The sequence below is a fragment of the Flavobacterium sp. Flavsp81 genome (assembly GCF_059491325.1).
In genome coordinates, this window is record NZ_CP168505.1 from 4,383,029 (window position 1) to 4,613,714 (window position 230,686).

Sequence of the window (230,686 nt, forward strand, 5' to 3'; positions counted from 1 at the left end):
TGTCTTTTTTTCAATCAAAGAAATCAGTTTTTCAATTTCATTATCGGTATAAACATTATTTAAAATTGTAAAACCTTCAGAAGTAATTTCGTGTTTCATTATTTAATATTTTGAATTGCCTCCTGCTTTAGCTGGAGGTAATCAGAAGTTGAAAAGCAAAGGCTTTAGCCAAAAAAAGCGCAATGGAATTAATTTGGCTAAAGCCTTTGCTGTGATTAAATTATACTCCTACAGCTAAAGCAGGAGGCTATAATTTTTTTAAAGTACCCGACTAACAGTCAATCCATCACGAATAGGTAATAAAACAGTTTCAACCCTTGGATCATTTTTCAAAAGTATATTGTATTCCAGAAGTACTTTTGTACTAATATCATTTGGGTGAACAGGCTCCAGAATTTTTCCGCTCCACAAAACATTATCAGACAAAATAATTCCGCCTTTATTCATCTTTGGAACAATCATTTCCCAATAATTCAGGTAGTTTTCTTTATCAGCATCAATAAAAACCAAATCAAATTTGATGTCCAGATCGGGGATAATCTTTACAGCTTCACCTAAATGCTGAAAAATTTGATTTCCCCAAGGTGATGCATCAAAATATTTCCGCTGAAAATCTATCAATTCTTCCTTAATATCAATGGTATGAAGCTGCCCGTTTTCTCGCATCCCTTCACAAAGACACAAAGCGGCATAACCCGTATAAGTTCCGATTTCAAGAATGTTTAGCGGGCGGATCAGTTTTGATAACATACTTAAAACCCGGCCCTGAAAATGCCCGCTTAACATTCTGGGTAAAAGTATTTTTTGATAAGTTTCCTTATTTAATTTCGCTAATAATTCCGGTTCATTTTCAGAATGTTGTTCGATGTAATCTTCCAGTTCCTGTGATATAAAATGCATGTGATGATCTTCTAAATTTGAAGGACAAAAATACAAAAAATATCGGGTTACTTTTTCGCATAAAAAAAACCATTCGTTGTAGCGAATGGTTTCAATTTTGAATTCTGAGAAATTATTTTTTCAAAGCCTCATTAACATCTTTAGCTGTTTGCACAGTTCCGTCTTTGGCTGCTTTTGCAGCTGCTTCAGCTTTATCAGCTGCTTTTTTAGTAGCTTCTTTTACATCTTCTACCGTTTCTTTTGTTTTTTCTTTTGCTTCCTCGGTAGCTGCTTTTGCTTTTTCAGCTGCATTTTCAGCTTTAACAACAGCGCTGTCCCTTACTTCTTCAATATCTGTTGTCAGAGAATCTACCTTGTTTCCAAGAGTTAATTCATCTTCAGCTTTCGTTTCTTTTTTGTCTCCACAAGATTGTACGGCGAATGCTAATAAAGCAATAACTGCAAAACTTAAAATTTGTTTTTTCATGATAATTTAATTGTTTAAAATTGATAATATATAAAGGTTATAAAGCTGAAAAAATAAAAATACAAATTTTAAAATTAAGCGCTTCTTGTAAGATTATTTTTCTGTTGAGAGCAAGACAATACTCGTGCCAACTTTTATGATATTTAAAGATAAACATAAACTTTTTTCAGAATGAAAAGGTTTCCATAAATACTTAGTAACTTTGCAGCATGCAAATCGAGAAAAAAGACATACGAGCCTTATCAAAAGATCAGTTGCGGGATTTTTTTGTCGCAAATAATGACAAAGCTTTTCGTGGAAATCAGGTCTATGAATGGTTATGGAGCAAAGGAGCACACAGTTTTGATGATATGACCAATGTAGCGAAACCTACAAGGGTGATGCTGGAGAATAATTTTGTAATCAATCACATTAAAGTTGATACTATGCAGCGAAGCAGTGACGGAACCGTGAAAAATGCTGTTCGGTTACATGATGGTTTGGTTGTCGAATCTGTTTTGATTCCAACTGAAACCCGAACAACAGCTTGTGTTTCGAGTCAGGTGGGATGTAGTTTAGATTGTAATTTTTGTGCAACAGCACGATTAAAAAGAATGCGAAACCTGGAACCGGGCGAAATCTACGATCAGGTTCTTGCAATAGACAAAGAAAGTCGTTTATATCACAATCATCCACTTTCTAATATTGTTTTTATGGGAATGGGAGAGCCTTTAATGAATTATAACAATGTCATTAAAGCAATCGATATGATTACATCTCCTGAAGGTTTAGGAATGTCTCCAAAACGTATTATCGTATCGACTTCGGGAATTCCGAAAATGATAAAAAAAATGGCAGATGATGAAGTGAAATTCAAACTGGCCGTTTCTTTGCACTCTGCAATTGATGAAATTCGTGCCCGAATCATGCCTTTCAGCAAAAACTTTCCATTAGCAGATTTGCGTGAAGCTTTAGAATACTGGTACAGAAAAACCAAAAACAAAATTTCCTACGAATATGTAGTCTGGAAAGGTATTAACGATGATAAAGCTTCGATTGATGCCTTGGTTAAATTCTGTAAATATGTGCCGTGTAAGGTTAATTTAATTGAATATAACCCAATTGATGATGGAGAGTTTCAGCAGGCTTCAGAAGAATCTATTCTGGCTTATATAAAAGCATTGGAAAACATTGGAGTAGTGGTAAAAGTTCGCCGCAGCCGCGGAAAAGATATTGATGCTGCTTGCGGGCAATTAGCCAACAAGGAAGGATAGTTTTTATATTTAAAAAGAATAAAAAAAAGCATTAAAAGCAAGAATTGAACTTGTTTTTAATGCTTTTTTTTGGGCAAAAAAGGTTCTATTTTTTTAAGTCAATTTCTTCTGTAACGCCATTTTTAGTAACAGTTACAAGTGTGTTGCAATCGCCATTTCCGTAGTCGATAATAGCGGTAGCCCCATTTTTGGTAATAGATAGAACTCCTTTTACAGCAAATGATGTTTTGCATGAAGCCTTAAATTCAAGTGGAGTAGTGATTTCTGCTGAAAAAGTATCGCCATTCGGGAAAGTTGTTGATCCGCTTCCGGTTACAACAAAAACATTGTCTTCCCAATTAAACCAGGTATCGTAACCTGCAATCATTTCTTTGGTCAGTGAACCTTTTCTGGTATAAACATTTCCGTCATCAAAAGTAATTGTCATATCAATTGCCGCTGTTGTAACAGGGTGTTGTGCTAAAAGTAAAGCTGTTGATTTTCTAGTTCTGACGATACTTTTACTGCCCTGAAGTTTTTTCCCATTGTGATAAAATCCTTCAAAAGTATAACTGATTGTTTGTGTAGGTGCTGTAAAATCATTAGAGAATGTAATAATCATTTTTCCTTTTACTGAATTACCATTTTCAAGCGTACAGCCTTCAACACCAAAATCAACTGTTGTTGTCCAGGTGTTATTCGTCAGTACGGTTGTAATAACTGCACAGCTTGGCAAAAAGTTTTTGATGGTTCCACCAGGTTTATTAGTACTGTTTTGTTGAGCGGTAAATTGATCTTCAGCGATATTAGTTACATCTTCTATTGAGGCATCGATTTTAGAATTGGTGATAATTTCATCATTAGAGATTGTTTTGGCTGTCTCGTTATTTGTTTTATCATCAGAATTACAGCTGATAAAAAATGATAAAGTGATGCATGTTGCAATTAATAAAAATTTTGTTTTCATAATAAATAATTTTAGGGTTTTACTTTAGAATTCAAATTAGATATTCAATAGAAGTGTTTTTGGTGTGTTTTTTAGATTGGTGTATAAAATGTTCATATACTAACCATAAATAAACAACGTTTTTTTATTTAAAATAGTATATTTGAAAGCGAAATGAATATTACTTCTCAAATAAAACAGCCCATTTTTAACGAGATGGAACTTTTCGAAAAAAAGTTCCATGAATCAATGACCTCAAAGGTTGCGTTACTAAATCGTATTACGTATTATATTGTAAATCGTAAAGGAAAACAAATGCGTCCGATGTTTGTTTTTCTGACAGCAAAAATGGTTTCCGAAGGAATTGTAAACGAACGAACTTACCGTGGAGCATCGGTAATTGAGTTGATTCATACCGCAACTTTGGTACACGATGATGTGGTTGATGATAGCAATCGCCGTCGTGGATTTTTTTCCATCAATGCACTTTGGAAAAATAAAATTGCCGTTTTGGTTGGGGATTATTTACTTTCAAAAGGATTGTTGCTTTCTATAGATAATGGTGATTTTGATTTACTTCGAATTATTTCTGTTGCCGTTCGTGAAATGAGTGAAGGAGAATTGCTTCAGATAGAAAAAGCCCGAAGACTCGATATTACAGAAGATATTTATTATGAGATCATCCGAAAAAAAACAGCTACACTTATTGCAGCTTGTTGTGCCCTCGGCGCAAAATCGGTAATTGAAGACGATATTCAGGTAGAGACAATGCGTAAATTTGGCGAGTTAATTGGAATGGCTTTTCAAATCAAAGATGATTTATTTGATTATAGTGAAGAGGCTATTGGAAAACCAACCGGAATCGATATCAAAGAACAAAAAATGACTTTGCCTTTAATTCATGTTCTGAATATTTGTACATCACAGGAAAAGAAATGGCTGATAAATTCCATCAAAAATCATAATAAAGACAAAAAACGTGTTAAAGAAGTTATTGCTTTTGTAAAAGATAATAATGGTTTGGCTTACGCCGAAAACAAAATGGTCGAATTCCAGCAGGAAGCGCTTTCATTACTTCAAAACTTCCAAGATTCTGAATATAAAGATGCTTTGACCTTGATGGTGAATTATGTTATTGAAAGGAAAAAGTAAGTTTTTTTAGACTCATTCATTAACCATTTAGTTTAATCAAAAGAGATTCGTCATTAAATTCAGCCGTTATTACTTTTTCATTCTTTTTGCCTGTCAATTTATTTAATTCATTATTTATTTCATATTCTTTTGAAATTAAATAATTAGCCAGCGCTGTTTTATGATTCATTTCAAAGGATGAAATTAATTCTGGGAATACGGTTAGAATCCTAAGATGTTCATCACTCTTAACTTGATCAATTAGATTGGATTTAATGGTAACAACCATTATTCCCTGCCCATAATCTGCGAGATAATAGCCGCTTGCGCCAAACATTTCAGATGCTATCATTCCAATTAAATGCAAGTCGTTATTTGTTGCATCAAATTTGTCAATTTTTAATAAATTAATTTCATTTGCTTCTCCATACTTTTTTAATAAAAGTGCCTGCTTCATTATACTTTTATTATACCCTCCGGCTTTATTGGCCCAAATCCACAACCACGTTTCTGAAGAATTCGAAAATGAACCTAAAACCTGGATTGGGAAAGTGATATCTTCTCCAAAGATAATTTCTTCTTTCTCCATATCAACATTCCAGGACCTTTCTCCAATTATTTCAAATAAATTTCTTTGCTTGTCAAGCGCATTTGCGCCAAATTTTTCAAAAAAATCAGTTTCAGATTTAAAATTTTTGTTTGAGATATCTGCCTTAGTTTCGGTTTGAACTTCTTTCTTTTTAAATAAATTATCAAATAATCCCATACTATTTTGGTTCTTTAAATTACACTGTATGTTATCTCAATTGAAGTTTCATCATTATATCCGTCTGCTCATCATTTCCTAATTTAAAAATGTGTTTGTCAAATTCAACAAAACCATTTTTCTTGTAGAAACTAAGTGCCCTCAAATTTTCTTCCCAAACACCTAACCAAACATAGTCGACATTTTTTTGTTTGGCAACCTGAATTGCTTTTTCGTAAAGTATTTGTCCTACACTTTGTCCGTGATATTCTTTTGGGACATAAATCCTTTCGATTTCCAGTGCTTTATTATCTTTTAATTCTGTTTGCGATTCTCCAAAGTTTAGTTTTAAATATCCAATTACCGTATCTCCAAGTTTGGCGAAATAAAATTCGGAGTTTTTGTTGTTAAGTTCATCCGTTAATTTCTCTGTGGAAAAATTCTCATCTAAATATTTTTTCATGTCTTCCTCAGAATTGTCTCCTGAAAAAGTTTCAGAAAAAGTTTGTCTGCCAATTTTCTGCAGTTGATCAATATCATTTAAAGTTACTTTTTGGATTGTAATATTTTCCATGGGATTTTTTTGAAGTGTTTCTTTTGGGATTATTGCTTAGCGTCCTTGTTCTTTGCAAAAGCAGGACGAGCATTTTATTCAAAAATACCAAATTATGAAAGAGTTTGCAATTCCGGGATTGACTTTAGATTAACTTTGGGATGAGTATGTTATTAAAAGAAAAATAATTTGATTTTTTTTCAATCTGTAAAACGCACTTATTCTTTTGTAAATAAAGATGCTATGGTTGGAATTTGGAATTTAAATAACTTATTTTTTAAATATTTTTATCGGCAATGCAACCATTTTACAACTTCACTCGTCTATGCTAATAGAAGTCTGTTTTAAAAACAAAAATCTGAACGTTTATTAATGAAAATTATTCAGTTACATCAGGAAGAAAACAAAATTATAAAGTTGGCTGTCGAAAATAATCGACAAGCACAACAGCAGATTTATAGTTGGTTTTCTTCAAAAATGCTGAGTGTCTGCAGACAATATATAAAAGATATTCAGTTAGCAGAAGATGTAATGATTACGGCTTTTATGAAAGTGTTTACGAACTTAAATAAATTCGAACATAAAGGAAGTTTTGAAGGGTGGATCCGCCGAATTATGGTCAACGAATGTATTTCGTATTTAAGAGTTCAGAAAAAAGTAAAATTTGTTGAAGATGAAATTTATGTCGAAGAGAGTTTTAATGCAATTGACAGTCAGTTTTCAACAGATCAGATTCAGTTTTTAATAGATGCTTTGCCCGATGGTTATAAAATGGTTTTTAATTTATATGCTATCGAAGGTTACAAACACAATGAAATTGCAAAGATGTTAGGAATTAATGAAGGAACATCGAAATCGCAATTATCGCACGCCAGAAAAATGCTGCAAACACAAATTACTATTTTAAAAAAACAAGATAATGGAACCGAATAACTTTGAAAAGGATTTCCGTGAAAAACTAAATCAACGCAAAATTGAACCAAGCGACAAAGCCTGGGACCGATTGGATGTCATGTTGAGTATTGCAGAGGAAAAGAAACCAAAAAAGAAAAACAAATGGTTGTATATCGCAGCCAGTATTGCTGCATTTTTATTGGTTGGAACCTTCTTTTTCAATCAAAAGAAAAATGTGGCTGAAATTCCTGAAAATAATGTTGTTATTAAAGAAAATATTCAAAAAAAATCAATTGTAAAACCAAGTTTGAATGCTTCAGATTCAGTTGAAAAACAAATCGTGACTTCAGAAAAAGAGTCAATTCAAAACATCGGAAATTCGATTAAGGAAGAAAAAAATTCAAATCAAAATTCAAATCAAAATTCAAATAAAATTATTAAAAATGAAAGCAATCAAATAGCGGAGTCTTCAGTCATCATCAAAAAAAATCAAGAAACACAATCAATCAATAATCAAATTTCTGTTCCTGAAACACCTAAAAACGAAACGACAGATCAGTTGCTAAAAACGGCAGAAAAAACAGTTGTTGCAGAGAATTCGGCCAAGCCAAAATCGAAAATAAAAATCAATGCCAACGATTTACTGAATCAGGTCGATGGCGAATTAGAACTTTCATTCAGGGAAAAAGTAATTGCAAAAGTCAATAAAAATTACCAAACCGTAAAAGTGGCAGTAGCTAACCGAAATCAACAGGAATAATTTTAAAATCAATGTCAATTACAATATCAATGTTAGGAATGATATAATAAACAATAGCAATAATTAATAGTAACAATCATCAATCAATCAATCAATCAATTTTAAAAAATCAATCATGAAAAATTTTACCATTTATCTCGTTATTCTGATCTTCTTATTTGTAAGCAAAGTGCTGGGACAGGAAACTTTTGAATCAAGAGCGAAACAGATCGCCAACAAAATTGAAAAAATAACAAAAGAAGAAAAAGAAGCTTTGAAAGAAGAAGTCGAAGCAGTTAACATTCAATTATCGGAAGGAAAAATTACCAAAGAGCAGGCTGATAAACGAAAAAAAGAATTGGCAGAAGCAAGAGCAGTAATTATCGAAGAAAAAGTGACCCTGGTACAAAATGAACTCCATGATCTGGTGCAGCAAAAAGTTGACGGAAAAATTAAAGAACAGGATTCTATACGTAAATTTACTTTTCACTGGAACCCGGGAAAGAGGGATAAAGATTCTATTCATGGCGAAAAAAGAACCACTTCGCAATTTGTATTTGCTTTGGGTTTGAACAATACAATGATAGACGGAGAACTTCAGGATTCGAATTACAAGTTTACAGGCTCTCATTTTTATGAGTGGGGTTTCACGTATAATTCCAGACTGTTGAAAAACAATAATTTATTGCATGCAAAATACGGACTTTCGTTAATGTACAATAACTTACGACCAACAGATAACCGTAGTTTTGTCGTAAATGGCAATCAGACGGATTTAGCTACAAATCCTATTAATTTAAAAGAATCCCGCTTTAGAAACGTTTATTTGGTTCTTCCTGTACATTTGGAATTTGATTTTTCGGGAAGTAAAAATTATAATGGAAATCCGGTTTTCAAGACCCATAAAAGTTTCCGTTTTGGAGTAGGAGGATATGCCGGAATAAATGTAAAATCGAAACAAATTTTAAAATTTGAAGAAGATGATTTAAAATATAAAACCACTATAAAAGGCGATTACAATGTGAATAATTTTATTTATGGATTAAGCTCTTATATAGGTTATAAAGAAATGAGTTTGTATTTAAAATATGATTTGAATCCGTTATTTCAGGATAATCTAATTAAAGAAAATAATATTTCATTGGGATTACGCTTTGATTTAAATTAAGAATATAATGGAGTTAATTAGTAAAAAAAGTGCTTTGAAAGAAGCGCTTTTTTTATGCAAAACCATAAAATTTCAAGAAGGATTTGTGTACTTTTACAGGCTTTCAATTTTAAAAATAATTTACGTTTTGATTTCACAAAATACAATTGATACTGTTTTTGAAACTGCTCGTGTTGAGGAGGTTATTGGTGATTTTGTCAATTTAAAACGTGCGGGAAGTAACTTCAAAGGATTGAGTCCGTTCTCAGATGAACGCTCACCGTCGTTTATGGTTTCGCCTGTAAAACAGATTTGGAAAGATTTTAGTACTGGAAAAGGAGGGAACTCTGTTAAATTCCTGATGGAGCACTCGCAATTTACCTATCCGGAAGCCATTCGGTATTTAGCCAGAAAATATAATATTGAAATTGAAGAAACCGAACAAACAGATGCTGAAAAAGCAATAACAGATGTTCGCGAAAGTATGTATTTAGTTTCGGAATTTGCTAAGGATTATTTTCATAAAACACTTTTAAATTCAGAGGAAGGAAAAGCAATTGGACTTTCCTATTTTAAAGAAAGAGGCTTTACTAATGAAACAATCAAAAAGTTTAGTTTGGGATATTCTCCCGAAACCTGGGATGCCTTAACCAAAGAGGCTTTAGGTAAAGGATATAAACTGGAATTTCTGGAAAGTACAGGTTTGACAATTCCCAGGGAAGACCGTCCTTTTGATCGTTTTAAAGGGCGTGTAATGTTTCCGATTGAAAGTATGTCGGGGCGTGTTTTGGGATTTGGAGGACGTATTTTAACGAATGATAAAAAAGCGGCAAAGTACTTAAACTCTCCAGAAAGTGATATTTACCATAAAAGTAAAGTGCTTTACGGTATTTTTCAGGCCAAACAGTCAATCGCTAAACAAAATAATTGTTATTTGGTTGAAGGATATACCGATGTAATTCAGTTTCATCAGGCCGGAATTGAAAATGTTGTGGCTTCATCCGGAACGGCTTTAACACCTGATCAGATTCGGTTAGTTAACCGTCTAACAAGAAATATTACCGTACTTTTTGATGGTGACGCTGCGGGATTGCGTGCCTCTATCCGGGGAATCGATTTAATTCTGGAAGAAGGGATGAACGTAAGAGTTTGTGCTTTTCCTGACGGAGAAGATCCTGATAGTTTTGCCAGAAAAAATTCTCATGATGATTTAGTTGCTTATTTAGAAGAAAACAGTAAAGATTTTATACAGTTTAAAGCTTCGATCTTAATGAAAGATGCTAAAAACGACCCTATAAAAAAAGCTGATTTGATTCGCGATATGGTAACGAGTATTTCTAAAATACCAGATCGTATTCAGCGTGAAGTTTATACGCAGGAATGTGCCCGAATAATGGATATCTCGGAGCAGGTTCTGTTAAGTACGTTGGCACAGTTGATTCAAAAAGATATTGCAGAAGTCAATAAAAAGCAAAAGCAGGAACAAAAACCTTTTGAAGTCCATAGAAACCAAAAAAAATATTCAGGAGGAGATCCGGAAGATCCAAGAAATGGGCCGCCAGAGGATTATTATCCAGGAGAGTCAGGATATCCAGCACAGCAACAAGCTGAAAAAGTTGACATTTTATATCGTCTGGAACGTAAAGTAATTGAGATTTTATTGCTTTATGGAGATAAAACAGAAGAGTTTGAAGATGTGCTCTTAAAAAGTAATGAAGAAGGCGAAATCGAAACGGTTACAGAAAAGAAAGAATACAAAGTTTTTCAGCGAATTTATTTGAGTTTGCAGGAAGACGAAGTAGAACTTTCGAATGAATTGTTCCGAAATGTTTTTACAGATTTAATTGCGTTTTATAATCAAAATGAAAGCTTTAGCCTGGAGCAGTATTTAATGCGTCTGCAGCCTGAATTTGCTCAGGAAGTAACAGATATTCTGATGGAAGATGAAAAGGTAAGCCTTCATAACTGGGAAGGACAGAATATTTTTGCAAAAGATAAAAATGCGAGTATTGCGCAATATGTTTCAGAAACTATTTTGTCTATCCGATGGTTTTTGGTTGACCGGATTATTGAAGAATTAAAAAGCTCTATACAACCTGATAATTCAGATAATACAGAGCTTTTGTCTATGGTGGTTGATTACTCAAAACTGGTTAATTCCTTTTCGAAAAAACTGGGAAGAGTAATGTCTCGATACCATTAAATAATTTCTAAAGTCTTAGCTTTATTTACTAAGTCAACTAAATTAGTAACATTCAATTTAGTTAATAGCCTTAATTTGTAAGTACTGATCGTTTTTTCGTTCAGGTTTAAAATTTTAGAGATCTCATTATTCTTCTTACCGTCACTTAAGTAACGCAAAACTTCAATTTCACGATTAGAAAGTTTTCTGTATAAACGTTCGCTTTTGCTTTGTTTAGCAATAAGTGCCATGTTCTTACGTACTGTTTCGTTGATGATAACTTTTCCTTCGTGTACCTTAATAATCGAAACACCTAAAGTTTCAAGTTTTTCAGTTTTGTGTACATAACCTGATACTCCTGCTTTAATTGCATTTGGAGCATACATTTGTTCAGCTAGATCACTAAAGATCACAATTTTTGTTTTTGGAAAATTTTTCAGAATGGATTTTACTTCAAAAATACTTGAGAGACCTTCTAATTCTAAATCTAATATTAGAATATCGATCTCCTTCGTTTGAAGAATATCTCTAACCATTGAAAAATTTCCTACGTTGGCGACAATTGAAATTTGATCGTGGTCTTTAAAATACGACTTAACGCCAAAGTGAGTCACAGGGTGGTTGTCTGCTAGACATACTTTAATCATAATTTTACCTTTTTAGAATTGTTCATTGTTTTTGGAACTGTAAAATTAATAAATAAATTCTGTAATTAATGGCACATAAATGTTAAAAAGTTTTATTTTAACGTTTTTGGTATCAAACAAACAGGTATAGCTTCCATTTTATGCTTATTATTAGTATTTAAACGTTTATAGATTTCAAAGACAGTTTTCTCTCTTCCGCTATAGTCAGACGCTGTATTTCCTGATTCTTCCGCTAACATTGCCCATTCAAGTTCGTCATAACTTGCCCCTAACTGATCTTCATCGGTTCTGTTATCGCCAAATAATCCATCTGTTGGTGCAGCACTCAAAATTGATTCAGGGATTGCTAAAAATTCTCCAAGTGCATAAACATCAGACTTCATTAAATCGGCAATCGGACTCAAATCGACTCCGCCATCTCCATATTTGGTATAAAAACCTACGCCAAAATCTTCAACCTTGTTTCCTGTTCCCGCAACTAATAATCCATGGATTCCTGCTAAATAATATAAAGAGGTCATTCGTAAACGCGCTCTGGTATTTGCTAATGATAAATTTATTTTAGCCTCATCATCAGATTTTGGTACCGAAGATTTAAACGCTTCAAAAACAGCAGTTAAATCTGTCTGGGTATTGGAAACATTCGGGAAACGTTTTTTTAATTGTTCAATATGTTCTCTTCCTCTCGAAACCTGGCTTTCGGCCTGATGAATTGGCATTTCAACACATAAAACCTTTAACCCTGTCTGAGCACATAAAGTAGAGGTTACAGCAGAGTCAACTCCTCCGGAAATTCCGATTACGAATCCATTTACTTTTGCATTGTTAGCATATTTTTTTAACCACTCTACAATGTAGGTATTTACTTTTTCTGTCTGAATAGTGCTTTTTTTAGCCATAATAGTTCAAGTTTTAAGATACAGGGATGTATATTTGCACAAATATTTTTAAGTATACATTTACTTAAAGTTAAGTAACACAAATCTAATTAAAATAAAATGAAAATATATTGCTTTGTAGTGGTTCTATGCTTGTTTTTTTTATCATGTGATCAAAAAAGTAAAGTAGAAAAAGCTGTTGAAGAAATTCCGGTTGATATTAAAGTAGAACGTTTTGATAAGGTGTTTTTCGAAACCAAACCTGAAGATTTAGCTAAAGTTAAAAAGCAATACCCATTCTTTTTTCCTCCCGGGAATGACGATAATGTTTGGTTAAGTAAAATGCAGGATCCTATTTGGAGAGAGGTTTATACCGAAGTTCAAAAAAAATACTCAAATTTTGAACCTGTCCGTCAGGAATTTAATACTTTATTTCAGCACGTAGAATATTATTTTCCAAAAACGAAATTGCCAAAGGTAATCACTGTGATTTCCGAAATGGACTACACCAATAAAGCAATCTATGCAGACAGTCTTGTAATTGTTTCCCTGGAATTGTATCTGGGTAAAGGCCATAAGTTCTATCAGTTTCCGGATTATCTGAAACAAAATTTTGAAGAAAGACAAATTATGCCGGACGTGGTTTCCAGTTTTGCTTTCAGAAAAATTCCGTCATCTCCTGACAGGACTTTGATTTCTCAAATGATTTTTGAAGGAAAACAATTGTATGCAAAAGATTTGCTTTTACCTGAATTTTCAGATGCTGAAAAAATAGGTTACACCCCCGAACAAATAAAATGGTGTGAAGAAAATGAAGCCTATATGTGGCGTAATTTTATTGAAAACGAAATATTGTACAGTGTTGATCCTAAATTAACAACCCGTTTTATTGCGCCGGCTCCGTTTTCTAAATTTTATTTAGAAATAGATAATGATTCACCGGGAAGAGTCGGGGCTTGGCTTGGCTGGCAAATAGTCCGTTCTTATATGAAGAATAATAATGTGACTTTGCCGGAATTATTAAAAACAGATGCAAAAGAAATCTTCGAAAAATCAAAATATAAACCTAAGAAATAATGTCAGATATAATAAACTCAGAAATTAAATTCAATATAGAATTAGATGAAAACCGCGTTCCCGAAAAATTAACATGGAGTGCTCAGGACGGCGGCGTGCAAGCTGAAGAAGCAAAAGCAATCATGTTGTCTATTTGGGACAGCAAAGCCAAAGAAACAATGCGAATTGATTTATGGACAAAAGACATGCCTGTTGACGAAATGAAAATTTTCTTTCACCAGACTTTAGTAGCGATGTCGGATACTTTTAAACGTGCTACCGATGACGAAAAAATGTCTGATACAATGAAAGATTTCTGTGATTATTTTGCAGAAAAATTAGAGTTGGCAAAGTAGAAGAAGTTCTAATAAAAAAATCCCAAATTCCAATTTTTACGATTAGAATTTGGGATTTTTTTATTGAGGTATTGTTTGGTCTGAGTTATAACTTTGTGTCACATTCTGGCGAAGTCGAAAGATTGGAATTTGAAATTTTTTATATTGTAAATTTAGGATTCTCTGTATGCAAGAGTTTTATAATACCGATATAAGTGGTCATAAATAATAAGCTCGTACATTCTTTGTTTAGAGGTATATTGTCTATTGACCATCATATGAATATGACTTGAAATAAAATCATTAATTGGAATTTCAATTTTATTTTTAATTTCTAAAGCCTTTTCTGTAATTTGATTTTGTTTTTTTTCAATGATTTCGAAAAAATCAGGAAAGTCATTTTTAGCATCTCCTGCTACAAAATATTCTAATTCTTTGGATAGTTCTCTATACTTTTTATCAAGTTCTTTTTTTAATATTTTATCTGCATTAAATTCTTCCTTAAATGAATGTTGCAAACTGTTCATTAAGTTGTATTTGTCTACATTAGAGAAGGAAAAAGAGTTTAAAAAAGAATCGATTGAGACAAAACTAAATAAAAGTGCCATTTCTTGTTTAAGGAATGTTTTTTTTACAGAAAGATATTCAAGCATCATTTCACTATCCTGCCAAAACAAAAATTCCGAATCCTCTATCGTGATTTCTCCGTATCTTTCCAATTCCCTTTTATAAGTATCCGTCTGTATTTTCCATACCAAATTATCCTGAAGTAATTCATTCATAACGGGATATAGTTCGTTAATCACTTTCGATAAATGCTTTTTATTTTCTACTAAAAATCTAATTCTAAAATGCTCATCGGTGTCTTTGTATCGAATGAAAAACCATTGCTGAATGATGTTTCTTTTTTTTAATTGTAAAATAACAGGCTGTAGTTTTTCAAGTAAAATAAGGTCCGTTGTTTTAACGCCTGTATAAATTTTATAATACAGCCATTCACTTCCTAAACAAAAATCTTTCTGCATTTTATGATCTTTCTTTATAATATGATAGTATTATCTGATTGCAAAAAACAGCACCTTCAATATTTTGAACCACTGATTTTTCTGTAAATAAGAATTCCTCCAAAATAGATTTTTCCTGATTTTTTCCTGATTTTAAAAACAATTCAATAGAAATTTTACTTTCAAAATCATACAAAAGCGTATTGTTTGAATTACTTAAAGTGACATAGCGTGGAATATTCCGCTTTCTTCGCCATTCTGAAAATAATAGCATTAAATTCTCTTTATCTATTTTACAGAAATCAATGATTTCGTCTTTTTTAATTATCCATTTTGCTTTTGAAAGTATGACTTCATTATAAATTACCCTTGGAAAAAAATCATATTGAGATGCTAAAATGCCCCAGTTAAAAGTAGAAATTGGTTTTATATTTTGTCGTTCCAGATCGCATAAAAAATGATAAATGGGTAAAGAATTACTTAAAAAATTATGCGCATTTGATAAACAGGGAAGGATTTCTTTATTCTGTTTTTTTGAGCGCAGAACGACTCTACCAGACTTAATAGAAATCCATAAATCGTTTAAATCGAGATTGTTTTCTCTTGAAACACCGGGAGCACATAAATAACTAATTTCGTGCTTTCGTAAAACTGGTCTTCTAATAATATTTCCTATTCTTGATTCTGGAACATGTACAATTTCGGCTAAAATTTTATCACCGTGATATTCATTTTCTTTTTGAATAATTTCCTTTGTAAACTTGTGAATTTGTTTGTTTCCATTGCAAAATCTGCTCAATAATTTTGAAGCGCTTGTATTGCCTGTTGATGTCAGAGCAATATTATTTTCATCAAAAAGCTCTACAATTACTGAAAAAGTTACCGGAGTATTTTTAAAATTGGCATCAAAATCCGGAAAATCATTTTCTGATAATACAATAATTCCGTTGTTATTCAGAATACTATTTTGAAGTTTCTCCTGCAGAATAAAATCAGTATTTGTCCATACCTGATTTTTTTCAGATGTGTTTTTGGCTTTAAAAGAATAATTTTCGAGAATTTCATGGATATCATTCATTTCATGATTTTCATGATAACCAATGCCAATTTCTGTATCTAATACAAAGCTTAAAGGCTTTTCTGCAGATTCATATCTTTCAATAAAAGACTTTTTAAAATTTTCGAGATTTACTAATTCCTTAGAGGTCTGAATACCGTTTAAAAACCGAATTGCTTTCAGTACTTTTTGAGAAACAGCCGCGTTTAATTTATTATTGAGAGCTGAAACATTTAAATCGGTCTGAAAAAGATATTTTTCTTCATACGGAGTTCCGATTTTATTGATCGTTTTGCTGATTTTCGCATAAGTTTCCTGACCCGGAACCAGACATTTATCCAGATGGGAAAGGTTTTCTTGCAGGTCTTTAAAAAAGCCGATTTCATTATTTAAGTGTGGAATTTTGTCCAGAATGGGCAAAGTTCTTTTCCATTCATTGTCTCCGGTTATCACGGCATCCAGTTCGCTGACTAAAAATTGAAAAACTATTAATTGAGAAATAAACTCAAATGCTTCTTCCTTTTCAGATTCATCAGCTGCTAAAAATGCTGTCATTTCGTCGATAGTAATCCCAGATTTTGCTTTAGACAGAATTTCCTTTAGTAAATCAGATTTGCGTATTGCTGAAATAATGTGTTCCCTTTTCGTTTCGGAATATTTATATTCAACAAAACGATAAAATTCACCAACTTCATAAACAGAAGAGTTTGGAAAAAATTTAAGATAAACGGCAATATCTTTTCTTTTTGCAGTATCCTGCAGCAGAGATACCCAATAGTGCATATCAAATTGCGTAAAACGGCTGTGATTATTTTCAGCATCTAAAATGATATTCGTTTTGGTATCTAAATTTCCAACAGAACATCCTGCAAATAAACCAAATGGCGTACATCGTGACGAAATTCTCGCTATGTACTTTAGAAAAGTAAGTTCGAATGCCTTTTTTTTATCATTAGATAGCGTAGAAGTTCCTGATACCCATTTATCTAATCCGCTTACTAATTCTGGTGAAGCTAAATTTATTGCTTCTTTAATTATTGGTGTATTGTATAAGCTGAGTGCTTTCTCTAATGAATAATTTTCTAATAATTCAAGGTAATTTGATAGAGGAAACAAAGGCGTTCGAAGTACAAATTCCGAAAAGCATCTGATTTCAAAATGAGGTTTCATCTTTTCTGCCTGCTTACTTTCTCTGCAAGTTTCATCGCATTATATGCATTTAAAACTTTACCGGATTTAGATAATTCTGTAAATAAAGTTTGCTTGTCTTTTGTCCCCGGAACAATAACTTCGAGGTTATATGTTGTTCCTGAATCTATTATAATTTGTTTTACCTGCTGTGCTGTAAGTTTAGGGTAATAAGACCATATAAGAGCAGCTACCCCTGAAACTACCGGAGCAGACAATGAAGTTCCAGAATCTGATTTATATTCATTACCCATCACTGTTGTATAAATTTGTTCACCGGGAGCAAATAAATCTACATTTTGCTTTCCGTAGTTTGAAAAATTCGATGCAAATGTTTTGTCTAATCGTGCCGAGACTGACCCAACATTAATGAAATTACTGCTCACTTCAGGTTGACCATCAAAAGTATTATCACTTGGATAATAAGGATTTTCGTCAACATTAAAATGTTCGTTTCCGGATCCGTGTACTAATAAAACATTATGTTTTTCAGCATATTCAAAGGCATCTGAAACCCATTGCTGATGTACTGAAAATTCTTTTCCAAAAGACATGTTAATGACTTTAGCACCATTGTCTACAGCATAATAAATTGCCATTGCAATATCTTTGTCATTTTCATCTCCGGAATAAGAGATATTAAGAGACATAATTTTTACATTTTCTGCTACACCGTTTATTCCTATAGTATTCTGGCGATTTGCCGCTATTATTCCGGCAACTTTTGTAGCATGTCCCTGAAGATTTTTAATTCCTTTTTTAGAGATGCTTACATTTCCGGATCCGTATCCTTTTTCTAAAACATCCGGATTGTCACCAATTACAAGTCTGTCGTTAAAGTCTTTATTGAGATTTTTATTTACTATCGAATCTAACTCAGCCTCACTTTTTTTAAGAGCTTCGAGAGTGCTTTCGTTATCTTCCATATTAATCATCATATAAAATATTAAAGCTCCCAGATCACGATCATCGCTTTCTCGCCTTTGTCTGTATGTTTTATCATTTATTTTATGCTTTTTATAAAGACTGTCTAATTGCTTATAAGTATAGTCTTCTTTTGGAAAAAAATGTTTTAAGGTATCTTTTACCAATGGAAAAATTCTAACACTATGATTTAAACCCTTAAACCATCTATTGTAGTAAATGTTTTCCTTTTCATTCACCTTTATGGCTCTTTGGTATTCTTTGTAATTAGCTAAATTTTCAGGTTTTATCTGGTCTTCTGTCTTTCCTTTAAATTCCGGATTCCAGTGTCTTATAAATCTAACAGATTCAAAGTTCCCCCATGTAATATAATCTCCTTTTTTGTTTGATGTGAAATTCCAGCCATTTATATCATCTATATAACCATTATGGTCATCGTCAATATTATTATTGGCGATTTCTTTTTGGTTTGTCCAAAATTGACCTTTTAAATCTTCATGATTAATGTCTAATTGTGTGTCTATAACAGCAACTATAACCTCCTGTTTTGCCTTCTTTTTGTTTTCGCTATACCATTTGTCTAACGAAATTCCCGGTATACTGTCTGTTAGGTAATCTTTTTGATACCAGGTTTGCAATTGCTGAGGCGTTAGTTCCTTTTTAATAATAAATGGTATAGAAGATGTGACAGGATCTTTTGCAGACTTACAACCTGATAATAGTACTATAATAATGAAAATAAATGGATGAAATTTCATAAAGCAAAATTTAAAGTAGATAGCCATTTTTATTGTTCCCTCCGGTTACCAGGTCTGTGATAGTTTTATCATCTCCGGGTGCATATCCGCCAACAATAGCTCTTAGGTTTTTTAATTTTGCAACTTCTAATTTTTCTAAATCAAATTTTTTGATTTCTTTTTTGTTTGTTTTCATGATTTGTTGATTAGGTTTATGTTTTGCAAATGTATAAGTGTAATCGTAAAATGGGTGTTTATTATTGCTTTTGTTTGTCGGAATTCAGGAATTTCGATGTGCTATATTTTTTAATATATTGATTGTTAATATTTTGTATTTAGTAGATCTTCCAGTTGCTTTAAAAAATAGGTTGGTTTTATACCTGTTTTTTTATGAAAAGCAGCCGAAAATGACTCCGAATTATTAAATCCAAATTCAATTGCCAGTGCCTGAATGGTATATTTTCGAAGTTTATGATCTTCTTTTAAAGATGTTAAAGCATACTCAATTCTTAAATCATTAATGTACTGTATAAATGTTTTTTCTTTATAGATATTTACAATTTTAGATACATATTTGTTGTTGGTTTCAAATGACTCAGATATGGTCTGAATGGTTATATTCGATTCTAAAAAACCTTTCGAGCTTTCAAAATCGGTCAGTTTTTTTAATATTTGATTTACAATCTCTTCATTTATTCCAATAGTTTCTGTTTTCGGTTTATTTTCATCAACAACATTAAGATTTTCGGGGGTATTATTTATTTTAATTTTTTCGTGAGAATGCTCCATTATTTTTTCAAAACGGGCACGATAACTTTTTTTAAGTTTATATTGATAGATACTAAAACTAGACATTAATAATACAATAAAAATCAGAAATCCGATGCTCCAGTATGATTTTGTATTGTCGTTTTTAAGTGATTTAATCAAGCTTTCTTTTTCCTGCATTAAATTAGGCGTATCATATTCGCTATATAATTTTTTTGTCAGTTCCTTATAATTATTTTGTAGCGTACTGTCGATATACATATACTTTGTTAAGTATTTTAGCTGATTTACTTTATCATTATTATTTTTAAAATAAGAAACTAGATAAGGATAACCACTCATGAATTCAGGAGTAATTCTTTTTGTAACATTATAAACCGAATCTACTTTGATAAAATTTTTAACGGCTTCTTTTTTGTTATTCAAGCCATCATACGCTTTAGCAGTATAATAATAAGCGGCCAGTGTATTTCCTTTATCTTTATAAGATATAACCTTGGGAAGCGCAGTATTAATGCTGTCTAAAGCTTCTCTAAATTTTCTTTTAAAGATTAAATTGGCACCTTCGTTTAAAGTAAAAAGGGCAGTCGTTAACTGATTATTTGTTGCTTTTGACTCTATATATCCTTTTTTATTATAATAAGTTGCTGAATCAGAAATGCGTAAAGACTTGTATGCATCTGCGAGGCCAAAAAGAACCAATTGGTACGGATAAGAATAAATCGCTGATCTGACTTTTTTATTATTATAATATTTGTAACATTCTTTGTACATCACGAGTGCTTCTTCAACTTCACCTAATTCTTCTGATTTTAAGGTTGCTATGGTAAACTTGGTTTCAAAATATAAATCGGGATTGTTTTTTTTAGCGATATTTTCTGCTATCAAAAAATTATCTATGGCTTCTTTGTACCTAAATTGCTTTTTATAAATATGTCCTTTCCCTGAATAGGCATAAGCTGGAAATTTTGGGTCTGATAAATCTTTTGTATAAAAAACAGCACTATCTAAGTAAACCATAGCTTTAGCATTTTCAGATAATAACGAAAGCAAAAAATATCCTCTTGCTCTTTCAACAGGCTTGTTCTCGTTTTTGGCTTTAATTAAATAAGCATTAGCGTATTCTAATTGCCTTTTTGTATTTCCTTCGTTATCCCAAAATGTTTTTTTAAGATCCTCATAAGACAATTTAGTAAAGTCTTTTTGTGGGCTCTGTGCTGATAGGATGACAGTAAATAGTAATAAAAAAAGGATTTTACAATATTTGCAATAAATCATAACTACTGGTTTCTTACAAAAATATAGTACTTCAAAGAATTTTACTTATAAATCCTGTGTTTTTTAATAATATGTAATTATTTGATTTAAAACGTTTTATTGTTTTATTTTTAAGAAATTCCCGAATTACGTGCCGAGATTCCTGAATTTCGATAGGCAACATTTGCGAGGAGTATGATGTTTGTCTAGTTTTGACATCAGGAAAGTAAGACATTTTTTAAAGTAAGACGTTATTGCAAGAAATGGTTTGTTTTCTTAAACGTAATTGGCCAATTACAAGGAATCGATTCAGCTTTTAAGAATCTGCGTAAAACCTATTAGTCATGTGGTAAAAAATTGCCACAAAATGTTTAACTATTAAAATATATATCATGAACTTAGAAAGTTTAAATTTAGTAGAGCTTAATGCTCAGGAAGTACAAGAAGTAGAGGGTGGTATTTTACCCCTAATTTTAGCTGCTATTGAAATTGGAGGTGCTTTTTATGCCGCTGGTTATGCAGTAGGTTATTTTATGAACCATTAATAAAAAAAAATCATGGAAAATCTTTTAGAACAAAAGGAAACTGAACTTATTGAATTAACATTTAATGAAATAGTTTCAATTGATGGTGGCATAGAAAAATGGATGGTTGTTGGTGCTTTTATGGCTGGATTTGGTCCTGGCTTATTCGCTCTTGGTTACTATAATGCTACTCATTAATATTTAATACCTTTATAAACTTGTATAATTAATAAAAATTACTTTATGGAATCAACAAAATTATTGAAAACAGTAAGAATTATAATATTAGTTTCCGTACTTATCTATTCTTTAGGATACCTTATTGGTTCTATTTGGAAAAAATAATTTTTATCTATTAAAACACTTTCTCCTTCATTTGAAGGAGAATAGTGTTTTAAAATCTTAGTTAAAATGAAATGAAATAAATTTAATTATATGTGATAGTCCTGTATAATTAAATCAGTTATTAATATCTCGTAATCGTATGTTAACAATCACTAACAAATTACTTCAAGCTCATTTCTTTTTAATTAAATTAGATAAATGGAAGCTTATATTATTAGCTGTGCTAATAAATTTTTTAAATACTTTTTTTTGTTCGTTTATATCTAATGTTATTTTTGAGACAAAATTATCTAAGGGATTTAAACCCTTTGGATCATTAACTGAAGAAATAATAATTGCAATTTTGGTAGCTCCATTGTTTGAAACTTTTATTTTCCAATATGGAGTTTTTGAAACATTTAAAAAGAAATATAATTCGTTTACTTGTTGTCTTATTTCGGCTTTTTTGTTTGCTTTATTCCATCTGTATAACGGATTTTATTTTCTTTTTGCTCTTTTTGCAGGACTTTTGTTTGGTTACGTCTATTATATTGGAAGTTTAACCAAAAAAGGAATTCTTATTACTTTTTTGGTACATTTTATATACAATGCTCTCGCCGTAATTTCAAAGCACATTTGATTTATATTGTGTTAGACTTTTCTATTTTATATCTAAAATTTATATAGTATTATCCTTTTTATATAATTTAAAATCAAACGATTTTTAAAAATTTATGAAACAAATGAACTTCAGTTCAGATCCCATCAACACACTCGAAAATCTAACTTCAAAAAACAAAACAAAGAGTTTTTCTATCTATTTGGTTATTGTTTTGGCAGTTATTATTTTCCTGATTTTATTGCCAATTATAAAAGTAGATATAAGCAGCCAAAGCCGTGGAATTGTTCGAAGCACTACTGACAACGTTCCTGTTACTGCTATTGTAAGCGGGCGCATTGTTTGGCTAAATCTAAAAAATAATGGTGTGGTAAAAAAAGGAGACACACTTATAAAAATTGCAAAGCAAAATCTGGAAACCGAAAAAAGTACCCAGAATATAGTATCTAATTCGGTTACAGAACTTTTACAGGATGTGAATTCCATCTTATTCGGTAAAACCACTTATTTAAAAACTTCAACTGCAAGGGAAGATTTCTTAAAATTTCAATCCCGTAAAAACGAATTACAAAGTAAAGTTTCACAGGCGCAAATTAACTACAATCGAAATAAAGGCTTATACGATAAGAGTATTATAGCAAAAGTAGAATATGAAAAATACGAATATGAATTACGTTCGGCTAGTGAAGCCCTGAAAAGCTATGTAAGCGAACAAAAATCGACTTGGGAAAATCAAAAGAGAGACCTTGAAGAACGCATCAAAAACCTAAGCGGCAGCATAGAAAAAATTAAAGTTGAAGAAAATAACTATGTTATTATAGCTCCCATTTCGGGAACAATCGAAAATTTTTCAGGTCTGCAAGTAGGTTCATTTTTAAATGCAGCACAATCTATAGCCACTATTTCAGCAGCAGATCATTTAATTGTAGAAAGTATGGTTTCTCCCAATGATATTGGACTTATTTGTAATAACCAAAAAGTCAAATTTCAGTTTGATGCATTCAACTACAATCAATGGGGATTGCTTGAAGGAAAAGTGATCGATATAGACCGTAACATTTCTGTTCAGGAAAATCAAACCTTTTTTAAAGTGCGCAGTGAATTAAACTCAACCGAAATGAAACTGGAATCAGGATATAAAACGAATGTTTCAAAAGGAATGACACTCACTACACGCTATAGTATAACCAGAAGAAGTCTGTTTGATTTATTATTCGACAAAGTAGACGACTGGCTGAATCCTAAACAATTATCAATCGATAATTAACACTTAAAAATGGCATCAATAAAAATTAAACAACATGATATTAAAGATTGTGGTGCTGCTTGTCTGGCATCTATTGGAAATCATTACCAGGTTAATCTCCCCATAGCAAGAATCCGCCAGTATGCCCATACAGATAAACGCGGGACTAATGTACTTGGCATTGTTGAAGCTGCAGAAAAAATGGGTTTTACCGCAAAAGGGGTAAAGGGTGGGATGGATTCCTTAGATAAAATCCCTTTACCGGCGATTGCACATGTGGTGATAAAACAGCAATTGCATCATTATGTAGTCATCTATAAAGTTGAAAAATCGAAAACGGAAAGTCAGTCTAAAATTACCGTAATGGATCCTGCTTTTGGTAAAATGGAAACCTATACTTTTGAGGAATTTCAGAAAATCTGGTCAGGGGTTTTGATTCTTTTTGCCCCAAATGATGATTTTAGAACATACAATGAGAAAGTTTCCCCAATTACACGTTTCTGGCATTTGATTCAGCCTCATAAAAGTATTTTAATTCAGGCATTGCTGGGAGCGATTGTTTTTACGGTCTTGGGACTGGCAATGTCTATTTATATCCAGAAAATTACGGATTATGTTTTGGTTGAAGGCAATCGAAAACTACTTAATCTATTGAGTATTTCAATGATTGGTGTAATTCTATTGCAAGGATTCATTGGCTCTCAAAAAAGTATTTTTGTAATGAAAACGGGACAATTAATTGATGCAAAATTAATTCTTGGGTACTATAAACATTTGCTGCATCTGCCACAACGCTTTTTTGACACTATGCAGATAGGCGAAATCACATCACGAATAAATGACGCTGTAAAAATCAGATCCTTTATAAATGAAGTTGCAATTGATATGATTGTAAACGTCTTTATTGTAATTTTTTCATTCACCTTAATGTTTACCTATTACTGGAAATTAGCTTTGGTAATTTTGGTTGTAATACCTTTTTATGGTTTGATTTATTTTATTCTGAATAAATTCAATAAAAAAGTAGAACGAAACATCATGGAAAATGCTGCAGAACTTCAAACACAGTTGGTCGAAAGTGTTACCCATGTTCGTACTGTTAAAGAATTTGGCATAGAAGATTTTTCAAACTTAAAAACAGAAAACAAATTTGTAAAACTATTATTCAGTACTTACAAATCAGGTTTAAATGGTATTTTTGCCGGAAGTTCTACACAATTTCTGGCTTCTTTATTTACTGTTATTCTAATGTGGATTGGATCAGGTTATGTAATTGATCGTGCTATTACCCCCGGAGAATTATTTTCGTTTTATGCATTAATTAGTTACTTTACGTCGCCAGTTGCCTCTTTAATAGGCATGAATAAAACTGCTCAAAATGCCCTGATTGCTGCCGACAGGCTTTTCGAAATCATGGATCTGGAGCGTGAAAAAACAGAGAATAAAATTGAAATGCAAAGGGAACATATCGGAGACATTAAATTTGAAAACGTAAGTTTTAGGTATGGCTCGCGAATGGATGTTTTTAAAGACTTTAATGCAACATTTAAAAAAAATGAGACTACTGCCATTGTCGGGGAAAGTGGTAGCGGAAAAACTACGCTGATTTCACTTCTGCAAAATTTATACCCAATAAAAGAAGGAAAAATATATATTGGAAATTATGATACTCAATTTATACATTACAAAAGTCTAAGACAGTTAATTGGTGTTATTCCGCAACAGCTTAATTTGTTTTCCGGAAACATTATCGAAAACATTGCTTTAGGTGATTCTTTTCCAAACATCCAAAGGATATTAGATTTGTCTAAACAATTAGGAATTACTGAATTTGTAGAAAAACTGCCAAATGGTTTCGAAACACAAATTGGTGAAAATGGAACTATGTTATCGGGAGGACAAAAACAAAGAATTGCGATTGCACGTGCTCTATACAAAGATCCTGAAATTTTGTTAATGGATGAAGCAACATCATCATTAGATACGAATTCTGAAAGAATTGTCAAAGAAGTAATTGATGATTTTAAAAAACAAGGAAAGACTATTGTAATAATTGCACATAGATTAAGTACCATTGCAAACGCAGATCAAATCCTGGTTATGGAAAACGGAAAAATTGTAGAATCAGGTAATCATCATGTTTTATTAGAAAGGAAAGAAAAATATTTTGATTTATGGAAGAAGCAAAGTTTAGTTTAAATAAAAATCCCAAATTCCAATTCGTAAAAATTGGAATTTGGGATTTTTTTTATGAGGTATTGTTTGATCAGAATTTAAAACTGATTGTTATTCTTAAAAACTTCCTGATTCACTTCATCAATATAAGATAAAAGCTCTTCTTTTCCGGTTGATTCAGTAGCAGAAGTTACAAAATAATGTGGCATTTCTTCCCAGTTATTGACAAACATCTGTTTTTTGTAAGCTGCAATATGCGAGTCAATTTTGGTCTTGCTGATTTTGTCGGCTTTAGTAAAAATGATACAAAACGGAATCTCGCTTTCGCCCATGTACGACATAAATTCAATATCTATGTTCTGTGCCTCGTGACGAATATCAATCAAAACAAAGGCACAAACCAATTGCTCTCTCGTTTCAAAATAATCAGTAATAAATTGCTGAAAAACCGATTTTGTCTTTTTAGATACCTTAGCATAACCATACCCCGGTAAATCGACTAAAAACCAATTATTGTTAATCTTAAAATGATTAATTAATTGTGTTTTTCCAGGTCTTCCTGAAGTTTTGGCTAAATTTTTATGATTGGTAATCATGTTAATCAAAGATGACTTACCTACGTTTGATCTTCCTATAAAAGCATATTCCGGCAAAAAATCCTGCGGGCATTTTGAAACTTCAGAATTGCTTATTATGAATTCGGCGGTATTAATTTTCATGTTTTTGGTTTTAAAACCTCCTTAAAGTCGAAAGTTGGATGCTAAAAATTCTTTTTAACGAGCCATTCTTCAAGAATTTCATTAAATTCCTGAGGATGTTCCATCATAGCAGCATGTCCGCATTTGTCTATCCAATACAAAGTTGAATTAGGCAATAGTTTATCAAATTCTTCTGCCACGTTTGGTGGTGTTACGGCATCATTTTTACCCCAGATGATACAGGTTTCAACTGTCATTTTTGGTAAATCTTTTGCCATATTATGGCGAATAGCACTTTTGGCAATTGTTAAGGTTTTGATTAGTTTGATACGGTCATTAACCGTAGCATAAACTTCATCAATAAGCTCAGGAGTAGCAATTGCAGGATCATAAAATACAGCTTCAGCTTTCTTTCTGATGTATTCATAATCACCTCTTTTTGGATAACTGTCTCCCATTGCGCTTTCGTAAAGTCCTGAACTTCCGGTTATTACTAGTCCTGCTACTTTTTCGGGATATAATTTGGTATGGTAAAGGGCAATGTGTCCTCCCAGTGAATTTCCTAATAGAATAACTTTATCAAAGCCTTTAAAATTGATGAAATCTTTTACGTATTTAGCAAAACTTTTTACGTTCGTTTTTAAGATACTCTGAGTGTATATTGGCAAATCAGGAATAACAACTTTGAATCCTTTCGTTGGAAAATATTCCGCTACAGCATCAAAGTTACTAAGGCCTCCCATTAAGCCATGTAAGATAACGATAGGAGTTCCTTCACCAGCTTCAAAATAGCTGTATTTACCTTCTTTTTTGTAGTTTTTGTCCATTTAATCTAATGCCAATTTCAATTTGGACAAATATAGGGTTTAATAAATAAAAATAAATTTTTGGTGCCGTTTTTTAACTACATAATTTTTGCATTAATGCTAACTGTTTAAAAATCAGCTTTAAGGATTGATTTTGTAGTAATGTTCAAGTGTTAAAAAATTTGCATTATAATTACTTTTTTAAGAAAAACGGTATGTAATTTTTTCGATTGATTGCAATAATAGTTATTAAGCTAATTAATAGTTAAAATATTGATTGATTATAAATTAGGTATTGTGGTATGAAAGTGGTTAAACTTATTAACAAAGTGGTATATAGTGGTAAAATGTGGTAATATTTTTTATATTTTTGCTGTATAACTATATAATGCTTTTTCTTGAACACAATTGTAGGAACATATGAGTGTAAAGTTGATGCTAAAGGAAGGCTTATGATGCCTGCTCCCTTAAAAAAGCAATTGGCTTCTTCTCTTCAAAACGGATTTGTTTTGAAGCGCTCTGTATTTCAACCGTGTTTAGAGTTATATCCGATGGAAGAATGGGATTTGATGATGCAAAAAATCAACAAATTAAATCGCTTTGTAAAAAAGAACAATGATTTCATCCGAAGGTTTACTGCCGGAGTTAAAGTAGTAGAAATTGATGCATTGGGAAGATTACTGGTTCCGAAGGATTTGGTAGCTTTTTCAAGTATTTCGAAAGACGTAGTTTTTTCATCTGCGGTTAATATTGTAGAGATTTGGGATAAGGATTTGTATGAAAAATCAATAAGCGGCGAAGATATGGATTTTGCAGATCTGGCTGAAGAAGTAATGGGAAATATTAATGACGACGACAATGGAATATCATAATCCGGTTTTGCTTCATCCTACAGTTGATGGTTTAAATATTAAGCCTGATGGTGTATATGTTGATGTTACGTTTGGCGGCGGCGGCCATTCAAAAGAAATTTTGAGACGATTGGGGCCAAACGGAAAATTATTTGCTTTTGATCAGGATGAAGATGCGCTTGCAAATGCGTTGCCGGACGAACGCTTTACCTTAATTAATGAAAACTTCAGATTCATAAAAAGATTTTTGCGTTTTCACGGAGTAAAAAGTGTTGATGGTATTTTGGCTGATTTAGGAGTTTCATCACACCAGTTTGATGTTCCGGAAAGAGGTTTCTCGACACGTTTTGATGCCGAGCTGGATATGAGAATGAGTCAGAAAAATGATTTGAATGCGTATCGGGTAGTTAATGAATATGATGATGCTGATTTGAGAAGAGTATTCTCGGATTATGGAGAATTGAAAAATGCTCCGGTTTTGTCAAGAACAATTATTGAAGCCAGAGAGCTTCAGCCGATAAAAACTACAGATGAGTTAAAAGAAGTTTTGGCGAAACATCTGCCTGAAAGAGTTCGAAATAAAATATTGGCTCAGATTTATCAGGCGATTCGTATTGAGGTAAATCAGGAGATGGATGTTTTAAAAGAGTTTATCGAGCAATCATTGGAAATTTTAAATCCAGGCGGAAGATTTTCAGTGATTTCATATCATTCTTTAGAAGACAGACTGGTAAAAAGGTTTATTAAAAACGGAATGTTTGAAGGGGAGCCTGAACGAGATTTTTTCGGAAATTTTTCGGTTCCGTTTAAGACTATCGGAAAATTGATTGTTCCTGACGATGCCGAAATAAAAATCAACAACAGGGCAAGAAGTGCAAAATTAAGAATTGCTGAAAAGATATAATATATAGGTATAAAATGAAAAATGGTGTATTCGACATATTAAAAGCAAGATTTCTGATTAATGATGACGCGGTGAAAAACTGGCGGTTCATTGTTTTTATCATTCTGCTTGCTATTTTAATGATTGCCAATACACAGCGATACGAACAAAAGGTTTTTGAAATTGCAAAACTGAATAATGAAGTAAAGGAATTGCGTTCAGAATTTGTAGACCGACGTTCAGAATTGATGAAATTGAAAATGGAATCGACAGTTTCGGATAAGATGTTTGAAAAACAAATTTATCCTTCAACGGTGCCTCCAACAAAAATAGAAGTTAAAAAAGAAGAAGAAAAAAGTTTCTTTAAAAGAATATGGCAGTAGACGATAAGCATATATCCTACAGAATTTACCTGGTAGCAGTTTTCATCTTTGTGATGGCAATTGCTATTGTTGTTAAATTAACTAATATTCAATGGGTAGAAGGAGATTATTACAGAAAACTGGCTAAACAGCGTACAGTCAGGAATTTCGTGATTCCTGCCAATAAAGGAAATATATATTCGGCTGACGGAAGTTTGCTGGCAACATCGATTCCTAATTATGAAATAAGATTTGACTCAAAAGCACCAAAAGAAGAGAATTTTGAAAAATATGTAAAACTTCTCTCAGATTCATTATCGGTTGTTTTAGGGAGACCTAGTGGTTATTATCAAAATGAATTAAGAAAAGCGAGGTCTAATAAAAATCGTTATTATCTGATTGCGCGCAATTTAAGTTATACGGAATATGTTAGAATTAAAGGCTTTCCTCTTTTTAATTTAGGAGCTTTCAAAGGGGGAATTATAATTGAACAGGAAACAGTTAGAAAACATCCGATTGGGAAAATTGCAGAACGAACAATCGGCTACGACCGAATTGATCCTGCAACAGGAGTGGAAGTTGGGAAAGGAATCGAATGGGCTTTTAAGAGTTACCTAAACGGAAAAGATGGTAAAATTTTAAAACAAAAAATTGCCAAAGGACAATGGAAACCTATTCGTGATGTAAATGAAGTAGATCCAATTGATGGTTATGATGTTATTTCAACAATAGATGTTTTTATTCAGGATATTGCACATCATGCTTTATTGAAGCAATTAGAAGATTATCAGGCAGATCACGGCTGTGTTGTAGTTATGGAAACGCAAACGGGACATGTAAAAGCGATTTCTAATTTAGGAAGGGCAGAAGATGGATCGTACTATGAAACAACAAATTATGCGATAGCGGAATCTCAGGAGCCGGGATCGACTTTTAAACTAGTTGATTTAATGGCGATTTTAGAAGATAAAGTAGCTGATACAAGTACGGTTTATGACAGCCACGGAGGTCAAATAAGATACTATGGTCGTCCAGTTAATGATTCGCACATAGGTGGTTACGGAAAGGTTTCGTTAGCCCGCGGATTCGAACTTTCGTCAAATACCGTAATGGTTCAGGCGGTTTATGAAAATTACAAAAATAACCCATCTAAGTTTGTAAATCATATTAATGGATACGGATTAAATAAGACATTAGGATTGCATTTTAAAGGAGAGGGAAGGCCATATATTCCACAACCTGGAGACAAACATTGGTCAGGAATTTCACTTCCGTGGATGGCTTTTGGTTACGGAGTTTCGGTAACGCCAATGCAGACGCTGGCATTCTATAATTCGGTTGCAAATAATGGAGTAATGGTAAAACCGCAATTTGTTTCTGAAATTAAAGAATGGAATAAAACGATTAAAAAGTTTGATGTAGAAGTTATAAATCCAAAAGTATGTTCGGAAGAAACCATCAAAAAATTAAAAGCAGTAATGCTGAATGTGGTTAAAAAAGGAACAGGCTCTAAGTTATATTCGAAAGATTTTTCGATGGCGGGTAAAACGGGAACAGCTCAGGTAAATTACGGAGGAAAAGAAGGAAAATCGGCATTGTATTATGCATCTTCTTTTGTGGGATATTTTCCGGCTGATAACCCTAAATATTCTTGTATTGTGGTAGTTCATAAACCGAATACATCCAAGAATAATTATTACGGAGCAGATGTTGCCGGGCCGGTTTTTAAAAGAATCGCCCAAAAAATATTTACAGATGCACCTTCAACCAACAAAATAAAAAAACTGGACTCCAAAATTCCAAAACAGGAATATAGTTATGATAAGTATGATTTAGAAGTAAATAAGAAATCAAAACTGGTTCCAAACTTAAAAGGAATGCCGGGAATGGATGCCATTGCTTTACTAGAAAACTTAGGTTTAAAAGTAAAAGTAAACGGAGTAGGGAAAGTAAAAAAACAGTCATTACAGGCTGGTCAGAATATTAGTAAAAACACAACAATAGTATTAGAGTTATCGTGAAAATACTTAAAGACATATTATATAAAGTAAGTATCGAATCCGTAACGGGTTCGACAGAAATTGCTATCCATAAAATTGATTTTGATTCAAGAAAAATTGAAGAAAATGATGTTTTCGTGGCTATTCGCGGAACACTTTCTGATGGTCATGATTATATCGAAAAAGCAATTCAATTAGGAGCTGTTGCGATTATATGTGATGCTTTGCCGGAGAATATTGAAAAAGGAATTACCTATATAAAGGTAAAGGATACTAATTCAGCATTGGCTTTTATGGCAGCTAATTATTTTGGGAATCCTTCTGAGAAATTAAAATTGGTTGGGGTTACCGGTACAAACGGAAAAACAACCATTGCCTCTTTATTGTTTCAATTGTTTCAAAAAGCAGGTTTTAAAGTTGGTTTATTATCAACAGTAAAAATCATGGTTGTGGAAACAGAATATAAAGCAACACATACAACTCCGGATTCTCTTACGATCAATCATTATTTGAGTGAAATGGTGGAAGCCGGTGTAACACATTGTTTTATGGAAGTGAGTTCACACGGGATTCATCAAAAACGTACGAAAGCTTTGCATTTTGCTGGCGGAGTTTTTACGAACCTGTCCCATGATCATTTAGATTACCATCCAACTTTTGCAGAATACAGAGATGTGAAAAAAGCATTTTTTGATTCGTTGCCAAAAACGGCTTTTGCCTTGTCAAACATTGATGATAAAAACGGACCGGTGATGCTGCAGAATACGATTGCCAGAAAACGTACTTATGCTCTAAAAACATATGCTGATTTTAAAGCTCAGATATTAGAAAGCCAATTATCAGGATTATTATTAAAAGTTAATGATAATGAAGTTTGGGTAAAATTAATAGGAACGTTTAATGCTTATAACGTATTGGCAATCTACGGTACAGCTGTTGAATTAGGAATAGACAGTCTTGAGGCATTGCGTTTACTGTCTGATTTAGAAAGTGTTTCAGGACGTTTTCAATATATTGTTTCGGAAGGAAATATTACTGCGATTGTAGATTATGCCCATACACCGGACGCTTTGGAAAATGTATTAAAAACGATTGATGATATTCGTACAAAAAATGAACAATTGCTTACCGTTGTAGGCTGCGGAGGAAACAGAGATAAAACGAAACGGCCAATTATGGCTAAAATCGCTGCAGATTTTAGTGATAAAGCCATACTGACATCGGATAATCCAAGAAATGAAGATCCGGAAACGATTCTTAATGAGATGGAGAAGGGAGTTGAAGCACATAATTATAAAAAAATGCTAAGAATTACAGATAGAAAACAAGCCATAAAAACAGCTTGTCAATTAGCTCAGGCCAACGATATTATTTTGATTGCGGGCAAAGGTCATGAGACCTATCAGGAAATAAACGGTGTTCGTCATCATTTTGATGACATGGAAACCGTGAAAGAAATTTTAGAACAACTAGGGAAATAACAAAAGATAAAATTCAATTCTAAAAATCCAATTAAAATGTTGGAGTTTGGAATTTATAAAATTGGAATTTAAAATAAAAGATATATGCTATACTATTTATTTGAATATTTAAACAAAACACTGGATGTTCCCGGAACAGGGGTTTTCCAATACATTACTTTCAGATCGGCTTTGGCATTTATGCTTTCATTGCTCTTGTCAACGATTTACGGAAAAAGAGTTATCAATTTTTTACGTAATCAACAAGTAGGTGAAACCGTTCGTGAGTTAGGTCTTGCAGGTCAGAATGAAAAAGCGGGAACACCTACAATGGGTGGACTGATTATCATTTTTGCAACGCTTGTACCAGTTTTGTTATTTGCCCGTCTGCATAATATTTACATAGTATTGCTTATTGTTACTACACTTTGGATGGGGACAATTGGTTTTGTTGACGATTATATTAAAATATTCAAAAAAGATAAACAAGGACTTAAAGGGATTTTTAAAGTTATCGGTCAGGTTGGTTTAGGGATTATTGTTGGTGCGGTTTTATATTTCAATCCGGCTGTAACTGTGAGAACCGATACAGGAAGAACCGATATTTATAAAGGTGTAAGCACAACTGTGGTTTTACCGGTTCCGGTTGAAGAAAAATCAACAGCTACAACAATCCCTTTCGTTAAAAATAATGAATTTGATTATGCTGAAGTTTTATCTTTTATGGGAGAAGGATATGAAAAATGGGCATGGTTGATTTTTATCCCGGTTGTTATTTTTATTATTACAGCAGTTTCAAACGGAGCTAATCTAACTGATGGAATTGATGGCCTTGCGGCCGGAACTTCGGCAATATCTGTCCTCGCACTCGGAATATTTACGTTTGTTTCGGGGAATATTATTTTCTCGAATTATCTCAACATTATGTACATCCCAAATTCGGGAGAAATGACGGTTTTTATATCTGCTTTTGTGGGAGCCTTAATTGGATTTCTTTGGTATAATTCGTATCCCGCATCTGTTTTTATGGGAGATACAGGAAGTTTGACTATTGGAGGAATCATTGCAGTTTTAGCAATTGCAGTCCGTAAAGAAATATTGATTGTTTTATTCTGTGGAATTTTCTTAGCAGAGAGTGCTTCAGTAATTATTCAGGTAGCTTATTTTAAATATACAAAAAGGCGTTTCGGCGAAGGTCGTAGAATTTTCCTGATGTCTCCTTTACATCATCATTATCAGAAAAAAGGATATCATGAGAGCAAAATTGTAACCCGATTTTGGATTGTTGCCATCATGTTAGCCATATTATCAATTGTTACTTTAAAATTAAGATAAGTTCAATTAAAAATTTAGAATTTAAAAATTAAAAAATTACAAGTTCTTATAAATGAAAGAAAATATTATTCAGGATAAATCATTTCTTTTTGCGGTTAGAATTATCAATTTGTACAAATATCTAACTACTACAAAAAAGGAATTTGTTTTGAGTAAACAAATTTTAAGATGTGGAACTTCAATTGGGCAAATATTGAAGAGTCAATTGGAGGTCGTTCTGATAAAGAGTTTTTATTTAAGCTTGAGATTTCATATAAAGAAGCGAGAGAAACTATTTATTGGTTAAAATTATTAAAAGCAACAGATTATATCTCTGTAAGTGAATTCGACAGCATCTATGGTGAGGCTGATGAACTTTGCAGAATATTAGCAAAAATTATAATAACCCTAAAAGGAAAATAGGAATTCGATTAAAAGTCTAAAGTGATTTTTAATTTTTAATTCTCAATTTTTAATTAAACAGAGTATGAGACTAGTTGTTTTAGGAGCAGGAGAAAGTGGTGTAGGTACCGCTATTCTGGGTAAGAAAAAAGGATATGATGTTTTTGTATCTGATTTTGGAAAAATAAAAGAAAGCTATAAAGAAGTTCTTATCATTAATGGAATTGCCTGGGAAGAAGAACAGCATACAGAAAACCTGATTTTAAATGCCGATGTGGTCATGAAAAGCCCGGGGATTCCGGATAAATCTCCCATCGTAAAAAAGCTTATTGAAGCCGGGGTTAAGGTGATTTCGGAAATAGAGTTTGCAAAACCATTTACCGAGGCTTTAACTATTGGAATTACTGGAAGCAATGGTAAAACAACGACAACAATGTTAACCTATCATTTGCTAAAATCAGCAGGTTTGAATGTTGGAATGGGCGGTAATATCGGAAAAAGTTTTGCATGGCAGGTAGCCGAAAATAAATACGATGCCTATGTGCTGGAATTAAGCAGTTTTCAGCTTGACGGAATTATAGATTACAGGCCTGATATTGCCATTATAACGAACATTAGTCCGGATCATTTAGACCGGTACGAATATAAATATCAAAAATACATTGATTCTAAGTTCAGAATAACGATGAATCAGACCGAAAGCGATTATCTTATTTATGATGCAGATGATCAGGCAATTACAGAGTGGTTACAGCATAACACAACAAAAGCAAAATTAATCCCTTTCTCATTGACTAAAGTATTCAATGAAGGGGCTTCTATAAATAACAACAAAATGGAAATACAGATCAACCAGGAAGAGTTTACAATGGAAACAGAATACATTGCATTAGAAGGAAAACATAATATGAAAAACGCAATGGCAGCAAGCTCTGTAGCAAAATTGATGCAAATTAGAAATGCAACAATTCGCGAAAGTTTATCTAATTTTCAAGGTGTTGAACACCGTTTGGAGAAAGTTTTAAAAATTCAAAACGTGCAATACATTAACGATTCGAAAGCAACAAATGTAAATGCTACTTTTTTCGCTTTAGACAGTATGAATGTCCCAACCGTTTGGATCGTTGGTGGTGTTGATAAAGGAAACGATTACAACGAATTAATGTCATTGGTTCGTGAAAAAGTAAAAGCAATTATCTGTTTAGGAATCGATAATCGTAAAATTATCGAAGCTTTTGGGAACGTAGTTGATATCATGGTTGAAGTAAATAATATGAGCGACGCCGTAAAAACAGCACAGCGTTTAACCGAAAAAGGCGATGCTGTTTTGTTGTCTCCGGCTTGTGCTAGTTTTGATTTATTTGAAAGTTACGAAGATCGTGGAAAACAATTTAAGCAAGCAGTCCATAACCTGTAAAGAAAAATAGTTTCATGTTTCAAGTTTCACGCTAGGAGGAACTTGAAACATGAAACAAGAAAAACTTTAAACTAAGCATTATGAAGCAACTGGTAAACAAATTAAAAGGAGATAGGGTAATATGGTCATTTGTGGCTTTATTAGCGCTGTTTTCGTTTATGCCTGTTTTTAGTGCAAGTAGTAATTTGGCTTACATAGGTCACGGAACCGGAAACACTTTGGGTTATTTGGTAAAGCATCTGGCACACATTTGTATTGGATTCCTGATTATTTATTGGGTACATAAAGTGCCATACCATTATTTCAGGGCCATTTCTAAAATTGCGTTACCTGTAGTTTGGCTCTTATTGCTTTATACATTGCTGAAAGGGACAGTGATTGCAGGAGCGAATGCAAGTCGTTGGATTCAGGTTCCTTTTATCGGAATTACATTTCAGACTTCCACTTTGGCTTCAATCGTATTGTTTATATATGTAGCTCGTTATTTGTCAAAAACGAAAGAAGAAAACGAACCTTTTCAAACATCATTTGTGCAGCTTTGGATACCGGTTTTTATAACATTAGCGCTTATTTTACCAGCCAATTTTTCGACGACAGCGTTGATTTTCTGCATGGTTATGATGCTGACATTCATCGGTAAATATCCATTAAAGTATATCGGTATTATTATAGGTTCAGGAATTGCAATGTTAGTGTTTTTCCTTTTGGTGGCGAAAGCTTTTCCGGATTCAAGATTCTTTAGCAGGGTATCAACCTGGGAAAGTCGTATTATGAATTTTACCACAGACAAACCTGACGAAGACGATTATCAGATTGAAAAAGCGAAAATTGCAATTGCATCGGGAAGATTAGGAGGTTTAGGTCCGGGGAAAAGTGTTCAGAAAAACTTTTTACCGCAATCGTCATCTGATTTTATTTATGCTATAGTTGTTGAAGAATATGGACTTGTTGGTGGAGTTTCGATTTTGCTTTTATACCTGTTGTTATTGTTCAGATTTGTTATAGCATCGCACAAGGCAAATACATTATTTGGAAAATTAGTCGTCGTCGGGCTCGGTTTTCCAATGATATTTCAGGCGATGATAAATATGGCAGTAGCAGTTGAATTATTGCCGGTTACAGGACAAACACTTCCGTTAATCAGTAGTGGAGGAAGTTCAATTTGGATGACGTGTTTCGCTCTCGGGATTATCATTAGTGTAACTAAAAAAGAAGAAGAAATAGTTGAAGAGCAGCAAGAAAAAGAAAGAAGAAAAGAAGCACTTCAAAGATTAATAGATAAAGAATTAGCAGAAGAAGATTTGCCGGCTGACGAAATTTATGAAGAAGAAGGAATGAGGTATTCTATTGAAGATAATTCTAAAAATCCGATGAATGCAGTTTTAAATAAATAATGCAGTTAAAAATAGAATAGTTTTAAGACGTTTTAACTTTTAAAGAATATGACACAATATAAATTCATACTAAGCGGTGGCGGGACAGGAGGACATATTTATCCTGCGATTGCGATTGCAAATGAATTAAAATTACAATTTCCTGATGCAGAATTTCTTTTTGTGGGTGCCCGGGATAAAATGGAAATGCAAAAAGTACCTCAGGCAGGTTATGAAATAAAAGGACTTTGGATTGCCGGTTTACAAAGGAAATTGACCTTGCAAAACATCATGTTTCCTTTAAAATTGGCAACAAGTTTACTGGAATCAAGAAGAATTATTAAAAAGTTCAAACCGAATGTGGTTATAGGTACCGGTGGTTTTGCAAGCGGCCCTTTACTGCAGGCGGCAGGTTCAGCAAGAATTCCGACAGTAATTCAGGAACAAAATTCGTTTCCCGGAATTACTAATAAATTACTGAGTAAAAAAGCCAATGCAATTTGTGTTGCCTATGAAAATTTAGAGCGTTTTTTTCCAAAAGAAAAAATTGTCTTTACGGGAAATCCGGTTCGTCAGGATTTAATTGATATTGATAGTAAAAGAGAAGAAGCAGTTTCTTTTTATGGTTTAGATCCGAATAAAAAAACACTATTGGTTTTGGGAGGAAGTTTAGGAGCCAGAAGAATCAATCAATTAATCGAAAAAGAGCTGCAAAACTTTCTCTCACATGATGTTCAGATTATCTGGCAATGCGGAAAATTATATTTTGAGGATTATAAAAAATACAATCAGCAAAACGTAAGAGTGGTTGATTTTATTGAAAGAATGGATTTTGTTTACGCTGCTGCCGACGTGATTATTTCACGTGCAGGAGCTTCATCAGTTTCGGAATTATGTATTGTTGGAAAACCGGTAATTTTTATTCCGTCACCTAATGTAGCCGAAGATCACCAAACAAAAAATGCGCAGGCAATTGTTGATGCAAAAGGAGCTGTTTTATTAAAAGAATCAGAATTAGAAAGTCAGTTTAGTATTGTTTTTGAAGCTCTGTTGAAAGATCAGGGGAAACAAAATCAATTAAGCGAGAATATTAAAAAATTGGCCAAACCAAATGCTGTAAAAGTTATTGTAGAGGAAATTAAAAAGTTGTTATAATATAACTTTTTAAGATAATTATAGAACTAAATAAAAAAATTAGAACGCTATTTTAGGCGTTTTGAGTTATTAAAGTAAGAAAAATACAAAGGCTTAATTACTAGTTTTATACAAATAAAATTGACATGTAAATAGCTCAAAATTAAAATTGAAATGAATTTAAATCAAATACAAAACGTTTATTTTATTGGCATCGGAGGTATCGGAATGAGTGCTCTTGCCCGTTATTTTAAAAATATCGGAAAACAGGTTTCAGGTTACGATAAAACACCATCAATGCTAACAAATGAGTTGATTGAAAGCGGTATTGATATTCATTTTGAAGATAATATTAATTTGATTCCTGAAGGGTATTTTGTAGAAAATACATTAGTCGTTATTACACCTGCTGTTCCAAGAACACATTCAGAATGGAATTATTTTTTAGAAAGAGAATATCAGGTTAAAAAGCGTGCAGAAGTTTTGGGAATTATTACTAAAGATACTTTTTGTTTTGCCGTAGCGGGTACGCACGGAAAAACTACAACCTCAAGTATTTTGGGCCATGTTTTATATGAAAGCGGTGCTGATGTTACAGCTTTTGTTGGTGGAATTGTTGAGAATTATAATTCGAATTTAATCGGAAGCGGAAAAAGCGTAACAGTTGTAGAAGCAGATGAATTCGACAGATCATTTTTGCATTTACACCCGGATATAGCCTGCATTACATCAATGGATGCTGATCATTTGGATATTTATGGAACCAGTGATGCCATTGAAGCCTCATTTCTTGAATTTGCTTCAAAAGTAGAAGATAAGAATAATTTATTTATTACTAAAGAATTATGGATAGAAGGGATTCAATGTGCTATTAATGAGGATGCTGCATATAAGGCAGTGAATGTTCGTATTGAAGATGGAAGTTATGTTTTTGATGTACAGACGCCATCAGAAATTATGAAAGATCTGCATTTTGGATTACCTGGAAAACATAATTTAATGAATGCGTTGATGGCTATTGCAATGGCAAAAACTTTTGGTACGCCAACAGATAAAATTGCAAAAGCGATTGCATCATTTAATGGAATAAGAAGACGTTTTTCTTATCAGATAAAATCTGAAAAATTGGTCTATATCGATGATTATGCACATCATCCAACAGAAATAAATGCAGTGCATCAGGCGGTTAGAGAGTTATATCCGAATCGTAAAGTACTGGCAATTTTCCAGCCGCATTTATTCAGCAGAACAAGAGATTTTGCTGATGGATTTGCAGAGAGTCTATCTGCTTTTGACGAAGTGTTTTTAATGGATATTTATCCGGCTCGTGAATTACCAATGGAAGGGATTACCTCTGAATGGTTAATGGATAAAATGACAAATTCGAACAAAAAAATTGTTGCAAAAAATGATTTATTAGCGCAGATTAAAGCCAGTGATGCGCCAATAATTGTAACAATAGGAGCTGGTGATATTGGTGAAATGGTTCCATCAATCAAAAAAATGCTAAATGAAACTATTTAATTGGACAAATATTCGATTAATTCTAATTTTTGGGCTTGTACTTTTTTTGTATTCGTTTGCCCAACATAGAAACGGGGATAGAAAATTGAAAAAATCTATGGTCATTTTTGTAGGAGAAAATGCGATTTTCGTGAAGCCGGAAACGGTTAATAAATTGTTGATAGAAAATAAAAAAGAGGCTTCCAGTATCCGAAAAGATGAGTTAGATTTGAATAAAATAGAAAAAAACCTGGATACACAAGAGATGATTGAAAAGTCAGATGTATTTGTAAGTATCGATGGTGTTCTAAAAGCGGTAGTAAAACAGAAGACCCCGATTGCCCGTATTTACGATGGCGATAGGTCTTTTTATATTGATTATGAGGGTAATGAAATGCCTTTGTCAGACAATTTTACAGCGCGGGTTCCACTTGTTTCCGGGACAATAAATAAAAAAAATAACGAAGATTTAGCTGCACTATTTCGCACAATTTATGACGATGCGTTTTTGAAAAAAAACATCATTGCAATTGAAATTATGCCTAATGGCAGCTTAAAAATGTTTAACAGAAATTATAATTACTTCATTGATTTTGGAAGAACGATGAATGTAGATGAAAAATTCAGGAATTATAAAGCCTTTTTTCAAAAAGCAGTTTTAGATAGTTCGTTATATAAATACAATAAAATTGATCTCAGGTTTACGGAACAAGTAGTTTGCACAAAATAATAGAAAATGGAAAAAGATAACATTGCAGTAGGTCTAGATATTGGAACAACCAAAATAGTTGCCATGATAGGCAAAAAAAATGAGTATGGTAAGCTGGAAATTTTAGGAATAGGCAAATCCAAAAGTTTGGGTGTTGCGAGAGGTGTTGTAAATAACATTACGCAAACTATTCAATCCATTCAGCAAGCTATTCTTGAGGCCGAAAATAATTCAGGTTATAAAATTAAGGATGTTGTCGTTGGTATTGCCGGACAGCACATTAGAAGTATTCAGCATACAGATTATATCAGCCGCAGTAATCCGGAAGAAGTAATTGGCGAAAAAGATATTCAGCTTCTGATTGACCAGGTAAATAAACTGGCCATGTTACCGGGAGAAGAAATTATTCATGTTTTACCACAGGAATTTAAAATTGACGGACAGTCTGAAATAAAAGAGCCTATCGGAATGTACGGTGGAAGATTAGAATCCAGTTTTCACGTTGTAGTTGGCCAGGCATCATCAATTAGAAATGTTGGAAGATGTATTCAGAGTTCAGGAATCGAATTGTCAGGATTGACATTAGAGCCGTTAGCTTCTGCTGATGCAGTTTTAAGTCAGGAAGAAAAAGAGGCTGGTGTTGCACTTATTGATATTGGTGGCGGAACAACAGATTTAGCCATTTTTAAAGATGGGATTATTCGTCATACTGCTGTAATTCCGTTTGGAGGAAATGTGATTACAGAAGATATTAAAGAAGGATGTTCAATTATCGAAAAACAAGCAGAACTTTTAAAAATAAAATTCGGATCAGCCTGGCCGGGAGAAAATAAAGACAACGAAATTGTTTCTATTCCGGGATTAAGAGGCAGAGAACCAAAAGAAATTTCGCTTAAGAATTTATCTAAAATTATTCACGCACGTGTGGTGGAAATTGTAGAACAGGTTTTTGCTGAAATTAAAGCTTATGGACATGAAGATCCCCGTAAAAAACTGATTGCGGGAATTGTTCTTACGGGTGGTGGAGCACAACTAAAACATATCAAACAATTAGTTGAGTATATCACAGGTATGGATACCAGAATTGGATATCCAAACGAGCATTTAGCAGGAAATTCAAGCGAAGAAATTTCAAGTCCGTTATTTGCTACGGCTGTGGGATTAGTAATGAATAGTATTGAGAATAGTACACAAAGTGCTGTTAGGCTGGAAGTTGTAAATGAGCAGCCAAGAGTAGTGTACAGAAATACTCCTCCTCCGGTTCAACAGAGATACGAAGTTGAAGAAAACTACGTTGAAAGATTGGAAACTGTTGAACAATCCCGAGACATTAAAAATAATGTTGCTGTTGAGGAATCTACAGAAACTAAAATCAGAAGGTCATTTTTTGACAGATATGTCGACAAAATCAAAGATTTTTTAGACAACGCAGAATAAGTTAAGAAAAGGAATTACTTGTTGCCCCAAGTCAAGAAGTAAAAAATGTATTAAATAAGAATTTCAAAAACCAAAAAGAGATGAGCAACTCAGAATTTGGAAGTATTTCATTTGATTTACCAAAAAACCAATCAAATGTAATCAAAGTAATAGGTGTAGGCGGAGGCGGAAGTAACGCTATTAACCACATGTTTCAGCAAGGTATAAAGGGTGTAGATTTTATCGTTTGTAATACAGATTCACAAGCATTACAAAACAGTTCTGTACCAAATAAAATTCAATTAGGGGTAAATTTAACTGAAGGACTTGGAGCAGGAGCAAACCCTGATGTAGGACAGCAATCTGCCATTGAGAGCATTGCTGATATTGAAAAAATGTTGGACCGCAACACTAAAATGGTATTTATTACTGCTGGTATGGGAGGTGGAACCGGTACTGGTGCAGCTCCGGTAATTGCACAGCTGGCAAAAGAAAGAGAGATTTTGACAGTTGGTATTGTAACAATTCCTTTTCAATTTGAAGGAAAAGTACGTCAGGAACAAGCGCTTTTAGGAATCGAAAAATTGCGGAAGCAGGTTGATTCATTAATTGTGATCAATAATAATAAGTTAAGAGAAGTATACGGGAATCTTGGTTTTAAAGCAGGATTTTCAAAAGCGGATGAAGTTTTGGCAACTGCCTCAAGAGGTATTGCCGAAGTTATCACGCATCACTATACTCAAAATATCGATTTACGTGATGCAAAAACTGTTTTGTCGAACAGTGGAACAGCTATCATGGGATCTTCTGTTGCTGCGGGTGAAAACAGAGCTAAGGAAGCTATTATTTCGGCATTGGATTCTCCGTTATTAAATGATAACAAAATTACAGGGGCCAAAAACGTATTGTTGCTTATCGTTTCCGGATCACACGAAATTACGCTTGATGAAATTGGAGAAATCAACGATCACATTCAGGCAGAAGCAGGCTACAATGCTAATATTATCATGGGAGTTGGTGAAGACGAAACTCTTGGAGAAGCTATTGCAGTAACAATTATTGCTACCGGTTTTGATGTAGAACAACAAAATGAAATCGTAAATACTGAACCTAAGAAAATCATTCATACGTTGGAAGATGAGCAAAGAAGTGTTCATAATCTAACGAATAAAACACTTACTTCTTTCGATTTAAATGCAGAAACAACTACATCTACTGCTAAATCAGAAGAAAAAATTGTTTTTGAACTGATGGAAGACACCGCTGCTCCCGTAGTATCTCCTCCGGTTGCTATTGCTCCTGTTATGGCCTCTCCATCAATGAATCAGGAAGAGTTAGTAGTAATGTCTGAATTTATTAAAAACCTGGATGTAACTTTTGAAATTGTTTCACCAATTACCGATATTGATTTTAATATTTCATCACCTGTGGAAACTTTCCAGGAATTTAAACCAGTTCAGCAAAAAGTATTTGAAAGAGAAGAACAAACTACTTTTTCATTTGATTTACCTCTTTTCAGAGCGGAACCGGAAGTAAAAAAAGAACCAGTTGTTGAGCAGGAAAGTAAAATTTTATTTGAACTGACAAATGAAACCCGTAATATAAAAGTAAATGATCCTGTGCAATTCGTGCCGGTAACAGAGCTTTCTGATAATGGAATCATTAAGTATTCGTTGGAAGAGTATATGGAGGTTGAGAATGATTTAGTGACATCAAAGCCAATTGAAAAAGTTGTAGAAGATATAATTCCTGAGGAGTTAAATATCACTTTGAAACCAAAAGTGGAATTTGCTCAGGAAACCAGTTTACCGGCTGCTGAAAATATTTCTCCGATGGAATTAACAATCGAAGAGACTTTGAGGTTAAGAGCTGAAGAAAGAAGAAAGAAACTAAAGGAGTTTAATTATAAATTCCATAATAATGTTTCGAGAATTGATGAACTTGAAAAAGAGCCTGCTTATAAGAGATTAGGGATCGATCTTTCAAATACACAATCAAATACAGCCAATTCAAGAATTTCTGTTGGTACTGACAGTAATAATGATTTGCAATTGCGCTCTAATAATTCATTTTTGCACGATAACGTAGATTAATATTACATTCATAATAAAGGATAACCCGAAAATTGGATTTAATTTTCGGGTTATTTTTTTTATCTTCGCACAGAATTTAGAAATTTGACTTTAAAAGTATTTAAAAAATATTGTCATCCTGAGCGGAGTCGAAGGCTTATTTTGTAAAAAGACATCAATTGAGTTTTTCCTGAGCAAAGTAGAATGGACTCAATCGGACAAAAAAATATTTAAAATTTAGTCAAAAGTAATTTTAATAATATCAATTTATAAGCATTGCTTATTCAAAATAAAAAAATAAAATGAGTTTACAAACACAGATCATGGAAGAGATTAAGACTGCCATGAGAGCAAAAGATACAGTAGCATTAGAAGCATTAAGAGCAATTAAATCTGAAATGTTATTGGCAGCAACTGCATCAGGATCTAAAGAAGAATTAACAGAAGATGATGAAATAAAATTACTTCAGAGATTAGTTAAAACACGTAAAGAAAGTGCAAGGATTTTTACAGAACAAAATCGTCCTGATTTAGCTGAACCTGAATTAGCTCAGATTGCTGTAATTGAGAAGTTTTTACCGGCACAATTAAGCGAAGCTGAAGTAGAAGCTGTAATTGCTAAAATTATTGCTGAAACAGGTGCATCAGGAATTGCTTCAATGGGTAAAGTAATGGGATTGGCATCTGCACAATTAGGCGGAACTGCTGAAGGAAAAACAATTTCTACAATTGTTAAGAAATTATTAGTTTAAAATTTTAGGTTTTAGAATTCAGACTGTAGATTCAATCTGAATTCTAAAATCATCAATATAATAAAAAAAGACTGCGTAGTTCAACTGGATAGAATATCAGATTTCGACTCTGAGGGTTGCAGGTTCGAACCCTGTCGCGGTCACAAATTAATTATTGCTTCATCCAAAAACACCTGTATTTACAGGTGTTTTTCTTTTATACACTAACTAAATATCCCCACCATATCCCCACATTTGCACGAAAATATGTTAGCATATTCAGCCTGATTAATAGATTGACTGGCATTTAGGAATTTGATGCCAACAGATCATCTTAAGGAAGTTTTGACAACAATAGCCTGATATTACCTAAAACAAGTTTAGGCTCTTCAAGTTGGATAAAATGTCCTGATTTTATTGTTGTTATATGGGTAAAATCTTTTACTCCAGTCTTAAGTGATTCCTTAGAGTCGTACCATAGTTGCCTATCGGCTGAATCATGTTCAGCATCAATTTTCATACTCGTTATCGCGATAACCGGAACGTCAGGCAAATTAGGCAATCCTTCCATGTATTTAAAATCCTCAATTAATTGCAGGGTTTCTAATGCTATTCCCGAATTTGCCCCATAATCAGCTTTAAAAGCATTATAAAACGAATCTATCTGACTCTGAGTAAAATGGTTGTACTTTTCATGAGAAGCATCAACAAATACTAAGCCGGCAACTTTGTCAGGATTTTTTACAGCAAAATCCCTAATAATCAATCCTCCTAAGGAATGCCCTACAAGCAGTATTTTTCTGCCGTTTGCAAATTTATCTATAACTGTTTCAAGCTCACTTCTTAATTTATTGATATTTCTAGGTTCATTGCCAGATTCTGATTTTCCATAACCAGCTCTATCATATAATAAAACGTCAGAATTTAAAAAATTAGATATGGATAAGATCTCTGAGGATTTTCCGGTACTATACCAGGACGTATGATCATTCCCATGGCCAGATTCAAAAACAACCAAATATTTTGAATTTTTAGATACTGTGTATGCCATCAGTTTATGCGTTCCTAAGTCTACTTCAGTTCCAGGATATCCCGAAGTACGATTTTTATCATCATCTGAACAGGAGGTAAAGCAGAGAGCAGAAATAACGACCATAAAAAGACATAATAGTCTAATCATACTGGCTTTGTTTCGATTTAATTTTTTGGGTGTTTTTTTTAAGATCATTGGAATATGGTTTAAAATAAGATTCGATACAAATATTAGCATTATTTAACATCATAAAGTTCTGACTTATGAATCCGAACCTATTTAAAATGAACATTAAACTGCAAATTATTATTTGTAAAAAATCAAAATATTATAAAGCAATTTGTGCCAAAGTGAGATTTGCTTTTTTAAATTCAGATGGAGTTTGATTGGTCATTTTCTTAAAAGTAGTATTAAAGACTGTTTTAGAATTGAAGCCAACTTCGAAAGCAATCCCTATTAAACTTAAATGTTTCATGTTAGGATCCTGAATCATTTTTTTTGCTTCTTCGATGCGATATCTATTGATAAATTGATAAAAATTTTCATTACAACCTTTATTAATGATATAAGAAAGTGTATGAGATGAAATGCCTATTTGAGAAGCTAGCTTGAATAAGCTTAATTCAGGATCCAAAAAAGGCTTTTTATTTTCCATTATTTGAATTAAACTGGATTTTATTTCTTGTAAATATGCTTCAGAAATTAGTTTTTTCTGGTTTACTTCTAAATTTGAAGTTTCAATCATGATGACGTCAATTTCTTCCTTTTCTTGTTTATTAAGCTGAAAACATTCTTTTTGTTTTAAAGAAAAGTAAGCAATAAAAAAAATCCCGCCAAGATAAATCAGACTGGCAAAATGGTCAAAAAAAGCATTGGTTTTTGCTAATTTAAAGACATTATCAATTAACCAAAGGGCAGTTATGATCAAAACACAAACGACTACTTTCTGTAACCATTTTAAGTTGATTGCATCTGTATTGGAAGTATATATAAACAAATGCTTTTGGTGTGCAATAATTTTTCTATAAGCCGCAATGCAATATAAAATAACCTGAAGGCAAAAAATTAAGTTAAAAACAGTAATAATTATAGCGGCATTTTTTTTATCAGCAGTCGTAGGGGGTGGTACCTCAATCAGGAGTGAAAGCAAAAGTAAAAGCAACATTATAAAGACAAATGCAAAATGAAAATTATCTCTTACTCTCCATTTTCTATTTGGCTGAATAAAATAAATTACACTAAAATAAAAAACCGGAGCAACTATAAAATCCGTTATTCCCAGAAAATCATTTATGAGCATTCTCGTTTTCAAAAACTCAGTTTTTTCTAATAGATCATTAAACTGAATAATGAAAATGCATAAAATAAAAGAACCAAACCATCGATTAACTTTATTATTTACTTGATTAATATTAGCAAAGATTAAAAAAGCCAGTAATAAAGTTGTTCCCGCAACAAAGAAGCTGATTAGTTGATCCATTAAAAAAAAATAAGATATATCTTTCCAATAAGGCTCAAATTTTGTACCAAGGTGTTTCAACAAATGTTAAAGCCTGAAATTATTGATTTTTCAGGTTTTTTTGTGCTTAGTCTCGTTCTGAAAAAGTTAGCCCTACCTTAATTCTCTAATTCCCAAAAACTATCCGTCTTGGCATAGATTTTCCAAAATTATTATTCCGTTCATCTTATTTACCTCATTAATTCCCAGTAAACAGAACTTTGGTTTTTCTTTCATAGCAATTATTATTAACTTGTATCGTTCTGTTTTTAACTTCTATTCTACTGGATTTATTAGTATAAATTGGAATTTCATACCCAACTAATTTCAAGTTTGAAGGCACAGAAATTTCAATCATAAGAGATGACAAATAACTGATTCACATTGAATCAATCATTTGCCAGACACTTATGAGAAACTAACTAATCAAACAAATAAAACCACTTACCAAGGTGCGTTTTGAGTCATATTCGGGTTATTATTCAATTCACTTTGCGGAATTGGATAATACGAGAATTTAGGGATAAAAAGTTGGTAACCGCCTACCTGACTCGCTTTGATTACTGCTTCCAGGGTTCCCCATCTTCTTAAATCGAAGAAATGCAGTCCTTCACGGGCAAACTCAACATTTCTTTGATGCATAATCTCAGTCATCATTTGAGTTTCAGACCATCCCGCCATTGAAATATCTGCCAGCTTCGCTCTATCCCTAATTCTTTTAACCAATGGTATTGCCTCGTTTACTTTTCCTTGCCTCGTTTTTGCTTCGGCAAGCATTAAAAGAACATCTGCATAACGCATTGCGTATTCATTCAATTCAGATTTCCAATCTCCTTCATCATTATTCCACCAATTTTGATTTTTCCTGATCCATATTGCATTTGCTCCGAACTTTGATACAAAATCTGAATTATAAAAAATACAGCCAGGGTAATTCCATGCCAAAGTAGCAAGGGCTCTTGGGTCAAATTCACCACCAACGGTTTTCTCTTTTGTCATTGCATTTAGTAATACTGTTGTAGGCAATAATTCATTCCATCCGCCTACTTCTCCAGGTGCACATTCCTGAGCCATAGTTGTTGCTCTGGTTCTTTCAGCCGGTGTTCCTCCCCAAATAGTCGAACCTCCTACTTTGCTAAACTGAATTTCAAAAACCGATTCCTTACTATTTTCATGTTTACCATCAAATAATTCAGCGTAATTATCCAGAAGACCGTATCCATTTGAAGCTTCGTTATTTACTAACTTATTAAATTGCTCTTCGGCTTTTGCCCAATCTTTCATGTACAAATAGGTTTTGCCTAAAAAGGCGATTGCGGCATTTTTTGTCACTCTGCCTTTAAGAGCAGCGGGATAGTTTTCCGGCAAAGCACTATTGGCTGCAAATTGAAAGTCAGCTATAACTTGATTCCAAACTTCAGCTTCAGTAGATTTTGACTTAAAATAATCAGCTTGAGTTTCTACTAAATCTGTAACAATAGGCACACTTCCAAACTCATTTACCAAATTAAAATAATTCAGACCTCTTAAAAAGGTAGCCTCTGCTACTAATTGCTCTTTTTTGGTTTGATCAATATTTGTAATTTGTGGTGCATAGTTTATTACCTGATTGGCACGGAAAATCCCAATGTAGAGCGCTTTGAATATCTCTCCTGTGAGTTTTGTACCGGCATCATTTTTATAAAAGGAGACTGCATAACGATCCTGCACATCATTTCTTGCCACAAAATTTTCTGTTCTGTTCTCTTTAAGCTGCATGGCTTGTATTTCCCAATAACCTGCATTATTATTGTCTACAAGAGTATTGTAAACCGTTGCCAGTCCGGATTCAAGATCTTCGGGTGTTTTCCAAAAAGATGTTGTTGTCTGTTCGCTTGGGTTTTCTAATTCAAGGTTAGTATCACATGAACTTAATAATACAAGTCCTGACATTAGATAAAATATAATTGATTTCTTTTTCATTTTTTGTCTGTTTAAAAGTTAATTTGCATGCCAAAAAGTATAGTCTTGCTTAATGGATATGATTTATAATCAATCCCTCTTCCTCCCAATGCATCTGCAGACACATCGGGATTGTAACCTTTATATTTAGTAAAAGTGTAAAGGTTGTCTCCGGCAAAATAAATTCTGCATTTATCGACAGCTACTTGTTTTGTTATACTGTTTGGTATTGTATATCCAACCTGAATAGTTTTGATTCTGAGATAAGAACCATCTTCAAGAAAACGGTCAGAATAATCTGCGCTGTTATTATTTTTGTCATCAATATCTAATCTCGGGAAATTTGAATTAGGATTAAAAGTAAATGAATCTAATGTTGAACTGGCATAGTTAATATTCGCTCTTACGGTTTCAAGATCTGTATTATTTCCATTATAAATCTTGTTTCCCTGAGTACCCTGTAAAGCTACAGTACAATCAATCCCTCTCCAATCACCTTGAAACCTCAATCCATATTCAAACTTAGGGAAAGCACTTCCTTTGTATTGTCTGTCTTCTCCATTAATTTCTCCGTCGCCATTATAATCTATATATCTAATATCTCCAACTTGTGCGTTTGGCTGAATAAGCGTTCCGTTTTTGCTGTGTGCATCAATTTCAGCCTGAGATCTGAATAATCCATCTGTATCCACTAGAAAAAAGGAATAAATAGGATACCCAACTTTACTATATGTTACCGGCGCACCATGAAATGAACCACTGGATCCTTCTACTATTTGACTTCCTGTACTAAGTTCGTCAACGTTGTTTTTGATACTTGAAATATTTGCCGTTATGCTGAAATTAAAATCTTTTATTTTTTCATTGTATGTCAGACTCATTTCATATCCTTTATTTGTTACATTTCCAGCATTTGTATAAGGATTATTATTTGATCCTACAGACAATGGAATTGGAACTCTTAAAAGCAAATCTGAGGTTTGTTTTTTGAAATAGTCAAAAGTATATTCCAGTTTTCCATCCCATAAATCAAGATCTAAACCAACATCTGAAGTTGCAGTTGACTCCCATTTTAAACCAACTGCAGGAGAATTTGTTTGGATATTACCATTCCACAACGTGTTTGGTTCTCCAACTCCATAACTGATTCCTGAAGTAATCAATCCTAGATATTGATAATCTCCAATTTCCTGATTTCCTAATACACCATAACTGGCACGCAATTTCAAATCTGTTATCGGGGTCTTTAGATTCGTGAAAAATCTTTCTTTTCCTATGCCCCATGCTGCAGAAACAGAAGGAAAATTTCCCCATTTGTTTTTTGGGCTAAATCGAGATGAACCATCACGCCTAATAGTCGCTGACAAAGTATATTTGTTATCATAAGAGTATATTACACGCCCTAAATAGGAAACCAAATTATTTTCCCGATTAAATCCGCTTGTGGCTGGTTGTATTGCTCCGGAAAGCGTATGTATATTATCAGGTATTCCGCTTACGGAACTTGTCACAGATTTGAAGGTGTTATTATATATAGTGTATCCGGCCAAAGCATTCACATAGTTTTTACCAAAAGATTTTGTATAATTCAAGGTGTTTTCTACCTGAGTATAAAGATTAAACTCGTCTAAGTGAGACAAATCGTTGTCCAGATTTTTAAAAAATCCCCCTACCTCATATCGTGGTGTATAATTATCTCTTTTTAATTGTGATACAGTTGCCCCAAAATTTAATTTATATTTGAAACCGTCAAAAAAACCAGCTTCAACATACGTATTTAATAAGGCTTGATAAGTATCGCTTGTTACATCAAAAAGATTTAATGCAGCTATTGGATTAAAGATATCTGTTACAGGACCGGAAGCTCCGCCATATCCTCCTATAGCATTTTCATCATAAATAGCAAAACCGGGAATCATTGTGATGGCACTTCCCAAAACATTTCTTCCTTGTCCCGGAACACCTGGTAATTCTTTTCTTTTTTCTTTGGTTAATAAAATTGTTTCACCTATTTTAAATATCCCCTTTTTATAATCTGATTTCACTCTTATGTTGAAACGTTCGTAATTTGTTTCTTTGATTATTCCCTCCTGATTAAAGTAGTTCAGAGACATACTGTATTTTAAATTATCAGATCCTCCTAAAAATCCTAAAGAGTAATTTTGAGTGGGTGCTGTTGTAAAAATTTCATCTTGATAATTAACTCCGGCTCCGCCTACTTCAGGATTAAGGGCAATATACAATGGTGCTTTTCCAGCCGCAGTATATGCCGCATTACTTACTTTTGCCCATTCTTCCTGATTCAATAAACTTAATTTTTTGCTTACACCGGCAAACCCGCCAAATACATCCAAAGTAACCTTGATGTCTCCCTTTTTTCCATTCTTGGTTGTAATAATAATAACGCCATTTGCAGCTCTGGAGCCATAAATTGCAGCAGCAGCGGCATCTTTTAAAACTTCTATTGATTCAATATCACTTGGACTCAGGCTATTCATAGATGTAACCTGAATATCATCTACCAAAATCAAAGGAGTGTTATTGTTTAATGAACCCGCTCCTCTTATCTGAATTCTGGTCCCGGAACCTGGGCTGCCTCCTGCCGATTCTACAGAAACTCCTGCAACCTTACCCTGAATAGCACTCCCTAAGTTGGTATTGCTCTGAGCATCAAGCTGCTTTGCTTTTAAGCTGCTTATAGCACCGGTGGCACCGCTTTTTTTTACGCTGCCATATCCAATTATAACCACTTCATTTAATGCATTACTTTCTTCATTTAGTGATACATCAATAACATCTCTGCCATTTATTGCTTCCTCAATGATAGCATAACCAATGTATGTGAAAACTAATATTTCTTTTGAATTTGCTACATTTATTTTATAGCTTCCATCAAAATCTGTTATGGTTGTATTCGTACTTCCTTTGACAGTCACAGTAACGCCTGGAATCTTTTGATTGGTTTTACTGTCCCGAAGCGTTCCTGTAATAGTGATTTGAGCTTGCATACTAATGCATGAGATTAAAATAAAAATCGACAGTGCGAGTTTGGATTTAATGAAAAATTCTAAATTTTTCATTCGATTGACATTCTTTTTTTTCATAAATTCAGGGTTTTAAAAATTCGTTGTTTAATACTTTTTTATTATCAATTCTCCTTTTTAGGAAAGACAAAAGATTAGCAATCCTGTTTATAAAAGGAAGAGATTGATGGAGATCTAATCAATTCATTCGGAATTTTTATTGTTTTGCTTAAGGAAATTTATAATGGAATTCTGGAGCTTTTTTTAAATTTAGGACCTTATTAATGTTCACTATATTTTACTTTCTTTATGAAAAACTAATAAATTCAATATGTTACAAAACAAAATATCTGTTTTAGTGCACTTAATTAAATAGGATATATATTATTTTGCTGATTTTTTTATTAAATCTGTATAATTAAAAGTAAAACAATTATTCTTACAAAATCTACCAGTACCTACCAGTTTTTACTGATTTTGTTTAAAAAAAGATATTGTTTTTATGAAAATTGTAAATGATTCAAATAAATAAGGGTAAATCAAATGCAAAAAAAATTATCTCTTCCATTGAAAATTTTATAGGGTAGGACTATCAAAAAAGGATTAGAAATTATCCCTCTATTAACAAAAATATGGCTAAAGTTTTCATTATTCAACGGCACTGTTTTGTAAGCCATCAATTAATAGAAAAAATAGGAATAATCTACACTATTCGTGGAAAAGGAAAACTATGTAAAAAGTGTAGTTTTAAAATAAACAGTAAATATTTTTACTTTTTAAAGAACTAAATATTTTCAAGAAAAGCTCGGAAATTTCTTTTTAGAAAACATTGAGAAAGACGTTCAGGAAAATTTTCGTTTATTATTTTAACATTAAAGTTTATCTAAAACTAATAAAGGGTAGTAATGGCAACCATCGAAAAGAAATTATAATGTCTGCCAATTTAATTTAAGCTGTTTTAGTTATAAAAACCCTACCAGTAAATAAGTAATCATATTATACGAAACCAATTCCCTGTTAATATGTTATCCAACTATTAATCAAAGGTCTGCCGTATCTAAAAGATAAGTTTTGCTTTTAAGTTTTCTAAAATTTACCTAGTTGTTCCCTGATTGAATGCTTGCATATTTATGCTTTTTCAAATATTTAATAAAGATAAAATAGAAATTTCAGTCATGTCTCATTTTAGAGAACTATCTTTGAGCAATTAAATACATTAAAAATGCAAGAAGGTACAGTAAAATTTTTCAATGAAGAAAAAGGATTCGGATTCATAACTCCTAATGATGGAGGAAACGAAGTTTTTGTTCATGTTTCAGGTCTATCAGAAAACATTCGTGAAAACGATGAAGTACGTTATGACGTGGAAGAAGGCCGAAGAGGTCCAAATGCAGTAAACGTAGTCATAGCATAATCATACTATAACAGTTTCATAAAGGCACCTGCATTGCGCAGGTGCTTTTTTTATTTTATGATAAATGTTACAATAAAACAGTTCTTCTTTATTTTTTACTTTCTGAGAATTTGCTCAATAGTTTGAATTCAGGAAAAACCTCTGATTAATCAGCTGTTTTTTAACTCAAACGATCGTCTGCTTTGAATCTACTGAATTGTGCTATTCTGTAAATTAATTTTAAGTTACCAAGAAAATTCCATGAGTTAAAAACTCACCCTAAAACTCATATTAGGTGTCATACCAAGGGACTTATTGTTTACCTGAATAGTGTTGTTTGAATTATTAGGATCCACTTTGTAATAACGGTTGATGATATTATCTTTATTGGTTAGATTGATCACGCCCGCACGAAGGATTCCTTTTACTGCAGTTGAAAAATGAAACTGATAACTGAATGAAGTATCCAGACGTATAAAATCGTTGAGATTCTTACTGTTTGGAGAATCGTAATTTACCATAGTTCTATTACCATTTTTAACTGTTTCGTTTCCTTCAACAGGAGTAGTGTAAGGTTGTCCATTTCTCCACATTCCTCCAACTGAAAACTTGAAATTTTTAATAATATCATAATTAAACCCCAAAGAAGCGGAATGCCTTATATCTGCATTGTTAGGAAAAACAGAAGGGACGAAACTCTCAAACTCATAATTGTTAATACTGAATGTATAACTTAACCAGGTGCTGTATTTGCCTGCAGATTTATTGATCATAAATTCAACTCCTTTTGCAGTATAACTTCCATGTGCTTCCTTGTATTGAAAATTATTATAAAAGCCTTGATTTGAAGCCGTAATTCCATCTACTATTTTATAAAAACCCGTGAGCTCAATATTCAGTTTGTCTGTATTGAATTCAGCACCAAAAGAAGCCTGCTTGCTGGTCGCGATTGGGATGTTTTTATTATTTACCAGTACCCAGCGTCTTTTTTCCACTCCAAGGAAATCATCTTCAAAATCAATAATTTGAGTTGTGGTTTGGTTTTTAAATTCCCCTTCTATTTTTAGGGCAAGCTGATTGGTTAATTGCTGTCTGATGTTTATGCGGGGTTCTGCCAGTAATTTTTCAAACTTCTGGAAATAATTCAACCGCACACCAATTCTTAGATAGGTATTGTTTTTATGATATTCTGCTTCTGTAAACAGTCCATGATTGCGCAGTACATCTTTTTTAATGCTTGTGTAGAAAGGAGCGCTGACGGTAGTCTGATTGAGCATTCCTGTTTCGTTGAACTGATATCCTGCGAGAAGGTTTAAATATGGTGTGGCTTTGTAATTAGCATTTAATTTTGTCCCCGTTTCTATAACTTCATTTGCTTCTGTCTGCCGTTGGTCTGTTTCTACCCGGTAATCGACAGCATCGATATTGTATTTAGAAAAATAGGTAATAAAGTACGTGCTGAATTTAGAATTCCATTGTGCTTTCCAATTGCCGCCATACCCGATATTTTTTTGGGAAAGCATACTCGATTTAGTTTCAGCAGTATTGGAACCTGAATTGTACTCCGTATAATCCAAGGCATTATTTATACCTATGATGTTTGCCCTGAATTGGTGTTTCTCGTTGAGATCAAAAAGAATTTTAGCAGTATAATCATAAAAGTAAAAGTCAGAATTGATATTGTTTTGATGGCTGTCTGCGTTAATTTCGCTATCCTGAAAACTTCTTTTATAGTAGTTGGTAAATGTAGGTGTATTGAAAAGATCGGTTATGGAACGTCTTCCTGAAATATCAATTTGTATATTTTTAGCTATTGGAACAGACAAAAAAGCATCTGAATTAATTAAGTTTATACCTGCGCCACCCGAAAAAGTATTATTTATTTTATCATTAGTAAACATATTAATAGTGCTGGAAACGCCTTCGCTATACTCTGCACTCGTTCCATTTTTGGTAACGATTACCTTGTTGGTTATATTGGGATTATAAGCGGATATCAGTCCGAAGAAATGACCCGAATGATACATTTTTATGTTGTCCCAGATCATCAGGTTTTGGTCATTTGTACCGCCGCGGACATTGATGTTGGCGATGCTTTCATTTGTACTCTCCACTCCGGGTAAGGTTTGGACAGATTGCAGAACATCAGGCTCGATTAATCCGGGTAAGATTCCGAATTTCTTGGTGTTTAAAACAGTACTTCCGTCCAGGTATTTTTGCAAACCGGGAGTTAAGTATACCTTGATTAATATCTGATTAAGCTCTTCGTTGCTTGTTTTTAGCAGTATCTCTTTGCAGTTGTTTTGTGCAGCAAATAACTCATTAGCGATAAATTGTTTTGGTTCATAGCCCAAATAAGAAATATAAATTATGCTATTGACGGGTACATCAGCGATACTGAAAATTCCTTTTTTATTGGTAACCACTTTACGCTGATCAACAGTTACATTAGCTCCGTCTAAAGGGATTTTGCTATCATCAGAACACACAAAACCACAAACAGGAATAGTTTTATCAAGAACAGAAACGGTTACATAGCGGTCATTTAAAGCTTTAAAGTTTAAAAGAACTTTGGAGTTCAGGTAATCAATAGTTTCTTTTAATGTAAATGTTGTTGCCGGTTTTTCGATTTCAATAGTAGAAACATCTTCGACTGCATACGAGAACTTTACATCAAACTGTTGCTCGATTGCGGTTATAATTTGGGTTAGAGGAATTTTATTATTTGCTTTTTGGCCATAACTTAGACTTCCTATTCCTAACAGTAAATAAAGGATCCATTTATTGTACCCCATAGTTGTAAAATATAACCGTTTTACCTTCTATTCTGTAACTAAGTTTAAGAGGAATAGTAATTGCTTCCAATGCTATATTTTTATTGGTATGGGTGAAACTTCCCGTAAATAATTTGGAAGTGTCAATACCTTCGGTTTTAATTTTCAGGTCATACTGGCGTTCAAATTCTGCTATAACCTGATCTAGAGGAATGCGGTCAAAACTTGATTCCTGCTGCAGCCAGGAAGGGTTTGGAACATTAGAATCAGGAACAGCTTCAATTTGATTATTGATAAGCCTAAATGTTTTTCCCGGCGGTAATTTTATTGTTTTCTGATTATGTGTTACGCTTACCAAACCTTCAAAACAACTTACTTCAAAATAGTTTTTGCGTTGTTTTACATTAAAATGAGTTCCTAATACCTTAACTACGCCGTCGGTTGTTTTTACACTAAAAATTTTTCCTTTCTTTACCTGAAAATAAGCTTCTCCTTCTAATGTCAAATCTCTTTGGTCTGCCCATTTCCTTTCATTAAAAGTTATTTTTGAAGAGGCATTCAACAAAACCTCTGATTCATCAGGAAGGTGAAATGTTTTGGTTTGGGCAATCTGAGTTTCAAAAGTGGTTGCTGTGTTATAAAATAAGAAGTAGGCGCTGGTTAATAACACGATTAATATTGCTGCAACCTTATAAAAACTTTTAAAGTTTAAGGTTCTCACCTTTGGTTCTTTTTTAGATTTATTTCTGGCTTTAAATTGGGCTAATGCAGCTTGCGCATCTACTTTTGGAGTTTCCAAATGTGAAGCGTAATGAGCGATTTTCTCGAATGTATCTATCCCTTCGGATTTTTTTAAATCCTCAATTTCCTGACCTGTGAGCTCGCCATTTAACCATTTTAATATTTCTTTTTCGTTTTTCATTGTGAACTTCTATAGTAGTAAGACAACTCAGTTTTAAATTTCCCTACTAGGAATCAATTATTTATATATTTTCAATCTGTGCTTTTAAAATTTTTAAAGCACCGGACATTCTTTTTTCTACCGCTTTTTGGGAAATAGCAAGTAAATCGGCAATTTCCCTGTATTTTTTTCCCTCAATTCGATTCATCAAAAATACTTCACGCTGTGCATCGGTTAAAGAAGCAATGGCATTTTGAAGTTTTTCTTTGAACTCTTCTTCTTCTAATAAATATTCAGGATTTTGATTGGTAATGTCAAGGTTAGGTGTTTCTTTGGCGTAAGACAGCACAACTTTATGGTGCTTTATCGTATTCAGAAATAAATTATTTACTGTTGTAAGTAAATAGGTTTTGACTTTACTGAAATCAATTTTAGAACAATTCTCCCATATTTTTGTAAAAGCATCCTGAACCAGATCTAAAGCAGCATCACTATCGCCACATTTATAATACGCAAAGTTTGTAGCCGATTGCACATTCTTGAGATAGAATTGATTAAAGTGACTTTCTTCACAAAGTTTATTTTTATCGTCGTCCATTAGGATTCATTCATTTTTAGTAGATTGTAAATGTAAAATATTTTTTAATAAGGGTGTTGGCTTTAGATTTAAAAAAATAGTATTTGTACTTTGGAATGGAAAAGATAAATTTGAGGATGATTATTTGAAATAAAACAAATAGATAAAAGTATAAATTTGAGTAAAACGTCTTTGTACTATTGTCATCCTGAGCGGAGTCGAAGGCTTTTTTACTTCGAAAGGGCTTCGACTAAGTTTATCCTGAGCGAAGCCGAATGGACTCAGCCTGACAACTATTAAGGGTAAATAAATATTTTTTTTATATCAAGGGTGGGGTAAAAATAATGTTGGTTGTCTTACTGATAGAAAGGCGCACAAAAGTCGTCTGGAGAGATAATTAAAAAACATTAAAATTAAAATTATGAAAAAGTTAAGAACTATAACAGGAATCGTATTGATGTCAATAATTGGATTTACATCATGCCAAAGTGAAGTTGATAATGTAGAAGGTCAAAACCCGAATACAAATAATGCTAATTCAACTACAGCAAATAATCTTAAGCGTACCTCTATGTACGACGGTTCATTTGATGATTTTTTAGATGGGAATTCTTGTTCTTCTGTTTTGTTTCCTGCTGCTGCTACTGTAAATGGTACTCAGGTTTCTCTTTTAAGCCAATTAGATTACCAACAGGTTATTTCTATCCTTGCGCAATTTAATGACGATCAGGACACTGTTGTTTTTCAATTTCCTTTAAAAGTTAAATTAAGCAATTATACTGAAGTAACAGTTGCCAATCAAACAGAATATAATGCCATCATTAACGCATGTGGTACAGCTCAATCTTCCGGACAAAATGCAATTTCATCTTTGAATATAACCTTCCCGATTACTATTTTAACTTATGACGTAAGTTTACAACAAACAGGAAGTGTTGTCATAACATCTGAACAACAATTATATACGTATATTTCTAATTTAAGCAGTACAGAATTGTTTTCAGTAAAATACCCAATATCTGTAACACTTATTGATGAATCAAAAATAACTGTTTCAAGTGATACTGAACTGCAGGCAGCGATTACCGCATCTCTTAAAACAAAAGCAACAATGGAAGCAGCAGCTGAAAATGTAAATAAATTAAATACTATATTGGTTAATGGTATGTTTAAAATAAATTCCTTGGTAAATGCGGGAGTTGAGACAGCCAGTAATTATAAGGATTACACAATAGATTTTGCTAACAATCTAAGTGTTAAAGCAGTGAGCGCCTTAAATACAACTGTAAACGGAACATATGATGTAAGTTCACAGCTGGATGTAATTGTAGAATTAAAATTTACAGGCAGTACAACATTTAACTTGCTAAACAATAATTGGAAAGTAACAAGTTTTACCGCAAGCACAATTACATTGCAAAGCACAACAAATGCAGCGTTGACTTTAGTATTAAAACAAATATAAAATTGTTGAGTGTTCAGTAAGTTTTAAGCAAAAGTTATCCCTTTTAGGTGCTTTTGCTTAAAATTTAGGCGAAGAATTAAAAAGAAAAAAAATGAAAAAAATAATTCCGGCTTTGGGTTTGATCCTTGTCTTAATTTTATCATGTTCCAGGCAGGATGATGATATTGTTGTAAATGGGAATTTAGTTTCTAATAATCGAAAGGCAACAGGAAGCTCTTCTTATGATTTATTGTCAGATGATACATTTAAAAGCATGGTTGTTGAGGTGGTTTATGTAGACGGATATGAACCCTCGACAGCTGCGATAAATAATTTTGTCTCCTTTGTTAACGAGAGAGTTAATAAGTCAAAAGGAATTACTGTAGTTAAAAGAGCTATTGCCTCACCGGGGAAAGCAACTTTTACCAATCAGGAAATTATAGCTATTGAGGATGCCGACAGGACAAAATACAACACCTCAGACCAAATAGCTGTTTGGGCCTTTTTTGTGGATGGGGAATCTGCCGAAAATACCAGTTCTGCTAAAGTTTTGGGTACCGCTTACAGAAATACTTCTTTTGTAATTTATGAAAAAACTATTCAGGGATTGAGCAGCAGTCCATTGCAGCCTGGCAGAAGCTTATTGGAGACTACAGTTATAACACATGAGTTCGGACATATTCTTGGCCTGACTAATCTCGGAACTAAATTACAAAGTGATCACGAAGATTCGGAACATTCAAAACATTGCAATGTAGAAAACTGCCTGATGTATTGGTCAGCAGAATCAGGAAGCGGAATAGCCAATATGGTTTCAGGAGGAACAGCACCAAAGCTGGACGCACAATGTATGGCTGATCTTAAAGCAAATGGAGGAAAATAAAAAGTATAATTAAGATATTAAATAAATAACAGTAATGAAAAAAGAAATCTATACCGCAATAATTTTATTTTTTGGTGCCTTGTCGGTGATGAAAGCCCAGGACAGTGTAGTACATAAATCTAACGCAGGGATAAAAGGAGGTTATAGTTTGGCTGCGGTTAATTATGACGGAAGCGGGGAAACAGGACAGCGACATGGCTTTCATGTTGGCGTTTATGGAGAGTCTTTTGTCAGTGAAGGCTTCTCTATCCAACCGGAATTAATGTATTCACAACAAGGATATGAGATTAAAAACAGTAGCGGAACCTTCACCCAAAAATTAGATTATATCATTTTACCAATAATGTTAAAAGCATATCCTGCTAAAAATTTCTTTTTAGAAGCGGGACCGCAAATAGGATTGGCGATTTCCCATAAAGAAGAATATGAGGGAGGACTGGTTAGCAGTACACAAGAATACGATCCAAACAATTTTGATTGGGGAATGAACTTTGGAGGAGGTTTTAAAACTAATTCAGGAATTAGTTTTGGTGTTCGCTATCATTTAGGTTTAGGCGATTTGTATGATGATAATAATAAGGCTCAAAACAGAGTTTGGCAATTTTCACTAGGAATTGATCTCTAGTTATTATGAATCCATTTCGATTGTATTTCTTATAAATATCACAACTAAATTGAGACAAAGATATTTTTTGTCTCAATTTTTTTAGGAGCTAATTCCAGCCATCCACTTTATCTTTTGTAGCGAACGCCTCCACAAAAGGATGCCGCTCCTGTCTGGGCTAGGCTTCGGTATTCAAAAGAAAAATAATTTAAAGATTGGTTTATTCCTCAAAAACTTTTTCAGTATCAACAGGATTATTTTCCTGATACAGTTTCTGACCAATTACGCCTTTGTCTCCTAAGGCACGTCCTTTAATTAACCAGGCGGTTCCGAAAGCAAAAAGCGAAAGTGCTTCAAAAACCAAAGTCGAATAAGGAAACAGTTTTAATTGTCCGGCAACAGGTACCATAATGACAAACACGATTATTGCATAACCACAGAATCTGTAAATATTATTTTCGTTCAGTATGCTTTTTGGGGCTCTGGTTTCGTTTTCCTGACTAATCGTAAAAACATTGATTGCCAATAAAGCAAGTATTAAAAATAAAGAAGCAGCCGATCCATAATGAAGCCAGCCCAGCCACTTTTCGGTATACGGAATCAGTGTATAAATTTTGTCCGAAGCTTTATCAGGGTTCGTAGGAATCAGCGCGACTCCTAATGCCATGATTCCGGCAATATTGGTCAGCAGATTATCGTTTTTCCAGAAAGAAGCATTTCCATGACCCTTATATCGGATTAAAAATAAACCCACGGCACATATCGTTCCAGTAAAGACTTCCCTCAGATTGGTATAATAATAATGACTTATAGAAGGCTGAATCGGTGTCCGAAAAAAGGTAATCAAAGACAAGCCTACCAGAAATATAGGTAAACTTATACCCAAATATCCAATAGCCCGCCGAATCCTTCTATAGGTGTAAATATCATAGCTTTCAATTTTAACCTCCAGGTCATTTATTTTCATAGGTATTTCAAGGATGTAATAATAAATGAATTGTTTGTATTGAAGCCGGAATTATTTTCTTGAAAATAAATTTTCTACAACCCAGGCCGGACCAATCATTAAAAACTGAAGATCTTTTAAAAACGAAGGTTTTTTGCCTTCAATATTATGTCCGTAGAACTGCCCGATCCATGCGATAACAAAAACACCAATGGAGAAAATCCATAACGGAAAAACCTGTCCGATATAATAATTAATGACTAAACAAATCGCAGAAAAAATCGCTATTTTAAACGCCATGGAAACTGATAACCGAATGTAAAAAACAAGTACAAACAGCAATACAACAACAGCCCAGTTTTCGATTATGGGAAAATTCAATTTTAAGGTATCGGAGATAATACCACTCGGAATACTCATCAGCAAACCGACAATAGAAAAATAAATAGCCGGAACACAGACATAATGTATAGCTTTATTTTTTGGGTTCTGATGGCTTACTGCATATTCTTCAAACCATTGTTCTAATGTTCTCATTTTTTACGATTTAGGTGTCTAACAAAGCTATTAAATATTTTGGATTTTTTTGCAATTGTCAACAGCGATTCTAAATTTTGAAATTGTGAATATCTATTTTCCCGGATTGCCCATTTTATTTTCTTTAAAATCTATCTTTGGCATCCTTAAAAAAATATAGAAATGAGCGCAATTTGGTACGAATGCAAAGTAAAATATAGAAAAACAGATGATATTGGGTCACAAAAAGTTACAACAGAACCTTATTTGGTAGATGCTATATCGTATACAGAAGCAGAAAGCAGGATTAATGAAGAAATGGCTGCTTATGTAAGTGAAGAATTTAAAATTACAAATATCAAAGTGGCAAATTATGCCGAAATACATCCTTTTGAAAATGCTGATCGCTGGTTCAAATCAAAAGTCTCTTTAATAGCTTTTGACGAAGAAAGCGGTAAAGAGCGTAAAACAAATATGTACCTGTTAGTGCAGGCCAATGATGTAAAAGAGGCGTATGACAACACAATTACAGTAATGAAAAACACTATGGGAGACTATACAATCCCTGCTATTTCAGAATCTCCAATAATGGATGTTTTTCCTTATTTCAGTGGAGAAGAAGGAGATTTGGAACAATTGGAAAGATTCAATGTACTTAAAGCTTCAAAACCGGAAGTAGTGGCAGCAGGAGAAACCGTAGAAGATTTTATAGAAGTTGAAAACGAATAGTCTGCTGACGATTTAATATAATTTTAGGAAGAGAGCTTTAGTGGCTCTCTTTTTTTTACCTGAATTCATTCAGTAAAAAGAAAACAAGAATAACACTAAACAGTATTAAAATCCACACGTAAAGAAGTGTTTTTTTTGTCATGATCTGAATAATTTTAATAGGCAAAAATAAATTATAAATGTAATCGGATTATAAAAAACACTATGGTTTTATCAGATCAATATTACGAATTAAATCGACAAACGGCACGTAAATCGGTCAAAATACCTATTTTTTCTATTATGGCAGGATTTTACTGTAAAAATTAAATAAACTCAATATTTTGAATATTTTTATGTGAAATCTATAATTTTCCAGTAAATAAAACATAATGGATTTTTTGACAAGGAATTTTTAAATGGAAAAATTCTTACGTAAATAATGAATTTGTTTAGAAATGAGTAATTTTTTTGCTAAAAATCCTCTCTTTATTATAATTTTAAAATTAGATGGAATAAAAAAACTGCACAAATTTTTATGATTTTGGGCAGTTTTAAAAAAAATATTTGAAGGAATAAAGTAGTTTTATAAAATTTGAGAAAAGAGTTATTTCTGATTATACTTAAAAGCATTATCCCATAATTCATCAATTTTAATTATGGCTTTTTCCAAAGGGACAACTTCCCATTTTCCATTGGTTTCGATGCCAAGACCGATGCTTTTTAATTTCAGTAAAGCATCTTTTACATCAAAATCAAGTTCTGTGGTTAATTTCGTCTTAAACCAGGATTCAATTTGTGAATCAAGTTCTGAAGCCGTTAAAGAAGTTTCGCTTCTATGTAAAAATGTATATGCCAGAATGGTTTCTTTCAGCACTTCTTCCTCAGAAGAATTTAGCAGCGAATAAAAGGCACCACTATTGTTTCCGAGATTTTTAAAGTAAAGACTGTCGGAAAGCATTTTGCCATATTTTATTTTTTTATTGACAAAGTTGCTGTACTGGCGAAATAGGTAAGCACATAATATTCCAAGTGCAATTAATCCCTGATTCAGGGAAGCTTTACTGTTTAACAAATCAATTGCTTCACCCGTTTGATACGCACCATACATGCCAATCAAAGCCGGAATTACCTTAGTACTTAATAAAGAAATTCCACCGCCTATTCCTGGCACCCAAAACAATAATTTGTCTGTAGTGGACATTCTCGGAACTGCATTTGGAAATATCGTTTCAAGATCTTTTTTTGGAACGCGCTTAAAGATTTTTAAGCCGATAGATCCCGGATCAATGGGTAATTTTCCTAATTTGACTTTTTTCTCCTTAAGATAATCAGCTTCGTTATAATTGAGATAAATCATAACGCGGTCATAGTATTCTACGTCTATTTCTTTCTTCCAGAAAATAAATTTAGTTACCGTTTCTTTCGCTTTATGATGCCCGCGAACATACAATTCGTAGTCTTTAAAAGCATTAAAATCTATCGAAAGCTTTAAACCGATTAAATCTGATTCCTTAAACGCTTTATCCAACGTTTCCTGATCAATACGGGTATAATTCCCATGTTTTAAAACAGTAAGAAGTGTTTCCTTAAAAACCGAAAATTCGCTTTTGCCTATAAAACTCTCACGTTCTTTAGGACTTAAATCAGGATCGAATAAAGCATAGTTTTTTTTCAGGCTACGGTTGAGGTTAAAAGCTTCATAATGAAAATAATGTTCGACAATATCGAATAGCTTTTTAAAATCATCAACCTTTTTTTGATCCTCAGAAAAAGCGGCTATTTGTTGTTCGAGTAAGAATTCCTTGTGAAAGGGAATATAATGTTCTCGTGTCATATGGGGACTTTATTTGGTAGCGTTTAAATTTTTAGACGCAGAGCTGCAAAGGTACAAAATGTAATTTCTTCTTCGCAGGTAATGACAGTATTACGCAAAAAAGCGCAAAGTCAGAAGACATTTGCGCTGTGTTTTCAAAATAAAAATCCGCAATTACAAATCTGCATTATCTGTACTGTCTGTGTCTGGTTTTTCTACGATTTTCGGCAGCAGTTCTCTGTTAATTATTCTGAAACGCCCCGGATACTTCCCCCATATGTTTTTTTTGTTGCCGTAATAATCCATATATTCTTCACTAACAAAAACGGCATGTGCAGATGACCATGCAACAACACCACAATTTTCACTTCCGGACAGTCGCTTTAACGGTTCTATTTGTTTGCCTTTTTCGAAACCTAAATATTTGTAAATTGTTGGCGTATATACTTCCCCATCTTCCAAATCTTCTAATGCTTTTTCAAAAGTAGCTTCCTTATCAATAATTTGTTTGTATTTTGCCATCACAGCGTATGTCAGAATTGCGTAGTCTTTTATTTTTTTGCTTTCATCATTAGTTTTGATATATACAAAACCGGCAGAAAATTTAGCTTTATCCAGTTCCTCATTTTTAAGTTTAAATGATGCATGGTTTTTTAATGTTATGATATATAAACTGTCGGCTGTTTTTTCTGCTGTAAAAAGATTGTCTAATCCGTAAATATTTAAAGCAGCCTTAATAAAAGCAATCGATGAGCAGTTAGTACGTTCTCCTTGTTTAAAGCTTTCGAATATTTGATCTGAACTCAATTGTGCATAAGAAGTTGAACAAACAAACATTAAAAATAAAAATATTGAAGCAATAGATTTCATTGTCTTTAGATTTTATAATTGTTTCCCAAGTGATTTTGGTAGATAGATTTTACAAATCTATAAAAATCAACCAATATTTGGTGTTTTTACACCTTAACTTTTTTTAAAAATTGTAAATGCTACTCAATTAAAGCCTTTTAAGGCGTAACTATTTATAAGAATATAAAAAAGCGCAAAGTGAAGGACTTTACGCAGTTATTAAGACAGACTTTTATAAGTATTATTTTTTATTCAGCTTTTACAAATTTACTTTCAATTCCGTCATGGTTGTTGTCTGAAATACTCATGTGGTTCGTTTCATAAACTTTAATTATCCCAGTGGTTACAACGTTTTGGGAGGATTCGCCTTCAGTTTTAGTGCATTGTATGAATTTTTCCATTTCTCCGGAATAAATAGATTTTTTCAGCATTAAGTCATATTTGCCGTTTTCAACTGTATTTCCGTTTTGAGTTATGGAGTAGGTATAGTTTTTCATTAAATTTAATTGCAAAGTATTTCCGGTCGAAGCAGGCGTTTTGTGAATATTGGCTGCAATTCCGCCATCAGTGCTTATCCAGTTCCATTTTCCGGTTAAATCAGAATTCGTGATTTCGTTTTGGCCATCAGCAGTACAGGAAATAAAGCCAATTGCCAGAATGAAGAGTATAACTATTTTTTTCATGACTATGTTTTTCTTTAATAGATGATGGAATGTGGAATTGGTTGCGTTATGTTTAGGTTATGGGTTGATTTTTTGATGTACCCTCTAAATTTTCTGGTGGGCTACATTAATTTTAATGTTTGATTCAGTCATAAACTAATTATTTTTTTAGAACAAATTGTCATAAAAAAAGCATACAGTCAGAGATGTTTATGCAACGGTTTACTAAATACTTCGTAGAGAAATCTTTATTTAATATATGCCTCTAATTTTAAAGTTTCATTGAAAACGGTTTTTAAGATTATATCTCTTTTTGCTTCATAATCGACAGAATCTTTGAAAGTTCTTCTTATGTAAATCCGAACCATGATAACATTCATATTCATTATTGAAAATTCTTTGTTTACATTTTCCCATTTTTCTTCAAATTCATATTTTTTATTCTTTTTTATGGCAATTATAACGCTTTTTTTATCAGATTCCTTGAATGTATTGTTTTGATATAAGTCGGAAGCTGCATATATTGAATTAGTAGCAATTAGTGTATTTAACTTTGCATCAATTTCATTTTTTAGTTGTTTTATTTCTTCAATATTACTTTCAGTAAGATACTCATCTGAAAGCACTATTTTTACCTGATAAACACGTTTGAAAAGTTTTCTATTTAATAATTCATCTAATACTTCTTTCTCTATATCATTTTTTATAACATCCTTTCTTATACTATAATTTAAAAAAACTTCATCACTATTTTTAATATAAAAATCTTTCAAAGTTTCTAAATCTTTGCTTTTATCTAAAAGTTTAAAGTTATTTTGTTTACTAGATCTACTTGAATAGGCTAACATTGTATTCGCAGCTCTATTTGTCTTATGAAAATAAACTTGATTATATAAATGTGATCTAGATTGAATAAATCGTAACATAGAATCTAATCCACTTTCTTTATATGTTAAATATACATTCTTACCATCAGCGGTTGCCATAAATGATGAAAAAATCCGATTGATATCATAAATTCCATAAGTAACACCTGAAAAATAACTATCTCTCAGAAGATAATCCATTCTGTCAGCATCGATAGGAAATGCTGAAATAATACGAGAAAAGAATAGTGTATAATTATTATTATTAGAATCTTTAAAATCTTGTAATTGAATAAAATTAGGTTCAATTAACTTTACGATTCTTTCAGCAGAAATATTAGAAATTATATATTGTACTGTTTGTGAAAATTTATTTGGATTGAAAATGTTCTCTTTCTTTAATTCATCAATCAAAAGGAAAATAAAAGCGCAAGATATGACTTCATGTTCGACTTTATCCTTATTACTTTTTATTAGTTCGTCAAAACCATCATAATATTTTTTCAATACTGATGAATCTTTTACAATTAGTAAAAATAAATCCTTGCTTATTGCGAATTCATCAAAAAGATGGGATAATGGACCATGACCAATATCATGTAAAAGTGCAGCTAGTCTTAATTCTTGATAATAGATAGATTCTAGGTGATCAAGTAAATTAAGATTAAAAAAACTTGATTCTCCTTTGATAAAATATTTTTCTTTTTTCTTTTGCCCCGTTGCATAATTTTCTTTGCAGGAGTCAAAAATTTTCCCTGCTAAATGCATGACACCAATTGAATGCTCAAAACGAGTATGATTAGCTGATGGAAATACGTAATACAGAAATGTATTTTGTTTTACTTTTCTTAATCTAGTAAAAATGGGTTGAGAAATAATCCATTTTTCAATTTCAGATAATTTAATGTCTCCATGTAATGGATCAAGGAGACTTCCATAATAATTATCTCTGTAGTTGTTTTTCATAAAATTTTATTTTAAATATTGTAATTTGTTAAAAAACAAATTCAGGTATGAGACAGTCAAATAGTTATCATTGTTTATTATAATTCTTTTTTAATTTCATCTAGAGTTTTATCAATTAAAAAAGGCATGTCACCTTTTAAAAGATCGGTATAACTTACTTTTTGAGCATTATAAGTGTCAATCGCTATACAATAATCTTCAGAAATTTGATAAGTGTTAGAATAGTTTTTAATTAGAAATCTATATAACATTTCACAAAACATACCTAGTTCAGATTTTTTAAATCCATTAAGTTGTGGAATTAACCATAATGCTCCTAATTTATTTTTACCATTCATATCATAAGAAAATAATAAACTTGGATTAACAAATAATGGAAAATTATCTATAGTTAATATTTTATAATTTTTGGGTACTTTTTGGTATTTTAAATCATCAGAAGGTTTTAAATCATTGAATCCAAAATCTTTAAAACTAGTCAATATGTCTATGTTTCTTTGGTACATTGATTGTATTCGTTTGTCTTCTGTATTATCAAATCTTGATCGAAGTTCATCTATTTTTGAATCATAAAGATCATCATTTCCATTTTTGAAAACATTATAAATGCAACTTGTACTTGTAATCCAATAATCACCTCCACCAGCTTCATCTTTTACATCAGTCTCTATTTTATTTTTTTCTTCTCTATTTTTTAGTTTATAGGCGAAGCTTTTTTTAGTTCGATCAGACCTTCTTCTGAAATTAACTAATTCCTTAATCGTTATTTTTTTCATTTGGTAAGTTATTTCGATGAAGCCTATTATAGATTGTTGATTATTTGATAGAAATATGTTTGAATTTTAATGAAAATAAATATCAGCCTTTAATAATCAATACTTTACGGAAAGTCATAATTCGGTGAAATTTATTTTCAACAAGTGTAGCAATAAATAAAAACGAAACAATGCGTATTTATACGTGTTTTTATTAAATCAACAAATAAAACCATCATGAGTTAAGTATTAGTATTTTCCCAGTAATTCCTATTGTTTAGTTAAGAGTAATAAAAACATTCGCAAAAAAAGCGCAAAAGTCAGAGACTTTTTGGAACTTTTATGAGAACTCTTTGCGGAACGCAGGAGAACTAAATTTCTGATTACGGATAGTGTTGAATATTTAGTTTTTAATGATAAAATATAATCCCGATAGTTTCTATGTAAATTTAGAAGTTATCGGGACTGGTTTATTTTAGGAAAATTGTATAAAGGTTAAATGGGATTTGTTCAATCTGTTAATATCCCCTTTTGCTAACCACCATTAGAAAATTAACTAAACGAGTGTACTGAAAAGAAAATAGACTAATGCTGTTGCAATTAGTATTTCAAGGATTTTGAATAGTTGCATTTAAATAAATAGACTAAACTACTTGGAGACCCAAACTTCAATTGGTACTTTGGGTTCAATTTTTTGATATCTCAATTATTATTTGCAACTAAAATAATCGCCTTTGTTTATCTTGCTTTTACAGAATTTTCCTGAGCTTGTAATATATGCATCACCTCTGACTTTGCTTCTGAATGCATCAAGCATTGAAGAAGCTTCGCCTTTTGAAATATAATCTTTTGAAATATTAAAGAAAAGCTTCCCTACATTAACGATAATTGCATCAGTTATTCCTGCTTTTTTGAGTTTATTATTCTCAAATTGAGCTTGTGACAGGTTGGCGTCAGCAGTAAAGACAATAACATAATTTTCTGTAGTAGAAGAACTGCTGCTGATTAAACTCACATTAAGTGCATTTTTCTTTTCCTGTATCATTAGAAGTTCTGTCTTTAATGCAGGGGTTAGGGTTTTTGCAGAGGCCAATATTTCACTTTGTCGTTTTTTAAGGGCTAGCAAGGTATCATACTCTGGCTTTATGATTGCTTTATAGGCTTCCCATCGCTCCCTTAGCTTTTCGGATGGAGTAACAGCCGCAAAGTATTCAGTAAGTTTCCACCTTTTTTCGATACTATCTGCTTCCATAATATTAGTGGCATATTTTTCATAAATAGCAATTTCCTTTATACTTGTTTCCCTATCGGTAAAGCTCGAATCTAATAATTTTCCAAAAAATACTATGGCAACGGCTACCATATACCATTTACCGAATTCCAATAACTTATCTATAGATTCTTTAGAAATGGCTTTTCCTAAAAGATAAAGTATCATTATGGTTATTGTAACTACTATTGGTAAAGCAACATATATTGAAGCCAAAATATTTACCCATTCTACTGTTGTTTTCATGATTTTTTTTAAATATTAAATAATTTTAGTGGCTTAATTTATTGTAATGTCACTTGTCTTTGTTTGAATAATCCCCATTTTAATCCAAATAAAGTTATCAGGTTTCCAGTTGCAGGATTATCAAAGTTTTTACCATAGCCTCCTGATAAAAATAGGGAATCATTTACTTTATATTCAATTATCCCAACTAATTTGTGGTCTTTTATATCTCCACTTCTGTTTAAATATTCTCCAGATATTGCCAAAGTCTTGAATTGAAATTCCAATTTTGATCCAACATCATAATAATTACTTTCCTTATATGTATTTGTTGTAATGTCAAAGAGGGTTTTATCATTAAGTACTCTGCCCAATCCATTAATATTTAAAAAATTATCGCTCGAATTATCCAATGGAAGAGCTAGTTGGCAGCTTATCCAAACACCGGATCTACCTAATCTGCCTGAACTACTTTCATTATCTTTGAAGGATGTACTTACAGCTGCAGCTGCATCCAGACTAAAAATAGGGTTGTTGTAATTATTTTGAATTTTATCTAATATTTTTGCTTTATCATCCTTATTAGTAACACCGTTAGTATTAATTACATTATCAAATTCATCGTAAAGCTTTGTTTTTGCTTCAGAGGGAGCAATACCGGTACTTATTTCTTTTGCGAACCTTGTCATTTTATCTCCAGAAGCAATTTCATTAATGTATTTTTCTCTTGCATCAACATAATTTTTGTAGGCAAGATTGTTATCTTTTATCCTTTTTAAATTCTTTAAATTTATAATGTTACTTCTTATTCCAAGCGATAAAGTTGTCAAAGTATCGGTTGGTGCATAAGCGGCAGAAATAGCTATACGTTTTAAATTTGAAAAACAATTTTTAGTGAGATTATTAGCAGCGTCATAATAGACTCCGTAATATTCTTTCATATTAAAAGTCTTTTTTTCTTTATTAAGCCAATATGGAGTAATTTCAACCGTATTGTCTTTAATATTAACTAAATTGGCATTTATTTCATTATTGGACGATGTGGTTTCAGTTGAAGAAAATGATTTGTCCAATAAAACCAAAGCTGGAGATCCAGGTATTCTTAAACTCTTTAGGTTAAATTTTTCTTTTTCTATCTGTGAATAACTCACACAAGTACATAGTAATATTACCATTATGGAGTAAATATTTTTCATAGTTTTTATTTTTTTAGTTCAATTTGTTTAAACATAAAAAGCTGTAATTTATCTCCTGAAATTGAAACACTATCATAGAGACTGTATCTTTTAGTGCCATCCTGACCTCCTGAAATGGTATAAGTCGTTACGCATTCTTTCAGTATTTTTTCCAATTCTTCTCGATCCCCCGCTGTGTTATTAATCGCAAAATCTGTTTGAAAAAAAAGATGAAAAAGTTTTTCTCCATTTTTATTTACATTTAAATTATTTACAGATATATCTACTTTGCCAGGATTAATAAATTCTAAACTGGTATACGAACTATCATATAAATTGACAGTTGTTAAAAGTGGAGTGAGACTATTTGGTAAATTAGCCGGAAATCTAAATTCAAATTCGATTTGGATTACATTATTATTTCCAATATTGTACTCAGCATAATTTAAATACTGATTTCTTGAAGTTTTGACGTAAATCATAATTCTTAAAATTTTAAATTTTGCCTACTCTATATTTCTCTTTTCGGCTTCCGAGGTTTTTATTCGCTTTAAATAGACTTAAATTATTTGCCCGTGGCATTAACTTTATTTTAACATATTTAACAAGATTACCACTATTTTAAAAAAAAACAATGCGTATTTATACGGGTTTTTATTACAAAAAGTCCTAACTAATTAAAGTTAGGATTTTTGTATGTTTTTAGACTAAGAAATTCTACTTAAAAACTATCCAATAAAAATCTCGTATTTCTTGCACAGTAACAATTTTTGATAGATTAGAATTACGCTACATATTATCTAATTCTCAAATTATCTCATTTTCTAATCACCAAATTCCCTAAATTTGCCCTCTTATGAAAAAAGCTTTCCAACTCTTCGACTTTTCGCAAAAAGTAAATTATAAAAACGAAATTTTAGCCGGTTTAACTGTTGCCATGACGATGATTCCTGAATCTTTGTCTTTTGCAATTCTGGCTGGATTTCCTCCTTTGGTTGGTTTATATGCCGCTTTTATTGCAGGTTTGGTTACAGCAATATTTGGCGGCAGACCGGGAATGATTTCCGGTGGAGCAGGAGCTACCGTGATTGTTTTGATTGCTTTGATGAAATCACACGGAATAGAATATGTGTTTGCAGCCGTAGCGCTTGGCGGAATTGTGCAAATCTGTATCGGTCTTTTTAAACTCGGAAAATTTATCAGACTCGTGCCACAGCCTGTAATGTTTGGTTTTGTAAATGGTCTTGCGGTTGTTATTTTTATGTCGCAATTAGAACAATTTAAAACGGTTGTCAATGGTCAGGTTTCGTGGCTGCAAGGAACACCTTTGTATATTATGCTGGGTTTGGTTGCATTGACGATTAGTATTGTTTTGCTTTTCCCTAAAATCACAAAAGCAGTTCCGGCGTCTTTGGTTGCGATAATGGTGGTTTTTGTAATCGTGCTTTTGTTTAATATCGAAACCAAAACAGTTCAGGATATTGCTTCTGTACAAGGCGGTTTTCCTCCGTTTCATATTCCGAATATTCGTTTTTCTTTTGAAACTTTCAAAGTAATATTTCCATATTCAGTAATTGTTGCAGCGGTTGGTTTAACCGAAGGCTTGCTGACATTAAATCTGGTGGACGAAATTACCGGAACACGCGGAAACAGCAATCGTGAATGTATCGCGCAGGGAAGTTCGAATATCTTAAACGGTTTCTTCTTCGGAATGGGAGGCTGCCCGATGATTGCCCAGACACTGGTAAATCTCGGCGCTGGTTCAAGAGCCAGACTTTCGGGAATCATTGCTGCCCTGACTATTTTAGTAATCATACTTTTTGGAGCTCCTGTAATCGGAAAATTACCAATGGCAGCACTAGTCGGAGTTATGATGATGGTCGCGATTACTACATTTGAGTGGGCGAGTTTCAAAGTCATAAACAAAATGCCAAAACATGATATTTTTGTTGGAATTTTGGTCGCCGTAATTACTATTTTATTGCATAATCTGGCCTTGGCGGTTTTGATTGGAGTAATTATTTCGGCATTGGTTTTTGCATGGGAGAGTGCCAAAAGAATCCGCGCCAGACATTTTATTGATGAAGAAGGAGTAAAGCATTATCAAATTTACGGCCCTTTATTTTTTGGTTCTGTGGCCATTTTTATGGAAAAGTTTGATATACAGAATGATCCCGATCATGTGATAATCGATTTTAAGGAAAGCCGTGTAGCCGATATGTCGGCCATTGAAGCCCTTAATAATTTGACGAAAAAGTACAGTCAGTTAAACAAAACAATCGAACTGAAACATCTGAGTCCCGATTGCAGAATATTGCTCAAAAATGCTGATGCCGTAATTAATGTAAATGTGATTGAAGATCCTAAATATAAAGTGGTTTCGGAGTAACTGCTAAACGAATTTATACAGGAATCATTGTCAGGCTGAGTGGAGTCGAAGCCCTTTCCATGTAAAAAGCCTTCGACTCCACTCAGGATGACACCTATTTTGAATTACATCCAATAATGGGTTAATCTAAGGAATAAATTGAGGACTAAAGAACAGGGATTTTCCTAACTTCTGAAATTAATTGCCCTTCTTCCGAAAATCCTTCTATTAGTACCTGAATTTCTTTTTGATTGTTTTTAGGGAATTTTACCTGAAAGTCTGAATGGTCTTTTAAATCTATGTCTGGTGACCAGTTCAGCGTACCGAAATAATTAAACTCCTCCTGGTTTTCTAATACAGGGGTTGTATACTTTATGTTTTGTGCAAAACCTTTGGTTACGATTAATGAAGTAAATTTTACTTTGAAATAATCATTTTTTACTCCTTTTTTCATGAAGATTTTAATAGTACCGCTTCCCATGGCCGTAACATCTGAGTTGCCGGTCTGATCGATATAAATTTCATCTATCTGATCTAAAGTAAGATTGAATAACTGATTAAAATCGAACAGTAAAAAATTATCTATATATATTGATGGTGAACCTGCAGAGTCACCCAGGTAAGAACTTCTGCCGTTTCGTACATACACGCTATTGTCACTTGGGTTGATGCCTGTTTTATATCCGTTCGACGTTAAGAAATTTAAAACAGTTCCGTAGTCACCATCTTTGATTTTATAAGCCCTCGCACTGGAACTCATATCGTTCTTATGAGTAAAAATTTCTTTTTTGAAATTGTTTGTTATGGCTACCCCCTTCAATTCAACAGCTTTCTCTTCCGGTTTTAGTGTATTAAAAGTGAAAACATTGTCAGGGTTTTTCAATGTGGGGCAAATCGTTTTTTCAAACGCAGGACCAAGAATAAACCGGGGTTCGGTTCTGGAAACCCGGGCTTCTATTTTAGTGAATATGGTGACATTTTTTTCATTTACCATTTGTATCGCCAGAACAGTAGAATCCTGGGCAAAAAGATGTTCGAATTTAAAATCATTATTCCGGTCTATAGTTGTTTCTTCAAATAAATTACCTTTTAATGAAATAAGGGAAATTTTATTTTTCGAATTCGGTTTCAGTTCTTTTTCTATTTTACCGCTTACCGTAACTCCTTTTTCAAATTGATAATTAATTTTTGGCGGATCAGATTTAATGTTTTCCCACAGAAACTTGCCTTTGTTCTGGTTGAGCATTAAAAGTTCTATATCCTGTTTTCGGGTTTTGTTGTCAGGATTAAAATAAGCATAAGTATCAGTTTCGGGTTTGTCTAAATAGGCATTCAGATAAAAAGTGCCCAAAATTGATTTTTTTTGATTTACACAAGCATTCTTTTCAGGAAGTATACTGATGCTTAAATTGGCTTTGCTGATTTCCGTCTTCCCTGATAATACAATGCTGTCGTTAGGCATTGCCTTTGCTTCTAATGTTGTCAAAGGAATATTACTGTCAATATATACTAATCTTTCGGTAACTTCATTTAGGTTTTCATCAATTACCCGAATAACATTAACTCCATTTGATAAATATTTTTTATCAAAAAAGAAGGGTTGTTCCGTTTTCTTATTGTCGAAAGTGATTTCCTGCTGCATAGAGTTTCCATCTTGCTGAATAAGCAGGGTAAACTTTTTGTTTTGGTATAATTCAAGCCCTTTTTCATTCGTTTTAAGGACAACGAGCAAATTGTTTTTGGCTAAATTATTATTATAACTCAAAATAATTCCTGTTTCCTGAACTTTGCCAAGCGGCTGGGAAATTTTTAATTTGTCAGAGTTTATTTTTAGGGTATATTTTTCGTTTAAATCTGCCTTTAAATAAAAAACACCATTTCCCATTTTGTTAGTGTGAAAGTTTGCGACTTCATTTGATTTGGAGTCCAGTATAACACCATCTGTTATTTCTATTCCTTTTCCGTTGCAATCTTTAATTTTAATTCCAACAGTATTAATGATATCATTTAATATGGCGCCACTTTCCGGAAATAAACTTATTTCTGCTGTTTTCCAGTCAGGCTCATTAGTTTCAAAATGATAAGGTTCATTTTTATTAATGATTTCAATTGTTTGATTAAAAGAATCATCTTCCTTAAAGTTATTCATCCAATTGGTATAAAAATGAAAATAATATTTGCCGGGCTTAAATTTTTCATTCAGATGAATTCCGCCTGCAAAAGTGCCGTGCTCTGCAAAAAGTAATTGTTTTTGAATGATTTGCTGTTGTTGATCATAAACTACTAATTCAACATTTGTAGTGTTTATGTTTGGTGCATTATTGTTTTTGCTGAAGAGATATCCCTTGAAAAAGACATTTTCATTGTTTACATAAATATTTTTGTTGAATTGTACATGGATATTTTCTCTGTCATAATGAAAATAAGTATTGATGTAATTCTTTATTTGATCCTGATTGCTAACGGCTTGAGAAAAAGATTGTAAACAAAAGAGTAAACTGAAAAATCTGATGATTAGTTTCATACAAAAGAAATGTTTAAGCCAGTAATGATGTTAAGTAAATCAGCCTATAAATTTAAATGCAATAACAATTTGCCACAGTTAAAGCATTCATAATTCTTTTGTTTAAAAACAATCAAAATCCAAAGTAATTTGTTAAAAATGATTATAATGATAAATAATTATTTCTGTTTCAAATTTTGAAAGCTAATATTAAGAACACAAAAAAATCCGTTTACTTTTTGGTAAACGGATTTTAATATATTGGTTTTAAACGGGAATATTACATCATTCCCGGCATACCGCCGCCCATTGGCATTCCTCCGGCACTTTCTTCTTTGATATCAATTAAGGCACACTCTGTAGTTAAGATCATTCCGGCAACAGAAGCTGCATTTTCTAATGCTACACGAGTTACTTTTTTAGGATCGATAATTCCTGCTTTTAGCATATCTACATACTCATCAGTTTTGGCATTATATCCATAATCACCAGAACCTTCAGCAACTTTAGCTACCACTACAGAACCTTCAAGACCTGCATTTTCAACGATAGTTCTCAATGGAGATTCAATCGCACGGGAAACAATCTGAATTCCGGTAGCTTCGTCAGCGTTGTCTGCTTTAATGCCTGTTAAAGCAGCTTTTGCTCTTAATAAAGCAACACCACCACCAGCAACGATTCCTTCCTCAACAGCTGCACGGGTTGCGTGTAATGCATCGTCTACTCTGTCTTTTTTCTCTTTCATTTCAACTTCAGAAGCTGCACCAACATAAAGAACAGCAACACCTCCGGCTAATTTAGCCAAGCGCTCCTGTAGTTTTTCTTTATCATAATCAGAAGTCGTAGTTTCCATCTGACCTTTAATTTGGTTTACTCTGTTTTTGATAATATCAGCTTCACCGGCACCGCTAACAATTGTAGTGTTGTCTTTATCGATAGAAACTCTTTTTGCAGTTCCTAACATTTCGATGGTAGTGTTTTCTAAAGTATATCCTCTTTCTTCAGAAATTACAGTTCCACCGGTTAGGATTGCGATATCTTCTAACATTGCTTTTCTTCTGTCTCCAAAACCAGGAGCTTTTACAGCAGCAATTTTAAGAGCACCTCTTAATTTGTTTACTACTAATGTAGATAAAGCTTCTCCGTCAACATCTTCAGCGATAATCAATAATGGTTTTCCTGATTGTGCAACTGGCTCTAATACCGGTAATAATTCTTTTAAAGAAGAAACTTTTTTGTCGTATAATAAGATGTAAGGAGAGTCTAATTCAACTTCCATTTTCTCCGGGTTTGTTACGAAGTAAGGAGAAAGATATCCTCTGTCAAACTGCATACCTTCAACAACATCAACGAAAGTGTCAGTTCCTTTGGCTTCTTCAACAGTAATTACACCTTCTTTACCTACTTTGGCGAAAGCAGTAGCGATTAATTCACCAATCACTTCGTCATTATTTGCAGAGATAGAAGCAATTTGTTTGATTTTATCAGAATCACTTCCAACTACTTTAGCTTGTTTTGCCAAGTCAGCAACGATAGCTTCAACAGCTTTATCGATACCACGTTTCAAATCCATTGGATTTGCTCCTGCAGCAACGTTTTTTAAACCTTCTTTTACGATGGCTTGAGCCAAAACAGTAGCAGTTGTAGTTCCGTCACCGGCCAAATCATTGGTTTTAGAAGCTACTTCTTTAACCATTTGCGCTCCCATATTTTCTAATGGATCTTTTAATTCGATTTCTTTTGCAACCGAAACTCCATCTTTAGTAACTGTTGGTCCACCAAAAGATTTTCCGATAATTACGTTACGACCTTTAGGTCCAAGAGTTACTTTTACAGCATTTGCTAATGCATCAACACCACGTTTTAATCCGTCACGTGCTTCAATATCAAATTTTATATCTTTTGCCATTTCTTTAAATTTTGTTTAATGTTTTATTTGTTTCAAGTTACTGTGTACTTAATTCTAATACTCAGAGCTTAATACTTATTTTTTTTTAGATTATTGCTAAGATATCATCCTCACGCATAATCAAATAATCAGTTCCTTCAAGTTTTAATTCTGTTCCTGCATATTTACCATAAAGAACAGTATCGCCAACTTTTACGGTCATAGTGTGATCTTTAGATCCGTTTCCTACTGCAACAACAGTTCCTTTTTGTGGTTTCTCTTTGGCAGTATCCGGAATAAAAATCCCTGACGCAGTTTTAGTCTCAGCAGCAACAGGCTCAATAAGTACGCGGTCTGAAAGCGGTTTAATGTTTAAAGTCATGATTTTATATTATTATTAGTTATACTTTTTTTAATGTTCAATGAACTTTCAGAAATTATGCCATGCTTATAAAACTGACATTATTTCCTAAAAAAAATGCCAGCTTTGACAGGCTGGCATTTCAATTTTATATCAAAATTATTATTTTGCTGCAGGGGTTGCCGGAGCAGGTGCTTGTTGTACCGGAGCAACTGGTGTGTTAGCAGGAGCTTCAGTTTTTTCAATAATTTTAGAGTCGGTATCACTTAATGATCCTGTGAAGCTTAAGCTTGAAAGCAAAATTAAAGCAATCAGAATAGTAGCTAATGTCCAGGTACTTTTGTCTAAAAAGTCAGTTGTTTTTTGTACTCCGCCTAACATTTGAGTTCCGCTGATAGTAGAAGACAATCCTCCTCCTTTAGGGTTTTGAACCATAATTACTACGATCAATAGAAAACAAACTATTGTGATTAAAACTAAAAAAATTGAAAATGTGCTCATTGCTTAATTATTATTGTTATTTTGTTGTAAAATCTTTATATCCGAAATACGGTCTGCAAAGAAACTAATTTTTTCTGGATATTTCAAAATTAATATTTCATATGCTTGTATTGCTTTTGTATATTTTTTTTGTTCTAAATATACTTTGGCCAATGTCTCTGTCATTAAATAAGAATTATCACCTTTATTAATGTCTAATTGAATGGAAGCAACAGGTGAACCGGATTTAACAGGTGAAATTTTAGGATTGTTTTCTATAAACTTATCAATTATCTCTGCTTTTTTCTTTTTTTCTTCTTCTATTATTTCTACAACAGGGTCAGGAATACTTTTAATTTGTTTTGTTTCTTCTGCAGGGATTTCGTTCGTTCTGTCAATAGGTTGTGTTCTGGATAATTGGAGCCATTCCTGAAAAGAATGTTTTTCATTGATTAAAAAATCTGAAGGTTTGTTGATTTCGAGGTCTTCTTCAACTTTCTTAACTTCTTCAACTTTAGCAATTTTTACCGGTTCTTCAATTATTTCCGGCTCTTCTATGACTTTTTCAGGTTGTTCAAAAACAACTGCTGTAGCTTCTTTTATGGAGGTTAAAATCGACTGTTCGATTGGATCAATCCGTACATCGGGTGTTTCTTTAATTTCTTCGCATGAAATAATTTCACTGTCAAAAACGGTAATATTAAGGAGTTCACGAAGTTTTTTATCGTAATATTCTTTTTGAATGGGAGTAAAAGTGTCAGAAGTTATAAAGTCAAACAAAACTGCACGATCAGTAGTATGGGCCGCTGTAACTTTTAATGCATAATTATACTTAAAACTTTTTTGATTGTAAAGTCCTTTTAATCGCAATGCTCTCGCACTTTGAAAATACGGAAATTCATTCAAAACAGTACCTAAGGCATCTGCATGCTTTTCCTTAATAGCATCAGGTTTATTAATTAGGTAAATATAATCATCTACATTCATTATATTATTTTCTTTAATCGATGGTTTTTGCTAGTTAATCATTTTGTGCAACTATTTAATAGTAAAATGAAAAACTACCATTTTGCCAATGACTCGTTAAAAATGTCCTGGGTTATTCTTTCGAATATAACTTTAATTGCTTCGTTTAAAACAGTTCCTACAAGTTGTGATTGTGCAGGGTAATCATAATAAAATTCGAATGGTTTTTCAAAGTCATCCGTTTCTTTATTTTTATTTGCAAAACGAACATTTACACGAATTGTTAAACGGTTCTGCGAAGCTTGCTGATCTGCTGTAGCCGTCATAGGCGTAATTCGGTATTCTGTAATTTCACCTTCATAAACTAAGTCGCCTCCAGTACTTACTAAATTTAAGTTAGTTTGATTTTGAATTAAATCCTGCAAAGCTAATGTGAAATCTCTATCGATACCCGGCTCAATTAAATCGGCATTATTCTGAAAAAAGTTCACCTGGAATGTTTTTCCATCAATTGGTGCCGCACCTGTAAAGTTATAAACAGAACAACTGTTGAAAGTTGCAGCTATTAGGAGAATAAATATATATTTTAAGTTTTTCATTTTTTATTTTAAGAATTGCTTCATCAGTTGGCTAACGCTCGGTCAAAGATATTCATTTTGGATTAATTCATTTTACTTCACAATATCTTTGTGGAAAACTACAAATCAAATTGTTTGATTTTTCGATATAAAGTTCTTTCAGAAATTCCTAATTCATCAGCGGCAGCTTTCCTTTTTCCTTTATTTTTTTCTAGTGATTTTTTAATCATTTCGATTTCTTTTTGTTCCAGGCGCAAAATTTCTTCCTCCTCAATCGTTTCGGCGTCCAGATAATTATTGTCATCTTGTATATGATAATTATCTTCACGCGTTGCCGGCGTCATGACTGCTGTTCTTGGCTGTTCTTCAAAATCTATTTCGCTGTCATTTTCCTGAGAGCCATATATTTTCTGAATTAAATTCGGATTAATATCCTGCACTTTTGATGAACCGTTTTTCATTAATTCTAAAGTGAGTTTTTTCAAATCATTCAAATCACTTTTCATGTCAAAAAGCACTTTATAAAGAATGTCTCTTTCGGTACTGAAATCACTGTCTTTTTTCTTGTCGTTAATTACAGAAGGCAAATTGGTTCCTTCCATAGGTAAATACGATTTTAAAGTTGCTAGTGTAATATCACGATTGGTTTCTAAAACCGAAATCTGCTCAGCCACATTTCGCAGCTGACGAATATTTCCGTTCCATCTGAATTTTTGCAAAAGCTGTACTGCGTCATCGTCTAGTCTTAATGGAGGCATTTTATATTTATGCGCAAAATCGGCAACAAATTTTCTGAACAACAAATGAATATCTTCATTTCTTTCGCGCAATGGCGGTAAAGTAATTTCGACAGTAGTCAGACGATAGTACAAATCCTCACGGAATTTTCCTTTTTCGATCGCATTGAATAAATTCACGTTGGTCGCAGCAACGATTCTCACATTTGTTTTCTGAACCTGAGACGAACCTACTTTTATAAATTCTCCATTTTCAAGCACACGAAGTAGTCTTACCTGAGTTGTTAGAGGTAATTCACCAACTTCATCCAGAAAGATTGTTCCGCCGTCAGCCACTTCAAAATACCCTTCACGCGTGCTTGTTGCCCCCGTAAAGGCTCCTTTTTCGTGACCAAAAAGTTCGCTGTCAATTGTTCCCTCCGGAATAGCTCCGCAGTTTACGGCAATATATTTACCATGTTTTCTGTGTGAAAGCGAATGTATAATTCTCGGAATATTTTCTTTACCAACACCACTTTCCCCGGTTACCATTACTGAAATATCAGTAGGAGCAACCTGAATGGCTTTTTCAATGGCGCGATTTAATTTTTGGTCATTCCCTATGATTTCAAATCGTTGTTTTATTGCTTGAACTGTTTCCATGTATTTATTTTATCTGTTGCCACGAATTCACGAATTATCTCTAATTTTTTTGAAATTGGGTTAATGAACAACTCTTTTATGTTGCAGAGATTTATTGTTAAAATTGACTATAATCCCTAAACCACTATCTGCTAGTTTTAAATAATTTATTGTTTGAGCGGTGTGTTGATCAATGATATCTTTTGATGCTTTTATTTCTAAAATGATTTCATCATAAACTACAAAATCAGCATAGAACTTATGTGCCAAAACAATATCTTTGTATTGAATATTGTATTCTTTTTCTCGTTCAAATGGAATATTATGTTTATTAAATTCATATTCTAAAGCATCTTTATAAACAATTTCAAGAAGTCCTCCTCCAAGTATTCTATGAACTTCCATACAAATACCTATAATTTTGAAATATTCTTCTCTCCTGTATAATTCCATATTTTGCTTTTAAATCCCCTGAATTATAAAATTAGTTTAATTCTTACAATAATAAAGAAAAAAAATTAGAGATAATTCGTGAAATTCGTGGCAAAAACTTTAATTCATATCTGAATATCCAACCGCTTTTCCTTTTAATGTTCCCGAAGTACAGCTTTCGATTTTTACGTTAACAAAATCACCAATTTTATAATTTTCTTTTGGGAAAACTACCGTAATACTTTGAGAGTTTCTTCCCGAGAATTCTTCTTTAGATTTTTTAGAAACTTTTTCAACCAAAACTTCTACAATTTGTCCCACGAATTCTTCAGAACGGAACCAGGCGTGTTTTTGTTGTAAATCAACAATTTCCTGTAATCTTCTGGCTTTGGTTTCTTCCGGAACATCATCTTTCATTTTTCTTCCGGCCAAAGTTCCGGGACGCTCAGAGTATGAATACATATAGCCGAAATTATACTTTACATATTCCATTAAACTCATTGTATCCTGGTGATCTTGCTCAGTTTCTGTTGGAAAACCGGCGATCATATCCTGAGAAATCGAAGCATTCGGAATAATTTTTCTGATTTTATCAATCAAGGTCATGTATTCTTCACGTGTGTGCAGACGATTCATTTCTTTTAAAATTCTGTTACTTCCTGATTGTACCGGTAAGTGAATGTGCTTACAGATATTAGGATGTTTTGCGATAACATGCAAAACACTTTCGTGCATATCCTGCGGATTAGAAGTCGAAAATCTGATTCGCATTTTTGGGAAACCAACTGCAACCATTTCAAGCAATTGATCAAAATCTACCGCAGTTGCTTTTTGCATTTCAGAAGCGCTTACAAAATCTTTTTTCAAACCACCTCCGTACCAAAGGTAGCTGTCAACGTTCTGACCCAAAAGTGTAATTTCCTTAAAACCTTTGTCCCACAAGTCCTGAATTTCCTTCATGATACTTTGAGGTTCACGGCTGCGCTCACGTCCGCGTGTAAAAGGCACAACGCAAAATGTACACATATTATCGCAGCCACGCGTGATCGAAACCAAAGCAGTAATTCCGTTGCTCATTAAGCGAACCGGCGAAATATCTCCGTAGGTTTCCTCTTTCGATAAAATTACATTAATTGCGTCGCGGCCTTCTTCAACTTCAGCCAATAGATTAGGTAAGTCTTTATAAGCATCAGGTCCAACAACAAGATCGACTATTTTTTCTTCCTCCAAAAACTGACTTTTCAAACGCTCGGCCATACAGCCCAAAACGCCTACTTTCATTTTTGGATTAATACGTTTTACGGCATTATATTTTTCCAGACGTTTACGGATAGTTTGTTCGGCCTTGTCCCGAATAGAGCAGGTATTAACCAAGACCAAATCAGCCTCTTCTAAAACCGAAGTAGTGTTGTATCCGCCTTTGGACAAAATCGAAGCTACAATTTCACTGTCCGAAAAATTCATTGCACAACCGTAACTTTCTATAAAAAGTTTTTTACTATTCTCAGGTTTATTTTCTAAAACAAGACTCTCGCCCTGTTTGCTTTCTTCAATAATCTTTTCCATTGCGTAATTTCAAAGTGCAAAGATAACGCAAAAGGTATAAATGTGACAAGATGTCAGATAAAGAATTAACAATGTTTTCAGAATTGTGGATAGAATAGTAATTCTGGATTTTAGTATTCAAATAGTATAATATTATTCGAAAAACTTCTTTTTAGAAGCATCATTCCAACCTGTCTGATTTGAATATTCAACATAAAATATTTTAACATCAGCCTGATTTGCATATTGTGTAAAGAATATTTTTTTGTCAGCCTGATTTCCGTATTCAGTAAAAAACCATTTTCCGTCATTATTTCCTGCCTGATTACTATATTCGACCTTGTACACTTTTAAGTCCGCATTGTTGGCGTACTCTACTACAAAAGCTTTTACATCTGCTTGATTTTCATATTCAACAACGTATACTTTTTGAGCTTTAACAGAAATATTAAAAAGAAGAATAATGATAAAAGAAAGCTTGTTGATGTGAATCTTTAAAATTGGGAATATATTATTGCTCATAGATATTTTTTAAATTTCTGTAAAAACAAAGCAGATTGTTTATAAATCAAATATAGAGATTTTCCCGTAAATTGATGAATTACTCTTAAATGTGCTTAAATTTTTTCTTGATTAAAATATTTAGGATAAAGTGGAAGTGTAGTTTTATAGTATTATATATTCTATTGAGGGCTTAAATATTATACCTATATATATAATAGATATGATTACCGATAAATGTGCAATTTTTGGAAACATAATATCAAAATACCTTAAAAATAAATTATCAGGGTTGATATTTAAAAAAAACTTCTACTTTTGTTGCAGAAAAATAGAGCAATGGTAAAGAATTTAGTAATAGTGGAATCACCTGCAAAGGCGAAAACGATAGAGAAATTTCTAGGAAGCGATTTTCAGGTAGAGTCAAGTTATGGTCACATAGCCGACTTGCCATCAAAGGAAATAGGAGTAGATGTAGAAAATGGATTCAAACCTAAATACGAAGTTTCTTCAGACAAAAAAGCCTTAGTAAGTAAATTGAAAACACTGGCTAAAAATGCCGAAATGGTTTGGTTAGCGAGTGATGAGGACCGCGAAGGGGAAGCTATTTCATGGCATCTTGCGGAAGAATTAAAATTAGATACTAAAAAAACCAAACGAATTGTTTTTCACGAAATTACCAAGTCAGCGATTCTTAAGGCAATCGATAATCCAAGGGAGATTGATTATAATTTAGTAAATGCCCAACAAGCGCGTCGTGTTTTAGACCGTTTGGTAGGTTATGAATTATCTCCGGTTTTATGGAGAAAAATTAAAGGCGGACTATCTGCAGGACGTGTACAATCGGTTTCTGTTCGTCTGATTGTAGAAAGAGAACGCGAAATTCAGAATTTTAATGCAGTTGCAAGTTATTCAGTTGTAGCAGAATTTGTGAATGAAGCCGGAAAAGCTTTTAAAGCTAAATTGCCAAAAAATTTCAATACAAAAAAAGAAGCCGAAGATTTTCTAAAACAAAATATCGGTTCTGTATATAAGGTAGCAGATTTAGAAACCAAACCTACCAAAAAATCTCCAACAGCACCTTTTACAACTTCTACGCTTCAACAGGAAGCAGCCAGAAAATTGTATTTGCCGGTTGGAATTACAATGCAGTTAGCTCAGCGTTTATACGAAGCGGGACTTATTACTTATATGAGAACCGATAGTGTAAATCTTTCCAAAGAAGCTAGGGATGCTGCTGAGGCTGAAATTATAAAATCATACGGGAAAGAATTTTCTAAACCCCGAACGTTTGCCACAAAAAGTAAAGGAGCACAGGAAGCGCACGAAGCAATTCGTCCGACAGATATGTCACGCCATACTGTAAACATTGATCGTGATCAGGCGCGTTTGTATGATTTAATTTGGAAAAGAACTTTGGCATCTCAAATGAGTGATGCACAGTTAGAGAGAACAAACGTAAAAATTGAAGCTAATAATCATAGTGAAATCTTTACTGCTTCTGGAGAAGTTTTACTTTTTGAAGGTTTTCTGAAAGTATATCTAGAAGGTCACGATGATGACGAAGAGGAGCAGGAAGGAATGCTTCCGGCATTAAAAGTAAATGAAAAATTAGCCAATAATTATATCACGGCAACAGAAAGATACTCAAGACCGCCTGCACGCTATACAGAAGCTTCTTTGGTGAAAAAACTGGAAGAATTAGGAATTGGCCGTCCGTCTACGTATGCACCAACTATTTCGACTATCATCAACAGAAATTATGTTGAGAAAGGAACTCTTGAAGGTCAGGAACGTAATTATACACAACTTACTTTGCAAAATAGTAAAGTTGGAGAAAAGCTGTTAAAAGAAAATACAGGTTCAGATAAAGGAAAATTAGTTCCAACAGATATCGGAACTATTGTCACTGATTTCCTTGTTAAGAATTTCGGAAATATCCTGGATTATAATTTTACTGCAAAAGTAGAGCAGGATTTTGATGAAATTGCTGAAGGAAATATTGATTGGGCAACCATGATGCAGGAATTCTACGATAAGTTCCATCCAAATGTTAAAGAGGTTGAAGCTAATGCTGAACGCGAAAGCGGAGAAAGAATTTTAGGAAAAGATGCTGATGGAAGGCAGGTTTCTGTTCGTTTAGGGAAATTTGGCCCAATGGCTCAAATTGGAGAAGCAGATGATGAAGATAAAAAATTCGCCAGTTTAATGGCTGATCAGAATATCGGAAACATTACATTAGAAGATGCACTGAACTTGTTTTTACTGCCTAAAAGTTTAGGCGATTATAAGGGAGAAGAAGTGGAAGTAAGTAATGGTCGTTATGGTCCTTATGTACGTCACGGAAGTGTTTTTATTTCTTTACCAAGAGGAGAAGATCCATTGGGTGTTTCTAAAGAAAGAGCTCAGGAGTTAATTGACGAAAAAGCGCTGGCAGATGCGCCGATTGCAGTTTACAAAGGGGAATCAGTTCAGAAAGGTACAGGGCGTTTTGGTCCTTTCATTAAATGGAATGGTCTTTTTGTGAATGTGAGTAAAAAATACGATTTTGATAATTTATCACAAGCTGATGTTGAAGAGCTGATTGAAGATAAATTACAGAAAAATATAGATAAAGTTCTCCATAATTGGGAGGATGAAGGGATTTTGGTTGAAAAAGCACGTTGGGGACGCTCAGTGATTACAAAAGGTAAAATCAAAATTGAATTAAGTAAAGATGTTGATGCTGCAAAGTTAACATTAGCTGAGGTTCAGGAGATGATTGCCAAAAAAACACCGACGAAAAAGACACCGGCAAAGAAAGCAACAACCGCTAAGAAAGCTCCGGCTAAAAAAACAGCTGCTAAAAAGAAATAAAAAATGGAATTTGATTTTCTGGAACCGGTTAACGATGGGATTTTAAAATTCATTAGTTCGTTGTCTTCACAAGAATTGGGTAGTAAAATTGCTTTTCATACCCAGGATCAATTCCCTGATATCAGTAAAATAAATATTGCTGTTGTTGGTGTTTTAGAAGATCGTAGAAATATTGATATTGTTAATGAGGTAAACCTGACGGCTGTTCGTAAAAAGCTTTACGGTATGTTTCCCGGAAATTGGGATGCCTCTATTGCTGATTTGGGTGATATTCTGGCTGGGGAATCAGTAGAGGACACCTATTTTGCCCTCAAAAAAGTAACAGCTGCTTTAATTAAGAATAAAGTTATTCCTATAGTTCTGGGAGGTTCCCAGGATTTGACCTATGCTTTGTATCGTGCTTATGACGATTTGGAGCAAATGGTAAATATGGTTTCTGTTGATAATAAATTTGATTTTGGTAAAGAAAACGAATTGGTTTCGGCTAATTCTTATCTGACAAAAATCATAATTGACGAGCCTAATAATCTTTTTAACTATTGTAATATTGGTTATCAGACATATTACAATTCTCAGGAAGAAATCGATTTAATTGAAAAGTTGTTCTTTGATGCCTATCGTTTAGGTGAAATTTCGAATAAGATTACTTTGGCAGAACCGGTTTTCAGAGATGCCGATTTAGTCAGTATTGATTTAAATTCAGTAAAGTCATCTGATTCGGGGAATACTATTTCTTTTGAACCGAATGGTTTTAATGGAAAAGAGATTTGTTCTTTGGCGAGATATGCCGGAATTAGTGATAAAGTTTCCACATTTGGAATTTTTAATCACAATAGTACGATGCCGGAATCTGTTATAATTGCACAAATAGTTTGGTATTTTATTGAAGGATATCATTATCGTTCTAAAGAATATCCATTTGGAAGCAGAGCCACTTATTTAAAATATATTGTTCCGCTTGAAAATGAAGAACTCATTTTTTATAAAAGTGATAAAACAGATCGTTGGTGGATTGAGATTCCCTTTTTGTCAAATGGAAACAATAAATTGAAAAGGAATACGTTGTTACCATGTTCTTATGATGAATATTTATGCGCATGTAATCAGGAATTACCGGAAAGATGGTGGAAAGCGCAAAGAAAAAATGCTTTGTAATTATATTTGTAAGTAAAACTCTTAATTTTTTGATTTAATAAGATTTTGCTTTGTTGCTTTTATTGAAAATAAATCTATAAATCGCAAAATTTAACGTTTTATGAAGGTTATTTTTCACAGTTTATTAAGAAAATATTTTTTTTTTATTTTTTTTAACATTAATTTTGAGCCCTGAAATAAATATAGATATAGTATTGTTTTTTTAAAAAATAATAAATACGTTTACGACTTATAATAATGAATAGAAATCCCAAATTTATATGAAGAAGTTTATTGCATTTGCGACAATGTTAACACTAGTAATTGGCTGTGGTAAATCCGGTGATAAAGGCGAATTAGTAGGTGTGCAAGGAGGAAAATGGCATCCTGAAAAGCCTTATGGAATGACATTGGTTCCTGGTGGATCTTTTATCATGGGTAAAGCAGATGATGATTTGGCTGCTGTAGAAGATGCTCCTACAAAAACTGTAACAGTTCGTTCTTTTTATATGGATGAAACTGAAATCACAAATTCTGAATATCGTCAGTTTGTAGAATGGGTAAGAGATTCTACAATGAGAGTTCGTTTAGCTATTCTTGCTGACGAAACTGGACAAAAATCTGCTGCAGGTACTACAGGTAAAGGTAAAAATGCTGGTAGTATTGCTGATTATGCATTTAATGATTCTGAACCGGATAAAATGACGGCTTACGATAAGTATATGTATGATAATTACTATAGTGTTGGAACAAAAGATGATCCTTATGCCGGAAGAAAACTAAATAAAAAAGTTAAATTAATAAAAGATACTAAAGCTTATCCGGATGAATATTACACTGAAGTAATGGATTCTATGTATTTGCCAATAGAAGAATCATATAATGGTTTGAGAACTGTTGATGTGAATAAATTGAAATTCCGTTATTCCTGGATGGATATTCAGGCTGCTGCAAAAGCTAAAGTTGGTAAAAGAAAAGACTTCGTGAAAACTGAAGAAATAAAGGTTTACCCTGATACAACAGTTTGGATTAAAGATTTTGCTTACTCTTATAATGAACCAATGCACAATGACTACTTCTGGCATAAGGCTTATGGGGATTATCCTGTAGTTGGAGTGACATGGAAACAAGCAAAAGCATTTTGTGCTTGGAGAACATTAAATAAAAACAGTTATATAAAATCTAAGAAAAAAGGACGTGACTTAGTAAATGCTTTCAGATTGCCAACAGAGGCAGAATGGGAGTATGCTGCAAGAGGAGGTCTGGAATCTGCTACTTATCCTTGGGGAGGTCCTTATACTAAAAGTGACAGAGGTTGTTTCTTAGCTAACTTCAAACCAAGCAGAGGAGATTATGCTGCTGATGAAGCTTTGTATACAGTTGAAGCTAAGTCATATGAAGTAAATGGTTATGGCTTATATAACATGGCTGGTAACGTTTCAGAGTGGACAGATTCAGCTTACAATTCAAATGCTTATGAATATGTTTCTACAATGAATCCAAACGTTATTGATGGAAATAATCAAAGAAAAGTTGTTCGTGGCGGTTCTTGGAAAGACGTTGCTTATTTTTTACAAGTAGGTACTCGTGATCATGAATATGCTGATTCTGCAAGAAGTTATATTGGTTTCAGAACCGTACAGGATTATATGGGAACTCAGGTAACTGGAAGCAAAAAATAATAAATAAATTAATTTAATTCAATATCCAAATCTATTTAAAACCTAAAAAAAAGTATTATTATGGCATTATTAAGTAAAAAAGCAATGAATTTCGCTTATGGTATGGGAGCGGCAGTAGTAATTATTGGAGCATTATTCAAAATTACTCACTTTGAGATTGGACCTTTGACAGGTACTCTAATGCTTTCAGTAGGATTAGTTACAGAGGCGTTAATTTTTGCACTATCGGCTTTCGAACCAGTAGAAGATGAATTAGATTGGACTCTGGTTTACCCTGAATTGGCTAATGGTCAGGCAAAAAAGAAAGTTGATAAAGTTGAAACTCCATCTGATGCGCAAGGATTGTTGTCTCAGAAATTAGACGCAATGCTTAAAGAAGCTAAAATTGACGGAGAATTAATGTCAAGCTTAGGAAACAGTATTAAAAATTTCGAAGGAGCTGCAAAAGCAATTTCACCAACAGTAGATTCTATTGCAGGACAAAAGAAATATGCTGAAGAAATGTCTATGGCTGCTGCTCAAATGGAATCATTAAACAGTTTATATAAAGTACAATTAGAAAGTGCTTCAAGAAACGCACAAGCAAACAATGAAATTGCTGATAATGCATCTAAATTAAAAGAGCAAATGCAATCTATGACTGCAAATATCGCTTCTTTAAACAATGTTTATGGTGGTATGCTTTCTGCAATGAGTAACAAAGGATAATTAGTTTTTAACTATATATTAAAATTATTAATAAAAACTAATTAAAAAAAAATGGCAGGAGGAAAATTAACCCCTAGACAGAAGATGATTAACCTGATGTATCTGGTTTTCATCGCAATGTTAGCAATGAATATGTCAAAAGAAGTTTTATCTGCTTTTGGCTTGATGAATGAAAAATTTGAAAGTGCTAATACTTCTTCAGAACAGTCAAACGCTGGTTTGTTATCATCTTTAGATCAAAAAGCGGCTGAAGCAAAAGGAGAATTTATAATTGCTGCACAAACAGCTCATAAAGTTGAAACAACTTCAAAAGAATTTTATGCATACATCGGTAGTTTAAAAGGTGATGTTTTAAAAGGTTTTGAAACTGACAAAGAAACTGGGAAATTACCTTACGAATCTATGGACAAAGGTGATAATATCGACAACTGGTTCACAGGTGAAGGATATACAGCTAAAGGTAAGGATATCATTTCTAAAATTGAAAAGTATAAAGCAGATATGAAAGCTGCTTTAGCAGATAAGAAATATGCTGCTATTTTAGCTGAGATTGAGAAGAAATTTGATGTTTCTGATGTTGCAAATAAAGAAGGTCTGAAAGATAAATATCTGGCTTACCATTTTAAAGGTTTTCCTGCTGTAGCCTCATTAGCTAAACTTTCAGCTTGGCAAAATGACGTTCAAAAAGCAGAATCTGATGTTTATAGTGCTGCTTTAGGAAAAGCTGCGGTTGCTGCTGCTTCTTATAGCAATTACCAAGCGATAGTTGTTTTAGATAAAAATGCTTATTTCCAAGGAGAAAAAGTAACTGGTAAAGTAGTTTTAGGTCGTTACGATGAAAACACAAAACCAACTTCATTCCAGGGTCCTGGGCAAATCGTTAATGGACAAGCTGTGATTTCATTAACTGCAGGGGGTGTTGGAGAGCAAGATATTAATGGACAATTTACATTCCTGGAAGATGGGAAAAACATTCCTCTTAAATTCGCTGGAAAATATGTAGTTGTACCAAGACCAAATTCTGCTACAATCTCTGCTGATAAAATGAATGTTGTTTATAGAGGTGTTGTTAACCCAATTTCAGTATCTTTTGCTGGTGTTGATGCTAACAAAATTGTTGCAAGCGCACCTGGATTAAATTCTGCTGGTAAACCTGGAAAATATAACATGAGTCCTGGTTCAGGTACAGAAACTACAATTTCTGTTACAGGAACTTTACCAAACGGAGATAAAGTTACAGATAAGAAAACATTCAGAATTAAAGGTATTCCTGGTCCAACAGGTACAATTAGAGGTGAGATGGGAGTTGTTAAAGGGCCTAAATCTAACTTGGAAATTGCTACTATTGGGGCTAAATTACTTGATTTTGATTTTGAAGTTGGTTTGGATGTTGTTGGATTTAATTTAAAAATTACCGGACAACCTACAGTTGTAGTTAATGGTAACAGATTAAATGCACAATGTAAATCAGTTCTTTTAAAAGCAGGTAAAGGAGATCAGGTTACTATTTCTGAAATTAAAACAAAACTTGTTGGAGCTGGTAGTTATTTATTACCAAGAACTGCTCCGGTAATTTACGAAATACAATAATAAAGTAGGTAAAACTACGTTCAATATCTTATAATGATATCATGATGAAAGTAAGAAATTTTTTAATAGCTGTTGTTTCTATCGCGGGAGGATTTGCTTCTAATGCGCAATCTAATTTGCTTAACGCAAAAACACCTGATCAGATAGGACTTAAGACTCCTGCACAGCTTATCTCTGATAATGACAAGCCTTTGGCTTATGGTTATGTAGATGATAGAGATGTGTTGATGGGAAAAACTACTTGGGAGATTATTGATTTGAATGAAAAAATTAATTTTCCGTTATATTTTCCTGTAGATACTGCCAATATTGGTCCAGATAGACGTTCTCTTTATGATGTTTTGACGAAAGCTATGAAAAAAGGCAAAATAACGGAAGTGTATTCTGATAGTTATTTCAACACTAAAAAATCTTTGAAAGACATCGAAGGATCATTGTCTCGTATTGATACAACAGATGCTGGTAGAGAATTAATCAACCAATATCCGGATGATTATAAAACGCATGTTGTTAAGAAAAAAGTAGTTACTGGTACAGGTAAAAAGAAAGTTGTTACTTATGTTGATGAAACAGTTGGAGCAACAAGAACAGTTCCTGCAGAATATATTTTAAAACAAGATCTTACTGCAGCAGATGTTACACAGTATAAAATAAAAGGATACTGGTATTTTGACAAACGTCAAAGCGAATTGAAATATCGTTTATTAGGTATTTGCCCAGTAACTCCCGACGTTTATACAATGAACAGTGATGAAAAAGATTATATTGAGTTGTTTTGGATTTTCTATCCAAATGCAAGAGAAGCCTTGCATGAAGCTAAAGCTTTTAATGATAATAACTCAGCACTTCCAATTTCATTCGATCAAATCTTGAATTCCAGACGTTTTAATGCTGTTGTATATAAAGAAGAAAACTTGTATGGAGATCGTGAGATCAAAGAATACATGAAAGACAATGCACAAGATCAGTTATTAGAATCGGAAAGAGTTAAAGAAAAAATTCGTAATTTCGAACAAGACATGTGGAACTACTAAGTTTCTAGAATTACATTATATAAAAAACTCTTACTACATTTGTAGTAAGAGTTTTTTTATTTTATCTATTTAATATATGATTGATTACCTTATTATCGGTTCCGGATTGGCCGGAGTCTCGTTTGCCGAATTAGCACTAAAGAATAATAAAACTATTTTAGTTGTTGATGATAAATCTCAAACTTCTTCCATAATAGCAGGAGGTTTGTATAATCCTGTTATTTTAAAGCGGTTTAGTGAAGTTTGGAATGCACAGGAACAATTAATTTTGATGAATGAATTTTATGATCAGGTTGAATTAAAACTTAAAAAAAAGTTCAATTTTAAAAAGCCAATCTTAAGAAAGTTTTTTTCTATTGAAGAACAGAATAATTGGTTTGCAGCGTCAGACAAAAAGAATCTTGCTCCTTTTTTATCTACTAAACTAATTTCTAAAAAGTACAACAGTATTGAGTCGCCTTATGATTATGGAGAAGTTTTGCATACCGGGTATGTTGATACGGCTCTATTATTGAATACTTATAGAGAATATCTCCTGAAGAATAATTTACTCTTACAAGAGACTTTTGATAGCTGTAATATTGAATTTTTTGATTTTGGAATCCAATATAAAAATATCCAGGCTCGTCATATTATTTTTGCAGAAGGCTTTGGGTTGCATAAAAATCCTTTTTTTAATTATTTGCCTTTAGACGGCACAAAGGGTGAATTATTCATAATTAAAGCTCCGGACTTAAACTTAGATGTGATTGTAAATACAAGTGTTTTTATATTGCCAATGGGTAATGATCTGTTTAAAGTTGGTGCGACATACAATTGGCAGGACAAAACTGATTTGCCTACTGAAGAAGGAAAACAGGAATTGACAGATCGTATCAGGGAAATTATAACCTGCGATTTTGTGATTGTAAAACATTTTGGCGGAGTTCGCCCTACAGTTAAAGACAGACGCCCTTTAATTGGCACACATTATAATCATAAATCACTTCATATTCTTAACGGACTTGGAACTCGGGGAGTAATGCTTGGACCTGCTATGGCAAAAGCTTTATATGAAAATATTGAAAAAAATATTCCTTTGGATAGTGAAATTGATATTCAGCGATTTCATAAAAAATATCTAAAGACTCTTACTTTTGACCGGCCTTAGGATCGTAAGATACAAACATATTAATGTAAATGTTTCTGGATAATCTCAAAACGAATGGAAATAAAACAATTAGAGTAATAATAATCGCTAAAAACGATTCTTCAATTGTAGTTTTTAAAAATACAAATGAAACAATAAATGCTGCTATTCCTACCGCAACATTCAATCCATAACTTACATACATTGCACCATAAAAAAATGAAGGTTCTATTTGATATTTTAATCTACAATGGCTGCAATTTTCGTTCATTTTGAGAACTTTAGTCAAGTGAAGTGGATTTTTGTCGGAATACATGCTTTCATTTTGACATTTTGGACAACTTCCTGTTAAAATACTATTTAGTTTGGATCCTTTTTTTAACATTTGCAAAAAATTAAATTACCCATTGATTTGGAGGTGTAAAATTACACAATCAATTAGTTATAAAATAACAATACATGCTTAATATACATAATTTATCGGTTTCTTTTGGAGGTTCTTATTTGTTCGAAGAAGTTACTTTTCGTTTAGGTGCTGGAGACCGCGTAGGACTTGTTGGAAAAAATGGTGCTGGAAAATCAACTATGCTAAAAATTCTTGCGGGAGATTTTAAACCGGATTCCGGACAAATTGCCACAGAAAAAGAGGTCCGAATGGGGTTCTTACGTCAGGATATTGATTTTGAACAAGGAAGAACCGTTCTTGAAGAAGCTTATGAAGCTTTTACTGATATTAAAATTGTAGAGAAAAAATTAGAGCAAATTAATCATCAATTGGTTACCAGAACCGATTATGAAAGTGAAGAATACAGTCAGATTATCGAAGATTTATCTGATTACACACATCGTTTTGAGCTTTTAGGCGGTTATAATTATGTAGGTGATACTGAGAAAATCCTTTTAGGATTAGGTTTCAAAAGAGAAGTTTTTAATAATCAGACCGAAACATTTTCAGGTGGCTGGAGAATGCGTATCGAATTAGCTAAATTATTATTGCAGTCGAATGACGTATTGCTTCTGGATGAGCCTACTAATCACTTAGACATTGAAAGTATTATTTGGCTGGAGAGTTTCCTTCGCAATTATCCCGGTGTTGTGGTTATCGTTTCGCACGATAAAATGTTTTTGGATAATGTTACCAATCGTACAATCGAAATTTCATTGGGTAAAGCATACGATTTCAATAAACCATATTCGCAATATTTAGAATTGCGACATGAAATTCGTGAGAAACAATTAGCTACTCAAAAGAATCAGGCAAAAAAAATTGAAGAAACTGAAAAATTAATCGAGAAATTCCGCGCGAAAGCTTCCAAAGCTTCGATGGCGCAATCGTTGATTAAAAAGTTAGATAAAGTTGAACGAATTGAAGTTGATGAAGATGACAATTCTGTAATGAATATTTCTTTTCCTGTTTCAAAAGAGCCGGGGAGAGTAGTGGTAGAGGCTGAAAATGTTACAAAAGCCTATGATGACAAAGTAATTCTGAAAGATATTAATTTATTGGTTGAACGTGGAAGTAAAATTGCTTTTGTTGGACAGAATGGTCAGGGAAAATCAACTTTTATCAAAGCGATTGTAAACGAATTCAAATATGAAGGAAGTATTAAATTAGGACATAATGTTCAGTTGGGTTATTTTGCGCAAAATCAGGCCGAATATCTTGATGGTGAAATAACTTTGCTTCAAACGATGGAAGATGCCGCAATGGACACAAATCGTTCTAAGGTTCGGGATATGTTAGGGTCATTTTTATTCCGTGGTGACGATGTTGAGAAAAAGGTAAAAGTACTTTCCGGGGGCGAGCGTAACCGCTTGGCACTTTGTAAATTATTGTTGCAGCCAATCAACGTTTTGCTGATGGATGAGCCTACAAATCACTTGGATATTAAATCTAAAAACGTTTTAAAAGCTGCTCTTCAAAAATTTGGTGGTACCCTATTACTAGTTTCGCATGACAGGGATTTTCTTCAGGGAATGTCTAATATTGTTTACGAATTTAAAGATCAAAAGATAAAAGAATATTTAGGAGACATTAATTATTTCTTAGAACAGCGCAATCTTGAAAACATGCGTGAAGTCGAGAAAAAAGATGTTGCCAAAGCAGCTGCTCCAAAAGAAACCAATAAGGCTTCATATGAGGATCAGAAAAAAGGCAAAGCATTGCAAAATAAACTGAGTAAGGTCGAAAGTCAAATTAAACAATTAGAAAAAGATATTCAGCATGATGATAAAATGCTGGCTTCTAATTATGACAAACACATCGAAGATGCTTCATTTTTTACTGCATATAATAAAAAGAAGGCCGATCTCGATCAATTGCTTTTAGACTGGGAGATTGTTCAGGAAGAAATAGATAATTTCAAGGGTTAAGATAATTTTTCGGGAGCTAATCCAGCTTTCCGTTACAAGTCCTCACTAAAAAAACTATTTTTCTATACCATAAAACGAGCTTCCGCTGGTCGCTGTTTTCCGGCAGGAAAAATTAGTTTTTTTAGCTTCGGGCTTTTCTCTGTAATCTGGGCTAGGGCCAATCGTTTTCAATTGATTTCAAATTTTCAGTAAACAGTGACAGTCTTAGTTTTAGTCCCATTTTACAATCTGCAATTTTAAAAATAAATCATTTTATAATTCCAATAGATTTCGAGTGCAAAATAGCTTCGCTGCTGTCTTTAAAATAACAAACAGAAACTTCTAAATTTTCTAAATTTTTCAAAATAGTTTTTGTTGTTTCTTTTTTGTACTTGCCGGTTTGTCTGATATAAACTGCTTTTACTGTTACCGGAAAAATTTTGCAGATTTGTTCATACAAAAATGGATCATGTTGTGAATCATCTCCCAACAAAACATATTTAAGGTTAGGGTAAAACTCTAAAACGTGTTTTATTTTATCAAATTTATGATTGTGATTGCCTCTCCCGCTAAAGAAAAAATCACTGACACCTCTTTTTATGTCTTTCAATAAAATTACGGCTCTGGGCAGTTCATGGATTTTGGTAAATTTTACAATAAAGCTATACAGATTCCATTCACTGCTTGAAATATAAAAAAAAGCATTTTGCTCGTCTTTATTATTTCTTCCGGCCGAACTTAATGCCTGATAATGCGGAACAACATCTTTAAAAACTTTACGGTCATTAACGTTTTTAAATAGTAGTATGTATATTTTTTTGAATATATTTCGCGTGTGTGATATCAGGAAAGTATCATCAATATCTGATATAATTCCCAGATTTCCCTTATGAGGCCTGATAAAGCTGCCTTTTACAGTAATAATTTCTGTTTTATATTTTATACTCACTTCGTATTCAATCCATCCAAAATGAGATTCCTTTTCAAGAGGAATGCAAAATTTAAAATAACCGTCATCTAAAGTTTTAGTATGGATTTCCTGATCTTCATATTTAAGATAAACATCAAAATTCTTAATGGTTTTTATCCTGAATAAGTTAACTATCGAAGTGGCATTTTTAAAGTTTTTCTTTTGAAAGTCATAATCATATAACGTTTTAAAAACGTGTCCCATTACAATTAATTCCTGTTCATTGGCATAACCGCGATATAATTGTAAAATTGGTTTCATTAATGTACTTTTATAGAGACTGTAAATTAATTATTTTTAATCAGTTTTAAAAATTAAATTTTGAAAAAGAATATAATCTTTGTAGTAAACCCTATTTCGGGGGATTTGGATAAATCAGATTTAATAACGGCTGTGAACGAGTTTTCGCATACACACCATTTTCATCTGGAGGTGTATGAAACTAAGGGTAAAGATGATATAAAGGAAATTCAAAAGCTTTATCATCAATATCAGCCTGTACGAATTATTGTGGCTGGCGGTGATGGAACCATAAAAATGGTAGCCGAAGCCATGGAAACTCATGACGTTATCATCGGAATTATGCCCGCAGGTTCAGCTAACGGCTTGTCAGTCGATTTGAATTTGCCCAATACAATCGAGGAAAATTTAAAAATCGCTTTTTTTAATGATTATATCGAAATGGATATGATTTGTATCAACGGCAAAAAAAGCATTCACTTAAGCGATATCGGTATAAATGCAGATTTAATTAAAAATTACGAACAAAGTGATTTAAGGGGATTTTGGGGCTATGCTTTACAGGCATATACGACTCTCGCAGATTCTAATGAACCTTTTGTAGCTACAATTACAGCAAATAAGGAAACAATAGTGCACCCGGCAAGAATGATAGTAATTGCTAATTCTCAAAAATATGGAACTGGTGTAACGATAAATCCGTATGGTGTAATGAACGACGGAAAATTTGAACTGATAATTTTAAAAAGCCTGGATTTATTATTAATTGGAAAAATCATTACAGGTAACATGCCTATCGATTCGGATGATATTGTCATAATTTCGACAGACAAAGCAACCATAAAAACAGATTATCCTGTTAATTTTCAAATTGATGGAGAATACTGCGGCGCACAGACTTCATTAGAAATCCACATTCTGCACAAACAAATGAAAGTAGCAATTCCTTAACCTTGTTTATTTGAATGGATTTCGTTCCTGCCAATCCGTTTTTGGCTCCAGATAATTAAAGAACCTGCCAATGTTATGGTTGATTAAGGCATTACTGTGTGTAATTAATCCATACATTTTTACAGGTTTTGCGCCAACAGAACTTTTAATTTCCAGCGCAGTTCTTGCAAAAACAATTTTTTTAAAACCTTTTTTAACAGAATAAGCAATCATGTCGTATAACATGTTTAAATAAAGCATTTTTTCGCGTTGAACACTTTCATCATATCCTAAAAAATAGGTATCCATAGCATCTCCATTTTTTATTAATGTATTGAAACCGATTAATTTTTCATTTAAAAAATAACCATACAGTAAAAAGTCATCCTTCATGATTTCTTTAAAAAAGCTAAAGTGATTTCTGGCCAGGAAAAAAGTATTGAAAGGTGCATTTTTTGCCACATGAAAATATAAATCATAAATTACATCTTCATATTTTTTAATGTCTGATAAAGTCATTTTTTGTTTTACGATTCCTTCGGATTTTTTTCGGGCGCGTTTATACTGGTCACGGTACTTTTTTGATAGTGCATCAATATAATCCTGCTCGGTTTTCCAATTTTCATTGATTTTAAAAATCATATTGGGTTGCGTCGAAAACGTATAATTGTTTTTAAATTCAGCTTGAAATGGCTCAATTTCTGTCGCTGTAAAGTCTTTTATACTGGTTATATGAACTTTTTTTCCTGTCGCTTTCAAATCTTTCTTAAGCAGGGTAATTGCTTTATGAAATGTTTTAATTGCTTTCGGCAGTTTTATGTTTTTACTAAAAGCAAAGGCATTTTGTCCGGTGAGCATATTGTTGCCAACGAATAATACATGCGAAGCAAAATTTTTAAAGGCAAAATTGCGAACAGAAGTTTTTAAACATTTATCACGCTCTCCAAACGAATCCAGCTTTTCAGCAAATAGAAATTGGGTTAAAGCAATTCCAATAAGTTTTTTGTCTTCAAAAATCCCAATAAAATGACAAATCATATTTACCGGAGAAGAGTTTTCAAGAACTTCAAGGTATTCTCTGGTCAAAAAAATATTATCTGTAGTGAGCGAATTCCATTCTGAAGGCAATAAAGAAACGCTATTGTATATTTCGAAAGAATAAGTTGTATTCAAAAGTGTGTGCTAATTTTTCCAAAATTAAGTAATATTTACATTAACTCGTTTGGTTTTAGGTATTATTAAAAAAATCCGTTTGATTTTTCAATTTCAAACGGATTTGATTTATATGATTTAGGCGAATGCACATACTATGCCGCCCATGAGCGTTAAGCATACTGCCCAAAAGCCTGCATGAATTAAGATATATTTCCATGACTTTCTTTCAAACAGACCATTAATTCCGATTAATGGAAAAGCAAAAAATAAACCGGCCATGAAACCATGAAGGGCTCCATGTTTAAAAGTTCGGTAAGCCGTTCCATAATCAGCCATAAAAGCAGTAAAAGATGGTTTTGCATGGTCTAGCATAGGAGGTCCCCCAACCATTCCGAATGCTCCGGACTGATGAATTGTTAATGCCATCAAAATCATTGTAATCATTAATGAAAAAAGATAGGTTAACCCAAAGATTTTGAGCATATTTCCTTTTTTAAGCTCTTCTGCTGTAAAGTTATTTTCTCGCATCCAGATTGTTCCAAAAACTTTTGGATGATACCAGATGAAACCTACTACAAGAGTTACAATAGCAGCTACAAGTAATGCAATAAAGTTAATTTCCATAAAAATGAGGTTTTTATAATTAGTTATTCAAATTTAATTAAAATTTTTATAGTCATTGCATTTTTTAAAGGATTAAAGCGTCTGATTATTTTAAATACATTCAATTAATTGCGAAATCCACAATATGACGTCCTTTTTTTACTAAAAGAGGAAAAAAAATATGATAAAAAAATTATAATTTAATAACGCCAATTATATCCTTTTGCTTTTTTTTCATAACTTTAATTATTGAAATTAATTTTAACCCTTAATAATAAAATTATGCTAGTACAATACCAAGGTAAACAGCATGGAAAGCACACTAAATTTACAATTAGAATAATTGGTAATAATCTTTCGAAAAGCAGTTCAAATTATCAAATAAATTTATTGGCAGGAGATAATCAATTGCCTCTGTTTACATCCGAAATTCATCAGAGTTTATCTAATTGTCTGAAAGAGATTTATTTGTTCAGCAAACATAACGGAATCAGGTTTGATGCTTCATCAGAAAAAATTGCCTCTTTAGTTGTACCGTACGATAAGGTTTTATTTGATTATAATAAATATGCTTTGTTCAGAGCATAGAGCTTAATAAAAAAAACAAAAAGACTGCTAAATTTTAGCAGTCTTTTTGTTTTTTTTATGATGTAAATAAAAAAGTTGGTAAATTTTTCAATTTAAAATCAATTCTATCTTTTCCGATGATCCTGATAATTTCAGTTTGTTAAAGTTATCTAAACTATAGGAAACCAGTTCAGCATTTTTAATAATTTTTTCTTTCGAATAAACCAAGTCAAAATAAGTTATTAAATCACCAAAATCTGTTGGTACAGCTGTATTTTTTTGTCTTTCCGGAATATCTTCATAGTAATATCGCGACTTTTTTAAATCCGGATATTTGCTTGTTAAATAATTATTAATAGTGTAATTTTCGCCGCCTGCTTTGTATAAATCTTCTGCAAGTATTCCAGTAATTGTAAGGTTTTGAATGTTTTCTTTTAAATTTCTATAGGCCCCTTTTGTCGTTGAAAAATTAGATTCCAAAAGATTATTTTTATCTGATAATTGTCTAACAACCGAAAGCCTCACAAAATCGCCATTTATTTCAATTACTTTAAAAATAAAATAATAGTTCTGGTAGCTTTGACTTCCGTTTATACCGCTATTTTTGCTAAAAATAAAACTACCCAATTGTAATTTTTGCTCAGGACTATTAATGGCTTTTTTCCACATATAAGGCTTATAAACGAATTGTTTAAGAATATAGAAAACAGCAAAAGAAAGTATACTTACTAAAATTATTTTTTTCATTTATTGAATTTATATCGAAACGTTTTTTTTATCTCTAAATTTTTTACCGCAAAGTACGCAAAGGTTTTTGTTTGGTATAAAAGACTGTGCATGAAGTTTCAAAGCTTGCTTATGAAAAGAGAAAGCATGAAAAGAATTTGGAACAAAGGAATTTAAATACAAAATGACAAACAGGACAGTTGTTTTTCTACTGAATGACTGTGCGTTATTTGTTTTTGGTTGGCAGTATATTTATGATCGCAATGTTTTTCGGTTATTTGCTTATAAATATACTCGTAAGAATGTATCGTCTGAAACAGCATTGCGAACAATACGGTAAAAGACATTAAAAAGATTAATTATTAAAATTTTCTTTTTCATTCCTGATTTAGAAGATGTTGTGCGATAAATATTGATTGAAGTTTTGAGTATTTTTGATAGTCATGACTTCCCATTTATTAGAGATTAATGAGCCTCTTTTGTTAATCCTTTGATATCTTTTATGAATATTTGTTTTCCCTTTAATTCAATTAGGCCTGACTTTTTAAAATCAGACAAGAGACGAATACAGCTTTCGGTAGCGGTTCCAATCATTCCTGCCAATTCTTCTCTTGACAGCAGGGCTTTTAACGATTGATCGTCATTTACTCCAAAAGTGTCTTTGAGATACAATAAGGTTTCGGCCAATCTTTCTTTTACAGTTTTTTGAGCCATATCGACCGTATGATCGTCAGATTTTTTCAGATCATCACAAACAGACTTCATCAGATTCATCGAAAATTGATTGTTGTTATTAAAGAAATGAATGATTTCAGATTTCGGAATAAAACAAACTTCCATATCGGCTACAGCTTTGGCAGATAAATTCGCCGGTTCATTACTGATCATTGAGCGTTGTCCTAAAAGCTCTCCTGATTTTACCAGTTTGACTATCTGGTCTTTTCCGTTGGCACTTAATTTAGAAAGTTTGCCAATGCCATCTTTTACACAAAAAACGCCATTGGTTACTTCACCTTCTTCAAAAATAGCTTCGCCTTTCTTTATGGTATGGGTCGTTTTACTATTCGCCAATTGTATAACTTCTTCTTTATTAAGCGCTTTTAGGGAACTAAGCTGTCTTACGATACATTGGTCACATTTGTTCATAGTAAAATTATTTGGTACAAAATTAAGTATAATTCGAATCGATGTATCTAATAATTACTGAAAAAATCATAGAAAATAATCTTTCTATATAGTTAACCTGCTTTATTTTAAATAATTATGATATATACCGATATGATAAATGTCATATTTATAACCCATTGCTATTATAACCTTTGCAGTATAAAAAAGCAAAGTTATGAGCGGGCAAAGTTGTTTTCATTGTGGATTGACCATTTCTGAAAATGAAGTAATTTATTTTGATCAAAAAGAGTTTTGTTGTAACGGCTGTAAAACGGTTTATGAAATTTTTAGCCTTCACAATCTAACTTCTTACTATGATTTTGAAAAATCTCCCGGAGCCACTCCACAGGATATTAAGGGGAAATATGATTTTTTAGATAATGAATCCATCATCTCAAAATTATTGGAGTTTCAGGAAACAAATACAACAATAGTTTCCTTAAGTATTCCCTATATTCATTGCAGTTCCTGTATTTGGATTTTAGAAAATCTGAATAAAATTCAAACCGGAATCAGTACATCACAAGTTAATTTTCCTGAAAAAAAAGTCCGAATCACATTCGATTCTGATGCCATTTCACTCAAGGACATTGTTTATTTATTGAGTTCTATTGGTTACGAGCCTTACATCAGTTTAGAAAATTACGAAACCGGCAAAACCAATGTTGACAGAAGCCTGACGTATAAATTAGGTGTTGCTTTTTTCTGTTTTGGAAATATTATGCTCTTGTCTTTCCCGGAATATTTCGAAATCAAGGAATTCTGGCTGGACAATTACAAACCGTTTTTCAGGTTTTTGATTTTTGTTCTGGCATTACCCAGTTTTCTTTATTCGGCAAGTGGTTATTACATTTCTGCTTATCATAGCATTAAAACCAGAATGTTAAACATTGATATTCCGATTGCATTGGGAATTATCGTAATGTTTATCCGAAGCACTTACGATATGTTGATGGATCACGGACCTGGCTTTTTTGATAGTTTGGCGAGTCTGGTTTTCTTTATGCTTTTGGGAAAAATGTTCCAGACTAAAACGTATAGTTTTTTAAGTTTTGAACGCGATTTCAAATCTTATTTTCCTATTGCCGTTACCCGAATCAATACCAATTCATCTGAAGAAAGCGTTCCAGTTTACGACATTGAAAAAGGAGACCGATTGTTGATTAGAAATCAGGAGCTGATTCCGGTTGATGGAATCCTGATAAGTGAAAAAGTCGAAATCGATTATAGTTTCGTAACCGGAGAAGCGGTTCCGATTACCAAAAAATCGGGCGATAAAGTTTTTGCCGGAGGAAAACAAATTGGAAAAGTCATTGAAATGGAAGTTTTGCATTCCGTTTCACAAAGCTATCTGACACAATTGTGGAGCAATGAGATTTTTCAGAAAAAAGTTGATCAAAAACACAAAACCATAACAGATGCAATAAGTCGATATTTCACTCCGATGTTACTGCTCATTGCATTTGCCGGTTTTGGATATTGGATTTTTATAGATGCCAATACCGCTTTTAATGTTTTTACTGCGGTATTGATTGTGGCCTGTCCTTGCGCATTGGCACTTACAGCTCCGTTTACTTTCGGAAATATTTTAAGAATTCTCGGCAAGCAGAAATTATATCTTAAAAATGCGTTAGTCATTGAACAATTGGCAAGAGTGGACACCATCGTTTTTGATAAAACAGGAACTATTACCACTAATAGAAAGTCAAATATTATTTATGAAGGAAGTGCTATTTCTGAAGAAAATAATGTATTTATAAAAAATGTGCTTCGGGCTTCCAATCATCCGTTAAGCCGAATGTTATATGATTTTTTGCCTGAAACCAAAAAGATTAAAATTGATGATTTTCAGGAAATAACAGGCAAGGGAATTCAGGGTAGCATTGACAATAAGCTGGTTCAAATGGGCTCGGCAATATTTGTTGACGCTCCTGTTTTGGAAATTGCAGAAGCTGAAAAAACAGCCCTTCATATTAAAATTGATGGCGTTTACTATGGCAAATTCATTTTTGAAAATCAATATAGAAAAGGATTGGAAAAACTGTTTGTTGATTTAAGCAAAAACTATCAGATAAAAGTATTGTCAGGAGATAATGATGGTGAAAAAGCAAATCTTGAAACCATTTTACCTAAAAACACCGAACTGATTTTCAATCAGAAACCGGAACAAAAACTTGATTATATAAAACAATTACAGCGAAAAGGATTGAATGTAATGATGGTGGGTGATGGACTGAATGATGCAGGAGCTTTGGCGCAAAGCAATGTAGGGATTTCAATTTCAGAAAATGTGAATGTATTTTCCCCAGCCTGTGATGCTATTCTGGATGCCGGCGAATTCTCCCGTTTGGATTATTTTCTGAAATTATCTCAAAAATCCATTCTTGTAATCAAGATGAGTTTTGTGCTTTCACTGCTGTATAATGTTGTCGGTTTGGGTTTTGCTGTTACAGGGAATTTACTACCGCTGGTTGCAGCTATCATTATGCCTTTGAGCACTATTACCATTGTAAGCTTTGTGACGCTGATGAGTAATTTTTATGCGAATCAAAAATAAATCAGGATGTCCTCGGAGTATGATAAATATCATATTTTAAGAATACACAACGGACTAATTTTGCTTATATAAATTAAGAACATGAGTGTCATTTACCTGTTGATTTCAGTTAGTATCTGCGTAGCAATCGGATTTTTTATTGCTTTTATAATCGCAGTAAAATCCGGGCAGTATGATGATGATTACACACCATCCGTCAGAATGCTTTTTGATGACGAAACCAAAATAACTACCAAAAATAACCAATCAAAAACCGAAGAAAAACAAGAATAATTATGGAAATGGAACAGTTTTATTACGACAACAAAATTGTAAAGAAATTCATTTACGCTACCATTCTTTTTGGGGTAGTCGGAATGTTAGTCGGACTAACCTTAGCGGTTATGTACCTTTTTCCCAACATCACTGACGGGATATCGTGGTTAAGCTACGGAAGATTAAGACCATTGCATACCAATGCGGTAATTTTTGCCTTTGTGGGAAATGCCTTTTTTGCAGGAATGTATTACTCTTTACAGCGATTACTCAAAGCCAGAATGTTCAGTGATTTTTTAAGCAATGTCCACTTTTGGGGCTGGCAGCTTATTATCGTTGCAGCAGCGATTACGCTTCCTTTGGGATATACTTCTTCAAAAGAATATGCCGAACTGGAATGGCCAATTGATATTGCCATTGCATTGATTTGGGTTGTAATGGGAATCAATATGATTGGTACAATGCTGCGCAGAAGAGAGCGTCATTTGTATGTTGCCATCTGGTTTTACCTTGCTACGTTTGTTACGGTTGCCGTTCTGCATATTTTCAACAATATCGAAATTCCGGTTTCATTTTTTAAAAGTTACTCCGTTTACGCTGGTGTTCAGGATGCTTTGGTGCAATGGTGGTACGGACATAACGCGGTGGCATTTTTCCTGACCACTCCGTTTTTAGGACTGATGTATTATTTTGTTCCTAAAGTAGCCAATCGTCCGGTGTATTCTTATCGTTTGTCTATCATCCACTTTTGGTCTTTGATTTTTATTTATATCTGGGCGGGACCTCACCATTTATTGTATTCGGCTTTGCCAAATTGGGCTCAGAATTTAGGAGTTGCTTTTTCGGTTATGTTGCTTGCGCCATCCTGGGGTGGAATGATCAACGGACTTTTAACCTTAAGAGGAGCCTGGGATAAGGTACGTGAAGAACCGGTTTTGAAGTTTTTCGTAGTAGCGATTACAGGTTACGGAATGGCAACTTTTGAAGGGCCGATGCTTTCGTTAAAAAACGTAAACGCCATAGCACATTACACCGATTGGATTGTTGCCCACGTACACGTAGGTGCTTTGGCCTGGAACGGATTTATGTCTTTCGGGATCATTTACTGGTTGATTCCGCGAATGACAAAAAGCAAATTATTCTCAAATAAATTAGCCAATTTCCATTTCTGGATCGGGACTTTAGGAATTATTTTATATACCGTTCCAATGTATGTAGCAGGTTTTCTGCAAGCATCAATGTGGAAACAATTCAATCCGGATGGGACTTTAACCTACGGAAATTTCCTTGAAACGGTTACGCAAATTATGCCAATGTACTGGATGAGAGCGATTGGCGGCACAATGTATCTGATCGGGATGTTAGTGTTGGTTTACAATATTATTATGACCGTTCGATTAGGGAATAAAATCGAAGATGAACTGGCTCAGGCTCCTGCTTTGCAAACCATTAAAAGCAGTAGAATCAACGGAGAAAAATTCCATAGCTGGTTAGAAAGAAAACCTATTCAGTTAACGATTTTAGCTACAGTAGCAATTTTGATTGGCGGAATCATACAGATTGTACCTACGATTATGGTCAAATCCAATATTCCAACCATTTCCAGCGTAAAACCTTACACACCTTTAGAACTGGAAGGACGTGATTTATACATCCGTGAAGGCTGTGTGGGTTGTCATTCGCAATCTGTACGTCCGTTTAGAAGCGAAGTCGAACGTTACGGACCACAGGCAAAAGCGGGAGAATTTGTGTACGATCATCCATTCTTATGGGGATCAAAACGTACGGGTCCCGATTTGCAAAGAGTTGGTGGAAAATACAACGACAACTGGCATTTCAATCATATGTGGAATCCACAAAGTATTTCTGCAGGTTCGATTATGCCGGGTTATAAATGGTTGTTTGACAACGAAGCAATGGACATTTCATTAACCCAAAAGAAAATGCAGGCTATGGTTTCATTAGGCGTTCCGTATTCGGATGCTGAAGTTGCCAATGGATTAAAGGACTTAAGAAAACAAGCTGTTTCGATAGAAAACAGTCTTAAAAATGATCCTGATTTTGTAAAAAGTTATGAAGAAAGCAAAAAAAGAGCGTTGGCCAAAGGAGAAAAATTTGTTCCAATGAACGAAAGGGAGATTGTAGCCCTTATTGCTTACATCCAAAGGCTTGGAACGGATATTAAAGTAAAAGAAACTTCTAAATAACAACATTATGTTCGAACAAATAAAACACAATATGGAAACGATTGCGGGTATAGAAATTTACCCGATTCTTTCACTCTTGATTTTCTTTTTCTTTTTTGTTGGATTAGGGTTTTGGGTTTTCTCCTATAAGAAAGATAAAATTCAGGAAATGAGTGAGATTCCATTAAATGATAATTCAATTTTATAATTTCAAAAGATAAATAGAATGAAAAAATTACTTCCAGTATTTGTATATCTAAGAGTACCACTGGTTTTCCTGACCGTTTTTGGTTTGGTGGAATATTGTATCGATTCAGGCGATCGTCCTGCGTTTATCAAGTTTCCGATGGTATTTTTGTTTTTAGTTGTATTTCTGTTTATTTTGATTGCAATCGAAATTACACTGAAAGCCGTAAATCGGGTGATGTATCAGTTAATGACTCCTGAAGAGAAGGCTCAAAAAGAATATGAAAGCAGTCTGGCTTTAAAAGAAACGGATTGGTACAAAAACCTGATGCATAAGCTGACCAAAACAGAGCCAATAGAAAGAGAAGGCGATTTGCTGATGGACCACGATTATGACGGAATCAAGGAATTAGATAACAATTTACCACCCTGGTGGCTGTATTTATTCTATATCGGAATTATTTTCGGGGTGGTTTACTTTGCTTATTATGAGGTTTTCGGCGGTGAAAATCAGGAAACGGAACTCAAAATAGAAATGGCTCAGGCAAAAGTTGATGTCGAAGAATACCTGAAAACTGCTCCCGACCTGATGGATGAAAAAACGGTGGTATTGCTTACCGATGAACCAAGTTTAGCCGCCGGAAAAGAAATTTTCACTACGAATTGTGCAGCTTGTCACAGAGCAGATGCAGGTGGGCAAATTGGTCCTAACTTAACTGATAAACATTGGATTTTAGGTGGCGGAATTAAGAATTTATTCCATACCATAACCAATGGCGGCCGGGATGGAAAGGGAATGATATCCTGGAAAGGAACTTTAAAACCTAAGGAAATTCAAAAAGTAGCCAGTTATATTTTGTCATTGCAGGGCAGTAATCCTAAAGATCCAAAAGCACCGGATGGTGAAATTTGGATCGATGAAGCCACAGCTGTAAAAGATGATACAACGAATAAATAAACAGGCAGTACAGCAGTTAAAAAATAGCAATTATGTCAAATTTACCGGACGAAGCTTTTAGAGATACCATTGGAACCGTTGACGAAAGTGGTAAACGAAAATTTATTTTCCCCAAAAAACCGTCAGGTAAGTTTTATGACTACCGAAAATGGGTGAGTTATTTTTTGCTGGCCGTTTTAATTGCCAATCCATTCATAAAAGTAAACGGGAATCAGTTTATGATGTTCAATATTTTAGAACGTCGATTCAATATTTTTGGTTTTCCGTTCTGGCCTCAGGATTTGTACCTTTTTGTAATTTCAATGTTGGTTGGAGTTGTATTTATTATTCTGTTCACCGTGGTTTTTGGCAGAATTTTTTGTGGATGGATTTGTCCGCAGACCATTTTTCTGGAAATGGTTTTCCGCCGAATTGAATATTGGATTGATGGTGATCGTGGCGCACAAACCCGTTTAGCAAAACAGGAATGGAATGCGGATAAAATCAAAAAAAGAGTTTTTAAATGGTTTATCTTTTTTCTTATTTCTTTTGGAATTGCGAATGTTTTCCTGGCATATTTGGTAGGAAGCAATACACTTTTTTTAATGGTCGAACAAGGACCGATAGATCAGGCGAGTAATTTTATTGCACTCCTGATTTTTACAGCTGTTTTTTATTTTGTTTTTGTGTCTTTTCGCGAACAGGTTTGTATTATCGCCTGTCCGTATGGAAGATTGCAAGGGGTACTTTTAGATAACAAATCGATCAATGTAGCCTATGATTTTGTCCGGGGCGAAAAAGAAATAGGCCGTGCCAAATTCAACAAAAAAGAAGACAGAGCCATTACCGGAAAAGGAGATTGTATCGATTGCCATCAATGTGTACACGTTTGCCCGATGGGAATTGACATCAGAAACGGAACGCAACTCGAATGTACCAATTGCACTGCCTGTATCGATGAATGCGATACGATTATGGAAAGTGTTGGTTTACCCAAAGGACTGATCCGATATGCATCTGAAGATGAAATCGAGAAAAAAGCGCCTTTTAAATTCACGGCCAGAATGAAAGGATACACCACAGTCTTATTGATTTTAATGAGCATTTTAATCGGAATGCTGTTTTTAAGAACGGATGTTGAAGCCATTATTTTACGCTTGCCAGGACAGCTTTTTCAGCACAAAGGTGATAAAATCAGCAATGTGTACACCTACAAAATCGTTAATAAAACAATGAAAGATTACAACGATATTCATTTTGAACTGATGGATCAAAAAGGTCAGATTAGGAATGTTGGCAACACTCATTTCAAAATAATAAAAGAAGGCATTTCGCAGGGGACTTTATTTATAGAAATTAATGAAGTGCTGCTAGAAAGTGATAAGACGAAAGTGAAAATTGGTGTTTACAACGGCAATAAATTGCTGGAAACCACAGCAACCAACTTTTTAGGACCAAGAAGTTTTAATTAAAATTCACAAATATGAAAATCAACTGGGGAACAGGAATAGTCATTGCTTTTGGGTTGTTTATGACCTTCATTTTATATTTTGTTTTTGAAGTACAATCCAACAGCAAGTATGATAACGATTTGGTTGTAGAAGAATATTATAAACACGATCTGCATTTTCAGGAGGAAATGAAACGCATTCAGGATGCCCACGATTTACAGCAAAAACCTATTGTCGAATATATTTCGGAAGGGGTGAAAGTTGTTTTTCCTGCTGTTTTCGATGCTGATAAAGTAAAAGGAAATGTATTGTTGTACCGTGCATCCAATAAAAAGTTTGATTTCAACACGCCAATTGCTTTGATTAATTCTGCTTTGTTAATTCCAAAAAGCAAATTAATCAAAGGACAATGGAAAGTCAATATCGAATGGCAATACGAAGGAAAAAAATATCTTTCGAAAGAAGTGATTTACGTTAATTAAAAATGTACACAGTTAAAAACTGATTTTTCAGTTCTAAATCTGCCTAATCTGCCTAATCTGCGTGAAAATTTTTAGCTCGCAGATTTAGCAAATTCAGCAGATTTTAAAAATTAGTTTAATCTATTTAATTTGTAGCTAAAAAATAAAAAAATGTTGTACACGGCTTTTATATTTGGTTTAATCAGTAGTTTTCACTGCATCGGAATGTGCGGGCCAATCGCTATGATGTTGCCGGTAGACAGGCAGAATGAAACCAAAAAAGCAACTCAGATCATAACATATCATTTAGGCCGATTGACTGCTTATGCTTCAATCGGCTTGCTTTTTGGCTTGCTGGGAAGAGGATTTTTTTTGGCAGGAATGCAACAGAAAATGTCCATTTTTATTGGAATACTGATGATTGTAATGGTGTTGATTCCTGAAAAAATAGTCGTGAAATATAATTTCTCCAAACCAGTTTACAAAATCATTTCAAACATCAAATCCAATTTAGGAAAACAGTTCAGAGACAGAAGTTATAAATCGCTTTTCACCATTGGTTTACTCAATGGATTCTTGCCTTGCGGAATGGTGTATGTAGCTTTATTTGGCGCTGTCGCGATGCAAAGTGCAGGTTTTGGAGTTTTATATATGATTTTATTCGGATTGGGAACGGTGCCTTTAATGACTGTAGTTGTTTATGTTAATTCAATGCTACAATTGCCTTTTCGAAATAAAATTCAAAAGGCAATTCCGTATGTTGCGGTGATTATTGGAATTCTGTTTATTCTGAGAGGTTTAGGATTGGGAATTCCCTACATTTCTCCATCGAATATGAGTTTGTTTGTACAGAATAGCCCTAATTGTCATTAACAGTCAGTTTGTGGTCTTACGCTTCCTGCAAGGTCTTTTTCTGACCTTGTAGGTATTTTAAAGGAAGCATGATACCTGTAAGGTTTTGTAAAACCTTGCAGGAATTAAAAAACTATAGTAAGCAATTATGTTAAACCGTCATCGAAAACAGATTAGTTTCCGGAGATTTTCTTTTTAAATGCAGATCAAAAGCCATACAAATATTACGGACGAATGGTCTTCCGGCTTCTGTAATTGTGATTTTATTTGCTTCGATTACGATCAGGTTATCGTTTTCCATTTCTTTTAATTCGGATAAAACACTTGGTATTTCATCAAAATATAAAGCTTTGTCATTCCAGGAAGTTTCAAATTGACAGGTCAAATTCAGAATGTGTTTTCGAATGATCAAATCCTCCTCATCCAAAATATGCCCTTTTACAACAGGCAGTTTATCCCATTCCAATATTTGATAATAATCTTCCAGATTCTTTGTGTTTTGGGCAAAACTATACCAGCTGTCGCTAATAGACGAAACGCCTAAACCAATCATTAATTGTGTTTTAGAAGCACTGTAACCCATAAAATTTCGGTGCAATTCCTGATTCCGGCTGGCTTTATACAAACTGTCAGAAGCTAAAGCAAAATGATCCATTCCAATTTCGTGGTAGCCATTTTTAGAAAGCAATTGTTTTCCAGTTTCATATAATTGTCGCTTTTCGGCATCTTTTGGAATATCTTCGTCATGAAATCCACGTTGTCCGTTTCCTTTGATCCAGGGTACATGGGCATAGCTGTAAAATGCCAAACGATCAGGTTTTAACGAATTTGTTTTTTCAACAGTATCGATTATATTGTCTATTGTCTGAAAAGGTAATCCAAATATGATATCATGTCCAATTGAGGTGTAGCCAATTTCTTTTGCCCAAAAAGTGACTTTTGCCACATTATGAAAAGGCTGAATCCGGTGAATAGCTTTCTGCACTTTTTCGGCATAATCCTGAACACCAAAACTCACGCGGCGAAAACCTAAATCATATAATTTTTGAAGCTGCTCATAAGTGGTATTATTAGGATGTCCTTCAAAACTAAATTCGTAGTTTTCGGCTTTATTGGCATAAGAAAAAATACCGTTGATAAGCTGCTCCAGATTGCTTTTAGAAAAAAATGTTGGGGTGCCTCCGCCTAAATGAATTTCCTTGATATTCGGTCTTTCAGAAAATAAATTACAATACAGGCTCCATTCTTTCAGCAATGCTTTGATGTACGTTTCTTCAACCGAATGATTTTTGGTAATCCGTTTGTTGCATCCGCAAAAAGTGCACAAGCTTTCACAAAAAGGCAGATGAATATATAAACTTATTCCGTTTTGTGAATTGCTTTCTTCGAATGATTTCTGAAAAGTGGCTATCCATTTTTCTGTTGTAAAATTACTTTCATTCCAATAAGGCACCGTTGGATAACTGGTGTATCTTGGTCCCGGAACATTATATTTTTGAATTAAAGAAGTTGACATAATCGTAATTTTAGGAATTAGAAATGATAATGAAATGACTAATTTGATTCATTCGGAATTTCAATACTGGTAATCTGTTGTTCATAATAATACAGTTCATCCTGCAGCACACTTTTATCCGATTCAAAAAAATTGGTTTCCTCAAAAGTGGAGTTGTAATAGGTAATTCCTTCTAGTAAATTGGCTTTAAAAGTCTCCCACTTTTTGATGTTCTTTTTGGTGACTTCGATCGTTTTTTCGATTTCCTCCTTCAGATAATCTACATAAAGCTGTAATTCTTTGATAAACATATTAGGCCGGTAACCTTCAGCCAGAACCGATTCGTAGCCGTTGATGTGTCTTACCATTTCGGATAAAGAAACTTCTTTGTCAAAATAGGCCAAATTAGGGCCCGGGCAAACGACAACTCCTTGTTTTTCGCCTTTTATCTCAATATCATTTTCCAGATAAGCGGTGTTGGCAAGTCCAACACACAAACAGGATTTTACGGTGATTTCAGCTTCTTTTTCTTTTCTTTTGACTAAAGAAAGGTTTTTAATTTCATCTAACTCTTTCAATTTTAATTGTTGGTATTTTCTGGAAGCCGTGCAGATTCCTTCTTTGGCATAATTAGTATTCAATGCCAAAAGTTTTTTGGGACAAGAACTTCCGGCTTTGTTTTTCGCAATGCGCTGGTTTCTTATAAACTCATTGGTTGTCCCTTTTATAGCATTGAATGGCACTCCCAAAGGCGAAATGTTACTGCGGTAAAAATCTTTTTCTGAGGCATTCATAAGGAGTTTACGAGTCGCTTCATCTGTAGAAGTCGCTTCGGGAACCAATAAAAAAGGGGAGCCCCAACCCACGGCATCGACATTGTAATTTTTCAATAGAAACTGATGCTCTTCAGCAGTTCCCACACCGCCCTGAACCGTAATTTTCAAATCCAAAGGCTGATTAGGAACCGGAATTCCTTTTTGAGAAAAAGCGGTACACATCAATTGATGGGCAGAAGCAATAAGCTCTTTTTTTCGTTGTTTAAATTCTTCCATAATTGGACCTAATAAAAGTCCGTCGGTTGCAAAAGCGTGACCTCCGCAATTCAATCCGGATTCTATTCGGTATTCGGAAACCCAGATTCCTTTTTTTGCCAAATAATTCCCCTGAATAAGTGCCGAACGGAAATCGCTTACCTTGAGGATTATTTTCTTTTTTAAAATACCATTTTCATCAGGAAAAAAATCTTTGAATTCCGAAATGTAATTATAAAGTGAAGGATTCATTCCGGCAGAAAGTACCAATGAAGAATTCAGTTCGCTTTCTGCAAAACCGCGTAAAGCAGCGTGCGCATCATTAAAAATTGGCGCTAATGCTTCTCCTTTTTTATAATTGGTCTTGTCAATTTTGGTCATGATATTTACATCAATCGCACCGGGACTCCAATGTTGGCTAATATAATTTTTTATGGTTTCAAACGAATCTGCATTTTTAGCTATTATCGCCGCAAGCTCTTTTTTTATAGCTGATTTCTGGGGTAAAGTTTCCAGAAATTTCAAAAGAGATTGTTTGTTTTCGGCAATTTCCGTACAGAAATTTTGGTACTTTTCCTGTACTATTTTACCAACCAGATTGAGATAGGATTTGGTACGTTCTGCACGATAATCGTGTATTTTAGTGGTGATTTCATTGTATGTAAAATGAAATTTTTTGCTGTAAAAAGCATTCATTTTTTCCATCAACTCATCATCTATAATAGAAATTACGGAGTTTATTCCCAAATGTGCTACCCGAATAGGGCTGTCTATGGTGTACGCCAATCCCATAACCGGGATGTAAAAGTCCTGAAGCTGTTCTGTTTTCATTGTAATAAAATTTCAGCTACAAATATTCAAAACATTGGTCTTTAATAATATGACAAATATCATACTGGGCGGAATTAAAATATGCAGGAATGTATTAGATGGAAATTTACTTGGTTTGAATTCCACCGTGGTCACAAAACAAAAAACCTATTTCGAACGAAATAGGTTTTTTTATGTATTTTTTAAACTGTTTTGTATAATTTCTTCAATAAGTTTATTTAATTCAATTTTATATTCTTAGAATGAGTAGTAGCAGATTTCAACCACTACACTGTCGGATAGTACCAACCTTTGATTAAAATTTCACCTTCAATTTATTACTTGATCCACTATTTCTTATATGCAATGTTGGGTTTTGATTTCTTCTATTTTTTTTCAGCGAAATAGGCAAATAGGTGGATTATAGTTGTTATTTTTTTATTCATCTCATAATTGTCCACCAACTCCTTTAAATTTGTCGACAAAGAAACTAATTTTCTGAAATACATTTTGTTTTTTAGTCAAATACTGAGGATTTAATGGACTCATTTTAGGTAAAATGGCATTTAGTTCCGTTCCATTTTCATTAGCAAACTCACGCTTTAAGGAAGTCGCTATATATCGCTTTGCTTCTTCCTCATTTAAGTTCTCATCTGTTATTAATTCTGAAGCCTCTTTTTTCTGTTTTTCCTGCGCATATTTGAAGAAAGAATCTATAACATTCGCTTTATCTTGAATGGTTTCAAGATCTGTTTCATTTATAAAATCTACAACTAAACTTTCTTTTGCTCTGTTGCCTATACTTGCACGAATCACCCTGCGGATTTCTTCTATCAAGGTGGCTTTGTCCTTATTCTTTTTATTATGCTCAAAAATCAATTCAAGAATATAATCAAGGTTAATTTCCTGTGACTTTAGTAGGTCTATTTCAAAGACTACATCGTCCCAGTCGATTGTTGATTCTTCGGATTCTTTGCCATTTTTCTCACGTCTTAACCAATCACGTATATCATTATAAGTAGAGCGATAATCTTGAATCATTCGTTCTGGTAACAAGTTTATCTCTTGCATTGTAGCTATTTCCTCTTCAGTTACATAATAAACTTCTTTAAATGTTTCAATGGCTTCAGTGTCGTTTATATCTATTGTTTGAAGTGCTTTGAGAGTCGTGAATTCATCGTAATTCTGTAGTATGTTTTCTACTCGCAAGTACTCTCCAAATAGTTTTGAAAACTCTTTTTTGTCTTTTTCTTTTAAAATTTCATCTGGGTTCGGGAACTTTTCATTTAAGTCTTTTACAACATCTATGAAACCTCTACGTGCTTCCCCTGTGGCAATGTCCGTAAAGCCTTCTAGAAATTCTTTGTAACTCTTTTCAAGGACTACATTTTTAGTATTTTTATCTCCAAATAGCGTAATGGCATCAACAGTAGCTGTTTCTAAATCTCTAAAAGTAATAATATTCCCAAAGGTTTTTGTAGCATCATATATACGATTGGTACGAGAAAAAGCTTGCATTAGACCATGATATCGCAGGTTCTTATCTACAAATAAAGTATTAAGGGTTGGGGCATCAAAACCAGTAAGAAACATGCCAACTACTATGATTAAGTCAACTTCTTTATTCTTTACACGTTTTGCAAGATCACGATAGTAGTTTTGAAATTCTTTGCTTTCCACTCCAAAACTGGTTTTAAACATTGCATTATAGTCGTTTATTCCTGCAGTTAAAAATTCTTTGGCACTGCTATCCATTGCAGATGGTTCAAAGTTTTCATCTACTATTTCACCAATGGCACTCTGCTCTTCGTTGGCTGCATATGAAAATATTGTTGTAATTTTTAAAGGCTTTTCATTGTCTTTTTGAAGACGATTTAATTCCTCATAATAACATTTAGCTGCCTCAATACTACTCACGGCAAACATGGCATTAAAACCTTTATTTCCTCCTTGATTCCTATGTGTTTTTATTCTAAAATTATTTAGAATGTATTGAGAAATCTCTTTGATACGAGCAGGATGCAAAAATGCTTTTTTGTTTTCTGCTGCACTTAATTTTTTCTCATCTTGTTCTGTTTCGATACCCTTAAACTTAGGACGAACATCATTGTAATCTACTTTGAATTTCAATACTTTTTCATCCCTAATGGCATCAGTAATTACATATGAGTGCAATTCTCGACCAAATACACTTGCTGTTGTTTCTGCACCTAAAGCATTCTCGGGAAATATTGGTGTTCCGGTAAAACCGAACTGATAAAATCTTTTAAACTTTTTCTTTAGGTTCTTTTGTGCTTCACCAAATTGGGAGCGATGCGCCTCATCAAAAATGAAAACCACTTGTTTTTGATAAATGGATATATCACTCTCCGTTTTCATTAGGTTGTTCAGCTTCTGAATAGTGGTGACGATAATTTTATTATCCTCTTTTTCAATATTCCTTTTTAAACCTGCCGTGCTATCTGAACCGTTGACACTATCTGGAGAAAAGCGTTGGTATTCTTTCATTGTTTGAAAGTCTAAATCTTTACGATCTACCACAAAGAAAACTTTATCAATGAAATCTAACTGTGTAGTTAAGCGAGCTGCTTTAAAACTTGTAAGTGTTTTACCCGAACCAGTGGTGTGCCAAATATAACCACCACTTTCGGCTTTAGACCAATTTTTAGCTTCAAAAGAACTCTTTATTTTCCATAATATTCTTTCTGTTGCTGCAATTTGATAAGGTCTCATGATGAGCAACGTATCACTCGTATCAAAAACCGAATACGTGAGCAATACATTTAATAAAGTATGCTTTTGAAAAAAGGTCGTCGTAAAATCTTTAAGGTCTTTAATTAATGTATTATCGGCTTTTGCCCAGTTCATGGTAAAGTCAAAGCTGTTTTTGTTTCGCTCAACGGTGTTTGCAAAATAGCGGCTGTCAGTTCCGTTGGAGATCACAAAAATCTGCAAGTATTTGAAAAGAGAATTATTACTGTTAAGACTCTCCTTGGTATAGCGATGCACTTGGTTAAATGCCTCACGAATAGCAACTCCACGTTTTTTTAGTTCTACTTGTACCAAAGGCAAGCCGTTGATTAAAATAGTAACATCATAACGATTGGCATGCGTTCCCTTTTGTTCAAATTGTGCAATTACTTGCACTTTATTACGAGCAATAGTCTTTTTATCTACTAAATAAATGTTTTGAATATGTCCATCGTCAAAAACAAAATCGTAAATATAATTATCATGAATTTTTCTTGTTTTTTCAACAAGGTTATCACTCGGTTTATCCAAATATTCCTCTACAAAACGAGCCCATTCGCTGTCTGAAAATTCCATGTTATTAAGAACTTGTAATTGTAATCTCGCATTAGCTAACATGGCTTCAATAGTAGTCAATTTAGGATTCTCATATCCTTGATTCATTAAGTCTTGGATAAATTCTTTCTCAAGAGCCGCCTCCGTTTGATAAACCGCAGGTGCCTCATTCACCTCTAAATACTTGGTATAGTTATCTAAAACAATAAAATTGTTTGATTCTGCTATGGTTTTATACTGTGTCATTTGCCTCAATTACATTTGCGGTAATAGTTGATTTAAAGCTATACATTCTTTTTAATTCTCCTACCAAGAATGCCAATACTCTCTTATCATTTTCGTCTAGAATTGATATTTCTTCTCCATGGTGCTTTGAATGGCTAGAAAGATTAATGATACGGTTATAATATGCCTCTTGTGCATCTTGAGGCAAAAGATCTCTCCAATTTTCATAGCCTAGAAAGGTAGAGGTTTTTTCGAAAATATTTCGAAGAAAGTTATAGTGATACTTTTGAATATCACCTGATTGAATTACAATTTCAAGTTCAGATAAAAGAAATAAATGATATGAAAAAGGGGAGTCTTTTTGTTGTCCCTTTAATTCAAAAGTTCCATCCTCTAATTTTCCTAAAAGCCATTTCCTTGATTTCTCTGGTTTATAGCCATGCCTATTATCTCTGCGCTCAAATTCATTAAAAAGTACATTGTAAAAGAGTGGATTGTGAGTCGTAATGATATATTTTAATTGAGAAGGGCTTGATTTAATCAATGTTGCAATATTTACACCCAATTCAATCAAATGTGAATCATCCAAAGAACTTACTGGATCGTCAATAAAAACATATTCTAAATTGTCAAACTGATTAGTTTCACGTTCATTTGGTTCTGGAATATTTAAAACTTCAACGACTTGTTCGAGTAAACAATAAAAGACACTCCAAATAAAGCAACTTTCTTCACCTTTTGAAATCTTAATGTTTTCAATGTTTTCGGCATTACCACCTTCAATAGAGAAGGTTACTTCTGTGTAAGGGTTGACAGTAATATCTATATTTTCTTCATTTTTAAAAGTATACGTCTCGTTAAAACGTGGTGTTAATTTATCACTAGCATAATGCTGAAAATTAGTTATAATGTTTGGACCCTGTCCCTGATCCCGAAGTACCCAGTTTGTAAAACCGTTGGGTTGTATTTTTAGTTTTCTATCTGAGTCAGTATCCAAATCATTATCCCAAAAGAATAAGTCTTCAGTAAATGCATTGTAGTAAAGTATTTTTAAATTTGATTCTTCTTGGTCTTCGGCTTCAGTATTTTTTGGGGCTATTAACTCCTTAAATTCCCTTGATAGTCGTGTTTTTCCAGTACCATTAAAAGCGTAGATTAACTGCACTTTTTTATTTGTATCCTTAAGAGATTGCGCTATTTCTATTAATGACTGACTCATATTATGCTTTTAAATTGTCTTTTGGAAATGTTAGTAGCCTATCACGGTAATATGCATACTGCTTTTTACGTAGCAAAATTTCCTTTGACAAACCTTCGCTTATTGATTTAGTAAGTGTGTCAAATTTATCTAAAATTGCAACTATATTCTCTTGTTCTGCTAGTGAAGGGACAGGTATTGTTACATTACTTAACCCTTTGGAATGAATAGCAGAAATTTTACCCGAAGAAATATTTTTTTTTATTTGATCATGGTATTGCTTAGTACGTGTAAAATATGCAAAATATTTAGGATTTAATGAGCTCCTGTAGGAAAAACAAGCATCATGAATAACAACACCTTCATCACCTAACCAAGCTGTTCCCTTTCCTAAATCTTCAATTGTTTCTCCTGCAGCAACAATAACTACATCGCCTTTTTCAGCAACTCTTAGCTTTTTATTTTCAACTAACTCAGCGCTAAGAAATGACTTACTTTCATTTGCCCAAGTGCCATAATGAGTGTACATTTCTCCATAATGAAGGCAAGGAACGCCATCTGCAACCATATCGGTTTTTACAAATCTTTTACCTCTTTGAAATTCCCCAATTTTATTTAAGGGTTTTATCATAACTTCGCCGTTATCAAAGGTAAATAATTCGTTAAGATAGTAGTTATACTGTTGTTTTCGAGCTGTAAGCTCTGCTGTAAGTTCTGCTGTAAGCTCTGCTGTAAGCTCTGTAAAAGAATCGAGAATATGGACAATTTCTTTTTGGACTTCACGAGGTGGTATGGGGATTTGGAAAGTATTCATTACAGATGAACTTAAATTATTAATAGTAGAACTATTAAGCATTTCATCGAGATATTTCTGGAAAATCTCACTGGTCAAAACATGAAACAAAAAACGTGGCTCTATTTTTTCTGAGCACCTGATAACACCCATAAAACCACCAAAGTAATAATCTAAATTTGAAAAAATATAAGCAACTTTACCTACATGTTCACGGCTACCACTTGCAGCACTAATTAAAATATCATTTTTAAAGAGTTTTTGACTTTCTTTAACTTTAGTGTCTGATTTTATGCGTTTAATATTATCAAAATTTATAGTATGTCTTGAAAGAGTGATATTATTTGCTCTAATTACTTTGTAACCAGTATTATTTCCGCTTTCGTTACTTTTATTGTAGGTTAATCCACGAACATATTTGGCCACTTCCCCCAAAGGTTCCCATTCCACAGCAACGCCGTCCAATAATTTTTCTAAATAATTCATGCTTCAATCTCTTTTATAATTGCATCAATATCTGCACGAAGTTTATCTATTTTTTTTACTGTTTTGGTAACTTCTTTATTCAATTCAACTATGTTAATTTTCTCTCGATTGTCTTTCGTTTCCACATAGGAACTTACAGATAAATTATAATCGTTTTCAGCAATAAGTTTATTATCGATAGATTTTGCAACATATTCTACATCTTCTTTGCTATCAAACATTCTCATAACTTTCTCAATATGTGCATCTGTCATCATATTGTTATTCGTTACCTTCTTGAAGAAATTTTCACCACTAACATCAATAAACTGTGTTTTTGCATCTGTTTTATGTTTTGAAAGCACTAGAATAGTGACTGAGATAGAGGTGCCGTAAAACAAGTTTGGTGCTAAAGCGATAACGGTTTCTACAAAATTACAATCAACTAGGTATTTTCTAATTTTCTTTTCGGCACCACCACGATAAAAAATACCAGGAAAACAAACTATGGCTGCCCTTCCTTTACTGGAAAGATAGCTAAGTGCATGCAGAACAAATGCAAAATCTGCTTTTGATTTAGGAGCTAGTACACCAGCAGGAGCAAAACGATCATCGTTTATAAGTGTTGGGTCATCATCTCCAACCCATTTTACCGAATACGGAGGATTTGATACAATGGCGTCAAAAGGTTTATCATCAATAAAGTGAGGATTATGAAGCGTATCACCTAAAGCTATATTAAACTTGTCGTAATTGATGTTGTGTAAAAACATGTTCATGCGAGCCAAGTTATAAGTTGTGTGGTTTATTTCCTGACCAAAAAAGCCTTCTTCAATTATATGATTGTCAAAGTGTTTTTTTGCTTGTAGCAATAAAGATCCAGACCCTGCCGCCGGGTCATAAATTTTATTTACTTTTTCTTGTTTATGCATTGCCAATTGCGCAATAAGCTTAGAAACGTGTTGAGGTGTGAAAAACTCACCACCTGACTTTCCTGCATTAGCAGCGTAATTGGAAATTAGAAATTCGTAGGCATCACCAAAAAGGTCGATTTGATTGTCCTCAAAGTTTCCGAAATTTAATTCCTCAACACCTTTTAAAACAGAAGCTAGACGGCTGTTTTTGCTTTCAACGGTGTTGCCAAGTCGAGTACTGGTTGTGTCAAAATCAGCAAACAATCCTTTTATATCTTCTTCCGATGGATACCCATTTGCGGAACTTTCGATTGATGCAAAAATGGCTTTTAAATCTGTATTAAGGTTTGGATTGGTATTGGCAGTTTTCGCAATATTTACAAAAAGTTGACCTGGATAAATAAAATACCCTTTTGTTTTAACAGCATCATTTTTTATTTCTGGTGTTACTACATCATCAGATAAGCTAGCGTAATCAATGCTATCATCACCACCTTCTATATATTTTGTGAAATTTTCACTAATAAATCGATAGAAAAGTGCTCCCAAGACAAAGTGTTTGAAATCCCATCCATCCACAGAGCCTCTTACTTCATTAGCAATTTTCCAAATTTTAGCTTGTAATTCAGCTCTTTGTATTATACTTGTCATTATGTTTTTATATCGTTATTTCTTAAGCTTTTATTCATTTTTTTCTAGTAATATTATTCTAACCATTGGCAGAAATTTGAAAACAACTCATTTGTATAGCCAACTATTATTCGCAAATCTACCCAAATAATACTTTATATGCGTAATTATATATTTAAAAGTAGCATTTTCTTTGTTGGAAAATATAGAGAAATTTTGGAACCAACCTAGGGTAGTTGCCTGAAATTTGAACGGATTAGCGTTCGTTATTCACTTTAGGGGAAGCAATCAAAAAATGGTCAATGTAAATCCAAAATTGGGGATTAATACTCAACCAGTTCTTAACTATATTTGAATAAAGAATTCAACTTTAAGTTAAAAGTTAACCCTGTTATTTTTAACTTACACACTTTATAGGATAGTATCTTTTAAATAAACATCTTCATTTCTTTTATGTTATTCCTGTTATACGAAGTGTTCCTTTATGAAAAGCTGCGTAAATATCTCTGACTTCGCACCCCCAATCTAATCAATCTAATAACGCTTTTGCAAAAATAAGTATAAAACAAAAAAGCTCCAGATTTCTCTGAAGCTTTGTTTTAGTAGCGGGAACAGGACTCGAACCTGTGACCTTCGGGTTATGAGCCCGACGAGCTGCCTACTGCTCTATCCCGCGATGTTTCGGGTGCAAAGATACGCAGTAAATACAGTTTCGCAAAGAAATTGCCGGTTTTTTTTAAGGAAAAGAGATTTAAGCCTGTAATCCTTTGTAATGGAGATGCTTCTGTCTTATGTTTTGTTAGTGATAATTTTTTTCTTCTTTAATTTCCTGCTCTATTCTTTTATTGATGCTGACCTTGGCTCCGGTAAAAAGAAAAATAGTGGTTTTGTATTCCCGGGCATATTTATTTGTTACTTCACCTGCAATAGAAGAAGACTCAAAATACGGACTGGTTTCTTTAAACTCATTGCTGTCTTCCTCATATTCTTTTACCCTGATCAGATTTTTATAGGGCACATCAAGAGTAAACCAATTTACATAATCGGCATTAAAAGAAACTGCTCTGATTCCTTTTTTTGTATAATAATTGATAGCTCCGGCTTGTCCGTAATTGTCGCAAAGCACAAGTGTCTCTTTTTGATTTGATAAGGCAGCGTAAGCAGAATCGGTTTTGCGGGCGAGTTCTTTCCATCCCAGCATATCGGCAAAATCTTGTGGCAGCACATGGTCTTTTCCGTCTTCCCAACGAAGCATGCCCAGTTTTTTATATTTTTCTGAGTGGTTGACCATATATTCAGGACTTTTGTTGGGAAAAGCCAAATCGTACATCGGGATAAAAAACAATAATGGAATGATGATAAATACAGGTTGTAAATAACGTTTCCAACCCACGTTCAGCACATTGGAAAGAAAAACAGCCCCAAAAGCAATATAAATCGGGTACAGGCCAATGGCATAATACGCTTTGGCTTTGAAATATAAAAAAACAATAAGGGTAAAAATCATTGTCGCAAAGAAGAATTTATATTTCGAAAAAGGCTTGTAAAATAACAAGGCATATAAAGCCGAAAGAATAACCGGAAATGCCCCGATAAAAAACAAGATCTGCTCTTTCAAAAATCCTATGCGGTCAACATTGACCAATTGGGTTTCGGCCAGTTCTTTCATATGATGAACAATCGGAAATTGATTGTTGTATTGCCATAAAAGATTCGGCAGAATTAATATCAATCCGGGAATCAGAGCGAAATACAGATTTTTCTCTGCTAAAATTCGCCTTTGGCCGGAAAGCAAAAGAGCAGGTAAGAGGCCAATAAGCAGGAAAAGAATGTTGTATTTATTCAGAAAGCTAAAAGCGAAAACCACTGCAGCGACATAAAGCCATTTTGTTTTTTCAGTAGTAATGTATAAAATGACAACATAATAAAATGTCGTCCAGCACAATATATCCAATGAGTTAGGCTGATACAGCATATTGATTCGCAGCAGCGACGAAAACACAATACAGGTTGCCCCTAAAATTAAGGCATATAAATTTCCTTTCAGGGTTTCAATAGTTTTCCATACCACAATAAGTGTTAGAACTCCAAAAAGGGCAGGGAAGAACTTAACCCAGAAAACAGAATTTCCGAGTAAAAATATGATATAAGAAATCCAGGAAGTGACCGGCGGAACTGATAAATATCCCCAGGCTAAATGATGTGCCTGATCGAGATGCAGGTATTCATCACGCTGCAAATCATATTGGGGACTCAGCAAAACGTATTGTAAAACAAATTTTAAAATAATAAACCCAATTAAAATTATTGTTTTTTTGGTCATGGAAATTTGGTTTTCTTATGGACAATTTTTGTTTTTTTAAGCTAAATAAATTTATAAGGACTTAAAATGTTTAGCTAATATATCATTTAATTGAATAATTCACTAATTCGGTTTTTAGACTTTTTATAAACCCATCCATAAGCTTATAGTAACATAACAATAGATCCTAACTCCTTCAGTTTATTGATTCCATATTCTTATTTAAAGTTATAAATCATTGTAATCAGCCGGATACTGCGGAAAATTTCAGGATAAAAGATGGGTAATATGTCTATAGTTTTGAATGATGTGTCCATCTCTTAGATATTCATTATTCATAATTTTATCTTAATTAAAGTATCTAATTATTTACGGATGACAGAAGTGAAAAGTAAAGTGTACGATGTAAATATTTGATACAAATGTTTAATTGATTTTTGATTTTGTTTTAGTTTGAGTTAGTGTAAAAAGGGAGATTAATTAAATAATCTCCCTATTTTTTGCTGCTGTTTTTTAAACAAATGTCTGGTGTTAATTTAATGAATGTATAATAATGAAAAGAGAGAATTTAGAAATTAGAAACTATAAATCCTTAAGGCGTGCTGTTGCTTTTTTTGCAATGCTGTTTTTTGTAGTATCTGGTGCGTATTCCAAAAATGAAGAAAGCACAAAAAGTTCAACAGCTGTATTGGAGAAGCTTATTGGGAATCGTGCACAGGAGTTTGATTTGCATATTATTGAAAATAAAGACCAAACCAATTCAGATTGGTTTGAAGTAGAAACAATTGGAAACCGTGTAAAAATTCAGGCCACATCGAATACCGCAATTTGTTATGCCGCCTATACTTTTCTTAGAGATATTGGAGCCGTTTTGGTTAGTTGGGAAGGAAACAGAATTGACTTGCCAAAGTTCTGGCCAAAATATTCAAAAAAGCAGTCTACACCCTTTAAATACAGGGAATATTTAAACGCTTGTACTTTCGGTTATACTACGCCATGGTGGGATTGGGAACGCTGGGAACAGGAAATAGACTGGATGGCACTTCACGGAATTAACCTGCCAACAGCAATGGAAGGTCAGGAAGCAGTCTGGCAGCAATTATGGAAAGAATATGGATTAACAGACAGTCAGTTGCAGGCACATTTTACAGGACCTGCATTTTTGCCATGGCAGAGAATGGGGAATATAAACAGTCTGGAAGGACCATTACCACAAGAATGGATAAATAAAAAAGAAAACATTCAGAAGAAGATATTGCAAAAGATGAGAGCTTTAGGAATGCATCCTGTCGTACCTGCTTTTAGTGGTTATGTGCCAAAAGCATTTGCAGAGAAACATCCGGGCTCAAAAATCAGCGAATTAAAATCCTGGTCAGGAGGAGGTTTTGAAAGTACTTATTTGCTGGATGCTAATGATCCTTTGTTTAAGGAAATAGGAAAACGTTTTATAGAAATTTACACAAAACTATACGGTTCATCTGATTTTTATTTGGCCGATGCTTTTAATGAAATAACACCACCTGTTTCTGAAGAACATAAATATGAGGAACTGTCGGATTATGGAAAAACTATTTTTGAAACCATTAATGAAGCTTCCCCCGGCGCTACCTGGGTTATGCAGGGTTGGCTTTTTGGAGATAATAAAGAGTTTTGGACTAAAGAAGCTACCAAAGCTTTCCTTAGTAAAGTGCCTAATGACAGGATGATGATACAGGATTATGCAAACGACAGGCATAAAGTATGGGAAAAACAAGAAGCGTTTTACGGGAAGCAATGGACCTATGGTTACGTACATAACTATGGAGGATCGAATCCTGTTTATGGAGATTTAAATTTCTACAAAAATGAACTCACACACTTATTAGGAAATCCTGATAAAGGGAATATTGTTGGTTATGGAGTGATGCCTGAGGGCTTAAATAACAATTCTATAGTTTACGAATATATTTATGATCTTCCATGGACTCAGGGAAAGGAACCGGTAAATGACTGGCTAAATAAATATTTAAAAGCCAGATACGGAAAAAACATTTCTGCCCCAGTTTTTCAAGCCTGGCAATTGTTAATCGAATCAGTTTACAGCACGAAATATTGGGAAACACGCTGGTGGGAAGGCAAAGCGGGAGCTTATTTCTTTTTTAAGGGACCTACTCTAAAAATAACAGAATTTAAAGGAAATCCAGGGGATAAGGAAAAGCTAAAACAAGCTTTGGATATTCTGAAAAAAGAAAGTAAAAACTTCAATAAAAACAGTCTTTATTTTTATGATTTGCTGGACATGTCAAGGCACTATTATTCACTTTGTATTGATGATTTATTGATAGAATGTGTTGCCGCTTATAAGTTGAAAGACATAAAGAAAGGAGATGGATTATTTAAAAAAATAGAGAAACAGGCCTTGGATATAGATAACATGCTTTCCGGACAGCCTTTGAACAGCCTGAATAATTGGTTAAAATCTGCTTCAGATTACGGAAGTTCTCCTGAGGAATCCAAACTGTACGTAAAAAATGCAAAAACAGTAATAACACTTTGGGGAGGTGAAGGTAATCTGAATGATTATGCTTCCAGATCATGGCGCGGTATGTATAAAGGATTTTACTGGCCAAGGTGGAAAATGTTTTTGCACGCGCAAAGAGAAGCAGCAATTAAAAACACACCATTTGATGAAGCCAGAGAAAGAGAATTAATAAAGCAATGGGAAATTAAATGGTGTGAGAGCAAAGAAATGTATTAAACTGAGTTCGATACAAGATTTATTTACTTCAAAATTTAAACTATTCATAGATGAATCGTTCCTACGGAACTCCTTAAAATTGATCATAGAATATTTTCAACGGATTAAAACCGTTGCTGCAAAGCGAATCGTTTCTCAGGAGCTTTAGCGTAAAAGAGCCGTAGGCTCACTACATATTATAGCAACGGATTTTAATCCGTTGATAACCAGGAATGATGAAAGCAGTTCCGTAGGAACGATCCATATAAAATTGATTTTTGCAACAATAGATTTTATATCGAACTCAGGTTATTAGGAATTTACAAAATATTTAATCAATAAATAAAATAAAAGCGATGTTAAAAAGCGACATAGACAAAGCAACAAGTTTTGAAAAGAGATTTGAGAATATAGGAACTGTAGTTTATGAAAATTCAGTAATAGCTTCCAAATCAGTAGCCAATGAAATAGCAGGTTTAATAAGAGAAAAGCAGGCACAAAAACAATTATGCATCTTAGGCCTGGCTACGGGATCGAGCCCCAAAAGTTTATATGCGGAACTCGTTCGCCTTCATAAAGAAGAAGGACTGAGTTTTAAGAATGTAGTATCATTCAATTTAGATGAATATTACCCAATGGAACCGGATTCTATAAACAGTTACGTTCGGTTTATGAAGGAACTGTTGTTTAATCACATCGATATTTTGCCGGAAAATGTTCATATTCCTGATGGTACCTTATCTAAAGAGGCGATAGGAGATTATTGCAATGATTATGAAACTAAGATTGAAGCGTTGGGAGGTCTTGACCTGCAAATTCTGGGAATCGGAGGTAATGGCCATATCGGATTTAATGAATCCGGGTCACTGCAAAACTCAAAAACCCGTTTAGTAGCTCTCGATCATATTACGCGTGTAGCTGCAAGCAAGGATTTTTCGGGTCTGAATAATACGCCAAGAACAGCGATTACCTTAGGAGTAAAAAAGATTATGGAAGCCAAACGGGTTATATTGCTGGCTTGGGGCGAAGGAAAATCGAATATAATTAAATCTTCTGTCGAAGGTCCTGTGACCAATTTGGTTCCGGCCTCTTTTTTACAGGAACATAATAATACCACTTTTGTTCTGGATAAAGCAGCGTCTTCAAAATTGACCCGTATCAATACACCGTGGCTGGTTGAAAATGTAAATTGGACAGATACCCTTATACGAAAAGCTGTTTTAGGCCTGGCTTTGCATTTGAAAAAACCAATACTAATGTTGACGGATGCCGATTATATTGAGAACGGTATGAGTGATTTGCTTGCAGACTTAGGTCCGGCTTATGATATTAATATTAAGATTTTCAATAAACTGCAAAATACCATCACCGGATGGCCGGGAGGGAAACCCAATGCCGATGATAGCAAAAGACCTGAGAGAGCAGAACCTGCCAAAAAACGGGTTCTTATTTTTAGTCCACATCCTGATGATGACATTATAAGTATGGGTGGAACCTTTAAACGCCTGCATGAACAGGGTCATGAAGTACATGTAGGATATCAAACCTCCGGAAATATTGCTGTAGCAGATGATGAAGCATTACGATTCGCCAGTTTTGTATGTGATTACAATGATAAATTTGGAATTGCCAGTATGGAGGCTAATGATATCTACAATAAATCTGTTGAATTTCTTAAGAATAAAAAAAACAGCGAAACTGATATTCCTGAAGTAAGAAATATTAAAGGACTGATACGAAAAGGAGAAGCCCAGGCTACATGTCATTTCGTAGGATTACCGGATAGCAGGATTCATTTTATGGAACTTCCGTTTTATGAAACAGGTACGATTGAGAAAAAACCATTAGGAGAAGAGGACATCCGCAGAACTATGGATTTGATTGAGAAGATAAAACCTCATCAAATATATGCAGCAGGAGATTTGGCAGATCCGCATGGTACCCATAAAGTATGTTTAGATGCCATTTTTGAAGCTGTAAAACGATTGAAAACAAAAGATTTCATGAAAGATTGCTGGGTTTGGCTTTACAGAGGCGCATGGCAGGAGTGGGGAATTGATGAAATTGAGATGGCCGTACCAATGGGACCGGATCAGGTACTGGAAAAAAGAAAAGGTATTTTTAAACATCAATCACAAAAAGACGGAGTGGTTTTTCAGGGTTCTGACAGCAGGGAATTTTGGCAGCGCGCCGAAGATCGAAACAGAGAAACAGCAGATTTATACCATCAGCTTGGATTATCACATTATGCAGCAATGGAAGCTTTTGTGAGATGGATATATTAGTAAAACTTTGACTACATAATGGTAAAAAAATAAGTCTCAAACCCCTTATTCTCATTGACTTTACTAAAAATATCCATGTTTCTGAATAACCTGTCCATTTGTTAACATTTCTTTAATACTAATTTCGTCTTGACTATATAACCAATTAACTTAATAAACATGGAAAAACTTAAACTTTTATTATTGGCCTTTTTTCTTGGCTTCTCCATTAATACATGGGCACAAAAAACAGATGTGACCGGTATAGTTCTAGATGAGAAGGGTATACCATTACCCGCTGCCAATATACTCGAAAAGGGTACGAACAAAAGTGTCGTAACAGATTTTGACGGAAAATTTAAAATGAGTGTTTCAAATAGAAATGCCGTATTGGTAATTTCCTATATTGGATTTCAGGACCTGACTCTCAAATTAGATGAATCAAAAACCAATTATTCAATTAAATTATCTCCTACTACTACTACTTTAGAACAAGTTGTTGTGGTTGGTTATGGAAAAGGAACCCGTAAAAACTTAACTACTGCTGTAACTTCAATTAAATCTGAAGAATTAAATAAAGGAGCAATCAGTGATGTAGGGCAGTTACTGCAAGGTAAGGTTTCGGGTCTGAACATTTCATCAAGTGGAGATCCTACAAGACCAGCTTCAGTAGTTTTGCGTGGAGTTTCTACATTAAACAGTTCTCAGGGTCCATTTTATGTAGTAGATGGAATTCCCGGGGTTGACATTTCGGTTATTTCACCGGATGATATCGCAACTATTGATGTATTAAAAGATGCTGCTGCAACTGCAATTTATGGTAACCGTGCTGCCAATGGAGTTATTATGGTTACTACAAAAAAAGGCAGTAAAGACAGAACTCAAATCTCTTATAATGGTTATTTTGGTTATGAGCATGTTACCAATCAGCTTGATATGATGAGTGCAGATCAACTGAGAGCATTTACTGCCAAGAACAATTTGAATTTTACTCCTGAAAATGATAAAGGTGCAAATACAAATTGGCAGAAAGAAATTTTAAGATCCGGAGGGGCAGCTTCAAGCAGTCATAACATATCAATGAGCGGAGGTGGTGAACATGGTAATTATACAGCAAGTTTAACTTCTCTTAATAAAGAAGGAGTTCTTATGAAAAGTGATTTTTCGCGTGTGATTGCCCGTTTATCTGTTGAGCAATATGCCTTTGATGATAAAGTTAAATTTGGTTTGAATGTTACCAACTCAAGTAGCAAATATACCAATGTGCCTCAGCGTAATGCAGTGCTTTTGCAATCTGTAAGTTATCTTCCGGTTTCTCCGGTAAAAAATCCTGATGGAACTTTTTTCGAAAATTTTGTTAGTCCAGGATATTTTAATCCGGTGGCTATGATTGAGCACGGAACTGATGAGACAAAAGCAAATAATCTTGTCGGCAGCTTTACTACTGAAGTAAAACTTCCTTTTGGATTTACATATAACTTAAACATTTCACATCAAAAATTAACTGCAACCCATGGAGAATTTTATGATAGCTATTATTCAAAATATAATAGTGCAAATTTCTACAATAACCCAGATCCGCCTCAAACAAGAGGACTTGTGAATTTTGGAGTAAATGGTTCAGCATTAAGAAATTCTTATGAGAATACTAATAATATTATTGAGAGCTTTTTAACCTGGGACAAGACTTTAGGAAGTCATAAAATAAAAGCTGTTGTAGGATATTCATGGCAGGAAAATATTTTGGGAGACGGATTTCAGGCCACTGCAACTAATTTCCCTGTAGATAATGTAGGATATAATAACCTTGCTTTAAGCAATTATACTTCAGTTAATGGTTATGTAGTGAATTTTGGAGATAGCAGAGCCTATCAAAAAACACGTTTGATCTCAGAGTTTGGACGTTTAAACTACAATTATAAAGATAAATATCTTTTGCAGGGAACGATTAGAAGAGACGGAGGTTCTGTATTTGGATCAAATAATCGTTGGGGATATTTTCCTTCTGTAGGGGCTGCATGGAGAGTTGACAAAGAGGGCTTTATGCAGGATCAAAAACTTTTTAGTGACTTAAAATTCCGTGCGAGTTATGGAGTAACAGGAAATTCATCAGGATTTAATGCTTACACAGCTCAGTTTATTTCGGGAAGTTTAGGAACTTTTTATTATAACGGACAGCAAATAGGAGCTTATGGTCCTAATCAGGCAGCAAACCCGGATTTGAAATGGGAAAAAACAGCTACCACAAATATAGGTGTTGATTTTGCCATATTGAGCGGAAAAGTAACGGCTTCTGTTGATCTATATGACAAGAAAACGACTGACATGATTTTTAATTATGCTGTAAACCCTGTACTTGTGCCAGTAGGAACTATTGTAGCGAATGGTGGAACTATGTCTAATAAAGGTATTGAGATTAGTTTGGGTGCCACACCTGTTAAAACTGCGAATTTTACCTGGTCAACCAATTTGAACTTTGCAAGCAACAAGAATGAGATTGTTAAATTGACGAACCCTTTCTTTATTGGTGGAGATTCTATCCGTAGAGTACAACCTGATGGAGGAGGACAAACAGGCAGTACTTTGCAAATTTTTAAAGAAGGAAAACCTCTTGGACAATTCTTTACACTTAAATATGCAGGAAAAAATGCCAGCGGTGTTTCTCAATATTATGATAAAAATGGCAACCTGACAACTACACCTCTTATAGGAGTTGATTATCATTATGCAGGAAGTGCACAGCCAAAAGTATTATTAGGCTGGGGAAATAATTTTCAATACAAGAAATTTGATTTGAGTATTTTCTTCAGAGGAGTATTTGGTAATAAAATTTTCAATGCTACCCGTGCCGATTTATTCAGGCCCAGCACCGCAATGACCAATAATATTTTAGTTGATGCAGAAAATGAATCACCAGCTGATTTGAACTCTTATAAATATTCATCGCGTTTTATAGAAGACGGCAGTTATATCCGATTAGATAATATGACATTGGGTTATGATTTTGGCAGAGTGGGCAAATACATCCAAAAAATACGTATTTATGAAACGATAAATAATGTGTTTGTTATTACCAAGTATTCAGGAATTGATCCGGAAGTAGAGCAAGGAGGTACTGCTCCAGGCGTAGACTCTAATAATTTCTATCCAAAAACCAGAACTTTTATGTTTGGTTTAAATGTGATATTCTAAAAATTAAATTGTAAAAATTATGAAAAAGATATTAAAATATTTAGGGCTTCCAATACTTTTGGTTGGTTTGTTTTGGTCTTGTGAAGATCTTGATGTGCCAATTACAACACAACTGACACCAGACGTATTCCCTCAGAACACAACACAGTATATTCAGACTACAGGGCCTGTTTATTCAGCTTTTCGCGGTGATTTTTCATTTTCATGGTGGTGGTCACAATCATTATCTACAGATGAAGCCATTATGCCTGCAAGAGGAGGTAACTGGTTTGATAACAGAAACTATATTGCCATGCATTATCATGACTGGACGCCGGATAATGGTATCATCAGCAGTCTTTGGGACTGGTCGTCTAAAGTGGTAGGAATCAGCAATCAGACGATTTCAATTTTGAATCAGGCAATGCCTGAAGGTGCAGAAAAAGCAACTTTAATTTCTGAAGTAAAAACCATGCGTGCTATATCGTATTATATGCTGATGGACAGTTATGGAGATGTACCATTAGATACGGTATATGGAGATTTTAGTTCTCACGCTAAATCCAGCAGAACAGAAGTTTTCAATTTCATTGAGAAAGAATTAAAAAAAGCAATTCCTAATTTAAATCCGGCATCGGGAATTACAACTTACGGCAGACCAAACAAGCAAACGGCAAATGCCCTGCTTGCTAAATTGTATCTGAATGCGGAAGTTTATACCGGAACACAGCGTTACAACGATGCTATTGCAGCTTGTGACCAGGTAATTAATTCAGGATTATATAACATTGAACCAAGAGCGACTTATCTTCAAATGTTTTATCCAACCAATGGCCCTGCAATGAAAGAGTTTATTTTTGCAGTTCCTTATGATCCTTCAGCTGTTACTGTTGGTTTTAATGGACAGATGTATCATTCACGTTATGATGTGCCGCGTTCTGAAAGAGCAAAGTTTGGTCTTGCTTTTACACCTAGCGCACCAAGAAGTACGCTGCCTGAATTTTATGCCAATTTTAATGACGCCAATGATATTCGTAATAATCAATGGTTAACCGGTCTGCAATATATGAATGACGGAGTTACCCCTGTAAAGGTTACTACAACAAAGAAAGGATACGATCAGTTTTATACTGGTGCAGATGGTAGTGCCGCTTATACCTATCAGGTAAATTTAACACCGGATATTGTTCTTCGTCAAAGTCAGGCCTTATTTGATTGTGGAAATGATGAGATTGCCTGGAATATGGGATACAGAAATATTAAATTTTATCCTGATAAGAGTTCAACAAGCCGTAATCAAAATAATGATGTGCCATTTTTACGTTATTCAGATGTAATTTTGATGAAAGCTGAAGCGATTCTTCGTGGAGGTAATGCAACTTTAGGACATACAGCTGTTTCATTGGTAAATATGGTTCGTTCTAACCGTACTACTTCTGCTGCCTGGACAAGTGTAACTTTAGAAGAGCTTTACAAAGAAAGAGCTCGTGAATTTGCACAGGAAGCCTGGCATAGAAATGATATGATCCGTTTTGGAAAATATGAAGGCCAATGGGGATTCAAAACTAATGCGGATACTTATCGTCGTGTTTTCCCAATTCCAACCAATGCAAGAGTTTTAAATCCTGCTTTAACCCAGAATGATGGATATAATTAGGATCAATTAATTAAAAATACATTACACATTACACATTGATTTTTATTTTAAAAGGGAGAAGAAGATTAAGTTTCTTCTCCCTTTTTATTAAAAAGTATTAAGACCGATTTTGAAAATTTTACATTTTCACATTTGAATATAAGCCTTTTTTGCCCCCGGACTAATTATAAAAAATGGCAGAATATAACGCAGAAACACGATGAAGTACATCGTCTTCTGTAATATTCATGCCGGTTGAATTTCCTGAGAGATGAAAAAGAATATTTCTCAGGTAATTTTTCTGTAACTATTTTTTTGAAATTAATAGATTAGCATAAATCAATTCAGCATACACAATTGTCAGCCCCTTGTCAATATAAACAGAATAAATGAAACCAGATAAAATTTATAAATCAGGACGTATTGGAATAAGTTTAGTTCTTATTTTCCTAGTGTCATGTAAAACCGAAAAAAATGTCTCTTTTAAAAAAAAGGAGCCAGCAGATATGGTATATCCTTTGCTTGATACCGAAAATTCAAGATGGTTTTTCTTTTCATCGGCAAGCCGTCCGTTTGGTATGGTGAATTTAAATCCGGATACTGAAATTAAAGGTGATTGGGGAGGCGGATACAAATATACCACGGATACAATAAAAGGTTTTAGTCATATTCATGAATGGCAGTTGTCCGGGGTTTCTGTAATGCCGGTAACGATTTCAAAAGAAAATGAAGCAACTGTTTTTACAGATTTTTATTCTAAATTCAGTCATGAAGCAGAAAAAATAACTCCCGGATACCATTTACTAAAATTAGACAGGTACCAAATAACTGCTGAATTAACTGGTACAAAAAGAGTAGGTTTTCATAGATATACTTTTCCGGTTACCGGACAAAAAGGGATTCTTTTTAATCTGAACACAATTCTGGGACCTTGCGAAAATACAAATGGAATATTAGAAAGAAACAATGATTATGAACTTTCGGGATCATTAATATTAAGTACTAATTTCAGACGTCCGAAACCGGTAACCGTATTTTTTAAAATTAAACTTAATGAGCCTGTTGCCTCGATAAAGCGAAATACCACTACAGGCAATTATTTAATTAATTTTGGTAAAACGGATAAAAAAATATTGATGAAAGTGGGTATTTCCTATACTTCAATTGAAAATGCAGCTATTAATATTGAAAAAGAACTACCACACTGGAATTTTGATAAAGTAGTTACCGAATCAAAAAACGAATGGAATAATTTGTTGGGAAGGATTAAAATAGAAGGCGGAACAGAAACAGATCAAAGACGATTTTACACAGATCTTTGGCATGCTTTGCAGGGAAGGAAAATGATTAGTGATGCAAATGGTGCCTATCCTGATAACACAGGAGAAAAATTCAGAATAGGCCAATTGCCCCTGAATGCAGACGGAAAACCGAAATTTAATCATTATAACTCTGATGCTTTTTGGGGAGCTCAATGGACGATAAATACCCTTTGGGGACTTGTTTATCCCGAAATAATGGATGAGTTTGTACATTCTTTAATGCAATATTATAAAGATGGCGGAATGATTCCACGTGGTCCTTCCGGAGGGAATGATACTTATGTTATGACAGGAGCTTCGACCACACCTTTTATTGTTAGTGCGATTCAGAAAGGAATTATTAATGAAGATCTGGAAGCTATTTATATCGCACTCAAGAAAAACCATATGCTAAACGGTATTATGGGAAAGGCCGGATATGAACACAAGACTAATAGCGGTGGGGGATTAAAATATTATTTAGAAAACGGCTTTGTTCCTTATCCGCTTCCCGATGGTGAATTTGGAAGTCATCAGGATGGTGCCAGCCAAACCTTGGAGTATGCCTATCAGGATTGGACTTTGGCACAATTGGCTAAAAAATTAAATCATAAAGAAGATTATAATTATTTTATGACCAGATCTAAAAACTATCAAAATGTATTTGATAAAACTATCGGATGGGTGCGCCCGAAAGATGCTGAAGGGAAATGGCGTGAAAATTTTGATCCGTATCAATATGAAAATGGTTTTATAGAGTCGAATGCAGCACAATCAACCTGGTTTGTACCACATGATATTAATGGTTTGGCTGAGTTAATGGGAGGAAAAGAAAAAGCCGCTCAAAAATTAAACGCTCAGTTTGAAACGGCTCAAAAATTAAAATTCACTTCAGGAACCTCTCATGATGCCGAATTGCATCCGGAGTTTAGCCGTATTCCGATAAATTTTGGAAACCAGCCTTCTATGCAAGCATCCAATATTTTTAATTTATTAGGAAGACCGGATTTGACACAGTATTGGACAAGAAATGTCGTAAAAGAAACTTTTAGCGGATTATCCCCTGCAACTGGCTATAATGGAGATGAAGATCAGGGATTAATGGGAAGCCTTAATGTATTGCTTAAAATTGGTTTGTTTCAAATGAACGGTGGAACCGATGAAAATCCGGTGTATCAGATAGGAAGCCCAATATTTAATAAAGTTTCCATTCAATTAAATCCAAAATATTATTCGGGTAAAAATTTTGTTATTAGCACCACCAATAACAGTCCTGAAAATATTTATATCAATGAAATAAAATATAATAATGCTCCTGTAGAAAAGTTCAGTATCTCTCACAATGAGATTACAAAGGGAGGAGAATTAATTTTAGAAATGTCAGATAAAGCAAAACAGTAATATTTTAGATTTATCCATTAGCTATAACTGTCACCTTGATAGAAATTTAAAGGTAAACGTTTTTACTTGTAAATATAATTGTCATCCTGAGCGAAGTCGAAGACTTTTTACTTCAAAGGAGCTTGGGATCTGTTCAGCCTGACAAATTTAATTAAACCAATTGGTTAATTTTAGAAATATAAAGTAGCCTGGAATATTAAAAAAAAAAAGACTAAAGAAATAAAATAAGCAATGAAAGTATATACTAAGATTATAATTTTTTTAGGAATATTGTTATGCTGTACTATTAAGATCAGTGCCCAAAACCAACTTCATAATTATGTAGATCCCATGATTGGATCTGAAGGTGATGGCCGGGTTTTTATAGGTCCTTCTTTCCCTTACGGAATGGTTAAACCAAGTCCGGATTGTACGGTAAGTCCAAATAGCGGCTGGCTGCCATTGCCAAAAGAAGTAACAGGGTTCAGTCAGGTTCATGTGAGTGGAACCGGTGGCGGACCTAAATATGGTAATATTCAGATTATACCTTTTTCGGGAACATTGGATAAATTAGACCAAACTTCGCACAGAGCAGAAGAAAACGTAAAGTTGGGTTATTATGAAACTGTTTTCAAAGAAAATCAGATAAAAACGGAAATAACTACAGCCGAAAAAGTATCTTTTTATCGCGTTACATATCCTAAAAATGTATCTAAAGATTTAAAGATTGATCCGGGATTTTTTCTGGGTGAAAATCCTGAACCAAACGCTAGGGAATCACAGCAATTTGTAGGCTCTCAAATAGAAATTGTTTCAGATACGGAAGTTCGTGGTTATAGCAGAATCAGAGGCGGATGGAATAACGGCCGCGCTTATACCGTTTACTTTTGGGCCATTTTTGATCAGCCAATTGCGAAATATGTTACATGGAAAGATGGAAAGTTTTACAGCAACCAAGCGGCTCAGTTTGATTCAGGAAAAAAAACAGCAGCTCTGCTTTCTTTTGGCAAAGAAGGAAAACAGGAATTAAATGTTAAAATTGGAATCTCTTTTTTAAGTGAATTAAAAGCAAAAAATAATATTGAGGCAGAAATTCCACATTGGAATTTTAATGCCGTTTTAGCTGACTTAGAAAATAAATGGGAGCAGTTATTAAGCCGTATTAAACTTTCGCCAGACACTTCAGACGAATATAAAAAAATGTTTTACACCGGTTTGTATCATACCATGATAATGCCGGTAAACAGAACAGGAGAAAATCCATTATGGACAAATGACGAACCTTATTACGATGATTTTTATTGTATTTGGGATACTTTTAGAAGTTCGAGTCCTTTAATTACACTAATTGATCCTAAGCGCCAGGTTGAAATTGTCAATGCTTTATTGAATATTTACAAACGAGAAGGCTATTTACCGGAAGGCAGAAGCGGAAATGATAACGGCCGTACCCAAGGCGGTTCTAACGCTGAGGTTGTCCTTGCTGATGCATTTGTAAAAAACTTAAAAGGAATAGATTATGAATTGGCATTAAAAGCTATGCTAAAAGATGCTGAAGTACCGCCGGGAGGAAATGAAGAAAAAGAAGGCAGAGGCGGATTATTGGATTATTTACGTTTGGGCTATGTACCGTTTGGCACAGACCGCGCAGGAAACCGTACCATGGATTATGCGTACAACGATTATAATATTGCTACCGTTGCCAAGGGACTGAATCATACGGCTATTTATGACAGATACATAAAACAATCTGAATATTGGAAAAATTTATGGCGAAACGATTATGAAAACAATGGTGCAAAAGGGTTTATTATGCCTAAAGATGCATCCGGTAATTGGCTCGATGATGTTGTTTTCGGGGAATCAAAAATTCAAAAGCCAACCTATAAATATACGCCAACAATAACGGAATCTCCTTGGTATGTGTGCCATTGGTGCGTATTTTTTTATGAAGGAACTTCCTGGGAATATTCATTAAGTGTTCCTCACAATATTCCGGCAATTGTTGAAAAATCCGGTGGTGATCTGGCTTTTAAAAACAGACTGGATACTTTTTTTGATACTAAATTATATGACGTTTCAAACGAACCTTCTTTTCTGGCACCTACAATGTATCACTGGATCGGGAAACCGTACTTGAGCAGTGACAGAATCAGATCGATTATTAAAGAAAATTTCAATACTTCACGAGAAGGTTTGCCGGGCAATGACGATTCGGGTGCTATGTCTTCCTGGCTGGCTTTTCATATGATGGGATTGTATCCAAATGCCGGCCAGCCCTATTATTTATTGAATACGCCATTAATTAAGGAAATTACTTTACAGTTAGAAGAAGGTAAAAGTTTTAAAATTACCGCTAAAAAAATGAGTGATAAAAACAAATATATCAAATCAGCTTTATTAAACGGAAAACCATACAATAAAGCCTGGATTTTACACGAAGATATTGTTAAAGGAGGCGAATTGATTTTCGAAATGGATTCAAAACCTTCGGTTTGGGGAACGACCATTTTACCACCAACAAAATAAGCAACCGATGAAAAATACAATTTTAGCCATTCTTTTTTGTGGAATATTCCAAGTGGTAACTGCACAAAACTATATTCCCACGATTAAAAACAATACTGAATTACATTATATCTGCAAGCTGCATGGCCAGACAAGAACTTTAACGCTGACTGCCAAAATAGCGAATGATAAGCTTGTGCTGGATCTCAATACAAGAGGGGTAAAAAGCAGTATTGTAATCTTGCCGGAAGCATTGAAAAACGGTACCGAATTAAGTTATAATCAGGGCGAATATGCGCCGGTTTTGAACTTAAAACCTACTGAGACTTTTTTTATGATTTCGCAATCGGCGTATCAGGACTTACTAAAAAACGATAAGTTTATTTATAACAATACGACTTATGTTTTAGATAAAAATCCAGATAAAAACAGTGTTGTAATTGAAGGGAAATCAATTGAAACCTTTCATGTAATCGCACAAATTGATGAAACCGAAATGTGGATCGTAAAAAATCCGGAGTATCCTCTTATTTGTAAAGTAACTAAAAATCCATTAGGGATAAATTGGACATTAGTGAAAATAGTTGATAAGTAATTAAAACCATTGGTAACCTCTTTCACCCAAGTGTCACCCTGAGCGGAGTCGAAGCCCTTCCAATTGACAAGCCTTCGACTCCTCTCAGCCGGACAAAGTTTCGATAGGATTTAGGATCTTAATTTGGCAACGTCATTTAATATTGTTTTTTTAAAAAAAATCAGCCTCGAACTGACGAAAAATTATCATCAAAAACTAATTGTATGCATAACTTTTACAAGCAAAGCACTTTATTAAGTTGAATCAGCAAAAAATATCCATATGAAAAACCAAATCAGCCGTGGAGAATTTATTAAACTATCAGGCCTGACATTAGCAGGAGCTTTAGTTAGTAATGTTGTTTTTGCAAATGATTTGCTATCAATTAACAGCACTGCTAAAGAAGATATTGAATTAATGAAAAAGCTCATTTTGAATAATGATGCCAAAGTTAAAAGCATATTAAACAGAGCACCGCTTGATCCGGCTATCAAACTAAGCAGTTTTCGGGGTGTCGCAAGTTCGATAACAATCATGACTGCTTCAATATCCAATTCGGGATCAGAATATTATAAGTCAAAAGTTTTGGCTGAAAAAATGAATGAAGCCATAGATGTTTTACTAAAAGAACAATATAGTGACGGAACACTTGATGCCGGAGGTAACAGGCAATCGCCACCGGACACCGCTTTTATTTTAGAATATATTTGTCCGGCAGCCGCTATATTAAAGAGTAATAAACAAAGCGATTTAGTACTGTTGAAAGATAAATTGAAAAAATTTATTCTGAATGCAGGTGAAGCTATGATAACCGGAGGTGTTCATACTCCAAATCACAGATGGGTTATTTGTGCAGCTTTGGCAAATATTAATTCCCTGTATCCGGATGCCAGATATGTTCGAAGAATTGATGAATGGCTGGCAGAAGGAATTTATATGAATGATGATGGACATTATTCAGAACGAAGCGGAATCTACTCTGCGGTTATTGATAAAGCGTTAATTACGATGGCCAGATTATTAAACAGGCCACAATTATTGAATATCGTTCATAAAAATCTGACTACTTATTTTTATTATACAGAATCAAACGGTGATTTGGTTACAGTTGATTCTAAAAGACAGGATCAGTTTATGGATTTAAAAGTAACCAACTTTTATTTGCCCTATCGATATATGGCAATCCGCACACGTAATCCAATGTTTGCGTATATGGCAGATACTATCGAAAATCTCCCGGATTTTACCAATGATATTTTATCAAATTCGCTGGCATTTTTTATGGAAAACGATGACCTTCGAAAACAAATTCCTGTTGAAGGAAAAGTTGCTAATGATTTTGAAAAGTTTTTCGCAATTTCAAATCTGGCAAGAATCAGACGGGGAAAAACTTCGGCAACTTTATTTGGCGGTAATGATAAACCAATAATGATTGTTTCCGGAAGGTCTTCAAACCCGAACTTTTTAATGTATCGAAAAGGAGATGCAATATTAAAATACATGCGGCTTTCGACCTCGTTTTTTAGAATGGGATATTTTAGCAGTGACGGAATCATTAAAGAAGGAAATAAATATATACTTAAAGAAACCAAAGAAGCAGATTATTACCAGCCTCTTGCCGAGGAATTTCGCAAACCCGATGGTGATTATAAATTATTCGAATCACCGGATGGACGATTTTGGAATAAAATGGATTTTGATTCCAGAACTAAAAGCAATGTAAAAAAACAAGTTACCGTAATCGAAATCACTGAAGACAACGGAACGCTGAATTTAGATTTTAAAGTTGACGGACCTCCAAATGTTGAGGTGACAATTGAAATGTGTTTTAAGGAAGGAAGCAACATTACCGGAGCTGTATTGGATAAAAAAAAGAACTATTTGCTTAAATCCGGATTAGGAGCACTTTCTATGGGAACTGATACCATACAATTTGGACCAGGAAAATGTGAACATCTTAATATAGAAAATCTGGATAGTGAAGAATATACGTATCATCAGGGCAGTTTACGCACAAGCGGGGAGCATGTCTATATTACGGGATTTACGCCTTTTTATCACAAAATGACGATTTCTTGATAAATCAGGTAATTCTTAGTGCATTGTTTGAAAGGTTGTTTTAATTTTACGATAATTAAAACTTAATCTATAAATAATTGAAATTATGAAATTATCATTTATTACCACTTTGCTCATTGGTTGTACTTGTTTTGCACAAAATAATACTGACACAAGTTTGTATATGAAGTCCGATAAAATTACTTATTTGACTGATATTGGTTCAGAATCGGGAGATTTATACAAAACAATCGGGCATCACGGGCCTGCTATCGAAAACGAATGGATGGCTTTGAGAATATATTTTAGTGATAAAGTAGCCATCGACGTTTATAATAAAGCAAAAGCGGGTTTAGAGTTAAAAAAAGCACAATGGTATCCAACTCCGGAACAGCAAAAAGAAGGATGGGGAGCAGATTATTATAAGGTTGCATCAACAGTAGGTTTGGGAGGAGTAAAACTTTGGGACGGAGAAAAAGTAGTTCCGTTAAATCCGGTTACGAATCGTTTGGCCCGTGTTGGAAAAACAGATACCACTTCATGGATGGAAATGATTTCAAGAGGAGTTCCTTACAAAGGGAAAAAAGTAGATATTTTAGTTCGTGTTACGGTATTTTCAGGAAAAAGAGAAGCTAAAGTAGAAGCGGTGAGTTTAACTGGAGAAAAAGTACAATTTGCTACCGGAATCAATTATTTTAAAGATTTCCAAACCAAAAAAGGAGCAAATTATATCGCCGTATGGGGAAAACATCCTGAAGATGTTGCCGCTGAGATTGTAGAAATTGGTGCCGCCATAATGTATAATCCAAAAGATTATGTAAAAAATAACGATGATGGAACACAATATTTGTTGATCTCGAAACCGACTAAAAAAATAGAAACAAAAATCATCTCTTCAAGCGCAAGAGAGCAGGAACTAAATACTTTGGATAAATTAGAAGCTTACATAAAAAAGTAAGATTCTCTGAAATTTATGCCAAATAATAAGCAGTTTTAGTTTAATATATTTTTGTTTGAATTATAAAATAGTAAAAATAAAATGTCAAAAATTAAACTAAAACTGTTTTTTTTAACCTTATTGGCAAGTCTTTTTTCGTTTGGATTTAAGTGTCGGGCGCAAAAAACAGCCAAACCTAAAAAGGAATTTCTTATTACCAATTATGGCTCAAATGCAGATGGAAAAACGATCAATACAATCGCTATTCAAAAAGCAATTGATGCCGCTTTTAAAAATAAAGGCGGCCGGGTAATTTTTCCCAAAGGCAGATTTTTGTCGGGCAGTATTATTTTAAAAAGTAATGTAACCTTATATTTTGAAGAAGAATCGGTTTTATTAGGAAGTACAAATCCTAAAGATTACTTCAATATGGCTTTTGACGGAAGACCTATTTCACCAAAAAATGATGACAACTCCCAGATGGCTTTAATTTTAGCGCATAAAGCCAAAAACATCGCGCTCAAAGGGAAAGGAACAATTGATGGCCAGGGATTACAATTGGCACTAAATATTGACAGTCTTCATCATGCGGGTATTACTGTAGATCCAAAATACAGCCTTCGCAGAAACAGGCCAAACGAAACCATGAGACCCAAATTATTTCGTTTTTCGCAATGTGATACTATTACAATCGAAGGATTAAAAGCAGGAGAGGCGTCCTGTTGGGGATTGTCTTTTGAGTTATGTACGAATCTTACGCTCGATAATCTTAAAATAGTAAATCGCTCTTATTGGAACAATGATGGAATAGATATCACGGATTGTAAAAATGTCAGGGTGGTCAATTGCGATATCAACTCCGCCGATGATGGAATTTGTCTAAAATCATATTATCCCGGATATTATAACGATTCGGTTTATATTGCCAATTGTACCATTAGATCCAGTGCCAGTGCAATAAAATTTGGAACAGCTTCTTTTGGAGGATTTAAAAATGTAACCATCAAAGACATTACTGTTTATGATACCTTTCGATCCGCAATTGCCATAGAATCTGTTGATGGCGGGATTATAGAAAACATTGATGTTTCAAACATACAAGCAGTAAACACAGGGAATGCTATTTTTATACGGTTAGGACAGCGAAATGGTGATAAACCGGGAAGTATCAAAAATGTAAGTATCAAAAATATAAAAGTACAAGTGCCATTTGGTCGTCCGGATAGCAATTATGATTTAAGAGGACCCGAAGTTGATTTTTTCCACAATCCCTTGCCTGCTTCAATTGTAGGTTTGGAAGGTTATGGTGTTGAAAATGTAGTCCTCAAAAACATTGAAATAAATTATCCCGGAAGAGCTACAAAAGGAATGGCATATATTTCGTTATCGCGATTGAATCAGGTACCGGAAGCAGCAAAAGAGTATCCTGAATTTTCTATGTTTGGAGAATTGCCGGCCTATGGTTTTTATGTCAGACATGTGAATGGAATTAGCATGAAAAATATCAAACTGACATTGGATGATGCTGATTTCAGACCTGCATTTGTATTTGATGATGTTCAAAACTTAACAATGGAAGCTATAAATCTTCCGAAGGAAAACCAGAAACAACTTGTTTTTAAGAACGTTATTTCATCAACATTGGAGAATCAATTATTAGGACAAATAATAGAAATTAAGAGTAAGTAATGATGAAAAGCTTTAGAGAAAAAAATATAAAAAAACTGTTAGGCGTGATTCGTGAAAATTTGATTTAACACATAGGAACATAGATTTTATAAACTCAAAAAAGGCGTTTCACTTATTTAAAATACACATAACTATCTATGTGAAAGAAATGAGTTTCTTTTTGTATTCTTTTTTACAAATAAAATCTATGTTCCTATGTGTTAAAAATAATTATACCCAAGGGTAAAAAATAAAGTTATATGTTAAAAATATCGGGTTTATTATTTCTATTACTTTCCTTATGTGCTTGTAAAGCGCAACAAACAGAGAAAAAAACTTCCCTGAAAATTGCCTTTATCGCCGATGTTCATTTGCAGGATATTTTTCCAAAATTTGAAGACAATAATTATCAGGGAATCAAAAATCCTGAAACAGGTGAATATGCTAACATCAGAACGATGAGTTCACAATTGCATTCCACCAGGATTTTTAATGAAAATTACTTTGCCTTTTTAGAAGCTTTAAATGATATTGTAAAAAGAGGAATCAAACAAGTTGTGCTTCCCGGAGATTTTAGTGATGACGGACAACCTGTGCATATACGCGGATTGAGAAAAATATTAGACGAGTATTCAAAAAAATATGGCATGTCATTTTTTGTAACCACAGGAAATCATGATGTAGTAAAACCCTTTTCTCAGGAAGCTCTTAAAACCGATTTTTTAGGTAAAGATGGTAAGGAACAAATTATCAGCAGTTCTAAAACCAATTTAAAACAGCAGGAAAATCAACTGGAACCTATCATTACATCTGATATAAAAAACTGGGGTTATAAAGAGACATTAAATGAAATGGCTGATTTTGGATTTTTTCCACAAAAAAACTATTTGTATTGGGAAACTCCTTTTTCAGATTATAACTATGAAAGCTACAATTTTGAAAAGGCTTTAGCGGAATCTGTTTTAGAAAAAAGAACCTATGTCGTTAAAAACACTAATTTATCCCTTCCTGATGCCAGTTATCTGGTGGAACCGATTAAAGGGGTCTGGCTTTTGGCAATAGATGCCAATGCGTATGTTCCTAATGAAAAACTATCGGGTTTGTCTAATGATCCACATGATTTTTCCGGAGCAAGTACGGGTTATAACAATGTTCTTATTTATAAAAATCATTTAATAAACTGGGTGAAAAAGGTTTCGGTGGAAGCCAGACAAAAAGGCAAAATATTAATCGCTTTCAGCCATTACCCGATGGTAGATTTTAATGATGATGCGTCACCGGAATTAAAATTGCTGTTTGGTTCTGATAAAATGCAATTGCAGCGAGTACCTAATGAAGAGGTAGCCCGTACATTTGCAGATGCCGGTATTCAGATTCATTTTGGCGGACACATGCATATTAACGATACAGGAATCCGAACAACTGCAAAAGGCAATACGTTATTTAATATTCAAACACCTTCTCTGGCTGCTTATATGCCGGCTTATAAAATACTTACGATTGGTTCTGATACTGAAGTTGAGGTTGAAACCGTAGTAGTTCGCAAGGTTTCTAAATTCAATAGTTTATTTCCTTTTTACAGGGAAGAATATACTCATTTGCAAAATATAAAGAGCCCGGATATTTGGAATAAAGAGATTCTGAAAGCTAAAGATTATGAAGATTTTACACGATGGCATTTAAAAGAATTAGTGCGGCTTAGGTTTTTGCCTGAAGATTTCCCGGTTGAATTTTTAAAATCTATTCAAAATCTTTCCGGCAGGGATTTATTGCAAATCAATAAAAATACTTCAGATATTGAAAAACAATTATTATTTAATAACTTAACAATACAAAACTTCGAATCATGGACAGGTTTTGACATGATATTCGATTTTTACAGGTTAAAAAATGCAGATGAATTAGCTATTTCGGAAATAGGGATTAACAGGCTGAAGCAATATCAAATGGTTTGTGAACAGTTAGAAAAATCGAATGATAATAAGTTGGTTTTATGGTCAAAAATATTTCTGAAAACCAGGAACGGAAAACCATCCGATCATTTTAAAATCAATTTAAAAACGAACCGGATTGACCGAATTAATCCTTAAAATATTGTTTACTCGTTTAAAAACAGTACATTACATTGATAATTCATTAGTATGAAGCAGAATCCTTTTATATTACTTTTTTGTTTAGTAACTTTTTATTATTCTCACTCACAGAATATAAAATTTACACATTATAACGACAATAACGGGTTGTCACATAACTCTGTCAGACATATCGTTCAGGACAAAAAAGGGTTTTTATGGTTGGGAACTTTCTCCGGATTGAATCGTTTTGACGGGTATCAATTTAAAAACTATATGAGTTATTCACCCGGTACGAATAAATTGTACAATGACGATATAACAGCATTAGAACTGGATGAGGCATCAAACAACTTATGGATAGGGACCAGAAAAGGTTTGACTCTTTTTAAATTAGATACTCAGGTTTTTACCACTTTTTTTTCCAAAAAAGGGGATCCCAATAGTTTGCCGGAAGAAGAGATCCGGTCAGTTTATGTAGACAAATTTAAAAGAGTCTGGGTAGGTACTAAAACTAAAGGTGCTTATTTGTTTTTTTTGAAAGAAAACAGATTTGAGAAGATTCCAATTAAGGGTTTTGATTATGTAAAAGAAATTTTTGAAGATAAAAAAGGGCATATCTGGATCGGGAGTTATGAAAAAGGATCGGTGGCAAAAATTACCATGGATGCCAAAGGAGCGATTGTGAAAATTAATGACTATACGCTTTTTGTTCCTAATTCTAATGTGAAGAATCCGTACGTTAATTTTATTTATGAAGACGCCAAGTCAGATATTTTTGTTGGAACACGTCAGGGGCTCTATAAATTAGACAAAAAAAACGATCAATTTGTAAACTTATATATTGAAAACAAGGAAATAAGAGGGAGTTTAGGTCCCTATTTTTTGTCGGTTGCCCAGGCTCAGGACGGTAAATATTGGGTGGGGACTTTAGGAGGATTGCTGGTGTGCAAACATCTGGAAGATATTCCGAAAGGGGACTACAAATGGTATTATTCCATATTATCAGAAGACACCTCTATCGTTGATAATTTAGTTTCAGCATTATATTTTGACGCATCAGGAGTGCTATGGATAGGAACAGAAGACGGACTGGATAAATTTGATCCATACGAAAATCAGTTTACGCTCAATAAGGACATCTCTCATCAGATAGGCAATCAGGCTCCGCGGATAAGAGGCTTTGCTAAAACATTTGATGAAAAAGTAATTGTTGCAACCAGTCATAACGGGCTTTTTATCTCTAATGCCAAAGGTTTTATGCGATTGTATAATAATGATAAAGATATCGCCAGTATTTATTCGGATGATGGAAAGATTTTTTATTGTGGTCTTTGGAATGGTAATTTGATGGTGTATAATTATGCGACTAATTCTTCAAAAGAAATTAATCTGGGGTTTGAATCCTCAGCAGTATTTGCCTTTTGCAAAATTGGGGCAGAAACGATGATGGTAGGTTCTTTTGGGGAAGGAGCTGTGATGTTAAACACCAAAACCTTAGAAGTTCAGGCTTCCAAAGGTAAATTATTGCCTGGTTTTCAGATCAATTCTATCGAAAAAGATACTAAAGACAATGTTTGGTTTGCCACAGAAACAGGTGTAGTGAGATACAACAATACATCAGGTAAAATAGAAACCTATAAGTCACTTTATAAAAAAGAAAATGGGGTGCCATACGATGATAACGTCAGTGATGTTATGATAGATAAAAAAGGAACGATATGGGCCTCAACCCGTTATGGCCTATGCGTTTATGAACCTTCAAAAAACAATTTTAAAACAATTTCACATTTTAAAGAACTCTCAGGAAAATGGATTACCGATATGTTATCGGATGCAAAAGGAAATTTATGGCTAAACATAAACAACAATAGTATTGCCTGGGTGAGTGCCAATTTAAAAGAGATTAATATATACCATGTAAATAGCGGAAACAGACTGGATGTTTTTAGCTCCAGCGGCTTTTTTAATTTTAATAATTCTACTATTTATCTGGGAGGTAAAAATGGTATTATTTCTTTTTCACCTCATACAATGAAAAGAAACAAATGGTCCCCTTTGCCGGTTATTTCAGAGTTTAAAGTTCAGAACGAAGAGGTACTCCCGGAAATGGAGATCAACGGGGAGGTTCCTCTTTTAAGTGATTTGAATTATGGTAAAAAGGTAGAACTCAGCTATAAAAACCGCAATTTTTCGCTTCAGTTTTCGACTCCGTCATTTGCAAACGAAAAGCTTAATAAGTTTCAATATATGCTGGAGGGGTTTGATAAACAATGGATTGATGTCAATAGTAACTCAAGATTTGTTCAATATACCAATCTTTATCCCGGCAAATATGTATTTAAAATAAGATCCGGCAACAGTGACGGAAACTGGAGTAAGGAGGTTTCGTATCAAATAAAAATTCTTCCTCCTTTTTGGTTAACGCCAATTGCATTTTTAATAATTCTTATAGTGTTGTCCGCTATTTTTTATTTTATCAGAAAAGAGATTAAAAATCGTATCCGGTTAAAACAAGAATTGCTTACCGAAAAAGTAAACAGGGAACATGATGTTAAACTGAATAATGAAAAACTACGATTTTTCACTAACATTTCGCATGAGCTAAGAACTCCTTTAACCCTTATTTTAGGCCCTGCCAAGCAATTATTGGACGAAAACAATGTTAATGCAACCGAGTATGAAAAAAGCAGATACAACCTTATTTATCAAAATGCCAGCAGATTATTAAACCTGGTAAACCAAGTACTGGATTTTAGAAAAGCACAATCGGGTGAATTAAAACTTAAAGTCTCAAAAACAGATATTCTCGCGTATTCAAAAAATATTTTTGATTCTTATAAGGAGATGGCCTATAATAAAAAGATCAAATTAAATTTTATTTCAGAAGCCGAAAATATTAATGGATGGATAGATAATGATAAATATGATAAGATTCTTTACAATCTGTTGTCTAATGCCTTGAAATTTACAAATAAATACGGAAATATAGATTTGTTTCTCAGGCTCAAAGAAGGGACTGAAGGAATATTAGTTATTGAAGTCAGCGATGATGGGATAGGGATTCCTTTAAAAAGCCAGGAAAAAGTCTTCAAACGATTTTATCAGGCAACAAACAGTAAAGAAAATAATACAGGATCCGGTATTGGTTTGTCATTAGTAAAATCATTGGTAGCGATTCATAAAGGCTCTATAACAGTAAAAAGTACTCCCGGTAAAGGAAGTACATTCAGGGTTGAAATTCCAATTGACCGTACCGCTTATGAGAGTAAAGAAGTATTTGAATATGCCTTAAAAAATGATAACCTGAGTATGCTTATTCCGGAAAAATCAGCAAAAAAAATAATTCAGAATACAGAGCTGAAAGAAAAAGTATTGGTTATTGAGGATAATATGGAACTTAGGAAATATCTGGTTGATTATCTGTCCGATTATTATAAAGTTTACGATGCCGAAAATGGAGAGGAAGGCCTGAAAATCTGCCGACAGATTAAACCAATATTATGTGTTGCCGATGTCATGATGCCGGTTATGGACGGACTGGAATTTTGCAGGGAACTAAAAAACGATGAGTTTATCAGCCATATTCCCGTTGTTCTGTTAACCGCACTTGCAGAAAACACAGATAAGGTTAAAGGGTATGAAACAGGGGCAGACGGTTATTTAGTGAAACCTTTTGAGCCTTCGTTATTAAAAACAGTAATAGAAAACATTATAAAATCAAGATCAGAGCTAAAATCAAAATTCTCCGGTGAAGTAGAAAGCAAAATAAGCCTGCTTACCCATTCTCCTATTGATGAGGAATTTATGCAAAAAATTACAGGTTTAATAAATGATAACTTAAGTGAGTTAGATTTGTCGACAGAATTTTTATGTGATAAACTAGGCGTAAGTTCATCTAAATTATACAGAAAAATTAAAGAACTGACAGATCTGGCCCCTAATGAATTTATCAGGACCATACGTTTAAAAAAATCAGCAGAACTGCTGAAAACTAAAAAATATAATGTTTCTGAAGTGACAGACTTAGTAGGATTCAATGATCCTTTGTATTTCAGCAGATGCTTTAAAAAACAGTTTGGTTTTCCGCCAAGTAAGCTGATTAATTAAAAACAATTCTCCACAGTTTGTCATTTATACCTTTTGGGAGAAATCACACGGGGTGTGATTTCTATTTGTATTTTTGTGAATTGCCTCCTGCTTTAGCTGGAGGTAAACTGAGTTTAAAGATAAATTGGCTTTAGCCGAAAACAGACGCTGTAATATTTGGCTAAAGCCCTTAGCTATATTTAAATTATGCTCCTCCAGCTAAAGCAGGAGGCAATTCAAAACTTTCTTTTATAAGTAATATAACTCAACTTATTAAATCCAATTTACAGACTTGAACATAAGTGGTTTATTTTACAATTTTTTGTTGGAAAAACAACATAAAATTAAAATCCATCCATGTTTTTGATGTATTAGTCCATTTTGTTTTCTATTGGTAATTCTATTTTTGTCTTATAACTTTATAATTTAAAACTTATGAAAAAGCCTATAGACACAGATAATCCATTACATAATTTAGATGAATGGGAAGATGATTTGTTACTACGATATCCTGATCCGTCTGAACCTGTAAAAGAGAAAGAGGAGTTTAGAAATTATGTAGATTCAGAGAGAGTTGAAACCGTTAAAGAGTTTTATAGAATAAACCATACGTATCAAACCTATGATTTTGTATGCAGCAAAGAAGAGGAATTTTTACAGTTTAATAAAAAAGAAATGTCAATTTGGGAAGCAGTTGATTTTTTAAACACCCTCGTTGACGATAGTGACCCGGATATTGATTTAGATCAGACTCAGCATCTTTTGCAGACTTCAGAAGCCATCAGGGCAGATGGTCACCCGGACTGGTTTGTGCTTACCGGTTTTATCCACGATCTCGGAAAAATTTTATGTTTGTTCGGAGAACCTCAGTGGGCTGTTGTTGGAGATACTTTCCCTGTAGGCTGTGCGTATTCGGATAAGATTGTGTACCCTGAATTTTTCAAAGAAAACCCTGATTATACAGACGAAAGATTCAATACCAAATTTGGTGTTTACACTGAAAATTGCGGACTTGATAAAGTAAAAATGAGCTGGGGACATGATGAGTACCTGTATCAGATAATGAAAGATTACCTGCCGGATCCTGCCTTATACATGATTCGATATCATTCGTTTTATTCACAACACAAAGAGAATGCCTATGCACATTTGATGAATGAAAAAGACATAGAAATGTTTGATTGGGTAAGAAAGTTTAATCCTTATGATTTATATACAAAAGCACCTGTTAAGCCGGATGTTGAAGCTTTATTGCCGTATTATAAAGAATTAGTGTCTAAATATCTGCCGGAAAAAATGAAGTTTTAAATAAGTCAGTTGCCTTGTTTTTTGAATTTGTACTTCAATTTGAAGATAGCTAAATAATATTAATATATGCAGAAAATCAAAACCAGAATCCTTTTATTGTGTTTCCTCGTAATTTATGGGGTGACTGTTTCAGGGCAGGAAAAAACCAATAAAAATGATTGGGAAAACCCAGGGGTGTTTCAGATTAATCGGGAACCGGCACGTGCTTCCTTTCTTCCTTATGCAGATGAAGCCTCGGCAATAAGTGATAAATATGAAAATTCTCCATGGTACTTTTCCCTGAATGGCAAATGGAAATTTTCATGGTCGCCAACACCTGATGAACGCCCAAAAGATTTTTACAAGCCTGATTTCAGTACTATTAACTGGAAAGAAATTCAGGTGCCTTCAAACTGGGAATTGCAAGGATACGGTATTCCAATTTATACCAATATTACCTATCCTTTTGAAAGAAATCCACCTTTTATTAATCATTGGGATAACCCTGTCGGATCGTATAAAAAAGATTTCATTCTGCCTGAAAACTGGAAAAACAGACATGTTTACCTTCATTTTGAAGCAGGAACATCGGCTATGTATATTTGGGTTAACGGAGAAAAAGTTGGTTATACGGAAAATACAAAAAGTCCTGCGGAATTTGATATTTCTAAATATCTGAAACCGGGAAAAAACGATTTGGCTGTTGAGGTTTACAGATGGAGTGATGGTTCTTATCTGGAAGATCAGGATTTCTGGAGACTTTCAGGGATTGACAGAAATGTTTATTTGTACAGTACTGATGCTATTCGTATTTCAGATTTTTTTGCTAAACCGGATTTAGATTCCAATTACAAAAACGGCAGTTTAAGTATAGATGTTAGTTTAAAAAACCTGACATCTGCTGCCAGAAATAATCACGAATTAGAGGCGAAACTGGTAGATGCTTCCGGGGCAACTATTTTTACCAAAGAGTTAAAAGTAAATTTTGGAGCCGATAAAACCCAAACAATTAGTTTATCTCAAAACGTATCCAATCCAAAATTATGGAGCAATGAAGCACCTAATTTATATACTCTGCTGCTTACATTAAAAAATGAAAACGGCAGTATAATAGAAACCGTTTCTACAGAAATTGGATTCAGAAAAGTAGAACTAAAAGGCGGACAATTACTGGTAAACGGAGTCAGATTAATGGTTCACGGTGTCAATATTCACGAACATAATCCCGTAACAGGACATTATCAGGATGAAGCCACCATGATAAAAGATATTAAGATGATGAAACAGCTGAATATAAATTCGGTTCGCTGTAGTCATTATCCAAACAATATTTTGTGGGTAAAATTGTGTAACAAATATGGTATTTTTTTGGTTGATGAAGCCAATATCGAAAGCCATGGAATGGGAGTGGAAGGTCAAAGTTTTATGAACCCGAAGACACATCCGGCTTATCTTCCGGAATGGAGAGAAGCGCATCTGGACAGAATTTACAGTTTGGTAGAACGCGATAAAAACGCACCATCGGTAATCCTTTGGTCATTAGGAAATGAATGTGCCAACGGACCTGTTTTTCATGAAGCCTACAGATGGATAAAAAAGAGAGATAATACCCGATTGGTTCAATTTGAGCAGGCAAAAGAAAACGAAAACACAGACATTATATGCCCAATGTATCCTACGATTGCCTATATGAAAGAATATGCGGCACGTAAGGAAGTTACCCGTCCGTATATTATGTGCGAGTACTCGCATGCAATGGGAAACAGCAACGGAAATTTTCAGGAATATTGGGATATTATTCGGGGAAGCAAAAATATGCAGGGCGGATTTATTTGGGATTGGGTAGATCAGGGATTCGAAATGAAAGATGAAGCAGGGCGCAAATATTGGGCTTATGGAGGTGATATGGGAAGTCAAAACTATACAAATGACGAGAATTTCTGTCATAACGGATTGGTTTGGCCAGACAGAACCCCACATCCCGGAGCATTTGAAGTAAAAAAAGTGTATCAGGATATTTTATTTAAAGCTGTTGATGTCAAAAATGGAATAATTGAAATTATAAATGATTTTGGGTTTACTAATTTGAATAATTATAATTTCAAATATCAAATTTTAGAAAATGGGAAGATTATAAAAGAAGGTAAAATTGATGTTAGTCTAAATCCGAAATCACAAAAACAATTTAAAATTGATTTTCCTAAACCAGAATCAAAACCGGGAACAGAATATTTATTGAATGTTTTTGCATACACGAAAACAGGTTCTGAAATGCTGCCTCAAAATTTTGAAATTGCCAGAGAACAATTTGTTATTGAAAGTAATAATTATTTTGCAAAAGCAGAACAAACTTCTTCGAAAATTAAAGAAGAGAAAAATGAATTTGTTTTGAGTTCGGTCAATGTTACCGTTAAGATTAGCAAAACAACCGGAATGATTTCATATTACAGTTCAAAGGGTGAGGAGTACTTTAAACAATATCCGGAACCTAATTTCTGGAGAGCTCCAACAGATAATGATTTTGGGAATAAAATGCCCGTAAAAGCTAATGTTTGGAGAACGGCAGGTAAAAACTGCACTTTAGAAACAATTCAGGTGGTTGAGGAAAATGGAAAAAGTTATGTTACAGCAAAATTAAAGCTTAACGACGTTTTTTCTGAATATACAATCAAATATTCACTAAGTAATGACGGAGCTTTAGAGATACAGCCTTCATACAAAAAAGGAAATAATCCATTACCTGATATGCCTCGTTTTGGAATGATTTTTTCTCTTAAAAATACGCTGGAAAACCTTGATTATTATGGAAGAGGCCCTTGGGAAAATTATCCGGATAGAAACGAATCATCATTCAAAGGAATCTATCAGAGCAAAGTGGCGGATCAATATGTACCTTATACACGTCCGCAGGAAAACGGATATAAAACAGACATTCGTTGGTTTAAACTTTCAAATAATAATGGTAACGGACTTGAAATAAAAGGTTTACAGTCTCTATGTATGAGTACTTTAAATAATTATCCTGCCGATTTTGATCCGGGATTATCAAAAAAGAACATGCACATGAGTGATATTACACCCAGAAAAGAAGTGGTAGTTTGTGTTGATTTAACCCAGCGTGGATTAGGAGGAGATAATAGTTGGGGAGAATATCCGCATGAACAATATTTATTGAAACAAAATGAATACAGCTACGGATTTGTCATAAAACCAATCGAATAAATATAACCTTAAAAGTTTAACACATAGAAGCATAGTTTTAGTAAGCTAAAAAAGACGTTTCACTCATTAAAATCCACATAACAACTATATGTGAAGAACGAGTTTCTTTTTATTCTCTGAAAAGTAAAATCTATGTTTCCAGCCTGCACTGAGCGGAGTCGAAGTGTGTTAGATAATTATGAAATCTAAAAAATTTCGAATAAAAAATATCATCTATATTATTGATACTCTTCCGGAGAAATCAATTAAATGAAACATGCCTTTAATAAAGTAAAATATGAGTAAAACAATTACAAATGGAAGATTAGTTTCTTTGGACGCTCTGAGAGGGTTTGTTATGTTTTGGATTATGAGCGGAGAACATATCATACATGCTTTGGCAAAAGCCGCTCCAATCCCTGTTTTTGTATGGATGTCATCACAATTGCACCATACAGAATGGGAGGGGATTACTTTTTACGACATGATTTTTCCAATATTTTTATTTGTTGCCGGAGTTTCGATGCCGTATTCTTTCGACAAAAAAATGAATGCTGCAGGCGTGAGTACTCCAATGGAATTACCGTCAAAAGAAAAGAAAAAAATATACCTGTCCATGTTAAAAAGGACTTGCATTTTAATCTTTCTGGGATTTGTAGTAAATGGATTATTACGGTTTGACGGCTATGAACAGACACGTTTTGCCAGTGTATTGGGGCGAATTGGACTGGCGTGGTTTTTTGCCGGTATTATTTATTTGAATTTTGATTTAAAAAAACAAATATTTTGGTTCACAGGCATTTTGATTGGTTATTATTTAGCCATGAAATTAATACCGGTTCCTGGTTTTGGGGCAGGTGTTTTAACCAAAGAAGGATCATTAGAAGCTTATATTGACCAATTATTCCTTCCGGGAAGATTACACAGCAAAGTCTATGATCCCGAAGGTTTATTTTCGACAATTCCGGCTGTTGCCACAGCTTTGTTGGGAATGTTTTTGGGAACATTTTTAAAAGCCTCAGGTACATTTTCGACAAATAAAAAACTATTAATCTTGCTCACTTCCGCAATTGTTTTGATAGGTACAGGGCTTCTTTGGAATTATGATTTTCCTATCAATAAACATTTGTGGTCAAGCTCTTTTGTGTGTTATGTAGGCGGATTTAGTATTTTGTTTTTCACCTTTTTTTATCTGATAATTGATGTATTGGGATATCATAAATGGGCATTTCCCCTAATATTAATTGGCTCAAACTCTATTCTTATTTACATGGCAGCTGAGGGGGTGGTAAATTTTGGACATACTGCCGATTTTGTATTTGGAGGACTGATTAAATTTTTCCCTCTGGTTTGGCAGCCCGTATTTACAGCTTTATCAGTAACGCTTGTACAACTGATTTTACTGTATTTTTTGTATAAGAAAAAATGGTTTCTAAAAATCTAAACGCAGTCTATATCACCAAAAACTAACAACCACCAACTAACAACCAAAAAAACAACCTCATCATGAATACTTTACAAACTGCAGATTATATTGTTTTTCTTATTTATTTTGTGATCGTTACAGCCTACGGAATGTACATCTACAGAAGTAAGAAAAATGCAACTACAAGTTCCAACGAATATTTTTTAGCCGAAGGTTCTCTTACCTGGTGGGCAATTGGTGCATCATTGATAGCTTCTAATATTTCGGCAGAACATTTTATCGGCATGAGTGGTTCGGGCTTTGCCATCGGATTAGCGATTGCTTCTTACGAATGGATGGCTGCCGCCACATTAATTGTAGTGGCCATATTTATTTTACCGGTCTATCTAAAAAACAGGATATTTACGATGCCTCAATTTTTGGCAAAAAGATATAATGGAACCGTAAGTACCATAATGGCTATAATTTGGCTATTGATTTATGTATTTGTAAATCTTACTTCTATTATTTATTTAGGCGCTTTGGCTATTTCATCTATTGCACCCGTTAGTTTTCAGTTTTGTGTTATCGGATTGAGTTTGTTCTCTGTTATTGTTACTTTAGGAGGAATGAAAGTTATTGGTTATACCGATATGTTTCAGGTTATCGTATTGATTCTGGGAGGATTGGTTACGACTTATTTGTCATTAACCTTATTGTCTGAGCAGTTTGGATTTGGAAAAGATATTCTTAAAGGACTTGCTGTTTTAAAAGATGAAGCACCGGGTCATTTGCATATGATATTGGATAAATCGAATCCTCATTATGCAGAATTACCCGGAATGTCGGTACTCATTGGCGGTATGCTAATCAATAATCTGGCCTATTGGGGCTGTAATCAGTATATCGTTCAAAGAGCTTTGGGTGCTGATTTGAAAACAGCGCGTAAAGGAATTTTGTTTGCTGCTTTCTTAAAATTATTGGTTCCAATTATAGCCGTTTTACCGGGTATCGCAATGTATGTAATGCATCAAAACGGAATGTTTCAACAAGAAATGGTTGATGTCTCGGGAGTTTTGAAACCGGATCAGGCTTATCCGACATTAATGAATTTATTGCCTGCCGGATTAAAAGGAGTAGCCCTGGCAGCTTTAACAGCAGCAATTGTGGCGTCATTGGCGGGCAAAGCCAACAGTATTTCGACGATTTTTTCTTTAGACATTTATAAAAAATATTTTAACAAAGAAGCAACTGAAAGAAAGCTGGTGCTTACCGGAAGATGGTGCGTTGTAGTTGCGATGTTTATTGCGGCCCTTGTTGCTCCGGCATTAAAATCGCTGGATCAGGCTTATCAATTTATACAAGAGTATGTTGGGTTCTTTTCTCCGGGAGTTTTGGCTATCTTTTTATTGGGAATGTTCTGGAAAAAGACAACACCAACAGCAGGACTTGCCGGCGCATTGCTAACAGTGCCTATTGCCGCAGTATTAAAGTTCCTGCCTATGTGGACAGATGGTGCTTTTCCTGATTATCCTTTTTTAGACAGAATGACTATCTCTTTCTTTATAATAGTATTTTTAATGGTAGCTATCAGTCTCTTAAAACCTGAATCTGACGAACAGCTTGAAGCTCACAAGATAGAAGTGGATAAATCAATGTTTAAAGTATCTTCAGAATTTATTATTGGTTCCTTTATTATCTGTGGAGTATTAGTGGCGCTGTATACTGTGTTTTGGTAATTTTAAATTATTTGAATGTGTGATGGCTTATAAGTGCCGTAATTTTTAAATTTGAAAAAACTTATTTATTAAAATTTTAAATACAAAGATGTGAAAAACGATTTTTCATTAAAAGGAAAAGTAATAGTGGTAACCGGGGCAACCGGAATATTAGGAGAAGCTTTTATCAATGGGATAGCAAATACAGGTGGGATTGTAGGTGTATTGGGCAGAAATGAAAAAGTGGCCAATGAAAGAGCAGCCTCAATTGTAAAGCAGGGAGGTGAAGCAATTGCATTGATAGCAGATGTAACAAATGAGCAGGACCTTATCAATGCCCGCGAAATAATTTTGTCTAAATACGGAAAGGTAGACGGACTGGTGAATGCCGCCGGTGGAAATATGCCCGATGCAGTAATCCAGCCGGGACAGGATATTTTTCAGCTGAATATACAGGCATTACAGCAAGTAATGAATCTGAATTTGTTTGGAACAATTCTGCCGACACAAATTTTTGGAGAAGTCATAAAAAATACCGGAACCGGGAGCATTGTAAATATTTCATCAGTTTCATCGGACCATGCAGTAACAAGAGTATTAGGATACAGTCTGGCAAAATCAGCAATCGATTCGTATACAAAATGGTTTGCAGTTGAACTGGCAAACAGATTTGGTGACAAAATAAGAATAAACGCTATTGTACCGGGCTTTTTCCTGACGGAGCAAAACAGAACGCTTTTGACAAATACAGATGGAAGTCTGACCGAAAGAGGGAATTTAATCATTCAAAACACACCTTTTAATCGTTTTGGAGATCCGGAAGAGTTGATAGGGGCATTGGTTTGGTTATTAAGTGATGCTTCAAAATTTGTTACCGGATCAAAAATAACCTTAGACGGAGGATTTTCTGTTTTTAGCGGAGTTTAAAATAATATCTATTAACCAAAATGGATGTCAGGCTGAGCGGAGTCGAAGCCCTTTCGAAGTAAAAAACCTTCGACTTTAGCCTGTCTTGAGCTTTTGTCGAAGGGTTCAGAATAAAAATGATTTTCAGTAGCATAAATATGTTTGATCTGGTTATTTATTATAAACCTGAGTTCGATTATTACAAAGGAAGTTTTGAATTGCAGCTTCAGCTGGAGATTATAAATTAAGTACAGTAAAGGGCTTTAGCCAAATTAAACGCTTTTCGGCTAAAGCCAATTATCATTTCTTATATTTATTTAATAGTAATTGTTAAAAAACAAACAAACTGAGGTTGTAAAATAACCCAAATGACAATATAAACGGAATGATGAATAATGTTGCCTCATTCCATTAAAAAATATAAAAGTATCATCATATGAAAATGACACAAACCTGGCGATGGTTCGGGCCTAATGATCCGGTTACATTGCAAGATATAAAACAAACAGGGGCAAAAGGAATTGTTACGGCGCTTCATCATATTCCAAATGGAGAAGTCTGGTCTGTGGACGAAATTACCAGGAGAAAAAAAGAAATTGAGAATGCAGGATTAATATGGTCTGTAGTAGAATCTGTTCCTGTTCACGAAAATATCAAAACCCAAACCGGAGATTACAAAGTCTATATCGAAAACTATAAGCAAAGTATTAAAAATTTAGCTGGCTGTGGGATTTCTATTGTATGTTATAATTTTATGCCTGTTTTAGACTGGACAAGAACTTCCTTGGATTATGAAGTCGAAGACGGATCAAGAGCATTGCGTTTTGATACAGCTGCCTTTGCCGCTTTTGATATTCATCTGCTAAAAAGACCTAATGCTGAAAAAGACTATACCGAAGCCCAGAGAAACAAGGCAAAAGAATATTTAGAAACCTTGACAGATGCTGATAAAACGAAACTGGTCAAAAACATAATTGCCGGTTTGCCGGGTGCCGAAGAAGGGTATACGCTGGAGCAGTTTCAGAAAACGTTAGATGCGTATAACACTATAGATTCGGTTAAGCTGAAACAGCATTTAGTTTCCTTTTTAAAAGAAATTATTCCCGTAGCGGAACAAAATAAGGTCGTAATGTGCATACATCCTGATGATCCGCCTTATCAAATATTGGGATTGCCGAGAGTGGTGAGTACTGAAGCAGATTTTGATTACCTGGTTGAACAAATTCCAAGCAGAAACAACGGAATCACATTTTGTACAGGTTCGCTTGGTGTCATTCCGCAAAATAATTTGGAACAGATGTTTAAGAAATTTGCTGACAGAGTACATTTTATCCATTTAAGAAGCACGCAAAGAGATGAATCGGGCAATTTTTATGAAGCCAATCATTTAGAAGGAAATGTCGATATGTTTACCATTGTAAAAGAAATAATAACGGAACAAAAACGCCGACATGCTGAAGGAAGATCGGATTCTGCAATTCCGATGAGACCGGATCATGGTCATCAGATGCTGGATGATTTGTATAAAAAAACCAATCCCGGCTATTCTGCTATTGGAAGATTAAGAGGATTGGCTGAATTAAGAGGACTTGAAGAAGGAATTATTCGTTCTATGTAATGGGGAGTAACAAGTAATTAAAACACAATTTTGTCATTCCGTAGGAATCTAAATTTTCAATCAATTCTGTTTTAAGCTTTTAAAAAATAAAAAATGATAAAGAAACCTATAATTGCTATAATCATTTTCTGTATTTCATTGACTGCCGTAGCGCAAAAAGTATATGACGTCAAAAAATACGGGGCGAAAGGTGATGGTAAAACGAATGATGCTGTTGCAATTCAAAAAGCAATTGATGCCTGTAGTAAAACTGGCGGTCAGGTATTAATTCCTGCTCCGTTTACATTTTTGACCGGACCTTTCAATGTAAAATCGAATGTGGATTTGCATATTGAGGGAGGGGCAAAAATATTAGCAAGCCCTGATGAAAAATTATACACAGAAAGCGCTTTTCGTGACAACAAAGGAGAAGGAACAATCTGGATTGGAGGGAAAAACATAGAAAACTTTACTATTAGCGGAAGCGGAAAAATTGATGGAAACGGTATTTCGTTTATGGGAGCCGAAGAGGAAGATGCATATATCCTGAAACCTTTCAACGTTTTAGATCCCCGTCCTCATGTTCTTACGATTATAGGAGGGAAGAATATCCGAATAAAAGATGTTCATATAGGAAATTCGGCGTATTGGACAGTTCATCTTGTGGGCTGTAATGATGTTGTCATTAGCGGAATTACATTGCTGAACAGTTTAAAAGTTCGTAATAGTGACGGTATTGATTTAGACCATTCAAAAAATGTACGCATTAGTGATTGTTATATTGAAAGTGGTGATGATTGTATTTGCTTAAAAAACAGAAGGGAATTTGAAGAGTTTGGTGCCTGCGAGAACATTACCGTTACAAATTGTACGATGACCAGCAGCAGTTGTGCCATCAAAATTGGTTCAGAAAATATGGATGCTATCAGACAAGTCGTGTTCAATAATTGCATTATTAAAAACAGTAATCGTGGTGTAGGGATTCAAAACAGGGATGAAGGAACGGTGAGTGAGGTTATTTTCTCCAATATGATTATTGAAGGAAAACTGACTACAGATACCTGGTGGGGAAAAGCAGAACCAATTTATGTAACGGCTTATAGTCGCGCAAGCGGAAACCACAAGGATGCCAACTGGCGTTTTCCAAAAGGCGCAACAGAAGGGAAAGTAGGGACAATCAGTAATATTTATTTCAGTAATATTCAATGCTTTGGAGAAAATGGTGTCTATGTCAGTGGAGAAACAAAAGACAAAATTAAAAACATTGTTTTTGAAGGAGTGAATGTTTCTATTGATAAAAAGTCTCAATTTCCCGGTGGAATTTATGATCGTCGCCCATCAAAATTGGAAGGTTTTGTAAAAGGCAGTACATCAGGTTTTTATTTTGATACTGCAGAGAATATAAAAGTTCAGAATTGCTCTGTGAATTGGGGAAAAAACAAACCCGATTATTTTAAATATGCAGTTGAAAGCAAAAATGTAGATGTTTTGAAAGTGAATAATTTAGATGGAGAATCGGCTTTTCCGGATAAATACGAAGCTGTGAAAAAATAATGTGGACGCGACAGGCTGAAAATGAAAATGTTCGAATAGTAAAATTACATAAGTTTTTTTTTACGCTTAGTTTTGTCATACTTTGAAAGTAATACATTATTTAAAAATCAAATTTCTATAGTTTTCTGAAGACTTGTTTTTTAAAAATCGGTTAAGTCTAAAATATTGTAAAACTTTAGATAAATTAGCAAGGCTAAATTATCAACTATCATATAAATGAAAAACAACATAATTACAAAAATTATCATTGGTGGTTTGTTATTCACCAGCCTTTATGGAAGTGCCCAAAAAACAACCTTAGAAGTTGATGTTACTAAAACCATCACAAAGATTCAGCCCACTATGTTTGGCCTTTTTTTTGAAGATATCAATTTTGCTGCAGATGGCGGATTATATGCCGAAATGATTAAAAACAGATCCTTTGAGTTTGAGAAACCTTTAATGGGATGGGAGCAGCCCAATACTAAAAGATCTTCTTTAAACCTGCAATCCGGAGTTGCGGTAACCATCAAAGAAGAAAACAAAACCAATTCTAATTTTTGCAGGGTTTTGGTAAATAATGCTAATGGATATGCTATCATTAATGAAGGCTTTCGAGGAATGGGAGTCAGGAAAGATGCCAAATACAATCTTTCATTAAAGGCGGCTAATCATGACAGAGCTATCAAAAAAATAATTATTCAGTTTATTGATAAGGACAAAAAAGTAATTGGTGAAACCAGTATTGCCCCAACATCGAATGAATGGAAAAATTATACTGCACAATTCACAGCTACTCAAACTGAAGCCAAAGCCAAATTAAAAATAACCTTTGAAGGAACTGGGACTATTGATCTGGACATGATTTCATTGTTTCCGGAGGACACCTGGAAGAATAGAAAAAATGGACTTCGTAAAGATATTGTACAGCTTTTGTATGATATGAAACCTGGGTTTTTACGTTTTCCCGGCGGTTGTATTGTTGAAGGAAGAACTTTGTCAGATCGTTATCAGTGGAAAAAATCGGTTGGGGATGTAGAAAACAGAAGAACAATGATCAACCGTTGGAATATGGAGTTCAGCCATAAACAGACTCCGGATTACTTTCAAAGTTTTGGATTAGGATTTTATGAATATTTTCAGCTTTCAGAAGATATCGGGGCAACGCCATTACCTATTTTAAGTTGTGGAATGGCCTGCCAGTACAATACAGGTGAATTGGCTCCAATCGAAGAATTAGATCCCTATATACAAGACGCTTTAGATTTAATTGAATTTGCCAATGGAGCAGGAAACACAGTTTGGGGAAAACTTCGCTCAGATATGGGACATCCAAAACCATTTAACCTGAAATATATTGGAGTTGGAAACGAGCAATGGGGACCGGATTATATTGAAAGGTATAAAGTTTTTGAAAAAGCTATAAAATCAAAATATCCAAATATAGTTATCGTTTCAGGAAGCGGGCCATCTCCGGACGGGGAACATTTTGACTTTGGAATGGCAGAACTTAAAAAGCTGAATGCGGAACTTATAGATGAACACTATTACAAAAGCCCGCAATGGTTTAGGGAAAATGCAACCCGTTATGATAATTATGACCGAAAAGGGCCAAAAATATTTGCAGGAGAATATGCCGCCCAAAGTCCTTCGAGTGATAAAACAAGTAACAGAAACAATTGGGAATGTGCCTTTTCGGAAGCGGCTTTCATGACTGGATTAGAACGAAATGCCGAAGTAGTTAATTTGTCTTCGTATGCTCCGTTGATGGCTCATGAAGATGCCTGGCAGTGGACACCGGACATGATTTGGTTCAATAATCTAGAAGCTTACGGATCGGCTAATTATTATGTGCAAAAATTGTTTTCAACCAATAAAGGGACCGATTTATTGGCTATTGCTAAAGATGGGAAACCATTAACAGGAGAAAATAATCTGTACGCATCTGCCGTAAAAGATATAAATACCAAAGAAGTTATTGTAAAACTGGTTAATACATCGGCAACAGCACAAAACATTACCATTGATTTAAAAGGGAGTAAATTAGCACCAAAAGGTTCTGTTATTACGCTTGCAAGTGCGAACTTACAGGATGAAAATACTTTTGCCTCTCCTAAAAAAATAAGCCCAAAAGAAAGTGAGTATGACCTGAAAGGTCAGAAAGCCCAAATGAATTTGCCTGCTTATTCCGTAACTGTTTTGAAGTTAAAAATGAAATAATAAAAACAAATATTTATTAGAAAGATACAAAACAGCCGCTTATTTTAAGTGGCTGTTTTGTTGGCGGTACTCGCCTGGAGTCAGGCTTACTATTTGTTTAAATATTTTTGAAAAATGAGGCAAATTAGAAAATCCGGTATCCATGGCGATTTCTAAAAAAGTAGTATTTGTAGTTGCGATGAGGTGTTGGGCTCTTTCTATCTTTTTTTCATGAATATAATTTAAAGGCCTTTTGCCGGTATGAATCAAAAATTGTTTTGAAAAATAATCCTGATTTTGATTTACTCTTTTGGCTAATTCGGCAACAGTAAGATTCTCGCCTAAGTGAAGCTGCACATAACTCATTGTGTCCAGTATTTTGGAAGGTGCTGATTGAGAACTGTTTGTTTTGAAATCCTTCGAACTCAGGAATCTGGAAATCAGCTGAAGAATAATTCCCTGATTTTCAAATTTCTGATGTGTTTTCATTTCGTTGTTAAGTGACTGATATTCTTTGTAATAAGCTTCTTTTTCATACACTTTCGGGTTGTCTGACCTATTAATTCCTCTTCCCGGATTACTGCTGAACAATCTCTTAATAAGCATTATGTCAATTTCTGTTGCAGAAAGTTTCATCACATTTCTATTGTTATTAAACAATGATATTCCATCGGGAGATTCTTCAAAAAATTGGATAAAATACTGGCTTAAATACGTGTTGCAATTCAGGTTGCATATCGTAAAACTGGGAATAAGATATAAATTGCCCGGTTCTAAAGTTAAGCAAACAGTACTGTCTGATATAAATCCTGTTCCATCATCAATATAATACAACCGATAATAAGGACTGATGACATTATTATAATTCCAGTTGTGATTAAGTTTTACATAGTCTACATGTAATAAGGAGAAAGAATATTTAAAAATATTTTTGGACATAATAAATAGTAAAAGTCGTTTTTGAATAATAGAAAATCGTTTTTGAATAAAAGAAGTATTCCATTCATAGACTATATTTGTTTTTGCTTATTTAAAATTTTAGGATTTAAAATAGTAATAATAAGATTTATACAGTAAATATTTATACAATGTTGATTTTTATAGCCAATTAGAGATTTTTAAATACAATGCTATAAAGTAAATAAATAAAATCGGAAATACATAAAAAATTATGAATAGACGGAATGCTTTAAAATTAGCAGTATCGGGATTGGCGGGTCTTTACTTATCTCCTTTATTGGCTCAAAAAAATATTTTTAGTTCACCCGATTACAAAGGACCCTTTGCGCCTACCTGGGATTCCCTAAGCAAATATCAGGTACCGGATTGGTTTCGGGATGCTAAATTTGGAATGTGGGCGCATTGGGGACCACAGTGTGAACCGGAAGCAGGCGATTGGTATGCAAGAAGCATGTATCAGGAAGATTCCTGGCAATATAAATTTCATGTAGAAAAGTACGGCCATCCCTCGAAATTTGGTTTTAAGGATGTAATTAATGTCTGGAAAGCCGACAATTGGAATCCAGAAGAATTAGTCAATTTGTATAAAGATGCCGGAGCCAAATATTTTATGGCTATGGCAAATCATCATGATAATCTGGACCTCTATAACAGTAAATACCAGCCCAACTGGAATTCAACGAAAGTAGGACCAAAAAAAGATATTATCGCCGGATGGGAAAAAGCAGCCCGAAAAGCAGGACTTCCTTTTGCAGTAAGCGTTCACGCTGCTCATGCCTGGACTTGGTATGAAACATCACAGCGCTCTGACAAAAATGGAGCCCTTGCCGGTGTTCCTTATGATGGGAATCTTACTAAAGAGGATGGAAAAGGGACTTGGTGGGAAGGTTTGGATCCTCAGGAATTATATGCGCAAAATCATCCATTAAGTAAAAACAGTTCAGACAATGGCGGAATACACAGTCAATGGAATTGGGAAGATGGCGCTTCTATACCATCAAAAGAATATATTGAAAGTTTTCACAACCGAACAATAGATTTGATTGATAAATACAATCCCGATTTGATTTATTTTGACGATACTGCATTACCACTTTGGCCAATTAGCGATGCTGGTTTACGTATTGCGGCACATTTGTATAATAAAAGCCTACAGAAAAATAAAACAGTTCAGGCAGTAATTACGGGTAAAATATTAGATGAACAGCAACGAAAAGCCATAGTTTGGGATATCGAAAAAGGACAGAGTAACAGCATAGAACCTTTGCCATGGCAAACGGATACCTGTATTGGCAACTGGCACTATGACCGTGGTGTTTACAAAGATAAGCGTTACAAATCGGCTAAAACAGTTATTCATACCCTGATTGATGTGGTGAGTAAAAATGGTAATCTGATGCTTAATATTCCAGTTCGCGGTGACGGAAGTATAGACGAATTAGAACGAGCAATTGTTGCAGAAATTGGTGTCTGGATGAAAGCTAACGGAAAAAGTATTTATGGTACCCGGCCCTGGAAAATATTTGGTGAAGGTCCACAACAAGCAAGTGCAGGAGCATTAACAGCTCAAGGATTCAACGAAGGAAAAGGTAAACCATATACTTCAGAAGATATTCGTTTTGTGCAAAAAGACAAAATAGTGTATGCAACAGTAATGGCCTGGCCGGAAAATGGCACTGCAGCTATCAAAAGTTTAGGTAAAGGATCAGCTTATCATCCTGAGAAAATAAAACAGATAAAATTAATAAGTACAGGAGAGAAACTGAATTTTAAACAGAATGAACAAGCTTTAGAAGTATATTTTCCAAGTAGTCAGCCTGTAGCTTCTTATGCCAATGTGTTGGAAATTATTTAGATTAGAATACAATTTTGCTCATTTTAGTTAAATTTTAATATTTTGGTAACGTAAATAATTAATCCGATAAAAGACTCAATTAGTGTTTTTATCGGATTAATTATTTTTATAAAAGGTTGCTTTTTGCTCCTTCAATGTTAACCTGAAGAACCTTAGTTTTATTTAAGGTAACAAAAATCTGAAACCATAATCTTTAATAAAAACAATATCAAATATATTTATAGTTGGGGAAAAATTAAAAATAATAAACACCTGCTTTATAGATCTAAAAGGCTTGTAAATAAAAATATTAATTTAGATTTTCAGTGCTTTTTATTCTTAAACAATGTTCAGTTCCTAAAAAGAGTGGGTTTCCATGTTTTTCTGACCAAAACCCATCCAGCACATCTTTAGTTATACATCGGTAAATGGCTACACCTTTGTAGATTTTGTTTTCTTCGCCTTTGTATTTAAAATTGATTACCAGAATGTTGTCCTTAAAGAAACCATGACCGGTTTGTTCCTGTGTATTATTAATTAGCCATTGTGCCGCAATACGGTTGTTTTTATCCAGGGATAAAGTCAAAACACCCTTGTAAGTCATTTCGTTGCTATCATCCTGATTACTCCCGGAAATGGTGTAATTACCAATCAAATCTTTTATTTTCATTTGCTTTTCGATGCATAAATTTAGTAACTCGTATTGGTAGGGTCCAGAAATCCGGAGTTATAAATTAAGTGTTTATTCAATTTTATTTTATAAAAGTAAATACATTTTAATAAAAAATTAAGTTATTTCGTTAACAAAATTATTAACTTGTTCTTGTATTAAAAAAAACAAATTTATGAGGGTATCAGTAGTACGAAAAAATATAAAATTTACACCAGATTCAAAAAGAGTTGTTGCGCGATATTTTATGAACGGTTACGAACGGACTCAGCAAATGGTGATTCGTATAATGATGCTGGATGAAAAACAAGTATTGCAGACGCTGGAACAGACACTTCGTGAGTTTGCCAGGCGCCACCGAAATATTTCAGCTGTTTTTTTTAGGCATTGCGAAATAATAAGACCCATAATCGAAGAAATGAAAATAGATTATGATGCAATGTCACTTGATCGGAAAATGCTCATAGGTTCTTATTGTACAATGGAATACGCGATAGAATCTGCGGCTATTTTTAATCCCTCTATTGTTGAAGATTTTGATCAGACGGGTCTGGAAGCGGGCGAAAAACGTGTTGTTATTTCTTTTCGGGCAACAGGAGAAGGTCATATTTCATCAATTGTTTTTAGAAGAGCAATTCTGGACAGGGATAACAATTTGCAGATAATGAAAATTGGTAATCACATTGACAAAGCCGAAATAGAGCACAAAACCTTATTCAACAAAGAGCGATTTTTGACGAAATTGGCAGAAATGCATACTACGGATAAATATATAACCCAAATTATGCAGGACCTGCCGGACGAATTTGAGTTTGCTGTCCTCAAAAATATTCTAAAAGCAAACTTAAGCGATCCATTGATCCGTGAGGAAAGAAAAACAGCACTGCAGGAAATACTCTGGTTGGCCAATTCATTTTATGATATACAGTTTAACCATGATTCGGACATCACCGAACGCGTTATATTTCCAATCTCCAATTCTGAAAGCCGCGGTATAGAGGATGCGCGATTTGTACGTTTTGTTGATGATGATGACTCCGTTCGTATTATGGCGACTTACACAGCTTATAATGGGCACACTATACTGCCTAAACTTATTTCTACCGAAGATTTTTATAATTTTAGGGTTATGCCACTGCATGGTGCCGGCGCCCAAAATAAAAACCTGGCCTTATTTCCCAGAAAAATAAAAGGCAAATATGCCATGCTTTCCCGAATAGATGGTGTAAACAATTATATTATGTTTTCTGAGCGGGCTACACAATGGGATCATCCCATACTTCTTCAGGAACCGCGTTATACATGGGAGTTTACACAAATAGGAAATTGCGGATCACCACTTTGGACTTCTGAGGGCTGGCTCGTTATCACCCATGGAGTTGGTACTATGAGGCGTTATTGCATAGGTGCTTCATTATTAGATCTTGATGATCCCACTAAAGAGATTGGAAGACTTACTGAACCTTTACTTTCACCGATGGAAGACGAGCGTGAGGGTTATGTGCCTAACGTTGTCTATTCCTGCGGTGCAATTATTCACAATAACAGTCTTATATTGCCTTATGCTGTATCGGACTATTCTTCTACCTACGCTACTGTTGATATGGCAGAATTAATCGATGCTTTGAAGAAAAGCAAATAAGAAGCCTAATTTTTCCGAATCTGTTTTTCGGCATCTTATTTTCAGTAATCGTTTAAGTGGAATAGTAAGTACATCGTATTTAAAAAATTAGAGTAAATAATTTATTACTTCAACCGTCTGCTTCAGACGGTTTTTTTTTTGTTTAAGCATTTAATATATTCTTTTGATTTTAAATTTAAGAACAATATAATGTCTATGAAATTGTGGGAAATATACTTTAAAACATGGGAATTATATAACATTAAAAAGTAATTATGTAAAAAAGCCATTATTCGCCATTCTACATTTGGAAAATTACAGTTTAAATATTTTATTATGAAAACACGAATTGACCCCAAATTTATGTTTGTCATTATGCTTACAGCAGTATTATTTTCATGCAAAAATAATCAGGACGGCTATAATGATGACATTGAAACCATGCAGGCTAATGTTGATACTGCAGATACTACAAATGTACATGGCAACAATCTGAACAGTTATAATGCGGATGGAAGCAGCGTAAACAACGCTGCACAAAGCAGTTCGGGAGGAACAGGTACAAAAAACACGGAAACCGGTAGCGGTTCTGGCGAAAGTGCTAAAGACGGTTCTACATATTCAGGTGCTTCAGATGCCCAAAATGACAGTATTAGTTCGGTAAATGAAACTTTAAAAGATAAAAAAGGGTAGTAAAAACCTTTTAGGATAGGATAATCCAATTTTGCATTTTGATTATTTGCATTATTAGTGAGAAAGCCTGTGATTTTTAATTATTACAGGCTTTTTTATTGTCAGGATTATACGGAACCAGATTTAAATACATTTTTTTGCTTTTCGTATTACTAACCATCCGATGATAAGCAGAAAAAGTCCGAGAAGTAAAAACCCATAATTCCACAAATCTTTATTTTCGCTTAATTCCCTAACATTATGCAACCCCAGAATTTGATGGTTTATCAGGCCTTCAATTAAATTAAAAATTCCCCATCCTACCAGCATTCCGCCCGTAATGAGATATTCTGATTTATTAGTATTTATATTTTTGAGTACTTTCCATAACAGATAAACTCCAAGAATAGTTGTGATTAAAGTAAAAAGATGAAAAATACCATCCCAAAACATATTTACACTTTTATTGATCAGATCATTAGGAGTTATTTTGTTAGACAGCATTTCATGCCATTGGAGAATCTGGTGTAAAACAATTCCATCCGCAAATCCTCCCAATCCCATGCCTAATACCATTGCCGTGCAATAAAGCGGAGCAGATGACAAATCAGAATCTAAATTCAGGTTGATTTTGTTGCTATGTTTTACAGCAAAATAAGTCAAAATTAAAACGATAATAGTTAATACAATAAATCCGGAGAACATTTCAAATTTATTAGCATCCAGGCTTCTGTTTATTGCCTCCTTAACTTCCTTATTGCAATTAATGCAGGAATATCCATTTGTGGTAAACATCAATAATGTTGTAATAATAATGGACAGATATGTATGCGGCAGTTGTTTTTTCGGTTTCATTTCTGATGGATTGGTTAGCTGATTATGAGTCATAATTAGTAATAGAATGACAAATTTCAACTGATTAATCGATAAGAAGTTACAAGATTATGCCGGAATATTGCAATTTAATAATCTGATTATCATTTTAATTAAACTACAGTAAAAGTGGCTTCTTTTTTTATAAATCTTTTATTAAATCACTTGGATTTATTTTTAAAGATTGAGCAATTTTAAATAAAGTACTTATTTTCATTTCCTGAGAACCCTTAATATACTTTCTTAAATTCTCTACATCCATTTCGGCATCATGAGCAACCTCGCGTTGTTTTAATTGATTGCTGTCTATTATATCTTTTATTCTGATTCCCAGTTGCTTTACAACCTGTGGAATTTCGCTTTTTCTCGTTCTTTTCATAAAAATGAAATTACAAGTAATAGATTGTTTTTGTGTAATTGTAATTAATCGATTGTATACAACTGTTTTTTTGTACTTTTGTTTTTAGATAGGTAGTATTTCAAATTCATTAAAAATAAAACCATGAAAGCAGAGCATACAGAATCAGTCACAGAATTTTTAGATTTAATGAGTAAAATAAAATATTTTACAAAACTAAAACCTGATAACAAAAATAGTAATCTGTTTAAAATGGAGCTGAAAATAGCTTCTTACACCGAATTAAACTTACTGGTTTCGGATTTGCTTAAAGTAAGTATTGCTGCGCTTAAAAGTGATACTCCCAATTCATCTGCTTCTCCATCAGGAATAAATGTATTGCTTTTGCTCGAAATTGCACTGCAGATTCTTCCGGATGCGGAGGTTGAATTATTAGATGAGTTGCATAAGCTTCATTTGAAGTTGGAGGTGGAAAAATAATGTGATTATAAACCTGATGCTATTCATTCCGTTTTATTTAAAATAATTAAGTTTGTGTATTGCTCCGGATCTTTCTTTCAACTCAATAAAAATTGATTTATGTATGTACAGTTTGTACTTTTGCCCTTATGAATGATAATTTTATAAATGAATATTTTGGGATTGGAATACGAAATGGTAAAACGCCTGAAAATTTGGGTGTTTTATGGAGATCTGCCCAAAACTTAGGTGCTACTTTTATTTTTACCATAGGCAATCGATATGCCAAGCAAGCCTGTGACACTCATGATGCGGTAAAAGCAATTCCTTATTTTCATTATGATACTTTTGAAGCTTTTTTTGAAAACTTACCTAAAGGAGCACGATTAGTTGGTGTTGAATTAGATGAAAAAGCTTGTGATCTGGAGACCTTTGAGCATCCAAGGCGTTGTGTGTATTTATTGGGAGCAGAAGATCATGGTCTGTCCAAAAAAGTAATGGATAAATGCCATCATTTAGTAAAATTTAAATCGGTAAAAAGCCTGAATGTAGCTGTCGCAGGAACTATTATTATGTACGACAGAAATTTGCCTAAACCGCGATCTTAAAATAAAACTGCTCGATTTCTGAAAAGACTTTTAAGGCAAAAAAAAGCTCCAGATTTCTCTGAAGCTTTTTTGTCTTAGTAGCGGGGAACATGACTTGCTCTTCTATAGAGTTCCCTTGCATCCGAAAAGTCTAATGAAAAGCTGTGCGAAGTCAGAAGACATTTGCACCCGCAACCTTCGCTGTTATTTTCGAGCCAGCTCACTTTCAATTTTTGTAACACGCAGTACTAAATCTTTTAAAGATTCTATTTCTTTCGCCTGCGACTCAATTTTCTTATTTTGGGCGATAGAATAAAGTGTCAATTCTTCAATTTTCTTAAGTAAATTCATGTTCATTTCCGCTAACATTAAACCATTTTTTTCAATTTCCATTGCAGATGGAATTTCAGGTAAATGACTGTTTTGTTTAATGTATTCTTCGACTTCCTGTAATGATTTTAGTTTGTAATCTTTTGAAAAAACATAATCGGGTGCAGGAACTGATAAATCAATTCTTACCTCTTCTGCATGAATTTTTCCTTTTACGGTTAGTTTTTCGTCTGGAGTTGCTGTTCCTAATCCGAGATTGCCATTGGACTTAATAACTAATTTTACCTGATCAGGAGTTCCAGTGGGTGTTGAAGATGATTTGATAACAAAATCTCCATAAGCGTAACCATCTGTAGAGAAATACCAATTTCGAGAGTCACCATGCCCATTTGAAGCAGAATTAAACCGTAACCCTCCTCCATTAATTTCACTGGTAACATTCAAAACTCCATTAATATCAAGTTTAAAAAGTGGATTTTCTGTTCCAATACCTACATTTCCTTCACCGCTTATATGCATACGAACTTGCGGGTTGTTTCCAGCACTGCTGCTGTTTGTTAGAAATTGCATATAAGTGTCCCAGTTGCCTCCTCTATAACAACGAAGAGCAGCAGAACCTGCACCTGCAAAATCCCAGCTTATTGCCTGTGCTGAATTAGAATTTTCAGGAGAATTTGGTCCCCAAATACTTATTGCTTTCAAAGGAGTTGGGTAGCCATTAGGGCCGGCTTGAATTGTTAGCTTCGCAACGGTATTGTTTGTTCCAATTCCAATGTTATTATCTGTAGAAGTCCCTTGAACTATTCCGCCCGGAGTATAAATTTGAGCATTTATAAATGAAGTTGAAATAAAAAATAATAGAAATGTAAGTCTGGTTATCATAATGTGTTTTTATGTATCAAATATAAATAAAAAAAGCTCCAGATTTCTCTGAAGCTTTTTGTCTTAGTAGCGGGAACAGGACTCGAACCTGTGACCTTCGGGTTATGAGCCCGACGAGCTGCCTACTGCTCTATCCCGCGATGTTTCGGGTGCAAAGATACGTCGTTTTTTGAGAAAAACAACGAAAACTTTAAAAAATGTTTTATTTTCTGTATTGACTTGATATGACTACCTTTGCACATTAAATAATACACAAATGTCACATAAAGCAGGTTTTGTAAACATCATCGGGAATCCAAACGTTGGAAAATCAACGTTGATGAACGCCTTTGTTGGAGAAAGATTATCAATCATTACATCAAAAGCACAAACAACACGCCACCGTATTCTTGGAATCGTGAATGGCGAAGATTTTCAACTTATATTATCGGATACCCCGGGAATTATCAAACCGGCTTATGAAATGCAGGAGTCAATGATGAACTTCGTAAAATCGGCTTTCGAAGATGCTGATATACTGATTTACATGGTCGAAATAGGGGAGCAGGACTTAAAAGACGAAGCTTTCTTTAATAAAATCATTCACGCTAAAATTCCAGTTTTGTTATTGTTGAATAAAATTGACAATTCAAATCAGGAACAATTAGAAGAGCAGGTAGCGTTTTGGACAGCAAAAGTGCCAAATGCTGAAATTTTCCCAATCTCGGCTCTTCAGAATTTTAATGTACCGGAAGTTTTTGGAAGAATCATCGAATTATTACCGGAATCACCGGCCTATTACCCAAAAGATCAATTAACAGACAAGCCGGAACGTTTTTTTGTAAACGAAACCATCCGTGAGAAAATCTTATTGAATTACAGTAAAGAGATTCCGTATGCGGTTGAAATCGTTACGGAGGAATTTTTCGAGGATGAAAATATTATCAGAATCCGTTCAATCATTATGGTAGAGCGCGAAACTCAAAAAGGAATTGTCATTGGACACAAAGGTGCCGCTTTGAAAAAAGTGGGTATGGAGGCCCGTGCTGATTTAGAGAAGTTTTTTGGAAAACAAATTCATATTGAACTGGTTGTCAAAGTGAATAAAAACTGGAGAAGCAACGCGAATATGCTGAAGCGATTTGGGTATAATCAATAGTTTTTTTGTTTCAGGTTTCAAGCTTCAGGTTTTTGAAATGAGAAATTGGAACTTATAAATTGTTTCAGGTCCTCTTTTATAATTTGAAACGAGAAGTTTTGATAGCCTAAAGCCCTAGCCCCGATGGGAGGGAAAATCCTTTTGCTTTTTCCTTTAAAAAGCAAAAGATTACTTCACATTGTATTTATTTTAATTGGAGTTCATTGAACTTCGTTTGGAAGGAACAGCGGGAACAGCTCCTTAAAAAACTCCTGATAATACAGGGGAAACAATAAAAAAATCAGGTACTTAGAAACTTAGCGACTTAGCCACTTTTTTACCTACCTTTGCAAAAAATTAAAATAAAGCATTTTGGATTTATAAGTGATGTGATTTTAGGAAACTGGAATCTGGAATCTAAAGTCTAAAATCAAAAATTCAAAAAAATGAATAACATTGTTGCGATAGTAGGAAGACCTAATGTAGGGAAATCAACCCTTTTTAATAGGCTGATACAAAGAAGAGAAGCTATTGTAGATTCGGTCTCCGGAGTTACCAGAGACAGAAACTACGGTAAAAGCGAGTGGAACGGAAAAGAGTTTTCTGTAATTGATACCGGCGGATATGTTCGCGGATCTGATGACGTATTTGAAGGTGAAATTCGCAAACAAGTAGAGCTTGCTATCGATGAGGCTGATGTTATTATTTTTGTAGTAGATGTTGAAGAGGGTATTACGCCAATGGATGACGTTGTTGCGCGTTTGTTGCGTAAAGTGACCAAGCCGGTTTTATTGGCTGTGAATAAGGTAGATAATGCCATGCGTGAAAAAGACGCTCTTGAATTTTATAACCTTGGTTTAGGGGATTATTACACATTTGCGAGTATTTCAGGAAGTGGAACAGGAGATTTACTGGATGCTTTGATCGAATCTTTTCCGGTGAAGCCTGAACCTGTTCAGGAAGAAGTTGTTTTGCCTCGTTTTGCTGTAGTAGGTCGTCCGAATGCCGGGAAATCCAGTTTTATCAATGCCTTAATTGGTAAAGAACGTTTTATGGTAACGGATATTGCAGGAACAACCCGTGATGCAATTGATACCAAATTTGACCGTTTTGGTTTTGAATTTAACCTGGTTGATACTGCGGGAATCCGTCGTAAAGCTAAAGTAAAGGAAGATTTGGAGTTTTATTCGGTAATGCGTTCGGTACGTGCGATTGAACATGCTGATATTTGTATCCTGATTATTGATGCAACCCGTGGTTTTGAAGGTCAGGATCAGAGTATTTTCTGGCTGGCTGAGAAAAACCGTAAAGGTGTTGTAATCCTGGTAAACAAATGGGATTTGGTAGAAAAAGATACAATGTCTACACGTGATTATGAGGCTAAGATCAGGGAAGAATTAATGCCTTTTACAGATGTGCCAATTTTGTTTGTTTCGGCTTTGACGAAACAACGTTTACTGAAAGCACTTGAAGCTACGGTTCAGGTTTTTGAAAACAGAAAGCAAAGAATCCCAACATCTAAATTCAATGAATTTATGCTGAAGGTTATCGAGGCTTATCCGCCGCCGGCTACAAAAGGAAAGTATGTAAAAATTAAATATTGTATGCAGCTGCCAACTTTAACGCCTCAGTTTGTGTTTTTTGCGAACATGCCACAATATGTTAAGGAACCTTACAAGCGTTATTTAGAAAATAAAATTAGAGAAAATTGGGATTTTTCAGGAGTGCCAATTGATATTTATATCAGAGAGAAATAATAATTTTCTTTTAAACAGTATAAAAAAATGCAACATTTCAAATTTTGGAATGTTGCATTTTTAGTTTTAAAAGCATTTTCTAAATCTGATTATCATCATAGAAGAAAAGTTGTTCCAGTGGTGAACTTCCATCAGAATCACCATAATCCCCGTTGTGTTTTCTGGTAGAAGAATACAATTTTAAGCTGTATGTACAACGCGTCAAATTATCAAGCGGTGGAGCATTAAGTGCTGAGTTGTCGTTTATCCTTTTAACGGATGCCGAATTTATTACACCATCTAAAACGTCTCTGTCTATAGAAAAACTGTTGCTGTTTAAATGTAAACTGCCGGATGCTAAATACGGGTGATATAAAGTGTATTTGGCATGTACTGTACCACTGATCGGACTGCAAAGAGTAGTTTCTTCAAGCTCTTTAATGGCCAGTCTTCTGTATATCGGATTGTTATTCATTACAACAGAATTAAGCGTTTTTCCGTTTCCTCCAATAACTCCAAAATTATTGGATGGTTTGTCAATAACTTCTCTGATTTCAAAACGAATTGCAAATTTTTCAATCGGAATATCATTTGCAGGAGGAATTGGCTGTCCCGCACTAAAAATGTTCGGAACATTTGGAGCAGTTGTTAGTGCTGCTGTATTCATTGAAATTAGCGTATCTTCTTCAATAATATTGTAAAGAGCCAAATCGGCAGGAGTTAGTCCAACGGCAATCAATGTTCTTTCGATGGCGTGGTTAACATCAAACCAGCCTTCAGCATCAAAATCAGTCTGGTCGCTGTAAACAAAAATGTCATTAAGAATAAAGGAAAAAACTTTACGGGTCAATTTAGAAACAACACTCGGAACAAACAGTCCACTGGTAAGTCCGACAATTTTTGAGAAATTTCCAATTGCAGGGCTTGGACCGCCATTTGGTGTTGTTGTGTCACTTATTAAAAATCGATATTCGATTGGATTTCCGGCTGCTGATTTTAAAGCAGCCTGTCCTGTTAATCGGATGGTTGAAAATAAAACATGTTTAGCAGAACCGGCAAAACCATCTGCATCAAAATCATAACTGTTTGATCCGAAAGAAGAGCTGAAAGCACCTCCAATTCCTGTCCACGCACTTGGGAAAGTTTCTTCAGGATTGGTTACGGTTATTTCTGAACATAAATTCACGCATAAACAATATCCAACATTCTTACGGGCATTAGCTTTGGTTTCGTCGATTAATTTTGTTCCGGCTAATTCAGCTTTGAAGTAGACATCCGGTCCGCTCTGAAAGGAAAGAAAACTCGGATCCGTTTCTACATTTATCCAGGGTGATAAAAAAGTTTTCTTAAAATCCGCCGAAGAATAATCGATTCTAAAATGTCCATTCGCATCGGTTGTCGCAGATCCTAAATTATCATCGGTCAGGAAATCGGCATCCATTGCGGTAACTTTTGCATTTGCAATAGGCGTATTTGTTTTACAGTTCATCAAATGTCCGCAAATAACCCAGGCATCAAAAAAGTGACCTCTGATATAACACCACCATTTATAGGCAATCGCGTATTCCCATCTGTAATTTTGGTTTTGTGCCTGTTTTTCAAGCTCTGTTTTTGCAGATAAAGTAGCAAGGTGAAATTGCAGCGTTTCATCTCTTTTTGGTTTTGGAGGTTTTGGCGGAACGGTACCACAAACGAAATCTATATCAAAATCAGAATTCAGGTATCTTTCGCTAATTTCAAATTCAAAATCGCCGTTTTTATCGGTCGTTGTGCTGCCTATAAATAATTCTTTTCTTCGTTTTGCCTCTTCTTTTGTAACCAAACGAAATGTGTCTTTTGTGTCTGCAATTGCATTGGTTGCAGAAGTTTCTCTTGTGTATGGGAGGTAAAATAAAACTTCAGCATTTGATATAACCTCAAGGCAGTCTTCACATACATGTCCTCTTAAGGAACCTTTAAAAATATTTCTCATGATAATTTGTTTAAAATTGCCTACTCTGATCAGTTTTCGGCTTTTCTGTCATACTCTTTTTAGGATTTTCTGAGATCTCCTTTTTTTAGACAACAAAGATTTTGTAATTAGATGAGAAAAAAGGCAGGTTAAATACTGTTTTTACGAGGGTGATTTTACCCTTTTTTAATTAGGATAAACATTGTAAATCAGGTATTTAATTTTGAATATTATAAAGTGGTTTGAGTATTTCTTTTGAAGAAATAAAAACATAAACAAATGTAAAAGAACAATTAAACCTTTCATGTCTTTCTTAGTCTAACCGTTTCTAACTAACTAATTTTATGACTAGATTATATTCTTTTTTACTGCTTCTCTTTTTCTGTTATTCGGCGAATGCGCAAAATAATATCATTGTTAAAGGAACAGTAGTTGATCTCAACACACAATTGCCTCTTGAAATGGCCACAGTTTATTTTACAACTGTAAAAGATTCTACTATACTGGAATATGCTACTACGGATAAGAATGGCTTTTTCAGCATAAACACCAAAAAATATGATAAGCCTGTTTTTTTAAAAATCAATTATTTAGGATACCAGCCTTATTTTGAAGAAGAAAAAGGTCTTTTGGAGAATAAGGATTTCGGAAAATTATATTTACTTGAAAGTGTAAATGCTTTAGAAAATGTGGTTGTAAAAAGTGAAGCGCCACCCATTACCATCAAGAAAGATACTTTAGAATTTAATGCAGCTTCCTATAAGGTACGCCCTGACTCAAATGTGGAGACTTTACTAAAGCAGCTGCCCGGATTTGATGTGGATAATGATGGCAAAATTACCGTAAACGGAAGGGAAGTAACCCAGCTTTTAGTCAACGGAAAGACATTTTTTGATAAAGATGGTGCCATAGCACTAAAGAACCTGCCCGCAGAAATTATAAAGAAAGTTCAGGTTTCGGATTTTAAGACTAAAAAAGAAGAACTTTCCAAACAGGAATCGACTTCAGATTATTCGAGCATTAATATTACTATCGATGAAAAGAAAAACAAAGGTTTTTTTGGAAAAATTCTTGGGGGGTATGGCTCTGATGATCGTTATGAGAGCAGTCTGATCATGAACTTTTTTAAAAATAAACAAAAAATAAGTGTTCTGGCTTCGTCAAATAATATTAACTCCTCAGGATTTTCGCAGGATGAAGTATTTGATAATATGGGCGGCGGACGAAATAGCAGAAATTCCAAAAGCTCCGGAGGAGGAAAAGGAATAACGCAGTCTAATCTCGCCGGAATTAATTATTCGGACGACTGGACGGAAGATCTGGAATTTATGAGCAGTTATAACTTTTCGAATTCGATCAATAAAAACGAAAGCAAGTCTGATCAGATTAGTTTTTTGCCAACGGGAAATATTCTGACTTCGTCAGATTCTAAAACAAGAAATGAAAATACAGGAAACAATGCCAATTTTGAATTAGAATACAAAATTAACCCAACGACACGACTGGTTGTTGCTCCAAGACTGAATGAATCCCATTCTAATAGTAACTCAACATCTTCGACTTCTTCTGAAGACGAAAATGGTGAGGATTTAAACAAAAGTACTTCAGAATCCAATGGTAAAAGTTCAAATACGAGCTTCACAAATAGTATCAATTTTAATAAGGTTTTTGAAAAAAAATCACGCAATCTGAGTCTGGTTTTCAATAACAGCAACTCAAGAAGTGATTCAAATGGCTTCAACGTTTCTGAAACCATTTTTTATCAGGACAACAAGCCCAATGATGAAAGAAACCAGAACAGTAAAAATAACAGCAGTTCTGATGCGTATTCTTTTGAGATAGAATATACCGAGCCTGTTACGGATTCTTTGAGAATTAGGTTTGGTTCTGATTTTGACTGGGCAAGTACTGTCAACGATGCAAAAACATTTAATTTTGATGCAGGTACGAATTCCTATTCTGATCTGAATGAGTCACTGACCAATTATACTACTTCAAGGCAAAATGCGGTAAGTCCTAAGTTCGGGATTACGTGGCAAAAAAGTAAATTTACACTTAACATAAATTCCAGAACATCATTAATTGGGTATGATAATTATTCTTTGTATCTGAATAATGAAACTGATTTGAATAAGAAATATGCTTTGCCTTTTGGAAATCTACAGCTGAGATATAAATTTAGCCGATCAAAAAACCTGACTTTTAAGTATGATTATTCGAATGCACTTCCGTCTGCTGCCCAATTAATGCCGGTTCTGAATTTGACAAATCCACTGAATACCGTAATTGGTAATCCGGATCTGAACCCAATTGAAAAAAATTCGGCAACCATAGACTTTAAAAATTTCGATTTCCGTACCCGTTCCGGTTATAGTTTGTATTTAAAAGGGGATTACTATAATAATGATGTTGTTTCTACTTCAGTTTATGATGACAGCGGAAAAAGAACGACAACTTATGCAAACATCTCAGGAACTTATATTGCTTCTGTTGGTGCAAATTGGAATCAATCGATAAAAAAAGACGCTAATGTTTTGAGATATGGTCTTGGAATCAATGGAAGTTATTCTTTTGATAAAGGTTATACAAATTCAGTTATTTATAATGCCAAATCTACAGCAGTAACTCCAAGAGTATACCTGGCTTATGAGTATGGTGATGTTCTTAACATTTCGCCGTCGTATAGTTTATCTTACAATGAAACAAAGTATGAGAACTTTGCGAGGGATGCCAGTTCAAATGTAGTCCATAGAATCAATCTGCAGACGACCACCTACTGGCCTGCAAATCTAATTTTCGGAAATGATTTCGGCTACAATTATAATTCTAATATTTCCGGGGATTTCAAAAAAGACTTTTATTTATGGAATGCAAGTTTGTCCTATGGCTTTTTTGATAAAAAATTATATGCAAAAGTAAAAGTGTATGATCTTTTGAATCAGAATCAAAGCGCTGTGAGAACTATTTCTGCAACCTCAATCCGTGATGAAGAAAATACAGTTTTAAAGCGGTATGTGATGTTTTCCCTGTCTTACAAAATAGGAAATTTTGCTGACAGCAAAAAAGAAAGAAGGGGAAGGCAAAGAGAAGAATGAGAGGTTAATTATTGTAAAACCAAAAATCCACCATTATCTATGATGAAAATGGTGGATTTTTGGTTTTTATTTAAGCTTTGGTTTTACGGTTAATCTTATGATAAACTGTAAATCTGATAATATCCCGATCATAAAAATCAATACCGCTGGCGCGTCTCTGAAAACTTTTTAGATACCCTAATTCCACACCAATATTTGGATTAAAATGGTAACGTAATGCAGCATAAGTTCGGTTTTGATCGAAGGTGTTTTTTTTGTTGTCTTTTCCAAAATTGAATAAAATTTCGTCAGAAATAGTTCCTTTTAAGCTTCTTTTTTCTTTTTCCCAAAGCGTAAAAGTAGATTGTAACCGATACCTGAATCGAAAAGAATACGAGAAATCATTGAGTAATTCTGTTTTATCTGCTTTTTGAATAAATCGCTCTTCGATTTGAAAACGGTTATGAAAAGTAATTTTTGCAATATCATGGATAAGAGTAATGTCTTGCTGTCCCCGATATTCAGGAATTGAAAAATCTAAATCAGAAAGTGGTGTCTGCGTATTTACACTAAAATAGGCAAATCCGGCACCTAAATCAATGTTTTTATGGGCACGATACCTTCCCTGAACTCTTAAAACCCATAAATTTTCGCGAATCGGATTCACGAAACTACGATTGTCAAATTCTGTATGCAGGGACCATTTTTCAGTTACAGGCAAAATATTATAGTATCGGATCCAGGTTAAGGTTTGGTGTTCGATATTTTTGCTCTGAGAAAAAACAACTTGGCTAAGGACTAAAAAAGTAAGAAATCTGAAAATTTTCATCAATTTATATAAATTCAAGCTGCGAATATATACAAATGTGAATAGATTTATAGAAAAGCAAGATGGTTTTTAAATTGGGTTTGAGTTCTATTTTGTGATTTTATCAATTGCAATGTTTAGTTTAAGGGAATAGATAAGAAACTATATTAACCCGTAGGCTGTAATCAAAATAGGTGTCGGGCTGAGCAAAGCCTGCATTAGCTTTTATTTTTGGAAAAACTTCTGCTTCATTTTGAGTATATAATTTTGAAGATAAAATTGTAAAAATCAGAATGATTAAGGAGCTTAATAGAAAGTATTTTTTTCATATATAAAAAAAACAGCTCATATTTTTGAAATTAAACCGCCGCAAAGTGGAATGCACTGTACGGCGGTTTTTTAATTTTGTAGTGACTAAAATATTATAAAGAATATTTAAAAGTGATTCCGTACGTTCTTTGATCACCCAATACAGCTGCATATTGGCCTGAATTTCCTCCGGCAGGCAATAATTGTTCGTAATAATCCTTGTTTAAAAGATTACGTCCCCAGATTTGAATAGATAAACCTTGTGATGTACGGAAACCTAAACGGCCATTGAATATTGCATAACCATCAACTACTAAATATTTTGAAGCTGAAGGGCTTGATGAGAATTCTGAACGAGCATAAGAGTCAAGACCTATAAAAACTTTACCGGCATTTCCAAAGAATTTAGCCTTGTCAGAAAGTTCGCCCCCTAAAGATCCTGCCCATTTTGAAGCACCCGGCAAATCAGTTCCAGAAACATCTTTATAAGCTACAGAAGATCCGGTTTCTTCCAAAGGAAGTGGTGCATTAGTAAATTTAACATATTTACCGTCAGTATAAGTGGCAGCTCCATTTATGGTCAGGTGGCTGCTAATTACAAAACTGGCATCCATTTCCGCACCTCTTACACGTACTTCACCAGCATTGGCAAGATAGCCACGGTTTACACCCAATTCGGCAGCCTGAACATTGGTTTGAAAGTCTTTGATTTCTGTATTAAAGAATGTCAGGTTTAATATTGAGTTTCTAAAAGGAGAAGTTTTTACTCCAATTTCATAGTGATTCACTTTTTCAGGTTTAATTACGGCAAGATCAAGTAACGGTTCTCCAGCTAAATTACTTGGAAGTCCGGCTACATTCACACCAACCGGTTTGTAACTTTTTGCATAAGTAGCATAAGCATTGATTTTGTCTGAAGCTTTAAAAGATACCGTTATATTTCCTGAGAAATCAGTATTATCAGTATTTGATGTAAAAGCCTGGTCAGTGTAAACCAGTTTTTTCAAGGCTAGTAATGCCGGATCGGTAGTTTGAAGGCCACCGTATGTTTTACGGCTGTAATCTGCATCTTTCTTGTCAAAGTTATATCTTAAACCTGGTAATATATGTAAACGTTCTGTTATTGCCCAGTCCAATTGACCAAATACTGCAGCACTGGATGCTCTTATGCGGGCATCAGTCTTTATGCCATATCCTTCAAAAAGACCCGGTGTTTTCCATAGATTGCTTGTCGTACTTTGAGAAAATCTCCATTGTGCACTCCCTGATTCCTCAGTTCCATTTGTTTGTGATGTCTGATCAATAAAAAACACACCTGCTACACCGCTCAAGCCAGATGCAAGCTGACCTGCGTAACGAACTTCTTGCGTTATTTGTGTTTGTCGTGTTGGGTTTTGCGATTTTGCTAGTACTTGTAATCCTGTAAAATCCCTGTCATTTGATGGATCCCAATTCCAAAAACGCCATGCTGTAGTTGAAGTAAGAGTTCCACCTCCGATTTTTGTATCAATATTTAGAGAAATACCCCCCATATCTTGTCCTGAACGCCATGGTGTATCGTGATCAATTTTGCGGTCAAATGCATTGCGGCTTGGAAGCTCGTAATTCAGATCAGCAATAATTGCGTCAAATTGACGATAGGCTGCTCTTTTAGTTGGAGCAACTCCGGCAACAACCTGAGCATATCCGTCCGGACGCTGAGTCGTAATATCTGCAGCAAAAATAATATTAGTATTTTCTGATGGTGTGTAAAGTAATTGCCCTCTGATTCCTTGGTTATTAAGTGTGTTTGTAGCTCTTCCTGTTGCAACATTGTCAACCAAACCATCACGTTGCGTACCGGAAAAGGAGATACGACCTGCTATTTTTTTGCACAAAGCACCTGTAACAGAAGCTTTTGCTTGTAAAAATGCATAATTTCCATAACTCAATTCAAAGTCAGCACCCGTAGTAAAACTTGGTTTGCGCGTTGTAATGTTAAAGGCACCTGAAGTTGTGTTTTTACCAAATAAAGATCCTTGTGGTCCACGTAACACCTCAATTTGTTCTACATCAATAAAATCAAGTGTTGTTGCAGCCGGGCGGGCATAATATACACCGTCTACATAGAAACCAACACCAGGATCGATACCATCATTGGTAAGTCCGAAAGGGGAACCCAGACTTCGGATGTTAATCCCTGTGTTTCTTGGATTTGATGAATACAACTGAACAGATGGCACTAATTCTTTTATACGGTTAACATTGAAAGCACCTGCCTGCTCTGCTTGTTTACCAGTTATTACAGATACCGCGATTGGTACATCCTGAACTTTTTCTATTCGACGTCGGGAAGAAACAACTACTTCAATAAGTGCGTTTTCTTCATTAAGCGTTACTTGTACGGGAGCTGTCGGTAAATCAATGAATTCTAATTGGGTAGTCTTATATCCTACATATTGCACTAAAAGTGTCAAAGGAAGTTTTCCCTGGGTGTCTATGCTGAATTTTCCGCTGGCATCAGTGGTTACGCTAAAAGTTGTTCCCTTAATTATCACATTGGCTGCTTCTAAAGGAATGTTTTGATTATTTGTCACTACTCCTTCAATGTTTTGCGCAAATGAAATAGAGAATGTTAAAACTAGTATTGTTGTGAATATATTTTTTATTGAGGTTTTCATTTTTATATTAAGTATATGTGATTAGTAGAATTAAAATTAAATTTTTTTTACCAACACATACATATCATAAATGAATTGTTTCTTATTGAAATGAAGTTTTTCTTAAGGTTATTTTGCAAAAGAATTTTTGATACACCCGAATTGCTTAAATGTATTTTCATGAGTTAAAAAATTTGTGAATGTTTGTTAATTATTTTTTTGGCAAATATACACAAGTTCTATAAATATAGTAGAATATAAAAAATATTTTTTTATTTTTTTATCAATGAGGCGATAGTAATGCCTTGCATCGCTTTCAAAGTTTCATCGCGAATAATCATTAAACCGTGACGCAGACTGCATTCATCCTCAGTTTTACAGTCAGCACAAGCTTCATAAAAATTTAAGGAAGCACAAGGCAAAAGTGCAATTGCACCGTCAAATAAACGGTGAATTTCGGCCAAAGTGATATCATTTTTAGATTTTATCAGATAATATCCGCCAAATTTTCCTTGTTTGCTGCTCACAAAACGTCCTCGTTTCAGATCTAATAAAATTTGCTCTAAAAACTTTTTCGGAATATTGGCGCCATCAGCAATTTCTATTGTTTTAGAAATGTGATTTTCGTCCTGTTCCGCTAAATAAAGTAAGGCCTTAAGAGCGTATTTTGCTTTGTGTGATAACATGTATTGTTATTATTTATTACTATTTGCTTTTTATTTATTAAACTAAAAATACATTTTTAGTTTAAACCTGAAACCAAAGATTTACCAGCCTCCGCTAGAACCTCCACCAGAGAATCCACCTCCGCCAAATCCTCCACCGAAGCCACCGCCGCCTCCGCCAAAACCACCTCCGGATGATCCGCCGCCAAAACCTCCAAATCCGCCTCCGCTGCTTCTGCCAAGACTACTTAAAAGAATAACATCCATTAGGCTGGGGCCACCGCCACTATTGCCTGAATTTCCTCCTCCGCCTTTTTTGCTTCGGGAAATCAAAATTAACACAATTACTACAATAACAATAAAAGGAAGGATAGGGAAATCTTTTCCTTTTTTGGTTTGCTTGCGTTCGCCTTTATATTTTCCTTTAAAAACATCAATTATAGCATTAGTTCCTTTGTCGAGGCCGTTATAATAACTTCCAGCCTTAAATTCCGGAACAATAATGTTTCGTATAATTTCACCGCCAATGCCTGCTGTTAATCTGTCTTCTAAACCATAACCGGGATTGATGGCAATTTTTCTTTCTTTTTTGGCCAGTAAAATAATAACACCATTGTCATCTTTTGCTGTTCCTCCAATTCCCCAGGTCTGTCCCCATTTTGTAGCAAGCTGACTAACATCTTCATTCTGTAAACTTTCAATTGTTATAACTACAATTTGAGTTGTTGTAGAATCAGAATAGTGAATCAGTTTTTCTTCTAATTGCTTTTTTTCAGACGCATTTAAAACATTCGCATAATCGTAAACCGAAGTTTGAAAGCTTGGTTTTTCGGGAATAGTAAACTGGGCAAAAATAGCATTACAGGTAAAAAACGCTAATAGCAAAAAGGTAAACTTAAAAATTCTGTTGGAATTTGAGATTTTATTTTTGAAAATTTTCATTATTTATCCTTTTGATATTTCGTTTGATAATTCGTTGGTGTCGTTTTCAGACCAGGGGAAGTTCTTTTTTAACTGTTCACCTGCACTTAAAATGCCGTCAACAATACCTTTTTTAAAATTTCCTGATTTGAATTGTGCTGCCATGATGTCTTTGGTAGTATCCCAAAAATCTGATGGAACAACATCATTTATGCCTTTGTCACCACAAATGACAAATTTTTTATCAGCTACGGCAAAGTAAAACAAAACACCATTTTTAAGCTGTGTTTCATCCATTTTTAATTCATGAAAAACTTCTAAAGCCCTGTCAAAAAGAACTTTAGAAGTTGTTTGTTCTATATGTACTCTAATTTCGCCAGAAGTATTTTTTTCAGCCACGCGAATAGCTTCAATAATTTCCTGCTCATCTTCTTTAGATAAAAAATCTTCTACTTTTGACATTTGAATTATTTTAGAGTTTAGATTGTTGATTTTAGATTTAATTATTATCTAAAATATTACATCTTTTTAGAATTTTACCTCAACTGGTTTATCAGCACCTGTCGAAGCTTCAAAATATGGTTTTTCTTTATAATCCAGGAACCATTTGTTTGGTATAGAAAGTATATAACCATTATATTCCTGTACAGTTTCATTAAAACGTGTTCTTGCTGTCAGAATCTGATTTTCAGTACTTGCCAGCTCATCTTGTAATTTCAGGAAATTTTCATTGGCTTTTAATGTTGGATATTGCTCTACAGATACCAATAATCTTGATAAAGAAGAGGATACACCACTTTGGGCCTGATTAAATTGCGCTAATTGTTCCGGAGTTACATTTGCAGGATCAATTGTTACAGATGTAGCTTTTGCACGAGCTTCGATAACAGCTGTTAATGTTGATTTTTCGAAATCCGCGGCACCTTTTACAGTATTTACTAAATTTCCAATAAGATCATTTCTTCTTTGGTAAGCTGTTTGCACATTTCCCCATTCTTTACTAACTGCCTGATTGTATTTTAAACCGGTATTTTTGATTCCGATAGACCAAAAAGCAATAATTGCAATTAATACTACAATAATTCCTACGGGGATTAACCATTTTTTCATATCTGTTTTTATTTTAAGTTTGTTTTAATTATTTTGTTACAATTCGTTTTTGATATCTGTTAATTGTGTTTTTATGGTCTCTAATTTACGTATTATTTCGAATTTATCTAATGTTTTCTTTTGCCCTTCTTTCAAATGTATTTTAGCACCTTCAAGCGTAAAACCGCGTTCTTTGACCAAATGATAAATCAATTGCAGATTGGTTATATCTTCCGGTGTAAACATTCTGTTGCCTTTTGCATTCTTTTTAGGTTTAAGGATATCAAATTCACTGTCCCAAAACCGAATTAAAGAAGCATTAACATTAAAAGCCCTGGCAACTTCACCAATACTGTAATATCTTTTATCTTTTGAAAGCTCAATATGCATGATGTTTCGCTTTATTTTTATTTACAACCTAATACTTTCAAATATTAGTCTAATGATTGATTTTCCTGATTGGCTAATTTTGAAATTGCCACATATTCTACCGCTGAAATATTTCCGTAGTAAAAATTCAGCGGATTCACGACTTTTCCGTCTTTATGTACTTCATAATGACAATGAGGCCCTTCAGATCGGCCGGTGCTTCCTACATAACCTATAACGTCACCGCGTTTTACATGTTGTCCTGACCTGCAATTGTATTTGCTTAAATGTGCATACAAACTTTCGTATCCAAATCCGTGTCTAATAACAATATGATTTCCATATCCTGATGCCGAATTGTCAGCTCTGGCAACAACACCATCGCCTGTGGCATATATTGGTGATCCGGTGTTTGCAGCAAAATCCATTCCATTATGCATTTTCCGAACTTTTGTAAAAGGATCAGTCCTATATCCAAAACCTGAAGCCATTTGTTTTAGATTCTCATTACGAACAGGTTGTATTGCCGGAATCGCCAATAATAAATTTTTTTTCATGCCTGCCAATTTCAAAATTTCATCTAATGATTTTGACTGAATTGCCAATTGCTTTGACAACTGATCAATACGTTTTGTAGTCGTCATTACCAATTTCGAATTATTATACCCCTCCAGGTCTTTATATCTGTTCAGATCTTTAAATCCTGATTTTCGAATGGAGTCGGGAATTTCCGATCTGTTAAAATAGACTCTGTAAATATTATTGTCTCTGTTTTCAAGAGCCTGGGCTACATCGTCAATTTCATCCAATTTTTTATTCAATATGGCATATTGCAACTTCAGGTTCTCAATTTCACGAGCCTGATAACGATCTTTTGGCGTTTCAAAATAAGGAGTATTCAATAAGATGACAAAAGATAAAAATCCGAATAAACCTGCAGCTACTAAAAACAAAATGGCAAACCCTAATTTAATGCGCTTTTTGGTTTTTATTTTCGTATACGCCAGATTTTCTGAATCGTAATAATATTTTACTTTCGCCATATTTTAAAATACCCTATTTTTGCACACCGTAAAAATGTTAGTAGAACAAATTTAATAAATGTTTCAGTTGTTCAACGCTTTTTTTCAAGAATAAAAAACAATTAGATAATTAGGTAACGGGGTAATTAGATAATTAATTATAAAATTTTATTTTTAATTATCACATTTTCAAATTGTCACCTTTTCGAATTAAAATATGAAATCACAAGACGTACGTAAACAATTTTTAGACTTTTTTCAGAGCAACGGACACTTAATTGTTCCATCGGCTCCAATCGTGCTTAAAGACGATCCAACCCTTATGTTCAATAACTCGGGAATGGCCCAGTTTAAAGAATATTTTTTAGGAAACGGAACTCCAAAAAGTAAAAGAATTGCCGATACGCAAAAATGTCTTCGCGTTTCAGGAAAACATAACGATCTTGAAGATGTAGGTTTTGATACTTATCATCATACTATGTTTGAGATGCTTGGAAACTGGTCTTTTGGAGATTATTTCAAAAAAGAAGCAATCAACTGGGCATGGCAATTATTGACAGAAGTTTATAAAATTCCAAAAGAAAATCTTTATGTTTCTGTTTTTGAAGGAAGTAAGGAAGACAATGTTCCTTTTGATCAGGAGGCTTGGGATATCTGGAAAACATTAATCGACGAAGACCGAATTATTCTTGGAAATAAAAAAGATAATTTCTGGGAAATGGGAGACCAGGGACCCTGCGGGCCTTGTTCTGAAATTCACGTTGATTTACGTCCGGAAGCTGAAAAAGCATTGGTTACAGGTAAAAGTCTTGTGAATAACGATCATCCCCAAGTAGTTGAAATCTGGAATAATGTATTCATGGAGTTCAACCGTAAAGCTGATGGTTCATTAGAAAAACTTCCTGCACAGCACGTTGATACCGGAATGGGATTTGAGCGTTTGTGTATGGCTTTGCAAGGAAAAACATCAAATTATGATACAGATGTTTTTACACCGCTTATTGAAAAAGTAGAACAAATTACAGGTTTAAAATATACATCTGACGAAGTAAAAAATATTAGTGAAGAACAAAATAAAACCAATATTGCGATTCGTGTAGTTGTAGATCACGTTCGTGCGGTTGCGTTTGCAATTGCTGATGGACAATTACCATCAAACACCGGAGCAGGTTATGTAATTCGCAGAATTTTGCGTCGTGCGATTCGTTACGGATTTACATTCTTAAATACGAAAGAGCCTTTTATCAATAAATTGGTAGAAGTTTTGGCAAATCAAATGGGGGATTTTTTCCCTGAAATCAAATCACAGCAACAATTCGTTACCAATGTAATCCGTGAAGAAGAAGCTTCTTTCTTAAGAACTTTAGATCAGGGTTTACAATTGTTGGATAATGTAATTGCACAAACTACCGGTTTAGAAGTTTCCGGAGCAAAAGCTTTTGAATTGTATGATACTTTTGGTTTTCCCAAAGATTTGACTGCTTTGATTCTGAAAGAAAAAAATATGTCTTTTAACGAAGCAGAATTTGATGCCTCAATGCAGGAACAAAAAAATCGTTCACGCGCCGCATCAGAAGTTTCGACAGAAGACTGGTCTGTTTTGATTCCCGGAAATGTAGAAGCATTTGTTGGTTATGATAAAACAGAAAACGAAGTGAAAATCACCCGTATTAGAAAAGTTGATTCTAAAAAGGATGGTATTTTGTATCAAATTGTTTTAGATAATACGCCTTTTTATCCGGAAGGTGGAGGACAAGTTGGTGATAAAGGAACTTTGGTTTCTGCAAACGAAACTATCGAAATCATAGACACCAAAAAAGAGAACAATTTGATTTTGCATTTTGCAAAACAATTGCCGGAAAATATCGAAGCTGGTTTTGTAGCAAAAGTAAATACCGATTTAAGAAGTTCGACTTCTAAAAATCACTCCGCTACGCATTTAATGCATTTGGCTTTAAGAAACCTTCTGGGAACTCACGTAGAGCAAAAAGGTTCATTGGTAAACCCAAACTATTTGCGTTTTGATTTTTCGCATTTTTCTAAAGTTTCAGATGAAGAATTACGTCAGGTAGAAACAAGTGTAAATGCACAAATTGAAGCACAATTGCAATTAGTAGAACACAGAAATATTCCAATTAAGGAAGCTTTGGATAAAGGTGCAATGGCATTGTTTGGAGAGAAGTATGGAGATAATGTCCGCATGATTGAATTTGGTGAAAGTAAAGAACTTTGTGGCGGCATTCACGTGAAAAACACAGCAGAAATCTGGCAATTCAAAATTATTTCCGAAGGTGCGGTCGCAGCTGGAATTCGTCGTATTGAAGCGATTACAGGCGATGCGGTAAAAAACTTTTATCAAAATCAGGAGAATACATTATCCGAAATAAAAGAAACATTAAAAAATCCTCAGGATATTTTAAAATCAGTGGCTTCTTTGCAGGAAGATAATGCGAAACTAAAAAAACAGGTTGAGCAATTACTTAAAGAAAAAGTAAACGCATTAAAAACAGAATTGGAGAAGGATTTCCAGGAAATAAACGGAATCAATTTCCTTTCAAAACAAGTAGATTTGAGTATGGCATCGACTAAAGATTTAGCTTCTGCCTTAGGAAGTTCAAAAGCTGATTCATTTGTGTTTTTAGCTTCTGTTGAAGAAGGCCTTCCAAATATTCATTGTTATATTTCTAAAGAATTGGTAGCTGGCAAAAACTTAAATGCAAATGCGGTTATTAAAGAATTAGGAAAGTATATTGAAGGAAATGGAGGAGGACAGCCTTTCTTCGCATCCGGAAAAGGTAAAAATGCAGGTGGAGTTGCCGAGGCTTTGGTTAAGGCTATTGAGTTTGTGAAATAGAATTGTTTTAATCTCGCAAAGACGCAAAGTCGCAAAGTTTTTAAATGCTTTGCGACTTTTTTAATTAAATAATTTTATTTTTGTAGGTTTATACTTTAATTTTTAAATATGACAGAAAATGAGATTTCAGCAATAGTAGTTGATGTGTGCTATAAAATACATGTAAAACTTGGTCCGGGTTTATTAGAATCAGTTTATGAAGCAATATTGAATCATGAATTAAAAAAACGAGGTTTATTAGTAGAAAGACAAAAGCCACTTCCTGTTATCTGGGATGAAATTGTTTTAGATATTGGTTTTAGAGCTGACTTAATAGTTGAGAATAAAGTTATTTTAGAAATAAAATCAATTGAACAAGTATCAAACGTTCATGCGAAACAAGTTTTGACATACCTTAAAATTACTAACATGAAATTAGGACTTCTAATAAATTTTTAATGTACCAATCATTAAAGTTGGTATTACAAGGGTTGTTAGTAATCTTTAAATTGTTTTCTTAATAGATTAAAAAAATGCAGAGCAGTAAATTAAAAAAAAAACTTTGCGTCTTTGCGTCTTTGCGAGATTAAAAAAACTTTACTTACGTTCCCCAATTTGCTGGCGCCACATCGCATAATACAATCCTTTCTCAACAATTAAATACTCATGTTTACCTTGCTCGATAATTTTGCCTTGTTCTAACACAAATATTTTATCAGCATGCATTACGGTAGATAATCGGTGTGCAATTAAAACGGTGATTCTGTTTTTGTCTGAGATATTTCGGATAGTCGCATTGATTTCTTCTTCGGTGATAGAATCCAATGCAGAAGTTGCTTCATCAAATATCAATAAATTCGGATTTCTCAAAATAGCGCGGGCAATTGACAAACGTTGTTTCTCACCACCGGAAACTTTCATTCCGCCTTCGCCAATTGTAGTGTTTAAACCATCTTCTGCACGAATCAGCAATTTTTCACAACTTGCTCTTTTTAAGGCATCATACAAATCTTCATCGGTTGCATTTGGTTTTACAAATAATAAGTTTTCCCGAATTGTTCCTGAAAATAACTGGGCATCCTGAGTTACAAATCCTAATTGTTTTCTTAAATCTAATAAATCAATTTCGGTAGAATCAATATTATTATAAAGCACCCTTCCTTCAGCGGGAACATATAACCCAACCAGTAATTTCACCAAAGTTGTTTTTCCTGAACCTGAAGGGCCTACAAAGGCGACAGTTTCTCCTTGTTTAATATCAAAATTAATGTTTTCTACGGCTTTGAATTTGGCAGTTTTATGTTTGAAACTTACATTAGAAAAAAGTAAGGACTGGATAGCTCCAATATGTTTTGGATTCTTTGGGCGGAATTCTTTTGGAGCGCTCAATAAGGTTTTAAAGTTTTCCATAGACACTTTGGTTTCATTAACTGCAATGATGAAATTTCCTAATTCCTGAAGCGGACCAAAAATAAAAAAAGTAAAAAACACCATTGTCAGTAAATCACCAACAATAATTTTATCTCCAAATAAGAAATAATATAAAGTGAAAACAACACAGGTTCTTAGAAAGTGAACGGTTGTACCCTGGATAAAACTCAAACTTCTGATGAATCGGATTTTTTCCAATTCAAGATGCAAAATTTTAAAAGTATTTAAATTCAAACGCTTTTCTTCCTGATAGGTTAATCCAAGGCTTTTTACAAGCTCAATGTTTCTTAAACTTTCAGTAGTAGAGCCTGCCAGTGTATTGGTTTGATTGACAATTTTTCGGGAAACGATCTTTATTTTTTTACCCAAATAGGAACTGATTAAAGCAATTATAGGAGCGGTAATTAAAAATATGATTGAAATACGGTAATCAATTCGGGCAACGTAAAGAATTACAAATATGAATCCGATTATGGTTTGAAAAATTAAGGAAATAGAAAGTGTAATTAATTTTTCTGAATCAGAACGTACTTTGGTTAATTTGCTTAATGTTTCACCGCTGCGTTGGTCTTCAAATTCAGCATACGGCAAATCGAGTGATTTTTTAATTCCGTCCGTATACATCTGAGCGCCGGTTCTCTGGATAACGACATTGGTAAAATAGTCCTGAAAATTTTTGGTAATTCTCGAAATCATAGCGGCACCAAGCGAAAGACCGAGCCAAAAAGACAATGATTTTATAAATCCCATTTCATTTCCTTTGTATTTTGCCAGTCCAACACCACAATCCTGCATTAATTTACCGGTAATAATCGAATCAGATAAGCTGAAACAGATATTTATTGAAGCCATAATCAAAGCAAAAAGCAATAGCATTTTATGTTTGACTATATAAGAATATAATAATTTCATAAGTGAATTATAATTTATGGAAGATGCAAAAGTAGTAAATAGATTAGGTTTGTAATGCTCATTAATTTGTATTTAAAAGTTAATTTTTATGATTTTATGAATAACAAGCATTTCATTTTAAAACAACTAATAAATAACTTACAGGATTGTATTTAAGAAAGTTATAAAAGAGGTTCGTGAAAATAATCATTCTAATAATTATTTAGCTTTTTTATTGTTAAAATAGATTAGGTTTTTTATGTTGATTTTGTTTCATTTGCAGAAAATATAAATAATTTAATCTGCAAAAATGAAAAAAATTTTATGCCTTTTTGGTGCTTTAGCTTTAGTCTTAACTTCTTGTTCAAGTGATGATGAAAATTCAGAAAATTTAATCTTACCTAAAACAGTAACTTATAAATATTCTGATGCGGAAGGAGATAATGATAAAGCGGTTATTGTTTATAATGGAAACAAAATTGTAAGCGCCGGTTACTCCGCAAGTGATAAAGAAGTTTATACCTATACAGGTGATTTGATTACAAAAATAGAAGATTTTGCATCAGAAGGAAATATTAGTTCTACTAACGAGTTTACTTATGAAAATGGTAAATTAAAGATAGATTTATTAACTGAAATATCTGGAGATCATACTTATATATCTAAAACTGTATATACCCATAATAATGATGGAACTATATCTTATGTTACATATTCAGATGTAAATACTATTGATGATAATAAAACTTCAGAAGGAGTTTTGACATATTCCGGAGGAAACCTTGTAAAAAAGACAGAAAATTATAAAGGGGGTTCGTCATATAGTAAGACTTATGAATACGATACAAAAAATAGTCCATTTAAAAATGTTTTAGGATATAATTTACTTATTGATTACGATACTACTGTCAGCCTTAATAACGTTACCAAAATGACGAATGTTTACAATAATGGAGAGTCTGGGTCTACTAATATTTTTACCTATACTTATGAATATAATGATATGGGGTATCCTGTAAAACAAGTTGAGATTAATTTGTTTAATGACGGAGAGGATACTACAGAATATGCTTATTAGTGTCCAAATAAAATTCTAAATTTAAAAACCAAATGCTTTTAGTATTTGGCTTTTTTTATAAAAAAAGACGAAATTTGTTTTAAAATAAAAGACATGCAATTCAGAACCCAAATACCAATTTCAAAAAGTAATTCGCCAATCGATTATAATTCGAAGATACTTTCTTTTGGTTCTTGCTTTGCAGAAAATATGGCGCAGAAATTTGATTATTTCAAGTTTCAAAATGAAACAAATCCTTTTGGGATTATTTTTAATCCGGTTTCGATTGAGAGAATAATCAGAAGAGTTGTTGAGCAGGAATTATTTACCGAAAAAGATGTTTTTTTTCATAATGAGCGCTGGCATTGCTTTGAAGTACATTCGGATTTAAGCAATTCGGATAGGGAAGAATTACTTGAAACCTTAAATAAAACTATTGAAGTAACAAACCATCAGTTAAAAAATTCCAGTCACATCATTATTACCTACGGGACTTCCTGGATTTACAGCAATGTCGAAAGTGAACAAATTGTAGCAAATTGCCATAAAGTCCCTCAAAAACAATTTTCAAAAGAGTTATTATCGGTTGATGTAATTCAGAAAAGCATCCAAAATACAATCAATTTAATTCATAGTATAAATTCAAATGTACAATTCATATTTACCGTTTCACCGGTGCGTCATATCAAAGATGGATTTATACAAAACCAGTTAAGTAAATCTCATTTATTTGCTGCAATTCATAAAATCTTAAATTTTTGTAATCCTGAACGGAGTCGAAGGCTTTTAACTACTGACTATTTTCCGTCGTACGAAATCATGATGGATGAACTTCGCGATTATCGTTTTTATGGTGAAGATATGCTGCATCCCAATCAGATGGCAATCGATTATATCTGGAAACTATTCAGCGAAAATTATATTTTACCGGAAAGTATTTTAATTATGCAGGAAGTTGATGAAATTCAAAAAAGCCTGCGTCACCGAAGCTTCAATTCTGAATCCGAACAGCATCAAAAATTCTTAGCTAAACTGCAACAAAAAATTAAGTCGTTAGGCGAAAAATTGCCCAATATAAAATTTTAAAAATTCGAAAATAAGTAAGAAAATAATTATTTGTCAATAAAATTTTAGAATAATTGCGTGTAATTATGTAAATTGTTAAACTATAAATTCCACAATTTTGTAGACTGGAAGAATACTTTCAATAACGTAATTTTAATCTAACGTGTTTTATGACGTATGAATAAGAAATCAATTCATTTTCTAAAAAAAACACTGCGTGTGCTACTTTGGTGTGTAGTTTCGATAGTTGCACTTTTACTTCTTCTTACGATTTTAATTCAGATTCCATCAATACAGAATTTTGCAAAAGACAAAGCGATTACCTATCTGCATAAAAAGATTAAAACTAAAGTTTCCCTGGATCGGATAGCAATTAAATTCCCTAAAGATGTTGTTTTGGAAGGGTTTTATTTTGAAGACCAAAAAAAAGATACTTTATTAAGTGGTAAACGTTTAGAAGTAGATGTCGATTTATTTAAACTTATAAGCAGCGAACTCGAAATCAATTCTATTTCACTTGAAAATGTAAAAGCTAATATTTCGCGAAATAAAGACGGTGTTTTTAACTTTGATTACATTATTAAAGCCTTTGAGTCTAAAGAGCCTAAAGATCCGGATAGCAAACCTTTTAAAATATCTGTTGTAAAAGTAAATCTGGATAATGTTAAGTTTAATTTTAAAGATGATTTTTCTAAAAATGATGTTCGCGTAAATGTTGCTCATTTTGATACTCATTTCAAAAAGTTTGACTTAGATAAAATGGATTTTAATATTCCGAATATTAATTTAAATGGGTTGAAACTGATTTTGAATCAGGATGCTGTAGAAAAAATTGCTGAAGTTTCCGTGAAAACTGTCGATACAATCTCAAAAAGAAAAGATTTTAAATTAAAATTAGGCAAAATCAATTTATCAAAAATTGATGTTTCATACGATAATAAGGATTCGAAGTTAGACTCAGGAATAAAGTTGGGCAGTTTGAATTTATCAGTTAATGAAATAGATTTAAACAAACAGCTATTGGATTTTAATACTTTCGAATTAAAAAATCTAAAAGGAAATCTGAGACTGGGAGCGAAAGATAAACAAATAAAAACCCCAAGTTTAGATTCGACGTCAATCAAACAATCAGGCTGGAAAGTAAGACTAAATGATGTTGATATACAGAATATAGCTTTCAGATTTGATGATATGCAATCAAAACCAACGCAAAGCGGAATTGATTACAGCCATTTGGATTTAAGTAAATTCAATCTTAAAGCTGAGAAGTTATATTACGGAAACGATACGATTTCCGGAAATATAAAATCGCTTGCTGCAAATGAAAAGCGGGGTTTGAATATTCAGTCCTTAAAAACAGATTTTTTTTATGGACCTAAATATGCATCGCTTGAAAATTTATATGCGAGGACACCTCAAACCCTTTTGCAGAATAAAATCAGGCTAAAATATTCATCGCTTGCCGCATTAAAAAAAGATATTGCAAATCTTGGTATCGATGCCAATTTAAAAGATTCAAAAGTTGGTTTTAAAGACATTTTATTATTTGCACCTGCTTTACAAAAAACAAATCCGTTTAAAGACAATCCTAATGCTATTTTGTATTTGAATACACGCTTGAGTGGAAAAATAAAGGATTTGAATATTCCACAGTTTGAAATGAGTGGAATCGGTACAACGAGAGTTTCCCTTTCTGGGAAAATTATCGGTTTACCTGATGCTCAGAAAGCCTATTACGATTTGGATATTAAAAAACTGTCAAGCACTTCTAAAGATGTATATTCTTTTATGCCGGCAGGAACAATTCCGAAGAATATTCAATTGCCATCTCAGTTTAATTTGATCGGAAAATTTAAAGGTTCTGTTCAGAATTTCAAAACCAATCTCGCTTTAAACAGTAGTTTTGGAAATGCAAAAGTAAATGCTCTGTTTGATCAGCGTATCAAAAAAAGAGAGAAATACGATGCAACCGTTTATTTACTTGATTTTGATTTAGGCAGATTAATCAAAAATAATTCAATTGGAAAAATTACGCTTAAAGCGAAAGTAAAAGGAACAGGCCTCGACCCAAAGACAGCTCAGGCGAAATTGGACGGGATTGTTCAGAAAGCGGTATTTAACAGATATACCTACAGAGATTTAGCCTTAAAAGGAAATATCGAAAATGGATCTTTCGCGGTAAAATCAGGAATGAAAGATCCAAATCTGAATTTTAACCTGACAGCAAGCGGAGACACAAAAGACAAATATCCATCAATAAAATTAAAATTAAACCTTGATATTGCCGATCTCGAAAAACTGAACCTTCATGCAGGCCCGATGAAACTACGTGGAAATGTCGATGCGGATATCGCCAACAGTAATCCGGATTTTTTAAACGGAAAAGTATTTCTTTCGAATATTCAGATTTTGCAGCAAGCAGAACCGGTTGTATTGGATTCGGTTCGTATAATTGCTTTTTCAGATAATACCCGAAATAATATTAAAGTTTCATCTCAGTTTCTAAAAGCAGAAGTGGATGGAAAATATAAGTTAACAACTTTAGTGTCGGCAATAAAAAAATCATTGTCAAAATATATTGATTTAAGAAATCCAAAGGCAAATGGAGAAAATGATGAACAACGATTGGCTTTTACATTAACTGTAGATAATGATCCGGTACTTTTTAGAATGATTCCGAAATTGACAGGTTTGGAACCGATAAAAATTACAGGGAAATATAATAACGTGACCGATTCGTTAGAAATAAAAGGAACGATTCCGAGAATTGTATACGCGAATAACACAATCGCCGATGGAAAAATAAATATTGAAGCCAAAGAAAATGCTTTAGAATATCAGATTTCTGTAGCAACGATTGAAAGTGGTTCTTTAAAAATTCCGTTCACGAGTCTATCCGGAGAAATTCAAAACAATATCCTGACATATGCGCTTGAGGTAAAAGATGTAAAAGACAAGCAGCAGTATTTTATTGCCGGCGAATTTAAAACAGAGGATTCTAAAAACATCTTTAAAATTGATGCTGAAAATTTCGTCCTTAATTATGATAAATGGAATATAGATCCTGAAAATGCTATTGAACTGGGAGATAAAAGGCTTTATGTCAATAAGTTTTATCTGGATAATGCCGGAAACGAATTGAAGATTCAGTCACAGGGAACTCAGAACAATGCACCATTGCAGGTTGATTTTGTGAATTTCAAAATCGAGACTATTATGAATATGGTCAAAAAAGATAAATTATTGATGCAAGGTTTGATTAATGGAAATGCGGTGGTTGAAAATGTAATGACAAACCCAACTTTTACTTCGGATTTAAAAATAGATGATTTCGCTTTTAGAGGTGAGCCTGTGGGAGATATTGCTATAAAAGTCGATAATAAAACCAATAATTTATTGGCGGCAGATATTACAGTGAGCGGAGAAGGTAACGATGTTAATCTGAATGGAAATTACAGAATCAATGATGGCAATTTAGATTTTAATACGGACATTAATAAGCTGAATATTAAAAGTATTCAGGGCTTTACGATGGGGAATGTTACTGATGGCACCGGTTATTTATCAGGAAATTTCAAAATTACCGGAAGCGCAACAGCACCGAAAGTTTCAGGTGAGTTAAACTTTAATGATACTGGTTTCAGAATCACACAGCTCAATTCGTATTTTAAAACTGACAATGAAAAAATCACTTTTAATAATGATATAATTACGTTTGATAAGTTTACACTTTTTGATGAAAACGATAATGAATTAGCAGTAAACGGTACAATCCAATCTCCTGATTTTAAAAATTACAATTTTAATTTAACAGTTATTGCAGATGATTTCAGAGCAATACATTCTAAAGCTGCTGACAATGATTTATTTTACGGAGATTTATTTTTAGACACAAAACTGAACATAAAAGGGACACTTGAAAGCCCGGTTATTGGCGGGAATATCAAAATAAATGAAGAGACCAAATTTTCGGTTGTTTTACCGCAGTCAGATCCTTCAATTGCAGACAGGGAAGGAATTGTAGAATTTGTAAATGAAGATAATTTATATCTGAAACAAACTGTCGAAATGGAGAAAAAACTCAATCAGTCGGAGTTAAAAGGTATGGATGTGAGCGTTGATATTTCTATAGATAAGGAAGCTGAACTTACTTTGATTATTGATAAAGGAAACGGGGATTATCTTAACCTGAAAGGGGAGGCCCGACTTACAGGAGGAATTGATCCTTCCGGAAAAACAACACTGACAGGTAAATATGAATTTACAGAAGGAGCGTATGAGATGAATTTCAATGCCATCCGAAGAAAATTTAATATTCAGAAAGGAAGTTACATTATATGGAACGGTGAACCAACTATGGCTACTTTAAATATTACAGCTATTTATAAAGTAGAAGCTGCACCAATCGATTTACTCGGAAACCAGTTGGGAGCTGTTAGTCCTACAGTGAAAAATACATATAAACAAAAAATCCCTTTTCAGACTTTATTAAAAATGAAAGGTGAATTATTGAAACCGGAAATTACTTTTGATATTATTCTTCCTGACGGGAATTATAATGTTTCATCAGATATAGTGACAGCTTCACAGGCAAAACTGGAACAATTGCGACAAGAACCGGCAGAATTAAACAAACAGGTTTTTGCACTTTTATTATTAAATCGATTTATTGGTGAAAATCCATTTGCAAGTGAAAGTGGAGGAACAAATGCAGAATCATTGGCCAGACAAAGTGTGAGCAAAATATTGTCACAGCAATTAAATGATCTTGCAGGAGAATTGGTGAGTGGAGTTCAATTAGAATTTGATCTTGAATCGACAGAAGATTACACTACCGGGACGATGGAAAACAGAACCGATCTTAATGTAGGAGTTTCTAAAAAGCTGCTTGATGACCGATTAAAAGTTACTGTGGGAAGCAGTTTTGCAGTTGAAGGCCAGGAACGGGCGAATGAAGAAAGTACCAATATTGCGGGAGACGTAGCGTTAGATTATCAGCTTACAAAAGATGGCAGGTATATGGTTCGGGCCTATCGTAAAAATGAGTACCAGGTTGCGGTTGAAGGTCAGGTTGTAGAAACAGGAGTTGCTTTTATTATTACAATGAGTTATAATAAATTCAGGGAGCTTTTTCACCGAAGTGCAGAAGAAAAAGAAATGATCAGAGAAGAAAAACTGCGCAAGGAAAAGAAGAAACGCAAAGAAAAAGAGGAAAAGAAAAAGGAAGAAGATAAAGAGAATGACCAAATTGAAGGAAATGAGCAAAAAACATAGAAATATGGAAATCAGATATATAAAATATTTTATAGTGCTGTCCCTGTTTTTTGTTTTTGGATGCAGCAATACTAAATATTTACCGGAAGGTGATTTATTATATACAGGCGGTTCTGTTACAGTGAAAGATTCTGTTATCAAAAGGAAAGAAAGAAAAGTACTGGAGAAAGAGCTGAAAGGTTTACTGCGTCCTAAACCGAATAAAAAAATATTGGGGCTAAAGCCTAAATTGTGGCTTTACAATATTGCCGGAGAACCTAAAAAAGATAAAGGAATCAGGCATTGGCTAAGAACCAAAGTGGGTGAGCCGCCTGTGCTTTTCAGTCAGGTTGATTTAGATTACAATGCCGCAGTTTTAAGAAATTTTACAGAAAACCGTGGTTATTTTAAAACCAGGGTAAGTGCTGATTCAACTGTCAGAAATAAAAGAGTAAGAGCAGAATATACCGTTCAACCGAGAAAACAATACAAAATAAAAAACGTCAAATTTCCTGAAGATTCTTCAGCTTTAGGAAAAATAATTGCGAGAACCAGCCGCCGATCGTTACTGAAAGAAGGAAATCCGTATGATCTGGATGTTATAAAGGCCGAGCGTGAACGTATTGATGCCAGATTAAAGGAAAAAGGATATTATTATTTCAATCCGGATTATATTTTGGCTCAGGTTGACAGCACAAAAGGAGATTATAAAGTAAATATTAAATTAAAAATAAAAGAAGAAACTCCTGAAAAAGCTAAAGTTGCCTACAAAATTGATAAAATTATTGTCTATCCTAATTTTTCAGTTTCAAAAGACAGTGTTAAATATAAAAAAGAGGATGTTGTTCAGTATAAGGATTTTACGATTATAGACACAGCCGATACTTTCAAGCCAAGAGTTTTTGACCGGACAATCTATTTTAAAAAAGGAGATTTATATAATCGGAAGGATCATAATCTTACTTTGAATCGTTTTGTGAATCTGGGAACATTTAATTTTGTAAAAAATGAATTCAAACCTTCAGACAGTTTAAAAAATACTTTGGATTCCTATTATTATCTGACACTTTTGCCTAAAAAATTTATTCGTGTCGAAGTTTTGGGTAAAACGAATTCAGCCAGCTATACAGGTACAGAAATTAATGTAAACTGGAATAACAGAAATTTATTTAGAGGGGCCGAATTACTTACCGTCTCCATATTTGGAGGAGCCGATTTTCAGCTTTCAGGGACCAATAACGGAAAAAATATTTATAAACTCGGAGCAGAAACCAGTCTTACATGGCCAAGATTTATTTCGCCATTTAGTATTCAGGGACCAAGCGAATTTGTACCCAGAACCAAGGCAACACTTCACTATGAATATCAAAACAGAACACAGCTTTATTCCTTAAATTCTTTTAAAGCTTCATTTGGATATTTATGGAAAGAGAATATCCGAAAAGAACACCAGCTTAATGTGGTTGATATTACTTATGTGAGTCCAAATAATGTAACACCGGAATATTTGGAAGATATTAAGAAAGATGAATCTTTAGGGAAAGTAATAGAAAAACAATTAATTTTTGGTCCAACGTATTCTTATACTTATACGAATACAATGCGAAAACGTAAAAAGAATACATTCTATTTTAATGGGGAACTAGATTTAGCGGGAAATATAACAGGTTTGGTAACCGGAGCCAATGTCAAAAAGAATGATACGATAAAAATATTTGATGTTCCGTTTAGTCAATATGTAAAAGTTAAAACTGATTTCAGGCATTATTTAAAACTCGGAAAAGAAAGCGAATTAGCGAGCAGGATTATTGTAGGAGCAGGATTACCGTACGGAAATTCAAGTGTTTTGCCAACATCAAAACAATTTGTGGTAGGGGGAACCAATAGTATTCGTGCCTTTAGGGCCAGATCATTAGGGCCGGGAAGTTATCTCAACACAGAAACTACTAATTCTTATTTACCGGATCAGTCGGGAGATTTGAAATTAGAGTTTAGCACAGAATACAGGGCAAAACTATTTAGTATTGTCAGGGGCGCTTTGTTTTTTGATGCCGGGAATATTTGGCTTTTAAATGCTGATCCTAATAAACCCGGAGCAGAGATTTCTAAAGATTTCATGAAAGAAATTGCCGTAGGAGCCGGTGTAGGATTACGTTTTGATTTGTCTTTCCTTATTTTAAGAACAGATTTAGCATTTCCGTTAAGAAAACCTTATTTACCCCAGGGTGACAGATGGGTAATTGATGATATTAATTTTGGAAGCGGTTCATGGAGAAAAGACAATCTGATTCTTAATATTGCGATTGGATATCCTTTTTAAACTTATTTTTTAATGAATGTTTCCGAAAAATAATTTATAGCTGTCAAAACATTAAATTTGCTAAAAAAAAGAATGACCTTCACCGCTATAGATTTTGAAACAGCAACAGGCTATCATCCTTGTTCTGTTGGAATTGTTACTGTTGAAAATGGAATAATTGTAGATGAGTTCGTGTCTTTAATTAAACCTCCTAATAATGAATATTCTCCATTCACGATACAGGTTCATGGTATATATCCTCGTGATACAATGAATGCAAAATCTTTTTTGCAATTGTATCCTGAAATTGAAAAAAGGTTAAAAGACAAAGTAATTGTAGCACATAACGAAAGTTTTGACCGGAATGTTTTAATAAAATCAATGGCTCATTGCGGTTTACATTATGAAGATCTGAATATAGCTAATCGATGGGAATGCACTGTGAAAATTTACAAAGCCAAAGGATTAAAACCAGCAAAGCTTAGTGATTGCTGTCGGGAGATGAAGATTCAGCTTAATCATCATGAAGCATTATCTGATGCAAGAGCCTGTGCAAAATTATATTTGTTACGATAATTTAATTATTTTGTAATATTAATACTATTTATTTAGTACTTTAGAATATTGTAAACCAATATAAAGTCTAAAAAATGAAAGAAGATTTTCTTCATTATCTCTGGAAGTTTAAAAAATTTGACACACTTAATTTAAAAACTGTTAACCATGAGGAAATTACAATTATAAATACCGGAAATTATTTAGAACTTGCCGGACCAGATTTTTTCAATGCACAAATAAAAATTGGAAATCAAAAATGGGCAGGAAATGTCGAAATCCATTTAAAATCCTCAGATTGGTATGCTCATAATCATGAAAAAGATGCTGCTTACGAAAATGTGATTTTACATGTAGTTTGGGAACATGATGCTGAGATTTTCAGACAAAATAATACCGAGATCCCTGTTTTGGTTTTAAAAGATTATATTTCTTCTGAAATGGTTTTAAACTACAATTCTTTAACGCTGCCAAAATCATGGATATTTTGCGAAAAACAAATTACTCAGGTAGAAAATTTTGTCTTTAAAAATTGGCAGGAACGTTTGTTTTTTGAGCGATTAGAGCGAAAGTCCAAATCTATTTATGATTTATTGGAAGAAACAAATCAGGATTGGGAAGCTGTTCTGTTTTGTCTTCTGGCAAAGAATTTTGGTTTAAATACCAATGGGAATTCATTTTTGCAATTGGCAAAAGCAATTCCATTTTCGATTATCAGAAAAGAAAGTTTTGAGCTGGAAAATCTTGAAGCATTGTTTTTTGGAAACGCAGGATTATTAGATTCGGATAAAGAAGATGTTTATTTTAAGGACCTCAAATTCAGATATTTTTATCTTTTACATAAATATCAATTAGAAAAAGTTTACATAGAGCCGGTTCAGTTTTTTAAACACCGACCGGATAACTTTCCCACTATAAGACTTTCGCAATTAGCGAATTTATATCATGAACATCAGAATTTATTTTCTAAAGTTATTGAGTTAAAATCTATTACTGATATTTATAAATTATTAAATAGTTCAGCTGGCTTGTATTGGCAAAGCCACTATCAATTTGATAAAGAAAGCCCAAAAAAGAGAAAAACATTATCTAATTCATTTATAGATTTATTAGTGATAAATACAATTATTCCATTGCAGTTTGCTTATTCTAAAGCCAGGGGCGAATCAATATCTGAAGATTTAATCTCTATTTTAGATGAAATTTCCCCGGAAAAAAATTCAATTATTGAAAAATTTAAATCTTTCGGAATTAAATCAGCAAATGCATTTGATACACAATCCTTATTACAACTTAAAAAAGAATATTGCGATGTTAATGGGTGTCTGAAATGCGCAGTAGGAATGGAATTGTTGAAAAATAATTAGAGTTTTTAATTTTATAATTAGGAAAATGGAGGGATAAGTACATTAGATAATTTTGTATTTTTGTTTAAAATTTAAAATAAAAAGATGTCTGCTATTTTAAAACTTAAATTCTTTTTCGAAAAATACGGTTTTCATGTTTCGTCACGATTGGCTGATAAACTTGGGATGCGCGTAACCAGCGTTCGTTTGTTTTTTATTTATATTTCGTTCGTGACAGCCGGATTAGGTTTTGGAGTCTATCTTACTTTAGCTTTCTGGATTCGGTTAAAAGATTTAATAAGAGCCAAACGGACTTCGGTTTTTGATTTGTAACATACAATTTTAATCATAAAAAAAGGGATTATAAAGCTTTTGCTTTATAATCCCTTTTCTTTATATATTGAAAAATTATTTTTCAGAATTGTTTAAAACACTATTTTTCTTTCCATATGCGAAATAAATGATGATACCTATAGCCATCCATACAAAAAGTCTTAACCAATTGGTCCAGCCTAATCCATACATCATGGCACAGCAAACACCAACTCCTAATAATGGAATTAAAGGAACAAACGGCGTTTTAAATTCTCTTACCATGTTAGGTTCTTTTTTTCGTAAAATAATAACGGAAATGCACACAAGAACAAAAGCAAATAAAGTACCAATACTTGTCATATCACCTACAATGTCACCAGGAACAAAAGCGGCAAAAGCCCCAACGATTACTAAAATTGCAAGGTTAGCTTTGTATGGAGTTTTGTATTTTGGATGGATATCACTAAAAGCTTTTGGTAGTAAACCGTCTTTACCCATTGCATAAAATACTCTGGATTGTCCTAATAACATCACTAGAATTACAGAAGAAAATCCTGCCAAAATAGCAACAGTTACTAATTGCCCTAACCATTCGTATCCAATCATATATTTGTTAATTGCAAATGCAACAGAAGCTTCTTTACCGCCAGTTCTGAAATCTTCAACTGTAGCAACACCTGTCAAAACGTGAGCAAACAGGATATATAATAATGTACAAACTGCTAATGAACCTAATATACCAATTGGCATTGCTTTTTTAGGGTTTTTAGTTTCCTGTGCAGCTGTACTGACAGCATCAAATCCGATGAAAGCAAAGAAAACTGTTCCGGCAGCACCTAAAATACCCATAATTCCTCCATAACTATGATCAATTCCGTGTTCATCTGTAAAAATAGAACTTTGTGGAATATAAGGCGTATGGTTTACCGGGTTAATAAAATGCCAGCCAATAATTATAATAAGGATTACAATGGCAACTTTTACGATTACAATAATACCATTTACAAAAGCGGATTCCTGTATACCTTTTATTAATAATAAGCTAATAACTGCGACAATAAATAAAGCCGGTAAATTGATTACTCCATGTTCTCCCGTTGCAAGGTTAGTTTGAAAAGGAGAGTGAGAAAGAGAAAAAGGTATCGGACTCACATGCAAAACATTGACCAGTAAGTTATTGAGATATTCACTCCAGGCAATCCCAACAGTTGCTGCTCCTACAGCATATTCCAAAATTAAATCCCAACCAATTATCCATGCTAAAAATTCTCCCATTGTAGCGTAAGTATAGGTGTACGCACTACCTGAAATTGGAATAGATGAAGACAATTCAGCATAACATAATCCCGCTAAAGCACATCCAATAGCTGCAACAATAAATGCAATAGTTACAGATGGTCCGGCACTTTGAGCAGCAGCAGTTGCTGTTCTTACAAATAAACCGGCTCCAATTATGGCTCCAATTCCAAGGGCAATTAATGACCAGGCGGTTAATGTTCTTTTTAATCCTTTTTCAGAATCAGCGGCTTCTGCTAAAAGCTGAGCTAATGGTTTTCGTTTCCAAATAGACATATTTATTTATGGTTTATTGTTATTAAGCTTCAAATGTATTGTTTTTTATAAAAAATAAAAACAATTATGCAGTTTTAAGTTATAAAAAATTTAACTTTTCAAGAAGCATCTCTGCGATTATTCATTTTTAGGTAATAAAGTTTTATTCAAATTGTACTAGTGAAGAAGAAATAAGAATTAATAAATATTATTTTTTTAATATTTTTCTTAATAAATTAATATTTTTTGATTTAATTTATATTTTAAACGCACTTAAAAATTTACACATAATGAATTTTAGAATCATAGCTTCCTATTTTAAGTTTACAAATCAACAACGAAAAGGGATTTTTTTATTTTTACTTTTAATAATTGGGTTACAGTTTTTTTATTTTTTTTCAGATTTTAGCCAGATTGAAGAAAAACTTTCAGAAAAACAGGAATGGTTGGCTTTGCAAACAGAAATTGATTCATTAAAATTGGCCAGATATAGGGAAAAACAAAAAATCTATCCATTTAATCCAAATTTTATTTCAGATTATAAAGGATATAAATTAGGAATGTCCTTAAAAGAAATTGACAGGCTGTTAGCTTTCAGAAAAGATAATAAATATTTGAAATCTGCAGAAGAGTTTCAAAAAGTAACAAAAGTTTCCGATTCTCTGTTTAATCGTATTTCTCCTTACTTTAAATTTCCGGATTGGGTTAATAAAAAAAATGTTTCCATATCTAATAAACAATATGCGCAGAAATCATTTTCTAAAAAAGAAAAAATTGTTGTGATGGATATTAATCAGGCAACACAGGAAGATTTAATGAAAGTTTATGGAATTGGAGAAGGATTATCATTGCGAATTTTAAAACAAAAAGAAAGTTTGGAAGCTTTTGTTTCGATGGAACAAATGAGTGATGTCTGGGGACTTTCTTCGGAAGTTGTTACCGAATTAAAAAAACATTTCAAAGTTTTGTCCTTTCCAAAAATTAAAAAAATCTTCATAAATGATGCGTCTTTAAAAGAGCTGGCCCAGTTTTCATACTTTAGATATGTTTTGGCAAAACAAATTGTAACATATAGAAGTATGAACGGAAATATTAAAAATATTGAGGATTTGATAAAAATTAAAGGCTTTCCTGTTGAAAAAGCAAAAATAATTGGTTTATATTTGGAGTTCTAAAACAGATTACAATGAATTTTGATTACAATGAAACGCAATTAATGATTGCACAGTCTATAAAAGATTTTTCCGAAAAAAATATAAGGCCTTATATAATGGAGTGGGATGAAGCACAGATTTTTCCAATTCAGTTGTTTAAACAGTTAGGCGAAATGGGTTTTATGGGGGTTTTAGTTCCGGAAGAATATGGTGGTTCCGGTTTGGGGTATCACGAATATATTACTGTTATTGAAGAAATATCAAAAGTTGATCCATCAATAGGATTATCGGTTGCAGCACATAATTCATTATGTACAAACCATATACTGACTTTTGGAAATGAAGAACAAAAGAAAAAATGGCTTCCAAAATTAGCCACTGCAGAACATATAGGGGCATGGGGCTTAACAGAACACAATACAGGTTCTGATGCTGGCGGAATGAACACAACGGCGGTTAAGGATGGTGATTTCTGGATCATAAACGGAGCGAAAAACTTTATTACACATGCTATTTCCGGAGATATTGCGGTAGTAATAGTTCGTACAGGTGAAAAAGGAGATTCAAAAGGAATGACTGCTTTTGTTTTTGAAAAAGGAATGCCGGGATTTACTTCAGGAAAAAAAGAGAATAAATTAGGAATGCGTGCCAGCGAAACTGCTGAATTGGTTTTTGATAATTGCCGCGTACCGGATGCAAACAGATTAGGAGAAGTGGGTCAGGGTTTTATTCAGGCCATGAAAATATTAGATGGGGGCAGAATTTCAATAGGAGCCTTATCCCTTGGAATTTCAAAAGGGGCATACGAAGCAGCACTAAAATATTCAAAAGAAAGGTATCAGTTTGGTCAGCCAATTAGCAGTTTTCAGGGAATTTCATTTAAATTAGCAGATATGGCAACCGAAATAGAAGCTTCAGAATTGCTATTGCATAAAGCGGCATTCTTAAAACAGGAACATAAACCTGTTACAACATTAGGGGCTATGGCAAAAATGTATGCTTCAGAAGTTTGTGTAAAAGTAGCTAATGAAGCGGTTCAGATTCATGGAGGTTATGGGTATACAAAAGATTATCCGGTAGAAAAATTTTACAGGGACTCTAAATTATGTACCATTGGCGAAGGAACTACTGAAATTCAGAAACTGGTAATTGCCAGGAATATATTAAAAGAATAAAGAATAAAGAATAAAGAATAAAGAATAAAGAATTTTAATAATCCAAATGCATAGTTAACTGGTTTTTTGATGAAGCCTATTCTCTTTTGTTCTTTTGTCTTTTTTAAAATAATTCATAATTCATAACTCATAATTCATATTTAATATATACTTTTGCACCCTTAACGAGAGGAGGTGTCAATATTATGTTAATTATACCAATTAAAGACGGAGAAAATATCGATAGAGCATTAAAGCGCTATAAAAGAAAATTTGATAAAACAGGAACTGTTCGTCAACTAAGAGCACGTACTGCTTTTATTAAGCCTTCTGTTATCAAAAGAGCTCAAATTCAAAAAGCTGCTTACATTCAAAACATGAAAGATGGTTTAGAAAGTTAGTATTTAGCTTTGTAAAATAATTACCGTTAGTCATCAAAAAATTATAACTTTGATGCTAACGGTTTTTTTATGCTTTATAGTGAGTTTGTTTAAAATCATTAATTCTGGGCTTTTATGAAAACAAATAAGGAAGCATTTCGTGATTATCTTCAGTTGGAAAAAAAATATTCGGTGCATACTGTAAATGCTTATCTGAATGATATTACTTTTTTTGAAGAGTTCAATAAAACTAATTTTGAACAGGAAGGCATAGAGAAAGTGAATTACAGTCAGATTAGAAGCTGGATTGTTTCACTTGTGAATGCTGAGATTTCGAATGCATCAGTTAATAGAAAAATGGCATCTTTGAAGTCATTTTATAAATTTCTTTTAAAAATAAAACAGATAGAGGTGAATCCGATGCAGAAGCATAAGGCCTTAAAGTCTTCCAGGGTTATTCAAATTCCTTTTTCCGAAAAAGAAATGAATGACTTGATGGATGTTGTGATTGATCCTGTTGGTTTTGAAGAAGTGAGGGACAAGCTTATTATTGATTTGTTTTATACTACCGGAATGCGAAGAGCGGAGTTGATAAGTCTGATGGTTTATAATGTTGATTTATCTTCGAATGTGGTTAAGGTTTTAGGGAAAAGAAATAAGGAGAGAATTATTCCTGTTTTGCCTGTTGTGATTGAGCAGTTTAAGCTGTATTTGAACGAAAGAAGTAAGCTTGATAATATAGTAGATGTTGATTATTTTTTTATTTCGAAAAAAGGGTTAAAATTAAGCGAATCTTTTGTGTATCGATTAATAAATTGTTACTTTAGTAAAGTCTCCGAAAAAGTAAAAAAGAGTCCGCATGTCTTAAGGCATACTTTTGCGACACACTTATTAAATAACGGAGCAGATTTAAATTCAGTTAAAGAGTTATTAGGACATTCTAGTTTGGCTTCTACACAGGTGTATACTCATAATAGTTTAGCAGAGTTGAAAAAGGTGTATACGAATGCGCATCCTAGAAATAAATAATTGCTCTGAAATGTTTAACCCTAAAATTAGTATTATGAAGGTAGATGTTCATGCAGTTAACTTCACTGTTGACAAAAAATTGGTAGATTTTATTCAGGAAAGAATGAGTAAATTAGAAAAATACTACGATAAAGTAGTGTTCTCGGGTGTTTTTTTAAAGGTAGAAAGAACAAGTGACAAGGAAAACAAGATGGTAGAGATTAAGATGAATGTTCCGGGAGATGATTTTTTGGTAAAAAAACAGTGTAAGACTTTTGAGGAAGCAGTAGAACTTTCGGCTGAATCTTTAGAACGTTTGCTGGTAAAAAGGAAAGAAAAAATAAGAGCACATATATAATTGAAATTTTTTTTAAAAAATGTTTTGATTCAAAGATAAAATAGCTACATTTGCAGTCCGTTAGAAATAGCGGACTTTTTTTATTGATTTTGCCAGCGTAGCTCAGTTGGCTAGAGCAGCTGATTTGTAATCAGCAGGTCGTGGGTTCGAGTCCCTCCGCCGGCTCTTTTTTCCAATGCGATTTGGAATTAGTTCGTGTGATTATTGATAAAAAAAATGGGGAGATACTCAAGCGGCCAACGAGGGCAGACTGTAAATCTGCTGTGTGAACTTCGCAGGTTCGAATCCTGCTCTCCCCACAAAAAAAAAGAAGTTAAGGTTTGGATTATAGATTGTAGGTTTTTAAAATCTGAATCTAAAATCAGAACTCTCTGCCGGTGTAGCTCAGGGGTAGAGTGCTTCCTTGGTAAGGAAGAGGTCTCGGGTTCAATTCCCGACATTGGCTCAAGTAAGTAGGAAATTGAATTAATATATAACTAAGATTAAAAATTAAGTAAAATGGCAAAGGAGAATTTTAATCGTTCCAAACCGCACTTAAACATAGGTACAATTGGACACGTGGATCACGGAAAAACTACATTAACTGCAGCAATTACAAAAGTATTGTCTGATGCTGGTTACTGTCAAGCAAAATCGTTTGATCAAATCGATAACGCTCCAGAGGAGAAAGAAAGAGGTATTACTATTAATACATCACACGTAGAGTATGAAACAGCTAACCGTCACTACGCTCACGTTGACTGTCCGGGTCACGCGGATTACGTAAAGAACATGGTTACTGGAGCTGCTCAAATGGACGGAGCTATCTTAGTAGTTGCTGCTACAGATGGTCCAATGCCACAAACTCGTGAGCACATCCTTTTAGGTCGCCAGGTTGGTATTCCTAGAATGGTAGTTTTCATGAACAAAGTAGATATGGTTGATGATGCTGAGTTGTTAGAGCTTGTTGAAATGGAAATTAGAGATTTATTATCTTTCTACGAATATGATGGAGATAATGGTCCTGTTGTTCAGGGTTCTGCTTTAGGAGGATTGAATAATGATCCTGCTTGGGTTCCTAAAATTATTGAATTAATGGAGGCTGTTGATAGCTGGATCGAAGAGCCGGTACGTGATACTGCAAAACCATTCTTGATGCCGGTTGAAGATGTATTTACAATTACTGGTCGTGGAACTGTTGCTACAGGTCGTATCGAAACTGGTATTGCTAATACAGGAGATGCTGTTGAAATCATTGGTATGGGAGCTGATAAATTGACTTCTACTATTACAGGAGTTGAGATGTTCCGTAAAATCCTTGACAGAGGTGAAGCTGGAGATAACGTAGGTTTATTGTTAAGAGGTGTTGATAAAGAATCTATCAAAAGAGGAATGGTTATCATTAAGCCGGGATCAGTAAAACCACACGCTACTTTCAAAGCTGAGGTTTATATCTTGAAAAAAGAAGAAGGTGGACGTCATACTCCATTCCATAATAACTATCGTCCACAGTTCTACGTACGTACAACTGACGTAACAGGGGTTATTACTTTACCAGAAGGAGTAGAGATGGTAATGCCAGGAGATAACTTGACTATCAATGTATCTTTGTTAAGCCCAATCGCAATGAGCGTAGGTTTACGTTTTGCTATCCGTGAAGGTGGTAGAACTGTAGGTGCAGGTCAGGTGACTGAAATCGTAGGATAATCCTATTAAATATTATAAAAGCCAGTTGATTTTCTTAACTGAAATCACTGGCTTTAATTACGGGCGTAGTTCAAGGGTAGAATAGCGGTCTCCAAAACCGTTGATGGGGGTTCGAATCCCTCCGCCCGTGCAATAAAAAAATATATCAAATGACAAAAGTTACTAATTATTTATCAGAGGCTTTCGAAGAGTTAAAGTCAAATGTTACTTGGCCGGATTGGGCTGAAGTGCAAAAATTGACAATTGTTGTAGCTGTATTTTCGATTTTATTCGCTTTGGCAACATGGGGAACGGACGAATTTTTTGCAAAAGCTTTGGCTGGATTTTTTAACTGGTTAAAAGGATAATTTTTTTGTGATGGCAGATAATAATGTGAAAAAATGGTACGTAGTTAGAGCTGTAAGCGGACAAGAAAATAAAGTCAAAGCTTACATCGAAACTGAGATTGCCAGATTAGGTATGGGTGATTATGTTTCCCAGGTTTTAGTGCCTACAGAAAAAGTAGTTACTGTAAAAGAGGGAAAGAAAATGTCTAAGGATAAAGTATATTTTCCTGGATATGTTATGATCGAAGCCAATTTAGTTGGTGAGATACCTCATATTATTAAATCTATTACGAGTGTAATTGGATTTTTAGGTGAAATTAAAGGAGGAGAGCCTGTTCCTTTAAGGCTTTCTGAAGTAAATAGAATGTTAGGTAAAGTGGATGAGCTGGCTGTGAATACAGATACTCGTGCTATTCCTTTTAATTTAGGAGAAACTGTTAAAGTTATTGATGGTCCGTTTAACGGATTTAACGGAACAGTTGAAAAAATAAACGAAGAGAAGCGTAAACTTGAAGTAATGGTTAAGATTTTCGGAAGAAAAACACCATTAGAGCTGAGTTTTATGCAAGTTGAAAAAGTATAATTTTTTGTTACATCTATAATATCCACTGCAATCGCTTCCATAATGATTGTGGTGTTAAATTTTTTAAAAAATGGCTAAAGAAATTAGTAAGGTAGTTAAACTACAAGTTAAGGGAGGTGCTGCGAATCCGTCGCCACCGGTTGGACCTGCTTTAGGAGCTGCTGGGGTAAACATCATGGAGTTTTGTAAGCAATTTAATGCTAGAACTCAAGATAAACCCGGCAAAATATGCCCAGTACAAATTACTGTGTATAAAGACAAATCATTTGATTTTGTTGTTAAGACTCCTCCAGCTGCTGTCCAATTATTGGAAGCTGCAAAGCTAAAGTCTGGATCAGGTGAACCAAATCGTAAAAAAGTAGCTAGTGTTACTTGGGACGTTATCAAAGCAATTGCTGAAGATAAAATGGTAGATCTAAATGCATTCACAATCGAATCTGCAATGAGCATGATCGCTGGAACTGCTAGGTCTATGGGTATAACTGTATCAGGAGATGCTCCTTTTTAATTAAGAGAAAGAAATGGCAAAATTAACAAAAAAGCAAAAAGAGGCTGCTTCAAAAATTGAAAAGAACAAACTATACTCTTTGAAAGATGCAGCTGCATTGATTAAGGTTATAGCTTCTGCAAAATTTGATGAGTCTGTTGATATCGCAGTTCGTTTGGGTGTAGATCCAAGAAAAGCGAATCAAATGGTTAGAGGTGTAGTTACATTACCTCACGGAACTGGTAAAGATGTTAAAGTATTAGCATTGGTTACTCCGGATAAAGAAGCGGAAGCTAAAGAAGCCGGAGCAGACTATGTAGGTCTTGACGATTATTTACAAAAAATTAAAGATGGTTGGACAGATGTTGATGTAATTATCACTATGCCGGCTGTTATGGGTAAATTAGGTCCATTAGGTCGTATTTTAGGACCTAGAGGTTTAATGCCAAACCCTAAAACAGGTACAGTGACTATGGACGTTGCTAAAGCTGTTGCAGAGGTTAAAGCTGGTAAAATTGACTTTAAAGTTGATAAAACTGGTATCGTACATGCTGGAATTGGTAAAGTTTCTTTTGGAGCTGAGCAAATTTATGACAATGCACACGAAATTATTCAAACATTAATCAAACTTAAACCAACTGCTGCTAAAGGTACCTACATTAAAGGTATTCACCTTACAAGCACTATGAGTCCTGCAATTGCATTGGATCCAAAAGCAGTATAATTGGTAGTTAATAATTTTTAGTATGACTAGAGAAGAAAAATCAATCGCGATTGAAGATTTAACTGCACAGTTAGCTGGTACAAATATTATTTATGTATCTGATATTTCTGGATTAAACGCAGAAACTACTTCAAGCTTGAGAAGAGCTTGCTTTAAAGCAGGTATTAAATTAGAGGTTGTAAAAAACACTTTGCTTGCAAAAGCAATGGAAGCTTCTGCTAATGACTATGGTGATTTACCTTCAGTATTGACTGGTAACAGTGCTATATTTATTTCAGATGTTGCAAATGCACCTGGAAAAATAATTAAAGATTTCAGAAAAAAATCAGCTAAGCCTGTATTAAAAGGAGCTTACATTAATTCTGAAATTTACATTGGAGATGATCAATTAGATGCATTAGCAACTATCAAATCTAAAGAAGAACTTCTTGGAGAACTTATTGGATTATTGCAATCACCAGCACAAAGAATTATTTCTGCTTTACAAAACAAATTCGCGGGCAGCGAAGAAGTTGAAGCATAATGAATTCAACAATGCAGGGAATTTATTCCTTGCTGCTTAATTAGCGCACAATAAATAAATTATATTTTACAAATCATTTTAAACGATAGAAAAAATGGCAGATTTGAAACAATTCGCAGAACAATTAGTTAACTTAACAGTTAAAGAAGTTAACGAATTAGCAACAATATTAAAAGACGAGTATGGTATCGAGCCTGCTGCTGCAGCTGTAGTAGTTGCTGCTGGTGGTGGAGAAGGTGCTGCTGAAGAAGCACAAACTGAATTTACAGTTGTATTGAAAGAAGCTGGTGCTTCTAAATTAGCAGTTGTAAAATTAGTTAAAGAACTTACAGGTTTAGGTTTGAAAGAAGCTAAAGATGTAGTTGACGGTGCTCCAAGTAACGTTAAAGAAGGTGTTTCTAAAGAAGAGGCTGAAGGTCTTAAAAAATCATTAGAAGAAGCTGGAGCTGTAGTTGAATTAAAATAATTCAACTCGGTTTTAAGAACTAGGTTTAGGTCTTGAGTGAACGCTCAATGGCCTAAACCATTTTTCGTATAATAAAATATATCCCAATTTTATTATCAAATAGTTTAAAATACGAAAAAGTTTTTGATCAATACGAAGAAAAAAAATTGAATCACATTTGCCGATTTATTTTTAAAGATGTATTGATTTTAATAAGAAAGTATAAATTAAACAGTGTGTGTTTACACAAAAAATTACTTTTTTTTAATCAAAATTTTGTCCATTGATGATAACAAATCAGACTGAAAGATTGAATTTTGCCTCTACAAAAAACATACCTCAATATCCGGATTTTCTGGATGTTCAGGTAAAATCGTTTAAAGATTTCTTCCAATTGGAAACCAAATCTGACGAAAGAGGCGACGAAGGATTGTACAATACCTTCATGGAAAACTTTCCAATTACAGATACCAGAAACAACTTTGTATTGGAGTTCCTTGATTATTTTGTAGATCCGCCACGTTATACCATTCAAGAATGTATAGAGAGAGGTCTTACTTATAGTGTGCCTTTAAAAGCCAGGCTAAAACTATATTGTACAGATCCGGAACACGAAGATTTTGAAACTATTGTACAAGACGTTTATCTTGGAACAATACCTTATATGACTCCAAGTGGTACTTTTGTTATCAACGGTGCTGAGCGTGTGGTAGTATCTCAACTACACCGTTCTCCTGGGGTTTTCTTTGGCCAGTCATTCCATGCAAATGGAACAAAACTTTATTCTGCCAGAGTAATTCCTTTTAAAGGTTCCTGGATAGAATTTTCTACAGATATCAACAGCGTAATGTATGCTTATATCGATAGAAAGAAAAAATTACCGGTTACAACTTTATTCCGTGCAATTGGGTTCGAAAGAGATAAGGATATCCTTGAAATTTTCGACTTAGCTGAAGAAATTAAAGTTTCTAAAACAGGTATTAAAAAATATATTGGAAGAAGACTTGCTGCACGTGTATTGAATACATGGCACGAGGATTTCGTTGATGAAGATACTGGTGAAGTAGTTTCTATCGAACGTAACGAAATCATCCTTGACAGAGATACTATTATCGATAAAGATAATGTTGAAGAAATCATTGATGCTAACGTAAAATCTATTTTGTTGCATAAAGAGGATAATAATCAGGCAGATTATGCTATTATCCACAACACGTTACAAAAAGATCCAACAAACTCTGAAAAAGAAGCTGTTGAGCATATCTACAGACAATTGCGTAATGCAGAACCACCTGATGAAGAAACTGCTCGTGGTATTATCGATAAATTGTTCTTCTCTGATCAACGTTATAACTTAGGTGAAGTTGGTCGTTACAGAATGAACAAAAAACTTGGTTTGGATATCCCAATGGAAAAGCAAGTGCTTACCAAAGAAGATATCATTACCATTGTAAAATATTTGATCGAATTGATCAACTCTAAAGCAGAGATTGATGATATTGACCACTTATCAAACCGTCGTGTTAGAACAGTTGGAGAACAATTGTCTCAACAATTCGGTGTTGGTTTAGCACGTATGGCGAGAACTATTCGTGAGAGAATGAACGTTAGAGATAACGAGGTGTTTACACCAATTGATTTGATTAATGCTAAAACATTATCATCGGTTATCAACTCTTTCTTTGGTACTAACCAGTTATCTCAATTTATGGATCAAACGAATCCATTAGCTGAGATTACACACAAAAGAAGACTTTCTGCCCTTGGACCTGGTGGACTTTCGAGAGAGAGAGCTGGATTTGAGGTTCGTGACGTTCACTATACACACTATGGTCGTTTATGTCCGATTGAAACTCCAGAGGGACCAAACATTGGTTTGATTTCATCTCTTGGTGTTTATGCAAAAGTTAACGGAATGGGTTTCATCGAAACTCCTTACCGTAAAGTAACTAATGGTGTAGTTGATTTAGAAAGTACTCCAATTTACTTAAGTGCTGAAGAAGAAGAAGGAAAAATGATTGCTCAGGCAAACATTGAAATGGATGCTACTGGAAAAATTACAGCTTCAAACGTAATTGCGCGTGAAGAAGGTGACTTCCCGGTTGTTGAGCCATCTGCAGTACATTATACAGACGTTGCACCTAACCAGATTGCTTCGATTTCGGCTTCATTGATTCCTTTTCTTGAACATGATGATGCGAATAGAGCCTTGATGGGATCTAACATGATGCGTCAGGCGGTTCCTTTGATCCGTCCGGAAGCGCCTATTGTTGGTACAGGTTTAGAGCGTCAGGTAGCTTCAGATTCAAGAGTATTGATTAATGCTGAAGGAGATGGAACTGTAGAATATGTTGATGCTAATATTATCACAATCAAATACGACCGTACTGAAGAAGAAAGAATGGTTAGTTTTGATGCTGATGAAAAAACATACAACTTAATTAAATTTAGAAAAACCAATCAGGGAACAAGTATTAACCTGAAACCAATCGTAAGAAAAGGTGACAGAGTGACTCTTGGACAAGTATTGTCAGAAGGATATGCTACTCAAAATGGTGAATTAGCTTTAGGTAGAAACTTAAAAGTTGCGTTCATGCCATGGAAAGGGTATAACTTTGAGGATGCGATTGTAATTTCTGAAAAAGTAGTTCGTGATGATATTTTTACTTCTATCCACGTTGATGATTATTCATTAGAGGTTAGAGATACAAAGTTAGGAAATGAAGAGTTAACAAACGATATTCCTAACGTTTCTGAAGAAGCTACTAAAGATTTAGATGAAAACGGTATGATCAGAATTGGAGCAGAGGTTAAGCCTGGCGACATTTTGATTGGAAAAATTACACCAAAAGGAGAATCAGATCCTACTCCGGAAGAGAAATTGCTTCGTGCAATCTTCGGGGATAAAGCAGGTGATGTAAAAGATGCTTCATTAAAAGCTTCTCCATCTTTACATGGTGTAGTTCTTGACAAAAAATTATTTGCAAGAGCCGTTAAAGATAAGCGTAAACGTACTCAGGATAAAGATGCTTTAGGCGCTTTAGAAATGGAGTTTGAAACTAAATTTGTTGAATTGAAAGACAGATTGGTTGAGAAATTATTCCTTATCGTTAACGGAAAAACATCTCAAGGTGTAATGAATGATTTGGGTGAAGAAGTTTTACCAAAAGGTAAAAAATATACTCAAAAAATGCTTTACGCAGTAGAAGATTTTGCTCACTTAAGCAAAGGTCAATGGGTTGCTGATGACGCTACAAATAAAATGGTTAATGATTTGATTCATAACTATAAAATTAAGCTGAACGACTTACAAGGATCTTTAAGAAGAGAAAAATTCACTATTACAGTTGGAGATGAATTACCATCTGGAATCTTGAAATTAGCGAAAATTTATATCGCTAAAAAACGTAAGCTGAAAGTAGGGGATAAAATGGCAGGACGTCACGGTAACAAAGGTATTGTTGCAAGAATCGTTCGTCATGAAGATATGCCTTTCCTTGAAGACGGAACACCGGTTGATATCGTATTGAATCCACTTGGGGTACCTTCACGTATGAACATTGGACAGATTTATGAAACTGTTCTTGGATGGGCCGGACAAAATTTAGGTAGAAAATTTGCTACTCCAATTTTTGATGGTGCTTCTTTAGATCAAATTAATGAATTAACTGATGAGGCTGGAGTACCACGTTTCGGACACACCTATCTTTATGATGGTGGTACTGGTGAGCGTTTCCATCAGGCAGCTACTGTGGGTGTAATTTACATGCTTAAATTAGGACACATGGTTGATGATAAGATGCACGCACGTTCTATCGGACCATACTCGTTGATCACTCAACAGCCACTTGGAGGTAAAGCTCAATTTGGAGGTCAGCGTTTTGGTGAAATGGAGGTTTGGGCACTTGAGGCTTATGGAGCATCAAGTACACTTCGTGAAATCTTAACAGTTAAGTCGGATGACGTTATTGGTAGAGCTAAAACTTACGAGGCTATCGTTAAGGGTGAGTCTATGCCAGAACCAGGATTACCGGAATCATTCAATGTATTAATGCATGAATTGAAAGGTCTTGGACTTGACATTCGTTTAGAAGAATAATAAATATTAGGCAGTTTTCAGTTTTCAGATAGCAATATCTGAAAACTGATTACTCATTTATAGAAGTTTTTAGGATTTATACCCGTAAACCGTTCCGATTTTTTATATAAACCCTAAGTTTTATAATTAGCACTTCAAAATAATAAGGTTTGAAGTTTAGAGAAGTAACCCGAGGTAGTGTTGAAGTCGAAAGTTTGAAAGTCCAAAGTCTAAAGTCATTCGTGACTTTAAAAACTTTATGACATTTGACTTTAGACCAAACCAAGAATCAATTTTTTAATTGCAAATAAATCAATAGTAAAAACTATGATGAATAATAGAAATAATAATAAAGATAAGAATCCAGTAAAAAGATTTAATAAAATCTCAATTGGATTGGCTTCACCAGAATCTATCCTGAAAGAATCAAGAGGAGAGGTGTTGAAACCAGAAACTATCAACTACAGAACTCACAAACCAGAGCGTGACGGACTTTTCTGCGAAAGAATCTTCGGACCTGTTAAGGATTTTGAATGTGCTTGTGGTAAATATAAAAGAATTCGTTACAAAGGTATCATCTGTGACCGTTGTGGTGTTGAAGTTACAGAGAAAAAAGTACGTCGTGACAGAGTAGGACACATCAACCTTGTTGTGCCTATTGCTCACATCTGGTATTTCCGTTCTCTTCCAAACAAAATTGGTTATATCCTTGGTCTTCCATCTAAGAAATTAGATATGATCATTTACTACGAAAGATACGTAGTAATTCAGGCTGGTATTGCTAAAAATGCAGAAGGAGAATCTTTACAAAGATTAGATTTCTTAACTGAAGAAGAATACTTAAACATTTTAGATACTCTTCCACAGGAAAACCAATATTTAGATGACATGGATCCTAATAAATTTGTTGCCAAAATGGGAGCAGAATGTATTATGGATTTATTAGCTCGTATTGACTTAGATGCTTTATCTTATGAATTAAGACACAGCGCTAACAACGAAACATCTAAACAACGTAAAACTGAAGCTTTAAAAAGATTACAAGTTGTTGAGTCTTTCCGTGAGTCTAACTTAAACCGCGAAAATCGTCCTGAGTGGATGATTATGAAAGTGGTTCCTGTTATTCCACCAGAATTACGTCCACTTGTGCCACTTGATGGAGGTCGTTTTGCAACTTCAGATTTAAATGATTTATACCGTCGTGTAATCATCCGTAATAACCGTTTAAAAAGATTAATGGAGATTAAAGCTCCTGAAGTTATCTTAAGAAACGAAAAACGTATGTTACAGGAATCTGTAGATTCATTATTTGATAACACGCGTAAAGCTTCTGCTGTTAAAACAGAATCTAACAGACCATTAAAATCATTATCTGATTCCTTAAAAGGTAAGCAAGGACGTTTCCGTCAAAACTTACTTGGAAAACGTGTCGATTATTCTGCCCGTTCGGTAATTGTTGTTGGTCCTGAATTGAAATTATTTGAATGCGGTTTGCCAAAAGATATGGCTGCTGAATTATACAAACCTTTCGTAATCCGTAAATTGATTGAAAGAGGTATTGTTAAAACAGTAAAATCTGCTAAGAAAATTATAGACAAAAAAGAGCCTGTAGTTTGGGATATCCTTGAAAATGTAATTAAAGGACACCCAGTATTGCTTAACCGTGCTCCTACGTTACACAGACTTGGTATTCAAGCTTTTCAACCAAAGTTAATTGAAGGAAAAGCGATCCAATTGCACCCATTAGTATGTACGGCTTTCAACGCCGATTTTGATGGGGATCAGATGGCAGTTCACTTGCCATTAGGACCAGAGGCTATTTTAGAGGCACAATTATTAATGTTGGCTTCTCACAATATCTTGAACCCTGCAAATGGAGCTCCAATTACTGTACCTTCTCAGGATATGGTCTTGGGTCTATATTATATGACCAAAGAACGTATCTCTACTCCAGAACATGTAATTTTAGGTCAGGACTTAACTTTCTATTCTGCAGAAGAAGTAAACATTGCATTAAACGAAGGAAGATTAGAATTGAACGCCCGCGTTAGAATTAGAGCAAAAGATTTTAATGACGCTGGAGAATTAGTGTACAAAATTATTCAAACAACTGCAGGACGTGTATTATTTAATGAAGTAGTACCTGAAGCAGCCGGATATATCAATGATGTATTGACTAAGAAAAACCTTAGAGATATTATCGGACACATTTTAAGTGTGACTGATGTACCTACGACAGCAGCTTTCTTGGATAATATGAAAGATATGGGTTATAAATTCGCATTTAGAGGAGGTTTATCATTCTCTTTAGGTGATATTAGAATCCCGGAACAAAAAACAAAATTAATTGCAGATGCCAGAGAGCAAGTTGAAGGTATTTCTGTGAATTATAACATGGGTCTTATTACCAATAATGAGCGTTACAACCAGGTTATTGACGTATGGACTTCAGCAAATGCTCAATTAACTGAGTTAGCAATGAAAAATATTAGAGAAGACCAACAAGGTTTTAACTCTGTATATATGATGCTTGACTCTGGAGCGAGGGGTTCTAAAGAACAGATTCGTCAGTTAACTGGTATGCGTGGTTTGATGGCTAAGCCTAAAAAATCTACTGCCGGTGGTGGTGAGATTATTGAAAACCCGATTCTTTCTAACTTTAAGGAAGGTCTTTCGATCCTTGAGTATTTCATTTCTACTCACGGTGCTCGTAAAGGACTTGCGGATACGGCTCTTAAAACTGCCGATGCCGGATACTTAACAAGAAGGCTTCATGACGTTTCTCAAGATGTTATTGTAAACATCGAAGATTGTGGAACTTTAAGAGGTGTTGAAGTTTCTGCTTTGAAGAAAAATGAGGAAATTGTCGAATCTTTAGGAGAAAGAATTTTAGGACGTGTTGCATTGCAAGATGTTATAAATCCACTTACTAATGAAGTATTAGTTCAATCAGGTCATCAAATTACTGAAGCAATTATGAGAGTTATTGAAGCTTCTCCAATTGAAAAAGTAGAGGTTAGGTCGCCATTAACTTGTGAAGCTACAAAAGGTATTTGTGCTAAATGTTATGGTAGAAACTTAGCTACCGGAAAAATGACACAAAGAGGTGAAGCTGTCGGAGTTATTGCAGCTCAGTCTATTGGTGAGCCAGGTACACAGTTAACACTTCGTACGTTCCACGTTGGAGGGGTTGCAGGAGGTATTTCTGAAGAGTCTAGTATTGTTACAAGATTCAACGGTAGACTTGAGATCGAAGATTTAAAAACTGTAAAAGGTGAAGACAGCGAAGGTAATGCGACTGATATCGTAGTATCACGTTCAACTGAATTAAAATTAGTTGATGAGAAAACTGGGATCGTTTTAAACACACATAATATTCCTTACGGATCAAGTATTTTTGTTAATGATGGAGATGTTGTTACTAAAGGAACTGTAATTTGTAAATGGGACCCATATAATGGTGTAATTGTATCTGAATTTACCGGTAAGATTGCTTACGAAGATTTAGAGCAAGGACAATCGTTCATGGTTGAAATCGATGAGCAGACAGGTTTTCAGGAAAAAGTAATTTCTGAGGCCAGAAATAAAAAATTGATTCCAACTTTATTGGTTTACGGTAAAGAAGGTGAATTAATCCGTTCTTATAACTTACCAGTTGGAGCCCACTTGATGGTTGAAAATGGTGAGAAAATTAAAGCAGGAAAAGTATTGGTTAAAATTCCACGTCGTTCTTCTAAATCTGGGGATATTACAGGAGGTTTACCAAGAATTACAGAGTTGTTAGAAGCTCGTAATCCATCTAATCCAGCTGTTGTTTCTGAAATTGACGGTGTTGTTTCTTTTGGAAAAATCAAAAGAGGTAACCGTGAAATTGTTATCGAATCTAAATTTGGTGACATCAGAAAATACCTGGTTAAATTATCAAGCCAAATTCTTGTTCAGGAAAATGACTTCGTAAGAGCGGGTGTTCCATTGTCTGATGGAGCGATCACTCCGGATGATATTTTAAGAATTCAGGGACCAGCTGCTGTTCAACAGTATTTGGTAAATGAAATTCAGGAAGTATACCGTTTACAAGGGGTAAAAATCAATGACAAGCACTTTGAGGTAGTTATTCGTCAAATGATGCGTAAGGTAAGAGTTCAGGATCCGGGAGATACATTATTCTTAGAAGATCAATTGATTCATACTAAAGATTTTATCGTTCAAAATGATAAATTATATGGTATGAAAGTAGTTGAAGATTCTGGAGATTCTGCTGTATTGAAACCAGGTCAGATTATTACACCTCGTGATTTGCGTGATGAAAATTCATTGCTTAAGCGTAATGATAAAAATTTAGTTGTAGCCAGAGATGTTATTACTGCAACGGCTACGCCAGTTTTACAAGGTATTACAAGAGCTTCGCTACAAACTAAATCATTCATTTCTGCTGCTTCATTCCAGGAGACAACTAAAGTACTTAACGAAGCTGCAGTAGCAGGTAAAGTTGATGATCTTGAAGGATTGAAAGAAAATGTAATTGTTGGACACAGAATTCCTGCTGGAACTGGTATGAGAGAATACGATAATACAATCGTAGGTTCTAAAGACGATTACAATGAAATGATGGCAAATAAAGAAGAATATATTTATTAATTCTTATCAACTCCCTCTTTTTCGAAAGAGGGAAATTGAAAAAACATTAAAATTATGAGTAATCCGAAACAACAAGAGCAAATTAATATTGAGTTAGATGAAACTATTGCAGAAGGAATTTATTCTAACCTTGCGATTATCAATCACTCATCATCTGAATTTGTTTTAGATTTTGTAAATATTATGCCGGGTACTCCAAAGGCCAAGGTGAAATCAAGAATTGTCCTGACGCCACAACATGCTAAAAGATTACTGAGAGCAATTGGAGAAAATATTCATCGATTTGAGGCTGCTCATGGCGAAATCAAAGAAACTGAACAAGCACCAATTCCGCTTAATTTTGGTCCGGCAGGACAAGCATAAAATTTTAAAAGCTCCAGAAATGGAGCTTTTTTTTATAAAATGAATTAATAAAAGTGTATTTAGTCGGATTTAATTTACTTTCAACGAATATATTTTAAAGAGTTAAAGTTGTACTATATATTTGACTAACATAAAATGAGAAAATTAATTTTCCAAAAGCTAAATTTAATTTCTATTAAAAAGCGCCAATTTTGCAATTGGCGCTTTTTTATTTTTTAGATATTTTATTCAAATTCCGATGTGAAAAATAATTTTACATTTGGATATTTGCTTTGTGTCATCTGAATCGTAAAATCTGAATCTGCTAAAAATACCAATTGTCCATATTTATCATGAGCCAGAAATTTTTGTTTGATTCTTCTGAACTCTTTAAATTCATCACTTTTAGGATCATTAGGTTTTACCCAGCATGCTTTATGTACAGGAAAATTTTCATACGTACATTTTGCCCCATATTCATGCTCCAGACGATATTGAATAACTTCATATTGCAGTGCTCCAACTGTTCCGATAATTTTACGGTTATTCATTTCTAGTGTAAATAACTGCGCAACACCTTCATCCATTAACTGATCAATTCCTTTGTCCAGTTGTTTTGCTTTCATTGGATCGGCGTTATTGATGTATCTAAAGTGTTCCGGCGAGAAGCTTGGAATTCCTTTGAAGCTCATTAATTCTCCTTCGGTTAAGGTATCGCCAATTTTAAAATTTCCTGTATCGTGTAAACCTACGATATCACCAGGATATGAAATGTCTACAATCTCTTTCTTTTCAGCAAAAAAAGCATTTGGACTTGAAAATTTTAAATTTTTCTTCTGACGAACGTGATAATAAGGTTTATTTCTTTCAAAAGTTCCGGAAACAATTTTTATAAATGCTAAACGGTCACGATGTTTAGGATCCATATTGGCATGTATTTTAAACACAAAACCAGACATTTTTTCTTCGGTAGGGTCTACCAGACGCGTTTCAGAATCTTTAGGTCTTGGAGAAGGAGCAATAGATACGAAACAATCTAATAATTCACGAACTCCAAAATTATTTAAGGCAGAACCAAAAAATACAGGTTGCAATTTTCCATCAAGATAATCCTGACGATCAAATTTAGGGTATACTTCGTCAATTAATTCTAATTCTTCACGAAGTTTGTCTGCCGGTTTCTGTCCAATAATTTTTTCTAATTCCGGATTTTGAACGTCTGAAAATGCGATAGTTTCTTCAATGTTTTTACGACTGTCTCCGCTAAAAAGGTTAATGTTTTGTTCCCATAAATTATAAATTCCCTGAAAATCATAACCCATTCCGATAGGGAAACTCAATGGAGTGACCGTCAGTCCTAATTTTTGCTCTACTTCATCCATTAAGTCAAAAGCATCTTTTCCTTCACGGTCCAATTTATTGATGAAAACAATCATCGGGATATTTCTCATTCTGCAAACTGCGACTAATTTTTCAGTTTGTTCCTCAACCCCTTTTGCAACGTCAATAACAACGATAACACTGTCAACAGCTGTTAAAGTTCTAAAAGTATCTTCGGCAAAATCCTTGTGACCGGGAGTATCAAGGATGTTGATTTTTTTGTCATTATAATTAAAAGCAAGGACAGAGGTTGAAACCGAAATACCTCTTTGGCGTTCGATTTCCATAAAATCACTTGTTGCTCCTTTTTTTATTTTGTTATTTTTAACGGCTCCTGCTTCCTGAATTGCACCTCCGAATAGCAATAGTTTTTCGGTTAATGTTGTTTTACCGGCATCGGGATGCGAGATAATTCCAAATGTTCTTCTGCGTTGTATTTCTTTTAAAAAACTCATATTTTAGTATAAATAGGATGCAAAAGTACTATTAATTAAGTGGTAATAAAAATATTCACTTCTTAATTTAGAAGTCTTTTCTTTGGAATGCAGAAAAAAATAAGGCTGTTTTTTAAAGGACAGCCTTAGATAATCCATTTTTAAATTACTGATTAATTGACCAAACTGAATATCCTTTTGGAGGACATTGTATTTTTACCCATTTATCTGCCTGTGTAGTTGGATACCAGGTTGAATTTCCTGTAAAATCTTTAATTTGAGTATTGGCCCAATTAGTCTGAATCCATCTTTCCTGCCACGAAGTTGAGTTATTGATGTAAACAACTAATCCCGGGTTGCCATTATAACCATTTCTTCTTGCGATATACTCATCATTATCTGAATATAAAATTGAAGTTGTTCCTGTGGCTTTGTTATTGTGAATCCAGATTAGATTATTCAACTTGTTTTTATCAAGCCATTCTTCATAATCTCTGTAGAATATTGTTGGATATCCTTCATGGGTCAGAATATAAGAGTATGCTAATAATTTGTTTGAGATCTCATCTGTATCATGATTACTGACAAAAGTAACAGCTTTGTATGGATTTCTTTTCCACATCATATCGTCATTTAATAATGCAAGATTATTTCCGTCAAAAGCATCATTCATTTTATAGTAACAGGCAAAATCAAAAACAGAGCTATTGGCATTGTTAGCCCACCATTCAAGTGTATTTACATTAGCATCCCAATATTCTCCCACCGAAAATCCACCAACATTCGCATTCCATGCATTTATCACCCATGGCCCGAAACCTTTTACGTAGTCAAATCTCCAGCCGTCAAACTTCATGGTGTTTTTGTAATATTTACCAACTCCATCTGCTCTTATCCATAACCAATCCTGAACATATGGATTCGCGTGACATAAATCCGGAAATCCTCCAAAAGATCCTTCATCATTATTTCCGTAGCTGTTTTTATAAAAATCATTATAAGTACGCTTGAATTTTCCTGAAGCAATTCCATTAAAATTAGTCCAGGTATTGGTTCCTGTAAATGGATTCGCTTCAGATTGTCCTCCACTATTGTGATTGATTACAATGTCTGCATATACTTTCACATTTTCGGTATGTGCTTTTGTGATTAAACTTACCAATTCGGTTTTTGATCCAAATCTGGTTTCTATTGTTCCATTTTGATTATAATCTCCAAAATCAAAATAATCTGTAGGATCGTATCCCATAGAAAATGCTCCATTTTGTGCTTTTGAAGCAGGGGGAAGCCATATTGAGCCAATTCCGGCATTAGACCAGTCTGTTACTTTGCCATTAATAGTATTCCACCAGTTTCCACCGGCAGGAACATCCCAATAAAAAGCCTGCATCATAACTCCGCCACCGGGATTATCAACATATTTCCCTGTAGAAGATGATTTCGTGTCTCCTGTATTGAATGGTTTACCGTCGTGATTTGTAACATTGATAATTTTAAATTGCTGATTTTCAGCTTTTGCGTCAACATCTGTTTCGTTTTGAGAACACGAGTAAAAAAATACTGTGATGACAGCCATTAAATAAATCTGTAGCTTAGATTTTTTCATAATAATGATTTGGTTTAGGTTAGATAATAGTTTTAATTACATATTTTAAGCCTTTAAAAACAAATTATTCGTAATTTATAGACTTATAACTTGTTAATTATCTATCTAAAT

The 230,686-nt window shown here is 33.9% G+C and carries 176 protein-coding genes, 7 tRNA genes and 1 pseudogene (1 of these 184 only partly in view); 109 read left to right on the plus strand and 75 right to left on the minus strand.

The annotated features are described in order from the left end of the window. From ACEN92_RS18475 to ACEN92_RS18485, 3 genes are all read right to left on the minus strand, one after another. Positions 1 to 99, minus strand: the beginning of a protein-coding gene (locus ACEN92_RS18475; protein ID WP_495639800.1) for a phytanoyl-CoA dioxygenase family protein. 612 nt of this gene lie to the left of the window's left edge; 99 of the gene's 711 nt are visible here — the first part of the coding sequence; its start codon is at positions 97 to 99; the stop codon falls past the left edge of the window. Positions 100 to 258: 159 nt separating this feature from the next. After that, the gene (locus ACEN92_RS18480; RefSeq protein ID WP_495639801.1) at positions 259 to 900 is read right to left on the minus strand and encodes an O-methyltransferase; all 642 of its coding nucleotides are present in this window, start codon (positions 898 to 900) and stop codon (positions 259 to 261) included. 112 nt (positions 901 to 1,012) lie between these two features. After that, positions 1,013 to 1,366: a hypothetical protein gene (locus ACEN92_RS18485; protein ID WP_495639802.1), complete on the minus strand. Its 354-nt coding sequence runs from the start codon at positions 1,364 to 1,366 to the stop codon at positions 1,013 to 1,015. A 209-nt stretch (positions 1,367 to 1,575) separates the two neighbouring features. Between ACEN92_RS18485 and rlmN the strand changes: the two genes are divergently transcribed. Then, on the plus strand, positions 1,576 to 2,619 hold the full coding sequence (rlmN, locus tag ACEN92_RS18490; protein WP_495639803.1) for a dual-specificity RNA methyltransferase RlmN: 1,044 nt from the start codon (positions 1,576 to 1,578) through the stop codon (positions 2,617 to 2,619). 85 nt (positions 2,620 to 2,704) lie between these two features. On the opposite strand, the gene ACEN92_RS18495 is transcribed toward rlmN, so the two are convergent. After that, positions 2,705 to 3,565, minus strand: a complete 861-nt coding sequence (locus ACEN92_RS18495) for a hypothetical protein (protein WP_495639804.1) — start codon at positions 3,563 to 3,565, stop codon at positions 2,705 to 2,707. Between the two features lie 153 nt (positions 3,566 to 3,718). Between ACEN92_RS18495 and ACEN92_RS18500 the strand changes: the two genes are divergently transcribed. Continuing rightward, entirely contained in the window at positions 3,719 to 4,696 is a 978-nt protein-coding gene (locus ACEN92_RS18500) for a polyprenyl synthetase family protein (protein ID WP_495639805.1), read from the plus strand. A 19-nt stretch (positions 4,697 to 4,715) separates the two neighbouring features. On the opposite strand, the gene ACEN92_RS18505 is transcribed toward ACEN92_RS18500, so the two are convergent. Both ACEN92_RS18505 and ACEN92_RS18510 read right to left on the minus strand, forming a co-directional pair. Continuing rightward, positions 4,716 to 5,441: a DUF6882 domain-containing protein gene (locus ACEN92_RS18505; protein ID WP_495639806.1), complete on the minus strand. Its 726-nt coding sequence runs from the start codon at positions 5,439 to 5,441 to the stop codon at positions 4,716 to 4,718. 31 nt (positions 5,442 to 5,472) lie between these two features. Continuing rightward, entirely contained in the window at positions 5,473 to 5,994 is a 522-nt protein-coding gene (locus ACEN92_RS18510; RefSeq protein WP_495639807.1) for a GNAT family N-acetyltransferase, read from the minus strand. Positions 5,995 to 6,345: 351 nt separating this feature from the next. Here ACEN92_RS18510 and ACEN92_RS18515 point away from each other — a divergent pair, with 351 nt between their 5' ends. The 4 genes from ACEN92_RS18515 (at position 6,346) to dnaG (ending at position 10,956) form a co-directional block, all read left to right on the plus strand. Then, positions 6,346 to 6,906 carry an RNA polymerase sigma factor gene (locus ACEN92_RS18515; RefSeq protein ID WP_495639808.1) on the plus strand — a complete coding sequence of 187 codons (561 nt, stop codon included), beginning with the start codon at positions 6,346 to 6,348 and terminating at the stop codon, positions 6,904 to 6,906. Further along, entirely contained in the window at positions 6,893 to 7,627 is a 735-nt protein-coding gene (locus tag ACEN92_RS18520) for a hypothetical protein (RefSeq protein WP_495639809.1), read from the plus strand. The genes ACEN92_RS18515 and ACEN92_RS18520 overlap by 14 nt, the downstream gene beginning before the upstream one ends. Before the next feature lie 115 nt (positions 7,628 to 7,742). Next, entirely contained in the window at positions 7,743 to 8,774 is a 1,032-nt protein-coding gene (locus ACEN92_RS18525; protein WP_495639810.1) for a hypothetical protein, read from the plus strand. 127 nt (positions 8,775 to 8,901) lie between these two features. Further along, positions 8,902 to 10,956 carry a DNA primase gene (dnaG, locus tag ACEN92_RS18530; protein WP_495642361.1) on the plus strand — a complete coding sequence of 685 codons (2,055 nt, stop codon included), beginning with the start codon at positions 8,902 to 8,904 and terminating at the stop codon, positions 10,954 to 10,956. Here the strand turns inward: dnaG and ACEN92_RS18535 are convergent. Beyond that, positions 10,953 to 11,582 carry a response regulator transcription factor gene (locus tag ACEN92_RS18535; RefSeq protein ID WP_007810686.1) on the minus strand — a complete coding sequence of 210 codons (630 nt, stop codon included), beginning with the start codon at positions 11,580 to 11,582 and terminating at the stop codon, positions 10,953 to 10,955. The two genes, dnaG and ACEN92_RS18535, sit on opposite strands and share 4 nt — an antisense overlap. 92 nt (positions 11,583 to 11,674) lie before the next feature. After that, positions 11,675 to 12,481 (minus strand): NAD(+) synthase, encoded by an 807-nt coding sequence (gene nadE / locus ACEN92_RS18540; RefSeq protein WP_495639811.1) that lies wholly within the window; start codon positions 12,479 to 12,481, stop codon positions 11,675 to 11,677. Positions 12,482 to 12,580: 99 nt separating this feature from the next. Between nadE and gldB the strand changes: the two genes are divergently transcribed. After that, a complete protein-coding gene (gldB, locus tag ACEN92_RS18545) occupies positions 12,581 to 13,537 on the plus strand; it encodes a gliding motility lipoprotein GldB (protein ID WP_495639812.1) in 957 nt (318 codons plus the stop codon). Further along, positions 13,537 to 13,872 (plus strand): gliding motility protein GldC, encoded by a 336-nt coding sequence (gldC, locus tag ACEN92_RS18550; RefSeq protein WP_495639813.1) that lies wholly within the window; start codon positions 13,537 to 13,539, stop codon positions 13,870 to 13,872. Before gldB ends, gldC begins: the two co-directional genes overlap by 1 nt. 152 nt (positions 13,873 to 14,024) lie before the next feature. On the opposite strand, the gene ACEN92_RS18555 is transcribed toward gldC, so the two are convergent. From ACEN92_RS18555 to ACEN92_RS18575, 5 genes are all read right to left on the minus strand, one after another. After that, positions 14,025 to 14,876 carry a thiopeptide-type bacteriocin biosynthesis protein gene (locus ACEN92_RS18555; protein WP_495639814.1) on the minus strand — a complete coding sequence of 284 codons (852 nt, stop codon included), beginning with the start codon at positions 14,874 to 14,876 and terminating at the stop codon, positions 14,025 to 14,027. 1 nt (position 14,877) lies between these two features. After that, the gene (locus tag ACEN92_RS18560; protein ID WP_495639815.1) at positions 14,878 to 17,082 is read right to left on the minus strand and encodes a lantibiotic dehydratase family protein; all 2,205 of its coding nucleotides are present in this window, start codon (positions 17,080 to 17,082) and stop codon (positions 14,878 to 14,880) included. Then, positions 17,079 to 18,782 carry a S8 family peptidase gene (locus ACEN92_RS18565; protein ID WP_495639816.1) on the minus strand — a complete coding sequence of 568 codons (1,704 nt, stop codon included), beginning with the start codon at positions 18,780 to 18,782 and terminating at the stop codon, positions 17,079 to 17,081. The genes ACEN92_RS18560 and ACEN92_RS18565 overlap by 4 nt, the downstream gene beginning before the upstream one ends. A gap of 10 nt (positions 18,783 to 18,792) precedes the next feature. Continuing rightward, positions 18,793 to 18,957 (minus strand): hypothetical protein, encoded by a 165-nt coding sequence (locus ACEN92_RS18570; RefSeq protein WP_495639817.1) that lies wholly within the window; start codon positions 18,955 to 18,957, stop codon positions 18,793 to 18,795. Positions 18,958 to 19,082: 125 nt separating this feature from the next. Next, on the minus strand, positions 19,083 to 20,717 hold the full coding sequence (locus ACEN92_RS18575) for a helix-turn-helix domain-containing protein (protein ID WP_495639818.1): 1,635 nt from the start codon (positions 20,715 to 20,717) through the stop codon (positions 19,083 to 19,085). Between the two features lie 461 nt (positions 20,718 to 21,178). Here ACEN92_RS18575 and ACEN92_RS18580 point away from each other — a divergent pair, with 461 nt between their 5' ends. The 5 genes from ACEN92_RS18580 to ACEN92_RS18600 all read left to right on the plus strand — a co-directional run bounded on the left by ACEN92_RS18580 (position 21,179) and on the right by ACEN92_RS18600 (position 25,698). After that, complete coding sequence (locus ACEN92_RS18580; protein ID WP_495639819.1) at positions 21,179 to 21,331, plus strand: class IIb bacteriocin, lactobin A/cerein 7B family; 153 nt, start codon at positions 21,179 to 21,181, stop codon at positions 21,329 to 21,331. A 12-nt stretch (positions 21,332 to 21,343) separates the two neighbouring features. After that, complete coding sequence (locus tag ACEN92_RS18585; protein ID WP_495639820.1) at positions 21,344 to 21,508, plus strand: class IIb bacteriocin, lactobin A/cerein 7B family; 165 nt, start codon at positions 21,344 to 21,346, stop codon at positions 21,506 to 21,508. A gap of 286 nt (positions 21,509 to 21,794) precedes the next feature. Next, positions 21,795 to 22,274, plus strand: a complete 480-nt coding sequence (locus ACEN92_RS18590; protein WP_495639821.1) for a CPBP family intramembrane glutamic endopeptidase — start codon at positions 21,795 to 21,797, stop codon at positions 22,272 to 22,274. Between the two features lie 94 nt (positions 22,275 to 22,368). Continuing rightward, positions 22,369 to 23,520: an HlyD family secretion protein gene (locus ACEN92_RS18595; RefSeq protein ID WP_495639822.1), complete on the plus strand. Its 1,152-nt coding sequence runs from the start codon at positions 22,369 to 22,371 to the stop codon at positions 23,518 to 23,520. 9 nt (positions 23,521 to 23,529) lie between these two features. Then, on the plus strand, positions 23,530 to 25,698 hold the full coding sequence (locus ACEN92_RS18600; protein WP_495639823.1) for a peptidase domain-containing ABC transporter: 2,169 nt from the start codon (positions 23,530 to 23,532) through the stop codon (positions 25,696 to 25,698). A 74-nt stretch (positions 25,699 to 25,772) separates the two neighbouring features. Here the strand turns inward: ACEN92_RS18600 and yihA are convergent, their stop codons facing one another. Both yihA and ACEN92_RS18610 read right to left on the minus strand, forming a co-directional pair. Continuing rightward, entirely contained in the window at positions 25,773 to 26,393 is a 621-nt protein-coding gene (gene yihA / locus ACEN92_RS18605; RefSeq protein WP_495639824.1) for a ribosome biogenesis GTP-binding protein YihA/YsxC, read from the minus strand. A 41-nt stretch (positions 26,394 to 26,434) separates the two neighbouring features. Next, positions 26,435 to 27,199: an alpha/beta fold hydrolase gene (locus tag ACEN92_RS18610; RefSeq protein ID WP_495639825.1), complete on the minus strand. Its 765-nt coding sequence runs from the start codon at positions 27,197 to 27,199 to the stop codon at positions 26,435 to 26,437. Positions 27,200 to 27,576: 377 nt separating this feature from the next. Here ACEN92_RS18610 and ACEN92_RS18615 point away from each other — a divergent pair, with 377 nt between their 5' ends. The 16 genes and pseudogenes from ACEN92_RS18615 to ACEN92_RS18690 all read left to right on the plus strand — a co-directional run bounded on the left by ACEN92_RS18615 (position 27,577) and on the right by ACEN92_RS18690 (position 44,969). Then, positions 27,577 to 28,050, plus strand: coding sequence for a division/cell wall cluster transcriptional repressor MraZ (locus ACEN92_RS18615; protein WP_029273286.1), 474 nt, complete (start codon positions 27,577 to 27,579; stop codon positions 28,048 to 28,050). Then, entirely contained in the window at positions 28,025 to 28,933 is a 909-nt protein-coding gene (rsmH, locus tag ACEN92_RS18620) for a 16S rRNA (cytosine(1402)-N(4))-methyltransferase RsmH (RefSeq protein WP_495639826.1), read from the plus strand. Before ACEN92_RS18615 ends, rsmH begins: the two co-directional genes overlap by 26 nt. Before the next feature lie 14 nt (positions 28,934 to 28,947). Next, positions 28,948 to 29,295 carry an FtsL-like putative cell division protein gene (locus ACEN92_RS18625; RefSeq protein ID WP_495639827.1) on the plus strand — a complete coding sequence of 116 codons (348 nt, stop codon included), beginning with the start codon at positions 28,948 to 28,950 and terminating at the stop codon, positions 29,293 to 29,295. Beyond that, entirely contained in the window at positions 29,286 to 31,295 is a 2,010-nt protein-coding gene (locus tag ACEN92_RS18630) for a penicillin-binding protein (RefSeq protein ID WP_495639828.1), read from the plus strand. The genes ACEN92_RS18625 and ACEN92_RS18630 overlap by 10 nt, the downstream gene beginning before the upstream one ends. Continuing rightward, positions 31,292 to 32,755: a UDP-N-acetylmuramoyl-L-alanyl-D-glutamate--2,6-diaminopimelate ligase gene (locus ACEN92_RS18635; protein ID WP_495639829.1), complete on the plus strand. Its 1,464-nt coding sequence runs from the start codon at positions 31,292 to 31,294 to the stop codon at positions 32,753 to 32,755. Before ACEN92_RS18630 ends, ACEN92_RS18635 begins: the two co-directional genes overlap by 4 nt. An 84-nt stretch (positions 32,756 to 32,839) precedes the next feature. Then, a complete protein-coding gene (mraY, locus tag ACEN92_RS18640; protein WP_495639830.1) occupies positions 32,840 to 34,069 on the plus strand; it encodes a phospho-N-acetylmuramoyl-pentapeptide-transferase in 1,230 nt (409 codons plus the stop codon). A gap of 52 nt (positions 34,070 to 34,121) precedes the next feature. Further along, positions 34,122 to 34,471, plus strand: a pseudogene (locus ACEN92_RS18645) (four helix bundle protein). 64 nt (positions 34,472 to 34,535) lie between these two features. After that, on the plus strand, positions 34,536 to 35,867 hold the full coding sequence (gene murD / locus ACEN92_RS18650; RefSeq protein ID WP_495639831.1) for a UDP-N-acetylmuramoyl-L-alanine--D-glutamate ligase: 1,332 nt from the start codon (positions 34,536 to 34,538) through the stop codon (positions 35,865 to 35,867). 80 nt (positions 35,868 to 35,947) lie between these two features. Next, a complete protein-coding gene (locus ACEN92_RS18655; protein WP_495639832.1) occupies positions 35,948 to 37,261 on the plus strand; it encodes an FtsW/RodA/SpoVE family cell cycle protein in 1,314 nt (437 codons plus the stop codon). A 48-nt stretch (positions 37,262 to 37,309) separates the two neighbouring features. Continuing rightward, entirely contained in the window at positions 37,310 to 38,395 is a 1,086-nt protein-coding gene (gene murG, locus ACEN92_RS18660) for an undecaprenyldiphospho-muramoylpentapeptide beta-N-acetylglucosaminyltransferase (RefSeq protein ID WP_495639833.1), read from the plus strand. Positions 38,396 to 38,548: 153 nt separating this feature from the next. Then, positions 38,549 to 39,898 carry a UDP-N-acetylmuramate--L-alanine ligase gene (gene murC / locus ACEN92_RS18665; RefSeq protein WP_495639834.1) on the plus strand — a complete coding sequence of 450 codons (1,350 nt, stop codon included), beginning with the start codon at positions 38,549 to 38,551 and terminating at the stop codon, positions 39,896 to 39,898. Continuing rightward, on the plus strand, positions 39,885 to 40,607 hold the full coding sequence (locus ACEN92_RS18670; protein WP_495639835.1) for a cell division protein FtsQ/DivIB: 723 nt from the start codon (positions 39,885 to 39,887) through the stop codon (positions 40,605 to 40,607). The genes murC and ACEN92_RS18670 overlap by 14 nt, the downstream gene beginning before the upstream one ends. A 6-nt stretch (positions 40,608 to 40,613) precedes the next feature. Further along, positions 40,614 to 42,023, plus strand: coding sequence for a cell division protein FtsA (gene ftsA, locus ACEN92_RS18675; protein ID WP_495639836.1), 1,410 nt, complete (start codon positions 40,614 to 40,616; stop codon positions 42,021 to 42,023). Between the two features lie 80 nt (positions 42,024 to 42,103). Further along, positions 42,104 to 44,095 (plus strand): cell division protein FtsZ, encoded by a 1,992-nt coding sequence (ftsZ, locus tag ACEN92_RS18680; protein WP_495639837.1) that lies wholly within the window; start codon positions 42,104 to 42,106, stop codon positions 44,093 to 44,095. 281 nt (positions 44,096 to 44,376) lie between these two features. Beyond that, positions 44,377 to 44,826, plus strand: a complete 450-nt coding sequence (locus ACEN92_RS18685) for a GatB/YqeY domain-containing protein (protein ID WP_495639838.1) — start codon at positions 44,377 to 44,379, stop codon at positions 44,824 to 44,826. A 69-nt stretch (positions 44,827 to 44,895) separates the two neighbouring features. Further along, positions 44,896 to 44,969: transfer RNA gene (locus tag ACEN92_RS18690), tRNA-Arg, on the plus strand. Positions 44,970 to 45,139: 170 nt separating this feature from the next. Here the strand turns inward: ACEN92_RS18690 and ACEN92_RS18695 are convergent. From ACEN92_RS18695 to ACEN92_RS18710, 4 genes are all read right to left on the minus strand, one after another. Next, positions 45,140 to 45,985 (minus strand): alpha/beta fold hydrolase, encoded by an 846-nt coding sequence (locus ACEN92_RS18695; RefSeq protein ID WP_495639839.1) that lies wholly within the window; start codon positions 45,983 to 45,985, stop codon positions 45,140 to 45,142. A gap of 181 nt (positions 45,986 to 46,166) precedes the next feature. After that, positions 46,167 to 47,318 (minus strand): helix-turn-helix domain-containing protein, encoded by a 1,152-nt coding sequence (locus ACEN92_RS18700; protein WP_495639840.1) that lies wholly within the window; start codon positions 47,316 to 47,318, stop codon positions 46,167 to 46,169. 462 nt (positions 47,319 to 47,780) lie between these two features. Further along, on the minus strand, positions 47,781 to 49,298 hold the full coding sequence (locus tag ACEN92_RS18705; RefSeq protein WP_495639841.1) for a RagB/SusD family nutrient uptake outer membrane protein: 1,518 nt from the start codon (positions 49,296 to 49,298) through the stop codon (positions 47,781 to 47,783). A gap of 11 nt (positions 49,299 to 49,309) precedes the next feature. Next, positions 49,310 to 52,285, minus strand: coding sequence for a SusC/RagA family TonB-linked outer membrane protein (locus tag ACEN92_RS18710; RefSeq protein ID WP_495639842.1), 2,976 nt, complete (start codon positions 52,283 to 52,285; stop codon positions 49,310 to 49,312). A 1,237-nt stretch (positions 52,286 to 53,522) separates the two neighbouring features. Between ACEN92_RS18710 and ACEN92_RS18715 the strand changes: the two genes are divergently transcribed. Continuing rightward, complete coding sequence (locus ACEN92_RS18715) at positions 53,523 to 53,714, plus strand: cold-shock protein (RefSeq protein WP_495639843.1); 192 nt, start codon at positions 53,523 to 53,525, stop codon at positions 53,712 to 53,714. Between the two features lie 245 nt (positions 53,715 to 53,959). Here ACEN92_RS18715 and ACEN92_RS18720 read toward each other — a convergent pair whose 3' ends face one another. From ACEN92_RS18720 to ACEN92_RS18730, 3 genes are all read right to left on the minus strand, one after another. Then, positions 53,960 to 56,488, minus strand: a complete 2,529-nt coding sequence (locus ACEN92_RS18720; RefSeq protein ID WP_495639844.1) for a TonB-dependent receptor — start codon at positions 56,486 to 56,488, stop codon at positions 53,960 to 53,962. Then, positions 56,475 to 57,389, minus strand: coding sequence for a FecR family protein (locus ACEN92_RS18725; RefSeq protein WP_495639845.1), 915 nt, complete (start codon positions 57,387 to 57,389; stop codon positions 56,475 to 56,477). The genes ACEN92_RS18720 and ACEN92_RS18725 overlap by 14 nt, the downstream gene beginning before the upstream one ends. 61 nt (positions 57,390 to 57,450) lie before the next feature. After that, a complete protein-coding gene (locus ACEN92_RS18730; protein ID WP_495639846.1) occupies positions 57,451 to 57,966 on the minus strand; it encodes an RNA polymerase sigma factor in 516 nt (171 codons plus the stop codon). A 400-nt stretch (positions 57,967 to 58,366) separates the two neighbouring features. Between ACEN92_RS18730 and ACEN92_RS18735 the strand changes: the two genes are divergently transcribed. The 3 genes from ACEN92_RS18735 to ACEN92_RS18745 all read left to right on the plus strand — a co-directional run bounded on the left by ACEN92_RS18735 (position 58,367) and on the right by ACEN92_RS18745 (position 60,897). Beyond that, positions 58,367 to 59,410 (plus strand): hypothetical protein, encoded by a 1,044-nt coding sequence (locus ACEN92_RS18735; protein WP_495639847.1) that lies wholly within the window; start codon positions 58,367 to 58,369, stop codon positions 59,408 to 59,410. Between the two features lie 91 nt (positions 59,411 to 59,501). Then, positions 59,502 to 60,272 (plus strand): membrane metalloprotease, encoded by a 771-nt coding sequence (locus tag ACEN92_RS18740; RefSeq protein WP_495639848.1) that lies wholly within the window; start codon positions 59,502 to 59,504, stop codon positions 60,270 to 60,272. A gap of 34 nt (positions 60,273 to 60,306) precedes the next feature. Next, a complete protein-coding gene (locus ACEN92_RS18745; protein WP_495639849.1) occupies positions 60,307 to 60,897 on the plus strand; it encodes a porin family protein in 591 nt (196 codons plus the stop codon). A gap of 199 nt (positions 60,898 to 61,096) precedes the next feature. Here the strand turns inward: ACEN92_RS18745 and ACEN92_RS18750 are convergent, their stop codons facing one another. After that, the gene (locus ACEN92_RS18750; protein WP_495639850.1) at positions 61,097 to 61,843 is read right to left on the minus strand and encodes a hypothetical protein; all 747 of its coding nucleotides are present in this window, start codon (positions 61,841 to 61,843) and stop codon (positions 61,097 to 61,099) included. A gap of 51 nt (positions 61,844 to 61,894) precedes the next feature. Further along, positions 61,895 to 62,359 (minus strand): Mpo1 family 2-hydroxy fatty acid dioxygenase, encoded by a 465-nt coding sequence (locus ACEN92_RS18755; RefSeq protein ID WP_495639851.1) that lies wholly within the window; start codon positions 62,357 to 62,359, stop codon positions 61,895 to 61,897. Positions 62,360 to 62,521: 162 nt separating this feature from the next. Between ACEN92_RS18755 and ACEN92_RS18760 the strand changes: the two genes are divergently transcribed. Further along, positions 62,522 to 63,067: a DUF4494 domain-containing protein gene (locus ACEN92_RS18760; RefSeq protein ID WP_495639852.1), complete on the plus strand. Its 546-nt coding sequence runs from the start codon at positions 62,522 to 62,524 to the stop codon at positions 63,065 to 63,067. Positions 63,068 to 63,653: 586 nt separating this feature from the next. Here ACEN92_RS18760 and ACEN92_RS18765 read toward each other — a convergent pair. The 8 genes from ACEN92_RS18765 to ACEN92_RS18800 form a co-directional block, all read right to left on the minus strand. Next, entirely contained in the window at positions 63,654 to 64,883 is a 1,230-nt protein-coding gene (locus ACEN92_RS18765; RefSeq protein WP_495639853.1) for a TMEM143 family protein, read from the minus strand. 153 nt (positions 64,884 to 65,036) lie between these two features. Then, positions 65,037 to 65,732: a hypothetical protein gene (locus ACEN92_RS18770; protein ID WP_495639854.1), complete on the minus strand. Its 696-nt coding sequence runs from the start codon at positions 65,730 to 65,732 to the stop codon at positions 65,037 to 65,039. A 227-nt stretch (positions 65,733 to 65,959) separates the two neighbouring features. Further along, positions 65,960 to 66,394, minus strand: a complete 435-nt coding sequence (locus ACEN92_RS18775) for a hypothetical protein (RefSeq protein ID WP_495639855.1) — start codon at positions 66,392 to 66,394, stop codon at positions 65,960 to 65,962. Positions 66,395 to 66,621: 227 nt separating this feature from the next. Continuing rightward, entirely contained in the window at positions 66,622 to 68,205 is a 1,584-nt protein-coding gene (locus tag ACEN92_RS18780) for an HD domain-containing protein (RefSeq protein ID WP_495639856.1), read from the minus strand. A 77-nt stretch (positions 68,206 to 68,282) separates the two neighbouring features. Then, positions 68,283 to 68,981: a hypothetical protein gene (locus ACEN92_RS18785; RefSeq protein ID WP_495639857.1), complete on the minus strand. Its 699-nt coding sequence runs from the start codon at positions 68,979 to 68,981 to the stop codon at positions 68,283 to 68,285. 688 nt (positions 68,982 to 69,669) lie between these two features. Next, positions 69,670 to 70,476, minus strand: a complete 807-nt coding sequence (locus ACEN92_RS18790; RefSeq protein ID WP_495639858.1) for a hypothetical protein — start codon at positions 70,474 to 70,476, stop codon at positions 69,670 to 69,672. A 38-nt stretch (positions 70,477 to 70,514) separates the two neighbouring features. Continuing rightward, entirely contained in the window at positions 70,515 to 71,651 is a 1,137-nt protein-coding gene (locus tag ACEN92_RS18795) for a hypothetical protein (protein ID WP_495639859.1), read from the minus strand. Positions 71,652 to 71,656: 5 nt separating this feature from the next. Beyond that, complete coding sequence (locus ACEN92_RS18800; protein WP_495639860.1) at positions 71,657 to 72,112, minus strand: hypothetical protein; 456 nt, start codon at positions 72,110 to 72,112, stop codon at positions 71,657 to 71,659. 374 nt (positions 72,113 to 72,486) lie between these two features. Between ACEN92_RS18800 and ACEN92_RS18805 the strand changes: the two genes are divergently transcribed. After that, a complete protein-coding gene (locus ACEN92_RS18805; protein ID WP_495639861.1) occupies positions 72,487 to 74,019 on the plus strand; it encodes a SulP family inorganic anion transporter in 1,533 nt (510 codons plus the stop codon). 145 nt (positions 74,020 to 74,164) lie between these two features. Here the strand turns inward: ACEN92_RS18805 and ACEN92_RS18810 are convergent, their stop codons facing one another. The 10 genes from ACEN92_RS18810 to ACEN92_RS18855 all read right to left on the minus strand — a co-directional run bounded on the left by ACEN92_RS18810 (position 74,165) and on the right by ACEN92_RS18855 (position 84,631). Further along, complete coding sequence (locus ACEN92_RS18810; protein ID WP_495639862.1) at positions 74,165 to 76,522, minus strand: hypothetical protein; 2,358 nt, start codon at positions 76,520 to 76,522, stop codon at positions 74,165 to 74,167. A 259-nt stretch (positions 76,523 to 76,781) separates the two neighbouring features. Continuing rightward, positions 76,782 to 78,410 (minus strand): chaperonin GroEL, encoded by a 1,629-nt coding sequence (gene groL / locus ACEN92_RS18815; protein ID WP_495639863.1) that lies wholly within the window; start codon positions 78,408 to 78,410, stop codon positions 76,782 to 76,784. Between the two features lie 85 nt (positions 78,411 to 78,495). Beyond that, positions 78,496 to 78,771: a co-chaperone GroES gene (locus tag ACEN92_RS18820; RefSeq protein WP_007806577.1), complete on the minus strand. Its 276-nt coding sequence runs from the start codon at positions 78,769 to 78,771 to the stop codon at positions 78,496 to 78,498. Positions 78,772 to 78,912: 141 nt separating this feature from the next. After that, positions 78,913 to 79,251 carry a preprotein translocase subunit SecG gene (gene secG, locus ACEN92_RS18825; RefSeq protein WP_495639864.1) on the minus strand — a complete coding sequence of 113 codons (339 nt, stop codon included), beginning with the start codon at positions 79,249 to 79,251 and terminating at the stop codon, positions 78,913 to 78,915. Between the two features lie 3 nt (positions 79,252 to 79,254). Then, entirely contained in the window at positions 79,255 to 80,217 is a 963-nt protein-coding gene (locus ACEN92_RS18830) for a tetratricopeptide repeat protein (RefSeq protein WP_495639865.1), read from the minus strand. Between the two features lie 74 nt (positions 80,218 to 80,291). Then, entirely contained in the window at positions 80,292 to 80,795 is a 504-nt protein-coding gene (locus ACEN92_RS18835; protein WP_495639866.1) for an LptE family protein, read from the minus strand. Positions 80,796 to 80,893: 98 nt separating this feature from the next. Continuing rightward, positions 80,894 to 82,153, minus strand: coding sequence for a sigma-54 interaction domain-containing protein (locus ACEN92_RS18840; protein WP_495639867.1), 1,260 nt, complete (start codon positions 82,151 to 82,153; stop codon positions 80,894 to 80,896). 60 nt (positions 82,154 to 82,213) lie between these two features. Continuing rightward, complete coding sequence (locus tag ACEN92_RS18845; RefSeq protein ID WP_495639868.1) at positions 82,214 to 82,585, minus strand: GxxExxY protein; 372 nt, start codon at positions 82,583 to 82,585, stop codon at positions 82,214 to 82,216. 99 nt (positions 82,586 to 82,684) lie between these two features. Beyond that, positions 82,685 to 84,130, minus strand: coding sequence for a tRNA (N6-isopentenyl adenosine(37)-C2)-methylthiotransferase MiaB (gene miaB / locus ACEN92_RS18850; protein ID WP_495639869.1), 1,446 nt, complete (start codon positions 84,128 to 84,130; stop codon positions 82,685 to 82,687). A gap of 132 nt (positions 84,131 to 84,262) precedes the next feature. Then, positions 84,263 to 84,631: a 7(1) septoil knot domain-containing protein gene (locus ACEN92_RS18855; protein ID WP_495639870.1), complete on the minus strand. Its 369-nt coding sequence runs from the start codon at positions 84,629 to 84,631 to the stop codon at positions 84,263 to 84,265. 318 nt (positions 84,632 to 84,949) lie between these two features. On the opposite strand from ACEN92_RS18855, the gene topA reads away from it, so the two are divergent. From topA to ACEN92_RS18890, 7 genes are all read left to right on the plus strand, one after another. Continuing rightward, entirely contained in the window at positions 84,950 to 87,466 is a 2,517-nt protein-coding gene (topA, locus tag ACEN92_RS18860; protein WP_495639871.1) for a type I DNA topoisomerase, read from the plus strand. A 3-nt stretch (positions 87,467 to 87,469) separates the two neighbouring features. Then, on the plus strand, positions 87,470 to 88,621 hold the full coding sequence (locus ACEN92_RS18865; RefSeq protein ID WP_495639872.1) for a formimidoylglutamase: 1,152 nt from the start codon (positions 87,470 to 87,472) through the stop codon (positions 88,619 to 88,621). Positions 88,622 to 88,881: 260 nt separating this feature from the next. After that, positions 88,882 to 90,282 carry a T9SS ring complex lipoprotein PorK/GldK gene (porK, locus tag ACEN92_RS18870; protein WP_495639873.1) on the plus strand — a complete coding sequence of 467 codons (1,401 nt, stop codon included), beginning with the start codon at positions 88,882 to 88,884 and terminating at the stop codon, positions 90,280 to 90,282. Positions 90,283 to 90,342: 60 nt separating this feature from the next. Further along, positions 90,343 to 90,990: a type IX secretion system motor protein PorL/GldL gene (gene porL, locus ACEN92_RS18875; protein ID WP_495639874.1), complete on the plus strand. Its 648-nt coding sequence runs from the start codon at positions 90,343 to 90,345 to the stop codon at positions 90,988 to 90,990. 51 nt (positions 90,991 to 91,041) lie between these two features. After that, complete coding sequence (gene porM / locus ACEN92_RS18880; RefSeq protein ID WP_495639875.1) at positions 91,042 to 92,580, plus strand: type IX secretion system motor protein PorM/GldM; 1,539 nt, start codon at positions 91,042 to 91,044, stop codon at positions 92,578 to 92,580. Between the two features lie 44 nt (positions 92,581 to 92,624). Beyond that, positions 92,625 to 93,614: a type IX secretion system ring subunit PorN/GldN gene (gene porN / locus ACEN92_RS18885; RefSeq protein ID WP_495642362.1), complete on the plus strand. Its 990-nt coding sequence runs from the start codon at positions 92,625 to 92,627 to the stop codon at positions 93,612 to 93,614. Between the two features lie 76 nt (positions 93,615 to 93,690). Beyond that, positions 93,691 to 94,764 carry an NAD(P)/FAD-dependent oxidoreductase gene (locus ACEN92_RS18890; protein WP_495639876.1) on the plus strand — a complete coding sequence of 358 codons (1,074 nt, stop codon included), beginning with the start codon at positions 93,691 to 93,693 and terminating at the stop codon, positions 94,762 to 94,764. Here the strand turns inward: ACEN92_RS18890 and ACEN92_RS18895 are convergent. Then, positions 94,745 to 95,128, minus strand: a complete 384-nt coding sequence (locus tag ACEN92_RS18895; protein ID WP_495639877.1) for a DUF983 domain-containing protein — start codon at positions 95,126 to 95,128, stop codon at positions 94,745 to 94,747. The two genes, ACEN92_RS18890 and ACEN92_RS18895, sit on opposite strands and share 20 nt — an antisense overlap. 74 nt (positions 95,129 to 95,202) lie before the next feature. Here ACEN92_RS18895 and ACEN92_RS18900 point away from each other — a divergent pair, with 74 nt between their 5' ends. Continuing rightward, entirely contained in the window at positions 95,203 to 97,116 is a 1,914-nt protein-coding gene (locus ACEN92_RS18900) for an ABC-F family ATP-binding cassette domain-containing protein (RefSeq protein ID WP_495639878.1), read from the plus strand. A 247-nt stretch (positions 97,117 to 97,363) separates the two neighbouring features. Here the strand turns inward: ACEN92_RS18900 and ACEN92_RS18905 are convergent, their stop codons facing one another. Continuing rightward, positions 97,364 to 98,326, minus strand: coding sequence for an App1 family protein phosphatidate phosphatase (locus ACEN92_RS18905; RefSeq protein WP_495639879.1), 963 nt, complete (start codon positions 98,324 to 98,326; stop codon positions 97,364 to 97,366). Between the two features lie 60 nt (positions 98,327 to 98,386). Between ACEN92_RS18905 and ACEN92_RS18910 the strand changes: the two genes are divergently transcribed. Beyond that, positions 98,387 to 99,256: a diacylglycerol/lipid kinase family protein gene (locus tag ACEN92_RS18910; RefSeq protein ID WP_495639880.1), complete on the plus strand. Its 870-nt coding sequence runs from the start codon at positions 98,387 to 98,389 to the stop codon at positions 99,254 to 99,256. A gap of 6 nt (positions 99,257 to 99,262) precedes the next feature. Here ACEN92_RS18910 and ACEN92_RS18915 read toward each other — a convergent pair whose 3' ends face one another. Together ACEN92_RS18915 and ACEN92_RS18920 are read right to left on the minus strand one after the other, a co-directional pair. Next, positions 99,263 to 100,408, minus strand: coding sequence for a peptidogalycan biosysnthesis protein (locus ACEN92_RS18915; protein WP_495639881.1), 1,146 nt, complete (start codon positions 100,406 to 100,408; stop codon positions 99,263 to 99,265). A 117-nt stretch (positions 100,409 to 100,525) separates the two neighbouring features. Further along, positions 100,526 to 101,014: a DUF1761 domain-containing protein gene (locus ACEN92_RS18920; protein WP_495639882.1), complete on the minus strand. Its 489-nt coding sequence runs from the start codon at positions 101,012 to 101,014 to the stop codon at positions 100,526 to 100,528. Positions 101,015 to 101,275: 261 nt separating this feature from the next. Here ACEN92_RS18920 and ACEN92_RS18925 point away from each other — a divergent pair, with 261 nt between their 5' ends. Continuing rightward, positions 101,276 to 101,581: a hypothetical protein gene (locus tag ACEN92_RS18925; RefSeq protein ID WP_495639883.1), complete on the plus strand. Its 306-nt coding sequence runs from the start codon at positions 101,276 to 101,278 to the stop codon at positions 101,579 to 101,581. Between the two features lie 87 nt (positions 101,582 to 101,668). Here the strand turns inward: ACEN92_RS18925 and ACEN92_RS18930 are convergent, their stop codons facing one another. Further along, positions 101,669 to 102,307 carry a hypothetical protein gene (locus tag ACEN92_RS18930; RefSeq protein ID WP_495639884.1) on the minus strand — a complete coding sequence of 213 codons (639 nt, stop codon included), beginning with the start codon at positions 102,305 to 102,307 and terminating at the stop codon, positions 101,669 to 101,671. A gap of 444 nt (positions 102,308 to 102,751) precedes the next feature. Next, a complete protein-coding gene (locus tag ACEN92_RS18935) occupies positions 102,752 to 103,432 on the minus strand; it encodes a Crp/Fnr family transcriptional regulator (protein ID WP_495639885.1) in 681 nt (226 codons plus the stop codon). 196 nt (positions 103,433 to 103,628) lie between these two features. Between ACEN92_RS18935 and ACEN92_RS18940 the strand changes: the two genes are divergently transcribed. The 8 genes from ACEN92_RS18940 (at position 103,629) to ACEN92_RS18975 (ending at position 112,359) form a co-directional block, all read left to right on the plus strand. Beyond that, the gene (locus ACEN92_RS18940) at positions 103,629 to 106,010 is read left to right on the plus strand and encodes a heavy metal translocating P-type ATPase (protein ID WP_495639886.1); all 2,382 of its coding nucleotides are present in this window, start codon (positions 103,629 to 103,631) and stop codon (positions 106,008 to 106,010) included. 81 nt (positions 106,011 to 106,091) lie between these two features. Continuing rightward, on the plus strand, positions 106,092 to 106,283 hold the full coding sequence (gene ccoS, locus ACEN92_RS18945) for a cbb3-type cytochrome oxidase assembly protein CcoS (RefSeq protein ID WP_495639887.1): 192 nt from the start codon (positions 106,092 to 106,094) through the stop codon (positions 106,281 to 106,283). A gap of 2 nt (positions 106,284 to 106,285) precedes the next feature. After that, a complete protein-coding gene (gene ccoN, locus ACEN92_RS18950) occupies positions 106,286 to 108,472 on the plus strand; it encodes a cytochrome-c oxidase, cbb3-type subunit I (RefSeq protein ID WP_495639888.1) in 2,187 nt (728 codons plus the stop codon). Positions 108,473 to 108,479: 7 nt separating this feature from the next. Further along, positions 108,480 to 108,659, plus strand: coding sequence for a CcoQ/FixQ family Cbb3-type cytochrome c oxidase assembly chaperone (locus ACEN92_RS18955; RefSeq protein ID WP_494197564.1), 180 nt, complete (start codon positions 108,480 to 108,482; stop codon positions 108,657 to 108,659). A gap of 18 nt (positions 108,660 to 108,677) precedes the next feature. Further along, complete coding sequence (locus tag ACEN92_RS18960) at positions 108,678 to 109,595, plus strand: cbb3-type cytochrome c oxidase N-terminal domain-containing protein (RefSeq protein ID WP_495639889.1); 918 nt, start codon at positions 108,678 to 108,680, stop codon at positions 109,593 to 109,595. 32 nt (positions 109,596 to 109,627) lie between these two features. After that, entirely contained in the window at positions 109,628 to 111,046 is a 1,419-nt protein-coding gene (ccoG, locus tag ACEN92_RS18965; RefSeq protein ID WP_495639890.1) for a cytochrome c oxidase accessory protein CcoG, read from the plus strand. A gap of 11 nt (positions 111,047 to 111,057) precedes the next feature. Next, on the plus strand, positions 111,058 to 111,507 hold the full coding sequence (locus tag ACEN92_RS18970) for a FixH family protein (RefSeq protein ID WP_495639891.1): 450 nt from the start codon (positions 111,058 to 111,060) through the stop codon (positions 111,505 to 111,507). 150 nt (positions 111,508 to 111,657) lie between these two features. Beyond that, a complete protein-coding gene (locus tag ACEN92_RS18975; RefSeq protein ID WP_495639892.1) occupies positions 111,658 to 112,359 on the plus strand; it encodes a sulfite exporter TauE/SafE family protein in 702 nt (233 codons plus the stop codon). Positions 112,360 to 112,489: 130 nt separating this feature from the next. On the opposite strand, the gene hemN is transcribed toward ACEN92_RS18975, so the two are convergent. From hemN to ACEN92_RS19015, 8 genes are all read right to left on the minus strand, one after another. Continuing rightward, positions 112,490 to 113,854: an oxygen-independent coproporphyrinogen III oxidase gene (hemN, locus tag ACEN92_RS18980; protein WP_495639893.1), complete on the minus strand. Its 1,365-nt coding sequence runs from the start codon at positions 113,852 to 113,854 to the stop codon at positions 112,490 to 112,492. A 38-nt stretch (positions 113,855 to 113,892) separates the two neighbouring features. Beyond that, on the minus strand, positions 113,893 to 115,695 hold the full coding sequence (locus ACEN92_RS18985; RefSeq protein WP_495639894.1) for a hypothetical protein: 1,803 nt from the start codon (positions 115,693 to 115,695) through the stop codon (positions 113,893 to 113,895). Positions 115,696 to 116,121: 426 nt separating this feature from the next. Continuing rightward, positions 116,122 to 119,226 carry a type I restriction endonuclease subunit R gene (locus ACEN92_RS18990; RefSeq protein WP_495639895.1) on the minus strand — a complete coding sequence of 1,035 codons (3,105 nt, stop codon included), beginning with the start codon at positions 119,224 to 119,226 and terminating at the stop codon, positions 116,122 to 116,124. Next, a complete protein-coding gene (locus tag ACEN92_RS18995; RefSeq protein WP_495639896.1) occupies positions 119,213 to 120,424 on the minus strand; it encodes an AAA family ATPase in 1,212 nt (403 codons plus the stop codon). Before ACEN92_RS18995 ends, ACEN92_RS18990 begins: the two co-directional genes overlap by 14 nt. A gap of 1 nt (position 120,425) precedes the next feature. Beyond that, positions 120,426 to 121,682, minus strand: coding sequence for a restriction endonuclease subunit S (locus tag ACEN92_RS19000; RefSeq protein ID WP_495639897.1), 1,257 nt, complete (start codon positions 121,680 to 121,682; stop codon positions 120,426 to 120,428). Then, a complete protein-coding gene (locus ACEN92_RS19005; RefSeq protein ID WP_495639898.1) occupies positions 121,679 to 123,226 on the minus strand; it encodes a type I restriction-modification system subunit M in 1,548 nt (515 codons plus the stop codon). The genes ACEN92_RS19000 and ACEN92_RS19005 overlap by 4 nt, the downstream gene beginning before the upstream one ends. Before the next feature lie 582 nt (positions 123,227 to 123,808). After that, a tRNA-Met gene (locus ACEN92_RS19010) sits at positions 123,809 to 123,881 on the minus strand. Between the two features lie 123 nt (positions 123,882 to 124,004). Further along, entirely contained in the window at positions 124,005 to 125,528 is a 1,524-nt protein-coding gene (locus ACEN92_RS19015; RefSeq protein WP_495639899.1) for a glycosyltransferase family 39 protein, read from the minus strand. A 532-nt stretch (positions 125,529 to 126,060) separates the two neighbouring features. Between ACEN92_RS19015 and ACEN92_RS19020 the strand changes: the two genes are divergently transcribed. The 20 genes from ACEN92_RS19020 to ACEN92_RS19115 all read left to right on the plus strand — a co-directional run bounded on the left by ACEN92_RS19020 (position 126,061) and on the right by ACEN92_RS19115 (position 165,748). Continuing rightward, positions 126,061 to 128,244 (plus strand): alpha-N-acetylglucosaminidase, encoded by a 2,184-nt coding sequence (locus tag ACEN92_RS19020; protein WP_495639900.1) that lies wholly within the window; start codon positions 126,061 to 126,063, stop codon positions 128,242 to 128,244. Positions 128,245 to 128,579: 335 nt separating this feature from the next. After that, the gene (nagB, locus tag ACEN92_RS19025; protein WP_495639901.1) at positions 128,580 to 130,508 is read left to right on the plus strand and encodes a glucosamine-6-phosphate deaminase; all 1,929 of its coding nucleotides are present in this window, start codon (positions 128,580 to 128,582) and stop codon (positions 130,506 to 130,508) included. A 159-nt stretch (positions 130,509 to 130,667) separates the two neighbouring features. Next, positions 130,668 to 133,679, plus strand: a complete 3,012-nt coding sequence (locus ACEN92_RS19030) for a SusC/RagA family TonB-linked outer membrane protein (RefSeq protein ID WP_495639902.1) — start codon at positions 130,668 to 130,670, stop codon at positions 133,677 to 133,679. A 19-nt stretch (positions 133,680 to 133,698) separates the two neighbouring features. Further along, the gene (locus ACEN92_RS19035; protein ID WP_495639903.1) at positions 133,699 to 135,315 is read left to right on the plus strand and encodes a RagB/SusD family nutrient uptake outer membrane protein; all 1,617 of its coding nucleotides are present in this window, start codon (positions 133,699 to 133,701) and stop codon (positions 135,313 to 135,315) included. A 368-nt stretch (positions 135,316 to 135,683) separates the two neighbouring features. Then, the gene (locus tag ACEN92_RS19040) at positions 135,684 to 137,996 is read left to right on the plus strand and encodes a GH92 family glycosyl hydrolase (RefSeq protein WP_495639904.1); all 2,313 of its coding nucleotides are present in this window, start codon (positions 135,684 to 135,686) and stop codon (positions 137,994 to 137,996) included. Positions 137,997 to 138,227: 231 nt separating this feature from the next. Next, complete coding sequence (locus tag ACEN92_RS19045) at positions 138,228 to 140,504, plus strand: GH92 family glycosyl hydrolase (protein WP_495639905.1); 2,277 nt, start codon at positions 138,228 to 138,230, stop codon at positions 140,502 to 140,504. Positions 140,505 to 140,511: 7 nt separating this feature from the next. Further along, positions 140,512 to 141,078 (plus strand): hypothetical protein, encoded by a 567-nt coding sequence (locus ACEN92_RS19050; protein ID WP_495639906.1) that lies wholly within the window; start codon positions 140,512 to 140,514, stop codon positions 141,076 to 141,078. A 261-nt stretch (positions 141,079 to 141,339) separates the two neighbouring features. Then, the gene (locus tag ACEN92_RS19055; protein WP_495639907.1) at positions 141,340 to 143,136 is read left to right on the plus strand and encodes a hypothetical protein; all 1,797 of its coding nucleotides are present in this window, start codon (positions 141,340 to 141,342) and stop codon (positions 143,134 to 143,136) included. 85 nt (positions 143,137 to 143,221) lie between these two features. Continuing rightward, positions 143,222 to 144,073, plus strand: coding sequence for a DUF4861 family protein (locus ACEN92_RS19060; RefSeq protein ID WP_495639908.1), 852 nt, complete (start codon positions 143,222 to 143,224; stop codon positions 144,071 to 144,073). 81 nt (positions 144,074 to 144,154) lie between these two features. Next, positions 144,155 to 145,741, plus strand: coding sequence for a glycoside hydrolase family 28 protein (locus ACEN92_RS19065; RefSeq protein WP_495639909.1), 1,587 nt, complete (start codon positions 144,155 to 144,157; stop codon positions 145,739 to 145,741). 239 nt (positions 145,742 to 145,980) lie between these two features. Further along, entirely contained in the window at positions 145,981 to 147,810 is a 1,830-nt protein-coding gene (locus tag ACEN92_RS19070; protein WP_495639910.1) for a metallophosphoesterase, read from the plus strand. 51 nt (positions 147,811 to 147,861) lie between these two features. Next, positions 147,862 to 151,902, plus strand: coding sequence for a hybrid sensor histidine kinase/response regulator (locus tag ACEN92_RS19075; protein ID WP_495639911.1), 4,041 nt, complete (start codon positions 147,862 to 147,864; stop codon positions 151,900 to 151,902). A 414-nt stretch (positions 151,903 to 152,316) separates the two neighbouring features. After that, positions 152,317 to 153,189, plus strand: a complete 873-nt coding sequence (locus tag ACEN92_RS19080; protein WP_495639912.1) for an inositol oxygenase family protein — start codon at positions 152,317 to 152,319, stop codon at positions 153,187 to 153,189. Positions 153,190 to 153,255: 66 nt separating this feature from the next. Continuing rightward, complete coding sequence (gene lacZ, locus ACEN92_RS19085) at positions 153,256 to 156,390, plus strand: beta-galactosidase, LacZ type (RefSeq protein ID WP_495639913.1); 3,135 nt, start codon at positions 153,256 to 153,258, stop codon at positions 156,388 to 156,390. Between the two features lie 277 nt (positions 156,391 to 156,667). Beyond that, the gene (locus ACEN92_RS19090) at positions 156,668 to 157,813 is read left to right on the plus strand and encodes an acyltransferase family protein (RefSeq protein ID WP_495639914.1); all 1,146 of its coding nucleotides are present in this window, start codon (positions 156,668 to 156,670) and stop codon (positions 157,811 to 157,813) included. A gap of 62 nt (positions 157,814 to 157,875) precedes the next feature. Continuing rightward, positions 157,876 to 159,513, plus strand: a complete 1,638-nt coding sequence (locus ACEN92_RS19095; protein ID WP_495639915.1) for a sodium/sugar symporter — start codon at positions 157,876 to 157,878, stop codon at positions 159,511 to 159,513. 90 nt (positions 159,514 to 159,603) lie between these two features. Continuing rightward, a complete protein-coding gene (locus tag ACEN92_RS19100) occupies positions 159,604 to 160,419 on the plus strand; it encodes an SDR family oxidoreductase (RefSeq protein WP_495639916.1) in 816 nt (271 codons plus the stop codon). A 421-nt stretch (positions 160,420 to 160,840) separates the two neighbouring features. After that, complete coding sequence (gene uxuA, locus ACEN92_RS19105; RefSeq protein WP_495642363.1) at positions 160,841 to 162,016, plus strand: mannonate dehydratase; 1,176 nt, start codon at positions 160,841 to 160,843, stop codon at positions 162,014 to 162,016. 93 nt (positions 162,017 to 162,109) lie between these two features. Then, positions 162,110 to 163,549, plus strand: a complete 1,440-nt coding sequence (locus ACEN92_RS19110) for a glycoside hydrolase family 28 protein (protein WP_495639917.1) — start codon at positions 162,110 to 162,112, stop codon at positions 163,547 to 163,549. A 216-nt stretch (positions 163,550 to 163,765) separates the two neighbouring features. After that, positions 163,766 to 165,748, plus strand: coding sequence for an alpha-L-arabinofuranosidase family protein (locus ACEN92_RS19115; protein WP_495639918.1), 1,983 nt, complete (start codon positions 163,766 to 163,768; stop codon positions 165,746 to 165,748). Between the two features lie 39 nt (positions 165,749 to 165,787). Here the strand turns inward: ACEN92_RS19115 and ACEN92_RS19120 are convergent, their stop codons facing one another. Continuing rightward, positions 165,788 to 166,666 carry a helix-turn-helix domain-containing protein gene (locus ACEN92_RS19120; protein WP_495639919.1) on the minus strand — a complete coding sequence of 293 codons (879 nt, stop codon included), beginning with the start codon at positions 166,664 to 166,666 and terminating at the stop codon, positions 165,788 to 165,790. Positions 166,667 to 166,898: 232 nt separating this feature from the next. Here ACEN92_RS19120 and ACEN92_RS19125 point away from each other — a divergent pair, with 232 nt between their 5' ends. Next, on the plus strand, positions 166,899 to 168,542 hold the full coding sequence (locus tag ACEN92_RS19125) for an alpha-L-fucosidase (protein WP_495639920.1): 1,644 nt from the start codon (positions 166,899 to 166,901) through the stop codon (positions 168,540 to 168,542). 289 nt (positions 168,543 to 168,831) lie between these two features. Here ACEN92_RS19125 and ACEN92_RS19130 read toward each other — a convergent pair whose 3' ends face one another. Continuing rightward, entirely contained in the window at positions 168,832 to 169,191 is a 360-nt protein-coding gene (locus tag ACEN92_RS19130) for a hypothetical protein (RefSeq protein ID WP_495639921.1), read from the minus strand. A gap of 175 nt (positions 169,192 to 169,366) precedes the next feature. Here ACEN92_RS19130 and ACEN92_RS19135 point away from each other — a divergent pair, with 175 nt between their 5' ends. Both ACEN92_RS19135 and ACEN92_RS19140 read left to right on the plus strand, forming a co-directional pair. Continuing rightward, positions 169,367 to 170,833 carry a glycoside hydrolase family 130 protein gene (locus ACEN92_RS19135; protein WP_495639922.1) on the plus strand — a complete coding sequence of 489 codons (1,467 nt, stop codon included), beginning with the start codon at positions 169,367 to 169,369 and terminating at the stop codon, positions 170,831 to 170,833. 315 nt (positions 170,834 to 171,148) lie between these two features. After that, entirely contained in the window at positions 171,149 to 171,505 is a 357-nt protein-coding gene (locus tag ACEN92_RS19140; protein WP_495639923.1) for a hypothetical protein, read from the plus strand. Positions 171,506 to 171,628: 123 nt separating this feature from the next. Here the strand turns inward: ACEN92_RS19140 and ACEN92_RS19145 are convergent, their stop codons facing one another. Next, on the minus strand, positions 171,629 to 172,339 hold the full coding sequence (locus ACEN92_RS19145; protein WP_495639924.1) for a DUF2243 domain-containing protein: 711 nt from the start codon (positions 172,337 to 172,339) through the stop codon (positions 171,629 to 171,631). 160 nt (positions 172,340 to 172,499) lie between these two features. Then, a complete protein-coding gene (locus ACEN92_RS19150) occupies positions 172,500 to 172,736 on the minus strand; it encodes a helix-turn-helix domain-containing protein (RefSeq protein WP_495639925.1) in 237 nt (78 codons plus the stop codon). 123 nt (positions 172,737 to 172,859) lie between these two features. On the opposite strand from ACEN92_RS19150, the gene ACEN92_RS19155 reads away from it, so the two are divergent. Continuing rightward, entirely contained in the window at positions 172,860 to 173,195 is a 336-nt protein-coding gene (locus tag ACEN92_RS19155; RefSeq protein WP_495639926.1) for a hypothetical protein, read from the plus strand. 128 nt (positions 173,196 to 173,323) lie between these two features. Beyond that, positions 173,324 to 173,782: an RNA methyltransferase gene (locus tag ACEN92_RS19160; RefSeq protein WP_495639927.1), complete on the plus strand. Its 459-nt coding sequence runs from the start codon at positions 173,324 to 173,326 to the stop codon at positions 173,780 to 173,782. A gap of 183 nt (positions 173,783 to 173,965) precedes the next feature. Here the strand turns inward: ACEN92_RS19160 and ACEN92_RS19165 are convergent, their stop codons facing one another. Both ACEN92_RS19165 and ACEN92_RS19170 read right to left on the minus strand, forming a co-directional pair. After that, positions 173,966 to 174,973 carry a hypothetical protein gene (locus ACEN92_RS19165; protein WP_495639928.1) on the minus strand — a complete coding sequence of 336 codons (1,008 nt, stop codon included), beginning with the start codon at positions 174,971 to 174,973 and terminating at the stop codon, positions 173,966 to 173,968. 67 nt (positions 174,974 to 175,040) lie between these two features. Beyond that, a tRNA-Met gene (locus ACEN92_RS19170) sits at positions 175,041 to 175,113 on the minus strand. A gap of 116 nt (positions 175,114 to 175,229) precedes the next feature. Between ACEN92_RS19170 and era the strand changes: the two genes are divergently transcribed. Continuing rightward, on the plus strand, positions 175,230 to 176,111 hold the full coding sequence (gene era / locus ACEN92_RS19175; RefSeq protein ID WP_495639929.1) for a GTPase Era: 882 nt from the start codon (positions 175,230 to 175,232) through the stop codon (positions 176,109 to 176,111). Positions 176,112 to 176,536: 425 nt separating this feature from the next. Continuing rightward, entirely contained in the window at positions 176,537 to 177,847 is a 1,311-nt protein-coding gene (gene der / locus ACEN92_RS19180) for a ribosome biogenesis GTPase Der (protein ID WP_495639930.1), read from the plus strand. A gap of 79 nt (positions 177,848 to 177,926) precedes the next feature. Here der and ACEN92_RS19185 read toward each other — a convergent pair whose 3' ends face one another. Further along, positions 177,927 to 179,798: a transthyretin-like family protein gene (locus tag ACEN92_RS19185; RefSeq protein ID WP_495639931.1), complete on the minus strand. Its 1,872-nt coding sequence runs from the start codon at positions 179,796 to 179,798 to the stop codon at positions 177,927 to 177,929. A 323-nt stretch (positions 179,799 to 180,121) separates the two neighbouring features. Between ACEN92_RS19185 and ACEN92_RS19190 the strand changes: the two genes are divergently transcribed. Further along, positions 180,122 to 182,872: an outer membrane beta-barrel protein gene (locus tag ACEN92_RS19190; RefSeq protein ID WP_495639932.1), complete on the plus strand. Its 2,751-nt coding sequence runs from the start codon at positions 180,122 to 180,124 to the stop codon at positions 182,870 to 182,872. A gap of 70 nt (positions 182,873 to 182,942) precedes the next feature. Here ACEN92_RS19190 and ACEN92_RS19195 read toward each other — a convergent pair whose 3' ends face one another. From ACEN92_RS19195 to ACEN92_RS19230, 8 genes are all read right to left on the minus strand, one after another. Next, the gene (locus tag ACEN92_RS19195; protein WP_495639933.1) at positions 182,943 to 183,680 is read right to left on the minus strand and encodes a DUF2490 domain-containing protein; all 738 of its coding nucleotides are present in this window, start codon (positions 183,678 to 183,680) and stop codon (positions 182,943 to 182,945) included. Between the two features lie 401 nt (positions 183,681 to 184,081). Next, positions 184,082 to 186,628 (minus strand): TonB-dependent receptor, encoded by a 2,547-nt coding sequence (locus ACEN92_RS19200; RefSeq protein WP_495639934.1) that lies wholly within the window; start codon positions 186,626 to 186,628, stop codon positions 184,082 to 184,084. A gap of 251 nt (positions 186,629 to 186,879) precedes the next feature. Beyond that, positions 186,880 to 187,293, minus strand: coding sequence for an RrF2 family transcriptional regulator (locus ACEN92_RS19205; RefSeq protein ID WP_495639935.1), 414 nt, complete (start codon positions 187,291 to 187,293; stop codon positions 186,880 to 186,882). 81 nt (positions 187,294 to 187,374) lie between these two features. Beyond that, complete coding sequence (locus ACEN92_RS19210) at positions 187,375 to 188,214, minus strand: TPM domain-containing protein (protein ID WP_495639936.1); 840 nt, start codon at positions 188,212 to 188,214, stop codon at positions 187,375 to 187,377. A gap of 3 nt (positions 188,215 to 188,217) precedes the next feature. After that, positions 188,218 to 188,655: a TPM domain-containing protein gene (locus ACEN92_RS19215; RefSeq protein WP_495639937.1), complete on the minus strand. Its 438-nt coding sequence runs from the start codon at positions 188,653 to 188,655 to the stop codon at positions 188,218 to 188,220. 66 nt (positions 188,656 to 188,721) lie between these two features. Continuing rightward, the gene (locus tag ACEN92_RS19220; protein ID WP_495639938.1) at positions 188,722 to 189,303 is read right to left on the minus strand and encodes a LemA family protein; all 582 of its coding nucleotides are present in this window, start codon (positions 189,301 to 189,303) and stop codon (positions 188,722 to 188,724) included. Between the two features lie 36 nt (positions 189,304 to 189,339). Continuing rightward, positions 189,340 to 189,672, minus strand: a complete 333-nt coding sequence (locus tag ACEN92_RS19225) for a MerR family transcriptional regulator (RefSeq protein ID WP_495639939.1) — start codon at positions 189,670 to 189,672, stop codon at positions 189,340 to 189,342. 44 nt (positions 189,673 to 189,716) lie between these two features. Beyond that, positions 189,717 to 190,694: a peptidoglycan DD-metalloendopeptidase family protein gene (locus ACEN92_RS19230; protein ID WP_495639940.1), complete on the minus strand. Its 978-nt coding sequence runs from the start codon at positions 190,692 to 190,694 to the stop codon at positions 189,717 to 189,719. 196 nt (positions 190,695 to 190,890) lie between these two features. On the opposite strand from ACEN92_RS19230, the gene alaS reads away from it, so the two are divergent. Both alaS and ACEN92_RS19240 read left to right on the plus strand, forming a co-directional pair. Beyond that, on the plus strand, positions 190,891 to 193,527 hold the full coding sequence (gene alaS / locus ACEN92_RS19235; protein ID WP_495639941.1) for an alanine--tRNA ligase: 2,637 nt from the start codon (positions 190,891 to 190,893) through the stop codon (positions 193,525 to 193,527). Positions 193,528 to 193,635: 108 nt separating this feature from the next. Next, entirely contained in the window at positions 193,636 to 193,965 is a 330-nt protein-coding gene (locus ACEN92_RS19240) for a GxxExxY protein (protein WP_495639942.1), read from the plus strand. Positions 193,966 to 194,103: 138 nt separating this feature from the next. Here the strand turns inward: ACEN92_RS19240 and ACEN92_RS19245 are convergent, their stop codons facing one another. Further along, on the minus strand, positions 194,104 to 195,849 hold the full coding sequence (locus tag ACEN92_RS19245; protein WP_495639943.1) for an ABC transporter ATP-binding protein: 1,746 nt from the start codon (positions 195,847 to 195,849) through the stop codon (positions 194,104 to 194,106). A 289-nt stretch (positions 195,850 to 196,138) separates the two neighbouring features. Between ACEN92_RS19245 and ACEN92_RS19250 the strand changes: the two genes are divergently transcribed. The 7 genes from ACEN92_RS19250 (at position 196,139) to ACEN92_RS19280 (ending at position 207,736) form a co-directional block, all read left to right on the plus strand. Beyond that, the gene (locus ACEN92_RS19250) at positions 196,139 to 196,906 is read left to right on the plus strand and encodes a hypothetical protein (RefSeq protein ID WP_495639944.1); all 768 of its coding nucleotides are present in this window, start codon (positions 196,139 to 196,141) and stop codon (positions 196,904 to 196,906) included. Between the two features lie 93 nt (positions 196,907 to 196,999). Continuing rightward, a complete protein-coding gene (locus ACEN92_RS19255; protein WP_495639945.1) occupies positions 197,000 to 197,971 on the plus strand; it encodes a GSCFA domain-containing protein in 972 nt (323 codons plus the stop codon). Positions 197,972 to 198,127: 156 nt separating this feature from the next. Continuing rightward, positions 198,128 to 203,224 (plus strand): translocation/assembly module TamB domain-containing protein, encoded by a 5,097-nt coding sequence (locus ACEN92_RS19260; protein ID WP_495639946.1) that lies wholly within the window; start codon positions 198,128 to 198,130, stop codon positions 203,222 to 203,224. After that, the gene (tamL, locus tag ACEN92_RS19265; RefSeq protein WP_495639947.1) at positions 203,208 to 205,523 is read left to right on the plus strand and encodes a translocation and assembly module lipoprotein TamL; all 2,316 of its coding nucleotides are present in this window, start codon (positions 203,208 to 203,210) and stop codon (positions 205,521 to 205,523) included. Before ACEN92_RS19260 ends, tamL begins: the two co-directional genes overlap by 17 nt. Before the next feature lie 72 nt (positions 205,524 to 205,595). Beyond that, the gene (locus ACEN92_RS19270) at positions 205,596 to 206,078 is read left to right on the plus strand and encodes a 3'-5' exonuclease (RefSeq protein WP_495639948.1); all 483 of its coding nucleotides are present in this window, start codon (positions 205,596 to 205,598) and stop codon (positions 206,076 to 206,078) included. A 74-nt stretch (positions 206,079 to 206,152) separates the two neighbouring features. Then, a complete protein-coding gene (locus ACEN92_RS19275) occupies positions 206,153 to 207,424 on the plus strand; it encodes a DUF2851 family protein (RefSeq protein ID WP_495639949.1) in 1,272 nt (423 codons plus the stop codon). Between the two features lie 84 nt (positions 207,425 to 207,508). Next, on the plus strand, positions 207,509 to 207,736 hold the full coding sequence (locus ACEN92_RS19280) for a PspC family transcriptional regulator (protein ID WP_007810860.1): 228 nt from the start codon (positions 207,509 to 207,511) through the stop codon (positions 207,734 to 207,736). Between the two features lie 75 nt (positions 207,737 to 207,811). Here ACEN92_RS19280 and ACEN92_RS19285 read toward each other — a convergent pair whose 3' ends face one another. Beyond that, positions 207,812 to 209,290: an amino acid permease gene (locus ACEN92_RS19285; RefSeq protein WP_495639950.1), complete on the minus strand. Its 1,479-nt coding sequence runs from the start codon at positions 209,288 to 209,290 to the stop codon at positions 207,812 to 207,814. A 269-nt stretch (positions 209,291 to 209,559) separates the two neighbouring features. On the opposite strand from ACEN92_RS19285, the gene ACEN92_RS19290 reads away from it, so the two are divergent. From ACEN92_RS19290 to ACEN92_RS19380, 19 genes are all read left to right on the plus strand, one after another. Continuing rightward, the gene (locus ACEN92_RS19290) at positions 209,560 to 210,444 is read left to right on the plus strand and encodes a ComEA family DNA-binding protein (protein ID WP_495639951.1); all 885 of its coding nucleotides are present in this window, start codon (positions 209,560 to 209,562) and stop codon (positions 210,442 to 210,444) included. 11 nt (positions 210,445 to 210,455) lie between these two features. Beyond that, on the plus strand, positions 210,456 to 211,598 hold the full coding sequence (locus tag ACEN92_RS19295) for an acyl-CoA dehydrogenase family protein (RefSeq protein ID WP_495639952.1): 1,143 nt from the start codon (positions 210,456 to 210,458) through the stop codon (positions 211,596 to 211,598). A gap of 185 nt (positions 211,599 to 211,783) precedes the next feature. After that, complete coding sequence (gene rpsU / locus ACEN92_RS19300) at positions 211,784 to 211,978, plus strand: 30S ribosomal protein S21 (protein WP_007807454.1); 195 nt, start codon at positions 211,784 to 211,786, stop codon at positions 211,976 to 211,978. A gap of 114 nt (positions 211,979 to 212,092) precedes the next feature. After that, positions 212,093 to 212,986 (plus strand): tyrosine-type recombinase/integrase, encoded by an 894-nt coding sequence (locus ACEN92_RS19305; protein WP_495639953.1) that lies wholly within the window; start codon positions 212,093 to 212,095, stop codon positions 212,984 to 212,986. Between the two features lie 34 nt (positions 212,987 to 213,020). Beyond that, positions 213,021 to 213,323 (plus strand): ribosome hibernation-promoting factor, HPF/YfiA family, encoded by a 303-nt coding sequence (gene hpf / locus ACEN92_RS19310; protein WP_495639954.1) that lies wholly within the window; start codon positions 213,021 to 213,023, stop codon positions 213,321 to 213,323. Positions 213,324 to 213,414: 91 nt separating this feature from the next. Continuing rightward, a tRNA-Thr gene (locus tag ACEN92_RS19315) sits at positions 213,415 to 213,488 on the plus strand. A gap of 53 nt (positions 213,489 to 213,541) precedes the next feature. Next, positions 213,542 to 213,622: transfer RNA gene (locus ACEN92_RS19320), tRNA-Tyr, on the plus strand. 74 nt (positions 213,623 to 213,696) lie between these two features. Then, positions 213,697 to 213,768, plus strand: a tRNA-Thr gene (locus ACEN92_RS19325). Positions 213,769 to 213,821: 53 nt separating this feature from the next. Beyond that, entirely contained in the window at positions 213,822 to 215,009 is a 1,188-nt protein-coding gene (gene tuf, locus ACEN92_RS19330; RefSeq protein ID WP_495639955.1) for an elongation factor Tu, read from the plus strand. Between the two features lie 59 nt (positions 215,010 to 215,068). Then, positions 215,069 to 215,139, plus strand: a tRNA-Trp gene (locus ACEN92_RS19335). Positions 215,140 to 215,158: 19 nt separating this feature from the next. After that, on the plus strand, positions 215,159 to 215,356 hold the full coding sequence (gene secE / locus ACEN92_RS19340) for a preprotein translocase subunit SecE (protein ID WP_495639956.1): 198 nt from the start codon (positions 215,159 to 215,161) through the stop codon (positions 215,354 to 215,356). Positions 215,357 to 215,366: 10 nt separating this feature from the next. Then, a complete protein-coding gene (gene nusG / locus ACEN92_RS19345) occupies positions 215,367 to 215,918 on the plus strand; it encodes a transcription termination/antitermination protein NusG (RefSeq protein WP_029273444.1) in 552 nt (183 codons plus the stop codon). A 70-nt stretch (positions 215,919 to 215,988) separates the two neighbouring features. Further along, on the plus strand, positions 215,989 to 216,426 hold the full coding sequence (rplK, locus tag ACEN92_RS19350; RefSeq protein WP_007807442.1) for a 50S ribosomal protein L11: 438 nt from the start codon (positions 215,989 to 215,991) through the stop codon (positions 216,424 to 216,426). Between the two features lie 13 nt (positions 216,427 to 216,439). Beyond that, positions 216,440 to 217,129, plus strand: a complete 690-nt coding sequence (rplA, locus tag ACEN92_RS19355; protein WP_007807440.1) for a 50S ribosomal protein L1 — start codon at positions 216,440 to 216,442, stop codon at positions 217,127 to 217,129. Positions 217,130 to 217,151: 22 nt separating this feature from the next. Then, positions 217,152 to 217,652 (plus strand): 50S ribosomal protein L10, encoded by a 501-nt coding sequence (gene rplJ / locus ACEN92_RS19360; RefSeq protein WP_495639957.1) that lies wholly within the window; start codon positions 217,152 to 217,154, stop codon positions 217,650 to 217,652. A gap of 94 nt (positions 217,653 to 217,746) precedes the next feature. Then, positions 217,747 to 218,118: a 50S ribosomal protein L7/L12 gene (gene rplL / locus ACEN92_RS19365; protein WP_007807437.1), complete on the plus strand. Its 372-nt coding sequence runs from the start codon at positions 217,747 to 217,749 to the stop codon at positions 218,116 to 218,118. A 265-nt stretch (positions 218,119 to 218,383) separates the two neighbouring features. After that, complete coding sequence (gene rpoB / locus ACEN92_RS19370; protein ID WP_495639958.1) at positions 218,384 to 222,196, plus strand: DNA-directed RNA polymerase subunit beta; 3,813 nt, start codon at positions 218,384 to 218,386, stop codon at positions 222,194 to 222,196. A 306-nt stretch (positions 222,197 to 222,502) separates the two neighbouring features. After that, positions 222,503 to 226,813, plus strand: a complete 4,311-nt coding sequence (gene rpoC, locus ACEN92_RS19375; RefSeq protein WP_495639959.1) for a DNA-directed RNA polymerase subunit beta' — start codon at positions 222,503 to 222,505, stop codon at positions 226,811 to 226,813. 54 nt (positions 226,814 to 226,867) lie between these two features. Beyond that, complete coding sequence (locus ACEN92_RS19380) at positions 226,868 to 227,176, plus strand: DUF3467 domain-containing protein (protein WP_025572408.1); 309 nt, start codon at positions 226,868 to 226,870, stop codon at positions 227,174 to 227,176. A gap of 224 nt (positions 227,177 to 227,400) precedes the next feature. Here the strand turns inward: ACEN92_RS19380 and ACEN92_RS19385 are convergent, their stop codons facing one another. Both ACEN92_RS19385 and ACEN92_RS19390 read right to left on the minus strand, forming a co-directional pair. Beyond that, positions 227,401 to 228,990, minus strand: coding sequence for a peptide chain release factor 3 (locus ACEN92_RS19385; protein WP_495639960.1), 1,590 nt, complete (start codon positions 228,988 to 228,990; stop codon positions 227,401 to 227,403). A 145-nt stretch (positions 228,991 to 229,135) separates the two neighbouring features. Further along, entirely contained in the window at positions 229,136 to 230,575 is a 1,440-nt protein-coding gene (locus ACEN92_RS19390) for an alpha-amylase (RefSeq protein WP_495639961.1), read from the minus strand. Positions 230,576 to 230,686: the final 111 nt, after the last annotated feature.

What these genes read in the sequence shown, in the direction of transcription:
- ACEN92_RS18480 (WP_495639801.1), bottom strand. Translation starts at nt 900, where the DNA reads ATGCATTTTATATCACAGGAACTGGAAGATTACATCGAACAACATTCT.
- ACEN92_RS18485 (WP_495639802.1), bottom strand. Translation starts at nt 1,366, where the DNA reads ATGAAAAAACAAATTTTAAGTTTTGCAGTTATTGCTTTATTAGCATTC.
- rlmN (WP_495639803.1), top strand. Translation starts at nt 1,576, where the DNA reads ATGCAAATCGAGAAAAAAGACATACGAGCCTTATCAAAAGATCAGTTG.
- ACEN92_RS18495 (WP_495639804.1), bottom strand. Translation starts at nt 3,565, where the DNA reads ATGAAAACAAAATTTTTATTAATTGCAACATGCATCACTTTATCATTT.
- ACEN92_RS18500 (WP_495639805.1), top strand. Translation starts at nt 3,719, where the DNA reads ATGAATATTACTTCTCAAATAAAACAGCCCATTTTTAACGAGATGGAA.
- ACEN92_RS18505 (WP_495639806.1), bottom strand. Translation starts at nt 5,441, where the DNA reads ATGGGATTATTTGATAATTTATTTAAAAAGAAAGAAGTTCAAACCGAA.
- ACEN92_RS18510 (WP_495639807.1), bottom strand. Translation starts at nt 5,994, where the DNA reads ATGGAAAATATTACAATCCAAAAAGTAACTTTAAATGATATTGATCAA.
- ACEN92_RS18515 (WP_495639808.1), top strand. Translation starts at nt 6,346, where the DNA reads ATGAAAATTATTCAGTTACATCAGGAAGAAAACAAAATTATAAAGTTG.
- ACEN92_RS18520 (WP_495639809.1), top strand. Translation starts at nt 6,893, where the DNA reads ATGGAACCGAATAACTTTGAAAAGGATTTCCGTGAAAAACTAAATCAA.
- ACEN92_RS18525 (WP_495639810.1), top strand. Translation starts at nt 7,743, where the DNA reads ATGAAAAATTTTACCATTTATCTCGTTATTCTGATCTTCTTATTTGTA.
- ACEN92_RS18535 (WP_007810686.1), bottom strand. Translation starts at nt 11,582, where the DNA reads ATGATTAAAGTATGTCTAGCAGACAACCACCCTGTGACTCACTTTGGC.
- nadE (WP_495639811.1), bottom strand. Translation starts at nt 12,481, where the DNA reads ATGGCTAAAAAAAGCACTATTCAGACAGAAAAAGTAAATACCTACATT.
- gldB (WP_495639812.1), top strand. Translation starts at nt 12,581, where the DNA reads ATGAAAATATATTGCTTTGTAGTGGTTCTATGCTTGTTTTTTTTATCA.
- gldC (WP_495639813.1), top strand. Translation starts at nt 13,537, where the DNA reads ATGTCAGATATAATAAACTCAGAAATTAAATTCAATATAGAATTAGAT.
- ACEN92_RS18555 (WP_495639814.1), bottom strand. Translation starts at nt 14,876, where the DNA reads ATGCAGAAAGATTTTTGTTTAGGAAGTGAATGGCTGTATTATAAAATT.
- ACEN92_RS18560 (WP_495639815.1), bottom strand. Translation starts at nt 17,082, where the DNA reads ATGAAACCTCATTTTGAAATCAGATGCTTTTCGGAATTTGTACTTCGA.
- ACEN92_RS18565 (WP_495639816.1), bottom strand. Translation starts at nt 18,782, where the DNA reads ATGAAATTTCATCCATTTATTTTCATTATTATAGTACTATTATCAGGT.
- ACEN92_RS18570 (WP_495639817.1), bottom strand. Translation starts at nt 18,957, where the DNA reads ATGAAAACAAACAAAAAAGAAATCAAAAAATTTGATTTAGAAAAATTA.
- ACEN92_RS18580 (WP_495639819.1), top strand. Translation starts at nt 21,179, where the DNA reads ATGAACTTAGAAAGTTTAAATTTAGTAGAGCTTAATGCTCAGGAAGTA.
- ACEN92_RS18585 (WP_495639820.1), top strand. Translation starts at nt 21,344, where the DNA reads ATGGAAAATCTTTTAGAACAAAAGGAAACTGAACTTATTGAATTAACA.
- ACEN92_RS18590 (WP_495639821.1), top strand. Translation starts at nt 21,795, where the DNA reads ATGTTAACAATCACTAACAAATTACTTCAAGCTCATTTCTTTTTAATT.
- ACEN92_RS18595 (WP_495639822.1), top strand. Translation starts at nt 22,369, where the DNA reads ATGAAACAAATGAACTTCAGTTCAGATCCCATCAACACACTCGAAAAT.
- ACEN92_RS18600 (WP_495639823.1), top strand. Translation starts at nt 23,530, where the DNA reads ATGGCATCAATAAAAATTAAACAACATGATATTAAAGATTGTGGTGCT.
- yihA (WP_495639824.1), bottom strand. Translation starts at nt 26,393, where the DNA reads ATGAAAATTAATACCGCCGAATTCATAATAAGCAATTCTGAAGTTTCA.
- ACEN92_RS18610 (WP_495639825.1), bottom strand. Translation starts at nt 27,199, where the DNA reads ATGGACAAAAACTACAAAAAAGAAGGTAAATACAGCTATTTTGAAGCT.
- rsmH (WP_495639826.1), top strand. Translation starts at nt 28,025, where the DNA reads ATGACGACGACAATGGAATATCATAATCCGGTTTTGCTTCATCCTACA.
- ACEN92_RS18625 (WP_495639827.1), top strand. Translation starts at nt 28,948, where the DNA reads ATGAAAAATGGTGTATTCGACATATTAAAAGCAAGATTTCTGATTAAT.
- ACEN92_RS18630 (WP_495639828.1), top strand. Translation starts at nt 29,286, where the DNA reads ATGGCAGTAGACGATAAGCATATATCCTACAGAATTTACCTGGTAGCA.
- mraY (WP_495639830.1), top strand. Translation starts at nt 32,840, where the DNA reads ATGCTATACTATTTATTTGAATATTTAAACAAAACACTGGATGTTCCC.
- murD (WP_495639831.1), top strand. Translation starts at nt 34,536, where the DNA reads ATGAGACTAGTTGTTTTAGGAGCAGGAGAAAGTGGTGTAGGTACCGCT.
- ACEN92_RS18655 (WP_495639832.1), top strand. Translation starts at nt 35,948, where the DNA reads ATGAAGCAACTGGTAAACAAATTAAAAGGAGATAGGGTAATATGGTCA.
- murG (WP_495639833.1), top strand. Translation starts at nt 37,310, where the DNA reads ATGACACAATATAAATTCATACTAAGCGGTGGCGGGACAGGAGGACAT.
- murC (WP_495639834.1), top strand. Translation starts at nt 38,549, where the DNA reads ATGAATTTAAATCAAATACAAAACGTTTATTTTATTGGCATCGGAGGT.
- ACEN92_RS18670 (WP_495639835.1), top strand. Translation starts at nt 39,885, where the DNA reads ATGAAACTATTTAATTGGACAAATATTCGATTAATTCTAATTTTTGGG.
- ftsA (WP_495639836.1), top strand. Translation starts at nt 40,614, where the DNA reads ATGGAAAAAGATAACATTGCAGTAGGTCTAGATATTGGAACAACCAAA.
- ftsZ (WP_495639837.1), top strand. Translation starts at nt 42,104, where the DNA reads ATGAGCAACTCAGAATTTGGAAGTATTTCATTTGATTTACCAAAAAAC.
- ACEN92_RS18685 (WP_495639838.1), top strand. Translation starts at nt 44,377, where the DNA reads ATGAGTTTACAAACACAGATCATGGAAGAGATTAAGACTGCCATGAGA.
- ACEN92_RS18695 (WP_495639839.1), bottom strand. Translation starts at nt 45,985, where the DNA reads ATGATTAGACTATTATGTCTTTTTATGGTCGTTATTTCTGCTCTCTGC.
- ACEN92_RS18700 (WP_495639840.1), bottom strand. Translation starts at nt 47,318, where the DNA reads ATGGATCAACTAATCAGCTTCTTTGTTGCGGGAACAACTTTATTACTG.
- ACEN92_RS18705 (WP_495639841.1), bottom strand. Translation starts at nt 49,298, where the DNA reads ATGAAAAAGAAATCAATTATATTTTATCTAATGTCAGGACTTGTATTA.
- ACEN92_RS18710 (WP_495639842.1), bottom strand. Translation starts at nt 52,285, where the DNA reads ATGCAAGCTCAAATCACTATTACAGGAACGCTTCGGGACAGTAAAACC.
- ACEN92_RS18715 (WP_495639843.1), top strand. Translation starts at nt 53,523, where the DNA reads ATGCAAGAAGGTACAGTAAAATTTTTCAATGAAGAAAAAGGATTCGGA.
- ACEN92_RS18720 (WP_495639844.1), bottom strand. Translation starts at nt 56,488, where the DNA reads ATGGGGTACAATAAATGGATCCTTTATTTACTGTTAGGAATAGGAAGT.
- ACEN92_RS18725 (WP_495639845.1), bottom strand. Translation starts at nt 57,389, where the DNA reads ATGAAAAACGAAAAAGAAATATTAAAATGGTTAAATGGCGAGCTCACA.
- ACEN92_RS18730 (WP_495639846.1), bottom strand. Translation starts at nt 57,966, where the DNA reads ATGGACGACGATAAAAATAAACTTTGTGAAGAAAGTCACTTTAATCAA.
- ACEN92_RS18735 (WP_495639847.1), top strand. Translation starts at nt 58,367, where the DNA reads ATGAAAAAGTTAAGAACTATAACAGGAATCGTATTGATGTCAATAATT.
- ACEN92_RS18740 (WP_495639848.1), top strand. Translation starts at nt 59,502, where the DNA reads ATGAAAAAAATAATTCCGGCTTTGGGTTTGATCCTTGTCTTAATTTTA.
- ACEN92_RS18745 (WP_495639849.1), top strand. Translation starts at nt 60,307, where the DNA reads ATGAAAAAAGAAATCTATACCGCAATAATTTTATTTTTTGGTGCCTTG.
- ACEN92_RS18750 (WP_495639850.1), bottom strand. Translation starts at nt 61,843, where the DNA reads ATGAAAATAAATGACCTGGAGGTTAAAATTGAAAGCTATGATATTTAC.
- ACEN92_RS18755 (WP_495639851.1), bottom strand. Translation starts at nt 62,359, where the DNA reads ATGAGAACATTAGAACAATGGTTTGAAGAATATGCAGTAAGCCATCAG.
- ACEN92_RS18760 (WP_495639852.1), top strand. Translation starts at nt 62,522, where the DNA reads ATGAGCGCAATTTGGTACGAATGCAAAGTAAAATATAGAAAAACAGAT.
- ACEN92_RS18765 (WP_495639853.1), bottom strand. Translation starts at nt 64,883, where the DNA reads ATGACACGAGAACATTATATTCCCTTTCACAAGGAATTCTTACTCGAA.
- ACEN92_RS18770 (WP_495639854.1), bottom strand. Translation starts at nt 65,732, where the DNA reads ATGAAATCTATTGCTTCAATATTTTTATTTTTAATGTTTGTTTGTTCA.
- ACEN92_RS18775 (WP_495639855.1), bottom strand. Translation starts at nt 66,394, where the DNA reads ATGAAAAAAATAGTTATACTCTTCATTCTGGCAATTGGCTTTATTTCC.
- ACEN92_RS18780 (WP_495639856.1), bottom strand. Translation starts at nt 68,205, where the DNA reads ATGAAAAACAACTACAGAGATAATTATTATGGAAGTCTCCTTGATCCA.
- ACEN92_RS18785 (WP_495639857.1), bottom strand. Translation starts at nt 68,981, where the DNA reads ATGAAAAAAATAACGATTAAGGAATTAGTTAATTTCAGAAGAAGGTCT.
- ACEN92_RS18790 (WP_495639858.1), bottom strand. Translation starts at nt 70,476, where the DNA reads ATGAAAACAACAGTAGAATGGGTAAATATTTTGGCTTCAATATATGTT.
- ACEN92_RS18795 (WP_495639859.1), bottom strand. Translation starts at nt 71,651, where the DNA reads ATGAAAAATATTTACTCCATAATGGTAATATTACTATGTACTTGTGTG.
- ACEN92_RS18800 (WP_495639860.1), bottom strand. Translation starts at nt 72,112, where the DNA reads ATGATTTACGTCAAAACTTCAAGAAATCAGTATTTAAATTATGCTGAG.
- ACEN92_RS18805 (WP_495639861.1), top strand. Translation starts at nt 72,487, where the DNA reads ATGAAAAAAGCTTTCCAACTCTTCGACTTTTCGCAAAAAGTAAATTAT.
- ACEN92_RS18810 (WP_495639862.1), bottom strand. Translation starts at nt 76,522, where the DNA reads ATGAAACTAATCATCAGATTTTTCAGTTTACTCTTTTGTTTACAATCT.
- groL (WP_495639863.1), bottom strand. Translation starts at nt 78,410, where the DNA reads ATGGCAAAAGATATAAAATTTGATATTGAAGCACGTGACGGATTAAAA.
- ACEN92_RS18820 (WP_007806577.1), bottom strand. Translation starts at nt 78,771, where the DNA reads ATGACTTTAAACATTAAACCGCTTTCAGACCGCGTACTTATTGAGCCT.
- secG (WP_495639864.1), bottom strand. Translation starts at nt 79,251, where the DNA reads ATGAGCACATTTTCAATTTTTTTAGTTTTAATCACAATAGTTTGTTTT.
- ACEN92_RS18830 (WP_495639865.1), bottom strand. Translation starts at nt 80,217, where the DNA reads ATGAATGTAGATGATTATATTTACCTAATTAATAAACCTGATGCTATT.
- ACEN92_RS18835 (WP_495639866.1), bottom strand. Translation starts at nt 80,795, where the DNA reads ATGAAAAACTTAAAATATATATTTATTCTCCTAATAGCTGCAACTTTC.
- ACEN92_RS18840 (WP_495639867.1), bottom strand. Translation starts at nt 82,153, where the DNA reads ATGGAAACAGTTCAAGCAATAAAACAACGATTTGAAATCATAGGGAAT.
- ACEN92_RS18845 (WP_495639868.1), bottom strand. Translation starts at nt 82,585, where the DNA reads ATGGAATTATACAGGAGAGAAGAATATTTCAAAATTATAGGTATTTGT.
- miaB (WP_495639869.1), bottom strand. Translation starts at nt 84,130, where the DNA reads ATGGAAAAGATTATTGAAGAAAGCAAACAGGGCGAGAGTCTTGTTTTA.
- ACEN92_RS18855 (WP_495639870.1), bottom strand. Translation starts at nt 84,631, where the DNA reads ATGAGCAATAATATATTCCCAATTTTAAAGATTCACATCAACAAGCTT.
- topA (WP_495639871.1), top strand. Translation starts at nt 84,950, where the DNA reads ATGGTAAAGAATTTAGTAATAGTGGAATCACCTGCAAAGGCGAAAACG.
- ACEN92_RS18865 (WP_495639872.1), top strand. Translation starts at nt 87,470, where the DNA reads ATGGAATTTGATTTTCTGGAACCGGTTAACGATGGGATTTTAAAATTC.
- porK (WP_495639873.1), top strand. Translation starts at nt 88,882, where the DNA reads ATGAAGAAGTTTATTGCATTTGCGACAATGTTAACACTAGTAATTGGC.
- porL (WP_495639874.1), top strand. Translation starts at nt 90,343, where the DNA reads ATGGCATTATTAAGTAAAAAAGCAATGAATTTCGCTTATGGTATGGGA.
- porM (WP_495639875.1), top strand. Translation starts at nt 91,042, where the DNA reads ATGGCAGGAGGAAAATTAACCCCTAGACAGAAGATGATTAACCTGATG.
- porN (WP_495642362.1), top strand. Translation starts at nt 92,625, where the DNA reads ATGAAAGTAAGAAATTTTTTAATAGCTGTTGTTTCTATCGCGGGAGGA.
- ACEN92_RS18890 (WP_495639876.1), top strand. Translation starts at nt 93,691, where the DNA reads ATGATTGATTACCTTATTATCGGTTCCGGATTGGCCGGAGTCTCGTTT.
- ACEN92_RS18895 (WP_495639877.1), bottom strand. Translation starts at nt 95,128, where the DNA reads ATGTTAAAAAAAGGATCCAAACTAAATAGTATTTTAACAGGAAGTTGT.
- ACEN92_RS18900 (WP_495639878.1), top strand. Translation starts at nt 95,203, where the DNA reads ATGCTTAATATACATAATTTATCGGTTTCTTTTGGAGGTTCTTATTTG.
- ACEN92_RS18905 (WP_495639879.1), bottom strand. Translation starts at nt 98,326, where the DNA reads ATGAAACCAATTTTACAATTATATCGCGGTTATGCCAATGAACAGGAA.
- ACEN92_RS18920 (WP_495639882.1), bottom strand. Translation starts at nt 101,014, where the DNA reads ATGGAAATTAACTTTATTGCATTACTTGTAGCTGCTATTGTAACTCTT.
- ACEN92_RS18925 (WP_495639883.1), top strand. Translation starts at nt 101,276, where the DNA reads ATGCTAGTACAATACCAAGGTAAACAGCATGGAAAGCACACTAAATTT.
- ACEN92_RS18930 (WP_495639884.1), bottom strand. Translation starts at nt 102,307, where the DNA reads ATGAAAAAAATAATTTTAGTAAGTATACTTTCTTTTGCTGTTTTCTAT.
- ACEN92_RS18935 (WP_495639885.1), bottom strand. Translation starts at nt 103,432, where the DNA reads ATGAACAAATGTGACCAATGTATCGTAAGACAGCTTAGTTCCCTAAAA.
- ACEN92_RS18940 (WP_495639886.1), top strand. Translation starts at nt 103,629, where the DNA reads ATGAGCGGGCAAAGTTGTTTTCATTGTGGATTGACCATTTCTGAAAAT.
- ccoS (WP_495639887.1), top strand. Translation starts at nt 106,092, where the DNA reads ATGAGTGTCATTTACCTGTTGATTTCAGTTAGTATCTGCGTAGCAATC.
- ccoN (WP_495639888.1), top strand. Translation starts at nt 106,286, where the DNA reads ATGGAAATGGAACAGTTTTATTACGACAACAAAATTGTAAAGAAATTC.
- ACEN92_RS18955 (WP_494197564.1), top strand. Translation starts at nt 108,480, where the DNA reads ATGTTCGAACAAATAAAACACAATATGGAAACGATTGCGGGTATAGAA.
- ACEN92_RS18960 (WP_495639889.1), top strand. Translation starts at nt 108,678, where the DNA reads ATGAAAAAATTACTTCCAGTATTTGTATATCTAAGAGTACCACTGGTT.
- ccoG (WP_495639890.1), top strand. Translation starts at nt 109,628, where the DNA reads ATGTCAAATTTACCGGACGAAGCTTTTAGAGATACCATTGGAACCGTT.
- ACEN92_RS18970 (WP_495639891.1), top strand. Translation starts at nt 111,058, where the DNA reads ATGAAAATCAACTGGGGAACAGGAATAGTCATTGCTTTTGGGTTGTTT.
- ACEN92_RS18975 (WP_495639892.1), top strand. Translation starts at nt 111,658, where the DNA reads ATGTTGTACACGGCTTTTATATTTGGTTTAATCAGTAGTTTTCACTGC.
- hemN (WP_495639893.1), bottom strand. Translation starts at nt 113,854, where the DNA reads ATGTCAACTTCTTTAATTCAAAAATATAATGTTCCGGGACCAAGATAC.
- ACEN92_RS18985 (WP_495639894.1), bottom strand. Translation starts at nt 115,695, where the DNA reads ATGAAAACAGAACAGCTTCAGGACTTTTACATCCCGGTTATGGGATTG.
- ACEN92_RS18990 (WP_495639895.1), bottom strand. Translation starts at nt 119,226, where the DNA reads ATGACACAGTATAAAACCATAGCAGAATCAAACAATTTTATTGTTTTA.
- ACEN92_RS18995 (WP_495639896.1), bottom strand. Translation starts at nt 120,424, where the DNA reads ATGAGTCAGTCATTAATAGAAATAGCGCAATCTCTTAAGGATACAAAT.
- ACEN92_RS19000 (WP_495639897.1), bottom strand. Translation starts at nt 121,682, where the DNA reads ATGAATTATTTAGAAAAATTATTGGACGGCGTTGCTGTGGAATGGGAA.
- ACEN92_RS19005 (WP_495639898.1), bottom strand. Translation starts at nt 123,226, where the DNA reads ATGACAAGTATAATACAAAGAGCTGAATTACAAGCTAAAATTTGGAAA.
- ACEN92_RS19015 (WP_495639899.1), bottom strand. Translation starts at nt 125,528, where the DNA reads ATGACCAAAAAAACAATAATTTTAATTGGGTTTATTATTTTAAAATTT.
- ACEN92_RS19020 (WP_495639900.1), top strand. Translation starts at nt 126,061, where the DNA reads ATGAAAAGAGAGAATTTAGAAATTAGAAACTATAAATCCTTAAGGCGT.
- nagB (WP_495639901.1), top strand. Translation starts at nt 128,580, where the DNA reads ATGTTAAAAAGCGACATAGACAAAGCAACAAGTTTTGAAAAGAGATTT.
- ACEN92_RS19030 (WP_495639902.1), top strand. Translation starts at nt 130,668, where the DNA reads ATGGAAAAACTTAAACTTTTATTATTGGCCTTTTTTCTTGGCTTCTCC.
- ACEN92_RS19035 (WP_495639903.1), top strand. Translation starts at nt 133,699, where the DNA reads ATGAAAAAGATATTAAAATATTTAGGGCTTCCAATACTTTTGGTTGGT.
- ACEN92_RS19040 (WP_495639904.1), top strand. Translation starts at nt 135,684, where the DNA reads ATGAAACCAGATAAAATTTATAAATCAGGACGTATTGGAATAAGTTTA.
- ACEN92_RS19045 (WP_495639905.1), top strand. Translation starts at nt 138,228, where the DNA reads ATGAAAGTATATACTAAGATTATAATTTTTTTAGGAATATTGTTATGC.
- ACEN92_RS19050 (WP_495639906.1), top strand. Translation starts at nt 140,512, where the DNA reads ATGAAAAATACAATTTTAGCCATTCTTTTTTGTGGAATATTCCAAGTG.
- ACEN92_RS19055 (WP_495639907.1), top strand. Translation starts at nt 141,340, where the DNA reads ATGAAAAACCAAATCAGCCGTGGAGAATTTATTAAACTATCAGGCCTG.
- ACEN92_RS19060 (WP_495639908.1), top strand. Translation starts at nt 143,222, where the DNA reads ATGAAATTATCATTTATTACCACTTTGCTCATTGGTTGTACTTGTTTT.
- ACEN92_RS19065 (WP_495639909.1), top strand. Translation starts at nt 144,155, where the DNA reads ATGTCAAAAATTAAACTAAAACTGTTTTTTTTAACCTTATTGGCAAGT.
- ACEN92_RS19070 (WP_495639910.1), top strand. Translation starts at nt 145,981, where the DNA reads ATGTTAAAAATATCGGGTTTATTATTTCTATTACTTTCCTTATGTGCT.
- ACEN92_RS19075 (WP_495639911.1), top strand. Translation starts at nt 147,862, where the DNA reads ATGAAGCAGAATCCTTTTATATTACTTTTTTGTTTAGTAACTTTTTAT.
- ACEN92_RS19080 (WP_495639912.1), top strand. Translation starts at nt 152,317, where the DNA reads ATGAAAAAGCCTATAGACACAGATAATCCATTACATAATTTAGATGAA.
- lacZ (WP_495639913.1), top strand. Translation starts at nt 153,256, where the DNA reads ATGCAGAAAATCAAAACCAGAATCCTTTTATTGTGTTTCCTCGTAATT.
- ACEN92_RS19090 (WP_495639914.1), top strand. Translation starts at nt 156,668, where the DNA reads ATGAGTAAAACAATTACAAATGGAAGATTAGTTTCTTTGGACGCTCTG.
- ACEN92_RS19095 (WP_495639915.1), top strand. Translation starts at nt 157,876, where the DNA reads ATGAATACTTTACAAACTGCAGATTATATTGTTTTTCTTATTTATTTT.
- uxuA (WP_495642363.1), top strand. Translation starts at nt 160,841, where the DNA reads ATGACACAAACCTGGCGATGGTTCGGGCCTAATGATCCGGTTACATTG.
- ACEN92_RS19110 (WP_495639917.1), top strand. Translation starts at nt 162,110, where the DNA reads ATGATAAAGAAACCTATAATTGCTATAATCATTTTCTGTATTTCATTG.
- ACEN92_RS19115 (WP_495639918.1), top strand. Translation starts at nt 163,766, where the DNA reads ATGAAAAACAACATAATTACAAAAATTATCATTGGTGGTTTGTTATTC.
- ACEN92_RS19120 (WP_495639919.1), bottom strand. Translation starts at nt 166,666, where the DNA reads ATGTCCAAAAATATTTTTAAATATTCTTTCTCCTTATTACATGTAGAC.
- ACEN92_RS19125 (WP_495639920.1), top strand. Translation starts at nt 166,899, where the DNA reads ATGAATAGACGGAATGCTTTAAAATTAGCAGTATCGGGATTGGCGGGT.
- ACEN92_RS19130 (WP_495639921.1), bottom strand. Translation starts at nt 169,191, where the DNA reads ATGAAAATAAAAGATTTGATTGGTAATTACACCATTTCCGGGAGTAAT.
- ACEN92_RS19135 (WP_495639922.1), top strand. Translation starts at nt 169,367, where the DNA reads ATGAGGGTATCAGTAGTACGAAAAAATATAAAATTTACACCAGATTCA.
- ACEN92_RS19140 (WP_495639923.1), top strand. Translation starts at nt 171,149, where the DNA reads ATGAAAACACGAATTGACCCCAAATTTATGTTTGTCATTATGCTTACA.
- ACEN92_RS19145 (WP_495639924.1), bottom strand. Translation starts at nt 172,339, where the DNA reads ATGAAACCGAAAAAACAACTGCCGCATACATATCTGTCCATTATTATT.
- ACEN92_RS19150 (WP_495639925.1), bottom strand. Translation starts at nt 172,736, where the DNA reads ATGAAAAGAACGAGAAAAAGCGAAATTCCACAGGTTGTAAAGCAACTG.
- ACEN92_RS19155 (WP_495639926.1), top strand. Translation starts at nt 172,860, where the DNA reads ATGAAAGCAGAGCATACAGAATCAGTCACAGAATTTTTAGATTTAATG.
- ACEN92_RS19160 (WP_495639927.1), top strand. Translation starts at nt 173,324, where the DNA reads ATGAATGATAATTTTATAAATGAATATTTTGGGATTGGAATACGAAAT.
- ACEN92_RS19165 (WP_495639928.1), bottom strand. Translation starts at nt 174,973, where the DNA reads ATGATAACCAGACTTACATTTCTATTATTTTTTATTTCAACTTCATTT.
- era (WP_495639929.1), top strand. Translation starts at nt 175,230, where the DNA reads ATGTCACATAAAGCAGGTTTTGTAAACATCATCGGGAATCCAAACGTT.
- der (WP_495639930.1), top strand. Translation starts at nt 176,537, where the DNA reads ATGAATAACATTGTTGCGATAGTAGGAAGACCTAATGTAGGGAAATCA.
- ACEN92_RS19185 (WP_495639931.1), bottom strand. Translation starts at nt 179,798, where the DNA reads ATGAGAAATATTTTTAAAGGTTCCTTAAGAGGACATGTATGTGAAGAC.
- ACEN92_RS19190 (WP_495639932.1), top strand. Translation starts at nt 180,122, where the DNA reads ATGACTAGATTATATTCTTTTTTACTGCTTCTCTTTTTCTGTTATTCG.
- ACEN92_RS19195 (WP_495639933.1), bottom strand. Translation starts at nt 183,680, where the DNA reads ATGAAAATTTTCAGATTTCTTACTTTTTTAGTCCTTAGCCAAGTTGTT.
- ACEN92_RS19200 (WP_495639934.1), bottom strand. Translation starts at nt 186,628, where the DNA reads ATGAAAACCTCAATAAAAAATATATTCACAACAATACTAGTTTTAACA.
- ACEN92_RS19205 (WP_495639935.1), bottom strand. Translation starts at nt 187,293, where the DNA reads ATGTTATCACACAAAGCAAAATACGCTCTTAAGGCCTTACTTTATTTA.
- ACEN92_RS19210 (WP_495639936.1), bottom strand. Translation starts at nt 188,214, where the DNA reads ATGAAAATTTTCAAAAATAAAATCTCAAATTCCAACAGAATTTTTAAG.
- ACEN92_RS19215 (WP_495639937.1), bottom strand. Translation starts at nt 188,655, where the DNA reads ATGTCAAAAGTAGAAGATTTTTTATCTAAAGAAGATGAGCAGGAAATT.
- ACEN92_RS19220 (WP_495639938.1), bottom strand. Translation starts at nt 189,303, where the DNA reads ATGAAAAAATGGTTAATCCCCGTAGGAATTATTGTAGTATTAATTGCA.
- ACEN92_RS19225 (WP_495639939.1), bottom strand. Translation starts at nt 189,672, where the DNA reads ATGCATATTGAGCTTTCAAAAGATAAAAGATATTACAGTATTGGTGAA.
- ACEN92_RS19230 (WP_495639940.1), bottom strand. Translation starts at nt 190,694, where the DNA reads ATGGCGAAAGTAAAATATTATTACGATTCAGAAAATCTGGCGTATACG.
- alaS (WP_495639941.1), top strand. Translation starts at nt 190,891, where the DNA reads ATGAAATCACAAGACGTACGTAAACAATTTTTAGACTTTTTTCAGAGC.
- ACEN92_RS19240 (WP_495639942.1), top strand. Translation starts at nt 193,636, where the DNA reads ATGACAGAAAATGAGATTTCAGCAATAGTAGTTGATGTGTGCTATAAA.
- ACEN92_RS19245 (WP_495639943.1), bottom strand. Translation starts at nt 195,849, where the DNA reads ATGAAATTATTATATTCTTATATAGTCAAACATAAAATGCTATTGCTT.
- ACEN92_RS19250 (WP_495639944.1), top strand. Translation starts at nt 196,139, where the DNA reads ATGAAAAAAATTTTATGCCTTTTTGGTGCTTTAGCTTTAGTCTTAACT.
- ACEN92_RS19255 (WP_495639945.1), top strand. Translation starts at nt 197,000, where the DNA reads ATGCAATTCAGAACCCAAATACCAATTTCAAAAAGTAATTCGCCAATC.
- ACEN92_RS19260 (WP_495639946.1), top strand. Translation starts at nt 198,128, where the DNA reads ATGAATAAGAAATCAATTCATTTTCTAAAAAAAACACTGCGTGTGCTA.
- tamL (WP_495639947.1), top strand. Translation starts at nt 203,208, where the DNA reads ATGAGCAAAAAACATAGAAATATGGAAATCAGATATATAAAATATTTT.
- ACEN92_RS19270 (WP_495639948.1), top strand. Translation starts at nt 205,596, where the DNA reads ATGACCTTCACCGCTATAGATTTTGAAACAGCAACAGGCTATCATCCT.
- ACEN92_RS19275 (WP_495639949.1), top strand. Translation starts at nt 206,153, where the DNA reads ATGAAAGAAGATTTTCTTCATTATCTCTGGAAGTTTAAAAAATTTGAC.
- ACEN92_RS19280 (WP_007810860.1), top strand. Translation starts at nt 207,509, where the DNA reads ATGTCTGCTATTTTAAAACTTAAATTCTTTTTCGAAAAATACGGTTTT.
- ACEN92_RS19285 (WP_495639950.1), bottom strand. Translation starts at nt 209,290, where the DNA reads ATGTCTATTTGGAAACGAAAACCATTAGCTCAGCTTTTAGCAGAAGCC.
- ACEN92_RS19290 (WP_495639951.1), top strand. Translation starts at nt 209,560, where the DNA reads ATGAATTTTAGAATCATAGCTTCCTATTTTAAGTTTACAAATCAACAA.
- ACEN92_RS19295 (WP_495639952.1), top strand. Translation starts at nt 210,456, where the DNA reads ATGAATTTTGATTACAATGAAACGCAATTAATGATTGCACAGTCTATA.
- rpsU (WP_007807454.1), top strand. Translation starts at nt 211,784, where the DNA reads ATGTTAATTATACCAATTAAAGACGGAGAAAATATCGATAGAGCATTA.
- ACEN92_RS19305 (WP_495639953.1), top strand. Translation starts at nt 212,093, where the DNA reads ATGAAAACAAATAAGGAAGCATTTCGTGATTATCTTCAGTTGGAAAAA.
- hpf (WP_495639954.1), top strand. Translation starts at nt 213,021, where the DNA reads ATGAAGGTAGATGTTCATGCAGTTAACTTCACTGTTGACAAAAAATTG.
- tuf (WP_495639955.1), top strand. Translation starts at nt 213,822, where the DNA reads ATGGCAAAGGAGAATTTTAATCGTTCCAAACCGCACTTAAACATAGGT.
- secE (WP_495639956.1), top strand. Translation starts at nt 215,159, where the DNA reads ATGACAAAAGTTACTAATTATTTATCAGAGGCTTTCGAAGAGTTAAAG.
- nusG (WP_029273444.1), top strand. Translation starts at nt 215,367, where the DNA reads ATGGCAGATAATAATGTGAAAAAATGGTACGTAGTTAGAGCTGTAAGC.
- rplK (WP_007807442.1), top strand. Translation starts at nt 215,989, where the DNA reads ATGGCTAAAGAAATTAGTAAGGTAGTTAAACTACAAGTTAAGGGAGGT.
- rplA (WP_007807440.1), top strand. Translation starts at nt 216,440, where the DNA reads ATGGCAAAATTAACAAAAAAGCAAAAAGAGGCTGCTTCAAAAATTGAA.
- rplJ (WP_495639957.1), top strand. Translation starts at nt 217,152, where the DNA reads ATGACTAGAGAAGAAAAATCAATCGCGATTGAAGATTTAACTGCACAG.
- rplL (WP_007807437.1), top strand. Translation starts at nt 217,747, where the DNA reads ATGGCAGATTTGAAACAATTCGCAGAACAATTAGTTAACTTAACAGTT.
- rpoB (WP_495639958.1), top strand. Translation starts at nt 218,384, where the DNA reads ATGATAACAAATCAGACTGAAAGATTGAATTTTGCCTCTACAAAAAAC.
- rpoC (WP_495639959.1), top strand. Translation starts at nt 222,503, where the DNA reads ATGATGAATAATAGAAATAATAATAAAGATAAGAATCCAGTAAAAAGA.
- ACEN92_RS19380 (WP_025572408.1), top strand. Translation starts at nt 226,868, where the DNA reads ATGAGTAATCCGAAACAACAAGAGCAAATTAATATTGAGTTAGATGAA.
- ACEN92_RS19385 (WP_495639960.1), bottom strand. Translation starts at nt 228,990, where the DNA reads ATGAGTTTTTTAAAAGAAATACAACGCAGAAGAACATTTGGAATTATC.
- ACEN92_RS19390 (WP_495639961.1), bottom strand. Translation starts at nt 230,575, where the DNA reads ATGAAAAAATCTAAGCTACAGATTTATTTAATGGCTGTCATCACAGTA.